Annotated in this window: 228 protein-coding genes, 1 tRNA gene and 2 pseudogenes (2 of these 231 running past the window's edge); 132 read left to right on the plus strand and 99 right to left on the minus strand. The window is 62.8% G+C overall.

All coding sequences use genetic code 11. From position 1 onward, the window contains the following. Window positions 1-785, plus strand: partial view of a hypothetical protein gene (locus AC07UC_RS12540; protein WP_494905965.1) — the 3' portion only. Its footprint begins 166 nt before the window's first position; only the last 785 of its 951 coding nucleotides appear in the window; the start codon falls outside the window, past its left edge; it ends in the stop codon at window positions 783-785. Between the two features lie 13 nt (window positions 786-798). Here the strand turns inward: AC07UC_RS12540 and AC07UC_RS12545 are convergent, their stop codons facing one another. Then, the gene (locus AC07UC_RS12545) at window positions 799-1293 is read right to left on the minus strand and encodes a YegJ family protein (protein WP_494905967.1); all 495 of its coding nucleotides are present in this window, start codon (window positions 1291-1293) and stop codon (window positions 799-801) included. Between the two features lie 429 nt (window positions 1294-1722). Here AC07UC_RS12545 and AC07UC_RS12550 point away from each other — a divergent pair, with 429 nt between their 5' ends. The 3 genes from AC07UC_RS12550 to AC07UC_RS12560 all read left to right on the plus strand — a co-directional run bounded on the left by AC07UC_RS12550 (window position 1723) and on the right by AC07UC_RS12560 (window position 4707). Beyond that, complete coding sequence (locus AC07UC_RS12550; RefSeq protein WP_027047290.1) at window positions 1723-1965, plus strand: DUF1344 domain-containing protein; 243 nt, start codon at window positions 1723-1725, stop codon at window positions 1963-1965. Window positions 1966-2389: 424 nt separating this feature from the next. Next, window positions 2390-4036 carry an FAD-binding oxidoreductase gene (locus AC07UC_RS12555; RefSeq protein WP_494905969.1) on the plus strand — a complete coding sequence of 549 codons (1647 nt, stop codon included), beginning with the start codon at window positions 2390-2392 and terminating at the stop codon, window positions 4034-4036. 47 nt (window positions 4037-4083) lie between these two features. Continuing rightward, window positions 4084-4707 carry a hypothetical protein gene (locus AC07UC_RS12560; protein WP_140774713.1) on the plus strand — a complete coding sequence of 208 codons (624 nt, stop codon included), beginning with the start codon at window positions 4084-4086 and terminating at the stop codon, window positions 4705-4707. Window positions 4708-4711: 4 nt separating this feature from the next. Here the strand turns inward: AC07UC_RS12560 and AC07UC_RS12565 are convergent, their stop codons facing one another. The 4 genes from AC07UC_RS12565 to AC07UC_RS12580 form a co-directional block, all read right to left on the minus strand. Continuing rightward, window positions 4712-5233, minus strand: a complete 522-nt coding sequence (locus AC07UC_RS12565; protein WP_140774712.1) for a hypothetical protein — start codon at window positions 5231-5233, stop codon at window positions 4712-4714. A gap of 135 nt (window positions 5234-5368) precedes the next feature. Further along, a complete protein-coding gene (locus AC07UC_RS12570; protein ID WP_494905972.1) occupies window positions 5369-6367 on the minus strand; it encodes an alpha/beta fold hydrolase in 999 nt (332 codons plus the stop codon). Window positions 6368-6485: 118 nt separating this feature from the next. Beyond that, entirely contained in the window at window positions 6486-7616 is a 1131-nt protein-coding gene (locus AC07UC_RS12575) for a hypothetical protein (protein WP_494905974.1), read from the minus strand. Between the two features lie 6 nt (window positions 7617-7622). After that, a complete protein-coding gene (locus AC07UC_RS12580) occupies window positions 7623-8057 on the minus strand; it encodes a DUF4383 domain-containing protein (RefSeq protein WP_056578846.1) in 435 nt (144 codons plus the stop codon). Window positions 8058-8800: 743 nt separating this feature from the next. Between AC07UC_RS12580 and AC07UC_RS12585 the strand changes: the two genes are divergently transcribed. Next, complete coding sequence (locus tag AC07UC_RS12585; protein WP_494905976.1) at window positions 8801-9739, plus strand: diacylglycerol/lipid kinase family protein; 939 nt, start codon at window positions 8801-8803, stop codon at window positions 9737-9739. A 93-nt stretch (window positions 9740-9832) separates the two neighbouring features. Here AC07UC_RS12585 and AC07UC_RS12590 read toward each other — a convergent pair whose 3' ends face one another. From AC07UC_RS12590 to AC07UC_RS12600, 3 genes are read right to left on the minus strand one after another with little or no spacing between them, the layout of a single operon-like run. Continuing rightward, the gene (locus AC07UC_RS12590; protein ID WP_494905978.1) at window positions 9833-10750 is read right to left on the minus strand and encodes an NAD(P)-dependent oxidoreductase; all 918 of its coding nucleotides are present in this window, start codon (window positions 10748-10750) and stop codon (window positions 9833-9835) included. Beyond that, window positions 10747-11961: a mandelate racemase/muconate lactonizing enzyme family protein gene (locus AC07UC_RS12595; protein ID WP_494905980.1), complete on the minus strand. Its 1215-nt coding sequence runs from the start codon at window positions 11959-11961 to the stop codon at window positions 10747-10749. The genes AC07UC_RS12590 and AC07UC_RS12595 overlap by 4 nt, the downstream gene beginning before the upstream one ends. After that, window positions 11958-13574, minus strand: a complete 1617-nt coding sequence (locus AC07UC_RS12600; protein WP_494905982.1) for a GMC family oxidoreductase — start codon at window positions 13572-13574, stop codon at window positions 11958-11960. Before AC07UC_RS12600 ends, AC07UC_RS12595 begins: the two co-directional genes overlap by 4 nt. A 215-nt stretch (window positions 13575-13789) precedes the next feature. On the opposite strand from AC07UC_RS12600, the gene AC07UC_RS12605 reads away from it, so the two are divergent. The 3 genes from AC07UC_RS12605 (at window position 13790) to AC07UC_RS12615 (ending at window position 15596) form a co-directional block, all read left to right on the plus strand. After that, on the plus strand, window positions 13790-14731 hold the full coding sequence (locus AC07UC_RS12605) for a phosphoribosylaminoimidazolesuccinocarboxamide synthase (RefSeq protein ID WP_494905984.1): 942 nt from the start codon (window positions 13790-13792) through the stop codon (window positions 14729-14731). A gap of 128 nt (window positions 14732-14859) precedes the next feature. Further along, complete coding sequence (locus tag AC07UC_RS12610) at window positions 14860-15255, plus strand: acyl-CoA thioesterase (protein WP_140774704.1); 396 nt, start codon at window positions 14860-14862, stop codon at window positions 15253-15255. A 137-nt stretch (window positions 15256-15392) separates the two neighbouring features. After that, complete coding sequence (locus tag AC07UC_RS12615; RefSeq protein ID WP_140774703.1) at window positions 15393-15596, plus strand: hypothetical protein; 204 nt, start codon at window positions 15393-15395, stop codon at window positions 15594-15596. Between the two features lie 169 nt (window positions 15597-15765). Here AC07UC_RS12615 and AC07UC_RS12620 read toward each other — a convergent pair whose 3' ends face one another. Further along, window positions 15766-16134, minus strand: coding sequence for a winged helix-turn-helix transcriptional regulator (locus tag AC07UC_RS12620; protein WP_172349001.1), 369 nt, complete (start codon window positions 16132-16134; stop codon window positions 15766-15768). A gap of 91 nt (window positions 16135-16225) precedes the next feature. Here AC07UC_RS12620 and AC07UC_RS12625 point away from each other — a divergent pair, with 91 nt between their 5' ends. Next, a complete protein-coding gene (locus tag AC07UC_RS12625) occupies window positions 16226-16831 on the plus strand; it encodes an NADPH-dependent FMN reductase (RefSeq protein WP_056578821.1) in 606 nt (201 codons plus the stop codon). A 75-nt stretch (window positions 16832-16906) separates the two neighbouring features. Here the strand turns inward: AC07UC_RS12625 and AC07UC_RS12630 are convergent, their stop codons facing one another. Together AC07UC_RS12630 and AC07UC_RS12635 are read right to left on the minus strand one after the other, a co-directional pair. Next, window positions 16907-17716 carry an MBL fold metallo-hydrolase gene (locus AC07UC_RS12630; protein ID WP_494905987.1) on the minus strand — a complete coding sequence of 270 codons (810 nt, stop codon included), beginning with the start codon at window positions 17714-17716 and terminating at the stop codon, window positions 16907-16909. A 69-nt stretch (window positions 17717-17785) separates the two neighbouring features. Continuing rightward, the gene (locus AC07UC_RS12635; protein ID WP_494905989.1) at window positions 17786-18193 is read right to left on the minus strand and encodes a winged helix-turn-helix transcriptional regulator; all 408 of its coding nucleotides are present in this window, start codon (window positions 18191-18193) and stop codon (window positions 17786-17788) included. A 97-nt stretch (window positions 18194-18290) separates the two neighbouring features. On the opposite strand from AC07UC_RS12635, the gene AC07UC_RS12640 reads away from it, so the two are divergent. Continuing rightward, on the plus strand, window positions 18291-19271 hold the full coding sequence (locus AC07UC_RS12640) for a quinone oxidoreductase family protein (protein WP_494905991.1): 981 nt from the start codon (window positions 18291-18293) through the stop codon (window positions 19269-19271). A gap of 79 nt (window positions 19272-19350) precedes the next feature. Here AC07UC_RS12640 and AC07UC_RS12645 read toward each other — a convergent pair whose 3' ends face one another. Further along, window positions 19351-20229: an SDR family oxidoreductase gene (locus AC07UC_RS12645; RefSeq protein ID WP_494905993.1), complete on the minus strand. Its 879-nt coding sequence runs from the start codon at window positions 20227-20229 to the stop codon at window positions 19351-19353. Window positions 20230-20466: 237 nt separating this feature from the next. Here AC07UC_RS12645 and AC07UC_RS12650 point away from each other — a divergent pair, with 237 nt between their 5' ends. The 4 genes from AC07UC_RS12650 (at window position 20467) to AC07UC_RS12665 (ending at window position 24402) form a co-directional block, all read left to right on the plus strand. After that, on the plus strand, window positions 20467-21042 hold the full coding sequence (locus AC07UC_RS12650) for a TetR/AcrR family transcriptional regulator (RefSeq protein WP_494905995.1): 576 nt from the start codon (window positions 20467-20469) through the stop codon (window positions 21040-21042). 135 nt (window positions 21043-21177) lie between these two features. Continuing rightward, window positions 21178-21732 carry a winged helix-turn-helix transcriptional regulator gene (locus tag AC07UC_RS12655; protein ID WP_140774696.1) on the plus strand — a complete coding sequence of 185 codons (555 nt, stop codon included), beginning with the start codon at window positions 21178-21180 and terminating at the stop codon, window positions 21730-21732. After that, window positions 21729-22832, plus strand: coding sequence for an HlyD family secretion protein (locus AC07UC_RS12660; RefSeq protein ID WP_494905997.1), 1104 nt, complete (start codon window positions 21729-21731; stop codon window positions 22830-22832). The genes AC07UC_RS12655 and AC07UC_RS12660 overlap by 4 nt, the downstream gene beginning before the upstream one ends. Window positions 22833-22839: 7 nt before the next feature. Beyond that, window positions 22840-24402 (plus strand): DHA2 family efflux MFS transporter permease subunit, encoded by a 1563-nt coding sequence (locus AC07UC_RS12665; RefSeq protein ID WP_140774694.1) that lies wholly within the window; start codon window positions 22840-22842, stop codon window positions 24400-24402. A gap of 42 nt (window positions 24403-24444) precedes the next feature. Here AC07UC_RS12665 and AC07UC_RS12670 read toward each other — a convergent pair whose 3' ends face one another. Together AC07UC_RS12670 and AC07UC_RS12675 are read right to left on the minus strand one after the other, a co-directional pair. Beyond that, complete coding sequence (locus tag AC07UC_RS12670) at window positions 24445-25701, minus strand: RNA polymerase sigma factor (RefSeq protein ID WP_494905999.1); 1257 nt, start codon at window positions 25699-25701, stop codon at window positions 24445-24447. Then, window positions 25698-26102 (minus strand): YciI family protein, encoded by a 405-nt coding sequence (locus AC07UC_RS12675; RefSeq protein WP_140774692.1) that lies wholly within the window; start codon window positions 26100-26102, stop codon window positions 25698-25700. The genes AC07UC_RS12670 and AC07UC_RS12675 overlap by 4 nt, the downstream gene beginning before the upstream one ends. A gap of 197 nt (window positions 26103-26299) precedes the next feature. Here AC07UC_RS12675 and AC07UC_RS12680 point away from each other — a divergent pair, with 197 nt between their 5' ends. After that, window positions 26300-27214, plus strand: a complete 915-nt coding sequence (locus tag AC07UC_RS12680) for a DMT family transporter (protein WP_181180045.1) — start codon at window positions 26300-26302, stop codon at window positions 27212-27214. A 26-nt stretch (window positions 27215-27240) separates the two neighbouring features. Here the strand turns inward: AC07UC_RS12680 and AC07UC_RS12685 are convergent, their stop codons facing one another. Continuing rightward, window positions 27241-28551 carry a hemolysin family protein gene (locus AC07UC_RS12685; RefSeq protein ID WP_095792834.1) on the minus strand — a complete coding sequence of 437 codons (1311 nt, stop codon included), beginning with the start codon at window positions 28549-28551 and terminating at the stop codon, window positions 27241-27243. A 103-nt stretch (window positions 28552-28654) separates the two neighbouring features. On the opposite strand from AC07UC_RS12685, the gene AC07UC_RS12690 reads away from it, so the two are divergent. Further along, window positions 28655-28867, plus strand: coding sequence for a hypothetical protein (locus tag AC07UC_RS12690; RefSeq protein WP_494906002.1), 213 nt, complete (start codon window positions 28655-28657; stop codon window positions 28865-28867). A gap of 12 nt (window positions 28868-28879) precedes the next feature. Here the strand turns inward: AC07UC_RS12690 and AC07UC_RS12695 are convergent, their stop codons facing one another. Next, window positions 28880-29587: an LssY C-terminal domain-containing protein gene (locus AC07UC_RS12695; protein WP_494906004.1), complete on the minus strand. Its 708-nt coding sequence runs from the start codon at window positions 29585-29587 to the stop codon at window positions 28880-28882. 132 nt (window positions 29588-29719) lie between these two features. Here AC07UC_RS12695 and AC07UC_RS12700 point away from each other — a divergent pair, with 132 nt between their 5' ends. Then, entirely contained in the window at window positions 29720-30409 is a 690-nt protein-coding gene (locus tag AC07UC_RS12700) for a gamma-glutamylcyclotransferase (protein WP_494906005.1), read from the plus strand. 7 nt (window positions 30410-30416) lie between these two features. Here the strand turns inward: AC07UC_RS12700 and AC07UC_RS12705 are convergent, their stop codons facing one another. The 3 genes from AC07UC_RS12705 to AC07UC_RS12715 form a co-directional block, all read right to left on the minus strand. After that, complete coding sequence (locus AC07UC_RS12705; protein ID WP_202326181.1) at window positions 30417-31220, minus strand: extensin-like domain-containing protein; 804 nt, start codon at window positions 31218-31220, stop codon at window positions 30417-30419. Between the two features lie 110 nt (window positions 31221-31330). Continuing rightward, window positions 31331-32374, minus strand: a complete 1044-nt coding sequence (locus AC07UC_RS12710; RefSeq protein WP_494908925.1) for an extensin-like domain-containing protein — start codon at window positions 32372-32374, stop codon at window positions 31331-31333. 198 nt (window positions 32375-32572) lie between these two features. After that, the gene (locus tag AC07UC_RS12715; RefSeq protein WP_494906006.1) at window positions 32573-32998 is read right to left on the minus strand and encodes a DUF3775 domain-containing protein; all 426 of its coding nucleotides are present in this window, start codon (window positions 32996-32998) and stop codon (window positions 32573-32575) included. A gap of 143 nt (window positions 32999-33141) precedes the next feature. Here AC07UC_RS12715 and AC07UC_RS12720 point away from each other — a divergent pair, with 143 nt between their 5' ends. Beyond that, window positions 33142-33681, plus strand: a complete 540-nt coding sequence (locus AC07UC_RS12720; RefSeq protein ID WP_140774689.1) for a tetratricopeptide repeat protein — start codon at window positions 33142-33144, stop codon at window positions 33679-33681. 275 nt (window positions 33682-33956) lie between these two features. Continuing rightward, window positions 33957-34430 carry a transcription elongation factor GreA gene (gene greA, locus AC07UC_RS12725; protein WP_008877613.1) on the plus strand — a complete coding sequence of 158 codons (474 nt, stop codon included), beginning with the start codon at window positions 33957-33959 and terminating at the stop codon, window positions 34428-34430. A gap of 264 nt (window positions 34431-34694) precedes the next feature. On the opposite strand, the gene waaC is transcribed toward greA, so the two are convergent. Genes waaC through rfaD form a run of 3 tightly spaced genes read right to left on the minus strand, consistent with a single transcriptional unit; the run spans window position 34695 to window position 37599 of the window. Further along, window positions 34695-35672 carry a lipopolysaccharide heptosyltransferase I gene (gene waaC, locus AC07UC_RS12730; RefSeq protein WP_494906007.1) on the minus strand — a complete coding sequence of 326 codons (978 nt, stop codon included), beginning with the start codon at window positions 35670-35672 and terminating at the stop codon, window positions 34695-34697. Then, window positions 35669-36676: a lipopolysaccharide heptosyltransferase II gene (waaF, locus tag AC07UC_RS12735; protein WP_494906009.1), complete on the minus strand. Its 1008-nt coding sequence runs from the start codon at window positions 36674-36676 to the stop codon at window positions 35669-35671. Before waaF ends, waaC begins: the two co-directional genes overlap by 4 nt. Continuing rightward, entirely contained in the window at window positions 36649-37599 is a 951-nt protein-coding gene (gene rfaD / locus AC07UC_RS12740; RefSeq protein WP_494906010.1) for an ADP-glyceromanno-heptose 6-epimerase, read from the minus strand. The genes waaF and rfaD overlap by 28 nt, the downstream gene beginning before the upstream one ends. A 119-nt stretch (window positions 37600-37718) precedes the next feature. Here rfaD and AC07UC_RS12745 point away from each other — a divergent pair, with 119 nt between their 5' ends. The 5 genes from AC07UC_RS12745 to gmhB all read left to right on the plus strand — a co-directional run bounded on the left by AC07UC_RS12745 (window position 37719) and on the right by gmhB (window position 41859). Next, window positions 37719-37955 carry a type II toxin-antitoxin system Phd/YefM family antitoxin gene (locus AC07UC_RS12745; RefSeq protein WP_494906011.1) on the plus strand — a complete coding sequence of 79 codons (237 nt, stop codon included), beginning with the start codon at window positions 37719-37721 and terminating at the stop codon, window positions 37953-37955. A gap of 448 nt (window positions 37956-38403) precedes the next feature. Beyond that, window positions 38404-39036 (plus strand): LysE family translocator, encoded by a 633-nt coding sequence (locus tag AC07UC_RS12750; protein ID WP_494906012.1) that lies wholly within the window; start codon window positions 38404-38406, stop codon window positions 39034-39036. Between the two features lie 109 nt (window positions 39037-39145). Then, complete coding sequence (gene rfaE1, locus AC07UC_RS12755) at window positions 39146-40639, plus strand: D-glycero-beta-D-manno-heptose-7-phosphate kinase (protein WP_494906014.1); 1494 nt, start codon at window positions 39146-39148, stop codon at window positions 40637-40639. Window positions 40640-40646: 7 nt separating this feature from the next. Beyond that, window positions 40647-41219, plus strand: a complete 573-nt coding sequence (locus AC07UC_RS12760; protein ID WP_494906016.1) for a D-sedoheptulose-7-phosphate isomerase — start codon at window positions 40647-40649, stop codon at window positions 41217-41219. Then, the gene (gene gmhB, locus AC07UC_RS12765; RefSeq protein WP_494906018.1) at window positions 41212-41859 is read left to right on the plus strand and encodes a D-glycero-beta-D-manno-heptose 1,7-bisphosphate 7-phosphatase; all 648 of its coding nucleotides are present in this window, start codon (window positions 41212-41214) and stop codon (window positions 41857-41859) included. Before AC07UC_RS12760 ends, gmhB begins: the two co-directional genes overlap by 8 nt. A 15-nt stretch (window positions 41860-41874) precedes the next feature. On the opposite strand, the gene AC07UC_RS12770 is transcribed toward gmhB, so the two are convergent. Continuing rightward, window positions 41875-42669: a glycosyltransferase family 2 protein gene (locus tag AC07UC_RS12770; protein ID WP_140774682.1), complete on the minus strand. Its 795-nt coding sequence runs from the start codon at window positions 42667-42669 to the stop codon at window positions 41875-41877. Between the two features lie 247 nt (window positions 42670-42916). Next, window positions 42917-43396: an Lrp/AsnC family transcriptional regulator gene (locus AC07UC_RS12775; RefSeq protein WP_019860544.1), complete on the minus strand. Its 480-nt coding sequence runs from the start codon at window positions 43394-43396 to the stop codon at window positions 42917-42919. A 254-nt stretch (window positions 43397-43650) separates the two neighbouring features. Here AC07UC_RS12775 and trxB point away from each other — a divergent pair, with 254 nt between their 5' ends. Both trxB and AC07UC_RS12785 read left to right on the plus strand, forming a co-directional pair. Further along, window positions 43651-44625: a thioredoxin-disulfide reductase gene (trxB, locus tag AC07UC_RS12780; protein ID WP_056578751.1), complete on the plus strand. Its 975-nt coding sequence runs from the start codon at window positions 43651-43653 to the stop codon at window positions 44623-44625. Window positions 44626-44715: 90 nt separating this feature from the next. Then, window positions 44716-45612, plus strand: coding sequence for a LysR family transcriptional regulator (locus AC07UC_RS12785; protein ID WP_027044146.1), 897 nt, complete (start codon window positions 44716-44718; stop codon window positions 45610-45612). A 57-nt stretch (window positions 45613-45669) separates the two neighbouring features. Here AC07UC_RS12785 and AC07UC_RS12790 read toward each other — a convergent pair whose 3' ends face one another. The 3 genes from AC07UC_RS12790 to AC07UC_RS12800 all read right to left on the minus strand — a co-directional run bounded on the left by AC07UC_RS12790 (window position 45670) and on the right by AC07UC_RS12800 (window position 50788). Next, on the minus strand, window positions 45670-46167 hold the full coding sequence (locus tag AC07UC_RS12790; protein WP_494906021.1) for a methyltransferase family protein: 498 nt from the start codon (window positions 46165-46167) through the stop codon (window positions 45670-45672). 835 nt (window positions 46168-47002) lie between these two features. Continuing rightward, on the minus strand, window positions 47003-49054 hold the full coding sequence (locus tag AC07UC_RS12795) for an elongation factor G (protein ID WP_140774679.1): 2052 nt from the start codon (window positions 49052-49054) through the stop codon (window positions 47003-47005). Between the two features lie 201 nt (window positions 49055-49255). Next, a complete protein-coding gene (locus AC07UC_RS12800; protein ID WP_494906023.1) occupies window positions 49256-50788 on the minus strand; it encodes a putative bifunctional diguanylate cyclase/phosphodiesterase in 1533 nt (510 codons plus the stop codon). A gap of 234 nt (window positions 50789-51022) precedes the next feature. Here AC07UC_RS12800 and AC07UC_RS12805 point away from each other — a divergent pair, with 234 nt between their 5' ends. Beyond that, on the plus strand, window positions 51023-51418 hold the full coding sequence (locus AC07UC_RS12805) for a (R)-mandelonitrile lyase (protein WP_140774678.1): 396 nt from the start codon (window positions 51023-51025) through the stop codon (window positions 51416-51418). A 70-nt stretch (window positions 51419-51488) separates the two neighbouring features. On the opposite strand, the gene AC07UC_RS12810 is transcribed toward AC07UC_RS12805, so the two are convergent. Further along, entirely contained in the window at window positions 51489-52691 is a 1203-nt protein-coding gene (locus AC07UC_RS12810; RefSeq protein ID WP_494906025.1) for a pyridoxal phosphate-dependent aminotransferase, read from the minus strand. A 217-nt stretch (window positions 52692-52908) separates the two neighbouring features. Between AC07UC_RS12810 and AC07UC_RS12815 the strand changes: the two genes are divergently transcribed. The 3 genes from AC07UC_RS12815 to AC07UC_RS12825 all read left to right on the plus strand — a co-directional run bounded on the left by AC07UC_RS12815 (window position 52909) and on the right by AC07UC_RS12825 (window position 55427). After that, window positions 52909-53805 carry an EAL domain-containing protein gene (locus AC07UC_RS12815; protein WP_494906026.1) on the plus strand — a complete coding sequence of 299 codons (897 nt, stop codon included), beginning with the start codon at window positions 52909-52911 and terminating at the stop codon, window positions 53803-53805. Further along, the gene (locus tag AC07UC_RS12820; protein WP_494906027.1) at window positions 53802-54653 is read left to right on the plus strand and encodes an EAL domain-containing protein; all 852 of its coding nucleotides are present in this window, start codon (window positions 53802-53804) and stop codon (window positions 54651-54653) included. The genes AC07UC_RS12815 and AC07UC_RS12820 overlap by 4 nt, the downstream gene beginning before the upstream one ends. Window positions 54654-54818: 165 nt before the next feature. After that, window positions 54819-55427 (plus strand): glutathione S-transferase family protein, encoded by a 609-nt coding sequence (locus tag AC07UC_RS12825; RefSeq protein WP_494906029.1) that lies wholly within the window; start codon window positions 54819-54821, stop codon window positions 55425-55427. Between the two features lie 153 nt (window positions 55428-55580). Here the strand turns inward: AC07UC_RS12825 and AC07UC_RS12830 are convergent, their stop codons facing one another. Then, on the minus strand, window positions 55581-55868 hold the full coding sequence (locus AC07UC_RS12830; protein ID WP_494906031.1) for a hypothetical protein: 288 nt from the start codon (window positions 55866-55868) through the stop codon (window positions 55581-55583). A 163-nt stretch (window positions 55869-56031) separates the two neighbouring features. After that, window positions 56032-56244 (minus strand): cold-shock protein, encoded by a 213-nt coding sequence (locus AC07UC_RS12835; protein ID WP_010910991.1) that lies wholly within the window; start codon window positions 56242-56244, stop codon window positions 56032-56034. Window positions 56245-56518: 274 nt separating this feature from the next. Here AC07UC_RS12835 and AC07UC_RS12840 point away from each other — a divergent pair, with 274 nt between their 5' ends. Then, window positions 56519-56845 carry a hypothetical protein gene (locus tag AC07UC_RS12840; protein WP_494906033.1) on the plus strand — a complete coding sequence of 109 codons (327 nt, stop codon included), beginning with the start codon at window positions 56519-56521 and terminating at the stop codon, window positions 56843-56845. Window positions 56846-56933: 88 nt separating this feature from the next. On the opposite strand, the gene AC07UC_RS12845 is transcribed toward AC07UC_RS12840, so the two are convergent. Beyond that, on the minus strand, window positions 56934-57503 hold the full coding sequence (locus AC07UC_RS12845) for a methylated-DNA--[protein]-cysteine S-methyltransferase (RefSeq protein ID WP_494906035.1): 570 nt from the start codon (window positions 57501-57503) through the stop codon (window positions 56934-56936). Window positions 57504-57684: 181 nt separating this feature from the next. On the opposite strand from AC07UC_RS12845, the gene AC07UC_RS12850 reads away from it, so the two are divergent. Together AC07UC_RS12850 and AC07UC_RS12855 are read left to right on the plus strand one after the other, a co-directional pair. Next, window positions 57685-58662 carry a transglycosylase SLT domain-containing protein gene (locus AC07UC_RS12850; RefSeq protein ID WP_494906038.1) on the plus strand — a complete coding sequence of 326 codons (978 nt, stop codon included), beginning with the start codon at window positions 57685-57687 and terminating at the stop codon, window positions 58660-58662. 5 nt (window positions 58663-58667) lie between these two features. After that, entirely contained in the window at window positions 58668-59156 is a 489-nt protein-coding gene (locus tag AC07UC_RS12855; RefSeq protein WP_494906039.1) for a GNAT family N-acetyltransferase, read from the plus strand. Between the two features lie 299 nt (window positions 59157-59455). On the opposite strand, the gene AC07UC_RS12860 is transcribed toward AC07UC_RS12855, so the two are convergent. Continuing rightward, window positions 59456-59794, minus strand: coding sequence for a hypothetical protein (locus AC07UC_RS12860; RefSeq protein WP_202326196.1), 339 nt, complete (start codon window positions 59792-59794; stop codon window positions 59456-59458). Window positions 59795-59954: 160 nt separating this feature from the next. On the opposite strand from AC07UC_RS12860, the gene AC07UC_RS12865 reads away from it, so the two are divergent. The 9 genes from AC07UC_RS12865 to AC07UC_RS12905 all read left to right on the plus strand — a co-directional run bounded on the left by AC07UC_RS12865 (window position 59955) and on the right by AC07UC_RS12905 (window position 65757). Next, the gene (locus AC07UC_RS12865; RefSeq protein ID WP_348643228.1) at window positions 59955-60377 is read left to right on the plus strand and encodes a lysozyme inhibitor LprI family protein; all 423 of its coding nucleotides are present in this window, start codon (window positions 59955-59957) and stop codon (window positions 60375-60377) included. Window positions 60378-60508: 131 nt separating this feature from the next. Continuing rightward, window positions 60509-61252, plus strand: a complete 744-nt coding sequence (locus AC07UC_RS12870) for a DUF899 family protein (RefSeq protein WP_494906040.1) — start codon at window positions 60509-60511, stop codon at window positions 61250-61252. A gap of 75 nt (window positions 61253-61327) precedes the next feature. After that, window positions 61328-61729 (plus strand): endonuclease domain-containing protein, encoded by a 402-nt coding sequence (locus AC07UC_RS12875; protein WP_494906042.1) that lies wholly within the window; start codon window positions 61328-61330, stop codon window positions 61727-61729. Window positions 61730-62067: 338 nt separating this feature from the next. After that, complete coding sequence (locus AC07UC_RS12880; RefSeq protein ID WP_494906044.1) at window positions 62068-63033, plus strand: YihY/virulence factor BrkB family protein; 966 nt, start codon at window positions 62068-62070, stop codon at window positions 63031-63033. A 165-nt stretch (window positions 63034-63198) separates the two neighbouring features. Next, window positions 63199-63621: a pyridoxamine 5'-phosphate oxidase family protein gene (locus tag AC07UC_RS12885; RefSeq protein ID WP_140774666.1), complete on the plus strand. Its 423-nt coding sequence runs from the start codon at window positions 63199-63201 to the stop codon at window positions 63619-63621. A gap of 338 nt (window positions 63622-63959) precedes the next feature. Further along, complete coding sequence (locus AC07UC_RS12890) at window positions 63960-64424, plus strand: cupin domain-containing protein (RefSeq protein WP_494906046.1); 465 nt, start codon at window positions 63960-63962, stop codon at window positions 64422-64424. A gap of 218 nt (window positions 64425-64642) precedes the next feature. Next, window positions 64643-65035, plus strand: a complete 393-nt coding sequence (locus tag AC07UC_RS12895; protein WP_494906048.1) for a RidA family protein — start codon at window positions 64643-64645, stop codon at window positions 65033-65035. Window positions 65036-65107: 72 nt separating this feature from the next. Beyond that, entirely contained in the window at window positions 65108-65500 is a 393-nt protein-coding gene (locus AC07UC_RS12900; protein ID WP_494906050.1) for a RidA family protein, read from the plus strand. A 74-nt stretch (window positions 65501-65574) separates the two neighbouring features. Then, window positions 65575-65757, plus strand: a complete 183-nt coding sequence (locus AC07UC_RS12905) for a hypothetical protein (RefSeq protein WP_246683307.1) — start codon at window positions 65575-65577, stop codon at window positions 65755-65757. Here AC07UC_RS12905 and carB read toward each other — a convergent pair. From carB to AC07UC_RS12925, 4 genes are all read right to left on the minus strand, one after another. Beyond that, window positions 65729-69232 carry a carbamoyl-phosphate synthase large subunit gene (gene carB, locus AC07UC_RS12910; protein WP_494906052.1) on the minus strand — a complete coding sequence of 1168 codons (3504 nt, stop codon included), beginning with the start codon at window positions 69230-69232 and terminating at the stop codon, window positions 65729-65731. The two genes, AC07UC_RS12905 and carB, sit on opposite strands and share 29 nt — an antisense overlap. Before the next feature lie 248 nt (window positions 69233-69480). Next, a complete protein-coding gene (locus AC07UC_RS12915; RefSeq protein ID WP_494906054.1) occupies window positions 69481-70524 on the minus strand; it encodes an SH3 domain-containing protein in 1044 nt (347 codons plus the stop codon). A gap of 215 nt (window positions 70525-70739) precedes the next feature. Beyond that, window positions 70740-71495, minus strand: a complete 756-nt coding sequence (locus tag AC07UC_RS12920) for a metallophosphoesterase family protein (protein ID WP_494906056.1) — start codon at window positions 71493-71495, stop codon at window positions 70740-70742. 481 nt (window positions 71496-71976) lie between these two features. Next, the gene (locus tag AC07UC_RS12925; protein ID WP_494906058.1) at window positions 71977-72333 is read right to left on the minus strand and encodes an ArsR/SmtB family transcription factor; all 357 of its coding nucleotides are present in this window, start codon (window positions 72331-72333) and stop codon (window positions 71977-71979) included. Between the two features lie 195 nt (window positions 72334-72528). Between AC07UC_RS12925 and AC07UC_RS12930 the strand changes: the two genes are divergently transcribed. Continuing rightward, on the plus strand, window positions 72529-73707 hold the full coding sequence (locus AC07UC_RS12930; RefSeq protein ID WP_494906060.1) for an MFS transporter: 1179 nt from the start codon (window positions 72529-72531) through the stop codon (window positions 73705-73707). Window positions 73708-73733: 26 nt separating this feature from the next. On the opposite strand, the gene AC07UC_RS12935 is transcribed toward AC07UC_RS12930, so the two are convergent. Further along, window positions 73734-74189 carry a MarR family winged helix-turn-helix transcriptional regulator gene (locus tag AC07UC_RS12935; protein ID WP_140774656.1) on the minus strand — a complete coding sequence of 152 codons (456 nt, stop codon included), beginning with the start codon at window positions 74187-74189 and terminating at the stop codon, window positions 73734-73736. Window positions 74190-74405: 216 nt separating this feature from the next. Between AC07UC_RS12935 and AC07UC_RS12940 the strand changes: the two genes are divergently transcribed. Beyond that, window positions 74406-75200 (plus strand): SDR family NAD(P)-dependent oxidoreductase, encoded by a 795-nt coding sequence (locus AC07UC_RS12940; protein ID WP_140774655.1) that lies wholly within the window; start codon window positions 74406-74408, stop codon window positions 75198-75200. A gap of 310 nt (window positions 75201-75510) precedes the next feature. Here the strand turns inward: AC07UC_RS12940 and AC07UC_RS12945 are convergent, their stop codons facing one another. Further along, on the minus strand, window positions 75511-76110 hold the full coding sequence (locus tag AC07UC_RS12945) for a LysE family translocator (RefSeq protein ID WP_494906063.1): 600 nt from the start codon (window positions 76108-76110) through the stop codon (window positions 75511-75513). 94 nt (window positions 76111-76204) lie between these two features. Here AC07UC_RS12945 and AC07UC_RS12950 point away from each other — a divergent pair, with 94 nt between their 5' ends. Next, window positions 76205-77074 (plus strand): LysR substrate-binding domain-containing protein, encoded by an 870-nt coding sequence (locus tag AC07UC_RS12950; RefSeq protein WP_494906065.1) that lies wholly within the window; start codon window positions 76205-76207, stop codon window positions 77072-77074. Between the two features lie 35 nt (window positions 77075-77109). On the opposite strand, the gene AC07UC_RS12955 is transcribed toward AC07UC_RS12950, so the two are convergent. Further along, window positions 77110-78246, minus strand: coding sequence for an FAD-dependent monooxygenase (locus tag AC07UC_RS12955; protein ID WP_494906067.1), 1137 nt, complete (start codon window positions 78244-78246; stop codon window positions 77110-77112). 87 nt (window positions 78247-78333) lie between these two features. Here AC07UC_RS12955 and AC07UC_RS12960 point away from each other — a divergent pair, with 87 nt between their 5' ends. Continuing rightward, window positions 78334-78981 (plus strand): TetR/AcrR family transcriptional regulator, encoded by a 648-nt coding sequence (locus AC07UC_RS12960; RefSeq protein ID WP_202326213.1) that lies wholly within the window; start codon window positions 78334-78336, stop codon window positions 78979-78981. A 39-nt stretch (window positions 78982-79020) separates the two neighbouring features. Here AC07UC_RS12960 and AC07UC_RS12965 read toward each other — a convergent pair whose 3' ends face one another. The 3 genes from AC07UC_RS12965 to AC07UC_RS12975 form a co-directional block, all read right to left on the minus strand. After that, window positions 79021-79671 carry a dihydrofolate reductase family protein gene (locus AC07UC_RS12965; RefSeq protein WP_494906069.1) on the minus strand — a complete coding sequence of 217 codons (651 nt, stop codon included), beginning with the start codon at window positions 79669-79671 and terminating at the stop codon, window positions 79021-79023. Between the two features lie 117 nt (window positions 79672-79788). Beyond that, entirely contained in the window at window positions 79789-80631 is an 843-nt protein-coding gene (locus tag AC07UC_RS12970) for a protein-L-isoaspartate O-methyltransferase family protein (protein WP_494906071.1), read from the minus strand. Between the two features lie 51 nt (window positions 80632-80682). Then, window positions 80683-82047 (minus strand): Nramp family divalent metal transporter, encoded by a 1365-nt coding sequence (locus AC07UC_RS12975; RefSeq protein ID WP_494906073.1) that lies wholly within the window; start codon window positions 82045-82047, stop codon window positions 80683-80685. A 234-nt stretch (window positions 82048-82281) separates the two neighbouring features. Between AC07UC_RS12975 and mntR the strand changes: the two genes are divergently transcribed. Together mntR and AC07UC_RS12985 are read left to right on the plus strand one after the other, a co-directional pair. Then, window positions 82282-82734: a manganese-binding transcriptional regulator MntR gene (gene mntR / locus AC07UC_RS12980; RefSeq protein WP_056578997.1), complete on the plus strand. Its 453-nt coding sequence runs from the start codon at window positions 82282-82284 to the stop codon at window positions 82732-82734. A gap of 94 nt (window positions 82735-82828) precedes the next feature. Beyond that, entirely contained in the window at window positions 82829-83017 is a 189-nt protein-coding gene (locus AC07UC_RS12985; protein WP_494906075.1) for a hypothetical protein, read from the plus strand. A 30-nt stretch (window positions 83018-83047) separates the two neighbouring features. On the opposite strand, the gene AC07UC_RS12990 is transcribed toward AC07UC_RS12985, so the two are convergent. Beyond that, window positions 83048-85117 (minus strand): hypothetical protein, encoded by a 2070-nt coding sequence (locus tag AC07UC_RS12990; RefSeq protein ID WP_494906077.1) that lies wholly within the window; start codon window positions 85115-85117, stop codon window positions 83048-83050. A 185-nt stretch (window positions 85118-85302) separates the two neighbouring features. Between AC07UC_RS12990 and ypfJ the strand changes: the two genes are divergently transcribed. From ypfJ to AC07UC_RS13005, 3 genes are all read left to right on the plus strand, one after another. Continuing rightward, the gene (gene ypfJ, locus AC07UC_RS12995; RefSeq protein WP_140774645.1) at window positions 85303-86223 is read left to right on the plus strand and encodes a KPN_02809 family neutral zinc metallopeptidase; all 921 of its coding nucleotides are present in this window, start codon (window positions 85303-85305) and stop codon (window positions 86221-86223) included. Between the two features lie 155 nt (window positions 86224-86378). Beyond that, window positions 86379-87644 (plus strand): TCR/Tet family MFS transporter, encoded by a 1266-nt coding sequence (locus tag AC07UC_RS13000; protein ID WP_494906079.1) that lies wholly within the window; start codon window positions 86379-86381, stop codon window positions 87642-87644. Then, window positions 87641-88561, plus strand: a complete 921-nt coding sequence (locus AC07UC_RS13005; protein ID WP_494906081.1) for an aldo/keto reductase — start codon at window positions 87641-87643, stop codon at window positions 88559-88561. The genes AC07UC_RS13000 and AC07UC_RS13005 overlap by 4 nt, the downstream gene beginning before the upstream one ends. A 171-nt stretch (window positions 88562-88732) precedes the next feature. Here the strand turns inward: AC07UC_RS13005 and carA are convergent, their stop codons facing one another. Continuing rightward, window positions 88733-89950, minus strand: coding sequence for a glutamine-hydrolyzing carbamoyl-phosphate synthase small subunit (gene carA, locus AC07UC_RS13010; RefSeq protein WP_494906083.1), 1218 nt, complete (start codon window positions 89948-89950; stop codon window positions 88733-88735). A gap of 276 nt (window positions 89951-90226) precedes the next feature. On the opposite strand from carA, the gene AC07UC_RS13015 reads away from it, so the two are divergent. Beyond that, window positions 90227-90676 carry a GatB/YqeY domain-containing protein gene (locus tag AC07UC_RS13015; protein ID WP_140774641.1) on the plus strand — a complete coding sequence of 150 codons (450 nt, stop codon included), beginning with the start codon at window positions 90227-90229 and terminating at the stop codon, window positions 90674-90676. 297 nt (window positions 90677-90973) lie between these two features. On the opposite strand, the gene AC07UC_RS13020 is transcribed toward AC07UC_RS13015, so the two are convergent. Beyond that, complete coding sequence (locus AC07UC_RS13020) at window positions 90974-91708, minus strand: SDR family oxidoreductase (protein WP_494906086.1); 735 nt, start codon at window positions 91706-91708, stop codon at window positions 90974-90976. On the opposite strand from AC07UC_RS13020, the gene AC07UC_RS13025 reads away from it, so the two are divergent. Then, window positions 91686-92690, plus strand: a complete 1005-nt coding sequence (locus tag AC07UC_RS13025) for an AraC family transcriptional regulator (RefSeq protein WP_494906088.1) — start codon at window positions 91686-91688, stop codon at window positions 92688-92690. The two genes, AC07UC_RS13020 and AC07UC_RS13025, sit on opposite strands and share 23 nt — an antisense overlap. Window positions 92691-93022: 332 nt before the next feature. Here AC07UC_RS13025 and AC07UC_RS13030 read toward each other — a convergent pair whose 3' ends face one another. Next, the gene (locus tag AC07UC_RS13030) at window positions 93023-94027 is read right to left on the minus strand and encodes a hypothetical protein (RefSeq protein ID WP_494906089.1); all 1005 of its coding nucleotides are present in this window, start codon (window positions 94025-94027) and stop codon (window positions 93023-93025) included. 239 nt (window positions 94028-94266) lie between these two features. On the opposite strand from AC07UC_RS13030, the gene AC07UC_RS13035 reads away from it, so the two are divergent. The 4 genes from AC07UC_RS13035 (at window position 94267) to AC07UC_RS13050 (ending at window position 97609) form a co-directional block, all read left to right on the plus strand. Beyond that, complete coding sequence (locus tag AC07UC_RS13035) at window positions 94267-95175, plus strand: AraC family transcriptional regulator (protein ID WP_494906090.1); 909 nt, start codon at window positions 94267-94269, stop codon at window positions 95173-95175. A 155-nt stretch (window positions 95176-95330) separates the two neighbouring features. Beyond that, window positions 95331-96074 carry an SDR family oxidoreductase gene (locus AC07UC_RS13040; RefSeq protein ID WP_494906091.1) on the plus strand — a complete coding sequence of 248 codons (744 nt, stop codon included), beginning with the start codon at window positions 95331-95333 and terminating at the stop codon, window positions 96072-96074. 217 nt (window positions 96075-96291) lie between these two features. Continuing rightward, complete coding sequence (locus AC07UC_RS13045; protein ID WP_494906093.1) at window positions 96292-97002, plus strand: DNA helicase; 711 nt, start codon at window positions 96292-96294, stop codon at window positions 97000-97002. Between the two features lie 49 nt (window positions 97003-97051). Further along, entirely contained in the window at window positions 97052-97609 is a 558-nt protein-coding gene (locus AC07UC_RS13050; RefSeq protein WP_494906094.1) for a GNAT family N-acetyltransferase, read from the plus strand. Window positions 97610-97748: 139 nt separating this feature from the next. Here AC07UC_RS13050 and AC07UC_RS13055 read toward each other — a convergent pair whose 3' ends face one another. Together AC07UC_RS13055 and AC07UC_RS13060 are read right to left on the minus strand one after the other, a co-directional pair. Then, window positions 97749-98777: a DmpA family aminopeptidase gene (locus AC07UC_RS13055; protein ID WP_494906095.1), complete on the minus strand. Its 1029-nt coding sequence runs from the start codon at window positions 98775-98777 to the stop codon at window positions 97749-97751. A 3-nt stretch (window positions 98778-98780) separates the two neighbouring features. Further along, window positions 98781-99197: a MerR family transcriptional regulator gene (locus AC07UC_RS13060; protein ID WP_202326228.1), complete on the minus strand. Its 417-nt coding sequence runs from the start codon at window positions 99195-99197 to the stop codon at window positions 98781-98783. A 104-nt stretch (window positions 99198-99301) separates the two neighbouring features. Between AC07UC_RS13060 and AC07UC_RS13065 the strand changes: the two genes are divergently transcribed. Further along, window positions 99302-101566, plus strand: coding sequence for a heavy metal translocating P-type ATPase (locus tag AC07UC_RS13065; protein ID WP_494906097.1), 2265 nt, complete (start codon window positions 99302-99304; stop codon window positions 101564-101566). Between the two features lie 14 nt (window positions 101567-101580). Here AC07UC_RS13065 and AC07UC_RS13070 read toward each other — a convergent pair whose 3' ends face one another. The 3 genes from AC07UC_RS13070 to AC07UC_RS13080 form a co-directional block, all read right to left on the minus strand. Beyond that, a complete protein-coding gene (locus AC07UC_RS13070) occupies window positions 101581-102765 on the minus strand; it encodes an MFS transporter (RefSeq protein ID WP_494906099.1) in 1185 nt (394 codons plus the stop codon). 98 nt (window positions 102766-102863) lie between these two features. Then, window positions 102864-103073 carry a DUF2061 domain-containing protein gene (locus AC07UC_RS13075; RefSeq protein ID WP_140774630.1) on the minus strand — a complete coding sequence of 70 codons (210 nt, stop codon included), beginning with the start codon at window positions 103071-103073 and terminating at the stop codon, window positions 102864-102866. Between the two features lie 102 nt (window positions 103074-103175). Next, window positions 103176-104840 (minus strand): Na/Pi cotransporter family protein, encoded by a 1665-nt coding sequence (locus AC07UC_RS13080; protein ID WP_202326231.1) that lies wholly within the window; start codon window positions 104838-104840, stop codon window positions 103176-103178. Between the two features lie 387 nt (window positions 104841-105227). Here AC07UC_RS13080 and AC07UC_RS13085 point away from each other — a divergent pair, with 387 nt between their 5' ends. The 5 genes from AC07UC_RS13085 to rpoD all read left to right on the plus strand — a co-directional run bounded on the left by AC07UC_RS13085 (window position 105228) and on the right by rpoD (window position 110864). Next, on the plus strand, window positions 105228-105596 hold the full coding sequence (locus AC07UC_RS13085) for an RcnB family protein (protein ID WP_140774628.1): 369 nt from the start codon (window positions 105228-105230) through the stop codon (window positions 105594-105596). A gap of 129 nt (window positions 105597-105725) precedes the next feature. Then, window positions 105726-105974 (plus strand): type II toxin-antitoxin system RelE family toxin, encoded by a 249-nt coding sequence (locus tag AC07UC_RS13090; RefSeq protein ID WP_027026768.1) that lies wholly within the window; start codon window positions 105726-105728, stop codon window positions 105972-105974. Window positions 105975-105986: 12 nt separating this feature from the next. Then, window positions 105987-106352: a helix-turn-helix transcriptional regulator gene (locus tag AC07UC_RS13095; RefSeq protein WP_494906103.1), complete on the plus strand. Its 366-nt coding sequence runs from the start codon at window positions 105987-105989 to the stop codon at window positions 106350-106352. Window positions 106353-106466: 114 nt separating this feature from the next. Further along, window positions 106467-108401 carry a DNA primase gene (dnaG, locus tag AC07UC_RS13100; protein ID WP_140774626.1) on the plus strand — a complete coding sequence of 645 codons (1935 nt, stop codon included), beginning with the start codon at window positions 106467-106469 and terminating at the stop codon, window positions 108399-108401. 438 nt (window positions 108402-108839) lie between these two features. After that, a complete protein-coding gene (gene rpoD, locus AC07UC_RS13105) occupies window positions 108840-110864 on the plus strand; it encodes an RNA polymerase sigma factor RpoD (protein ID WP_056578576.1) in 2025 nt (674 codons plus the stop codon). Window positions 110865-110962: 98 nt separating this feature from the next. Here the strand turns inward: rpoD and AC07UC_RS13110 are convergent, their stop codons facing one another. Next, window positions 110963-111514, minus strand: coding sequence for a TauD/TfdA family dioxygenase (locus AC07UC_RS13110; protein ID WP_494906106.1), 552 nt, complete (start codon window positions 111512-111514; stop codon window positions 110963-110965). After that, window positions 111478-111981: a hypothetical protein gene (locus tag AC07UC_RS13115; protein ID WP_494906107.1), complete on the minus strand. Its 504-nt coding sequence runs from the start codon at window positions 111979-111981 to the stop codon at window positions 111478-111480. The genes AC07UC_RS13110 and AC07UC_RS13115 overlap by 37 nt, the downstream gene beginning before the upstream one ends. A 287-nt stretch (window positions 111982-112268) precedes the next feature. On the opposite strand from AC07UC_RS13115, the gene AC07UC_RS13120 reads away from it, so the two are divergent. The 4 genes from AC07UC_RS13120 to AC07UC_RS13135 all read left to right on the plus strand — a co-directional run bounded on the left by AC07UC_RS13120 (window position 112269) and on the right by AC07UC_RS13135 (window position 114466). Next, window positions 112269-112562 carry a GYD domain-containing protein gene (locus AC07UC_RS13120; RefSeq protein ID WP_056578573.1) on the plus strand — a complete coding sequence of 98 codons (294 nt, stop codon included), beginning with the start codon at window positions 112269-112271 and terminating at the stop codon, window positions 112560-112562. 128 nt (window positions 112563-112690) lie between these two features. Further along, window positions 112691-112960 (plus strand): putative hemolysin, encoded by a 270-nt coding sequence (locus AC07UC_RS13125; RefSeq protein ID WP_494906108.1) that lies wholly within the window; start codon window positions 112691-112693, stop codon window positions 112958-112960. A gap of 35 nt (window positions 112961-112995) precedes the next feature. Beyond that, entirely contained in the window at window positions 112996-114060 is a 1065-nt protein-coding gene (locus tag AC07UC_RS13130; protein WP_494906110.1) for a DMT family transporter, read from the plus strand. A gap of 13 nt (window positions 114061-114073) precedes the next feature. Continuing rightward, entirely contained in the window at window positions 114074-114466 is a 393-nt protein-coding gene (locus AC07UC_RS13135; protein ID WP_494906112.1) for a thiol-disulfide oxidoreductase DCC family protein, read from the plus strand. A 62-nt stretch (window positions 114467-114528) separates the two neighbouring features. Here AC07UC_RS13135 and AC07UC_RS13140 read toward each other — a convergent pair whose 3' ends face one another. Beyond that, window positions 114529-114786 carry a DUF2798 domain-containing protein gene (locus AC07UC_RS13140; RefSeq protein WP_494906113.1) on the minus strand — a complete coding sequence of 86 codons (258 nt, stop codon included), beginning with the start codon at window positions 114784-114786 and terminating at the stop codon, window positions 114529-114531. A gap of 273 nt (window positions 114787-115059) precedes the next feature. On the opposite strand from AC07UC_RS13140, the gene AC07UC_RS13145 reads away from it, so the two are divergent. Then, window positions 115060-115749: a PadR family transcriptional regulator gene (locus AC07UC_RS13145; RefSeq protein ID WP_056578565.1), complete on the plus strand. Its 690-nt coding sequence runs from the start codon at window positions 115060-115062 to the stop codon at window positions 115747-115749. Between the two features lie 69 nt (window positions 115750-115818). Here AC07UC_RS13145 and AC07UC_RS13150 read toward each other — a convergent pair whose 3' ends face one another. Together AC07UC_RS13150 and AC07UC_RS13155 are read right to left on the minus strand one after the other, a co-directional pair. Then, window positions 115819-116079: a YiaA/YiaB family inner membrane protein gene (locus tag AC07UC_RS13150; RefSeq protein WP_494906115.1), complete on the minus strand. Its 261-nt coding sequence runs from the start codon at window positions 116077-116079 to the stop codon at window positions 115819-115821. Window positions 116080-116135: 56 nt separating this feature from the next. Beyond that, entirely contained in the window at window positions 116136-116813 is a 678-nt protein-coding gene (locus AC07UC_RS13155; protein ID WP_494906117.1) for a PspA/IM30 family protein, read from the minus strand. Between the two features lie 179 nt (window positions 116814-116992). Here AC07UC_RS13155 and AC07UC_RS13160 point away from each other — a divergent pair, with 179 nt between their 5' ends. Further along, entirely contained in the window at window positions 116993-117634 is a 642-nt protein-coding gene (locus tag AC07UC_RS13160) for a TetR/AcrR family transcriptional regulator (protein WP_202326238.1), read from the plus strand. A gap of 47 nt (window positions 117635-117681) precedes the next feature. Next, window positions 117682-117978, plus strand: a complete 297-nt coding sequence (locus tag AC07UC_RS13165; RefSeq protein ID WP_202326239.1) for an HlyU family transcriptional regulator — start codon at window positions 117682-117684, stop codon at window positions 117976-117978. Between the two features lie 209 nt (window positions 117979-118187). On the opposite strand, the gene AC07UC_RS13170 is transcribed toward AC07UC_RS13165, so the two are convergent. Both AC07UC_RS13170 and AC07UC_RS13175 read right to left on the minus strand, forming a co-directional pair. Then, window positions 118188-119780 (minus strand): ATP-binding cassette domain-containing protein, encoded by a 1593-nt coding sequence (locus tag AC07UC_RS13170; protein ID WP_494906120.1) that lies wholly within the window; start codon window positions 119778-119780, stop codon window positions 118188-118190. Beyond that, window positions 119777-121387: an ATP-binding cassette domain-containing protein gene (locus tag AC07UC_RS13175; protein ID WP_494906122.1), complete on the minus strand. Its 1611-nt coding sequence runs from the start codon at window positions 121385-121387 to the stop codon at window positions 119777-119779. The genes AC07UC_RS13170 and AC07UC_RS13175 overlap by 4 nt, the downstream gene beginning before the upstream one ends. Before the next feature lie 100 nt (window positions 121388-121487). On the opposite strand from AC07UC_RS13175, the gene AC07UC_RS13180 reads away from it, so the two are divergent. The 4 genes from AC07UC_RS13180 to AC07UC_RS13195 are packed head-to-tail and all read left to right on the plus strand — an operon-like array spanning window position 121488 to window position 124848. Further along, window positions 121488-123059: a cytochrome ubiquinol oxidase subunit I gene (locus AC07UC_RS13180; protein ID WP_494906124.1), complete on the plus strand. Its 1572-nt coding sequence runs from the start codon at window positions 121488-121490 to the stop codon at window positions 123057-123059. 15 nt (window positions 123060-123074) lie between these two features. Further along, window positions 123075-124229: a cytochrome d ubiquinol oxidase subunit II gene (cydB, locus tag AC07UC_RS13185; protein WP_140774614.1), complete on the plus strand. Its 1155-nt coding sequence runs from the start codon at window positions 123075-123077 to the stop codon at window positions 124227-124229. Between the two features lie 19 nt (window positions 124230-124248). Continuing rightward, entirely contained in the window at window positions 124249-124380 is a 132-nt protein-coding gene (gene cydX / locus AC07UC_RS13190; protein ID WP_494906126.1) for a cytochrome bd-I oxidase subunit CydX, read from the plus strand. Window positions 124381-124404: 24 nt separating this feature from the next. Next, window positions 124405-124848 (plus strand): hemerythrin domain-containing protein, encoded by a 444-nt coding sequence (locus AC07UC_RS13195; RefSeq protein WP_244735361.1) that lies wholly within the window; start codon window positions 124405-124407, stop codon window positions 124846-124848. Between the two features lie 30 nt (window positions 124849-124878). On the opposite strand, the gene AC07UC_RS13200 is transcribed toward AC07UC_RS13195, so the two are convergent. Next, window positions 124879-125604 carry a Crp/Fnr family transcriptional regulator gene (locus tag AC07UC_RS13200; RefSeq protein ID WP_494908926.1) on the minus strand — a complete coding sequence of 242 codons (726 nt, stop codon included), beginning with the start codon at window positions 125602-125604 and terminating at the stop codon, window positions 124879-124881. Window positions 125605-125804: 200 nt separating this feature from the next. Between AC07UC_RS13200 and AC07UC_RS13205 the strand changes: the two genes are divergently transcribed. The 4 genes from AC07UC_RS13205 to AC07UC_RS13220 all read left to right on the plus strand — a co-directional run bounded on the left by AC07UC_RS13205 (window position 125805) and on the right by AC07UC_RS13220 (window position 130834). Beyond that, entirely contained in the window at window positions 125805-128243 is a 2439-nt protein-coding gene (locus tag AC07UC_RS13205) for a GcvT family protein (RefSeq protein WP_494906128.1), read from the plus strand. Window positions 128244-128263: 20 nt separating this feature from the next. Continuing rightward, window positions 128264-129373, plus strand: coding sequence for a mandelate racemase/muconate lactonizing enzyme family protein (locus tag AC07UC_RS13210; protein ID WP_494906130.1), 1110 nt, complete (start codon window positions 128264-128266; stop codon window positions 129371-129373). A gap of 116 nt (window positions 129374-129489) precedes the next feature. Next, window positions 129490-130077, plus strand: coding sequence for a DUF308 domain-containing protein (locus AC07UC_RS13215; protein ID WP_494906132.1), 588 nt, complete (start codon window positions 129490-129492; stop codon window positions 130075-130077). A 175-nt stretch (window positions 130078-130252) separates the two neighbouring features. Further along, window positions 130253-130834 carry a TetR/AcrR family transcriptional regulator gene (locus AC07UC_RS13220; RefSeq protein ID WP_494906134.1) on the plus strand — a complete coding sequence of 194 codons (582 nt, stop codon included), beginning with the start codon at window positions 130253-130255 and terminating at the stop codon, window positions 130832-130834. Window positions 130835-130906: 72 nt separating this feature from the next. On the opposite strand, the gene AC07UC_RS13225 is transcribed toward AC07UC_RS13220, so the two are convergent. From AC07UC_RS13225 to AC07UC_RS13245, 5 genes are all read right to left on the minus strand, one after another. Further along, the gene (locus AC07UC_RS13225; RefSeq protein WP_494906136.1) at window positions 130907-131701 is read right to left on the minus strand and encodes an ATP-binding cassette domain-containing protein; all 795 of its coding nucleotides are present in this window, start codon (window positions 131699-131701) and stop codon (window positions 130907-130909) included. Beyond that, a complete protein-coding gene (locus tag AC07UC_RS13230; protein WP_056578534.1) occupies window positions 131701-132798 on the minus strand; it encodes an ABC transporter permease in 1098 nt (365 codons plus the stop codon). The genes AC07UC_RS13225 and AC07UC_RS13230 overlap by 1 nt, the downstream gene beginning before the upstream one ends. A 155-nt stretch (window positions 132799-132953) precedes the next feature. Continuing rightward, entirely contained in the window at window positions 132954-133910 is a 957-nt protein-coding gene (locus tag AC07UC_RS13235; RefSeq protein WP_202326249.1) for a rhizopine catabolism ABC transporter substrate-binding protein, read from the minus strand. A 113-nt stretch (window positions 133911-134023) separates the two neighbouring features. Continuing rightward, complete coding sequence (gene iolE, locus AC07UC_RS13240; protein WP_494906139.1) at window positions 134024-134923, minus strand: myo-inosose-2 dehydratase; 900 nt, start codon at window positions 134921-134923, stop codon at window positions 134024-134026. Further along, a complete protein-coding gene (locus AC07UC_RS13245; protein ID WP_244735363.1) occupies window positions 134920-136029 on the minus strand; it encodes a Gfo/Idh/MocA family protein in 1110 nt (369 codons plus the stop codon). The genes iolE and AC07UC_RS13245 overlap by 4 nt, the downstream gene beginning before the upstream one ends. A gap of 107 nt (window positions 136030-136136) precedes the next feature. Between AC07UC_RS13245 and mocR the strand changes: the two genes are divergently transcribed. After that, window positions 136137-137606 carry a rhizopine catabolism transcriptional regulator MocR gene (mocR, locus tag AC07UC_RS13250; RefSeq protein ID WP_494906141.1) on the plus strand — a complete coding sequence of 490 codons (1470 nt, stop codon included), beginning with the start codon at window positions 136137-136139 and terminating at the stop codon, window positions 137604-137606. 51 nt (window positions 137607-137657) lie between these two features. Here mocR and AC07UC_RS13255 read toward each other — a convergent pair whose 3' ends face one another. Beyond that, entirely contained in the window at window positions 137658-139364 is a 1707-nt protein-coding gene (locus AC07UC_RS13255) for an AfsR/SARP family transcriptional regulator (RefSeq protein WP_494906143.1), read from the minus strand. Between the two features lie 140 nt (window positions 139365-139504). On the opposite strand from AC07UC_RS13255, the gene AC07UC_RS13260 reads away from it, so the two are divergent. Both AC07UC_RS13260 and AC07UC_RS13265 read left to right on the plus strand, forming a co-directional pair. Then, the gene (locus AC07UC_RS13260; RefSeq protein ID WP_494906145.1) at window positions 139505-140158 is read left to right on the plus strand and encodes a peroxiredoxin; all 654 of its coding nucleotides are present in this window, start codon (window positions 139505-139507) and stop codon (window positions 140156-140158) included. Next, entirely contained in the window at window positions 140155-141327 is a 1173-nt protein-coding gene (locus AC07UC_RS13265; protein ID WP_494908927.1) for an NAD(P)/FAD-dependent oxidoreductase, read from the plus strand. The genes AC07UC_RS13260 and AC07UC_RS13265 overlap by 4 nt, the downstream gene beginning before the upstream one ends. 72 nt (window positions 141328-141399) lie before the next feature. Here the strand turns inward: AC07UC_RS13265 and AC07UC_RS13270 are convergent, their stop codons facing one another. Next, a complete protein-coding gene (locus AC07UC_RS13270) occupies window positions 141400-142602 on the minus strand; it encodes an MFS transporter (protein ID WP_494906147.1) in 1203 nt (400 codons plus the stop codon). A gap of 148 nt (window positions 142603-142750) precedes the next feature. Next, window positions 142751-143209, minus strand: a complete 459-nt coding sequence (locus AC07UC_RS13275) for an Lrp/AsnC family transcriptional regulator (protein WP_056578518.1) — start codon at window positions 143207-143209, stop codon at window positions 142751-142753. Between the two features lie 169 nt (window positions 143210-143378). Between AC07UC_RS13275 and AC07UC_RS13280 the strand changes: the two genes are divergently transcribed. Both AC07UC_RS13280 and AC07UC_RS13285 read left to right on the plus strand, forming a co-directional pair. Beyond that, a complete protein-coding gene (locus AC07UC_RS13280; protein WP_494906149.1) occupies window positions 143379-144113 on the plus strand; it encodes an AzlC family ABC transporter permease in 735 nt (244 codons plus the stop codon). Continuing rightward, window positions 144110-144409, plus strand: coding sequence for an AzlD family protein (locus AC07UC_RS13285; protein WP_494906151.1), 300 nt, complete (start codon window positions 144110-144112; stop codon window positions 144407-144409). The genes AC07UC_RS13280 and AC07UC_RS13285 overlap by 4 nt, the downstream gene beginning before the upstream one ends. Before the next feature lie 30 nt (window positions 144410-144439). Here AC07UC_RS13285 and AC07UC_RS13290 read toward each other — a convergent pair whose 3' ends face one another. From AC07UC_RS13290 to AC07UC_RS13310, 5 genes are read right to left on the minus strand one after another with little or no spacing between them, the layout of a single operon-like run. Then, entirely contained in the window at window positions 144440-145498 is a 1059-nt protein-coding gene (locus AC07UC_RS13290) for an ABC transporter ATP-binding protein (RefSeq protein ID WP_494906153.1), read from the minus strand. Window positions 145499-145508: 10 nt separating this feature from the next. Next, the gene (gene kce / locus AC07UC_RS13295; protein WP_494906155.1) at window positions 145509-146441 is read right to left on the minus strand and encodes a 3,5-dioxohexanoate:acetyl-CoA acetone transferase; all 933 of its coding nucleotides are present in this window, start codon (window positions 146439-146441) and stop codon (window positions 145509-145511) included. Between the two features lie 30 nt (window positions 146442-146471). Continuing rightward, entirely contained in the window at window positions 146472-147320 is an 849-nt protein-coding gene (locus AC07UC_RS13300; protein WP_202326260.1) for a carbohydrate ABC transporter permease, read from the minus strand. Beyond that, entirely contained in the window at window positions 147317-148252 is a 936-nt protein-coding gene (locus AC07UC_RS13305) for a carbohydrate ABC transporter permease (protein WP_140774595.1), read from the minus strand. Before AC07UC_RS13305 ends, AC07UC_RS13300 begins: the two co-directional genes overlap by 4 nt. Window position 148253: 1 nt before the next feature. Continuing rightward, window positions 148254-149504 (minus strand): sugar ABC transporter substrate-binding protein, encoded by a 1251-nt coding sequence (locus AC07UC_RS13310; protein ID WP_494906158.1) that lies wholly within the window; start codon window positions 149502-149504, stop codon window positions 148254-148256. Window positions 149505-149654: 150 nt separating this feature from the next. On the opposite strand from AC07UC_RS13310, the gene AC07UC_RS13315 reads away from it, so the two are divergent. The 3 genes from AC07UC_RS13315 (at window position 149655) to AC07UC_RS13325 (ending at window position 152963) form a co-directional block, all read left to right on the plus strand. After that, window positions 149655-150578: a BadF/BadG/BcrA/BcrD ATPase family protein gene (locus tag AC07UC_RS13315; protein WP_494906160.1), complete on the plus strand. Its 924-nt coding sequence runs from the start codon at window positions 149655-149657 to the stop codon at window positions 150576-150578. Further along, window positions 150579-151601 (plus strand): SIS domain-containing protein, encoded by a 1023-nt coding sequence (locus AC07UC_RS13320; RefSeq protein ID WP_494906162.1) that lies wholly within the window; start codon window positions 150579-150581, stop codon window positions 151599-151601. A 141-nt stretch (window positions 151602-151742) separates the two neighbouring features. Beyond that, window positions 151743-152963 carry an ROK family transcriptional regulator gene (locus AC07UC_RS13325; RefSeq protein WP_494906164.1) on the plus strand — a complete coding sequence of 407 codons (1221 nt, stop codon included), beginning with the start codon at window positions 151743-151745 and terminating at the stop codon, window positions 152961-152963. Between the two features lie 52 nt (window positions 152964-153015). On the opposite strand, the pseudogene AC07UC_RS13330 reads toward AC07UC_RS13325, so the two are convergent. From AC07UC_RS13330 to AC07UC_RS13345, 4 genes and pseudogenes are all read right to left on the minus strand, one after another. Further along, window positions 153016-153285 (minus strand): annotated as a pseudogene (locus AC07UC_RS13330) (NAD(P)H-dependent oxidoreductase); the annotation flags it as partial. Window positions 153286-153355: 70 nt separating this feature from the next. Further along, window positions 153356-154390, minus strand: coding sequence for a hypothetical protein (locus AC07UC_RS13335; protein WP_494906166.1), 1035 nt, complete (start codon window positions 154388-154390; stop codon window positions 153356-153358). Then, a complete protein-coding gene (locus AC07UC_RS13340; protein ID WP_494906168.1) occupies window positions 154380-156086 on the minus strand; it encodes an Hsp70 family protein in 1707 nt (568 codons plus the stop codon). Before AC07UC_RS13340 ends, AC07UC_RS13335 begins: the two co-directional genes overlap by 11 nt. Window positions 156087-156360: 274 nt before the next feature. After that, on the minus strand, window positions 156361-157002 hold the full coding sequence (locus AC07UC_RS13345) for an FMN-dependent NADH-azoreductase (RefSeq protein WP_494906169.1): 642 nt from the start codon (window positions 157000-157002) through the stop codon (window positions 156361-156363). A gap of 108 nt (window positions 157003-157110) precedes the next feature. On the opposite strand from AC07UC_RS13345, the gene AC07UC_RS13350 reads away from it, so the two are divergent. Then, window positions 157111-158067, plus strand: a complete 957-nt coding sequence (locus tag AC07UC_RS13350) for a LysR family transcriptional regulator (protein WP_494906171.1) — start codon at window positions 157111-157113, stop codon at window positions 158065-158067. Here AC07UC_RS13350 and AC07UC_RS13355 read toward each other — a convergent pair. After that, a complete protein-coding gene (locus AC07UC_RS13355; RefSeq protein ID WP_494906173.1) occupies window positions 158000-158626 on the minus strand; it encodes a TetR/AcrR family transcriptional regulator in 627 nt (208 codons plus the stop codon). The two genes, AC07UC_RS13350 and AC07UC_RS13355, sit on opposite strands and share 68 nt — an antisense overlap. A gap of 66 nt (window positions 158627-158692) precedes the next feature. Between AC07UC_RS13355 and AC07UC_RS13360 the strand changes: the two genes are divergently transcribed. Next, window positions 158693-159118, plus strand: a complete 426-nt coding sequence (locus tag AC07UC_RS13360; RefSeq protein ID WP_494906175.1) for a VOC family protein — start codon at window positions 158693-158695, stop codon at window positions 159116-159118. A gap of 260 nt (window positions 159119-159378) precedes the next feature. Here the strand turns inward: AC07UC_RS13360 and AC07UC_RS13365 are convergent, their stop codons facing one another. After that, entirely contained in the window at window positions 159379-160329 is a 951-nt protein-coding gene (locus AC07UC_RS13365; protein WP_494906176.1) for a S1C family serine protease, read from the minus strand. Window positions 160330-160555: 226 nt separating this feature from the next. On the opposite strand from AC07UC_RS13365, the gene AC07UC_RS13370 reads away from it, so the two are divergent. The 4 genes from AC07UC_RS13370 (at window position 160556) to AC07UC_RS13385 (ending at window position 164806) form a co-directional block, all read left to right on the plus strand. Continuing rightward, the gene (locus AC07UC_RS13370; protein WP_140774586.1) at window positions 160556-161428 is read left to right on the plus strand and encodes a S1C family serine protease; all 873 of its coding nucleotides are present in this window, start codon (window positions 160556-160558) and stop codon (window positions 161426-161428) included. Window positions 161429-161436: 8 nt separating this feature from the next. After that, window positions 161437-162069, plus strand: coding sequence for a helix-turn-helix transcriptional regulator (locus tag AC07UC_RS13375; protein WP_494906177.1), 633 nt, complete (start codon window positions 161437-161439; stop codon window positions 162067-162069). Window positions 162070-162556: 487 nt separating this feature from the next. Then, window positions 162557-163423 carry an SDR family oxidoreductase gene (locus tag AC07UC_RS13380; RefSeq protein WP_494906178.1) on the plus strand — a complete coding sequence of 289 codons (867 nt, stop codon included), beginning with the start codon at window positions 162557-162559 and terminating at the stop codon, window positions 163421-163423. A 441-nt stretch (window positions 163424-163864) separates the two neighbouring features. Further along, entirely contained in the window at window positions 163865-164806 is a 942-nt protein-coding gene (locus tag AC07UC_RS13385; RefSeq protein ID WP_494903677.1) for an IS110 family transposase, read from the plus strand. Between the two features lie 40 nt (window positions 164807-164846). Here AC07UC_RS13385 and AC07UC_RS13390 read toward each other — a convergent pair whose 3' ends face one another. Then, window positions 164847-165368, minus strand: a complete 522-nt coding sequence (locus tag AC07UC_RS13390) for a TIGR00645 family protein (RefSeq protein ID WP_140774583.1) — start codon at window positions 165366-165368, stop codon at window positions 164847-164849. Between the two features lie 320 nt (window positions 165369-165688). Beyond that, window positions 165689-167935, minus strand: a complete 2247-nt coding sequence (locus AC07UC_RS13395; RefSeq protein ID WP_494906180.1) for an OmpA family protein — start codon at window positions 167933-167935, stop codon at window positions 165689-165691. Between the two features lie 198 nt (window positions 167936-168133). Between AC07UC_RS13395 and AC07UC_RS13400 the strand changes: the two genes are divergently transcribed. Beyond that, window positions 168134-168580, plus strand: a complete 447-nt coding sequence (locus tag AC07UC_RS13400; RefSeq protein ID WP_494906182.1) for a YcgN family cysteine cluster protein — start codon at window positions 168134-168136, stop codon at window positions 168578-168580. A 191-nt stretch (window positions 168581-168771) separates the two neighbouring features. Further along, complete coding sequence (locus AC07UC_RS13405; protein WP_081295150.1) at window positions 168772-169128, plus strand: hypothetical protein; 357 nt, start codon at window positions 168772-168774, stop codon at window positions 169126-169128. A 156-nt stretch (window positions 169129-169284) separates the two neighbouring features. On the opposite strand, the gene AC07UC_RS13410 is transcribed toward AC07UC_RS13405, so the two are convergent. Next, window positions 169285-169995 (minus strand): SIMPL domain-containing protein, encoded by a 711-nt coding sequence (locus tag AC07UC_RS13410; RefSeq protein WP_494906183.1) that lies wholly within the window; start codon window positions 169993-169995, stop codon window positions 169285-169287. Between the two features lie 134 nt (window positions 169996-170129). Here AC07UC_RS13410 and AC07UC_RS13415 point away from each other — a divergent pair. Then, window positions 170130-170205, plus strand: a tRNA-Ile gene (locus AC07UC_RS13415). A 127-nt stretch (window positions 170206-170332) separates the two neighbouring features. On the opposite strand, the gene AC07UC_RS13420 is transcribed toward AC07UC_RS13415, so the two are convergent. Next, the gene (locus AC07UC_RS13420; protein ID WP_494906185.1) at window positions 170333-170554 is read right to left on the minus strand and encodes a hypothetical protein; all 222 of its coding nucleotides are present in this window, start codon (window positions 170552-170554) and stop codon (window positions 170333-170335) included. Window positions 170555-170706: 152 nt separating this feature from the next. Next, window positions 170707-170949, minus strand: coding sequence for a hypothetical protein (locus tag AC07UC_RS13425; protein WP_244735390.1), 243 nt, complete (start codon window positions 170947-170949; stop codon window positions 170707-170709). A gap of 123 nt (window positions 170950-171072) precedes the next feature. On the opposite strand from AC07UC_RS13425, the gene AC07UC_RS13430 reads away from it, so the two are divergent. From AC07UC_RS13430 to AC07UC_RS13480, 11 genes and pseudogenes are all read left to right on the plus strand, one after another. Further along, window positions 171073-172095, plus strand: coding sequence for a LacI family DNA-binding transcriptional regulator (locus tag AC07UC_RS13430; protein WP_494906187.1), 1023 nt, complete (start codon window positions 171073-171075; stop codon window positions 172093-172095). Between the two features lie 180 nt (window positions 172096-172275). Continuing rightward, window positions 172276-173289 carry an SIS domain-containing protein gene (locus AC07UC_RS13435; protein WP_494906189.1) on the plus strand — a complete coding sequence of 338 codons (1014 nt, stop codon included), beginning with the start codon at window positions 172276-172278 and terminating at the stop codon, window positions 173287-173289. A gap of 70 nt (window positions 173290-173359) precedes the next feature. Beyond that, on the plus strand, window positions 173360-174685 hold the full coding sequence (locus AC07UC_RS13440; RefSeq protein ID WP_494906191.1) for an ABC transporter substrate-binding protein: 1326 nt from the start codon (window positions 173360-173362) through the stop codon (window positions 174683-174685). Window positions 174686-174698: 13 nt separating this feature from the next. Then, the gene (locus AC07UC_RS13445; protein ID WP_494906193.1) at window positions 174699-175664 is read left to right on the plus strand and encodes a carbohydrate ABC transporter permease; all 966 of its coding nucleotides are present in this window, start codon (window positions 174699-174701) and stop codon (window positions 175662-175664) included. Continuing rightward, window positions 175661-176521, plus strand: a complete 861-nt coding sequence (locus AC07UC_RS13450) for a carbohydrate ABC transporter permease (protein ID WP_494906195.1) — start codon at window positions 175661-175663, stop codon at window positions 176519-176521. The genes AC07UC_RS13445 and AC07UC_RS13450 overlap by 4 nt, the downstream gene beginning before the upstream one ends. A gap of 10 nt (window positions 176522-176531) precedes the next feature. Continuing rightward, window positions 176532-177377, plus strand: a complete 846-nt coding sequence (locus AC07UC_RS13455; protein ID WP_494906197.1) for a sugar phosphate isomerase/epimerase family protein — start codon at window positions 176532-176534, stop codon at window positions 177375-177377. Continuing rightward, complete coding sequence (locus tag AC07UC_RS13460) at window positions 177374-178243, plus strand: PfkB family carbohydrate kinase (RefSeq protein WP_494906199.1); 870 nt, start codon at window positions 177374-177376, stop codon at window positions 178241-178243. Before AC07UC_RS13455 ends, AC07UC_RS13460 begins: the two co-directional genes overlap by 4 nt. Beyond that, window positions 178240-179643: an NAD(P)/FAD-dependent oxidoreductase gene (locus AC07UC_RS13465; RefSeq protein ID WP_494906201.1), complete on the plus strand. Its 1404-nt coding sequence runs from the start codon at window positions 178240-178242 to the stop codon at window positions 179641-179643. Before AC07UC_RS13460 ends, AC07UC_RS13465 begins: the two co-directional genes overlap by 4 nt. A 39-nt stretch (window positions 179644-179682) precedes the next feature. After that, entirely contained in the window at window positions 179683-180816 is a 1134-nt protein-coding gene (locus AC07UC_RS13470) for an ABC transporter ATP-binding protein (protein WP_494908928.1), read from the plus strand. A 35-nt stretch (window positions 180817-180851) separates the two neighbouring features. Continuing rightward, window positions 180852-181109 carry a hypothetical protein gene (locus tag AC07UC_RS13475; protein WP_494906203.1) on the plus strand — a complete coding sequence of 86 codons (258 nt, stop codon included), beginning with the start codon at window positions 180852-180854 and terminating at the stop codon, window positions 181107-181109. A 19-nt stretch (window positions 181110-181128) separates the two neighbouring features. After that, a pseudogene (locus AC07UC_RS13480) lies at window positions 181129-181310 on the plus strand (IS110 family transposase); the annotation flags it as partial. Between the two features lie 41 nt (window positions 181311-181351). Here the strand turns inward: AC07UC_RS13480 and lhpI are convergent. From lhpI to AC07UC_RS13515, 7 genes are all read right to left on the minus strand, one after another. Continuing rightward, the gene (gene lhpI, locus AC07UC_RS13485) at window positions 181352-182299 is read right to left on the minus strand and encodes a bifunctional Delta(1)-pyrroline-2-carboxylate/Delta(1)-piperideine-2-carboxylate reductase (RefSeq protein WP_494906205.1); all 948 of its coding nucleotides are present in this window, start codon (window positions 182297-182299) and stop codon (window positions 181352-181354) included. 2 nt (window positions 182300-182301) lie between these two features. Then, window positions 182302-183024 (minus strand): amino acid ABC transporter ATP-binding protein, encoded by a 723-nt coding sequence (locus AC07UC_RS13490; RefSeq protein ID WP_494906207.1) that lies wholly within the window; start codon window positions 183022-183024, stop codon window positions 182302-182304. After that, complete coding sequence (locus tag AC07UC_RS13495) at window positions 183021-183674, minus strand: amino acid ABC transporter permease (RefSeq protein WP_494906209.1); 654 nt, start codon at window positions 183672-183674, stop codon at window positions 183021-183023. The genes AC07UC_RS13490 and AC07UC_RS13495 overlap by 4 nt, the downstream gene beginning before the upstream one ends. Before the next feature lie 10 nt (window positions 183675-183684). Then, complete coding sequence (locus AC07UC_RS13500; RefSeq protein WP_494906211.1) at window positions 183685-184347, minus strand: amino acid ABC transporter permease; 663 nt, start codon at window positions 184345-184347, stop codon at window positions 183685-183687. Between the two features lie 86 nt (window positions 184348-184433). Next, window positions 184434-185255 carry a transporter substrate-binding domain-containing protein gene (locus AC07UC_RS13505; RefSeq protein WP_494906212.1) on the minus strand — a complete coding sequence of 274 codons (822 nt, stop codon included), beginning with the start codon at window positions 185253-185255 and terminating at the stop codon, window positions 184434-184436. Window positions 185256-185335: 80 nt separating this feature from the next. Beyond that, window positions 185336-186343, minus strand: coding sequence for a trans-3-hydroxy-L-proline dehydratase (gene lhpH, locus AC07UC_RS13510; protein ID WP_494906213.1), 1008 nt, complete (start codon window positions 186341-186343; stop codon window positions 185336-185338). A 197-nt stretch (window positions 186344-186540) separates the two neighbouring features. Then, complete coding sequence (locus AC07UC_RS13515) at window positions 186541-187206, minus strand: GntR family transcriptional regulator (protein WP_494908929.1); 666 nt, start codon at window positions 187204-187206, stop codon at window positions 186541-186543. A 263-nt stretch (window positions 187207-187469) separates the two neighbouring features. Between AC07UC_RS13515 and AC07UC_RS13520 the strand changes: the two genes are divergently transcribed. From AC07UC_RS13520 to AC07UC_RS13530, 3 genes are all read left to right on the plus strand, one after another. Continuing rightward, a complete protein-coding gene (locus tag AC07UC_RS13520) occupies window positions 187470-189626 on the plus strand; it encodes a N,N-dimethylformamidase beta subunit family domain-containing protein (protein ID WP_494906215.1) in 2157 nt (718 codons plus the stop codon). Next, window positions 189623-190642, plus strand: a complete 1020-nt coding sequence (locus tag AC07UC_RS13525) for an Ldh family oxidoreductase (RefSeq protein WP_494906216.1) — start codon at window positions 189623-189625, stop codon at window positions 190640-190642. Before AC07UC_RS13520 ends, AC07UC_RS13525 begins: the two co-directional genes overlap by 4 nt. 65 nt (window positions 190643-190707) lie before the next feature. Further along, window positions 190708-191142 carry a GNAT family N-acetyltransferase gene (locus AC07UC_RS13530; RefSeq protein WP_494906217.1) on the plus strand — a complete coding sequence of 145 codons (435 nt, stop codon included), beginning with the start codon at window positions 190708-190710 and terminating at the stop codon, window positions 191140-191142. A gap of 233 nt (window positions 191143-191375) precedes the next feature. Here the strand turns inward: AC07UC_RS13530 and AC07UC_RS13535 are convergent, their stop codons facing one another. Genes AC07UC_RS13535 through AC07UC_RS13545 form a run of 3 tightly spaced genes read right to left on the minus strand, consistent with a single transcriptional unit; the run spans window position 191376 to window position 195301 of the window. Continuing rightward, window positions 191376-192995, minus strand: coding sequence for a Na/Pi cotransporter family protein (locus AC07UC_RS13535; protein WP_494906218.1), 1620 nt, complete (start codon window positions 192993-192995; stop codon window positions 191376-191378). Window positions 192996-193049: 54 nt separating this feature from the next. After that, window positions 193050-194078: an L-threonine 3-dehydrogenase gene (tdh, locus tag AC07UC_RS13540; protein WP_494906219.1), complete on the minus strand. Its 1029-nt coding sequence runs from the start codon at window positions 194076-194078 to the stop codon at window positions 193050-193052. Window positions 194079-194098: 20 nt separating this feature from the next. Further along, window positions 194099-195301: a glycine C-acetyltransferase gene (locus AC07UC_RS13545; protein WP_494906221.1), complete on the minus strand. Its 1203-nt coding sequence runs from the start codon at window positions 195299-195301 to the stop codon at window positions 194099-194101. 106 nt (window positions 195302-195407) lie between these two features. On the opposite strand from AC07UC_RS13545, the gene AC07UC_RS13550 reads away from it, so the two are divergent. From AC07UC_RS13550 to AC07UC_RS13565, 4 genes are read left to right on the plus strand one after another with little or no spacing between them, the layout of a single operon-like run. Then, window positions 195408-196094: an FCD domain-containing protein gene (locus AC07UC_RS13550; protein ID WP_494906222.1), complete on the plus strand. Its 687-nt coding sequence runs from the start codon at window positions 195408-195410 to the stop codon at window positions 196092-196094. Between the two features lie 37 nt (window positions 196095-196131). Then, on the plus strand, window positions 196132-197394 hold the full coding sequence (gene phnA, locus AC07UC_RS13555) for a phosphonoacetate hydrolase (RefSeq protein ID WP_494908930.1): 1263 nt from the start codon (window positions 196132-196134) through the stop codon (window positions 197392-197394). Between the two features lie 9 nt (window positions 197395-197403). After that, window positions 197404-198861 carry a phosphonoacetaldehyde dehydrogenase gene (phnY, locus tag AC07UC_RS13560; protein ID WP_494906223.1) on the plus strand — a complete coding sequence of 486 codons (1458 nt, stop codon included), beginning with the start codon at window positions 197404-197406 and terminating at the stop codon, window positions 198859-198861. A gap of 9 nt (window positions 198862-198870) precedes the next feature. Continuing rightward, window positions 198871-199917 carry a threonine aldolase family protein gene (locus AC07UC_RS13565; protein ID WP_494906224.1) on the plus strand — a complete coding sequence of 349 codons (1047 nt, stop codon included), beginning with the start codon at window positions 198871-198873 and terminating at the stop codon, window positions 199915-199917. A gap of 23 nt (window positions 199918-199940) precedes the next feature. Here the strand turns inward: AC07UC_RS13565 and phnF are convergent, their stop codons facing one another. Next, window positions 199941-200660: a phosphonate metabolism transcriptional regulator PhnF gene (gene phnF / locus AC07UC_RS13570; protein WP_494906226.1), complete on the minus strand. Its 720-nt coding sequence runs from the start codon at window positions 200658-200660 to the stop codon at window positions 199941-199943. Between the two features lie 212 nt (window positions 200661-200872). Here phnF and AC07UC_RS13575 point away from each other — a divergent pair, with 212 nt between their 5' ends. From AC07UC_RS13575 to AC07UC_RS13625, 11 genes are all read left to right on the plus strand, one after another. Further along, window positions 200873-202039 carry an ABC transporter ATP-binding protein gene (locus tag AC07UC_RS13575; protein WP_494906227.1) on the plus strand — a complete coding sequence of 389 codons (1167 nt, stop codon included), beginning with the start codon at window positions 200873-200875 and terminating at the stop codon, window positions 202037-202039. Continuing rightward, a complete protein-coding gene (locus AC07UC_RS13580) occupies window positions 202039-202965 on the plus strand; it encodes a carbohydrate ABC transporter permease (RefSeq protein WP_494906229.1) in 927 nt (308 codons plus the stop codon). The genes AC07UC_RS13575 and AC07UC_RS13580 overlap by 1 nt, the downstream gene beginning before the upstream one ends. 20 nt (window positions 202966-202985) lie before the next feature. Next, entirely contained in the window at window positions 202986-203798 is an 813-nt protein-coding gene (locus AC07UC_RS13585) for a carbohydrate ABC transporter permease (RefSeq protein ID WP_494906231.1), read from the plus strand. Window positions 203799-203939: 141 nt separating this feature from the next. Beyond that, window positions 203940-205181, plus strand: coding sequence for an extracellular solute-binding protein (locus AC07UC_RS13590; RefSeq protein ID WP_494906233.1), 1242 nt, complete (start codon window positions 203940-203942; stop codon window positions 205179-205181). 70 nt (window positions 205182-205251) lie between these two features. After that, window positions 205252-206526: an extracellular solute-binding protein gene (locus AC07UC_RS13595; protein ID WP_494906235.1), complete on the plus strand. Its 1275-nt coding sequence runs from the start codon at window positions 205252-205254 to the stop codon at window positions 206524-206526. Between the two features lie 98 nt (window positions 206527-206624). Next, window positions 206625-207452 carry a metallophosphoesterase family protein gene (locus AC07UC_RS13600; RefSeq protein WP_494906237.1) on the plus strand — a complete coding sequence of 276 codons (828 nt, stop codon included), beginning with the start codon at window positions 206625-206627 and terminating at the stop codon, window positions 207450-207452. 1 nt (window position 207453) lies between these two features. Then, complete coding sequence (locus AC07UC_RS13605) at window positions 207454-208482, plus strand: succinylglutamate desuccinylase/aspartoacylase family protein (RefSeq protein WP_494906239.1); 1029 nt, start codon at window positions 207454-207456, stop codon at window positions 208480-208482. After that, window positions 208482-209393, plus strand: a complete 912-nt coding sequence (locus AC07UC_RS13610) for an alpha/beta hydrolase (RefSeq protein WP_494906241.1) — start codon at window positions 208482-208484, stop codon at window positions 209391-209393. The genes AC07UC_RS13605 and AC07UC_RS13610 overlap by 1 nt, the downstream gene beginning before the upstream one ends. A 235-nt stretch (window positions 209394-209628) precedes the next feature. After that, window positions 209629-210912 (plus strand): D-amino acid dehydrogenase, encoded by a 1284-nt coding sequence (locus tag AC07UC_RS13615; RefSeq protein ID WP_494906243.1) that lies wholly within the window; start codon window positions 209629-209631, stop codon window positions 210910-210912. Then, the gene (locus AC07UC_RS13620; protein WP_494906245.1) at window positions 210903-211670 is read left to right on the plus strand and encodes an antitoxin Xre/MbcA/ParS-like domain-containing protein; all 768 of its coding nucleotides are present in this window, start codon (window positions 210903-210905) and stop codon (window positions 211668-211670) included. Before AC07UC_RS13615 ends, AC07UC_RS13620 begins: the two co-directional genes overlap by 10 nt. A 576-nt stretch (window positions 211671-212246) precedes the next feature. Next, entirely contained in the window at window positions 212247-213311 is a 1065-nt protein-coding gene (locus AC07UC_RS13625; protein WP_494906247.1) for a porin, read from the plus strand. 440 nt (window positions 213312-213751) lie between these two features. On the opposite strand, the gene AC07UC_RS13630 is transcribed toward AC07UC_RS13625, so the two are convergent. The 4 genes from AC07UC_RS13630 to AC07UC_RS13645 form a co-directional block, all read right to left on the minus strand. Continuing rightward, the gene (locus tag AC07UC_RS13630) at window positions 213752-214315 is read right to left on the minus strand and encodes a histidine phosphatase family protein (protein WP_494906249.1); all 564 of its coding nucleotides are present in this window, start codon (window positions 214313-214315) and stop codon (window positions 213752-213754) included. Window positions 214316-214379: 64 nt separating this feature from the next. Further along, complete coding sequence (locus tag AC07UC_RS13635) at window positions 214380-215408, minus strand: acetamidase/formamidase family protein (RefSeq protein ID WP_494906251.1); 1029 nt, start codon at window positions 215406-215408, stop codon at window positions 214380-214382. A 102-nt stretch (window positions 215409-215510) separates the two neighbouring features. Then, window positions 215511-216125, minus strand: coding sequence for an ANTAR domain-containing response regulator (locus AC07UC_RS13640; protein WP_494906253.1), 615 nt, complete (start codon window positions 216123-216125; stop codon window positions 215511-215513). Next, on the minus strand, window positions 216122-217312 hold the full coding sequence (locus AC07UC_RS13645) for a transporter substrate-binding domain-containing protein (RefSeq protein ID WP_494906255.1): 1191 nt from the start codon (window positions 217310-217312) through the stop codon (window positions 216122-216124). The genes AC07UC_RS13640 and AC07UC_RS13645 overlap by 4 nt, the downstream gene beginning before the upstream one ends. Window positions 217313-217771: 459 nt before the next feature. Between AC07UC_RS13645 and AC07UC_RS13650 the strand changes: the two genes are divergently transcribed. The 8 genes from AC07UC_RS13650 (at window position 217772) to AC07UC_RS13685 (ending at window position 221908) form a co-directional block, all read left to right on the plus strand. After that, the gene (locus tag AC07UC_RS13650; RefSeq protein ID WP_494906257.1) at window positions 217772-218302 is read left to right on the plus strand and encodes a DUF1097 domain-containing protein; all 531 of its coding nucleotides are present in this window, start codon (window positions 217772-217774) and stop codon (window positions 218300-218302) included. 58 nt (window positions 218303-218360) lie between these two features. Continuing rightward, the gene (gene nthA / locus AC07UC_RS13655; protein WP_494906259.1) at window positions 218361-218987 is read left to right on the plus strand and encodes a nitrile hydratase subunit alpha; all 627 of its coding nucleotides are present in this window, start codon (window positions 218361-218363) and stop codon (window positions 218985-218987) included. Between the two features lie 22 nt (window positions 218988-219009). Further along, the gene (locus tag AC07UC_RS13660) at window positions 219010-219324 is read left to right on the plus strand and encodes an SH3-like domain-containing protein (protein WP_269904301.1); all 315 of its coding nucleotides are present in this window, start codon (window positions 219010-219012) and stop codon (window positions 219322-219324) included. After that, window positions 219321-219674 carry an SH3-like domain-containing protein gene (locus tag AC07UC_RS13665; RefSeq protein WP_494906262.1) on the plus strand — a complete coding sequence of 118 codons (354 nt, stop codon included), beginning with the start codon at window positions 219321-219323 and terminating at the stop codon, window positions 219672-219674. The genes AC07UC_RS13660 and AC07UC_RS13665 overlap by 4 nt, the downstream gene beginning before the upstream one ends. A 48-nt stretch (window positions 219675-219722) precedes the next feature. Further along, complete coding sequence (locus tag AC07UC_RS13670; RefSeq protein ID WP_494906264.1) at window positions 219723-220166, plus strand: nitrile hydratase accessory protein; 444 nt, start codon at window positions 219723-219725, stop codon at window positions 220164-220166. Window positions 220167-220263: 97 nt separating this feature from the next. After that, the gene (locus AC07UC_RS13675; RefSeq protein ID WP_494906266.1) at window positions 220264-220473 is read left to right on the plus strand and encodes a CbtB domain-containing protein; all 210 of its coding nucleotides are present in this window, start codon (window positions 220264-220266) and stop codon (window positions 220471-220473) included. A gap of 11 nt (window positions 220474-220484) precedes the next feature. Further along, window positions 220485-221231, plus strand: coding sequence for a CbtA family protein (locus AC07UC_RS13680; RefSeq protein WP_494906268.1), 747 nt, complete (start codon window positions 220485-220487; stop codon window positions 221229-221231). A gap of 65 nt (window positions 221232-221296) precedes the next feature. Further along, the gene (locus AC07UC_RS13685) at window positions 221297-221908 is read left to right on the plus strand and encodes a hypothetical protein (protein WP_494906270.1); all 612 of its coding nucleotides are present in this window, start codon (window positions 221297-221299) and stop codon (window positions 221906-221908) included. Between the two features lie 640 nt (window positions 221909-222548). On the opposite strand, the gene AC07UC_RS13690 is transcribed toward AC07UC_RS13685, so the two are convergent. Beyond that, window positions 222549-222961, minus strand: the final stretch of a protein-coding gene (locus AC07UC_RS13690) for an ABC transporter ATP-binding protein (RefSeq protein WP_494906271.1). It continues 1177 nt past the right edge of the window; only the last 413 of its 1590 coding nucleotides appear in the window; its start codon lies off the right edge, out of view; the stop codon is at window positions 222549-222551.

Raw genomic sequence — 222961 nt, forward strand, 5'->3', positions numbered from 1 at the left:
CCAACGAGCAATGGTTCTCGACGCCGCATGTGTTCCTCTATGTCATCGGCTTCGCCGCTTCGATCCTGCTCTACTTCCAGGCCATCAAGCCGGCGACGCGGCTGCAGCAATCGTTCCGCGACACGCTGCTGCCGATCATCTTCGGCTTCATCCGCGAGGTGCGTTACCAGCATGGCGGCAGGCCGAACTCGTTCGACCGGCTGCCGCGCGAGGCGGTCGGGGCTTTCAACCGGCAAGCCTTCGACGATGTCGTTTCCGGCCGCTACGAAGAGTTTCCGTTCGAGCTTTACGAAGCGGAACTGCGGGAAGGGACCGGCAAGGGCTCATCGACCGCCTTCAAGGGCGTCATCGTCGCCTTCGAGGCTGTCGAGCCGTTCCCGGGAATCCTGGTGGCGACGCGGCGCACAAACGCTGTCGTCGGCTTCTTCCGCGGCCTGTTCGGGTCCAAGCTGCAGGAGCTGTCATCGGGGGCCCCCTTGCTCGACGCGGCTTATGAATTCCGCACCGACAATGTCGAGGCGGCACGGCCGCTGGTGACCGGCCGGCTGGCGCAGGCGCTGAAATGGCTGGGCGAGACCTGGCCGGACGATCCGGCCCGCGTCGCGCTCAATGGCAGCGACGGTTTCCTGCTGTTGCCGCAGGCGAAGAACTTCTTCGAGCTGCCCGAGATTTCGGTGCCGCTCGACTACACCAGGCATGTGGCGCCGATGATCTCGGACATGGGCGCCATGCTGGCGACGGCAGCACTAGTGCGCAAGATCGGGGTGAAAGACGAAGCCAGCTAGTCGGCCGTCACGATCAGCAGTCAAATCCGTATTTGCCGCGCATGTAGTCTGCTTCTTCCTTGGGCATTCTCTTGAACATGACACAGACGGTGAAGCTGCCGACCTGCCGTCCGTCCCGGGTGTAGCCCCAATCGGAAACATCGTCTCTGGTGAATTCGATATTCTGGCCGAGGACGACATTGCGAACTTCTTCCGGCTGGTTCGCCAATATGCCGGCAAAGCCGGTCTCGGTGCGGCGGAACGGGATGACCCAGAAGTGCTCGGTGACGTTGCCGTCACGCACCTTGACCTTCAATTTGAACCGCTCGGTGCCGGAGGGAGGCGCTTCGGCCAGGGCGAGGAATTCATCCAGGCCGGCGAGTGCATGCGCGGTCGCCGCCGTCATTTCAGGATCGCCCGGGGCGAAGGTAACCGTCTTGTCATCGCCCGGATCAGCGCCTTGTGCGCCTGCCAATCCCGGCGCAAGCGCCAGCATCAGGGATATGATGGTTCGAACTGCCAGTTTCATGGTGGCCCCCTCGTCGCAGCGTTGGAATGATCCTGCATTTATTTCGAGTTTGCAACCATAGCGAGAGTTTTCCCCTTTTTTGCAGTCCTGGTTGAGCTGATCCGTGAAACAAAACTTGTATCAATGGAAGATCGGCAGGCTGTTGCGTGATGCAATCCGGGGTGGATTGTGGCGGCTGCGTGATGGCCGCGAGGGGGCCGCCGCAATCTGCTAAGCGATTCTTTTCGTGGACGAACGGCGGGCGTCGAGGCCAACGATACGGCTGGAAATCGCGTCGGCCGCATGCAATGTGTCGGAATTAAGCCTATGATTTCCTTTGCTAAAATTCACCGAATGTGATTTGCGGGCGGCAGGCTTTCCGTTTCAGTTTCGGGTCGTCCGGCCCAGTCAAGGCGACCCGGAAAATTGAAACAGCACGGAGTGCTATCGATGAAGAAGACCCTCGCAACCACCGCCGCTCTGCTCGCCTTCCTCGGCACGGCCTATGCCGCGTCCGTCCAGGGCACCATCCAGGCGGTCGATCCGACGACCAAGTCGATCACGCTCGACGACGGCAAGATCTACCAGCTGTCGCCGGAAGCGAAGATCGGCAAATTGAAGGTCGGCGCCAAGGTGGCGGTAACCGTCGATGACAAGACCGGCATGGTGACGTCGATCAAGAAGGCTTCGTAGAGGCTTCTCCCTTCTCCCCGTTCACGGTAGGGCAATCGCATATGAAACTTCTCGAAGGTTTGCCCGGCACGTACCCCCACCCCTAACCCCTCCCCACAAGGGGGAGAGGGACTCTGTAAGCGCTGATTTCAGGAAGTTACCGAGGCTTGATCAGGAAGATGTCAGGGCGCGCGGCAGCGTTCCCTCCCCCTTGTGGGGAGGGTTAGGGTGGGGGTCCCTCTTCGAAAGAATCCATATCTGATAGCCCTGCCGTAAACAGGGAGAGGTGCCAGCAGGCGGATGAGGGCAGCGCAACGTGCGAGACTAGCCCTGTGATATCGCAACATCAGCCGCCCTGTTGCCGAAGTGGCGCCATGGCTCTGCCTGGCGCCCCTATGGTTTTCGCCAAAGAGCCGCGCTATCCCTTGGGCAATGGGGGATCCGCATGGCTGACGAACATAAAGGGTTTCGCCTGTCGCGCCGGCTGGTGCTCGGCGCGGCGGTGGTCGGCGGCGCGGTGCTGTGGGGTGGCACCACCATGGCGCGGCTGGCGCGCGGGCCTTCCGGGCCGAAGAATGCCGGACGCATCGCCGATATCGACGGCATTGCCCTGCCGCTGAAGCCGATCGCCAGTCCGCCAGCCTATGACCCCTCGCTGCCCTGGTCGGCCAGGGGCGGCGATATCAATGATGCCAGCGGCCTGTCGCGGACGCCGGTCTATGGCGTGGTCGAGGTCAGCGAGGAAGATCATATCGCCAAGGCGTTGGCCTTCGCACGCGCCAACGGGCTGAAAGTATCGCTGGCCGCCATCCGTCATTCGATGGGCGGGCATGCCTTCGACGACAACGCCCTGGTGCTAGACCTCAGGAAATTCAACAAGGTCACCGTCGACGCCGCGGCCAGGACCATGACCTTGCAGCCGGGCGCGCGCTGGCATGACATCCAGAACCTGCTGCATCCGCGCTTCGCGGTGAAGGCGATGCAATCGACCGACATCTTTTCGGTCGGTGGCTCGCTGTCGGTCAACGCGCATGGCATGGACCATCAGGCGGGCTCAGTGGCCGGCTCGATCCGCTCCATGCGGGTGATGCTGGCCGATGGGTCGGTGTCCACGTGCTCGCCGAGCGAGAACACGGACCTGTTCCGCCATGTCGTCGGCGGTTACGGCCTGTTCGGCGTGGTGCTGGAGGCGACGCTCGATATCGTCGACAACGCCGTCTACCGCACCTCGCGCGAAATGATCAAATCCGACGATTTCCCGAAATTCTTCGCCGAGGTGCTGGAGCCGAACAAGGATATCGGCCTGTTCTACGGTCACCTGTCGACGGCACCGGGCAATTTCCTCGAGGACATGATCGTCTATCGCTACGACAAGGTGGCCGACCAGCCGCCGGCCGGCCAGCCTGAAATCGGCGAACCGGAGGGCGTCGGACTGAAGCGGGTGATCATCAATCTGGCGAAATGGGGCAGCGTGTTCCAGGAGTTGAAGTGGTTCACCGAAAAGACGCTGGAGCCGAAGTTCGAAAGCTGCACGGTGGCGCGCACCTCCGCCATGGCGCAAGGCGAGGCCTGCTTCGTCACCCGCAACAATCCGATGCACGATTCGGTGCCGTATCTGTTCAACGATCTGGCTGACGAAACCGACATCCTGCACGAATATTTTATTCCACGCGCTGCCTATGTCGGGTTCATCAGCGAAGCGCGTGAGATCCTGCGCAACCAGCAACTGCCGGTGCTCAATGCCTCGGTGCGCATCGTCCACAAGGAGGATGTGGCGCTGACCTACGCGCCGGAGCCCGCCTATTCGCTGGTGCTCTACATCAACCAGCCCACCGATGCCGACGGCAATGCCAGGATGCGGGCGCTGACACGGGCGCTGGTCGATGTGACGATCAAGCATGGCGGGCGCTTCTTCCTGCCCTACCAGCTGCATTACACGGCCAGGGAGTTGCTGGCCTCCTATCCCGAACTGCCGGCCTTCCTGGCGGCGAAGCGGCAACATGACCCTACGGAACTGTTTTCCTCGACCTTCTACCGTGCCATCAAGGCGCTGAGCGGGGTGGCGCAGGAAGCAGTTCCAGGAAAAGTGTGAAGCGCTTCCCTGGGGAACTGCTCAGGAATAGAGCAGGAGAACAATCAATGCGTATGGTATCAGCGGCAGCCCTCACTCTTATCGCGCTGTGCGCTGGACCGGCAGGGGCCGAGGACCTCAAGGCGTTCAGGCTGACCATCGACGGCGTGGCGGTCGATATCGATCCCGGTGAGAGCACGACCATTACGCTGCCAGGCGGCAAGCAGAGCAAGGTGACGCTCGAGCGCAACGACTTTGCCACCTTTTCCGGCGACAGTTTCTCCTTCGTCCATCCAAGCGGCATTTCGGTGACCAAGACCGATCTGGGCGAAAACATCACGCAATATCTGATGGCCTCGGCGCTGGGCACGATCGTCGTGGTGCAGGAATACGGCAAGATGAACCCGGTGTCGCTCAACCAGCTGATGCTGCAGGAGATGACGAGGGAATCGGTGCAGGCCGGTGCGGAGCTGACGCAGCAGCCGACGACGCGCAAGCTTGCCGACGGCAAGGAACTGACCGGCATCCGCGCCGAGGTGAAGACGCGCACCGATACCGCTCATTTCGAGATCGTCGGCTACGGCCTCGCCGATCAGGGGCTCTTGTTCATCACGCGCGTCGCCGGCGAGGATGCGGCCACCGAACAGCCGCTGATCGACAAGTTCTGGGAGAGCCTGAAGCTGAAGATGTAGGGGGCTACAGTCCCGTCGGCACCAGGCCGGCCAGCCAGTTCACCGAGCGTTTGGCCGCGTCGGCGGTCGCGGAAGCCGCGCGGCCGAGATCGGTCTTGACCACGGCATAGCCGTTCTTGGTGCGATAGAGCACGCCGGTTCCGCCATCGACCACCTGTTCATAGGCGACAGGCCGGGCAGCGTCCGCTTCGACCGCCGTCGTCGGCGAGCCGACCGGGACGCTCGGCCGATGGCTCAGTTCCGGCGGCAGCGGGCTTTCTGTCCTGACGACCCTGCTGGCCGGCTTCAGTTCCGGCTGGGATGCAATCGCGGCCAGATGCGAGGACGACGACGAACCCTTGGCGCGGCAGATGCCGGAGACCAGCGGATAGTCGAAGTTGCGCTCGTGCAAGATCTGGCTCTTCATCGCGGCTTCGCATTCGGCGATGGTCGACCATTTGGCGGGCGTCTCGCCGATATATTCGCACAGTTTGGCGTCGCAGTCGCAGCCGACAATGGTCATGGCGACAAGGGCGGTCTTGATCACGGTCTTGTCCCTTCGAGATGCCGCCCGGGCGCCCATTCAGGTGCATGCCGGGCTTTCAGGCGGCTTGCACCCTCCATCGCGCGCGAACAAGGCGGGATTTGGCCGCGATTGTGGAATGAGCATGGCGGCGCGTGTCTATTGGGCTGCCGGCAAGCTCCGTTTGAGAAAATTGGCGATCAGCCGCACCACGTCTTGCGGGCGCTCGACCTGCGGGATGTGGTTGACGCCATCGAGAACGGCCAGCTCGGCATGTGGAAACAGCGAGGCGATCTCCTGGCCCTGTGCGAGGGGCGTGGTCGTGTCATCTCGCCCCCAGATGACGAGAACCGGCGGCATGAAGGCGCGATAATTCGCCCGATTGGCGGCAAGCGATTTCCGCTCGTCATTGTAGAGGCCGCTGAGCAGCCAGTGGCCAACGGCATTGGTGGTGCCCTCGACGTTCAACGGGCGCGTGTAGATCGCAATGCGCTCCGCCGTGACGAGATCGTCATTCTCGATGAACTGGCGCAAACCGAATGCGGTCATGAACGGATTGGTAAAGGTCGAGGCGGTCAGGAGCTGGCGCGGCCAGTCCCTGTCGAGCAGGGAGGCGAACGGCAAGGCCGGCGCCTCGGTCTGGCCGAGGCCAAGCGCCACGTCGAGCAGGATCAGCGCGTCGATGCGATCCGGGGCCGAGAAAGCGGCCTCGATCACACCGCCGCCGCCATAGGAGTGAACACCGACGCTGAAATGGCGAAGGCCGAGCGCGTCGGCGAAGCCGAGGACGCGCTTTGCGTGGGCGGCGCGCGAATAGTCCTGGTTGGCCGGTCTTTCCGAATAGCCGAAGGGCGGCATATCGACCGCGATCACGCGAAAGCCCTGTTCGCCCAGCGGAGCGGCGATATCGCGGTAGGTTTCGGCCCAGGAGACCGTGCCGTGGAACAGAAGCAGCGGTGGCCCTTCCTGCGGGCCCCAGACCTGATAGTGCATCTTCAGCCCGCCGACGGTCGCGAACAAGGCTCCCGGCGGAGCGGCCTCCTGTGGTGACCGCGTTTCGCGCAAGGCCGCGGCGCCGCGAAAGCCGACGGGCGCGACAACGATCAGCACGACCAGCGTGAGGGCGAGCCAGCCGACAATCCGGATCAGTCGACGCATGGCTAAAGCACGTCGCGTTGAAACGGATTCATGCGACGCGCTTTAGATCTTTGTTTTTATGCATGTCGTTCTCCCAAAACCGAGGTCACTTTTGGGCGACATGCATTGGGCTATCGCCTCAGTAGTCGTAGACGTGTTCGAGCCTGGCGCCGGCCTTGATCAGTGACGGCAGCACCAGATGCAGCTTGCGCACGGCAACGACCATGCCGGTGCGGCGCGTCGCGGTGTCGGCCGGCAGCGGATAGCTGAACAGGATGCGCATGCCTTCCGGAACGGCGATCGCGTCGGTCGAGAGCATTGTGACCATGATCTCGTCATTGCCGCCGATCTCGACGAAGGAGACACCCTTGTCGATCAGGCGCGGGATCATGTCGGTGAAGACCTGATAGCGCTTGGTGACGAAGACGGTGCCGTCGGCTCCCATGTCGCGTTCCAGCAAGGTGTCGGGCTCGTTGCGGGTGGCCTCGCCGACCGGTCCCTTGGCCCAGACATGGATGTCGAGGAAGGCCGGGTCAGAGGTCGCGCCGAGCGCCTGCTTTATCAGGTCGGCATAGCCCTGCTTGATGGTGTCGGCGAGACCGAAGGCGAGCTTGCGCTCGCTGGTGCGTACGGAGCTGTCTCCTGGCGCAGGCTGCACGGCAAACAGGCCGGCGCGTTTCTCCCCATAAGGGAATTGGTACCACGGCACCTGGTCGAGAAAGCCTGCGTATTCGGCCGCCACCTTGGCCTGGTAGATGTCGGCGGCGGTGCGCTTGGCCGATGTCGCCTCGGTGATGCGGCCGACCGTGTTCTCATAGGCCCATTGCAATATATGCTCGATCGAGTGGCTGGTGCCGATGATGACCAGCATCTGGTGGTTGGCGTAGTTGAACTTGTAGGGAGAACTGGCGCGGATCACCGTGGCGTAGTCCTGCCAGAAGCGGCCGACATAGGACCAGTAGGGAAAGCCGCTCGGCTGGTCCTTGGCGATGAAGCCGGCATATTCGCGCGCGGCGTAGACGATCGCCCATTCCGGATAGGTGAGGAAAGTCGATTCCTCCGGCCGCTGGTAGCCGGGGATCTCAGCGCGGACCTTGTCGGCCAGCGCCTTGGGTGGCGCGCCATCGGCGATGCCGGGCAGCGGCGTCTTGTCGAGCGACGGGGTCGTCAGGAAGCCGTAGGCGAGCCCCGCGACCGGGATCAGGATGACGATGACGATCAGCCAGAGGATCGTCTTGATGAGGCGCTTCAGCCAGCGGAACACGAACATGGCCGGTCAGGCCGTGGCGAAGTGGTCGTGTATGCGCTTCGACAGCCAGAAGCCGACATAGACGGCGAAGCCGCCAATGACGATATGCGGCAGGTTGGCGAAGAAGCGGGCGGGGAATTCGATGTCGTTGAGGGAGCGGAAGCCGTTGATGAAGATGCCGGCATCGAGGCAGCCGGAACCGGTGATCAGTCCGAGCACGCCGTCGAACAGATAGACCGAGCCGAACAGCTTGAAATAGAACACCGCCTGGCGATGCGAGATGAAGGCAGCGGCCAGCGCCCAGACGCCGGAGAAGGCGTGCAGCAGGTCGTCGTACCATTGCAATGAGAACAGGCCGAACAGATTGCCGTTGGCATCGTTGAACGCCGGTATGTAGCCGATGGCAACGACGGCGAAGAACAGGAAGGCATAGCCAACGGCAAGCTTCTGGATGAGCGTCATGAAGTCTCCCCCTTCTACGAGCTCGTTTTCAAACGGACTCTGACGACATCGAACGTTAGCCGATTTTGCCGCCGGTTGCAGCCCCAGCCGAAAACACCGTAAAAATTGTGGGAATAGACCTCAAAGACAGTCGGCGCCGGGATTTCTCCCAGCGCCTCCCTGTCAGATCAGGACACGGTCGCGGCAGCAACTTCCGTAAAGTCGTCGCGCCATGCCGGCCTTGATTTTGACGGTCCTGCCAGCCACCACCCGAAGGCAGCGTCCGTTCCAGACCACGCCGGTCTTGGCCCTTGCAGGCCTTGCCCTGCGTGCCATCGAAGGTTCTTGCCGTCCTTCATGGCAGCATCGGTCCGCCGTCGGCGTTGGCACGCTTTCCGCGGCCCCGTAGGTCTCGGCTACCGTCCCTCAAAACAGGCAAGCCTGCTCTCGCTTCGGGCCGTACGGGCCTCAGGAAATCCGCCTTTCACTTCCGCCTTTCGGCTTGGCGATCGGTAGCCGCCTGAGATGGGTTTAACGTACGCCGGGTAAGGGTCTCGGGGAATGGCCAAGGGCCTGTGGATAGCGGGATTATCGGGGACCGTTTGCCACAAGCCCGGAATTCCGGCGCTGGCTGTCTTAGACAGCCTGCCCGCTTTTCAACGCTCGCAACGACAGCGCCCCTTGCTCCGCCGGCGGGGGCGGGTTTCAATGCCGGCAAAGGATCGGGTGCCGCCTGCAAGGCGCCGTCCGGGGGAGGATATGCATTGAAGGTCGGGGTGGTTCTCAATCCGATTGCCGGTGGCGGCTGGCTGAAGCGGCATTGGCCTGACGTTGCCGCCTCGCTGAAAAAGCATTTTGGCGATTTCGAGCTGCGCGAGACGCAGGCCGAGGGCGACGCCGAACGCCTGGCGATCGACCTCGCGGCAAGTGGCTTTGACCTGGTGATCGCTGCCGGCGGCGACGGCACGGCAAGCGAGGTGGCCGATGGATTGCTGCAGGCATTCCAGGAGAGCGGCAGGACGACCGAACTCGGCCTTCTGCCATGCGGCACCGGTATCGATTTCGCGCGCGGGCTCGGTCTGCCGAAGGCGGTGGACGCGACCCTGAAGCGGATCGCGGAGGCGAAGGCCAGGGCTATAGATGCCGGCCGCATCTGCTACATCGACGATCATGGGGCGCTGGCGAGCCGCCACTTCATCAACATCGCCAGCCTTGGCCTGTCAGGCGCTACCGACCGCGCCGTCAATGCCGACAAGCGCAAGGGCAAGATGTCGGCCAAGACGCTGTTCCTGTGGCGCACCGTGGTCGAGTTCATCCGCTACCGCTTCCAGGATGTCCGGATCACGGTCGACGACGGCACACCTGTCGAAGCACGCATGGCGCTGGTGGCGGTGGCCAACGGCAGGTTCTTCGGCGGCGGCATGATGATCGCGCCCGATGCCGAACTGACCGACGGAGAGTTCGACATCGTCATCCTGCGCGCGGCGGGCAAGCTGAAGCTGATCTGGGATATCAGGCTGCTCTATGGCGGCCGGCATCGCAACCATCCGGCAATCACGATCCTGCGCGGCAAGAAAGTGGTTGTCGAACCGCTGGGTGATGGGGCAGAGAACGACGCGTTGGTCGACATAGACGGCGAGTCGCCCGGGCGCATACCGGCAACCTTCGAGATCCTGCCTGGTGCGCTGACGCTCAGATATTGAATCAAGGCGTTGCCAGATTGATTCAAGTGTTTTCGAACCTGAATCCGGCTATCGATTCAAACTATTGAAATCGCTTTGTTTTCTGGCTTCTGGTCAGATTTCCAATTTGGCCGGGAAACCCGGCGCGCGCAGGTCGGTACCAACGGCATCCTCAAGCAGTTTGACGATCTGTGTCGACCAGGCGCCGCCGCCATAAGCCGCCTTGCCTTGCTCAAAAATCGCGTTGACGCGCGTGGCGAGGTCGAGCGGCACGCCGGATTGTTCGGCCATGCCCAGCGCGAAGCCAAGGTCCTTCAGCGCCAGGTCCATGGTGAAGCCGATGTCGTAGGAGCCGTTGAGGACGAGCTGGCTTTCGGTCTCATGGACGAAGCTGTTGCCGGAGGAGGCAACGATGGCGTGATAGGATTGGGCAAGGTCGAGCCCGCCCTGCTTGGCCAGCATCAGCGCTTCGCCGGCGGCGACGAGATGGATGAAGGCCAGCATGTTGGTGATGACCTTGATCACCGCCGCCGAGCCGATCGGCCCCATCAGGAAGGAGCGCGCGCACATCGCCTCGATCGCCGCGCGATGGCGTTCGTAGAGCGCGGCATCGCCGCCGACCAGGGCGGTGATTTTTCCAACCGCCGCCAGATGCACGCCGCCGGTGACCGGGCACTCCAGCGTCTCCACGCCCCTGGCCGAGGCGAGGGCGGCAAGCCGCACGATCTCGTCGCGGCCATTGGTCGACATCTCGATCCAGGTCCCGCCCGCCGGCAGGCCTTCGAGCAACCCGCCTGGGCCGGCCAGCACTGCTTCGCTGACCTTTGGCGAGGGCAGGCAAGAGATGGCGTTGCCGGCGCGGGCGGCCGCTTCCGCGGGACTGCTCGCGGCGGTGGCGCCGAGCGCAACGAGGCGCTCGACCGCCGCCGGGTCGCGGTCGAAGACCGTGACCGCAAAGCCGTTGCGGATCAGGCTGGCGGCAAGGTTGCCGCCGAGATGGCCGAGGCCGATGAAGGCGTAGCTTTCGCTCACGGCATCAACGGCGTCTGCATCATCTGCAGATGCAGGTCCTTGCCGGTGTACGGATGCGCCTCGCACACCGCTTCGTTGAGCTCGACGCCCAGCCCCGGTTCCTTCGACGGGATGACATTGCCGTCCTGCCACTCGATCTTCTTCTTGAGCAGCGTGGCGTGGAAACCGTCCCACTGCTTCAGCGATTCCAGGATGAGGAAGTTGGGCAGCGTCACCGCCAGCTGAATGTTGGCGGCACCGACGATTGGCCCGCAATAGCAGTGCGGCGCGATCTGGATGTGATAGGCCTCGGCCATGGCGGCGATCTTCTTGGTTTCGAGAATGCCGCCGGAGCGGCCAAGATCCGGCTGCAGGATGGTCGCGGCGCGGTTCTCGATGACGCGGGCGAATTCGAACTTGGTCGTCAGCCGCTCGCCGGTGGCGATCGGGATCGAGGTCGCGCGGGCAACTTGGGCCATAACCTCCGGCATGTCGGGCGGCACCGGCTCCTCGAACCACAGGGGATCATAGGGCTCGATGGCGCGGGCCATGCGCAGCGCGCCGGAAGCGGTGAATTGACCATGCGTGCCGAAGAGGATGTCGGCTCGGTTTCCCACCGCCTCGCGGATCGCCTTGACCATGCGGGTGGAGACATCGATGTCGAGCAGGCGCGGCTGGTGGCCGTCGAAGGCGGTGTAGGGACCGGCCGGGTCGAGCTTGACGGCATTGAACCCCTGCTCGACATATTCGAGCGCGCAGGCGGCCGCCATTTCGGGGTCGTTGTAGACGTTCCTGCCGTCCGGCGCGTCCTCGGAATGGACACTGCCGGTGTGCGGGTAGAGATAGGTGTAGGAGCGCAGCGTCTCATGCACCTGGCCGCCGAGCAGCTTGTAGACCGGCTTGCCGGCTTCCTTGCCGACGATGTCCCAGCAGGCCATTTCGAGTGCCGAGAAACAACCCATGCCGGTCACGTCGGGACGCTGGGTGAAGCCGGAGGAATAGGCGCGGCGGAAGAAGTTCTCGATGTCGTGCGGATCGTGGCCGATCAGATAGCGTTCGGCCATGTCCTCGACCAGCTTGGCGGTGACATGGGCGGAGAAGGTGGCGTTGTAGGCCTCGCCATAGCCGACCACGCCGCCGTCGGTGGTCAGCTTGACGAAGATGAAATACTTGCCGCCGATGCCGGGCGGCGGGTTGCCGACAACCCAGGTCTTGACGTCGGTGATCTTCATTTTTGGTCCTCCAGAACCAGTTCTGCGCCTTTCCATCCGGTCATGACCGAGGCGGCGTTGGTGTTGCCGGTTATGTTGTCGGGAAAGATCGAGGCGTCGATGACGCGCAGGCCTTCGAGCCCATGCACCTTGAGGCGCGGATCGACGACGGAGCGCGAGGGATCAGGCCCCATGCGGCAGGTCGAAACCGGGTGATAGACGGTGCCGGAGCGTTTCCTGAAATCCGTGATCAGGTCGGCGTCGGACTGGATCGACGGGCCGGGCAGGACCTCTTCCCGAATGATTTCCGCCATGGCCGGCATCGAGGCGATCTTGCGCACGAACTTCACCGCCGCCAGCATCTCCTCGACGTCGGCGTTGGTGGAATAGGCGTTGGCGACGATCCTTGGATATTCCAGCGGATTGCTGGAGCGGATCATGATCTCGCCCCGGCTCGACGGACGGCAGTTGGACAGGCCGATTGAGAAGCCCGGCCAGGGATCAGGCGTCAGGATCGGCCGCTCGCCGCTCTTCGGGATGACGGTCGAGAACGCCTGGAAATAAAGCTGCATGTTGGGGCGCGTAAATGCCGGGTCGGTGCGGAAGAAGCCGCCGCCATGGTTCATCGACAGCGACAGCGGACCGGAGCGGGTCAGGATGTACTGCATGCCGACCAGCAGCTTGCCCCACCACGGGCGCAGGATCTGGTTCAGTGTCGGCACATTGCCCTTGAAGGTGTAGTTGATGCCGACATGGTCCTGCAGATTGGCGCCGACATTCTCGTTGGCATGGACGACCGGGATGCCCAGCCCCTTGAGCAAAGCCGCCGGACCGATGCCGGAAAGCTGCATGAGCTGCGGCGAGTTGATCGAGCCGGCTGACAGGATGACTTCGCGGCCGGCGCGAGCCGTCTTCGTCTGACCGTTCTGCAGATATTCGACGCCGACGGCGCGCTTGCCCTCGAACAGGATGCGGGTCGCCAGTGCGTTGGTCTCGACGCGGACGTTTGCGCGCTTCATGGCCGGGCGCAGGAAGGCGCGGGCGGCGGACATGCGGCGGCCGTTCCTGGTCGAGATCTGGTAGGTGCCGACACCTTCCTGGGCAGCACCATTGAAATCAGGGTTGAGCGGCAGGCCGGCCTGCTGGCCGGCGGCGAGATAGCGCTTGGTCAGCGGGTGGACGGCGTTGGCCGTGTTGCTGATGTGCAGGGGGCCACCGGTGCCGCGCCACCTATCGGCGCCCGCCTCATTGTCCTCGAGCGCCTTGAAGGCGGGCAGCAAATCGTCATAACCCCAGCCGGGATTGCCGGCGGCGCGCCAGTCGTCGAAATCCTCGCGCGCGCCGCGGATCCAGACCATGGCGTTGATCGAGCTCGACCCGCCGAGCAGCTTGCCGCGCGGCCAATGGTCGACATTGCCGCCAAGGCCGGGATCAGCCTCGGTCTTGTAGTTCCAGTTGACGGCGGGATCGAAGAAGGTCTTGCCGTAGCCAAGCGGCATCTGCACGTAGAAACGGCGGTCCGTGCCGCCGGCTTCCAGCACCAGCACCGAGAAACGGCCCGAGGCCGAGAGTTTGTCGGCGAGCACCGAGCCAGCCGAGCCGGAGCCGACGATGATGAAGTCAAAAGTCTGCATGATGGAAATGGGTGGCTCCGGAAATCTGGCCGCAGCCTAGACGCGACGGGTTCGCCGCGTCGCCGCGCCTTCCGGCATGCGTTGTGAAAAATGCGACTGGGATGCCGGGTCGAGTTGCGGGGAATCCCGACAATCGCGCTTGATATGCATGGGGTCGACAGCTTATGCGAGGGCATTCGTTTGTTCTGGCCACTCTGCGGAAGGCAGGAAATCATATGCGGACCCTGTCGGATGCCTTCATTCCCGAGCTGCCGGGCCACTACAAGGGCAAGGTCCGCGAAAACTACGACCTCGCGGACGGGCGGCGCATCATCATCGCCACCGACCGTCTCAGCGCGTTCGACATCATCCTGACCTCGATCCCGTTCAAGGGCGAGATCCTCACCCAGACGGCACGCTACTGGTTCGAGGAAACCGCCGATATCTGCCCGAACCATGTGCTCGAATACCCCGACCCAAACGTCGTCGTCGGCACCAGGCTCGACATCCTGCCGGTCGAGATCGTCGTGCGCGGCTATCTGGCGGGCACCACCAGCACCTCGATCCTGACCCGCTACAAGCGCGGCGAGCGCGACATGTATGGAATGCGGCTGCCGGACGGCCTGCGCGACAATGAGAAGCTTGCCGAGCCGGTGATCACGCCAACCAGCAAGGCCGCGGATGGCGGCCATGACGAGCCGCTGTCGCGGGCCGAAATCATCGGGCAGGGCCTGCTCACCCAGGCGCAATGGGACGCTGTCTCGGATTACGCCTTGCGGCTGTTCGCCCGCGGCCAGGCACGCGCGGCCGAGCGCGGACTGATCCTGGCCGACACGAAATACGAATTCGGCACCGACAAGAACGGCACCATAATTCTTGCCGACGAAATCCATACGCCCGACAGCAGCCGGTACTGGATCGCGGCGAGCTATGGACAGGCCCTGGCAAGCGGCACCCGGCCGGACAGCTTCGACAAGGATTTCATCCGCTCCTGGGTGGCGGCGCGCTGCGATCCCTACAAGGACCCGATCCCCAGGATTCCCGACGAGATCGTCGAACAGGCTTCTCACATCTATGCGCAGGCCTATGAGGCGATCACGGGCAAGGCGTTTATTCCCGACGTTTCCGGCGCCACGGTTCTCGACCGCATCAGGACGAACCTCGCGCGCTATTTCTAGCGGGCAGGCGGGCTGCAAATACGGTGTGCGTCGACCGGCCGCCGATGGCGCGTTGACGCGTTCGCGCCGTGACGCTACGGGATCGAGGGCAATCGATCTCGAGCCATCGACCTCAGGGGATTTCTCGCATGGTGCACTACGCGGACGGACGGCCGATCGGAGACCTGACGCTGCGCACGCTCGCCATGCCTTCGGACGCCAATGCGGCCGGCGACATTTTCGGCGGCTGGGTGATGGCGCAGATGGACCTTGCCTGCGGCATCCGCGCCGCCGAGCGGGCCAGGGGCCGCGTGGTGACGGCGGCGGTCAAGGAGATGTCCTTCGCCAAGCCGATGAAGATCGGCGACACGCTGTGCATCTACACCCATGTCGAACGCGTCGGCCGTACCTCGATGACGCTGAAGGTCGAGGCCTGGGCGCAGCGCTATCTTTCCGACCTGATGGAAAAGGTGACGCACGCCGATTTCATCATGGTGGCGCTGGACGGCGAGGGCAAGCCGAAGGCCGTGCCGGCCGAGAGTTGACGAAAAGCCCCCCGTTCTCCCAGTCCCCGTTCTCCCAGTCCAAGGGGCAATTGTAACATCATCCGCGCGGACGATGCGCTCCGCGACATCCAATGGTTGCCTTCACGTCTGATTGTGCCGGCGTTGGAGGGGCGACAATGCGTCAACACATACTGAACAGCTGGCTGGTGGCAGCCCTTGTCGCCGTGATCTGCCTGCTTGGCGTAACCGCCTATGCGGCAGTCAAAGAGGACCTTCCGCGCACCTCCTGCCTGCGTGCCAGCAAGGGCGTCAGGCAGCCAGCCGCGACATGCGCGATCTGCAGCCCGGCGCCTTGCGAGAGCTTGGCGCCAGGAAGCTGAATGGTCATCTTGGATTTACGATTGTCTTCATCGAAGCAGCGCCGAGCATTGGTCGGCCACAAGCGCCATTGGACAAGGTTGCGAGGCCTCGTCTAGAGAGCCACGAATTCCCGGCCATCAGACAACTTCACGCAACGCGAAGCACCCGACACCTTGCCGTGCAAGGGTTTCAGCCGTGCATGCCGTCGAATTTCTCGCGTGCCGCCCGCACACGCTGCGTGTTCCTGCGCGCCCATTCGCCAAGCGCGCTGACCGGGATCAGCAGTTCGTGGCCGAGTTCCGTCAGTTCGTAGTCGACGCGCGGAGGGATGGTCGGAAACACGGTGCGGGTGACGAAGCCGTCGCGTTCCAGCCCGCGCAAGGTCGTGGTCAGCATCTTTTGCGAGATGCCGCCGACAGCGGCGCGCAGCTCATTGAAACGCAACGGTCCGTCGCCGAGTTTGCCGACCACAAGAACGGTCCATTTGTCGCCGACACGCTGCAGGATTTCGGAAATGGCGCGGCAGTCTTCGGTGCGGTGCGGGTGCCTCAGTAACAAAAAGGTGCCTCCTTGCGTCGCGAGTTGACAGTATCTCATATAGCTCCGGTATCTAAACGATACCAGCATTTTACTGGAATGGAGAGCCCCCATGTCAAAGCCGAAAATCGCCATCATCGTCGGTTCGACGCGCGCCGCGCGCTTCGCCGATGTGCCCACACAATGGATCGCAAAGATCGCCAAGTCACATGCCGACATCGACGTCGAGATCGTCGACTTGCGTGACTTCCCGCTGCCCTTCTTCGACGAAGTGGCCTCTTCCGCCTGGGTGCCGTCGACCAACGAGGTGGCGCAGCGCTGGCAGAAGAAGGTCGCCGAATATGACGGCTTCATCTTCACCGCCGCCGAATACAATCACGGCCCGACGGCCGTGCTGAAGAACGCCATCGACTACGCCGCCAACGAATGGAACAAGAAGCCGGCCGGCTTCGTCGGTTACGGCAGCGTTGGTGGCGCCCGCGCCGTCGAGCAGCTCCGTCTCCATGCCGTCGAGTTGCAGATGGCGCCGGTCAAGTCGGCTGTCCATATCGCCTGGGGCGACTTCCTCGCCGTGCGCCAGGGCGAGAAGAAGCTCGAAGACCTCGAGCACCTGAACCAGGCCGCCACGGCGCTGGTCAATGACGTCGCCTGGTGGGCCAAGGCTCTGAAGAAGGCGCGCGACGCCGACGTGGTAGACGAAGAAATCAAGGCGGCTTGACCGCCGGTCGAATTATCCTCCCAAGGGATACGGGGCGGCGCTTGCGCCGCCCTTTTCAATTATAGCGTATAGCGGCTATAGCGGTTCAAATCGAAAGCTGCCGCCAGACCGCACGACACGGCCAATGCCGGGTGAGTCCAGATGCGCGCCGGCAACGAAGCATTGATCGTCGGCCGCAAGCGCCAGCAGCCGCAACCGGCTCTCGCGCGCCTGGTCCTGATCCTCATCGAATTCCCACGTCACCTCAGGCCGGTCGAACTGAAGCGATGGGACATGGACGGTGTCGCCCCAGATCAAAATGTGTTCGCCGCCGCTCGAAACGCGAAAGCAGCTGTGACCGACCTCGTGGCCATGAGCGCCGATAATGTCGACATGGGCTCCGAGATGGTTTCCGGCTTCGAAAGATTGCGCCATCTCGTGAAATCGCTCGAGCCGCGCTTCGGTGCGGAAGAGGCCGAGTTCCTCCCTGGGAACGAGCAGGCGAGCCAGGCGCGGGAAAGCGTCCCGGCCGTCGGCAAGCACAAGCCCATGGATGTGGTCGAGATGCGTATGGGTGAAGCAGACGGTGCGGACTTTTTCGACATCGATGCCGGCTTCGTCCAGCGCCTGGGGAAGCCGGCCCATGGTCGGGTGCCAGGCATTCGCGGCGCCGGTATCGATGAGTATTATCTCATTCCCATCGTCAATCGCGAAGGCGTTGACGGAGAGCCTGAGCTGACCGCCAAACAATGGGACCTGTTCCGGCAAGTCATCGCCAAATGGCTTGTCGCCGCGTTGCCGGAGCCGACCGACCGGCATGTCGACATAGCCGTCACGCAAGGCGGTGATGCGCAGGTCGCCAAGAGTATAGGTGGAATGAAGTTCGCCCGAAGTTATGCGGTGCATTTGCCGATCCTTTCGGGAGACAGTCTGCGATGGGCAACCGGCGTCGGCAACCCGTCCTGTCAATTCGATTCAGGCCGTGTGTGCGTGCTGCGCCTGCCTTGGCCGGATGATGCAGTCGGCGAGGCGATGCTTCTCGTTTAGCTCGTCGGCGTGGTGCTGGCCCCACTGACAGAGCGCAAGCAGGATCGGCTCGAGGCTGAGGCCGAGGCTGGTCGCCGAATATTCGACGCGGGCGGGCACTTCGGCGAAGATCTCGCGGCTGACCAGCCCGTGCTCCTCCATTTCGCGCAGCTGCTGGATCAGCACTTTCTGGGTGATATCAGGCATCATCGCCTTCAGCGCCGACAGCCGCCTTGGACTATCGAAGAGATGGTAGAGGATGACCGCCTTCCAGCGCCCGGCGATCACCTTCAGCGCCCGTTCGGCCGGCAGCATCGGCAGTCGCTTGATCGGCATCTTCCTGGCTGGACCGGCCATGGTCACCTCCTGGTCAGCAGCGGACAAATGAGTGTGTAGTCGTCACCTCGCAGATAGTGGCAAACCACCAGCGATGCCAGTGCGATTGGAGTTTGCCATGAAAGCCGTTCAATTCAGCCGCTTCGGCGGTCCCGAGGTGCTGGAGGTCGTCGAGTTGCCGGAACCGGCGCCTCAGGCCGGCGAGGTGCTGGTCCGGGTGAAGGCGGCGGGCATAAACTTCTTCGAGGTGCTGATGCGCGCGGACCGCTACGCCGTAACGCCGCAACTGCCGATGTTTCCCGGCGTGGAAGTGGCGGGGATGGTCGAGGCCGTTGGCCAAGAGGTGGATGCGGGGCTGCTCGGACACCGCGTGGCGGTGCCGCTGTTCGTCTCGCGGCGTCCACATGGCGGCTATGCCGAGCAGGTGACGGTGCCGGCCGATCTCGTTGTGCCGCTGCCGGATGCCGTCCCGTTCGAACAGGCGACAGCCCTCATGGTGCAAGGGCTGACGACCCTGCTTCTGCTGCGCCAAAGCCCGCCGGGGGCCAAGTCGGTGCTGGTGCCGGCCGCGTCGGGCGGCGTCGGATCGCTGCTTGTCCAGCTTGCCAGAAAAAAGGGGGCAAGCAAGGTGATCGCGGCCGCCAGCGACAAGGCCAAGTTGGATTTTGCCTTGTCGCTCGGTGCCGATAGCGTGGTCGACTACAGCCAGCCGGATTGGCCGGCCCGTGTCCGCGGGCTTACGGGCGGCGACGGCGTCGACATCATCTACGACACAGTCGGTGGCGCGCTGACGGCGGCATCGTTGCAGGCGTTGGCCGCGGGCGGCGACCTGGTGTTCGCGGCGCTCGGCCGCTACGGGCTCGCGGCGTCCGATCTGGAAGCCATGATCGGCCGCAACCAGTCGCTCAGGGGGTTCGCGCTGCTGCCGCTATTGTCCGCGGATGTGCTGCGAGCCAGCCTGTCCGAGCTGTTCCAACTGGCGGCGAGCGGGCGGCTGCGGATCGCGATCGGCGGCCGCTTCCCACTCGACCAGGCCGGCGCGGCGCACCGACTGCTGGAGGAGCGCCGCGCGACAGGGAAGGTGGTGCTGGTGCCTTAGCCTAATCCGCGGCTACACCATCCACCGCCTGTGGTCACATGCGGTGCGGGCCGGCATGATGCCAGCCCGCATTATACACTCAAGCCGCCGCAGGAACCTTCCGGGGTCTGTCGAGAAAGCCGAGGCCAAGACCCTCAAGCAGCTTGGCCTGGATCGGCGCCGTTTGGGCGTTGATGTCGTCGGCGCCGAAGGATTGGCCGACGACCACGCGCGGCGGGCGCGCACCGCCAGGCAGCTCCACGATGCGGACAATAGCCTCGGCCACGTCGTGCGGATCGGGGGCGTTCTCGCTCTGGAAGAGTTCCATCAATGTGCCCACCATCTTGGCCGGTATGCCGCCGATCTCGCCATAGCCAGCATCGCGGGCAGGGTCGCCGGGCTGCTGGGCGCTGGCGAAGATGCTCGTCGGATAGTTGCTCGGCTGGACGAGGACGACGTCGATGCCCAGTTGCGACAGCTCGTAGCGATAACCTTCCGTCAACGCCTCGAGCGCGAATTTCGACGCGCCGTAGAGACCGAAAAACGGGAAGGTCAGCCGACCGAGGATCGAGCCGAGATTGATCACCAGGCCTTCACCCTGGTGGCGGAATGCCGGGAGCACCGCCCGCATTGTCCGCTGGATACCGAGCACGTTCACATCGAAGAGCGCGCGCAGCTGCTCGGTGGTGAAGGATTCGGAGATGCCGGCGGAGCCGATGCCGGCATTGTTGACGAGGACGTCGAGACGCCTCGCCTCAGCCAGCACCGAGGCCACGCCGCGCTCGACGGAGGCGTCGTCGGTCACGTCGATCTCCACGGTTTGGATTCCCTTGGCGCGCAGCGCTTCCGCATGCGAGCGGTTGCGGCCGGCAATGTCGCGCATGGAGGCGAAGACGCGGTGGCCGGCGCGGGCAAGCGTCTCCGCCGTGTCGCGGCCGAAGCCGGTGCTGGCGCCGGTGATGAGGATGGTCTGGGACATGATGACTGCCTTTCAAGGGCTGGGGAAGGGGACGACAGTCGAGCCTCTTAGAGAATAGTCGACATCTAAATTAGATGTTGTATGAAATCTAAAATGTCAAGCGACGTCGTGATCTTCACGAGGCGGGCACGAAAAAGCCGCGCTGGCACTGGCGAAGGGACGTTCCCGGGATTAGATTTCACTTGGCATCTATAGCGGCGACCGCTGTGGCCGCGGCGCGGTGAAAGGGTGAACGGCATGAGAAAATCCAGAGAAGAGGCGGCGGAAACCCGCAAGCGCATCGTGGCAGCCGCATCCGCCGAGTTTCGCCGCAACGGTATTGACGGAACCGGCCTGGCCGACCTGATGGGCGCTGCCGGACTGACGCATGGCGGTTTCTACAAGCACTTCGGATCGAAGGAGCAGGTGGTCGAGGAATCACTGGCGCTGGCCATCGAGACGATGGTGGCGGGGATCAGGGACACCATCGCGGCCGCGCCCGGAAAGGACGGACTGGATGAGGCGATTACGGACTATCTGTCGCCCGAGTATCGCGACAATCTGGCGGGCGGTTGTCCGTTTGTCGCGCTGGGCAGCGATGTGGCGCGTGGGGGCGACGCCGTTCGCGAGGTCGTGACGTCGGGCTTTCTCGATCTGGTGGACACGATTGCCGGTCGGCTTCAGGGCCTGTCGCCTGCCGACGCCAGGAATGAGGCCCTGGTAATGCTGTCGACGATGATCGGTGCCGTGACCATTGCACGGTTCGTCAACGACCCCGGCCTTTCGGACACCGTCCTGCGTCAAGCCCGCCAGCATCTGACCACGTCATCCTGACGGCACGTCACGGGCATCTTTCCTGCCGATCCGAAGTCGCCACACCGTGCCCGGTCCAGTGATCACGCCTGAGTGACTTGCATAATGCAACTAACTTGGCTAATAGTCACTTTCATATTGAAAGAGACTCCGGCCATGGTTGCAAAAACAAGCTTCGAAACACGCCCGTGCCCCATAGCGCGCAGCCTCGACGAGGTTGGCGAGTGGTGGAGCATCCTGTTGCTCAGGGACGCATTCCAGGGGCTGACGCGCTTCGATCAGTTTCAAAAGAGCCTGGAGATCGCGCCCAACATTCTGACGCGCCGCCTGAACAGCCTGGTCGAGCGTGGGCTGTTCGAAAAACGCGCCTACTGCGAGCGGCCGCTTCGCCATGAATATGTGCTGACCGCCAAGGCGCGCGATTTCCGCCCGGTGCTGCTCTCCCTGCTCGCCTGGGGCAACAAGCATCTCGCGCCCGAGGGCCCGAGCCTGGTGGTGGTGGACAAGGCCGACGGGCGCTGGGCCGAGCCCGTGCTGGTCGACCGCGAGAGCGGCAGGCAACTCGACAGCGAGGGCTTCACCATGGCGACGGCGCCCAAGGCCACCGATCGCATGCGGCGGCGCTATCGCTTCAGCAGCGAGGGCTCCGGCCTGCCGCTGATCGACAACACTTTGGTTGATCAAAGCCGCGAAGAGGCGCGGGGCAAATGAACAAGGTTCTCTCCGCTGCCGAGTTGCAGCCAGCGCAGCCGTCGGTCGTCCAGATTCCCGCGCCTGCAAAGAACCGGCGCAAGCCGTTCGTCATGCTGGGCGCCGCGATCGCGATCGGCGTCGCCGGCTGGTATGGTTTTCAGTGGTGGCAGGCCGGCCGTTTCCTGATGTCGACCGACGATGCCTATGTCGGCGGCAATGTCACGCCGCTGGCGCCACGAGTCGCCGGGCACATCGATCAGATCCTCGTCGAGGACAACCAGCATGTCGCCGCCGGCCAGCTCATCATCCGCATCGACGACCGGCCTTTCAAGGCGGCGGTGGAGCGTGCGCAGGCATCCGTCCAGCAGCAGCAGTCGGCGCTCGACAATCTCCGCGCCCAGGTCTCGCTGCAGAATTCGCTGATCGAACAAGCGCAGGCTGATCTCGAAGCCAAGAGTGCCGCCGCAACGTTCACCACACAGGACGCTCAACGCTATGCGGTGCTGGCCAGCACCAAGACCGGCTCGCAGCAGGACGCGCAGAGAAGTCTCGCCGCCGACGGCCAGGCCAAGGCTTCCGTCGCCGCCTCGCGCGCCGGGCTTGCAGCCGCCAAACAACAGCTCAACGTGCTCAACACGCAGATTACGGAGGCGACCGCCGCCGTGGCGGCCGCCAAGGCCGATCTCGATACGGCTGAGCTCGATCTCGGCTTCACGCAGATCCGCTCGCCCATCGACGGCCTCGTCGGCAACCGGCTGGCGCAGGTCGGCACCTATGTCTCGCCGGGCAGCTATCTCCTGACGATCGTCCCGGAGACGGGCCTGTGGGTCGACGCCAATTTCAAGGAAGACCAGCTGCGCAGCATGGCGGACGGCCAGACGGCGACGGTCTATACCGACATTGCCCCCGACGCGCCGCTCAAGGGCCATGTCAGCAGCCTGGGACCGGCGACCGGGGCGATCTTCAGCGTCATCCCGGCGCAGAACGCGACCGGCAATTTCACCAAGATCGTCCAGCGCGTTCCCGTCCGGATCACCATCGACCCGGATCAGGCGCACAAGGTCGCGCTGCGGCCGGGCCTGTCCACCGTCGTGACGGTCGATACCGGCTCGCACTGAGGACGCCATGCCCGAGCGCGCCGAACCACAATCCTTCATCGCCAGCATCCTGCCGTTCATGGTGATGTGCGTGGGGATGTTCATCGCGCTGCTCGACATCCAGATCGTCGCCTCATCGCTGCAGGATATCGGCGGCGGCCTGTCGGCGGCGCAGGACCAGATCGGCTGGGTGCAGACCTCCTATCTGGTGGCGGAAATCATCGTCATTCCGCTGTCGGGCTGGCTCACCCGGGTGTTTTCGACACGCTGGCTGTTCACCTTCTCGGCGGCCGGCTTTACGCTCGCCAGCATGCTGTGCGGCTTCGCCTGGAGCATCGAAAGCATGATCGTGTTCCGCGCGCTGCAAGGGCTGCTCGGCGCGTCGATGATCCCGACGGTCTTCACCTCGTCGTTCCACTATTTCCAGGGGCCAAGGCGGGTCTACGCGGCCGCGGTGGTCGGCAGTATCGCTTCGATCGCGCCGACGCTCGGGCCCGTCATCGGCGGCTGGATCACCGACACGCTGAGCTGGCACTGGCTGTTCTATGTCAACGTCATTCCAGGCACCATCATCACCGTGCTCGTCGCGTTGCTGGTCAAGATCGACAAGGCCGATCCGTCGCTGCTGAAGGGCGCCGACTATATCGGCATGGTGCTGATGGCCGTCAGTCTCGGCACGGCGGAGTACGTTCTGGAGGAGGGTACGCGCTGGAACTGGTTCGACGATGCGACGATCCGCAACGGCGCCATCGTTGCCAGCGTTACCATGGTTCTGTTCATCATCCGCAGCCTGACCTACTCGCAGCCGGTGGTCGACTTCCGCGCCTTCGGCAACCGCAATTTCGCCATTGGCTGCTTCCTGTCCTTCGTCACCGGCATCGGCATCTTCGCCACGATCTACCTGACGCCGCTGTTCCTCGGCTATGTCCGCGGCTACGACGCATTCCAGACCGGGGTGGCGGTGTTCTCCACCGGCGTCGCCTCGATGATCGGCGTTCCGGTCTACATCTTTCTGGCCAAGCGCTTCGACACGCGCTGGCTGATGATGTTCGGGCTTGCCTCCTTCGGCGCGTCGATGTGGAGTTTCAGCGCCATCACCAGCCAGTGGGGCGCGGCCGAGCTTCTCATCCCGCAACTGTTCCGCGGCTTCCCACAGGTCTTCGCGGTGGCGCCGAGCGTCAATCTCGGCCTCGGCAGCCTGCCGCCCGAACGGCTGAAATATGCCAGCGGCCTGTTCAACACGATGCGCAATCTCGGCGGTGCTGTCGGCATCGCCATTTGCGGCGCGATCCTGAACGACCGCACCAACTTCCATTTCCTGACGATCGCCTCGCATCTGACGCCACAGAACGAGGCCGCGATGCGGCTCGTCGACAATGTCGCGCTGCGCTATGGCCAATTGCCCGGCGCCGTCGCAGATGGTCACACGGCTTCGCTGAAGCAACTCTGGGCGCTGGCCTACCGCGAGGCATCGACCATGGCTTACGCGGATGCGTTCCTGGTGATCATGGTCGCCTTCGTCATCGCGACCGCGCTTGTTCCGTTCCTGCGCAATGTCGCGCCGAAGGCGCCGCCGCCGGACGCCCATTGAGGCCAAACTCACCACACCACCAGCAGAGTGCGGGCATGTGGGCTAGTCGCCCGCGCGGGCAAGCAGCAGCGCGCGCTCCCTGTCATTGCCGGTCAATTCCGCGGCCTGTCGGAACGCGGCGCGGGCTTCCGCCTGATATCCCAGTTTCTCCAGGAGATCGCCGCGCACCGTTGGCAAGAGATGCGAGTCCTTCAGCCTCGGCTCGTCCTTCAGCGCCTCGACGATAGCCAGCCCCTGCGCGGGTCCGAACGCCATGCCGACGGCCACCGCGCGGTTGATCTCGACGATGGGCGAGGGGGCCACCAAGGCAAGGGCCTGATAATAGGCTGATATCGCGATCCAGTCGGTGTCGGCGGCGGTTGCCGCGCGGGCATGGCAGGCGGCGATCATCGCCTGCAAGAGATAGGGCCCCGGTGTCGGCGCCAGGGCCAGCGCCCGGTTCAGGCCGTCGAGGCCGCGCCGGATCAGCGACCAGTTCCATCGGGTGCGGTCCTGGTCAAGCAGCAGGATCGGTTCGCCCGCTTTGCCGGTGCGGGCGGGGAAGCGCGAGGCGTTGAGGTCCATCAGTGACACTAGCCCCTGCACCTCGGGCTCATCAGGCATCAGCGCCGCCAGCGAACGGCCGAGGCGCTGCGCTTCGGCGCAGAGATCGGCGCGCAGCCAGTCCGGCCCCGTGGTCGCCACATAGCCTTCGTTGAAGGTGAGATAGACCACCTCAAGCACCGCGGCGAGGCGTTCGCGCCGCTCCTGCCCGCGCGGCGTCTCGAACGGGATGGCGGCATCGCGAAGGGTCCGCTTGGCGCGCACGATGCGCTGGGCGACGGTGGCTTCGGGCACCAGGAAGGCGCGGGCGATCTGAGGCGTCGACAGCCCGCCCAGCAGCCGCAGAGCAAGTGCCGCGCGCTGCTCGGCGGGCAATACGGGATGGCAAGCGGTGAAGATCAACCGCAAAAGATCATCGTCAATATCCTCGTCGAGCGCGGCCTCGATATCGGGCATCTCGCGCTCCAGACCGGCGAGGTCGATGGCAAGTTCGCGGTGCTTGCCATCGATCATGGTGGTGCGGCGCAGCCGGTCGAGCGCCCGATTCCCCGCGACCCGGGTCAGCCAGGCGGCCGGATTGCGCGGAATGCCGTCCCGGGGCCAGCGCTCCAGCGCCAGCAGGAAGGCATCCCCCGCGATCTCCTCGGCCAGTCCGATATCCCTGAGATAGCGGGCGAGCCTGGCGGTGAGCTTCGGCTGCTCGATCCGCCAAACCGCTTCGATGGTGGCCGCTTCGATGGTGGCTATAGCCGTCAACTCTTCAGCTCGCCAAAACCTTCAGCTACCTTCTGGACGTCCTCGGGGAAATCGCTCATCTCAAAGACGCGTCGAACCTCGATCAGGTCATTCGCGCCGGCGGGGCAGCGGCGGGCCCATTCTATGGCCTCTTCACGCGAGCGCACGTCGATCACCCAATAGCCGCCCAGCACTTCCTTGACCTCCGCGAAGGGCCCATCGGTGACAACAGGCTTTCCGCCCTTGAAGCTGACCCGCGCTCCCTCGGACGGCGGATGCAGCCCGTCGAGCGCCAGCAGCACGCCAGCCTTCTTGAGCTCCTCATTGTATCGCATCATCCCGTCCACCGCCTCGGCGCCGGGCCTGACATCGGGCGCCGCCTCTGCGTAGCCGCCGGGGATCATCAGCATCATGAACCGCATGGTCTTCTCCTTGGTTGGGTTGGTTCGATCATACGACGAACGGGGGATGGCGAAATCGACAGGAGTGGCAAAAAAGTTCAAATCCCCGGTCACGCCAAAGGCCGAGGGTGTTGGACCGCCATATGGGCGAGGCTGCCATCTGGCCCTGCCAGTTTGCCCTGATATGTCAGGCTGCGATCCCTCACTCGAGCAAATCCGTGAAGTCATCCAGCCTGGCCGGCGCAATCTCCCCAACGATCCCGGTGCTTGTCTGCGTGTTTGGCATCTTCCTGCTGTCCGGCATGGACGCGGCGATGAAGGTGCTGGTCATCGCGGTCGGCGTGTACAACACAGTGCTGTGGCGCAGCATGCTGGCGACCTTGGTCGCCGGCGCGGGCTGGTTGGCGGGGCCGCGCTCGCTTCCAACACCCTCGGTGCTGAGGCTGCATGTGCTGCGTGCGGTGGTCGTCAGCTTTGTCCTGCTGTGCTTCTTCTGGGGGCTCGCGAGGCTGCCGCTGGCGGAGGCGATCGGGCTCAGTTTCGTGGCGCCGCTGTTCGCGCTCCTGCTGGCCGTGCTGCTGCTCGGCGAAAGGATACAACGCAAGGCGATCTGGGCCTCTCTTGCCGGCATTGCGGGTGTCGTGATCATCGTGGCCGGCCAGTTCGGGCAGAAAACCTATGCCGGGGATGCCCTGCTCGGCACCGCGGCGGTGCTCGCGTCGACGGTGTTCTATGCCTACAATCTGATCCTCGCCCGGCAACAGGCGCTGTTGGCCAAGCCGGTCGAGATCATGCTGTTCCAGAACCTTGGCGTTGCGGTCACCCTGGGACTTGCAGCACCCTGGCTCGCCATTGCGCTGCCTGGCGATCTCTGGCTTCCGCTCGCCGGGGTGACGGCACTGTCGCTCGCCGGCCAGTTCCTGATGAGCTGGGCCTATGCGCGTGCCGAAGCGCAATATTTGATCCCGACCGAATATTCGGCCTTCATCTGGGCGATCGCGCTCGGCTGGTTCTTCTTCGACGAGGCGGTGACCTGGACCACGCTGGCCGGAGCCGGCCTCATCGTGGCAAGCTGCCTGATCGCCGCGCGCTCGAACCCCAGGCTGGCCGAGCCGATCGAAGCCGCGGTTTGATCAAGCCGAATGCATATTCTTGGCGGTCACCGCACCGCTTCGCGGTGGGTGCCGGGCAGGCGGGTGGCGATCAGCTTGTCGATGCGGCGGCCGTCGAGGTCGACCACCTCGAAGCGCCAGCCTTGGGCGTCGACGCATTCGCCGGTCGCCGGCAGATGGTGCATGTGCGACAGCACATAGCCGGCGACGGTCTCGTAGTCGCGGTTTTCGGGCAGGTCGAAGCCCAGAATCTCGGCCATCTCGTCGGCCTGCATGTAGCCGGCGAGCAGCCATGAGCCGTCCTCGCGCTTGACGGCGTTTTCCTCGTCGCCGGCATCGAGGTCGGCGCGGAACACGCCGGTGATGGCTTCGAGAATATCGGCGGGCGTGACGATGCCTTCGAAATGGCCGTACTCGTCATGCACCAGCGCCATCGGCACATCGGATTCCTTGAGTTTATGCAGCACGTCCAGCGCGTCGGCCTGGTCGTAGACGATGGGGGCGGCGCGCACATGCTTGCGCGGGTCGAGCGTGCGGCCGGCAAGGATCGCGGCCAGCACGTCGCGCGTCTGGACGACGCCGACCATCACGTCGACGCCGCCATCGCCCGCCGGCAGGCGCGAATGCTGGGTTTCCATCAGCAGCTTGCGGATCGTCGTGTCGTCGGACTGCAGATTGATCCAGTCGACCTCGGTGCGCGGCGTCATGACCGCGCGCACCGCACGGTCGCCAAGCCGCATGACGCCGGCGATCATGCGCCGCTCGTCGGATTCGATGGTGCCGTGATGCTCGGCCTCGGCGACCAGCATCTTGATCTCCTCGTCGGTGACCTTCTCCTCGCTTTCGCCGCGCTGGCCAAGCAGCCACAATATGGCGCGGCCGGAAATGTCGAGCAGGAAGACCAGCGGTGCCGAGATGGTGGCAAGGATGGTCATGGCCGGCGCCGCGCGGGCGGCGACGCGCTCGGGGTCGCGCAGCGCGATCTGCTTGGGCACCAGTTCGCCGACGATCAGCGAGAAATAGGTGATGATGGCAACGACGATGCCGACGCCGAGCGGATCGGCGACGCTTTCGCGCATGCCCGCCGAGGCCAGGAACACGGACAGCCTGTCGCCCAGCGTGGCGCCGGAGAAGGCGCCGGAAAGCACGCCGACCAGCGTGATGCCGATCTGCACCGAGGACAGGAACTTGCCGGGATTAGAGCCAAGATCCAGCGCCCGGCCGGCGCCGTTGACGCCACGGTCGATCATCGCCTTGAGCCGTGCCGGGCGCGATGAAACGATGGCGAGTTCTGACATTGCCAGAAGGCCGTTCACACAGATGAGGACGACCACGATAGCGATTTCAACGTATAGCATGAGGGCTCAATAGCATTGCGGCGGGGCGCTCGAAAATAGCGGGTCATCATTTTTAGAATATGACGCGTGTCTTTCAGACATTATCCCACGACGGCGCCGAAAAATGTTCGACGAGAGCGTCGACGACAACCCGTACTTTTGGCGCAAGCGCACGCGTCACTGGCCAGACGGCGTGCACGACGACGTTTTGAAGCGGACAGTCCGGCAGGACCATTTCGAGATCGCCCTGCCTGAGGCGGTCTTCGGCTTTGACAAGGTTTCGCGGGCCTTTCAGCATCCGGAAAAGGGGTCGTTCGACAAGATCAGCACGGCCTGACCTTGCCGTCTCTCACCGTGGCTGTTTCAGCACGCCAATGATTGCCTTGCCATCGGTGAAATAGGGGTCGCCGCCGCCATTGCGGCCGGTCCTGGTGGCGCCGATGCCCGCCATATCGCTGGTCGATGCCAGCAGACCGGCCGCGTTCAGGTCGCTGATCAGGAAGTCGCGCTCGGCATCGATGTCGGGACCGATGTGATGGGTGATCGCACCCGTGTCGTGGCTGAGGCCGACGCCGCGATCGAAGCTGGCGGCTCCCAACCAGAGTGGACGGCCGTCATCGCCGACCGTTTCCGTCTGCCAGAAACGGACATGGTGGCGTCGGTCCGCACTGTCGCCGACCGGCTTTTCGAAAGCGAGATCCTGGGCGCGGCCTTCGAACAGGAGGCGGCTCATCGGCGCATCGGGATAGGGACGCGAAAACAGGACACTTTCGCCGATATCGATGGCGGTTCTCAAGGTGACGGCATCGGCGGTGTCCCAACCGGCGACGGCGAAGGCATGGACCACCTCTCTCTCGGTGCCGACCAGGCCGACATTGATCGGGTCGCCGGGAATGCCTTGCGGCGTGTGCGTCACCATCTCGAAGCGCTGGTCGCGAAAGCCGCGCTCCCGGAATGTCCAGAATTCCGGCGCCGCGAAATAGGCAAGCGCGAGCCAGGCGGCCAGCAAGGCAGCTACCCAGATTGCTATACGGCGCTTTATGCTTCGTTGGCCCATTTGCTGCGGCTCGATCCGTGCGTAGCTGTCCTCTGACAGGCCTTGAAAATCAATGGCCAACCGCATGCGGTTGGTCTATCGTCGGCCATCTTTTGCATTGGGTGGGCAGGAATGAGGCTGGGGCGCAGGTCAATGGCGTTGACCGCCGATCTTGTCGCGCGGGTCGAGCGTGTCGAACCCGACCCCGGTCCCGAACCTGGAACCAGCGAGCACACCGATGCGGAGTTCGATGCCTTGGTCGAACAGCTGCTTTCGCAGTACCGGCCCGAAACTCTCTGGGTCTTCGCCTATGGCTCGTTGATCTGGAATCCCGAGTTCGTCCATGTCGAGCAGCGTCCCGCCACGGCGTCGGGATGGCATCGTTCATTCTGCCTCAAACTGACACGTTGGCGTGGGACGCGCGAATTGCCTGCCTTGATGCTGGCGCTGGACCGTGGCGGCAGTTGCAATGGCATCGTCTACCGGCTGCCCGACGAAGATCATTTCGGGCAACTCGGCCTCCTGATGCGCCGGGAGATCGATGCCAACCCACCAACCAACGTGCCTTGCTGGATCAAGGTCAGGACAAACGAAGGGTCGCTGCGTGCCCTGGCATTCGTCGCTGCTCCAGACGGCAGGGCCTATGCAGGACGACTGCCGTTGGAGCAGGTAGCGGATACGCTCTCGCGGGCAGCCGGGCACTGGGGCTCATCGGCGCAGTATCTTTTCCGAACCGTCAGCAAGCTTGAGGAAAGCGGCATCCGGGACAGGAATCTCTGGCGCATCCAGAATCTGGTGGCTCAGCAGATCACTGCTTCAAGCTCAGGCGCCGATCCCGAGTGATATCTTCTTACCGGCAGGCGCGATAGCCGTTCTTGCGGTTCTTGATGTCGAAGTGGAAATGGTTGCGGTGATCGTAATTGTAGCCAGGGCCGAGCACGGTGGTGAAATACTGGCAGCCGTCGGCGCGCACATTGTTGAGGAAGCCGCGGGTGCGGAAGGCGAAGAGGCCGGGCTTGCGCACGTCGATGTCGTCGCCATTGTTGAGCTCGATGCTCATGACGTCAAGCGCGTTGCCCTTGCCGTGCTCGGACAGCACGCCTTCGCCGGCGATGTTGCGGCAGGAATAGCTGGAGCCCTGGTGGATGGTCTTGACGCCGGAAAAATAGCGCCAGCGGGCGGAAGGAACGAGTTCGTTCTTCGTCCAGGCGGCGAAGGTGGCGGCCATGTCGCAGGTCAGCGTTGCGGCCGGCTTCATCTGGATGCTGCCGATGGAAGTGACCTTGACCGGATAGTCGATGCCGCACTGGCCTTCGTGGATCGGCGCCAGGTCGGTATAGGCGACGTCGAGGCGTTTCAGTTGCTGGCGGCAATCGGTTTCGCTGGCCGGTATCTGCTCGACCGGCGACATCGGCTCGTCCATGCGCGGATAGGCGGCCTGCGTCATGTAGGGGTTGGAGGGGACAAGCCGTTGCATGCCCGTATATTGCGGCACCGCCGACGTTTGCGCGCCGACATCGACGGCCGGCTGCAATGACAGCACGCTGCCGGTGTTGCAGGCCGAGACCGCGGCCAGCGCCAGACTGGCGGCCACCATGATTACGGATTTTGATCGGCGCGCAACCCTGGCGGCGGCGCGGAATGTTCCGGCCATCGGCGGAATCCCTGTTCCCAGATATCCGGTATTTTAACGATCAAGGGTAAAGGAAAACTCAGCGCCCGCGTTCATTCCTGAGGCTGAATTGCGGCGCGCTGCCTGTGCGCCTATTGGCAGAACGTGCCGCCGTGCCTGCGTGGCTCGAGATCGAGATGGAAATGCAAGGCGTGATCGGCGTCGGCACCCGGCCCGAGCACCGTCTTGAACGGCCCGCAGGCGGCCTTGCGCACGGCGTTGAGAAATTTGGCGTCCTTCTCCGGCGGTGACGGGCCGATCTCGATTTTCCTGCCGTCCGACAAGGTGAAGCCGGCGATGTCGAGCGCGTTGCCGAAGGCATGCTCCGACAGTTTCCTGGTGCCGTGGCGCGGCCGGCAGACGAAGGCCGAGGCCTGGCTGATCGATTTCACCTCCGTGCCGAACTCGGCCTTGGCTGCCGGCTGAACAACATCGGCGGTGAAGCGGGCGGCTGCCTCGGCCATCGAGCAATTCAGCTCGGTGCCGGGACCGATGGCGACCGACTTGTTGAGCGTCTTGATGACGATCGGATAGGGGATCGAGCAGCCGATCTCGGGATCGCTTTCAGCCTTGTGCTCCTCGAATTCGACGCCAAGCGCCTTCAGCCGCTCGCGGCAGGCGACTTCCTCGGCAGGCATGTTTTCACCGGGCCGGTCGGCCGAGCGCGGGTCGGGAAGCATCTTCCTGTCGCCGGCATCCGCCGGTTTTTCTGGCGGCTGCGGTGCCACATCAGGCGGCTCGGCCTGAGGTTCCGCGGTGTTGTCGGGCCTTTGTGTCGGGATCGGCACCTCCGGTGGCGGCTCCGGCTCGCTTTCGGTTTCGGCTGATGGCTCTCGGGCTGAAGGTTCGGGGGTTGACGGCTCGGGACGTGCCTCCCTTGCCTGACGAGACTTTTCTTCATTAAGCTGGCTGGATGCGTCCGGGGCCTTTTCCGTCTTTTGCTCTTCCCCCGTTGCGGCGCCGGTCTTTTGAGCGTCCGCGGGACGCGGCTCGGGCACCGGGACATCGGCGGGCGAAGTCCGCTCGTCCGGCGTTTCCTGTTGCGTCTTTTGCGGCTGCCTGCCCCTTGATCTCACGCGCTGCTTGCCCTTCGGCCTAAGCGGCTGGTCCAGGTGCTGCGTCAATGGCTGCGCCATCCTGGGTGATTGCGGCTGGCTATACCTGTGACGATGCCTGGCGTCGGCCGGCGTCACCAGCAGGACCGCCGCCGCCAGAGGCAGCGCCAGGATGCAAAATCGGGAAAAGCTCAGCGTTGCCATCGCTCCGAAACGGCGCCGGCATGCCGAAGTTGCCTGGATGGGCGCTTGCGGCGATCACAATCGGTTACTTCGGCGTTACGCGCCGATCGCTTCGAGGCCTTCCTCCAGCCAGTCGGCGAGCAGCGGCATGCCAAGCAGGTATTTTGCCGTGCGCTTGTTGGCGCGTTCGCGCGCCGCGGCAAGCGCATCCGCCCATTCGGCGGCATCGTAGTCGCCGCGGCCGACCCACGCGAGAGCGACGAGTTCAGCTGCTTCGTCGACGTTAAGGTCGTTGATCAGTTCGCGCAGCTCTTCCTCGGTCAGGTTTTCCGAACTTTCCTCGGCAAGGCCGTCATGATGATGATTGTCGCGCGTGTCCCCATCGAACTCGATCTCGTGTTCGGCGCCGTCGACATAATCCTCGTTGACGGCGGCACTCAGCGCCTTGGCCTTGAGGATGAACAGGCGCACGGTATCGGGGCCGATCGAGAGTTCCCAGTCCTTTTCAAGCCGCCGCTGCACGGGCCATCTCCGTCAGTCGTTTGCCGGATGATAGCGGATTTGCGGCATCCGTCACCTGATGTTCTCCACTCGAATTTTTTTCCGGGATGAAACGCGGGGCGCTTGGCGTTAGTGTTGCATTCTCACCCCTCAAGGAGGCTTCGATGCATAAAAGAATGCTGATCCAGGCCGCGACTGCCCTTGTCGCGCTGCAGTTCTTCGCTGTCCCGGTGTTCGCGGCGGGCAGTAGCAGTGGTGGCAGCGACCAGACCGTCACCCAGTGCAAGAAGGGAGAGGTGTGGGACAAGAAGAAGAAAAAGTGTGTCGCCCCCCAGGAAGGCATGCTGGACGACGATAGCATCTATGATGCAGGCCATGCGCTGGCTATGGCCGGGCGCTATGACGAGGCGATCTCGGTGCTTACCCTTGCCGCCAACAAGCAGGATCCGCGCATTCTCAACTATCTCGGCTATTCACACCGCCATTCCGGACGTGTCACCGTTGGCCTCGGCTACTACGAGGAAGCGTTGCGCATCGACCCGAACTACACGCTGGTGCGTGAATATCTCGGCGAGGCGCACCTGCAGATCGGTGACCTGGCCGGTGCCCAGCAGCAGCTGATGGAAATCGAGAAGCGGACCGGCAAGGATTCGCGCGAATACGGCATGCTGTCCGAGCAGATCGAGCATTTCATGCGGAGCTGATCAGGCTCCCAGGGCTTGTCGAAGCGGCCGCGAGCGATCGCGGTCGCTTTTTTGTTGCCTCCAGCCTCATTGGCTGCCTCCTCTCTCGGTGAAAGCGGGGATGATTTTTGCAAAACCGATTTTTGGGCGTGAAAAACCCGCTGACATTGCTATATTGGGGGAAATTGTGGTGAAACGGTTCCGTTAGCCCGAGGCTGCCGGACCGTTTTCTTTTTGTACCCATCGACAAGGCTTTCCCCGAAACGCGGGGGTGGCGGCAGGAAAGGTCAGGCATCATGAACAAGGTCCCGATGACAGGCGAGGGGTTCGCGTCATTGAAGGAAGAACTGCGTTGGCGCCAGCAGGAAGAGCGGCCGCGCATCATCGAGGCGATCTCGGAAGCGCGCTCGCATGGCGACTTGTCCGAAAATGCCGAATATCATGCCGCGAAAGAGGCGCAGAGCCTGAATGAGGGCCGAGTCAACGAGCTCGAGGACCTGATCGCGCGCGCCGAAGTCATCGACGTCACCAAGCTCAGCGGCGACAAGGTCAAGTTCGGCGCCACGGTGGTGCTGGTCGACGAGGACACCGAGGAAAAGAAGACCTACCAGATCGTCGGCGACCAGGAAGCCGACGTGAAGTCCGGCCGTATCTCGATCTCCTCGCCGATCGCGCGTGCGCTGATCGGCAAGGAAGTCGGCGACGCCATCGAGGTCAATGCGCCCGGCGGTGCCAGGGGCTATGAGATCGTCCAGGTGCAGTTCATTTAAGGGATTTGGGCAGGGCTTGGCCCTGAGTTGCATTATGCCAATCCAAGGTTGGTGCTGCCCCTCATTGCCCTGCCGGGCATTTCTCCCCGTATAGTGACGGGGAGAAAGACGCCTTCATCGGCGGTTTCGCTAATTTTTCAATATTGCAAGAAGGTGCGCCGGGCGCTGCGCACAGCTGCCTTCTCCCCGTCACTATACGGGGAGAAGGTGCCGGCAGGCGGATGAGGGGCGGCGCTGGCCTTCCGATTGAATTGATTGAGCAAATCAACTTCTACTGGCTACCTGTCCAAGCTCCAGCAATCTCTCAGCCTCCGCCACCACCTCAGCCGGCGCCAAACGCCCACCAGGAGCGGCAAGCAGTGTCGATGCATAGGGTCCGCGCGGACCCGTCAAACCCGGCTCCGTCGCCAGGAATACCGCGACGGTTGGCAGGCCGAAGGCGCTGGCGAGATGGGTCAATCCCGTATCCGCGCCGATCACCAGCGTCGAGCGGCCGAGGATGGCGGCGATGTCAGCCAGCGGTGACCTTGGCACTACTACCGTGGACGGCACGGCCTTGCCGATCGCTTCCGCCACGGCCTTTTCACGTTCGTTCGACCAGGTGGTAACCGGAATCATGCCGCGCTCGACCAGCAGGCGGGCCGTTCCGATCCAATCTTCGACGGGCCATTTCTTGTCCTCGCGGCTGGTGCCGTGCAGCAGGAAGGCGGTTTTTCCGATGGCGTTGGCCAGAGTGCCGGGTGGCGGCACGATGCCGGAGTTGAGCGTCGACAGATCGGGCTGATAGCCGAGCGCCAGCCCGAACAGCCGCCTCGTCCGCTCGATGGCGTGCAGCTCGCGCGGCACGGTGTAGGTGACGTCATAAAACAGTGTCGCCGAGGGTTCGCGCGCGCTCGACCGGTCGAAGCCGGCGATCGGCGCGCCGGCCTGCCGCGCCACCAGGGCCGATTTCAGCAGGCCCTGCGCGTCGATGACCAGATCATAGCAGCATTCGCGCAACGTGCGGCGCAACGCGGCTGCCTCGCTCCAGGTACCGCCATTGAAGAGCGCCTTGCGCCAGCGCCGGATCGCCACCGTGTGAATCCCAGCGATCGCCGGGTGCAGGCCGACAATGCCGGCGAACGCCTCTTCGACGCACCAGTCGAAGGATACGTCCGGCCGGTTCAGGCTGGCATCCTCGACGGCAGGAAAGGTGTGGATGACATCGCCCATCGACGATGTCTTGACGATCAGGACCTTCATGCCGCTGCCGGAAGTTCAAGCAACCGGTCCGCCGCCGCGGCAACCTGGCCGACTTCCAATGTCTTCAGGCAGTTGAGATGACCGAGGGGACAGATCTTCTGGTGGCAGGGCGAACAGGAGAGGTGAAGCCAGACCAGTTCGCGGCGTTCCGCCAGCGGTGGCGTATTGTCAGGCGAGGTCGAGCCATAGACGGCGACGATCGGCGTGCCGACGCCCGCGGCGACATGCATCAGCCCGCTGTCGTTGGAGACGGCGAGCCTTGCCGCCGCGATCAGGTCGATGGCGTCCTCCAGTCGCGTCTGGCCGGCGAGGTCGACGGCACCGGGGGCAAGGGCTGCGATCTCCGCCGTCACGGCGCGGTCGTTCTTCGAGCCGAACAGCGCGACCTTCAATCCCTTGCCCATGAACTCGCGGGCCAGGCCGGCATAGCTTTCACTCGGCCAACGCTTGGCCGGGCCGAATTCGGCGCCAGGCATCAGAGCCACAAATCCCTGTGGGGTCAGTCCGAAACGGTGGAGCAAAGTGGCCTGGTTGCCTGCATCCACGGTCAGATGAGGCGCGCGAAAACTGCCGCCCTTGGCGAGGCTGAAATAGGCCTGCGCGGTGCGCCGTTTCACAGCGTCCGGCAGCGGCACGATGTCGGTCAGAAGGCCGTAGCGCATTTCGCGCAGATGGCCGAAACGGCGCGGGATGCGGGCAAAGAACGGGATCAGCGCCGATTTCCAGCTGCCCGGCAGGATATAGGCCATGTCATAGCGGCCGCGCAGCAGGCGGCCGAAGCGGCGGCGATGGGTGAATTCGAGCGCGCCGGGCTTCAGCGGAAAGTCGATCTGCTGGCGGATCTCGGGCATGCGCTTGACCAGCGGTGCGGCCCAGGCCGGCGCCAGCACGTCGATCGCGGCGTTGGGATGCAGCTCCTTCAGCGCCGAGAACAGGCACTGCGCCATCACCATGTCGCCAACCCAGCGTGGGCCGATCACGAGGATCGTTGGGCTTTCAGCCATTCGACATAGTCTCTGACACCGGTTTCCACTGTCCGGAATTGGCCATTATAACCGGCCGCGCGCAAACGGGACATATCAGCTTGCGTAAAGCTCTGGTAGCTGCCCTTGAGGTGGTCGGGGAAGGGGATGAACTCGATCTCGCCCTTGCCAAGCGTGTCGATGACCGTCTCGGCGATGGCACGGAAAGGCTGGGCGCGGCCGGTTCCGCAATTGAAAATGCCGCTCGAACCGCGGTTCCAAAGCCACAGATTAACGTCCGCGACATCGCCGACATGGATGAAGTCGCGGCTTTGCTCGCCGGGTCCGAAGCCTTCATAGGCGCCAAACAGTTTCGGGTTCTGGCCTTGCTCGACCTGGTTGAACAGATGGAAGGCAACCGAGGCCATGGGGCCCTTGTGCGCCTCGCGCGGTCCGTAGACGTTGAAGTAGCGCAAGCCGGCCACAGGCGAATGATCGGTGTCGAAGACGGTGCGCCTGACATAGTCGTCGAACAGTTTCTTGGAATAGGCATAGACGTTGAGCGGCCGCTCAAGCTCAGCTTCCTCGCGAAACTCGGACCCGCCACCGTAGACGGACGCGGAAGAGGCGTAGAGGAACGGCACGCGCAGCGCGAGACACTGATGCAGCAGCCGCTTCGAGTAGGCGTAGTTCACCTCCATCATGAACTTGCCGTTCCACTCCGTGGTGGTCGAACAGGCGCCCTGATGGAAGACGGCCTCGATGCGGCCGAGCCCGCCGGCCTCCAGACGTGGCAGGAAGTCATCCTTGTCGAGGTAGTCGGCTATGCTGAGATCGGCGAGATTGGCGATCTTGTGGCCGTCGGTGAGATCGTCGACGACGAGGATGTCGTCATGGCCCTCGGCGTTGAGCGCGGCGACGATGTTAGAGCCGATCATGCCGGCGCCGCCCGTGACGATGATCATGAAGGCCTCTGGTTGCTTGCGATTCCGGTCCTTATAAGGGAGGCCAGCCGGGCTGTCGACAAAGCAGGTGGTTGTCTGTTTTGTCCATTTTGTCTATTATGGGCAAAACGGAGTGTCCAATGAAACACTATCCATCGACCGATCTGAAACAGAATCTCGGCGACGTGCTTGCGGCTGCCAGCCAGCAGCCCGTCTCCATCACTCGCCACAACAAGCCGAGATACGTACTGATGAGCATCGAGGCTTACGAAGCTCGATTCGCCAACGACAGCCGGCGCGCTTATGCGGCGGAGGATGCACCATCCGAACATGTCGAGATACTCGAAGAGTACGCCGCGGAATTGGACCGTGATTAAGCCTGTTGCCGCGGACGTGTGGCGATATCCATATCTATGGCATCGCCAACATGGAGACGGCGAGACCGAAGGCCGCAAGACGAGGCCTGTCGCCTTCGTCGCCGTTCTCCCGGGGAAAGCCGGAGGCACGAACCTTTTCATCCTTGCAATCACCTCCGCGCAGCCGGGCCGTGACCGCTTAGCCGTTGGCGTTCCGGAAATTGAACGCCACCGTGCCGGCCTTGACCCTATTCCCCTTTGGGTCATAGTCGACGAGTACAGTCACGATATCCTGGAATCGTCGGCCTATTTCGAACCGGGTGCGCGCATCGGCGCCTTCAGTCCGTCATTCCACAAAAAAGTCATGTCGGCTTTCATAGCGGCTGTTCGCACAAGCCAATCCAAAGCCATCCCACGGGCTGACTGAACGGCCTGCGACCGGGACAGGCCAGGATCATAAGGGAAAAAAATGCCGTCGACCGAATTGCTCATCGCATTTTTCGCCACGACGGCGATCTTCGCCTATATCCCAGGTCCGGCCATGCTTTATGCCGCGGCGCAGACGATGGCGCGTGGGCGCTGGTCAGGCCTGACGGCCGCACTCGGCATTCATCTTGGCGGCTACGTGCATGTCTTTGCCGCCGCCGCCGGCCTGTCTGTGCTGTTCCACGCCGTGCCGCCGCTTTACATGGCGGTCAAGCTGGTCGGCGCGCTCTATCTGATCTGGCTCGGTGTCTCGCTGTTCCGCAAGCGCGTCGAGGGCGACGTGGCACTGCCCGCGATCGAGCGCAAATCGGCGCGACGCGCTTTTTTCGAAAGCATCACCGTCGAGGTGCTCAATCCGAAAACCGCGATCTTCTTCATGGCTTTCCTGCCGCAGTTCATCGACGCCTCGGCGGCCTTCCCGGTCTGGCTGCAATTCGTCGTGATGGGCACTATCGTCAACCTGATGTTCTCGTCGGCCGATGTTGTCTGCGTGTTCCTGGCCGGCCTCGTGATCGGCCGGCTGCGGCGGTCGAGCCGGGCGCAGCGCCTTATGCAGCGGGCCGGTGGCGCGGTGCTGGTCGGGCTCGGCGTCCACGTTGCCCTGCAGAAGAGCTGACGGGCATCGCCGTTGCGCCGGGTCGAATTGCGGTATATCGGCAGGCATGAACGGCCGCCAGCCGACCCCTATATTCCAGAGACGGTTTTCCCAGCGCGTTGCCAGTGACATGATCAAGCACAATCCGCCTTCACCCGAACCCCTGCACCGTGCCATTGCGCGCTTTGGCGACGTCGCCGTGCTGGTGGTCGGCGACATCATCCTCGACCGCTTCGTCAACGGCGTCATCGAGCGCATTTCTCCGGAAGCGCCGATCCCGGTGCTGCACGGGCGCGGCGAGACCTCGGCGATGGGCGGCGCCGGCAATGTTGTGGCCAACATCATCTCGCTCGGCGCGCATGCCGTTCCGGTCTCGGTGATCGGTACCGACACGGCCGGCGACAGCCTGGTGCGGATGCTCGGCGAGCTTGGCGCCGACACGGCAGGCCTGGCGCAGCAGGGTGGTCGCATGACCTCGTCGAAGAGCCGTTTCAGCGCACTGAACCAGCAGGTGCTGCGCTTCGACGAAGAAGAGATCAAGCCGCTCGGCGAAACGGAGCGGGCCGGGTTGATCCGGCATTTTCGCGCCGCACTCACGGCGGCCGACATCGTCATCCTGTCCGATTACGGCAAGGGCATCCTGCTTGATGGCGTCGCCGCCGAACTGATCGCCATCTGCCGCGAGGCGGGCAAGCCGGTGCTGGTCGACCCGAAGGGCAGGGACTATGCGCGCTATGCGGGCGCGACCGCCATCACCCCCAACCGCAAGGAGCTTGGCGAGGCCGTCGGCCATGCGGTGTTCGCCGATGACGAGATTGTCGCGGCGGCCCGTGAGCTGATCTCGGCGCACGGCTTCGACTTTGTCGTCGCCACACGCAGTGAAAAAGGCATGAGCGTCGTCGGTCCGGATGAGGCCCGCCACATCGCCACCCAGGCGCGCGAAGTGTTCGACGTCTCGGGCGCGGGCGATACGGTGATTGCAACGTTCGCGCTGGCGCTCGCGTCGGGTGCCGATCCCGTCGCGGCGGCCTCGATCGCCAATGCCGCCGGCGGGGTTGTCGTGGGAAAACGCGGCACCGCGCGGCTGACGGTCGAGGAACTCACCGGCGCGCTGTTCCGCTCGCATGGACCGACCGCCCACAAGGACGCCATCCTCGATGCCGCGTCGGCCGCGCGCATGGTGGCGGCCTGGAAGGAAGAGGGCCTGAGCGTCGGCTTCACCAATGGCTGTTTCGACATCCTGCATGCCGGCCATGTCAGCCTCTTGCACGCGGCGCGCAGCCAGTGCGACCGGCTGGTGCTTGGCTTGAACAGCGATGCCTCGGTGCGGCGGCTGAAGGGGCCGGGCCGCCCGGTCAATGACCAGCATGACCGCGCCTGCGTGCTCGCGGCCCTGGCCTCGGTCGACGCGGTCGTGGTGTTCGAGGAGGATACGCCGCTGGCGCTGATCGAGGCGCTTCTGCCCGACATACTGGTCAAGGGCGCGGACTATACGATCGAGACGGTGGTGGGCGCCGATGTGGTGCAAAAGGCCGGCGGACGCGTCGTGCTGGTCGATCTCGTCGCCGGCAAGAGCACCACCGGCACCATCGGAAAACTGCGCGCGGGCGGCAGCACCAACTGAGGGTTTCATGTCTGAACTGAATGACTATCTGGTCCGCTCGGCGGCCGCGATCACGGCGATGGTCGAGCGTGACCTGACCAGCGAGATGGAGCGCGCGGCGAGCGCCGTGGTGACGGCGCTTTCGTCGGGCAAGGCCTTCCTGATCGCCGGCAATGGCGGTTCGGCCAGCGATGCCATCCACATAGCCGGCGAACTCGTCGGCCGTTTCCTCAAGGAGCGCAAGGCCTACAATGTCATAGCGCTGCCGGCCAACGCGGCGGTGCTGACCGCCTGGGGCAATGATTACGGCTTCGACACGGTGTTTTCGCGCCAGGTCGAGGCGCATGGCTCGGCCGGTGGCGTGCTTCTGGCGATCTCGACCAGCGGCAATTCGCCGAGCATTCTCGCCGCCGCCGAACAGGCGCGGATGATGGACATGACGGTGATCGGCCTGACCGGCGACACCGGCGGCAAGCTCAAGCCGCTATGCGATATCCTGCTCAACGTGCCGTCGACCTCGACGCCGATCATCCAGCAGGGGCATCTGTGCCTTTACCACCATCTGTGCGAGGTGGTCGAAACGCGCCTGCACAATGGCTGACAGGGTATCGCACCCGCTGGTCGAGCCGGGGGTATGGGTCGAGCGGATCGGCGACCGGGTTTTTCCGCAGCACGTGCCGGCGCTGTTCCTCGACCGCGATGGCACCATCAACATCGATACCGACTATCCCAGCGATCCGGTCGAGATCGAGCTCAGGCCGCCGATGCTGCCGGCGATCGCAGCCGCGAACGAGGCCGGGATTCCGGTTGTCGTGGTCACCAACCAGTCCGGCATAGCGCGCGGCTATTTCGGCTGGAACGTCTTCGCCGCCGTGAACGGCCGCGTCCTCGATCTGCTGCACGATCAGGGCGTGTTCGTCGACATGGTGCTTGCCTGCGCCTACCACGAGGCGGGTGTCGGGCCACTGGGCGTATCGGATCATCCGATGCGCAAGCCCAATGCGGGCATGCTGATCGAGGCGGGTAAACGCCTTGACCTCGATCTCCAGCGCTCGCTGATCGTCGGCGACAAGCTGGCCGACATGCAGGCGGGAAAGCGTGCTGGCCTGGCACAGGGCTGGCTGGTAGACGGCGAGGCGGCGGTTCAACCCGGCTTCGCCATCAGGCCCCTGCGGGACAGCAGCGACCTCGGTGGCCTGCTCGCAGCCATTGAAATGCTCGGCCGGTACAACAGGTCCTGAGCCAGGACAGGCAGCTCATACAGGATCGTTGCGTTCAGAGGCTTCGTAGAGCTTGGCTTCGGTGGCGAAGGAATAGATCATCACCGACATCGAGTAGACGAAACCGTGCCGGCCGCACAGGAAGTAGCGCTTGGCCAGGTAGAATTTCAGGAAATTGCCGAACGGCGACAGCACCAGCCGCACTAGGCCGGGCTTCTTGCCCTTCTCGACCAGCGTGACGGCCTTGAGGCCGGAATAGGCGTTGGCCCGGGCAAGATCCTCTTCGACCGATATTTCGCGGCGATGCAACAGGACACCCTCTTCGATCGTGCCGGTCTCGCCCGGCACGTGGAAAGCTTCGTGCACCCGCGCGGTGAGATCCATGGTGGCGCCTTCCCGGCGGAAAAGCCGCATCAGCCTGTTGTGCAGAACCCAGCGGTGCGCATAGCCGTAGCCCTTCAGCCAATCGCGGCGGCGGATGTACCAACCGCTGATCTTGTTGTCGGCCGCCTGCGTGATGGCCACGATCGACTGCCGTAGCTGGTCATCGACGCGCTCGTCCGGGTCGATCGAAAGACACCAGGGCTGCGTGGCATGGTCGAGCGAGAATTGCCGCTGACGGGGAAAGCCTGGCCAGTCATTGTGCAGCAGCTTTATCGGGTAGCCCTTGGCGATATAGCCTTTCACGCATTCGACGGTGCCGTCGGTCGAGCCGGAATCGACAACGATGATCTCGGCGCAGAAATCGATGCTTTCCAGGCACGGGCCGATCATATCGGCCTCGTCCACGCAGATGATGAGCGCCGAGACCGGGCTTGCAAATCGAGTCATGGTCCCCTTCCCATGGCGGGCCGTCCCCGGAGCAGACGCTGCTTTTGCCATCTGTTCTTACGCAATCCCGGGCGGAAAACCGTTACACATTTTTCCAGCAATTGCTTGAGAAACCAATCAGGCGGTCAGTTCAGCGGCGAAGTCCGGCAGAGCCGTCCAGCCTTGTACATCAGCCTCTGTCGAATACCAACGCGGCACCGGTGTGGCGGAGACCAGGAATTCGCGGGCGCGCGGGCGGTCGTCCGGTTCAGGGGCGCTCGAAGGAGACCAGGCCTTCATCCTTGACCCGGCGGATGGTGAGCGCGGTGCGCACCGTGTCGACATTCGGCGTCGAGGTCAGTTCCTCGATGACAAAGGTCTGGAAGGCACCGAGGTCGCTTGCCACGCAGTGCAGCAGGAAATCGGATTCGCCCGAGACCATCCAGGCATCGCGCACGATCGGCCAGCCGCGCGTGCGCTCGGCGAAGGTGCGCAGTTCGGCATCGGCCTGATGATGCAGGCCGACTAGGCAGAAGGCGACGACATCGAGGCCGAGCGCCGGGGCGTTGAGCAGCGCGCGGTAGCCGCGGATGATGCCGGCTTCCTCCAGCCGCTTGACCCGGCGCAGGCAGGGTGGGGCGGAAATGCCAACGCGGTTCGACAACTCGACATTGGTCATGCGTCCGTCGGCCTGCAATTCGCGCAGGATCTTCCAGTCGATGGCGTCGAGGTCGGCTTTCAGGGGCATGGTTGTCTCTGCTCGGCGCAAGAATCTTTCGCGATTTTGTAATTAAACGACTTTTGTGTTGGCGCCAGCCCTCATCAACGCGATTTTTGAACCGTAACGAAAGCGGCGATCATGCGAATAACCGCTTGGGCCGAAGCTTTCCGGGGACGACGGCCCGTTCGTCTTGCTGGCGTGGTTGGCAACCCTTACATTAAGCGCGAATTCCACGTCTTTCTCCAAGGCACCCCCGATTGTCCGCCCCGCTGAGGCTTTAAATGACCACCAAGCACGCGCCTGTTCTCATCATCGGTTCCGGCCCTGCCGGCTATACCGCGGCGGTCTACGCCGCGCGCGCCATGCTGAAGCCGATGCTCGTCGCCGGCCTGCAGCAGGGCGGCCAGCTGATGATCACCACCGATGTCGAGAACTATCCCGGTTTCGCCGACCCGATCCAGGGCCCGTGGCTGATGGAACAGATGCTGAAGCAGGCCGAGCATGTCGGCACCGACATCATCAACGACATCATCACCGAGGTTGACCTCAACGTGCGGCCGTTCCGCGCCAAGGGCGATTCCGGCACGACTTATACCGCCGACGCGCTGATCATCGCCACCGGCGCGCAGGCCAAGTGGCTGGGAATTCCGACCGAGCAGGATTTCATGGGCTTCGGCGTCTCGGCCTGTGCCACCTGCGACGGCTTCTTCTATCGCGGCAAGGATGTCGCTGTGGTTGGTGGCGGCAATTCGGCGGTGGAGGAAGCGCTCTATCTGTCGAATCTCGCCAAGAGCGTGACGGTCATCCACCGGCGCAGCGACTTCCGCGCCGAGCGCATCCTGCGCGAGCGGCTGTTGCAGAAGGAGAATGTCCGCGTCATCTGGGACACGATCGTCGACGAGATCACCGGTCGCCCCGGCAAGGCGCCGCTGCCGCCTTCAGTCGAGGGGCTGAAGCTCAAGCATGCGGTGACCGGCGCCGAAAGCCACCTCAAGGTGGATGGCGTGTTCGTGGCGATCGGCCACGCACCGGCCGTCGAACTGTTCGTCGGCAAGCTGAAGCAGAAGCCGAACGGCTACCTCTGGACGGCACCGGATTCGACCCGCACCGACGTGCCCGGCGTGTTCGCCGCCGGCGACGTGACCGACGATGTCTATCGCCAGGCGGTGACGGCGGCGGGGCTTGGCTGCATGGCCGCGCTCGAGGCGGAAAAGTATCTGGCCGGCATCGAGGTGCATCGCGAAGCAGCGGAATAGATGCCGCTGTAGGTTGTTAAAAAAACGGCTTAAAGACGCCGTGTAAAAGCCTGATTTTTCATTCAGACGCCAAACAGAACGAGGGGAATCATGGCGTTGGACTGGGACAAGCTACGCGTGTTTCACGCTGCGGCGGAAGCGGGGTCGTTTACGCACGCGGCCGAGACATTGCACCTGTCGCAATCGGCGATATCGCGGCAGGTCAGTGCGCTCGAGCATGATGTCGGCGTGCCGCTGTTCAATCGGCATGCGCGCGGCCTGGTGCTGACCGAGCAGGGCGAGATGCTGTTCCGCACGGCGCATGACGTGCTGATGAAGCTCGAGACCATCAAGTCGCGCCTGACCGAGACAAAGGATCGGCCTTCCGGCGTGCTCCGCGTGACGACGACCGTCGGCCTCGGCGCGGGCTGGCTGACCGAGCGGGTGCAGGAATTCATCGAGCTCTATCCCGAAATCAGCCTGCAGCTGATCCTCGCCAACGAGGAACTCGACCTCACCATGCGCCAGGCCGACTGCGCCATCCGGCTGCGCCAGCCGCAGCAGCCGGACCTGATCCAGCGCCGCCTGTTCACCGTGCATTTCCACCTGTACGCGGCGCCGTCCTATGTCGCCAAGCATGGCAAGCCGGCCTCGGTCGCCGAGCTCAGAAACCATCGCATCGTCACCTTCGGCCTGCCGGTGCCGTCGCATCTGTCGGAGTTGAACTGGCTGGAGACGGTCGGCGATTTCGAGGGCGGCCAGCGTGTGCCGTCGCTGCAGATCAACGACATATTGTCGATCAAGCGCGCCGTGCAGGGCGGCGCCGGCATCGCCATGTTGCCGGACTATGTGATCAGCAAGGACTCCGGCCTGGTGCAGTTGCTGCCGGAAACCGAGGTGCCGTCCTTCGACACCTATTTCGCCTATCCCGACGCGATGAAGAACCAGGCCAAGCTGCACGTGTTCCGCGACTTCATCATTGCCAAGGCCAGAAGCTGGTCCTTTTGAGGGCATTCGGCCTGACCTGAACCTCGACATGCCCTGGGTGGCGCTGCTCGCTGCCCGTCAGCCCCGCCAGGGTGTCAGGCGCGGCAGCCAGCCAGGGACGTTGCGGCGGTAGGTTTCATAGTCGGCGCCGTAGCGGCTTGCGAGCGTCGGCTCCTCGTAGAAGCTGACGAAGGAGCCCATGACAATGGCGCCGATGGCGGCATAGGCGACAAGCGTCCAGTTCGAGAACAGCAGTGCCTGGCCAAGGATGATCGACAGCACGGCGACATACATTGGGTTGCGGACATGGCGATAGACGCCGCCGATCACCAGCTTCTCGGTCGGCGCGATGGGGGCCGGCGTGCCCAACCCCTCCAGCGCGAAGCGGGCGAAGGCATGCAGCAGCACGGCGGCCGCGGCGACGATGAGGAGGCCGCCGGCAAGGACAAAGCCCGGTATGGTGGACCACGGCAAGCCCCAACGGTCGCTGAGCAGCCAGGGGACAAGTCCGGCAACCACACCGGGCGCCGCGATCAGGAAAACGCCGCTGCCGGCAATGGCTGAAAAAGGACGCATTGGCTGCTTCCCGCCTGGTTGCCTCAGAATTGAACGGCCGCTGCCTGATTCCAGGTCATCAGGAGTTTTCGGCATTTTGGAGCAAAATCGGCCTGGATTGACGTTTTTCACAACGACAAATGGTCCCCGGCGCGCTCCGTTCTGCGAATTCTGCTGGTCCTATTGGCTTTCGGAATGGGTTAGACCACAGCCTGCGTCTTTTTGCATGCGTGTGTTGCAAAATAGATGCTTGTTTCTTGGGCATGATGAGCAGATATATAGATCATCTCCTGGGCGCGTTCTCCTCCCATTAGCGCCCTCGAGTGTTCCCCTCTGGAGGTTAGCCTTAACAGGCACTTCCAATCAAACTCAGCCGGATCTTCGTTGATCCGGCTTTTTTGTTGCCCGGACCTTGCCGGGGCGACCGAGGAATTCACCAGAATTGCCACGTAACAGTGTCATGTAACCTCTGGTAACATGACAACGAAGCCTTCCGATGCTATGTAGAGGCTAGGACGCGGTGTGGTTCGGACGAGGGATGGGGGCATCACTCGGACGGCCCGGGCTCAGGCGGCTACCGCGTCCGAACCTCTTTCCGCCGAAATCCGGCGACGGCATATGCGGCGGACCTGCCGTTTCTCCTCCCAAGAAAACGGTCCGCAAACAAAACGGCGTCCGGCCCCCCGGGCGTCGTTTTTGGTTTTATGCATGTCACTGTCCCGAGGCTGCGGCTCACATCCGGGCGGCATGCGCCGGTCCCTCTGGTCATGAGCTTCCCCAACGTTGACGCCACCCCTCACTGTCCCGTCAGCCACCTCTCCCCGTACACGGCGAGAGGTGGCGGATAGCGGCGAAATCAGGCGGCCTTGCCGTTGGTGTTCATCGCTTCGTCGGCGAGACGGCCGGTGAGTTCGGCCATGTGGTCGAAGGCGGCGCGATAGCTGGCGACGCCCGCCGTTGCCGAGCGCAGCTCAATGATCAGGTCGCCGATCTCGGCTTGCGGCATGGTCGCCTCGACGACATCCCATCCGGGCCAGCCGGGCCGGGCGTCATAGCCGAGGATCTGGCCGCGCCGCTGCGGGATGAGCGCGATGATCTTCGAGGTCGCGTCCGACGGCGTGACGATCTCGACTTTCATCACCGGCTCCAGAAGCACCGGCGAGCAGGCGGCCATGCCTTCCTTCATGGCGAGCTTCGCAGCCATCTGGAAGGCCATGTCGGAGGAATCGACCGCATGATAGGAGCCGTCCGACAGGTTGACGGCGACGTCGACCACGGGGAAGCCGAGCGGGCCGGTCTTCAAGTAATCGCGTATGCCTGTTTCGACCGACTGGATGTAGGTCTTGGGCACGACGCCGCCGGTGATGGTGTCGGTAAACTGGAAGCCGGAGCCGCGCGGCAGCGGCTTGATCTCGATCACCACGTCGCCGAACTGGCCATGGCCGCCCGACTGCTTCTTGTGGCGGCCACGCTGCTGCGCCGATTTGCGGATCGTCTCGCGATAGGGCACGGCCGGGGCATGGCCTTCGACCGGGATCTGGTTCTTGCCCTCCAGCCGCTCGCGCACGACCCGCAGATGCATCTCGCCATGGCCAGACAGCACCGTCTCGGCCGAGTCCTGGTTGTGGCGCAGGCTGAGCGAGGGATCTTCCTCCGCCAGCCGCTGGATGGCGGCCGACATCTTGACCTCGTCCTTGCGCTCCTTCGGCCGCAGCGCGAAAGCGAATACCGGCTGCGGTGGCTCGAATGCGAACAGCTGTTTGGTGCCGCCCTTGGCCGAGGTCAGCGTCTGGCCGGTCTTGACCTCGTCAAGCTTGCCCAGCGCCACGGTGTCGCCAGCCTTCGCGGCGGTGAGCTTGAACTGGTCCTTGCCGAGCATCTTGTAGATGCCGGAAACCTTCGCCGTCTCACCGCCGGGCAGCCAGAGTTCAGAACTGTCGGCGACCTGGCCGGACAGGATGCGCGACACCGACAGCTTGCCGCCATGCGGTGTGTGGATCGTCTTCATCACCTGGACCAGGGTGGCGCCACCGTCGGGGGCGCCAAGCCGCTTGCGGGTGGCCTCGATGTCGGGTGCGTCGTGGCGGATCGTCTTCAAGAGGCGCAGCACGCCATTGCCCTTCTCGGCGGTGCCGATCAGCACCGGCGTCACCACGCCATCGCGCAGGTCGGCGGCAAGGTCGTCGAAGATGGCGTCCTTCGGCGGCTCGATCTCCTCGAGCAGCTGTTCCATCAGCTGGTCGTCATGGTCGGCCAGGGTCTCCAGCATGGAGAAGCGTGCTTCCAGTTCGCGCGCCTTGTCGTCGCCCGGTATCTGGGCCACCTCGCTTTCGGCGTACTCGCGGTAGATGTAGGCACGCTCCAGCGCCAGATCGATCGAACCGATGACGACGCCGTCCTTGCGAAGTGGAATCTGGCGCAGCAGAAGCGGCACCGAGCTTGCCGGCTGCAGCATCTTCAGCGTGTCGCGCACGCCCGCTATCGCCTTGTCGACCTTGTTGAGGAACAGGATGCGCGGCACGCCGAGATCGTCGAGCTTGCGCATGATGAGCTGCAGGGCGGGAATCTTCTTTTCGTCGGCCTCGGCCACGACCACCGCGAGGTCGCAGGCGGCCAGCACCGGCTCGGCCTCGAAGGAGAATTCGATCGAGCCGGGACAATCGACGAAGGTGATCTGCTCGCCCATGAATTCGGTGGTGGCGACGGTCGCCTCGACGCTCATGGCGTGGGCGCGTGCTTCCGGCGAATGATCTGAGACAGTACTGCCCGAGGAGACCGGGTTCTGGCGGGGAATGGCGCCCGTACGGGCCAATATGGCTTCGAGAAGTGTCGTCTTACCGCTTGCAAAGGGACCGACTATGGCAATGCATTTCGGTCCCGTGCGTCGTCCTCCGGCGCGAGTACCCATGGCTGACCTCCACTCAGGCGTTTCCCTAGGGACCGACTGGCATGCATGGTTCAGGCGTGGTCAATCGGTCCTGAGCGGCGGCCGGCCTGTTCGACCGTCGCGGGCGGGGTTCTTTTCTTGTCGCCACCTGCCCTGTCGCATCGTCCCACTTGTTTGCCGGCAGGGCAAGGAAAATAGAAATCGGGTGCCCGCACAGTGCCCTCAGGCGCTCAGCGCCATGGGTCCGGCATCATCGATGGCGCGCAAGGGGCCCATCTTGTCGCGCGGCGCCGGCCTGCCGAAGAAATAGCCCTGGAAACGGTTGCAGCCGGCGGCCTTGGCCAGCGTGAACTCTTCTTGTGTCTCGACACCCTCCGCCACGATGGTGACGTCCTGGATGCGCGCGATCTGCGCCAGCGCCGAAACGAAGATCTGCGCCACCTGGTCATGGGCAAGGCTGCGGATGTAGGAGCGATCGATCTTGATGCTGTCGATGGGCAAGGTCTTCAGATAATTGAAGCCGCAATGGCCGGTGCCGAAATCGTCGAGCGCGATGTGGAAGCCGAGGCCGCGCAACGCTTCGAGGCGTCGCAGGATCTCTGGCGTTGCGGCGGTTGCCACCGTCTCGGTGATCTCGATGATGAATTGAGCCGCCGAACGGCCGGTTTCCTTAAGCACGCGGTCGCACATGGTGACGATCTCGTCGCGCTTCAGCTGCTCGCCAGAGACATTGATCGAGATGCGGCGCCCGGGGAAATGGCCGATATCGGCGCAAGCCCGCTTGAACACCCATTCGCCGAGCATGTCGATCAGGGTCGAGCGTTCGGCGATGGGGATGAACTCGGCCGGGGAGATCAGGCCGCGAACCGGATGGCGCCAGCGGATCAGGCCCTCGAACGCATAAATGGACCCGTCCGGGTTGACGATAGGCTGGTAGTGCAGCTCGAGCTCGCCGAGATAGACCGCGGCGCGCAATTCCCGCTCGACCAGGCGGCGGTAGCGCTTGTCGGACAGCATCTCCTCGTCGAACACGGTGACGCGGCCACGGCCCGCCGCCTTGCTCTCATAGAGCGCCAGGTCGGCAACCAGCATCAGTTCCGTCGTGTTCGAGGCATGGGCCGGCGCCAGTGCCACGCCAATTGAGATGGAGAGCGGAATGGTCTTGCCTTCGTGTGATTTGCCGGCCCGCATGGCATCCAGCAATTGCCTGATATCCTTGTTGATGGCGGCGAGATCGCCGTGCGGGATGATGACGCCGAATTCGTCGCCGCCGAGCCGGCCGACCATGCCGCCGGCAAAGATGCGCTCGGTGGTCTTGACGAGATGCGCCAGGGTGCGGTCGCCGAACTGATGACCGAAGGTGTCGTTGAGCTGCTTGAAATGGTCGAGGTCGATCAAAAGCAAGGCCGCATCGCGCCGGTCGCGCATGGTGCCCAGGCTGTTGCCGAGCGCTTCCAGGAAATAGCGGCGGGTCATCGCCCCGGTCATCGCGTCCCTGGTCAGGAAATGATGCTTTTCCGCCTCGGCGGCGGCGGCGGATTTCAGGCTGTGAACGACGCTGCTGCGCATGTACATCAGCGCCAGCAAGGCGAGCCCCGTGGCCAGGATCGAGACCGCGTAGGCGCTGTTGGAGGGCAGGTTTTCCGACATCTCGGCGGTGCCAAGCAACGCGGCGCCGATGCTGATCAAAAGCAGAGCCTGGATGGCGCGGTAGATCCGGCCGCTATGGTCCTTGATCGTCGCCAGTATGCTCATCTCATCGCCCCCTGCAATGCAGGCTCACGGCTAGTGCGCAGCCGTTAAGAAGACATTGAATTCGCCCTTGTTTCGCCTTGTTGCGCCATGCGGGAAAGGTTCATGGTTAAGGAGAGAAAACCGCGTCTTCGTGATGGCGGGCCGAACGGCCGGTTGCGCCTTGGGTGATATCGGCCGAGAATGCGGTTTGCCCCGATGAGCGGGTCGCTTCACCACCAATTTCAGGATCAGACGATGAAGATCATTGCTTGCGGCAGCGTGCCGACCATCATAGCGCCGGACAAATACTTCACCGGCCGGGTTCTGCAGACGCCGATCATCGAGACGGAGGCTCCGGCGCGGCTGAGGGCGACGCTGGTGAGCTTCGAGCCGGGCGCGCGCACCCACTGGCACACGCATCCGTTCGGCCAGACGCTCTACGTCACCTCTGGCGCCGGCCTTGCCCAGGCATGGGGTGGCCCGATGCAGGAGATCAGGGCCGGCGACACCATCTGGTTCGCGCCTGGTGAGAAGCACTGGCATGGTGCAGCGCCGAAATCGGCGATGACGCATATCGCCATGCAGGAAGCGCTCGACGGCGTCGCTGTCGACTGGCTGGAAGCGGTTTCGGGCGAGCAGTACGGCAACTGAGCGCCGAGGCTGAGCCTACGCAAAACCCGGCGATGACGCCGGGTTTTCTGTTGTCTTCAGATGGGGTTGATCAGGTCAGCGATGCCGTGAAACGCTGGATGCGCGTGCAGGCTTCCTCCAGCAGCGCGTCCGAGGTGGCGTAGGAGATGCGGAAGTTGGGGCCGAGGCCGAAGGCCGAGCCGAAGACCACCGCCACACCTTCCGCCTCGAGCAATTCCGAGCAGAAGGCTTCGTCGGTGTCGATCACCTTGCCGGCCCTGGTCTTCTTGCCGATCAGCTGGGCGCAGGACGGATAGACATAGAAGGCGCCTTCCGGCGACGGGCACGTGATGCCGCGCGCCTGGTTGAGCATCGACACGACCAGATCGCGCCGGCCCTGGAAGATCGCCTTGTTCCTGGCGATGAAGTCCTGCGGGCCGTTGAGCGCCTCGACCGAAGCCCATTGCGCGATGGTGCATGCGCCCGATGTCTGCTGGCCCTGGATCATGTCCATCGCCTTGATCAACTGGACCGGACCAGCCGCATAGCCGATGCGCCAGCCGGTCATGGCATAGGCTTTCGACACGCCGTTCATGGTCAGCGTACGCTCGTAGAGCTTCGGTTCGACCTCGGCGATGGTCTTGAAGACGAAGTCGCCATAGGTCAGGTGCTCGTACATGTCGTCGGTCAGCGTCCAGACATGCGGATGCTTGAGCAACACATCGGCCAGCGCGCGCAGTTCGGCCTCGGTGTAGGCCGCGCCCGACGGGTTGGACGGCGAGTTCATCAGCAGCCATTTGGTCTTCGGCGTGATCGCCTTCTCCAGCACCTCGGCCGTCAATTTGAAACCGTTGTCGATCGAGGTGTCGGCGAACACCGACGTGCCGCCGCAGATCGCCACCATTTCAGGGTAGCTGACCCAGTAGGGGCGGGGGATGACGACCTCGTCGCCGGCGTTCAGCGTCGCCATGAAAGCGTTGAACAGGATCTGCTTGCCGCCGGTGCCGACAATGGTCTGCTCGGGCTTGTAATCGAGATTGTTCTCGCGCTTGAATTTCTTCGCGATCGCCTCGCGCAGCGGCACGATGCCCGACACGGGCGGGTACTTGGTCTCGCCGCGCCGGATCGCCTCGATCGCCGCGTTCTTGATGTTGTCTGGCGTGTCGAAATCCGGTTCGCCGGCGCCAAGGCCGATAATGTCACGGCCGGCATTTTTCAGCTCGCGCGCTTTCTGCGTCACCGCGATGGTGGCGGAAGGCTTTACGCGGGAAAGGGTGTCGGCAAGAAAGGCCATGACCTTTTATCTCTCCTGAGAAGATCGGCGCGGCCAGGAGCGGCCGCGGCGCTTCTCATGTCGCATCATTCCCGCCAGTGCAAGCCTTCTCGGCTGGGCCAGGTGCGACGGCGCGGTCAATGGAGGCGTGATCTGCAACACTTAATTCATTAACGGGCGGTAGAGGCTTGCATGGCAGGATCGCAATCCATTCCGCCAATCCGCGGAGCGAGGAACCGTGTCGCGCAGCATCGGGCTTGCCCACATCATCCGTCATGATGACGGCACCTCGTCAGGTGTCTGGGGCCTCTACACGCTGCAAAGTGCCTTCCAGCCGATCTTCGCCTTCAAGGAGGGCAAGCTGTCGGTTGCCGCCTTCGAAGGACTGATCCGGCCGTTCCGTGACGGCGAGGCGCAATCGCCGATGACCTTCTTTTCGACCTGTCCGGCCGCCGACCGCTTGCATGTCGAGGCGCTGACCAGGACGCTGCATCTCCTCAACGCCGGCGCCTGCCTGCCGCGGGAGGCATCGATCTTCGTCAATTTCGACCCGTCGGTGTTCACCGAGCGGGCGGTCGCCGACAATGCCTTGCGTGAAATGCGGCTGGTGCTGCACGAGGCCGGCATCGATCCGGGCCGCGTCGTGTGCGAGGTGACCGAGCAGAGATCGGCATCGCAGGAGACGCTGCACGGTTTCGTCGCGGCGCTGCGCGGCAACGGTTTTCGCATCGCCGTCGACGACTATGGCGCCGACGATTCCGACATCAACCGTATCAAGGAGTTGAGGCCCGACATCGTCAAGTTCGATGCCCTCTGGATCACGCAGCTGATGGAATCCGGCGCCGGTTTCGCCCTGCTGACCTCCATGGTGAAGAGCTTCGAAGAGCAAGGCATCCGCACGGTGTTCGAGGGTATCGAAGAGGGGTGGCAACTGGAACTCGCCGAGAAGTCCGGCGCCTCGATGGTGCAAGGCTTCGTACTGGCGCGGCCCGAGCTGGCGCCGACGAGTTTCCGTGTTTTCACAAAAAGCAGTCCGGGCTCTGTTGCCGCTGCAAGTGATGCGCCCACTGCCCACACCGTCGCCCCGCGTACGGCGCGATCGACGAAAGCCTTCGGGCGCCGGGTAACGCCATGAGGATCGAGCGACGGCGCAATGTCGGCGACGCGATCTTCGTCGACGAGGTCGGCATCGAATACGGCGTCCATGGCGACTTCCGCCTGCGCAGCGCCTACCAGCCGATTTTCGCGCCGCTCGGCGGCACGCTGCACGCGGTGGCGGTCGAAGGGCTGATCGAGCCGCACCGTGACGGCCGGGCAGGGTCGCCGCGGGCGTTCTTCGAAAGCATTGCGGCATCGGACAGGCTGTTTGTCGAAACCATGTGCCGGGTTCTGCATCTCAGGAATTTCCAAAACATCGGCGTCGACGGGCTCGACCTGTTCTTCAACTACAATCCGATGGTCAACGACCACCCCGGGCGGGCGCTGGCCGAGATCCGGCTGATGAGCCGGCATCTCGGCGAACTCGGCCTCGCCCCCGGCATGCTGGTCTGCGAAATCACCGAACAGGCGGCGGACAACGCGCTTCTGGCCCGGCTGGTGCGCGAAATGCGGCGCGACGGCATCCGCATCGCCATCGACGATTTCGGCACCGGCCACTCGACCGAGGAGCGGGTGAGCCTGCTCCAGCCCGATATCGTGAAGATCGATGGCGGCTGGTTTGGTGAGTTCTGTCGCCACGCCGCCGCAGAACGCTTCTTCAGGCCGCTTGTGTCCAGCCTGCACGATCGCGGCGCCAGGGTGCTGGTCGAAGGCATCGAGCAGCCCGCCCATCTGCGCGTCGCGCTCGACGGCGGTGTCGACCTGCTGCAGGGTTTCCTTCTGGCCCGGCCGGCGCTGGCCGGCACCATCTTCGACGAAAAGCCGATCGCCATCGATGCGCTGCTGGGCAAGGAGAACAACAATGTCGTGCCGCTGTTCGGCTAGGCGACCTCGACGATTGGCGAAAGCGGTGCCACAGCGTCCTTCTGCCGTTTACGGGGAGAAGGACGCTCTCATCAGCGCCGCTGATGGTCGCGCCAAAACAAATCATTGGTTGAAGGCACGGCGGCTGCGATAATCCCCTGCTCAAGGCAGCTCCGGGGATCGTCCATGATACTCTACAGCATGATCGACAGCGGCAATTGCTACAAGCCGCGCCTGCTGATGGCCAAGCTTGGCCTCGCCTTCACCACGATCGAGGTGAGTTCGCATACCGGCGACACGCGAAAGGCCGACTTCGTGGCCAAGAACCCCAACGCGATGGTGCCGCTGCTCGAACTCGACGATGGCCGCCGGCTGGCCGAATCCAACGCCATCCTGCTCTATCTGGCCGAAGGCACGCGCTTCCTGCCGGCGGACAGATACGAGCGCGGGCTCGCCTATCAATGGCTGTTCTTCGAGCAATACAGCCACGAGCCCTACATCGCCGTGCGCAAGGCGCTGCTGACCTTTCCCGAGCGGGCCAGGGACGCCACGCCCGAGCGGCTGGCCGTGACGCTGGAGCGCGGCAACAAGGCGCTGGGCGTGATGAACAAGTATCTGGAGCACAACGCCTTCTTCGCCGGCAACGCCTTCAGCGTCGCCGACATCGCGCTCTATGCCTACACGCATACGGCCGAGCAGGGCGGCTTCCAGCTCGACGCCTATCCGGCGGTCGTGACCTGGCTTGGCCGCGTCGAGGCGGATCCGGAGCATGTGCCGATCGAGTGGGTGGGTTGAGACCTTCTCAATAATTCTACTCTGGCGGCCACCTAGCGCGGTTTTCTGTGCTTCCGGTGCTCACGTACTTAAATGTACGCTCCGCTCCGGTTCTCGAAAACCACGCTATCTGACTCGCCAGAGCGAATTCTTGAAAAGGTCTCGGCGCCGCGGCTAAAGACGTCGAAAGTTTCCGGCTCGAACCTCGGCCAACGCCTTTTCGGCAAACCCGTCCAGTCGACCTGCCTTTGCGTCGGCCTCGATCTGCATATCCCATACATCTGCCTGGAACGCCGCGAACCATTTGGCAAAGGCCTTCAGCTCTTTGGGGCTTAGGGCTGCGATGGATCTTTCGATCTGTTCGAGCTTGGTCATGAATTGAAAATAACATGATCGGCGTTGCGAAGCGAAATGGCTCAACCCCAGACAAACAAAAAAGGCGGGATAAATCCCGCCTTCCATGCTTGGTAGCCTGATCGGGAGCGTCCGATCCGGGCTGGCAGCTATCTGCTGTTCCAGCGTATCGGGTCTTTCCGCTCCGGGCGCGCTTCTCGCGCGACCGTCAGTACATCCGTGACTTGCCGCGCGCCCCGAGCTATCGCCCGGCGCGCGCCATTCGCAAAAATCAGGCTGCCTTGCTCAGAGATCCAGCGGACGACTTGCCAGTGCGGCGGTCCTGCTCGATCTCGAAGTTGATCTTCTGGCCTTCGACCAGGGTCGACAGTCCAGCGCGCTCGACAGCGGAGATGTGGACGAAAACGTCCGCGCCGCCCGCGTCAGGCTGGATGAAGCCGAAGCCCTTGGTGGCGTTGAACCACTTGACCGTTCCAGTTGCCATAAAAATAGTCCTTGCATTTGCTTTGGTTTGACCAGACCGAAGTCCAGCCGGTGTGCATCGAGATTTTGGAGATAGACGTCAGCAAACGCGAAGATCGCGAGGCCCGGATCGATCGGCCGAAATATCAATGGGGCTGATATAGGCTGCTTTCGCACCAAAAACAAGACTGTGTGAGAAAGCCGTGATTGCGGGACTGCCCAACGGCCGCCCCAATCTGGTGAAACCGTTGCCACAGATCGCGCTGTCCTTGGGGCGCGGATCAGTGGAGAGGACCATGAAAACCATTCTGCTTGCCGCCTGCCTGACGCTGGTGGCCGCCGAGGCGCAGGCAATCTCGCGCTACGACCCGACGCATATGAGCTGCGGCAAGGTGCAGTCGACGATTGCGCGCCAGGGCGCGGTCATCCTGCGCTACCAGTCGACGCGCGTGCCGGGGCTGCCGCTTTACGACCGCTATGTGCAGAGCCAGCAGTTCTGCACCATGGGCGAGGTGAGGACGCGGGCCTATGTGCCGAGCGCCGACACCAAGTCCTGCCCGGTCTACAACTGCAAGCGTCCGGACAATGACCATTTCCGCCGCCGCTTCCCGCGCCGTCACTAAGCTGTACTGACGTTCAGGTGACGCCGGTCTGCGAGCGCTCTCGGCTCGGCCGGACCTGAATCTCAACACGCCTCAAGACCAAGGCCCTCTAGAACCCGAAGGACACCTGCGCCGGAGGCGGCGGGCCGACGCGCACGCCTTCCATGGCCAGCATCTTCTCCTTGGTGACCGAACCGCCGGGCGCGGAAAAGCCGCCGATCTTGCCGCCGGCCGCAAGGATGCGGTGGCAAGGAATGACCAGCGGTACCGGATTGGCGCCAAGGGCGGCACCCGTTTCGCGCGGCAGGCCGGCATGGCCGGCGCGCTTGGCCAGTTCGCCATAGGTGGTGGTCTCGCCATAGCTGAGTTTGCGTGCCGCGTCGTAGATGGCGAGGCGGAACTCGTCGACGCCGTCGAGATCGACCGGGACGCCGGAGAAATCGACGTCCTCGCCGGCGGCGTAAGCCTTGATCGAGGCGATCAGGTCGACCACCCATGACGGCTGGGCGATGGAGGCGGAAACGCCGGCATGGCGCATCAGCCGACGCTCCACCGCTTCGCGGCTGCGTTCAGGCAGGCAGAGCCGGATCAGGCCCTTTTCGCTCCAGGCAATGCCCATGAAACCGATCACTGTTTCTAACACTGCGTGGCCGGCTGTGATCGAAGATGTCGTTTCCATGATGCGCTCCTTTCCGCAAAGCGGCGAAATCCGGGATTCCATCCGGTACATATCAGGAACAATATGGCATCGCCGCCCCCGCCCCGCCACCCGAAAACCACCCGATGGCCCCGATTGCCCCCCAGGAATCGCTGGTGTAAGGGAAATCTTAACGACCCGACAAACCGGACCAGAGCGCGGCTTGCCAGCAAAACATACCCTTATCGCGATCGGCGTGATCATGGCGGCGGCCAGCATGAGCGGCTGCACCTCGACCTCGCAGATGAAAGCCGCGCCCGCCCTGACCGAGACCGCGACTGTCGCCGGTACCGATGCCGGCTTCACCATACCGCTGCCGGACACTGTTTCGGTGCTGCCGCAATCCTCCGGCATCGCCCCCGTCCAGACCGCCGAACTCGCACCTGGCGCCGTCATTTCGGAAGGTGAGGCAGCAGTCGCGCCAGCCAGCCATCCGGCCGCCGCGACCGCGGCCTTTGCCGGCGCGACGCCGACGGCTCCGGCCGTGCCCGCCATCATGATCGCCAGCCCCAGTGCCTGGCAGGCGCCGCCGCCCTCCAAGGCAGGCCAGCCGGTGAAGGCAGCTCAGCCCGTGATCAAGTCCGCCGAGACCTATACGACAGCCGGCCTCGTCGTGCCGGCGGTCGCTGGCGGCCAGAAAGCCATGCCCGGCGTGCAGCAGGTGGCCTATGTGGTGCCGCAGAACCCGGCTTCCCTCGTGCAGTTCCCGTCGGCGCCGCTCAGCCCTGCCGCACCGGAAGAGCACACGGGCATGCGCGGCGACGTCGACCGACTGATCGTCAAATACGCCGCGCTCTATGAGGTGCCGGTGGATCTGGTGCGCCATGTCGTCAACCGTGAAAGCACCTACAACCCCAAGGCCTACAACAATGGCCATTGGGGACTGATGCAGATAAAGCACGCGACGGCGCGCGGCATGGGCTATGACGGGCCGGCCAAGGGCCTGTTCGACGCCGAGACCAATCTCAAATACGCGGTCAAATATCTGCGTGGCGCCTGGCTGGTGTCCGACGGCAACGCCAAGAAGGCCGACTGGCTCTACCAGACCGGCTATTATTTCGACGCCAAGCGCAAGGGCCTGCTCAAGGCGACCGGCCTCGGTGTCGACCGCAAGCGGCGGCGTCTGCAGCCAGACGCCTGAGCGCGATGCCTGAACCGCGCCCGCCGGCCTTCAACGACATCCGGCTGCGCAAGATCCTCGACGAGACGCTCGTTGCACCGCATTGGCCGGACGGTTTTGTGATGCGCAGCTTCGAGCCCGGTGACGCGCCGCCCTTGCATGCGCTGCTGAGCGAGGTGTTCGACGACGGCGCCGACGGCCCGTTCGACGAATGGTGGCCGCGCATCTCAGGCGACCCCGAGTTCGACCCGGAATTGTGCTTCCTCGTCATCGACGCCAAGGGCCGGCTGGCGGCGGCAGCACTGTGCTGGACGTCGGCCTTCGTCAAGGACCTCGCCGTTCATCCCGAGGCGCGCGGCAAGGGCATCGGCGAAGCGCTGATGTGGCATGCCTTTGCCAGCTTTCGCGACCGGGGCGCTGACCGTGTCGACCTGAAGACCAATACGGTCGAGAATCCCGCCGCGGTACGGCTCTACGAGCGGCTGGGGATGACGCCGGTCGCCTGGGAAGGCTAGACTAGGGAAAGCGCACCGCGTTTTTCCCGGGAACAACCGTTCACGCTCTTCCTGATCGCTTCGCGTCAATTGGTGCCGGCCAATTTTCCCGCCGCCGAGCGGAAACCCCAGCGCTCTGTGAACTGCTTCACAGAGGCGGTTGCCTGCCCATGCTAACGAAGCGTCATAACGCCTTCAGCTGATCCGGGACCGCAGATCAGCTGGGCACAGGAGGAGGCCGCACCGGCATGTGCCTGCCCCTCCACGGCAGGTCCCGGTGCGGGGTTCCGGGGCCTGCCGTACTGTGCGCGGCCTTCTTTCTAGATATCCGGCGCATTGCCGATCTTCTTCTTGAGCTCGAGCGCCCAGGCGCGGCCCTCATCGCCGCCCCACAGCAGCCACGCGATATGGCCGGCTGACGGGTTGTCCTCATTGCCGTAGTTTTTACCGCGTTTGTCGACCTCGTGGCGCGCGAAATAGCTGACCATGCGGCGGATGGTGGACGGCGCGAGCTTCTCGCGGTTCTTCAGCTCGGTTGCCCGTGCGACGCCGATCTCGGTGCCGCCACGGCCGAACCGCTCGCGCAGCCTGAGCCCCCTGGCGGCATTGTCGGCCACCACTTGCGGGCAGCGCAGGTCGATCTCGTCGGCGTCGTGCATTCTTCTCCCCAGTCCCGCAAGCCCTAGCCGATGGAAGCAATGCGGGAAAGGCGGTGGGGTTCCAACAGGCGAAAGAAACTATCCACCAAGGTGGCACGTCGCATCTTGCCCGAGGTGGCTTGACGGTTAAGCTCCGGTCTCGACTGAAACCGGAGGAAACATGATGCGGCTTCTGCTCTCCACCCTTGCCACCCTGGTCCTTGCGGCCCCGCTCCTTGCCGGCGCCGCGCGGGCCGCCGATTGCGCCAATGCGCAGGACCAGGCGACGATGGATCAATGCGCCGGCAAGGATTTCGATGCGGCCGACAAGAAACTCAACGAGGCCTACAAGCAGATCCAGACGCGGTTCAAGGACGATGCGGCATCGAAGAAATTGCTGGTCGATGCGCAACGTGCCTGGGTCGCCTTCCGCGACTCCGAATGCAAGTTCCAGGGCGGCCCGATCGACATGGCGGGCAGCGTCTATCCGATGGTCGTCACCAATTGCCGGACATCGCTCACCAACAACAGGCTCAAGGATTTCCAGGGTTATCTCAACTGCCCTGAAGGCGAATTGAACTGTCCGGTGCCGACAGCGCAGTAGGGTCTTCGGGAAGGCGTGCTGCCCCGTCGCCGCAAGCCGCGCAAGAATGTCGGAACCGATCGCGGCCAGACGTCCTTGGGTTGCAGAGCAACCGCGCCGGGACGCCGGCGCGCGGACCCAAGGAGCCGATCATGATCACCTTTCCCAACGAATCCGCCAGATACCGCACCGCACGCGAAAAGCTCCTGAAGAAGGAAATCGAGTTGCGCCGTGCCATGGAAGCCGTGGCCGAGGCGCGCCGTGCGCTGCCGCCGGGCGGGCTGATCCGCCAGGACTATGTCTTCGATGCGCTCGATGCCGGCGGCAGTCCGGCGAAGGTGAAACTGTCGGAGCTGTTCGCGCCCGACAGGGATTCGCTTATCCTGTACAACATGATGTTTCCGCGCCATCCGCTGGAAACTCGCGATGTGGCGATATCAGGCCGCACGGCCAGGCTCGCCCGGCCGGACCAGCCATGCCCGTCCTGCACGGCGCTGCTCGACCAGTTCGACGGCGCGGTCGGGCATCTCGAAGCGGCGGGCTTCAATTTTGCCGTGGTCGCGAGAACCGCGCTGGAAAACCTCGTCACGCTCGGCCGCGATCGCGGCTGGCGCAACATGCGGCTGGTGTCGTCGGCCGCCAACAGCTTCAAGCGTGACTACAATGCCGAGGATGCCGACGGCGCGCAGATCCCGCTGCTGTCGGTGTTCCACCGGGACGGTGATGGCATCCGCCATTTCTGGTCGTCGGAGCTCGGCTTCGCGCCGACGGAGCCCGGCCAGGACCCGCGCGCCATCGGCACCTGCGAGATCCTGTGGAACCTGATGGATTTCACGCCGGAGGGCAGGCCGGATTGGAATGAGCAGCTGCAGTACGGGGTGGGGTGTTGCCATTGAGGGTGGTGCGGCCTCCCTTCTCCCCTTGTGGGAGAAGGTGGCCTCGCGAAGCGAGGTCGGATGAGGGGTGTTCCAGTGAACGCCAACCTCACTTATTGTCTCGCAATGCCACACCAACCTGTCCTGCCAGAAAAGAGACGTTTTGCCCGAACCTTGCGGCACGAGCCGACCGAGGCCGAGGACAAGCTTTGGCATGAGTTGCGCGGTCGAAAACTGGATCGGATCAAGTTCCGCCGCCAAGTGCCGATTGGACGTTTCATTGCTGACTTTCTATGCGCGGAGGCAATGCTGATCGTTGAGATAGACGGTAGCCAGCACGCAGACTCTGTCCACGATCGTGAGCGGGGCGCCGAACTGAAGTTGCGAGGGTTCCGCGTGTTACGCTTCTGGAATGATGATGTGTTGCGAGAGATGGATTCAGTCTGTGACACCATCATCGCCTATGTTCGGGACACAAGTTTGCAGCCATGGCGCTGATGGAGGTGCCTTCTCTCGCTGAGAAGAAAACGAGGCGGCAGTCGTTCTGCTTCGTCTTCCGGTATTGAAGGGGTTTTGAACAGGCGCATCGCCAAGCTGGAACACCCCTCATCCGACCGAGCTTCGCTCGGCCACCTTCTCCCACAAGGGGAGAAGGGGGTTCTTCCTGCTTGCCTTGCGCATGGTTTCCGCACCATTGATCGTGCGCCTCACGTCGCTGGTGAAGCGCTCGCTCAGGTCGGCTGGAACATCGGAAGATGCGCCGCATTGATAGTAGACGGTGTGCGACCCTTCACGGATTCGAATTGCGACTCACAACTAGAAACATATGGGACCTGGTGCGCGAAAGCGTGGTTGGCTTTGTCAACGACAATGCCCTTAGTCATGGCGCGGCGATGGCCTTTTATGCCGCCACGTCGCTGGCCCCAGTTCTGATAATTGTCGTTGCGATAGCTGGCATCGCATTCGGTCATGACGCAGCGCAGTTGGCTTTGTCTGCCCAGATATCGGGGCTGATGGGTTCAGAAAGCGCGGCGCTGCTTCAGACAGCGCTCGAAGGGGCATCCAGCAAATCATCGGGGACCCTGGCGGCCATCGTTGGTGTGGCCACCTTGCTCGTCACCGCCTCCGCGGTCTTTGGCGAGATGCAGCAGGCCCTGAATGCAATATGGAAAGTTGAAACGAAAGGGAGTTCGCTGTCGCGTCTCCTGCGTGCGCGTGCGGCAAGTCTCGGCCTGGTCGCCGCACTCGGCTTCATGTTGCTGGTATCCCTGGTTGCGAGCGCCGCGATCTCGGCTCTGGGCAACATGATCAGCGCTCAATTGCCATTCGGCGAGTTTGTTCTGAGCGCGGCCAACACCTTGATTTCCTTTTCCCTGATCTCCGTGATGTTTGCCGCTATCTACAAAGTCTTGCCGGATCGTGACTTGGAGTGGCGGGATGTCGGGATCGGTGCTGTCGTGACCGCCGCACTGTTCACGTTGGGGAAGTCGCTTATCGGTTGGTATATCGGCACAAGTGCGATCGCATCGTCATATGGTGCGGCCGGAGGGCTGCTCGTCATACTGCTCTGGGTCTACTATTCATCGGAAATCTTTCTGTTCGGCGCAGAGTTGACCCGCGCCTATTCCGTTCGACATGGCAGCAGGTCCGACCTGAACGGGCTGGTTCAAAATGCGCCCACTCCAGGACAAACTGTTTCAATTCGCCAGGAGGCCAGCTCTTCGGGCGCCGTTGCGTTGTTGGCGGTGGCATGCGTGAGTGCAGTGATGACAGCCTTTCTGCTGGGGCCTCGTCGCCCATAGCGTCGAGATGGACAGGCCATGCGTGTGACGGTGCGCAGCTTCCGCATGCCCGCATTGCCGCGCCAATGATTGTTGGCGGATGAATGTTTGGCGCCCGGAAAATTCCTGAGAACCAAAGGGGAGATCGCACGTTGCCCTAGCCAACCCCTTTGACAGGAGCACACCATGCCCAACCGCAGCCTTGCCGAAATTGCCGAGAAGATGCGCGACATCGATGTCGCCATGCTGTCCACCCATTCCGAGGACGGCGCCATTGCCGGCCGGCCGATGAGCAACAACCAGGACGTCGAGTATGACGGCTCGTCCTACTACTTCACCTGGGAAAAGTCGGAGGTGGTGGCCGAGATCGAGCGCGACGCCAATGTTTCCTTGGCCTTCAAGGGCGACGATGGTTTCTGGGTCGCCGTCGCGGGCAAGGCCCAGATCATCCGCGACAAGGCAGCGTTCGAGGAACATTGGAACGAAGACATCGACGAATGGTTCGAGCAGGGCACCGACACGCCGGGACTGGCGATGATCAAGATCGAGGCCACGCGCGCGCATTACTGGGACGGCGAGGATGAGGGCGAGGTGACGCTGCAGTCGTGAGCCTGTTTTCCTTTCTGGTGGCGGTGGATTAGAGAACGAGGTCGGCGCTCTACGGTGCCCCCTCTGTCCTGCCGGACATCTCCCCCACGAGGGGGGAGATTGGCCGTTATCACGGGCTTCGCCAATTTTCATCATCGCGAAGAAAAGAGCCGGCGCCAAAGCTGCCGATCTCCCCACCTGTGGGGGGAGATGTCCGGCAGGACAGAGGGGGGCGCCGTAGAGCGCGACGTGAACCTTCACCGCTCCATCAGCCCCTGGCAAACCCGCTGCCGCAAAGTGGCTCTGTGCCCACGCCCGCAGTGCATTACACTGCCGCCACCAATCCGAGGGAGCATCCCATGCCCAAGATCGACCTCTCGGCCGTGCCCGTCCGCAAGGGCTCCGGCTATCCCGCGCCCTTCGACGCCCCTTGCGCCACCCGCACGCGCCGGCGCCTGGGGGACGCCGGCGGCCTCACCGATTTCGGCGTCAACCTGATGACGCTTCCGCCCGGCGGCTGGTCGAGCCAGCGCCATTGGCACAGCCATGAGGACGAGCTTGTCTATGTGCTGGAGGGCGAGTTGACGCTGGTCGAGGATGGCGGCGAGACGCTGCTCAAGGCGGGCGATAGTGCTGCCTTCGCCAAGAACAGCGGCAACGGCCATCACATGATCAACCGGTCGTCGGTGACAGCGCTCTATCTGGAGGTCGGCTCGCGCAATCCGGACGATGTCATCACCTGCTCCGACATCGACATGATGAGCCCGAGTTCGGATGGCCGGTTTTTGCATAAGGACGGCACGCCGTATCCGGGGCAGGGGTGAGCGCTGGCCTTCCTTCTCCCCCTGTGGGAGAAGGTGTCGCCGAAGGCGACGGATGAGGGGTGTTCCAGGGAGCGCCAACGCCTCACTCCGCTGGAACACCCCTCATCCGTCTCGGCGCTGCGCGCCGATCCACCTTCTCCCACAAGGGGAGAAGGAAGAGGCGCTGGCGTTCGGCCGCTAGCGCGATAAGCTCCCTGCCAACCCCAGGGAGCATCGCCATGAAAAAAGAAATCATCGAAGTGCCGGTGCTGTCGGCGGCCGTGCGGGCGCTCGGCGTGCCGCTGTCGCTCGTCACCAAGGGCGCGGGCCTGGTCTTCGTGTCCGGCACGCCGCCGCTCGATATCTCGACCGGCAGGCTGGTCAAGGGCGACATCGAAACGCAGACCGAAGCCTCGCTCAAGGCGCTGAAGCATTGCCTGGAAGCGGCAGGCACCTCGCTGGAGAATGTCGTGATGGTGCGCATCTACGCCGTCAATTCCGGCTTCTACAACGCCATCAACCGGGTTTATGCCCGGCACTTTCCCGAAAACCCGCCGTCGCGGACTTTCGTGCCGGTGGCGTCATGGCCCATGGAGTTCGACATCGAGATCGAGTGCGTGGCGGTGGCGTGAGCCCTGGACCATGCCTCGGCGCTGGTGTTCGGCCGGTAGCGCTATAAGCTCGCCGCAAACGGGGAGATTGCCATGAAGAAGGAAGTCATCGAAGTGCCGGTCATGTCGGACAAGGTGCGGGCGCTCGGCCTGCCTTGTTCGACAGCGGTGAGGGCCAACGGCTTCGTGTTCATCTCGGCAACGCCGCCGGTCGACATGGTGACCGGCGAGATGGTGCGCGGCGACATCGAGACCCAGACCGAGGCGTCGCTGAAAGCGCTGAAACATTGCCTGGAAGCGGCGGGCACCTCGCTGGACAATGTGGTGATGGTGCGTATCTACGCCGTCAATTCCGGCTTCTACAACGCGATCAACCGGGTTTATGCCAAGTATTTTTCGACCAACCCGCCGGCGCGGAGTTTTGTGCCGGTGGCGTCATGGCCAATGGAGTTCGATATCGAGATCGAGTGTGTGGCAGTGGCGTGAGTTCTGGACCATGCCTCGGCGCTGGCGTTCGGCCGGTAGCGCTATAAGCTCCCCGCAAACGGGGCGAGATTGCCATGAAGAAGGAAGTCATCGAAGTGCCGGTCATGTCGGCCAAGGTGCGGGCGCTCGGCCTGCCTTGCTCGACAGCGGTGAAGGCCAATGGCTTCGTGTTCATCTCGGCAACGCCGCCGGTCGACATGATGACAACCAAGCTCGACTTGAACAGCGTCAAGCAAAATACTCCTGCAGCGGCCTGACCTCCAGGCTCCCCGCCTTCAGCGCCGCAATCGCCTCCGCAACTGCAGCCGCACCGGACAGCGTCGTATAATACGGCACTTTCTGCATCAGCGTCGCGCGACGCAGCGACTTCGAGTCCGACACCGCCTTCTGGCCGTCCGTGGTGTTGAAGACGATCTGGACCTGGCGGTTGCGGATGGCGTCCTCGATGTGGGGGCGGCCTTCCAGCACCTTGTTGATCTTCTGGGCGTCGACGCCGTTTTCGGCGAGGAAGCGGGCGGTGCCTGAGGTGGCCAGCACCTTGAAGCCGAGGCCGGCGAGGCGCTTCACCGCCGGCAAGATGCCCTTCTTGTCCTCGTCGCGCACCGAGACGAACAGTGTGCCGGAGCGCGGCAGGTCGACGCCGGCGCCGAGCTGGCTCTTGGCGAAGGCAAGCGCGAAGTCGCGGTCGAGGCCCATGACTTCGCCGGTCGAGCGCATTTCCGGGCCGAGCAATATGTCGACGCCGGGGAAGCGGGCGAAGGGGAAGACGGCTTCCTTGACCGCAATGTGACCGGGGTTCCTCGGATCGGGCATCGCGCCGTAATGGGCGAAGGCGTCTTCCAGCGTCTCGCCGGCCATGATGCGGGCGGCGATTTTCGCGATGGGACGGCCGATGGTCTTGGCGACGAAGGGCACGGTGCGCGAGGCGCGCGGGTTGACCTCCAGCACATAGACCGTGCCGTCCTTGATCGCGTACTGCACGTTCATCAGGCCGCCGACATTGAGCGCGCGGGCCAGCGCCGCCGTCTGGCGCTCCAGCTCGTCGACCAGCTCCGAAGGCAGCGAGTGAACCGGGAGCGAGCAGGCGCTATCGCCCGAATGGATGCCTGCCTCCTCGATATGTTCGAGAATGCCGGACACGAAGGTCGCCTTGCCGTCGCAGAGGCAGTCGACATCGACCTCGATGGCGCCACTGAGATAGGTGTCGAACAGCAGCGGGTTCTTGCCCAAGAGCGTGTTGATCTGGCCGGTCTTGTCGTTGGGGTATTTCTGCTTGATGTCCTCCGGCACCAGGCCGGGCACGGTGTCGAGCAGGTAGGTCTGCAGCATGCCCTCGTCATGGATGATCTGCATGGCGCGACCGCCGAGCACATAGGACGGGCGCACCACCAGCGGGAAGCCGAGCTCGCCCGCGACGAGGCGGGCCTGCTCGACCGAATAGGCGATGCCGTTCTTCGGCTGGCTGAGGTTGAGCTTGTGCAACAGCTTCTGGAAGCGGTCGCGGTCTTCCGCCAGATCGATCATGTCGGGCGAGGTGCCGAGGATCGGGATGCCGGCCTTCTCCAAAGCGTCGGCGAGCTTCAGCGGCGTCTGGCCGCCGAACTGCACGATGACGCCGACCAGTTCGCCCGACGCCTGCTCGGCGCGCAGGATCTCCAGCACGTCCTCCGCCGTCAACGGGTCGAAATAGAGCCGGTCCGACGTGTCGTAGTCGGTCGAGACCGTCTCCGGATTGCAGTTGATCATGATCGCTTCATAGCCGGCGTCGCGCAGCGCAAAGGCGGCGTGGCAGCAGCAATAGTCGAACTCGATGCCCTGGCCGATGCGGTTCGGGCCGCCGCCGAGGATGACGACCTTCTTGCGCGACGAGACCTGCGCCTCGTTGGCGAGCGCGCCGGCGAAGGGCACTTCATAGGTCGAGTACATGTAGGCGGTGGGCGAGGCGAACTCGGCGGCGCAGGTGTCGATGCGTTTATAAACTGGATGAACGTCGAGCTTTTCGCGAATCTTCTGAATCACTTCGGCGTCGGTCTTCGTCAGCGAGGCGAGGCGGGCGTCGGAGAAGCCCATGGCCTTGAGCATGCGCAGATTGACCGCATCCTGTGGAATGCCGTGCTCGCGGATGCGGGCTTCCATGGCCAGGATGCCGGCGATCTGTTCGAGGAACCACGGGTCGATCTTGCACATGGCGTGCACGTCTTCCAGCGAGGTGCCCATGCGGATCGCCTGCGCCACCATGCGCAGCCGGTCGGGCGTCGGCGTGCCAAGGGCGGCGCGGATAGCGTTGCGGTCGTCGGCATGGTTGGCGACTGTCGCCCCATGGCCGAGACCGGGGATCTCGATCTCGTCGAGGCCGGTGAGGCCGGTTTCGAGACCACGCAGCGCCTTCTGCAGCGATTCCTGGAAGGTGCGGCCGATGGCCATGACTTCGCCCACCGACTTCATGGCGGTGGTTAGCACCGGCTCGGCACCGGGGAATTTCTCGAAGGCAAAGCGCGGGATCTTGGTGACGACGTAATCGATCGACGGCTCGAAGGAGGCGGGCGTGGCGCCGCCGGTGATGTCATTCTCCAGCTCGTCCAGCGTGTAGCCGACGGCGAGCTTGGCAGCGATCTTGGCGATGGGGAAGCCGGTCGCCTTCGAAGCCAGGGCGGAGCTGCGCGAGACGCGCGGGTTCATCTCGATGACGACCAGGCGGCCGTCGGCCGGGTTGACGGCGAACTGCACGTTAGAGCCGCCGGTCTCGACGCCGATCTCGCGCAGCACCGCGATCGAGGCGTTGCGCATCATCTGGTATTCCTTGTCGGTGAGCGTCAGGGCAGGGGCGACGGTGATCGAGTCGCCCGTATGCACGCCCATCGGGTCGATGTTCTCGATCGAGCAGACGATGATGCAATTGTCCGCCTTGTCGCGGACGACCTCCATCTCATACTCCTTCCAGCCGAGCACGCTTTCCTCGATCAGCACTTCGGTGGTCGGAGAGGCATCGAGGCCGGACTGGACGATCTCGTAGAATTCGGCCCTGTTGTAGGCGATGCCGCCGCCGGTGCCGCCCATGGTGAAGGAGGGACGGATGATGGCGGGCAGGCCGACATGGTCGAGCGCCTGGGCGGCGATCGCCATGCCATGGCTGATGTAGCGCTGCTTGCGGTCGCCCTCGCCGAGGTTCCAGCGGGTTTCCAGCGCGTCGAGCGCGGCGTCGAGATCGGCCGGGGCCTCGGCCTTGACCGCGGCGCGCTCGGCCTCATGCGTCTTGCGGTCGGCATTCTTGACGTCGGTGGCGTTGGCCAGCATTGACTTCGGCGTTTCCAGGCCGATCTTGCTCATCGCCTCGCGGAACAGCGCGCGGTCCTCGGCCTTGTCGATGGCCGTGGCGTCGGCGCCGATCATCTCGACATTGTAGCGCTCGAGCACGCCCATGCGGCGCAGCGACAGCGCGGTGTTGAGCGCGGTCTGGCCGCCCATGGTCGGCAGCAGCGCGTCGGGCCGCTCCTTGGCGATGATCTTGGCGACCACCTCGGGCGTGATCGGCTCGATATAGGTGGCGTCGGCCAGTTCCGGGTCGGTCATGATGGTGGCCGGGTTGGAATTGACCAGGATGACGCGGAAGCCCTCTTCCTTCAGCGCCTTGCAGGCCTGGGTGCCGGAATAATCGAACTCGCAGGCCTGGCCGATGACGATGGGGCCGGCCCCGATGATCAGGATCGACTTGATGTCGGTGCGTCTTGGCATGTCATAGGTCCGTTCGGCGGGCGGCTTGCACAAAAAACCGGGACGGGAAGACCCGGCCGGTTGTGCTCGCGATTCTGGTATCAGGCTAGGTGGGCCTTATAGGGAAGAGTTTTGGGAGATGTAACCCCGAAAATGAGGCAGTAGGGCAGTAGGGCAGTAGGGCAGTAGGGCAGTAGGGCAGTAGGTAGGGGCTCGAGTGCCCTTTAAACATATTGCCTTACTGCCCTACTGCCTTACTCCCCTGGCACTTAGTGCCCGAACGCCACCGTGTCCGTGATCTCAAAGCGTTCGGAGACGCCGATGCGGATCATGCTGAGGCTGCCCTCGCGGGTGAAGCGGAAATCGCTCTTGGCGTTCGAGCCGGCCGGCAGGCCGGCATAGAAGGAGATGACGCGGCTGCCACCGTCGGGCCAGGTCACCGTGACGTCGGCCTTGTCGGCGCCCTTGTGCACGACGGTTGCCGCGCAGGGCGTCATCGGCTGGCCGACATAGCGGGCGCAGGGAATCGCGAGGGTGCCGCCAGAGGCAAGGGCGGCGGGTTGTGGCGGCAGTTCGGCAACGGTCTGCGTGTCGACGGCGGGCGCGGCATCGGCGGATTCCGGCCGCGGCGTGGGAACGGGAACGGATCCCGCCGCCGAGCCGCTGTCCGCGGCCGTGCCGGCATCGCCGTCGGGGGCCGGGATTTCCCCGGTCGACGGCGTTTCACTCGCCGCGAGGGCCAGGCCGTAGGCATCCTGCATGGCGATGGTGGCGGCGGATTTCACCGGAGCTTCAGGGGCAACGGGTTGGGCCACGCCGCCCAGCCTTGCCGTCAGGTCGGGCGGCGTCGTGGCGCTGCTCGATGCCTGGGCGGCAGGAGGTGTCGCCGCGGCTGGGTCGCCGGCAGCGGGCACGGCCGCATCGGCAGCGGCGGTCGCGGCGGTTGGCGCATCCGCTGCCTGGTCTGGGGTTGGCACGGTTGCCGGATTGACGGGAACGAGGTAGCGCGCGGGCGCCCAGCCGGTGGCTTTGGGATTGTCCGACTCGACCTTGCACCATGGGTGCCCGCCAATGTCGTTGCAGCCAAGGTTCCTGACGCTTGCACCGGCAGCCAGACGGGTTTCGGTCTTGCCGATCGCCGATGGCTTGGCGCGGATATTGAGCAGGTCGTCGGGGGCGAGGCCGGTGACGATGGAGATGAACGGCGCCTCTTCGGCCTGGGCAGGCGCGACAGCCGGCCACGCCGCCATCAGCAACGGAGCCGCAATCAGCGCATGCAAACTTTTTCGGAGCGTAACTGTGCGCCTCTTCATTTGGCCGTGCGCCGATACTCAAATCACCATGCCGTGGCGGTTCCGCCGCGTGCCCGGCCGGTTTTATAAGGGACGAAGCGCCGCCATGTAAGTCCGAAAATTCAAGCGAGCCATGGTGATAGTCGGGCGGGAGGAGCCCTGCCGTTGCTTCCAAAGCCCCGGCGGCGGTGCGGATTCGTGGGTCAGGATCATGGATTTTGGCCGTGCGGGGAGGCTTACGGCATGAAGCCGGTCCGGAGCGCATGGGCCCATTCCGGACGTCCCGCCTGTTCGGCCTGTCGCGCCGCCGCCCCGTGGTCGTAGTCGACGGCAATGGCCTCGAAACGGTCCGGCCGGCCTTCGCCGCCCAATGTGACGATGCCGTAGCGCGCATGCGGCGAGCCCTGTTCGGAAACATGCGCTGGCGGGGTGGAATCATCATAGGCGGGGCAGCCGATGCTGCCCGGATTGAAGATGACGGGACCGCTGGGGACGCGGATCAGCTCCGGGCGGTGGCTGTGGCCGCAGAGCGCGATGCGGCAGGCCGGGTCGAGTGTCTTCAGCCGCCGCCGGATCGCAGCCAGCGGCGCGCGCACCAGCTGGCCATCAACGACCGCGTCGAGCAGATATTTTTCATCGTGGCCGGGGCGGGCGTGGAAGGCGACGATGCCGGGCGCGATCTCCAGCGTCAGCGGCTGGGCGAAGAGGACCTGGCGCTGCGCCTCGGTCAGCCGCTCCTTTGCGTAGACGTCGGACGCCCACATGGTCTCGTCCGCGGGATCGGCGGCGACGCGGCGGTCGTGGTTGCCGCGCACCGTCGGCAGGTTCAGCGCCTCAAGCCGGGCAAACGTCTCGCGCGGCCAGAGCGGGCCGGAAACGCTGTCGCCGAGATTGACGGTGAGGTCGGCACCGCCGCGTTGCGCCAGGTCCTCCAGCACGGCGTCGAGCGCCAGGACATTGCCGTGGATATCGGCGAGGACGGCAATGCGCATTTTAGGGGCTCCGTGGGTTGGCGAATGACTGGTCGGAAGGGGCAAACTTATCAGGACTTGGGTTCCTCGCCCCATGAAATGGCTACGCTGCACAAATCTTCCGTGATTGGCGTGACTGATCAGCCCTAGGCTTGATTGCCACGTGGTTCCCCCAATCCGTCGCTGCTTCGCAGCGCCACCTTTCCCCCTCCGGAGGGAAAGGAAGGGAGCCTAGCTGGATGAGCGTCGACAGCAAAAAGCCTGGCGCGCCCTTCCTCTACCCCGTCGGGGGGCCGAAGGACGGGCGAGACCCGTGGCTCGCCCCGGCTAGGTGTCTCGGCGAAGCCGAGACGGAGTGGGGGTCGACCAGTGCAGCATAAGACAATGCATGCGCCAAGCTGCCATGCACGCTAACGCCAAAGACCAGCCGTTTGGAAATGTGTGCATGCCGAGCCACCTCTCCACCACTCCCGTCGGGGCGAGGAACTCAGGTCCTGCGAAGTCAGGCCGGGATCTCGATATCGTGGCCGCCGACCGCCGGCAGTGCGGGGTCATCCACGGCCGCGGCGATGACGCTGTCGAGCAGGCCGGGGAAGCGGGCGTCGAGGTCGGCGCGGCGCAGCGTGATCATGCGGTTGGTGCCAACCACTTCGGCGCGGGTGACGCCGGCCTCGCGCAGCTTGGCGAGGTGGTAGCTGAGATTGGTCTTGGAGCCGAGGTCGAGGAACTGGCTGCAGTTCAGCGCCACGCCTTCCTTGCTGGCGAGATAGCGCACGATGGCAAGCCGCGTCGGGTCTCCGAGCACGCCAAGCACGATGGGCAGGCTGATCTGGTCCGTATTGGGGTGTGGCAAGCTCATGGCTGGAACCTAAGCACAGTTCGGGCCGATTTCAACGCGTCTATCCCGCCGTGGCCGTGCACACTGTTTCTCCGTTCTGGGACCCGTGCTGACACAGGGCTGTCAGGATGGTTCAGCTATTTTCCCCTGGCTTCATTGACATCATGGCCTGTTATGTCCAATTGTTCAACAACTTTTGAACTAAGGACATCTGCCATGGACAAGCGGCTCTTCTGGCTCGCGCTCGGATCGTTCACGATCTCGACCGAAGGCTTCGTCATCTCCAGCCTTCTGCCCGACATCGCCAGGGATGCCGGCATTTCCATCCCGCTCGCCGGCTCGCTGATCACCGCCTTCGCGCTCGCCTATGCGGTCGGCACGCCGATCCTGGCGACGCTGACGGGCGAATGGGACCGGCGCCGCGTCATCTTGTGGACGCTGGTGTTCTTCGTCATCGGCAACGTTGTTGCCGCCTTGAGCTCATCCTTCGAAGTGTTATTGGCGGCGCGCATCATCATGGCGTTGTCGTCCGGCCTGTTCGCCGCGACCGCGCAGGGCACGGCGGTGGCGCTGGTCGATGACCATCACCGGGCTCGTGCCATCGCCGTCGTCGTCGGCGGCACCACCGTGGCCGTCGCTGTCGGTGCGCCGCTTGGCGCGCTGGTGGCGGCCTTCGCCGGCTGGCGCGGCACTTTCTATGCCATTGCCGGGCTTGGCGCGCTCGCCGGCGCGATCCTGTGGTACCGGCTGCCGCGCGGCATCGTCGGCACTAGGCTGCCGCTCAGGCGCCGGCTTGCCGCGGCGATGCGGCCTGGTGTGATGCCGATCCTGGTGACGACATTGCTGGCGCTGACCGGCGCCTTCACCGTCTTTGCCTATGTCGCGCCGCTTGCCATCGAAGGCGCCGGACTGAGCCAGATCGCGCTGCCCGGCATGCTGCTCGCCTTCGGCGTCGGCGCGGTCATCGGCAACATCGCCGGCGGCCAAGCGGCCGACCGTTTCGGCGCCACGCGCACCGTCGGCTGGTCGTTGACGCTGAGCGCGGCCATGCTGGTGATGCTGTCGGTCGTGCCGACCTTCCTGCCGCAGCATATTGCCGGCCCGGCGCTGATGGCGATGATGGTGCCGTGGGGCATCGTCGGCTGGGCTTTCCCGCCGGCGCAGGCCAGCCGCATCATAAAGCTGGCGCCCGATGCGGCCCCGATCGTGCTGTCGCTCAACGGTTCGGCGCTCTATCTCGGCGTGGCGCTAGGCGCGGTGGTTGGTGGCGGCGTGCTGCGCTACGGCGCGCCGGCCGACCTCGGCCTGGTGGCCGCTGCCTTCCCGCTGATCGGGCTCGGCATCGTGCTGGCCGGCCGCTGGGCGGCACGGCCGGTCGCGATGCCGGCTGAGTAGGACCTGTCTTGAACCCGCCGGCCAGCTCAGCTGGCTGGCGGAAGATCAAAATCCAGCGCGGAAATATCATCCAGCGCCGCGCGCAACTTCGCTGCCTTCTCCTTGCCGACCATGTCTTCGAAACGCTGCTGGGCGACCTGCCACAGCTTCATCGCCTCATCGAGCTTGACCAACCCTCGGGGCGTCAGCCGCACCCGCTTGATGCGGCGGTCGGACGGATCGGCGAAGGTCTCGACATAGCCGTCGCGGATCAGCGGCTTCAGCGTGTGGCCCAGCGCCGACAGGTCCATGATCAGGGCAGACGCAATGGCGCCCATCGCCGGCTCGTTGGAGATGTGGATCTGATAGAGCAGGCCCTGCTGCGTGGCTTTCAGGCCCGAGGGCGCCAGCACATCATCGTAGTACTGGCCAATCTTGCGCGTCGCGCGACGCAGCATGGCGTTGTTGCAGAGCGACAGTCCGGGCAGGGCCTCTTTCGACATGACGATTCCCTCGGCGGCGCGGACGTGATGTCCGGCTGCTGCCTGACAAATAATCCCGGATGCGCTCATTGACAAGATAGTGGCATATGCCTACTTCATAAATAGTGGCATATACCACTAAATCAATCAGGCGGCTTGCCGGCAAGGTGAGGGCTGACGTCCACGGTGCCGGCGGCCAGGTCGAAGCGAACAGTTCGAGATAGAAGGAACAGGACAATGAGTGGACAGGCAAACAAGGGCACGGCGGTCGTCACCGGCGCCTCATCGGGCATCGGCGCGGTCTATGCGGACCGGCTGGCCGGGCAGGGGTATGATCTCGTTCTGGTGGCGCGCCGCGCCGACCGGCTCGAGGAACTGGCCGAGAAGCTGCGCTACGCCTACGATCGCAAGGTCAGCTTCATCACAGCCGATCTGTCCGATGACGACGACGTGCGCCGTGTGGAACGGCTGATATCGGCCGACGACAGCGTGACGCTGCTCGTCAACAATGCCGGCCTTGGCGGCCAGCAGGTGGTGGCGACGGCCGACGCCGACGCGGCCGAACGCATGATCAAGGTCAATGTCATCGCCTTGACCCGTTTGACCCGGGCCGTGCTGCCGGGTCTTCTGGCGCGCAACCGCGGCGCCATCGTCAACATCGCCTCGGTGCTTGCCTATGAGACCTCGTTCGGCGGCATCTACAGCGGCACCAAGGCCTATGTCGTCAACTTCACCGAGGCCCTGCACCGCGAGGTCGCGGGCACCAATGTGAAGGTGCAGGTGGTGCTGCCGGGCGCGACCCGGACCGATTTCTGGGAACTCGCCGGCAGCGATATCGACCAGCTCCCGAAGGAAATCATCATGTCCGCCGACGATATGGTCGATGCGGCGCTCGTCGGCCTGGCCAAGGGCGAAGCCGTCACCGTGCCCGCCCTTGCCGATGCCGGCAAGCTGGACACTTTCCTTGGTGCCCGGCAGGCCTTCTACGGCAGCCTGCACGCCGACAAGCCGGCGGCGCGCTACGGGGTTTGAAGACCACCTCTGTCCCCCGCTCTGTCGCTACGCTATGCACACATTTTCTGTGACTGGCGTGACTGATCGGCGCGAGGCTTGATTGCCACGTGGTTCCCCCAATCCGTCGCTGCTTCGCAGCGCCACCTTTCCCCCCTCCGGAGGGAAAGGAAGGGAGCGTTGACGGCAAAAAGCTTGGCGCCTTTCCTCTACCCCGTCGATCGGGGGAGAGGTGGCTCGGCGAAGCCGAGACGGAGTGGGGGTCGACCAGCACAGCATAAGCGCTTTGTCGGGGGCAAGCCCCCTAGGTTCTGCAAGGCCGCCATCGCCTCTAAGCCGACCGCCACATCGGAATGATCGACGCGGCCAGCACCAGCGCCAGCACGATGTTGAGCGCGCGCCATTGCCATTCGGTCTTGAGCAACCGGGCCAGCACCATGCCGGCCAAGCACCAGACGGACAGCGAGATGGCGGCGGTGAGGCCGAAGGTCGAGCCGAGCAGCAAGGCCAGCTGTCCCGGGCCGTCGGCCAGGGCGGCGAACGAGGCCGCCGCGCCCAGCCCCATCGCCCAGCCCTTGGGGTTCATCCACTGGATACCGGCACCGCCGAGGAAGCTGTTCGGCCTGGCCATGGTCACGTCGAGATTGGGCGGCCCGGCGCGGCCGATCTTGAGCGCCAGCCAAAGGAGATAGAGCGAGCCGGCGATCTTCATCGCCAGTTGCAGCGAAGGCACCGCAAGCAGCAGGCCGGCGAGCCCAGCGGCGGCCGCGCCTGTCACGGTGGCGAGGCCGGCGGCACTGCCGATCATCAGCGGAACGGACCGGCGAAAGCCAAACTGTGCGCCCGAAGCGGTGGACAAGGTCGTGGCGATGCCTGGCGTGGCCGTGGCCACGAAGGCAAACAGGATGAGCGGCAGGATAGGCTGGAGCATGGGGCGTCCTTCTTGGAAGCTCCATGGTAGGCTTGGGCCGACATCAGTAAATGCAATGTTTGTGATATCGGGCATTAGCATTTATAATGCGGATATGATCCGCAATCTCGATACGGCGCTGATGCGCACCTTCGTCACCGTCGCCGACAAGGCCAGCATGACGGCGGCCGCCAATGCGCTGCACCTGACGCAAGGCGCCGTCAGCCAGCAGGTGAAGCGGCTGGAGGAGACGCTCGGCTGCGGCCTGTTCGAACGCGACCGGCGCGGCCTGCGCCTGACGCGGTCGGGCGAGCGGCTGTTCGACAAGGCCAAGCGCCTGCTCAGCCTCAACGACGAGATCTGGGCGGAGATGGCGGGCTCGGCGGTGGCGGGGCAGGTGCGGCTCGGCGTGCCCTATGATCTGGTCGGAACCTTGCTCGCGCCGGTGCTGAAGGTCTATGCGGAGACCTATCCGCAGGTCGAGATCTCGCTGGTCTGCGCCTCGTCGCCGGAACTGGCGTCAGCGCTCGCGGCCGGAACCATCGACCTCGCGGTGATCGAGGAACGGGTCGGCCCGACATCAGGCGAATGCCTGGCCGTGGACCGGCTGGTCTGGGTCGGCGCCAGAGGCGGCACTGCGCGCGCCAAGCGGCCGCTGCCGGTGTCGATCGTCGCCGACACCTGCGCCTTCCGGCCGGTGGTGCTGGCGGCGCTCAACGAGCATGGGCTGGAATGGCGTACCGTGTTCGAGAACGGCAATATCGACGCAACGACCGCAACCGTGCGCTCCGACCTTGCCGTCACCGCATGGCTGGCTTCGACCGTGCCGGCCGATCTCGATATCCTGCCGTTCGAAACCGGCCTGCCGCCGCTGCCGAATTTTTCGATCAATCTGCATTTGCCAAGGCACGGCGTCGGGCCGGCGGCGCAGGAATTCGCGCGGCATATTCGCGATGGGCTGGCGCGACTGCCTGTCGCGGCCTGAAGGTTGTCGAGAAGGGCTGCCGCCGCCAGGATCCATTACCAGGGTTTAGGCTGCGTGTTTCTTTGGCGAATGGCTTCTTCGGTTTGTGGAACAAGCACGTCCAGATTGCGTGCCGCGTCCGCTTGCACCTTCTCGATATAGGGGCGAAAGGTCTGGTTGTAGTGCTGGAATGCCAGTTCGAAGTTCCCGCCATGCTTCTCAAACGCGCCGGCCAAGGCGGCTGCGCCGATTATGGCCAGCGATCCACCCATGCCCGCGGCTGGCGAGGCGCAGTACGCGGCATCGCCTACCAGCGCCACCCGGCCCTTTGTCCATGACGGCATTTTTATCTGGCATACCTTGTCAAAGTAGAACGTCCTGGAATGCTCCACTTCCTCCAACAGCTCCGGTATTCTCCAATCCTGTCCGGCGAACTGTTGGGCGATAATTTCCCTCTGTCGCTTCTCGTCGCGATAGTTGTACGGAATCTCGCTGGCGGATAAAAAGCAAAGAACTATGTCCGTCTTGTTGTTGTAGGCGTTAAGCATCACTGCCTTGCCCGGGACGTTATACATCTGAGTGGTATTTTCCTTGATCAACAGCTTGTTGACGATCGTTATGGAGAAATATTGACCAAGGAAATGCGTGTATCCGGATTCGTCTCCGAATTGGATTTTTCGAACAAGAGAATGATTGCCGTCGCAGCCGAATATCAAGGAAAATGAGCGTCGAGTGCCGTCCCTGAAGGAGACTCGGACATCGTCCGCTGTTTCTTCCAGCCCTTCGATGCTGTTGTTGAAAACGAATTCAACGTCGTCTTTCACGGCATCGAACATGATATCCAGCAAGGTATCGCGCTCGATTTCCCAGTCCTCGTCGGATCCTTCGTTGCCGGGCTCACGATGGAACCATCCTTCGGTCGCATCGTCGGAATTTTTGAATTCTGTGCCTTCCATCACCAGGCAGTTTGCCTGGATCTGTTCGAACAGGCCCATGCGCTTCACGATGTCTATGACATCACCACCGATATTGACCGGTGTCCCGCCTTTCTTGAGGCCTTTTGAGACCTCAACAACCGTCACGGCGTAGCCGAGCTTGTTCATCCAATATGCGGTTGCCAGTCCTGCGAAACTGGCACCTGAAACGAGTACGGCTCTGTCTGGCGCGGTTACCGTCGCGGCTTGCGTTTTCATATATTCCATCCGATCATGTACGTAAGATCAATATATATCGAATCTTATGTTGTACTGAGTACATAAATGGAGCCTTGAAGCTTGTCAATGCCGATTGACCGCCGGACCCGGAAGCGCCTTGTGACGCGGCAAGCCATCTCCGATGCTGCCACGCTCCTGTTCATTGAACGCGGCTTCGACAATGTGACGGTGGACGAGATCGCGGAGGCCGCCGACGTCGGGCGGATGACGGTGTTCAATCATTTTCCGCGCAAGGAAGACATGTTCTTCGATCGCGACGAAGAAGGCCGCGAGAAGCTTCTCGATGCCTTGCGCCAGCGTGATACCAATGTCGCTCCAATCGAGGCGATACGCCGGTTCGCTCATCGGGCCGCTACGGAAGACCCCATCTACATAGTCTTCTTTCCAGGAAGCCAGAGCTTCGTGGAGACGATCGAGAAAAGCCCGACCCTTATTGCGCGGGCAAGGGCAATACGCGACGAACTCGCACAGACCGTCACGGTGGCACTCGCCGAAAGCGTGGGGAGAGAACCGACTGATCCCGATGCTCATTTGGCGGCCAATCTGGTCCTGGCAAGTTGGACCGTGGCTTTCATCCAGGCGCATCGGGTCTATCAAGAGAGCCAGGATGCCGAGAAGGCGAAATCCATCTTTCTCTCGGTTATAGACAAGGGAACCAGGGGTATCGAAGCCGCCATGGCAGGCACGCCCTACGCCCAGGCAAGCCTGTCCTGAAGTGCATCGCGGCACACTTCAGGTTTGTTTTATGCTCCTCTATTTCCAGTTCCTGCACCGTTCGAGTTCGGCGTCGGACGGCTCCCCGGTGACAAAGGAGCCGACCTCGATTTCGCCTGATCGCTCGTAGGTCGCGATGATGACGCCGGTGCTGGAGGTCCGCGACCTGGCAAGCCTGAAGGCGGCCGGCATGGCGTCATCGCCGAACAGCCGCTTGCCCTTGCCCAGCAGCAGCGGGAAGATCATCAGCCGGATCTCGTCGATCAGCCCGTTTGCGAGCAGGGTCTGGATCAGATTGCCCGATCCCTGGATGAGCAGGTCAGGTCCATCCTCCTGCTTGAGGCGGCGCAGTGTCGCGACGATGTCGGGCCCAAGCGATTGCGTGTTCTGCCAGGTGAGGGTGTCAGGCCGATGCGTCGCTACATATTTGGTCGCCGGATTGAAGGCATCCGCGATCGGATCTTTCTGATACGGCCAGTACGCGGCGAAGATGTCATAGGTCCTGCGGCCGAGCAGCAGGGCGAAGGGTTTGGAGAAGAGTTCCTCCATTGCCGCGCCGCCCACCTCGTCGAAGTAATGGAAGGTCCAGCCGCCGAACTTGAAGCCGCCGACCGGATCCTCCTCCGGCCCGCCCGGCGCCTGCATGACGCCGTCCAGGCTGACGAAGGTGGCGGCGATGATCTTCCTCATGGTACTCTCCCTTGTTCCATCCACGCCGTCGCGGCCGGACCATGGCCCAAGGACGGGCCGCCCTCGGCCATCCCGACAGGGTTCGCGAAATTTCCGAAAAGCCTGCCCATCGATCCGTCAGGTGCCGGGTTTGGCGCGGAGATTCTTCGATGAGAACCAGACGTCGCCGAAGATGGCCGTGGCGGTGCGGTCCGGCGCCTTGTCGCTCGTCAGCCATATCGAGCGGCTGCGCGCGGCTTGCTCCCGGGTCGGGATCTTCGCCGCAAGATCCGCAACCGAGGCGCCGAAGCATGGGATGAACCAGGAGCGCATGAAGGGATCGCAGGCGAAGCCCTTCTGGGTGCGGGTCACCATCACCGCCAGCGGGACGCGCTCGGCCGGGCGCCAGGGGAAGATCATGCGGCCGCCGGGGCGCAATGCCTTCAGCCATCCGGCCGGAGGGGCGACGACGCCGGCGTTGACATAGATGATGTCGGATGGCGGCAAGGGCGTGGTCACGGCGTCGCCATGGACGACAGTCGCGTTGCCGTAAGCTTTGAGATTTCTGCGCGCCAGATCGGCCAACTTCTCGTCGAGTTCGAAAGCGGTGACGGTGCCGCCGGGCGACACCAGCCTGGCGAGCAGGGCTGTGTAGTAGCCGGTGCCGGCACCGATATGGGTGACGGTCTCACCGAGTTTCGGTGCCAGTTTTCCAATCCACATGGCGTGCAGGAACGGCTCGCCATTGTTGATGCCCTTGTCGGCATCGAGCGCCACCAGCACGTTCTGGTAAATATGGGAGGGGTCGGCGCTGGGCGTCGTGACCCTGCCGTTGCCGGCGACGATCGTCCATGGTCCGGGGCCAAGGAAGGCCTCGCGCGGCACGCTGGCGAAAACCTCTTCCAGGCGTGGATCCGATGAGGCGGCATTGGCCGCCATCAGTCGCGCGTAGAATCTCCTGATGTCTTCTATCGTGCTCATGGCGGCAAGATAGCGCGATTTGGCGGTTTGTCTCGCGGTCCGATGGAGCCTTTAGCCGACCCCGAACATAGTGTCGTAGAGCAGCTTGAAATTGAGCACGAGGATGACCGCGGCGACCACCCAGGCGAGGGCCGCCACGGCGCGCGGGATGGCGAGGCTGCCCATCTTCTTGCGGTCGGAGACGAACTGCACCAGCGGAATGACCGCGAAGGGCAACTGCATGGACAGGATGACCTGGCTGAACACCAGCAACTGGCCAGTGCCCTTTTCGCCGTAGAGCGCGGTGACGACCACCACCGGGATGATGGCGAGGCCGCGCGTCAGAAGCCGCCGAGCCCAGTTGGGGATGCGCAGGCGCAGGAACCCTTCCATGATGATCTGGCCGGCAAGCGTCGCCGTCACCGTCGAGTTGAGGCCGGAGGCAAGCAGCGCCACGGCGAACAGGATCGAGGCGATGCCCAGGCCCAGCAGCGGCGACAGCAACTCGAAGGCCTGGCCGATCTCGGCGACATCCTGGTGGCCGGTATCGTGGAAGGCGACAGCCGACACGATCAGGATGGCGGCGTTGACGAACAGCGCCAGCATCAGGGCGATGGTGGAGTCCATCGTCGCCCATTTGACGGCGTCGCGCTTGCCTTTTTCCGTGCGCTCATAGGCGCGGGTCTGCACGATCGAGGAGTGCAAATAGAGATTGTGCGGCATGACGGTGGCGCCGATGATGCCGATCGCAATGTAGAGCATCGCCGGATTGGTGACGATCTCCGGTGACGGCACGAACATCGAATGCAGGATCGTGCCGGCCGGTGGGGCGGCGACGAAGATCTGGATGGCAAAGCAGCTGAAGATGATGACCAAAAGCGCGATGACGAAGGCTTCGAGATAGCGGAACCCCTTGTTCATCAGGAGCAGCACCAGGAAGGCGTCGAGCGCGGTGAGTATGGCGCCGCCGATCAGCGGAATGCCGAACAGCAGCTGCAATGCGATCGCCGTGCCGATGACTTCGGCGAGGTCACAGGCGATGATGGCGAGTTCGCAGGCGATCCACAGCACGAAATTGACAGGGCGCGGATAATAGGCGCGGCAGGCCTGGGCGAGATCGCGCCCGGTGGCGATGCCGAGGCGAGCGGCCAGCGCCTGCAGCAGGATCGCCATCAAGTTGGACAGCATGATGACGAACAAAAGCGTGTAGCCGAACTGGGCGCCGCCGGCGAGGTCGGTCGCCCAGTTGCCGGGGTCCATATAGCCGACCGAAACCATGTAGCCGGGGCCCATGAAGGCGAACAGACGGCGGAACCAGACGCCGGAACTCGGCACCGCGACGGAGGAATTGACCTCGCGCAGGCTGGGCTGGTCATCCTCGTCCCGTCCGGCGAACCGCCATTCGGACCGGGTGGCTGTAACGTCTGTTTCTGACATGGAAAGGCTTTCCGCGACTTCCAGGGGATGTCCGCAACCTATGCCATGGCTCAACATTATGCAATAGGCTATATTTCATTGTCGGTGCTTTTTAGCGGACGCTTCGAACCGCGTGTGCAGGCGCCAATCGGAAACGCCGGTTGCGCCCGTGGCGGAATGCAAATAAACGGCCTGAAGAATCAGAGCCCGTGCTATAAAAGCGCCGACGGCCAAACTCCCGAGGAGGAGCGCGCATTGGCGCTGAAGAACAGACCGGTTCCGCGCGAGCCATTGCCCGACGCCGATGTCCATTCGGAAGGGTTCAGGCAGACGCGCGAAGCGCGCCGCAGCGCGCTGGTCGAGGACTATGTCGAGCTGATCGCCGACCTGATCGAGGACGGCAACGAGGCGCGCCAGGTCGACATCGCCGCGCGGCTCGGCGTCGCCCAGCCGACAGTGGCCAAGATGCTGACGCGACTGTGCGCCGACGGGCTCGTTTCGAGAAAACCCTATCGCGGCGTGTTCTTGACCGATGCCGGCCGCAAGGTGGCGGAAGAAAGCCGCATCCGCCACCAGACGGTGGAAGCCTTCTTGCGTTCGCTGGGCGTCAGCGCCGAAACGGCGCGCATCGATGCCGAGGGCATCGAGCACCATGTCAGTGCCGAGACGCTGGAAGCATTTCGCAAGGCCATGACCGCGCCGCGCTAGGCCGCTCAGCCGTTCTCGGACGGCGGCCGGAACCACCGCACCTTACGCACGTTGCTCCTGACAGTGCGCGATTCTCGCGCCAAGGGAGGAAGCGATGGGCGTCGAACAGGCACCGACCGCCAAGGGCAAGCAGGCGGCCAAGGGATTGAAGAAGGCGGCAGCGAAGGACGAGCGCAAGACCGAGGCCGAGACCGGTCATCCCCTGAAGAAGGGCGCCGCGCGCTTCGAGGAACGTTCGAAAAGCTCCGACGGCAAGAGCGCCGGCGCCAAGCAGAAGGGCTGAGGCCGGGCCGGCGTCAAGGCGCCCGCATGTTCACTCCCGCACATCCTGCACCCAGCTTCTGGGATGGCCGTCGACGCGGAACTGGAAGATGAAGTAGGGCGGGATGCAGGTGCCCTCGCCAGGCTTGGCCTCCGGCAAATCGTCATAGCCGGCGGTGCAGATATAGTCCTCGCGGCAGGGGTGTGCCTTGTCGCAGGCGCGCAGGCCGGCGGTCTTGGTGAATTCCCTGGTGCAGAATTTGTGGTCCTTGCCGGATGCGACGCAGTCGTTGAAGCCGGTCTTGGCCAGCCGGCCGCATGTCGCTTCATCGGGAAGCCTGTCGCAGGTCGCCTTGCGCAGCATGCCGCCGGGAAAGCCGCCGGTCTTCTGTTCGGGGTTGTCGTAGCGCTGCCGCGCGGCGCCATAGCCGGCGAGTTTCACCACCGGCTTCTTGTCACGCGCCGGGTCGATGGCGCATGCCTTGGCGGTGGCCGGCGACAGGCGGCAATACTGGTCGTTGCCCCATGTCGACATTTTTATCTCGCCGAACTCGACGGGATCGCCGACCGCGGTGCCCTTCTCGCTGACGCAGGTGCCGAAACCCGGATGGATGGCGCTTTCATGGACGCCGGCGCAACGCAGGCCGGCACCGCAGGTCCAGTCCTTGAAGCTTGCGTCGTCACCGCGATAACAGATCGAGCCCCAGCCATTGTAGAGGTCGGTGCCCTTCAGCGCTTCGGCATATTTCTGGTCCGGACGGGCGGCGAAGCCTCGGGTGAAATCCGGTTGGCCGCCGGCGGCGAATTGCTCGACGATGGCGCGGCGGCGCGGCAGGTCGGCGAAGAACACCGCCGAGCCCGGCACGAAGACGGCATTGCGGCGCGGTTCACTGGCGGGGTCGGCGCCGGTGTAATGGAAGCCGGCAATGCCATGCGTCTGGTGGCAGCCGGTGCAGCTCATTTCGTTGAGCCGTAAATTGAAGCCGGCCACCGACTTGATGCTGGCGAGCGTGTTGCCCCGGGCGACATAGTCCCGCAGCGCCTTGTCGATCTCGGCGTCGTCGACCAGCCCATAGGCGATGTTGTTTTGCGAGCGGCTCAAGCCTCCGGGCGCGACGGACACGGCGCTCTTGCTCAGGAACTTCTCGTCGATCACGAGCCGGCCATGGTCGAGGTCGTAGATGTTGCGGTCGGTGAGCAGCCATTTGGCGAAGGACTTGACGTCGGCCAGTACCGTCGCCCGGTCGATCTGGTTCTCCATCTTCGCTTCATGGAAGCTCGAGGTCGCCGGGTCCCATTTGAAGATCTTCAGGAGATATTCGGCATGGCCGCCGAAATCGCGCCGCGTCGAGGCCGACAGCCGCAGCACCTGCATGTTGAGTTCGAGCCGCATGATCTGCGAGGAATTCAGCATCGCGCCGGACAGCGGCCCTTCGTCGGAACGCAGCCAGGCGGCCAACTGCTCGGGCGGCAGGTCCTTCTGGCCGGCTGCCAGCCAGCGCTGTGCGACGTCGGAGCAGGATACGTCGGCGGCACTTGGCAAATCCTTCGAGGCACGGGCCTGCGCTCGCGTCGGCTTGGCATTGAACACCAGGCTCATGGTCAGCGGCAGGCGCGATGAGATGCGCTGTGCGACCTTTCCCTTGGCCGGCTTCTCGGCGACCGAATAGTGGAAGCGGTAGATCAGCCTGATCTCGCCGCATTCGGTGTGGCCGAGATAGCCGCGATCCATGCGGTTGACGACGCCTGTCAGGTCGAGCGTCGAGCCGTCGTCGTCGATATATCTGGGGTTGAACTTCTGGCTGGTGTCGCTCGATCTGGCCATGGCCGCGACATAGGGGTCGGGACTAGTCTTCGGTTCGTCCGATATCTCCTGCTTGACCGTGTCGCGCACCGTGGCCAGCGCCGGTACTGAAAACAGGCCGTGATTGTCGACGTCGCGGGTGAGACCGAGCGCGGGTCCGAGCAGCCGGCTGATCGACAGGCCGCCACGCTCAAGTGCCTGCAAGGTGGCGGGGTCGGTGACGGCAACGCTGGAATCCAGCGTCACCGCGCCGGCGCCTGGCAGGCCAAGGCAGAACAGTGCTGCCAGCAGCGACAGGAATTGACCGACCCTCTTCAAGTCTCGCACGCCCCCGGTTTGCGGGCGATGCTACAGGCCTTGCGGGCTCTCGGCCAGAGCACCATGCCAGGCGCCCCGGCGGTCTCGAAAAATGCTGTGACTTGGCGCAACCATTGGGCTAATTGTTTGTTGGGTTGAGCCGGCCTGCCGGAGCAACGGGAAAGTTTGCAGCGCGAGGAGTTGCCATGCTCTGGAGAGGCCGTCGTCAGAGTGACAATATCGAGGACGACCGCAGCGACAGCGGCGGTGGTGGGATCGGCGGCGGCGGCCAGTTCCGTCTCCCCATCGGCGGCCGTACCGGTGGCGGCGGCAGTATCCTCTTCGTCATCCTGGTGGTGATCGCCGGATGGTATTTCGGCTTCGATCCCTCGGCGATCCTGGGCGGTGGCGATGGTGGCCTGTTGCCGGGTGGTGGCGGCCAGATCACTGACAACAGCGGTGGCCAGGACAGCGGCACGGCACCCGCCAATGACGAGATGAAGCAGTTCGTCGCAACCGTGCTGGCCGAGACCGAGGACACCTGGACCGGCATCTTCAAGTCGCAAGGGCTGACCTATGAGGACCCCAAGCTGGTGCTGTTTTCCGGCCAGGTGCGTTCGGCGTGCGGCTTTGCCTCGGCGGCCGCGGGGCCGTTCTATTGTCCCGGTGACCACAAGGTCTATCTCGACATGACCTTCTTCCAGCAGCTCGACCAGCAGTTCGGCGCTTCCGGCGAGTTCGCCCGGGCCTATGTGGTCGCCCATGAGGTCGGCCACCACGTGCAGAACCTGACCGGCATCATGTCCAAGTTCAACCAGATGCGGCAAGGCATGAGCGAAGCCGACGCCAACCAGCTGTCGGTGCGCATCGAACTGCAGGCCGATTGCTTCGCCGGCGTGTGGGCTCACTACACCGCGCAGAAGGGCATATTGGAGCAGGGCGACATCGAAAGCGCGCTGAACGCCGCCAAGCAGATCGGCGACGACACGCTGCAGAAGAAGATGCAGGGCTATGTCGTGCCGGAAAGCTTCAACCACGGGACCTCGCAGCAGCGCCAGACCTGGCTGGCGCGCGGCTACAAGAGCGGCAAGCTTTCGGACTGCAACACGCTGAGCGGCCCGATCTGAGCACTCGCATCATGGCAATACACTGACGGCGAAGACGCCGTCAGGGAGTGTCAGGATCGGCGATTCCCGCCTGTTCTCGCATTGTTCCTTTTGGCGGGCTCGCCTATAAGGTGCGTCCGCCTGCGCCCCAGGGCGGCCGGAGGAGCTTGACCATCATGATCGATCCCAAAACCGCCAGGCGGGGCCTCGCGCTGGTTTTCACCACGCTGCTGCTCGACATTATCGGGTTCGGCATCATCATGCCGGTGCTGCCCGCCTATTTGCAGGAATTGACCGGGGTCGGCATCAGCGAGGCGGCCATCGAGGGCGGCTGGCTGTTCTTCGTCTACGCCGCCATGCAGTTCTTCTTCGCACCCATCATGGGCGGCCTGAGCGACCGCTTCGGGCGGCGGCCGATCCTGCTTGCCTCGGTGCTGACCTTTTCCATCGACAATCTGATCTGCGCTATCGCCTGGTCCTATCCGATGCTGTTCATCGGGCGTGTGCTGGCCGGCATTTCGGGCGCCAGCTATTCGACGACATCGGCCTTCATCGCCGACATCTCGAACGACGAGAACCGGGCAAAGAATTTCGGTCTGCTTGGCATCGCCTTCGGCGTCGGCTTCGTCATCGGACCGGTGCTGGGCGGATTGCTCGGCACGTTCGGACCGCGCGTGCCGTTCTATTTCGCCGCCGGGCTCGCTTTCGTGAACTTCCTGATCGCGATGGTCTTTCTGCCGGAAACGCTCGATGAAAAGCATCGCCGCCGCTTCGAGTGGAAACGCGCCAACCCGGTCGGCACGCTTCTGCAGATGCGCCAATATCAAGGCATCGGCTGGATCGGGCTCGTCTTCTTCCTGATGACGCTCGGCCACATGATGTACCCGGCGGTGTGGTCGTTCGTATCCAGCTATCGCTATGGCTGGAGCCAGCAGCAGATCGGCTTCTCGCTCGGCGCCTTTGGCCTGTGTGGCGCGATCGTCATGGCAACGGTGCTGCCGCGCGTGGTCACGAAGCTCGGTGAATGGAAGACGGCGGCAATCGGGCTGACCTTCACGGCGGCCAGCGCCTTCGGCTATGCCTTCGCCACGCAGGGCTGGATGGTCTACGCGGTGATCGTCGTGGGTTGCCTGGAGGCCTTGGCCGATCCGCCATTGAGGAGCCTCGCCGCCGCCAAGGTGCCGCCTTCCGCACAAGGCGAACTGCAGGGCGCGATGACCTCGATCTTCTCGATCACCTCCATCATCACGCCGCTGCTCTACACGGCGATCTTTTCCTGGTTCACGGGGCCCGGCGCGCCCGTGACCTTCGGTGGCGCACCCTATCTGGTCGGTGCGTGCTTCCTGGTGCTGGCGCTCATCGTCTTCGTCACCAGGGTGGCGAGACCGGCGGCGATCACAAATGCCACGACCGACGTCGCGGAAGATGGAGCGCGGATATGAGCCATCACAGCCGCATAGTGCTGACCAAGGACGGGGTGTCGCTGTCGCGGCTGGTCTTCGGTGCCTGGCGCCTGCTCGACGGCGACGCCCGCCCTGATGCCGATCAGGTCGGGAGGCTGATCGGTGCCGCTGTCGATCTCGGCCTGACCAGTTTCGACCACGCCGACATCTACGGGAATTACGAGGTGGAGGCGGCGTTCGGCGCCGGGCTGTCGCGCTGGAAAGGCAAGCGCGAGGAGATCGAGCTGATCTCGAAATGCGACATCATGCTGGCCTCGGCCAACCAGCCGCGAAACCGGCTGAAGCACTATGACACCAGCGCCGCCCACATAACCGCCTCGGTCGACCGCTCGCTCGGCAATCTCGGCACCGACTATCTCGACCTGTTGCTGCTGCACCGGCCCGATCCGCTGATGGATGCCGACGAGACGGCGGCGGCACTGGCCGCGTTGGTCAAGGCCGGCAAGGTGAGGGCGGTCGGCGTTTCCAATTTCACGCCGTCGCAGTTCGATCTCCTGGCCTCGCGGCTGCCGTTTGCGCTCGCCACAAACCAGATCGAGATGTCGGTGCTGAAGACGTCCGCATTGGCCGATGGCAGTCTCGACCACGCGCAGCGCCTGGGCTACGCGCCGATGATCTGGTCGCCGCTCGGCGGCGGCTCGCTGTTCACCGGCAAGGAAGTCCGGGAAGCTCGGGTGCGGGCAGCACTCGCGGCGGTTGCCGCCGAAGTCGGCGCCGGTGATCTCGCCACTGTTGCCATCGCCTGGCTGCTGCGCCATCCGGCCCGGCTGGTGCCGGTGCTCGGTTCGATGAAGCCGGAACGGTTGGCCGCCATGGTCAAGGCGCTCGATATCGTGCTCGACCGCCAGCAATGGTTCGCCATATTGGAGGCGAGTGAAGGCCGGCCGGTGGCGTGAGGGTGGGGCATTTGCCGAGGTTGTGAGGCGTTCGGGCCGCCCCTCATTGCCCTGCCGGGCGTTCGTCACTCGAAAAGCCAAGCAATTGGCTTTTCGTCCGCTTCGCGCACCGCTCCTCAACTCCCCGTGTAGTGACGGGGAGAAAGACGCTGTATCGCCGCTCGGATCGAGTTAAGCCCGCTCGGCCAGCAATTCCTCGCCGCGCTTTTGCCGGATCAGGTTGACGAAGCGGCGGAACAGATAGTGCGAATCCTGCGGGCCCGGCGAGGCCTCGGGGTGATGCTGGACCGAGAACACCGGACGGCCGGTGAGCGCGATGCCGCAGTTCGAGCCGTCGAACAGGGAGACATGGGTTTCCTCGACGCCCTCGGGCAACGAGTCGGCATCGACGGCGAAGCCGTGATTCATCGACACGATCTCGACCTTGCCGGTGGTGTGGTCCTTGACCGGATGGTTGGCGCCATGATGGCCCTGGTGCATCTTGGCGGTCCGGCCGCCGAGTGCTAGCGCCAGCATCTGGTGGCCGAGGCAGATGCCGAACACCGGGATGTCGGTCTTCAACAGATCCTGGATGACCGGCACGGCATAGTCGCCGGTGGCTTCCGGATCGCCGGGGCCGTTGGAGAGGAAGATGCCGTCGGGCTGCATTGCGAGGATTTCCTCGGCACCAGTCTTGGCCGGAACCACGGTCACCTTGGCGCCAAGGCCGGCGAGCAGCCGCAAAATGTTACGCTTGACGCCGTAGTCGATGGCCACGATGTGCAGCGACGGATCAGTCTGTTCGCCAAAGCCTTCGTTCCACACCCAAGGCGTCTCGCGCCAGACCGAGGACTGGCCCGAGGTGACCTCCTTGGCGAGGTCGAGCCCGATCAGGCCCGACCATGCGGCGGCGCGCTGCTTCAGGTCGTCGAGGTCAAAGACGCCGTCCGGCGCATGCGCGATGACGGCGTTGGGCATGCCCTTTTCGCGGATCAGCGCGGTCAGCGCGCGGGTGTCGATGCCCGACAGTGCGACGATGCCGCGCCTCTTCAGCCACTGGTCGAGATCGCCGGCGGCGCGGTAGTTGGACGGGTTGGTGACATCGGCCTTGAACACGGCGCCGACGGCGCCGGCGCGGGCGGCCGGGTTGAGATCCTCGATGTCCTCGCCATTGGTGCCGATGTTGCCGATATGCGGGAAGGTGAAGGTGACGATCTGGCCGGCATAGGAGGGGTCGGTGAGGATTTCCTGATAGCCGGTGAGTGCGGTGTTGAAGCAGACTTCGGCGACGGCGGAGCCGGTTGCACCGAGCCCGCGGCCCTCGATGACGGTCCCGTCGGCCAGCACCAGAAGGGCGGTCGGCTTTTCGGTGGCCCAAGGTGGGGTCAGCGCGGGCGTCGTCTCGGCCATGGCGGTACTCCTATGAGGCTGCGCGCTGCAAAGGCCCGGCGGGCCATCCGCGCAGCAAACGGCGCGGAGCGGCGATTTCGCGGCCTCCACGCATTCAAGCTTCAGTTCATGCAAGGCCCAGTACATAGGGGAAGGGGGCAGGGCGGTCAATGATCATGCGAAATGCCGCCCTGATTTATTTCATCAAGCAATATCAGAGGCTTGAACCACAATATCTGGGTTTGCCTTGGCCAGGCCCCGGCGCTATTGTCCGCGCCGACCGAAGGAGAAAGCATCATGCGCGGAAAAATCGCCGAATCCCTGAAGAGCGCGATGAAGGCGCAGGACAAGCACCGTCTGCCGACATTGCGGCTGATCCAGGCCGCCATCCATGACCGCGACATCGCCAATCGCGGTGCCGGCAAGGATCCCGCCAGCGACGAGGAGATCCTGCAGATCCTGGCCAAGATGGTGAAGCAGCGCGAGGAATCGGCCAAGGCGTTCGAAGACGGCAAGCGGCCGGAGCTGGCGGCGCAGGAGCGCGGCGAGATGGAGATCATCCGCGGCTTCCTGCCGACCCAGCTCGATGATGCCGCGATCACGGCCGCGGCGCGCCAGGCGATTGCCGAGACCGGTGCCGCCAGCCAGAAGGACATGGGCAAGGTGATCGCCGCGCTGAAGCAGAAATACGCCGGCCAGATGGATTTCGGCAAGGCGAGCGGCATCGTCAAAGGGCTTCTGCAGTGAGCCCAGGCGTCCTGGCCGTAGGCGCCACCAATGTTCAGGAGCCACCTGGTCCGCGATGTCGGTTACCTTCTCGACCTGGATCCATCTGTGCGCGAGTGGTCGTGTCTCTCGCAGGTTCTCCGCTGCGTCGGCTGCACGGTGCTCATCGCAGTGATCCCCAGCAGCGGAGTTGCCGTCAACGTTGCGCCTGTCATATCACGTCGGTTCATTTTCAACGCCTTGATCGGTCGTGAAACTTTGACCCGCTTGCCGAGGGAGGCAGGAAGCGGCTGTCGATCCATCACATGAAACCAATCATCAATCCTGAGCCGTCGGCCGTATGACGATGCTGCCGACGTCCACATCGGCCGGTTGCTCGATCGCGTAGGCGACACCGCGAGCGATAGCATCGGGCGAGATGGCGAGGTGGCCGATGCGCCTGCCCATGGCTTCCTTGACGGCAGGATCAGTCATTGAATCTGCAAAGTTCGTCGAGATCATGCCTGGTGATATTTCGGTAACCCTGAGGTGTGGTCCACTCTCCTGCCTCAGGGCTTCGGTGATGGTGCGCACGGCATTCTTCGTCGCCGCATAGACGCCCATGGTCGGGAGGATTTTGATCCCGGCCGTCGAGACAATATTGATGATGTGCCCTGACCGCCGACGTTGAAACACTGGCAGCGCAGCAGCGATGCCATAGAGCGTGCCGCGCAGATTGACGTCGATCATGGCGTCCCAGTCTTCCACGCGCAGAGCATCGAAGCGCGATATGGGCCCAATCCCTGCATTGTTCACGATGACGTCGAGCTTGCCGTACTGCTCGATCGCCAAACCGACGAGGGCCTCGAGATCGCCGCGCTGGCGGACGTCGGTCGTCTTGTATACGGCCTTGCCCCCCGCGGCCGTGATCTCGTCGACTACGGCGGCCAGTTCATCCTTGCGGCGGGCGCCGAGCACGACGAACGCCCCACGTCGCGCGAGAAGTTTTGCTGTCGCACGCCCAATCCCGCTGCTTGCGCCTGTGATGGCGATGACCTTGTCCACTATGCTCATTGCAATTCTCCTTCACGACAGAGATAAGGCATCGGGCAAGATTTTATATAGCGGAATGTCCATGATTTTATCGCAATCGTCTAACACGACGACTGATCCTCTATCCGACGTGCTGCTCGCCCTCGGCGCGACAGTGACTCGCCGCACCCGGCTGGAAGCCACGGGACAGTGGGCCCTCGAATTTCCGGCTCTTGATCGACTGAAGTTCGTGGCGCTGTTGAGAGGAACCATCTGGTTGACCGTGCCGGGGCAAGACGCTCAACCGATGAGCGCAGGTGACGTCTGCCTGATCGGACGCACGACCTACGCGGTGGCCAGCGACCCGACACTGCCGCCTCTCGACGGTCGAGCCCTCTATGACGGCCGCGACGCCGTGCGTCTTGGTGGCGACGAGACAATCGTCCTTGGTGGAAGCGTCACGTTCTCGCCGGGAAACGCGGACTTCCTGCTCGACATGCTGCCGGGCTTCCTGCTGGTTCCTCGGTCCTCGACGGCATCTGGTGCGGTGACGACAATCCTCACGCTTTTGAATGGCGAAATGGAACGGGCCGCCATGGGAAGTCAGATCGTGAGCGCCCGCCTGGCCGATGTGCTTCTGGTGGAGGCGATCCGCGCCTACGCGGAAGGAGCACAGGGCATCCAGACCGGATGGCTTGGCGCACTCTCGAATCCAGGGCTCGGCCGCGTGCTCCGCGCCGTTCATGGAGATGTTGCCCGGCCATGGACGGTGGCGCAACTCGCCAGTGTGGCCGGCATGTCGCGAGCAGCCTTCTCGGCAGCGTTCACCCGCCAAGTGGGACAGCCGCCGCTCGGCTATGTGCGGGCGTGGCGCCTTGCTCTCGCTCATGCGGCGTTGGCCCGTGGCGATGCTGACATAGCAGGCATCGGCAGTAAGCTCGGCTACATGTCGCAGAGTGCTTTCACCCACGCCTTTCGCCGCGCCTTTGGCACAACCCCGAAAACTGTCGCGCGAGCACGATGATCGGCGACGGCCAACGAACCGGTCATCGGTCTCGACCGGAAAGGTTTGGCTGGCCTGTTCGCCGCCGTTCGCGATGCCGACCCTCGGAGTACGGTAGCGCTGATCAACCGGCCGGCGCTGGTGATCGCCGGCCAGCACGACACGGTGACGGCGGCCAGCCATGGCGAATTGATCGCCGCAGCCGTGCCGGCGCGAAGCTGCTTGTCCTGCCTGCGGTTACCTGTCGAACGTGGAGTATCGGGCAGAGTTCATAGAGGCCGTACTCGATTTCTTGCGCTGGCCGAGAGTCTGGTCTCGTGGGGTCTGCTGTCTCGCGACCTGGAGCAGCGACCTCACGGCGCCTTGCACATCGGCAGCGGCTGCACGGGTGGGGCGGGGTGATCCTTCTTGTACTGGGCGATCACCGGCTCGAGGGTTTTTCGCGGCCAGAATTTCGGCGCGCCGATTTCCTTGAGGCATGATGTGTTCCAATAGGGCGCCTCGCCGGATGGCGAATGGCCTTTGGCCGCCTGCGCGACGGCGGCGATGTCGCGCGATTCCGGATAGATGTAGAGTGTCGTCGGATTGTCCTTCACCATCGCGATGATCTGCCGCGCGTCCGCCGGCGACCAGCTGGTGCAGCCATTGCTGCGGCCACCGGCATACTCGACCAGCTTGCCGAACGGCACCAGGCCATCATGGTCGGCATAGGAGCTGTTCGGGCTTTTGCGCATGCACGTGGCGCGCAGCACTTGCGCGGCATGGCCGCCGATCACCCGTTGTCTCGCATTGGCGGCTTCGCCCTCGCCGTCGAACTGGATGAAGGTGCGCAGGAAGGCGGCATCCTGTTTCGCGCCGGTGCTGTAAAAGCCCTTGAAGGAGGTCTTCGCCTCGCGGGTGACATAGGCGCCGCCGGCGGTCAGCTCCGAATCCATGGCGTTGCCGAAGTTCTTGGAGCAGCGCCTGCCATTTGAAAAATCGGCCGTGCCTTTCAGGTTTTTTCCGCTGCCGTGACCTGACGCGATGGCGCGAAACGATTGGCTGGCCTCGCAGACGACATAGTACCGGCGACCCAGCACGCCATTGCCGAGATCGCCGGGACGTGTCGCGTCCATGGCGAAGTAACAGGGATTCCTGACCGCGCCTTGCGCCACCTTTTTCAGGTAGAGCGCACGCGCCCGCTCCAGCACCACGGCCGAGATCTGGCCGTCGCTGTCGCCGACATGGGCCTGCAGCCAGGCCGGAACAGCTGATGGCTGCAAAGCGGCGAAGGATCGGGCCGTCGCCATCAAGGCGATGACGATGACAAGAAGGCTGAGGGTGACGACCACACCCAATGGGACAGATCTCAACCGCACCGGATCAATTCTCCTGCCGAAGCCATGCGAATCCTTGCGGCGTCATGTCCGCGACCAATCATAAAATGTCCCGCGCCCATCGGCGAGACACATCTTGTTTAGCTTGCCTGCAGCGATCGTTTTGCCATCGGCCAGCGGGATGGCGCACTGCTGGGACGCCTGCGCCACCAAGCCAAGCTGGACAGGCTGGGAGGACGATCTATAACTACCGAGCGCAAAATAATTATGGATCGTCTGAAATGGATCCCCTCAGTGACATCATTGCCCTTTTGCAGCCCAGCACGGCGATTTCCAAGCCCATCAAGGGGCGTGGCCGATGGGGCGTGCGTTACGCCGCTTATGATGCGCCTGGCTTTACAATAATCGTGGAGGGCGCGTGCTGGATCGCCTTTGCGGGCCAGGATCCGGTCAAGTTCGAGAAGGGAGACTTCCTCCTGCTGCCTTCCACGCCAGCTTTCTCGCTCAGCAGCCATCCAGGCACCGACTGTGAGCTTCGGACGCCGATGGACGTTGCCATCCAGCATGGCGAGCAAGATGGAGACCCGGATTTTGTCGCGCTCGGCGGGACGTTTCGAATCGAGCCGGTCAATGCCGCGCTTCTGCTCGCGCTCCTTCCGAGCGTCATCCACGTGCCGGGATCGCAGGGGCGTTCCTCCAGGCTTGGCAGGGTCATCGGCCTCATCATGGAGGAATGCGAGAACGAAGATCCGGGCAAGGAAATGGTCTTGCAGCGACTGCTCGAGGTTCTGCTCGTCGAAGCGCTGCGATGGCGTGGCATCGGTTCCGGCGCGGCCGGCCTGCTCGGTGGGATGCGGGATCCGGCGATGGCGCGCGTGCTCCGCGCCATGCACGAGGATGTCCGGGCGGGTTGGACGGTAGCGGAACTCGCCAGGATCGCGGGGCTCTCTCGGTCGGCCTTCGCGGCTCGCTTCGTGGACGTGCTCGGTTGCGGCCCGATCGAGTACCTGGCCCGCTGGCGCATGGCGCTGGCGAAGGATGCTCTCATTCGCGGCTCGAAAACCCTGGACAAAATAGCCGGTGAGATCGGCTACGAGTCCGCCAGCGCCTTCAGCACTGCTTTCAGGAAACGGCTTGGTTGTTCACCGGGAAAGTTCGCCCGCGACGGTGGCGCTCGCTTGACCGCATAAGCTGTGCCTCGCGCGGCTGGCCTCTTCAAGGTTCACTTACTCCCGCCCAGTATGAGTTATTTTTGGACGGTTGGAAATAAAAATAGGACTATTGATTATAGATCGTCTGCGTTGGCAAGCCTACAAAAGGCGCATTGAAACCAACGGAGCTTAGCATGCAAACGATCCTGATCACCGGCTGTTCATCTGGCTATGGCCTTGAGACAGCCCGCCATTTTCTCGTAAACGGGTGGAACGTCATCGCCACCATGCGGACACCGCGGGAGGACATACTGCCGCGCTCGGAGCGCCTGAGGATCCTGCCGCTGGACGTCACCAGCGAGGCCAGCATCTCGGCGACGGTCGAAGCCGCCGGTCCGATCGATGTTCTTGTCAACAATGCGGGCGTCGGCGTGGTCGGCGCCTTTGAAGCGACGACCATGTCGCACATCCGCAAGGTCTTCGAGACCAATACGCTTGGCGTGATGGCCATGGCGCAGGCCGTGATTCCGCAGATGCGCGAGCGCCGGTCCGGCGCGATCGTCAACGTGACCTCAAGCGTCACCCTCGCTGCAATGCCCCTGGCGGCCGCCTACACCGCCAGCAAGCAGGCCATCGAGGGCTTCACCGGATCGCTCGCGCACGAACTTGCCTATTTCGGTATCCGCGCAAAGCTGGTCGAGCCGGGATACGCGCCGACAACACGGTTTACGCAAAATACTTCGGTGCGCATCGAAGACATGATCCCGGAGGCCTATGCCGATTTCGCGGCCCCTATCTTCGCGGCCTTCGCCCAGCCCGCGCTGACCACCAAGGAAAGCGACGTTGCCGAGGCCATCTGGGCCGCTGTCCACGACACTTCGGGCAAACTCCGTTTTCCGGCAGGCCAGGATGCGGCCGCCCTGGCAAACGCTGGCTGAAGTCTCCCGGTGCCCGTGCGGGGTGCAACGATTTTCGCCCCGCCAATTCTACGTCGGTTCGGATTGGGCTATCATCTGATTCTGGCGTGGCCCACGCCTCCTCCCTCCACCGGGAAAGCATTCGTTCATGCGGGGCACTCTCATCACCGAACCGACTGTTCGAGCACCAGGCATAAGGAGGGGTTGCGGAAACTGCTCGCACCAGGAGGTTTTTGAGATGATTCTATCCGCGCCCGTCTACCATCTGAAGCGTCAAGCCAGGCTGTTGTCGCGCGAGGCAAAAATCCCGCTCCACCAGGCGCTTGACCGGATTGCCGCGCGAGAGGGATTTGCCAGTTGGAGCCTGCTTGCGGCGAAGCTGTCCGAGACGGCGCCCGCCAGCAGGTTGTTCGCGCAACTGACACCTGGTGATCTGGTTCTGGTCGGCGCGCGACCGGGCCATGGCAAGACGCTGATGAGCCTCGAACTGGCAGTCGAAGCGATGAAGTCGGGCCATCGCAGCGTGTTTTTCACGCTGGAATATACGCAACGCGATGTGCTGGAGCGGTTCCGCGCCATCGGCGTCGACCCGGCCCGTTTCGACCGGCTGTTCGAGTTCGACACTTCCGATGCCATCAGCGCCGGTTATATCGTGAGCGTGTTGGGGTCGGCGCCGCGCGGCACGCTGGCGGTCATCGATTATCTGCAGCTGCTCGATCAGAAACGAGAGAATCCCGGCCTGATGGACCAGGTCCGCACGCTGAAGGCTTTCGCGCGCGATAGCGGCGTGATCCTGGTCTTCATCTCGCAGATCGACCGGTCCTACGATCCCGCGAAGAAGCCGGTCCCGGATATCAGGGATGTTCGCCTGCCCAACCCGCTTGATCTGTCCCTGTTCGACAAGGCCTGCTTCCTGAACGAGGGCGAGATCCGCTTCCGGGCGGCTTGAGCGCTTCAGCGGCCAAGGCTATCCCTGCGTGACTGGGAGAGCATGGATCATGGTCGAGATCGTCAAACCGGCGCTTGAACATCTGCCGTCCTACAAGGCGGCGCTCGAGCGCGGCTGGTCGCCGGACAATGTCCGGCTCATGGAGGCAACGCGCGAGCAACTTGCCGCCATAGAGGATGATCCGGTGGCCTTTCTGGCCAGCCTCGATGATCCCGAAGCCAGGGGCGGCCCGATCACCTTGCCCGATGGCACGCAAGTGTCGCGCCTGCCGGGATTCCGCCGCTGGATCTGGGATGGCGAGGCGTCAGGCTCGATCGGCTTTCGCTGGCAGAAGGGGACGGCGATGCTGCCGTCGCATGTGCTTGGCCATATCGGCTATGCGGTGGTGCCCTGGAAGCAGCGGCGCGGCTACGCCACCGAAGCCTTGCGGCTGATGCTCGACGAGGCAAGGGCGGTCGGCCTTCCCTATGTCGAGATCACCGCCAAGCCGGGCAATCCGGCGTCACACAAGGTGATCCTGGCCAATGGCGGCAAGCTCGTCGAGCGCTTCTTCGAGGACGCCGCCTATGGCGGGGTGGAGAGCCTGCGGTTCCGGATCGATTTGTAGGCCGCCCCGTCGCCAGAGCGGTTCAGCGTTTCACGGAATCGCAGAACCGCTCTAACTATTTGTTTTGACGCAATTCCCAAGGGCAAGCGCTACGCGCTTGTCCCGGGAAAAACCGTTACACACTTTTCCTGGAATTGCTTTAGGCCTGAGCGCGCAGCCAGTCGGCCAGCGATGCGCGGTGCTTGCCGGCCCTGCCGGTGAAGGCCTCGGCCGACAGCATGGAGTTCAGTACGGACTCCTGGGTGGCTTCCGCCGCCGCCCGAAAAAGGAGGTCGATGCGCGCTTCGTTGAGCGCCAGCAGTGGTACAAGATCGCTGCCTTCATCGTGGTCGACCAGATTGCCGGTGCTGAAGGCAATGGCGATGTCGCCGCTGCCATGGCCCCAGAAGGAGCCAAGCGTGGCGATGCCGGCTCCGGCGCGGCGTGCCACTCTTTCGAGCTGGCGGTGTTCGAGCGGCACATCGGTTGCCAGCACGACCATGATCGAGCCGCGTTCGGCCTCGGCCAGCCGTCTGGGATCGGGCCGGCGCCCATCGGGAAGAATGAGGTCGCCCGGCCTGCCGAAATTCGAGAGCACGAGAACGCCAAGGTGATGTTCGTCGCCAAGCGCGATTCTCCTGGACGCCGAGCCGATGCCGCCCTTGAAGCCGAAGCAGCTCATTCCCGTTCCGGCGCCGACATTGCCCTGTTCGACCGCGCCTTCGTGAGCATCCGCCAGTGCGGCGAGGGCGTGTTCTTCGGTTACCGCCAGGGCCTGGATGTCGTTCAGCGGACCGTCATTGCATTCGCCGACCACCGGATTGACGGTTCCGGTGGTGCGTCCGATATCCGGATTCTGGCGGATGGCGTCGCGGATCAGCGCCGTGGCGCAGGTGCCGACCGAGAGCGTGTTGGTCAAGAGAACAGGCGTTTCGATGGTGCCGAGTTCCTGCACCTGCGTCAGGCCGACTGTCTTGCCGAAACCGTTGATGACATGGCTTGCCGCCGTCACCTTCTTGCGGAACAGATTTCCGCCATGCGGCAAGATCGCGGTCACGCCGGTGTTGATGTCGCCGCCGCGCAGCGTGCGGTGGCCGACGCGCACACCGGGCACGTCGGTGATCGCATTCAGCGCGCCCGGCGGCAAGGTGCCACAGGTCAAGCCGAAATCCCTGACAGTTCCGGTCATGCGTCAGATGTGCTCATCGGCGCAGAGCGCGTGGTCGGACAGCGCGCGGATGACGTAGCAGTCGCCGACCGTGTTGCCGTCGCAGCAAGAAGCGATACGCTCCAGCTCGGTTTCCAGCCGCTTCAGCTGGGCGATCTTTTCGCGCACGGAAACCAGCTGCTCCTGCGCGATCTTGTCGGCATGGCCGCAAGGCTGCTCGGGATGGCTGCTGAGCTCGATCAGCGAGCGGATGTCCTCGACGGCGAAGCCCAGGTCGCGGGCGTGGCGGATGAAGGCCAGCCGTTCCAGTTCCTGCCTGGAGTAGCGACGCTGGTTGCCTTCCGAGCGCTCGGGCGCCGCGACCAGGCCCATCTGCTCGTAATAGCGGATGGTCGGCACCTTGACCCCGGTGCGGCGGGAGAGATCACCGATCGAAAACATGTTTTTGCCTCTTGAAGCTCTAGTGACTAGAGCAATTACATTGGCTGACATCAAGGTTCAAGGCCCGACGCGCCAGGCCGATGAAAGAACAGACAGGTGATGTGATGACGGCTCCTCTAAAGCAGACACGGTTCAGGATCGGCGGCATGGATTGCGCCTCCTGCGCGGCCAAGATCGATACGGCGGTGCGCCGCCTCGACGGTGTGGCCGATGTCTCGGTTTCGGTGACCGGCGCCTCGATGACCGTCAGCCATGGCGGTCCGCTCAACGATGACAAGGTGCTGCAGCAGGTGGCGCGGCTGGGCTACGGCATCGTCAAGGCGGAGGCCCGGACCGGTGGGCCGGCGGCCAGGGTGCATGATCATGCCGCTCATGACCACGAAGGCCATGACCATGAAAGCCATGACCACGAAAGCCATGATCACGAAGGTCACGACCATGGCGGCGGCCAACAAATCACCAAGGAGGCCGCAGGGTCATCCCATCTCCACAGCCATGCAGAGCCTGGGCAGGCGTGGTGGCGCAGCCGTCGCGCGGCGCTGACGCTGGCCTGCGCGGCAGCGCTTCTGGCCGCCTATGGCATCGGTCATCTGTATCCCACGACCGAGCGCTGGGTCTTCCTGGCTGCCTTGCTGGTCGGTCTCGTTCCGATCGCGCGGCGTGCGCTGATGGCGGCACTGGCCGGCACGCCGTTCTCGATCGAGATGCTGATGACCATCGCCGCTGTTGGGGCCGTGATGATCGGTGCCACGGAAGAAGCGGCAGCTGTCGTGGTGCTGTTCCTGATCGGGGAGCTTCTCGAGGGTGTCGCCGCCGGCCGTGCGCGGGCCAGCATCCAGGGGCTGGCCGATCTGGTGCCGAAGACGGCGCTGGTCGAGCGGGAAGGCGGCACGGTTGAAGTTCCCGCCGAACAGCTTGCTGTCGGCGACGTCATCACGGTGCGGCCGGGCGACCGCATTCCGGCCGACGGCGAGATAACAGAGGGTTCGAGCGACATTGACGAGGCGCCGGTGACCGGCGAGAGCACGCCGAAGCGCAAGAGCGTTGGAGAGCCCGTCTTCGCCGGTACGATCAACAGCGATGGCGTGCTGAAGGTGCGGGTCACGGCGGCCGCTTCCGACAACACCATCGCCCGCGTCGTGCGGCTGGTGGAGGAGGCGCAGGAGGCCAAGGCGCCGACCGAGCGCTTCATCGATCGCTTCTCGCGCTATTACACGCCAGGAGTGCTGGCGGTCGGCGCGCTGGTGGCGCTGCTGCCGCCGCTCGTCGCCGGCGGCGACTGGAACGAATGGATCTACAAGGGACTGGCGATCCTTTTGATCGGCTGTCCCTGCGCGCTGGTCATCTCGACGCCGGCCGCGATCGCCGCGGGGCTGGCAACCGGCGCCCGGCGGGGCCTGCTGATGAAGGGCGGCGCGGTGCTGGAAGGGTTTCGCCGGATCACGGCGGTGGCCTTCGACAAGACCGGCACGCTGACCGCGGGCAAGCCTGTCGTGACCGACATCGTCGCCTATGGCCGCGACGAACGCAGCGTGCTGGCGCTGGCGGCGGCACTCGAGCAGGGCTCCAGCCATCCGCTGGCGGTGGCGATCCTGGACAGGGCAACGGCGGACAAGGCACCGGTGCCGCCGGCGCTGGCAGCAAAGGCGATCTCCGGCAAGGGGGTCGAGGGCAGCGTCGGCGGCGTCGCCGTCTTCCTCGGTTCGGGCCCGGCGGCGGGTGACCGCGCCGACATGACGCAAGCGCAGCGCCTTGCCATCGACAGCCTCAACGGCCAGGGCAAGACCGTGTCGGTGCTGGTGGCCGATGGCGTGGTGGCCGGGCTGATCGCCATGCGTGACGAGCCGCGGCCGGACGCGGCGGCGGGCATCGCGGCGCTGAAGGCCGAGGGCATCCGCGCGGTGATGCTGACCGGCGACAATCGTCGTACCGCTGAAGCCATCGCCGTCTCGCTCGGCATCGAGGCGCGGGCGGAATTGCTGCCGCAAGACAAGCAGCGCATCGTCGGCGAATTGCAGCGCGAAGGGCTGACAGTGGCCAAGGTCGGTGACGGCATCAATGACGCACCGGCGCTCGCCGCCGCCGACATCGGCATCGCCATGGGCGGCGGCACCGATGTGGCGCTGGAAACGGCGGATGCGGCGATCCTGCATGGCCGCGTCACGGACGTTGTCCGGATGGTGCGGCTGTCGCGTGCGGTGATGGCAAATATCGGCCAGAATATCACCGTGGCGCTGGGGCTGAAGGCAGTCTTCCTGGTCACGACCATCTTGGGCATCACCGGCCTCTGGCCGGCGATCCTGGCCGACACCGGCGCCACGGTGCTGGTCACCGCCAACGCCATGCGCCTCTTGCGCTGGCGCGGGTGAGGGTTTGTGGTGGGCTACTCGGCCGGGGCCGTGAGCGGCGGTGTGGCGTTGCTGCGCCCTTCCCAGACCTGGGAGACGACGGCCACGACCACTGCGACCAGCATCGCCAAAGCTCCGACCACCGGCAGGCTGCGGTAGCCGTAGCCGGCATTGAGCATGGCGGCGCCCAGCGACGCGGCAAGCGCGATGCCGACATTGAACCCGGACGGGATCAGCGAGGAGGCGAGGTTGGCGGCATCCGCCGTCCACGCCAGGATGCGGGTCTGGATCGGCGTGCCGATGGCGAAGTTGAGGCCGCCCCAGATGACGATCGCGATGACCATCGGCACGGGGTAGGGGCTGACGACGTAGATCACCGCCAACGTCACCGCCTGTAGGCCAAGCATCGTGATCAGCGACGGCATCAGCTTCCAGTCGGACAGCTTGCCGCCGAGGAAGACGCCGAGCGTGGCGCCGACGCCGTTGAGCAGCAACACCCACGGCACCAGGTTCTCGTCGAGTCCGGTGACCTCCAGCAAAGTCGGGGTGATATAGGTGAACAGGCAGAACTGGCCGAGCATCAGCATGAGCATCAGGATCAACGAGGTCCAGACCTGCTGGCGTGCGAGCACGCGGACCTCACGGGCAAGGCCGGCGGGCTTGGCCGATGAGCCGGTGGTGCGCGGCAACAGTGCGGCCATGGCAAGAGTTGCCGCCACGCCCAACCCGCACATCACCCAGAAGGTGGCGCGCCAGCCCCAGATGTTGCCGATCGCAGTGCCGGCCGGGACGCCGATGACGTTGGAGACGGTGAGGCCGGACAGGATGACCGCCACCGCCATGCCGCGTTTGTCTTCGGGAACGAGGCCGACAGCGACCACCATGGCGACGCCGAAATAGGCGCCGTGCGCAACCGCGACGGCAATGCGCAGAAGCAGCATGGAAGTGAAGTCTGGCGCCAGCGCGCAGGCCGCCTGGCCGATGGTGAAGGCGACGGCGAGGCCGAGCAGCAAGGTCTTGCGTGGCAAGGGCTTGGTCGCGAGCGTCAGCAGCGGGCCGCCAATGGCGATGCCGCAAGCATAGCCGGAAACGAGATAGCCAGCGGATGGGACCGAGACGCCAAGCCCTTGCGCCACTTGCGGCAGCACGCCGGCAATGACGAATTCGGTGGTGCCGAAAGCGAAAGCGGCGATGAACAGGGCGATAAGCGGAAGCGACATGGGGGAAGCCTTGGCTGGAACGGCCTCAAACCACGGATGGACCGCGGGAGCAATCCAGAAATTTTCGTCGCGACTTTAGGTTTTCTTGACCGGCAGCTTCAGGCTGTGGTCTTGCGGCCATAGGGGATCTTCAGCCACGCCCGCTCGTGGAAATAGTAGAGCAGGGACTTGGTGAAGACCTCGGTTATGCCGATGGCCGCGGCGAGCTTGACGCTTCCGGTCACGACCAGGGAAATGATCAGCGTATCGATGGTGCCGGTCATGCGCCAGGACAGCGCCTTGGCAAAACTGCGCGAATGGGTGTCCATCGATTCCTCCGAAAGCCTGGGCAGCCGATCCTTATCCTGACTGGCGGAAGCGGAGCAAAGGTATTTTGCCGTCAAGTGAGTACGGCAGCCGGTGGGGTGACTTCAGCTCGCCTTCAACCTTGACCCCGTCAGGAGGCCGCGCTCTTCGAGCACCGGGTAGGCCATCGACGCCAGCAGCGAGTTGATCTGCTTCAGGTCGCGAATGGTGTCGAGATGGATCGAACTGGTCTCGACGCTCTTGGCGGTGCCTTCGCGCAGCCGCAGGAAATGGCTGGCGCTGGTTTCCTTCTCGCGGTCGCGCAACTGGTCCTTTTCCAGCACCAGCTGGCGGGCGGTTTCGGGGTCGCGCGAGACCAGCACGTTGAAGGCAAGCCTTGCATTGGCCAGCACCGAGCTGTGGAAGGCGCACAATTCGCTCCAGCCTTCGTCGGTGAATTCCAGCCCGCGATCGAACTTCTTCTTCACATGCACCAGCATGTTGCGCACGATGATGTCGCCGACCTGCTCGAGCTTGACGCAGGCGCCGATCAACTCCTGGCAACGCAGCGCCTCGTCCTCGGTCAGCGGGTTCTTGGTGACCTTGGCGAGGTAGAGTTTTATGGCGGCATGCTTGCGGTCGACGCGGTCGTCGAGGGCGGCCAGCGCCTTGATCTTGTCGGCGTCGGCGCTCTCATAGAGCTCGATGATGCGTTTCAGCATGATCTCGACCGTCTCGCAGACCCGCACCACCTCGCGCGTGGCGTTGGCCAGCGCCTGGCTCGGCACGTCGAGCGCGCTCTCGTTGAGCGCGGACAACTCGACGACGTCGAGCGAGGCCGTCGGCTCCGGCTTGGTGCCAAGCGCCACGATCTTCTCGGAAGCGCGGTAGACGAAACCGGCCAGCGGCAGGCCCGCCAACAGGATGATGACGTTGAACAGGATGTGGGCGTTGACGATCTGATCCGCGGCCGTCGCGCCGAGGAAGCCGACATGCGGCCGGAAGATCATGAACAGGATCAGCATGACCAGGGAGCCAAGCCCGCGCATCAGGAGATTGCCGATCGGCACGACGCGTACGGCGGGTCCGGCCGAGCGGGTCAGCATCGGCGCGATGATGGAAGAGCCGAGATTGACGCCGAGGATGAGCACGACGCCGAGTTCCGGGCTGATCAGGCCACGGCCGGCCAGCGTCGCCATCAGCAGAACCGCCGCGATGCTCGACTGGAACAGCCATGTGATCAGCGCCGCCAGCAGGTAGGCGGTGATGGAATCACTGGAGAAGTAATTGATGATGACCGGCATGAGCTGGCTGTTGCGCAGCGGCTCAGACGCCTGGCCGATCATTTCCAGCGACAGGATCAAAAGGCCGATGCCGACCAGGATGCGGCCGGTCTGGCGCCAGTCGCGCCGTTCGGTGGCCATGAACATCACCGTGCCGGTGATCAGGCAGAGCGGCACCAAGAGCGTGAGGTCGAAGGTCAGCAGCTTGACCACCAGCGCCGAGCCGATCTCGGCGCCACGCACGGCCAGTTGGCCGGCGGCACCCGAAACGATGCCGGAACCGGCGAACGAGCCCACCAGAAGCGTCACGGCGGTCGAGCTTTGCAGCGCGATCGCAAGGCCGGTGCCGGCCAGCACCGCCATGATTGGATTGCGCATGGTGGCGCGCAGACGATGGCGCAGCACATCACCATAAGCGCGTTCGACGCCAGTCTTGACCATGCGGGTGGCAAACAGCATTAGCGCGACCGCGCCGGCCAGATGCAGAAGGACGACGGAACCGCTCATTGCGGCGCCTGCATGCGGGCGGGGCGCGCGGTGCGGACGGCGCGGCGATCGGAAAGGAAAGCAAGGGTACGAATCATGGTCATGGCAGTCGTCATCTATAGCCGGAATATTTTAGCCGGATAATAAAATCTTGTCGATTTCAAGGGGCCGCCGCAGGGCGACAGGCCGTGTCGGGAAATGGACGGGTGCGCAAATGGTTGCATCGCCGGGTCGCGGCGGGGCGGGGCGGCGGCCGGTTGGCCATGCTTGTGGCCGCTGTCTTTGCGATCATGTTCAAATATTCGAAATAAGCGGAGGATTTCATTACACAATTGTAATGCTGCCGTTCAGTTTCAGTTCATCCCTTGGTCGCTATTCCTCGGGCATCGACAACCAAGGAGACTTCTCATGAAACGCATAGTCCTTTCCGCTCTCGCTGTCGCGATGCTGGCCGCCACCTCCATGACCGGTCAGGCCGCGCCGATGAATGCGCCGGTCGCGCCGCAGTCGAATTACACCAAGGTCGACTGGCAGAAGCCGGGCCACCACAACGACGTGAGGAAGCGCGTCTACAAGAAGAAGGTCGTCGTGAAGCGCAACAACTGGCGCAACGGCCAGAAATATTCCGGCTGGAGGCAGCACCAGCCGATCCGCGACTATGGCCGCTACGGCCTGCATCGTCCCGGCCGCGGCCAGGAATGGATCCGCGTCGGCAACGACTACGTGCTGGTCGGCATCCTCTCCGGCGTCATCTTCGGCGCGCTTGCCGCGCAGTAAGGTTCGATCGCTGGATTGAGCTGGGAAGGGCGGTCCGCAAAGGCCGCCTTTCTTTTTTCCGTTTGCATCCAGCCTTTTGCACGATGAAGTCGGCTTGCCTCAAATATCGCAATATGCGATATTCTGGGAGTGAAGCGGGTTATCCTTCTCCCTCTGGCTGCCAAGGCACTGCGAAAGCATCGGGCGGACGCGGAGAGAATCCTGTCGAAGATAGAGGCATACGCCGATGACCCGAGCAGCCTTGCCAATATGGTCAAGGCCTTGCAAGGGTCGACTGCCCTGCGTTTGAGGGTCGGCGACTATCGGGTGGTGTTCGAGGAGACGGATCAGGAGATCATCGTCACCAAGATCGGACCGCGCGGATCGGTCTATGATTGAAGGAATGCAGAGATGAACAACATTGCCTATGTCACGACCCCGGGCGGCGAGGAACTGGCTATCCTGCCGCGCAGCGAACTGGACGCTTTGCGTGAATCACTGGAGCATGCGCAGGCGCTTGGTGGGTTTCGTGCGGGTCAGCTTCCTGGCCTTGCGCCGGATGAGGCACGCGATCTTGTGGTCGCAACCTCTCCACTCGCCTTCTGGCGCAGATATCGCAAGCAGACCCAGGCCGTGCTTGCCGCCTCCGTTGGCGTGACCCAGAACTATCTCTCGGAAATCGAGAATGGAAAGCGCGGCGGGGACGTCGCGCTTTGGCTGCGGCTGGCTCGTGCTCTCGAACTGCCGGTCGAGAGTCTGGTCGACGAAGGCGATTGATCGACGGAATCTCTGCTCCGCCGCCTTTTGCCCTGTGGAAACCGGGTATGGCCCGTATTGGGGGTCGTCGGATTTCGCTGGTATGCTTATATGGTGGGGAAACGAGTTCCCTCAATGCGCTTTCCGCCCGCCTTTCTCGACGAGATCCGCGACCGCGTGCCGATTTCATCTGTTGTCGGCCAGCGCGTCGCGTGGGATCGCAAGAAGACCAATACGTCGCGCGGCGACTATTGGGCCTGTTGTCCGTTCCATGGCGAGAAGAGCCCGTCCTTCCACTGCGAGGACAAGAAGGGCCGCTACCATTGCTTCGGGTGCTCGGTCTCGGGCGACCATTTCAAATTCCTCACCGAACTCGACGGAATGAGCTTTCCCGAAGCGGTCGAGAAGATCGCCGACATGGCAGGCGTCCCGATGCCAGTCCGCGACGTCCAGGAGGAACGGCGCGAGAAGGAACGCGCCAGCCTGACCGACGTCATGGAAATGGCGACCGCCTTCTTCCAGGAACGGCTGCAGGGACCCGAGGGCGCCAAGGCCCGCGCGTATCTGCGCGACCGCGGGCTGACGCCGGCGACGCAGCATTCGTTCCGGCTCGGCTTCGCGCCCGACAGCCGCAATGCCTTGAAAGAGCATCTCGCGGCAAAGGGCGTGCCGAAAGCCGATATCGAGGCCTGCGGGCTGGTGCGCCATGGCGACGACATTCCGGTCTCCTATGACTGGTTCCGCGATCGCATCATGTTTCCGATCCCGGATTCGCGCGGCAAGATCATCGCCTTTGGCGGCCGGGCGCTGGCCCCCGATGCGCTGGCCAAATACATGAATTCTCCCGACACGGAGCTCTTCCACAAGGGCAATGTGCTCTACAATTTCGCCCGTGCCCGCAAGGCTCTGGCCAAGGGCGGCACGGTGATTGCCGTCGAAGGCTACATGGACGTGATCGCGCTAGCGCAGGCCGGTTTCGAGAATGTCGTGGCGCCGCTCGGCACCGCGCTCACCGAGAACCAGCTCGAGCTGTTGTGGCGCATGGCGCCGGAGCCGATGCTGTGCTTCGACGGCGACAAGGCCGGGCTGAAGGCGGCGTGGCGTGCCGCGGATCTGGCATTGCCCTCGGTGCAGGCCGGGCGCTCGGCGCGCTTCGCACTGCTGCCGGAAGGCAAGGATCCCGACGACCTCGTCAAGGCCGAGGGGCCGGACGCTTTCCGCGCGGTGCTTGCCGATGCGCGGCCGCTGGTCGACCTGTTGTGGATGCGCGAGACAGCTGGCGGCGTCTTCGACACGCCGGAACGGCGGGCGGAACTGGGAAAGACGCTGCGGGAGTTGACCAGCCGCATCCGCGACGAAAGCACGCGCTATCACTACCAGCAGGAAATGCGTGAGCGGGAAAAGAGCTTTTTCGGCTCACAGCGCGATGTCCGGCAAGGGCGCCAGGAGTGGAAACCGGGGCAGGGCAAGGCAGCCGCACCCGGCGGACAATTCGCCAAGCCTGGCGGCGGCCGCATGGCGATCACCGAAAGCCTCGGCCAGTCGGCGCTGGTCAAGCGCGGCAGCGAGGGCATGTCGGTGCGCGAGGCGACGATCATCGTGGCGCTGGTCAACCATCCGGCGCTGATCGACGAGAATTTCGCGCATGTCGAGTTTCTCGACCTCGCCAATTCCGAGCTGCAGCGGCTGCATGCCGCCATCCTCGACGCGATGGCGCATGACATGGCCAATGACCGCCATGCCGTGGTGACGACGATCGAGCGTGCCGGCTGCGCGGAGATCTGGGAGCGCGCCGTCGGCCTGATCCGGCGGGCGCGGCAATGGCCGGCGCTGGAGACGGCTGCACTCGACGATGCCCGCGATGCTCTGAACCAGGCCCTGCACTTGCAGCGCAGCGCGCGCACCTTACATAAGGAACTGAAACAGGCGGAAGCGGCTCTCGAAGCGGATCCTTCGGACGAAAACTTCCGCCATCTGATCGAAATTCAGGCGCAATTTCAGGATGTACAGGCGACGGAAGCGCTGATCGAAGGATTTGGCGTTTCGTCGGGCAGGGCCGGGCGAGCCTAAGTGCAGCTGAGTACAGGAATGAGAGCGTGGCCGGGCTTCCCCAAGGGGCAGGGCGCGCTAAGTCGGGTAATTGATTCGCTTTTTTCATGCGAATCATGCCAGAGGCGCTTGACCTTCCGACAGAATGGCGGAATCAGGACGATTCGAAACGTTAACCCGCACCCGCGCCGACGGGAAATGAGCGATGTGAGGTACTGGTCACTGGACAGGCAGGCCGCCTGCCACAGATATCAGGGTTAATCTGGACTTAATGCATGTCGCCCAAGAGTGGTCACCCAAGAATGGAACCGGTTTTGGGGTGACGGCATGCACCAAACAAAAGAGATGATGCGGTTAGTGGCCCGGTGAGGCGCGTTTCAAAAAACGAGCGTATCCGATTTGACTGGTCCGACAGCTTACGCGGCCCCAAAGTTTGGCCGCTAGGAGAAGATAAAAATTATGGCGACTAAGGAAAAGGAAGAGGTCGAGACCGAACGCGAAGGCGCCACCGATGGCCCTCTGCTCGACCTTTCCGATGATGCTGTCAAGAAGATGATCAAGGCCGCCAAGAAGCGCGGCTATGTCACGATGGACGAGCTGAATTCGGTGCTGCCTTCCGAGGAAGTGACCTCCGAGCAGATCGAGGACACGATGGCAATGCTGTCCGACATGGGCATCAATGTCGTCGAGGATGACGAGCAGGGCGAAGAGGCCGAGGCCGGCGACACCGCGGCGGACGCCGAGGAAGACGCCAACGAACTGGCCGAACAGACCGGTACGGCGGTCGCCGCCACCACCACCAAGAAAGAGCCGACCGACCGCACCGACGATCCCGTGCGCATGTATCTGCGCGAGATGGGCTCGGTCGAGCTGCTGTCGCGCGAAGGCGAAATCGCCATCGCCAAGCGAATCGAGGCCGGCCGCGAGACGATGATCGCGGGCCTGTGCGAGAGCCCGCTGACCTTCCAGGCCATCATCATCTGGCGCGACGAACTCAACGAATCCAAGATCCTGCTGCGCGAGATCATCGATCTCGAAGCCACCTATGCCGGCCCCGAAGCCAAGCAGGCGCCGGTGGTCGAGCGCATCGAGGAAGCGCCCAAGGCCGAGGAAAAGCCGCGTCGCGGGCGCGACGATGAGGACGACATCACCAATGTCGGCGCCGATACGCGCGGCATCGGGGACGACGACGAGGAAGACGAGGACGAGGCCAGCCTGTCGCTGGCGGCGATGGAAGCCGAACTGCGTCCGCAGGTGATGGAGACGCTCGACGTCATCGCCGACACCTACAAGAAGCTGCGCAAGCTGCAGGACCAGCAGGTCGAGAACCGTCTGGCCGCAGCCGGCACGCTGTCGCCCAGCCAGGACCGCCGGCTGAAGGAGCTGAAGGACCAGCTGATCAAGGCGGTGAAGTCGCTGTCGCTCAACACCGCGCGCATCGAGGCGCTGGTCGAGCAGCTCTACGACATCAACAAGCGCCTGGTGCAGAACGAGGGCAAGCTGTTGCGGCTGGCCGAAAGCTACGGCGTGCGGCGCGAGGAGTTCCTGAAGGAATATCAAGGCTCGGAGCTCGACCCGAACTGGACGCGCTCGATCGCCAACCTGACCTCGCGTGGCTGGAAGGAATTCACCAAGAACGAGAAGGATGCGATCAAGGACCTGCGCGCCGAGATCCAGCACCTGGCCACCGAAACGGCGATCTCGATCCTGGAATTCCGCAAGATCGTTAACCAGGTGCAGAAGGGCGAGCGCGAAGCCGCGATCGCCAAGAAGGAAATGGTCGAGGCCAATCTGCGCCTCGTCATCTCCATCGCCAAGAAATACACCAATCGCGGCCTGCAGTTCCTCGACCTGATCCAGGAAGGCAATATCGGCCTGATGAAGGCGGTCGATAAGTTCGAATACCGCCGCGGTTACAAGTTCTCGACCTACGCGACATGGTGGATCCGGCAGGCGATCACGCGTTCGATCGCCGACCAGGCCCGCACCATCCGCATCCCGGTGCATATGATCGAGACGATCAACAAGATCGTGCGGACCTCGCGCCAGATGCTGCACGAGATCGGCCGCGAGCCGACGCCGGAAGAACTGGCCGAAAAGCTCGCCATGCCGCTCGAAAAAGTGCGCAAGGTCTTGAAGATCGCCAAGGAGCCGATCTCGCTCGAAACGCCGGTCGGCGACGAGGAGGATTCGCATCTGGGCGATTTCATCGAGGACAAGATGGCGATCCTGCCGATCGACGCGGCGATCCAGGCCAATCTGCGCGAGACCACCACGCGCGTTCTGGCCTCGCTGACGCCGCGCGAGGAGCGTGTCCTGCGCATGCGCTTCGGCATCGGCATGAACACCGACCACACGCTGGAAGAAGTCGGCCAGCAGTTCTCGGTCACCCGCGAGCGTATCCGCCAGATCGAAGCCAAGGCGCTGCGCAAGCTCAAGCACCCGAGCCGGAGCCGCAAGCTGCGCAGCTTCCTCGATAGCTGAGTTTTATCCGCCGCGAAGAATTGAGGGCGCCGATTGGCGCCCTTTTTCGTTTTCAGGCATCAACGGAAAGCCGTTTTCAGACTTTTGTGGGAATTGCTCTACAACGGCACGTTCAGCCGCGTCCCCTTGACGATGATGCCGCCCCGGTCGCCGATCTCGATCGAGCCGTAACGCTGCCTGAAACATTCGGGCAGCGGGCGGTCGCCGGGAACCGATAGCCACAGGCGCAGCATGTGGCGCCGCTTCTCCGGGGCCGGCCAATCGCGAAACCCCATGCGGTCGTGAAGCAGCGAATGATTGTAGACGAACTGCATGTCGCCGGGCCGGAGTCGCATCGACAGGTTCAGCTTCGGATCGTTGGCAAGGCTGTCGAAGAGATCCAGCGCTTCGACATGGGCGGCGCTCAGCCGCATGGCATCCGGGAAGCGCTGCGCGCTGTCGATGTACTGGCGCTGGTAGATGCCGGTCAGCAGTCCCGCATGCCAGTTGAGGACCGGGATTTCGAAGTAGGGTTTTTCGCCTTCCGGGATCTCGCCGCGCCGGTCGGTGGCGATCGGATCGAACAGCAGTCGGACCAGATCGGGTCGGCTTTTGCGCATCTCATTGTAGATCGTCACCGTGCTGACCAGCAGGGATTCGCCGCCCTGCATGGCATCGCGCAGGCAGAGCAGGCCGACGACATCTGGTAGATGCGTGTCGTGGTGTCCCTGGCGTCGGCGCCGATGTCGCGGACATGGCCGAGAATATGGCCCTGGGCATTCTGGGACCGTGCGCTTCCCAGATGCGCGCCAACGCCGCAGAAGATGGTTGCCGCCATTTCAGCGGAATATCTCTCGACCGGGAGGCCGCGCAGCACCTCGAACCCGATGCCGGCGATCAGTTTTCCGCGTAGGGCGGCAAGATGGCCGGCAAGCCGAGGCAAGGGGAAATCGGCCGTGGCCAGGCCGCCTATATCGTGCGAGCCGGCGAGAAAGCTGGTTGCCGCCAACTCCAGTTCGGCGACGTCGCGAGCGTCCAGTTCGACCAGCCAACGGTCGGGATGCTTCGCCATGTCCTCGCCGGTCCATGCGGAGGGAATTTCGATCGATGCGGGCGGCAGGTCTGTTGTCTCGCGCATGAAGCCCTCGGGCGGCTGATCGGTCTTGTACATCGGTCTTGGACATCAGCCTGGGATTTCCACCATGGCCACGAAGGAGATTGCAGCAATCAGGCGGGTTTTTAAACCGGCTTTCCCTGGTCGCCGCCGAGTGTCACTTCCAGCCCGCAAATGATGGCGTGGATGCGTCCTTGCAGGACGTTCGCCGCAGGAGGATAATTTCACGTCGGATGCATTTTCTGGGCGACAACCCGGATGCCCGCCCCGGCGAAGCCGCCGTGCTCCGTGGCCCCGGAGGGAGGTGAGCCATGACAAGCTACATCGTGCTGATGAACTGGACGGAGCAGGGCGCCAGAAACGTGCGCGATTCACCCAAACGGCTCGACGCCGCCAGGAAGCAGTTGGGAGATATGGGCGGCTCGTTCAAGTCGTTCTATCTGACCATGGGCGAATACGACATGGTGGCCGTGGTCGAAGCCCCCGACGACGCGGTGCTGGCGCGTTTCTCGCTGATGCTGGCGGCGAGCGGTAATATCCGGACGCGAACGCTCAAGGCCTTCCCCGAATTCGCCTATCGCGAGATCATCACTTCGCTCGGATAGTGTTTGCGGACAACCGGATCAGGTGCCGCCTTGATGGCATCTGATCCGGCGCGCGTTCCGACATATTTGACAGTTGCCTCGGGACAGGATGCCTCGCCGTGGTAGATATGCGGCCAGGAGGGATCGCGATGAACAATTTTTCGATACTGGCCGGTGCTCTTGCCTTGATATCGCTGATGCCGATCGACGTCGGCGCCGCCGCGACAAAACCTGTCGGCATGGCCAATCCCGCCTCGGTCCATTGCGGCGAGATTGGCGGCCGCCTGACGATCAGGAAAGACAAGGCCGGCAACGAATATGGCTTCTGCCGCTTGCCTAATGGGCGCCTGTGCGAGGAATGGGCGCTGTTTCGCGACAATAAATGCATCGGCCCAAAGGCCGCGATGCGCCGCAAATAACAGCCACGTCGCCGCCTGGATACAAGGATAGGACCATGTCAGAGCCGCACTCGCATTCCCATCTGTGGCCCGGCGTGCCGCTTGCCCTGTTTTCGGCTGCATTGTTTGGCGCCACGCCGCCCCTTTCCAAGCTGCTGCTCAACAGCGTCAGCCCCTTCATGCTGGCTGGCCTGCTCTATCTCGGCGCCGGCATCGGCCTTGCTCTCTATCGCCTGCTTCGCGGCAAACAGGCCGCGGCCGGCGAAGCGCAGCTGGCCGCCAGGGATTTCCCCTGGCTGGCGCTGGCGATCGGCATGGGCGGCATCCTCGCGCCGGTGCTGTTGATGTTCGGCCTCAGCCTCAACACGGCATCCAGTTCAGCGCTGCTGCTCAACCTGGAAGGGCTGGCGACGATGGCGATCGCCTGGCTCGTCTATCGCGAGAATGTCGACCGGCGGCTGCTTGTTGGCGCCTTCGCCATCCTGGCGGGGGCGGTACTGTTGTCATGGCAGGGCGAGGGTGTCGCCTTCAATCTCGGTGCGCTGCTCGTCGCCGGGGCCTGCCTGGCATGGGGACTGGACAACAATTTCACCCGCAAGATCTCGGCGACCGACCCGGTGGTGATCGCCATGCTGAAAGGGCTGGTGGCGGGCGCGGCCAATGTCGGGTTGGCGCTTGCTGCCGGAGCGTCGTTTCCCGCGGTATCCATTGTCGTTGCCACGGCCGCCGTCGGCTTCCTTGGCATCGGCGTCAGCCTTGTGATGTTCATCCTGGCGTTGCGCCATCTTGGTACCGCGCGGACAGGCGCCTATTACTCGCTGGCTCCGTTCATCGGTGCGCTGCTGGCCATCGTCATGCTGGGCGATGCCGTCACCTTCAAGCTGGCGTTGGCCGGCCTTCTGATGGGCATCGGCCTGTGGCTGCATCTGTCGGAGCGCCACGACCATGAGCATGACCACGAGGCGCTGGACCATGAGCACAGCCATGTGCATGACGAACACCACCAGCACGATCATGACGGGCCGGTGAGCGAGCCGCATTCGCACTGGCACCGGCATGCGCCGATGCGCCACCGCCATCCGCATTATCCGGACCTGCACCACAGGCACGGCCACGGCTGAGCATGCCAAGATCATGCTCAAGCAAACCCCAAGGCCTGACCTGACCGTTTGGTACAACACGCGGTGCCCCGTCTGCGATGCCGGCATTACCAGGCAGAAGCGGCGGCTGATCGAGGCGGTCAGGGCCGGGCGGATCGAATTTCGCGACATCAATCTGGAGCCGGCGGCCCTGGCCGGACAAGGCGCCTCGCTGGAGGACATCCGCCGGCGGCTGCACGCCACCGATGCGGATGGCCGCTTGCTGGTCGGCGCCGATGTCGCCATCGCCGTGTGGCAGATAACAACGGGCGAGGGCTGGCTGGCCACGCTTTTCGGCAACCGGTTGACCTTGCCGCTGACGCGCCTTGCCTATGACCGGTTCGCTGATCTGCTCTACGCCTGGAACCGCCGCAAGGGCCGCTGGTAGCACGCGGTGATGCGCACGGGGCCGGAGGGTGTCTCCGGACCCCGAACCTTTGTCCGCCGGCCTTATCGGCCAGCCGGTTCGCATAGCGCGCCGACGATGCGGCGCACTATGGGAAGCACCAGCAGCAACGTCGGAAACGCCACCAGCCAGGACAGGCCCCAGGCGGTCATCCAGATGGATGGCAGGCTGGGGTGGAGACCGAGGCTCTTCAGCGTCGAGATGAACGAGACGATGAAGGTCATCAACAGCGACAGCACCAAGGGGCTGAGGATCGCGGCATAGCGCGCAGGCAGCTTCCTGCGCTGATGTCTTGCAGTCATTTTGGGAGTTTCCCTGAAGTGTCCGGTCGTTCGCATGTGGCATCCATTCGCCGGTCTCGGCGTCACTGCCCGGAAGGACCGGGGTTGGATGCGTTGCTTGACGTCAGACGCTTACGGAGCGGTCATCGACCCTCGAAGCGCCTTCTATCCGCGCGTTCCGGCGAAAGCAAGCCTCTGGCATGGCGTCCAGATACATCGTAAGATATATCTTGACTCGACGGGGGCGCGCGCCTAATTAAGATATATCGTAAGATAGAACTCAAGGAGCAATCAATGCACAAGGATAATCATTTCGGACGCGGCCATTTCGGCGAACGCATGTTCATGCACATGGCCGGCAAGTTCGGTGGCAGAGGGGGTGGCGGCTTTGGCCCGTTCGGGCACGGCGGTCGCGGTGGCGGCCGCGGCGGGCCGGGGGACATGTTCCGCGCCGGGCGGATGCTGGCCGACGGCGACCTCAAGCTGATCACGTTGTCGCTGCTGGCCGAGGCGCCGCGCCACGGCTACGACATCATCAAGGCGCTGGAGGAGCGCACCAGCGGCATCTACAGCCCGAGCCCTGGCGTGGTCTACCCGACGCTGACCTTCCTGGAAGAGGCCGGCTATGCCGTCTCGTCGAGCGAAGGCAACAAGAAGGTGTTCTCCATCACCGAGGCCGGGCAGGCGCATCTCGCCGATAACCGCGAGATGATCGATGGCGTCCTCGACCACCTCGAACGCTTCGGCCGCAAGATGGCCAAGGCGCGCGACTGGTTCGGCTGGAACGACGATGGCGAGGACCGTCGCGGTGGCCGTGGCGGCCGTGGCGAGCGTTCGGAAACGCGTGACGAATTCCGCGCCATCCGCCACCGTCTGCGCGCTGCGCTCGGCGACATCGTCGATGCCCCGGCTGAAAAGCAGGCCGAGGCGATCGCCATCCTCGAAGCCGCGGCGGAAGCGCTGGAAGCGCTGACGCACCGCTGATCTCGTCGCGTAGAATGCACAAAAAAGCCCGGGGCGACCCGGGCTTTTCTGCGCCAGGGCAGGCCGGCATCATTCCTTGCCGACATACTCGCTGATCAGCTTTTCGTTGCGGGCCTTCTCGATCTTGGCGGTCATCTCGGCCGACAGGCGCTCGTCGGTGCGGTACTTGACCAGGTTCACCAAACTGCCGGTCAAGAGCAGGATGCCCATGGCCCAGTAGCCCTTGGTCGACTGGTCTACCGGCGCCAGCCACAGCGACAGGCCGAGCATGAAATAGGCGGCACCGACCGCAGCGGTGTTGAACATGATGTAGGTCTGATTGGCGTTCATGGGTGTTCTCCGTTGGTTTGATGGATTTGATGGAAGTCAGGTCTGCAAGGCGGTTTTCAGTTGATGGTCTTCAGGCGCTCGAGCACGTCCTTGGCGCGTACCTTCACCGCCGCGCCGTGCCCGGCGTCGGCAAGGCGGTCGCGGATTGCTTCGTGACGCAGCTCGCCGTCGATCTCGTCGAGAATGCCGGCCTCCTCGAATGGGTCGCCGGCTCCCTTGATGCGGGCCAAAAGCTCCTCGGCGTCGTTGAGACTCGCCGAATGGCCGATCGACCTGACGAGGCGTGACTGCGCCTTGCGCTCGGCATCGATGGCCCGGGCCGAGATCATGCCCTGGTTGAGGTCGATGATGCGGCGATGCGCCCGCTCCACCGAAACGCGCATCCGCAACGTCTTTTCGCCAAGGCCCTGCACGGTGGCGCGGCGGACCTCGCGTTCATTCTCCAACTCGGCGACAGCCGCGGCACCACTTTCGGCAAGTCCGCCATTGCCGGCGGCCAATGCGCTGATCGTGCGGGTTTCCAGATCGGCATGGCGGCGGTCGAGCTGGTCGAGACCGGCCTGCTCGGCACGGTGGCGCACGATCAGCGTGGCAAGCGTCTGCTTGGCGGCGGCAAGGCCCGCCTCGGCGTCGCGGATGCGCTGCGCCAGAAGGTCGATGGCGAAGCGATCCTTCAGGCCGTCCTCGGCCCGCGCGCTGGCGCCGTCGAGCAATGTTCTGATCAGGCTAAGCATGGTTCTTCTCCCTTCGAATTGTTGCGTGAACAATGTTCACGAAGCCAACATAACAGGAAATGAACGTTGTTCAAGAGGTTTTTGAACGCTGTTCACGAAACCATACATATGGTAAACAGAGGCAAATCGCGGTTCGAACCAGCGTGCCGCGCAAGGCATTCGCATCCACAAGGACTGATATGGCACTGGACAAGGAAGAGACGGGCGAGCGGGTGCTGGCGATTGCCGAAGTGCTACTCAACGAGGGCGGCATGGACAATCTGAAGGCGAGGACCATCGCCGAGCAGGCGGGCATCTCGGTCGGCTCGGTCTACAATCTGTTTTCCGATCTCGACGGGGTGCACCGCGCCGTCAACATGCGGCTGCTCGACCGGCTGGGTGCGGCAGGGGCGGCGGCGATGGTCGATCTCAGCCAGCGCGGCATCACCGATGTGCGCCAGCGCCTGCTGGCGCTGGCCGGCGCCTATGTGCGCTTCGTCGAGGCGCATCCGGGCAGCTGGCCCGCATTGCTTGCCTTCAACAGGCGGCGCCCGACACTGGCCGAACCGGATGCCTACGAGGCGCGGCTCGACCAGTTGTTCGAGATCATTGCCGGCGTGCTCGCCGGCGGCGATTTCGACCTCGACGCCGACACGCGCCGGATCGCCGCGCGCACCTTGTGGTCAAGCGTGCATGGCATCGTCACCAGCGGCTATGCGGCGAGATCCGTTCGCCGGCAGGCTGACGAGATCGACCAGCAGATCGAGCTCCTGGTCGCCGTCTTCATCAGGGGGCTGGAACGTGGCGGCACATTCGCGCATGCTGGGACAACAGCGTCGTGAATCGCGAACAGACCGTGGTTTGCAGGACGAACAAGGAGATTTGAGCAATGTCTTTTCTGAAGCGTCTTTTCGGTGGTGGCGGCGGCGGTGAGACGGCCGAGCCCAAAAGTGCGGCGCCAGCCAAGCAGGTCGAGCACAAGGGTTTCCTGATCAGCGCCACGCCCTACAAGACCGACGGCCAGTACCAGACCTGCGGTGTCGTTTCCAAGGAGGTCGACGGCGTAATGAAAGAGCACAAATTCATTCGCGCCGACCGTTTCGCCGGGCTCGACGACGCCGTCGACATTTCGATCAAGAAGGGCATCCAACTGGTGGATGAACAGGGCGATCGGATCTTCGGTTAGGCGGACTGGTCGAGGCGACCGCCCGCATTGCACCAGAGGCCGCCAATGCTGGCGCGGCCAAGCTTAGCCAGAGGCTTGCTCGCGGAGCAAACTCTGTAACGCCTTGCCCGTTCAAACCGCACCCGAATGCCGGGCATTGCCGGAGGCCAGACAGCCGTCGAAACGCGAGGCAATCGACCAGGCCATGAGAGGCCCATCCTTGCCGGGGGTCAAGATTTCAGCTCGATTGTGCCTATGTCGCGAAGCGGGAACGCGCGATGGGTGGAAATGGCGACGATCCGGTCGCTCAGGTGGCCGAGCAGCCGCTCCAGGATGCGCTCGCCCTGCTCGTCGTCGAGATGTTCCGTCGGCTCGTCGAGCAGCACCAGCGGCATGGCGGACAGCCAGGCGCGCGCGAGGTTGATGCGCTGCACCTCGCCGAGCGAAAACCGGTCCTGCCTGATCCAGGCATCCAGCCCGCCGGCTTCACGGATTCGGCTGTCCATCTCGACGGCTTCCAGCGCACGCCACAGGGCCGCGTCCGGCGCGTCGCCGACGAAGAGGTTGGCGCGCACGGTGTCCTCGAGGATGACCGCATCATGCAACACCAGTGCCGAGAGCGCCCGCCGCTCGCCTGCCGACAGGATGCGGTCGCCGGCGGCAAATCCATCCTCTGCGATCCAGCCGGCAACCTGCTTGAGCAGGCTGGTCTTGCCCGAGCCGCTGGCGCCAACGAGCACCGTCGGCCGACCTCTTTCGAGCGTGAGTGCGACCGGCGCCCCAATGGGCCGGCCGTCCGGCGCGCGGCGCTGCAGGGCGCCGTGGCGCAGTTGGCGCGGTTCGTCCGGCATGTGCGCTTGCCTGTCCGCCGAAGCGACCTCGGTCCACTTGCCGATCTCGGCCCGGGCGGCATTGCGGCGAAGCACGGCCACCAGCATGCGCGACGCGCCGTTCAGCGCTTCGCCCAGCGCCAGCCACGAGAACGCGAGCAGCATCGGCAGGAGAAGCTCCGTGCCCTGCCGTCCGGCATACCAGGCGGCGGCCATCACGCTGATGCCGGCAAGCGGTCCGAGGGCGGCGCCGAGCGTGTCAAGCCCGGCCTGCAGGCGGCGAAGCGCAAGCATCTCGCCGTCCGCGCGGGAAAGCGCGGCAAGCGCTTCGCCACACTCATGGCGCCAGGCACCCTCGGCCTTGAGCGGAACGGCTGACGCCATGGCGGTGCCAAGCCTGCCTGCGCCCCCGCGACGCATCGACCTGGCGCGCTCCCAAGCCATGGCGCCAGCCTTGGCCACCCGGTTCCCCGCGAACAGGATGGCGAGCAGCAGAAGCATGATCGGTAGAAGGGAGAGCGGTGCGAGCATCGCCGAACCCGCGATGAGGACGGCGAGGCCGCAGGCCAGCGTCAGCGCCGGCAGTCCGGCACGCAGCCGGGCGTAGTCGAGGTCCTCGACATCGTCGAGATAGTCGGCCAGCCTTGCGTCATCGCCGAGCTGCCACCCGGCCCGGCGTACGGCAGGCGCCGCCGCCATCGCGGCGAACAGTTCGACGCGATGCGCGACCTGGTCCGCAAGTGCTGCCTTGTGGCCGGCCAGCCGCTCGCCATAGCGGGCGGCCGTGCGGCCCACCGCGAACAGCCTGACCAGTGCGGCCGGTATGTGGAAGTTGAAGGTGAAGGCGGTGGCGGAAAGGCCGGCGATCGCCACCGATCCCAACAGCCAGGCGGAAACACCGCCGAGCAATACGCCGCAGCAGAGTGCCGAGAACGCAAAGCCCGTCGCCAGCCGCCACGACTTCCGGCTCGAGGAGTGAAGGAGAGTGTTCATGCCGCCACCTCGATGGCATCGTTGGGAGTGAGATCGACCGTCATGTCCGCGGCGGCGGCGAGATCGCGGTCATGGGTGGCCACGACGACCAGCCGCGACCGCGAGATCGCAAGCAGCATGCGTCGCACCGCTTCGGCCGTCTGGCGGTCGAGCTTTGCCGTGGGTTCATCGGCAAGCACGGTCCGGCCGGAAAGCTGCGCGCGGGCGACCGCGATGCGCAGCCGTTGCCCACCGGAAAGGTTGGCTCCGCCCCGGTCCAGCCTGGCTTCGAGGCCGCCCGGCAACAGCGCGTCGTCGAGCAGGCCGATCGCGCCGGCGGCTGCCTCGAGATTGTCCCCGGCAGGCGCGGCGATACTCCATGAAAGGGCTTCGGCAAGCGTTCCTTCGGGCACGCAGCTGTCGGTGGAAACCCAGGCGATTTCCCGGCCGGCGAGTGCATCGGCGTCGAGCGATCCGCCTGGCTCGAGCCCGGCCAGTCGGCGCAGCAATGTCGACTTGCCCGATCCGCTCGGGCCGACAACGGCGACGAGGCCCTGTTCCGGCAACGCCAGGGACAGGCGGTCGAGAATCGGCAAGGTCCTTGCCGCGACCGGCTCGGCACCGAGCAGCCGGTCAAGTGCGGCCGCCGCGGCGAGGCCTTCCGCCTTGGCGTGATATTGTTCCGAAAAGCGCCGGAAGGGTGCGAAATATTCCGGCGCGATCATCAGGATGAACAGGCTCTGCCAGAGCGCGAGGTTGGAGAAGCCGGGGATCATCGCGAGCTTCAGGTGACCAAGGCCGAGGAAGACGGCGAGGATGGCGATCGACAGCGATGCGAAGAAGTCGATGATGCCGGCATTGATGAAAGCAATGCGCAGCACGCCCATCGTCTTGTCCGCATAGGCTTCGAGGCGGCGGGCCAACTTGGCGTCCTCGCTGGCCATCGCGTGGTTGGCGAGGATCGTGGGCAGCGTGCGGATGCGGTCGGCGAACTGGCCCGCCAACCGGCCGAAGGCGCGTTCCTGGGCGTCGGCGCGCCGGCGGATGGCATTGCCCACCAGCGCGAGGAACAGGATCATCACCGGCGTCAGGCAGATGACCAGCAGCGCCGCCTGCCAGGAGACGAGGAAGAGTGCGATGGCCGCAAGCAGCGGTCCGGCACCCATCATCGTGCTGGCCGCGCGATGACCGACGACAAGGCCGGCCACCGCCTCGGGATGTCGCTGCATCGAGACGATGACGCCGCCGACCGACAGCGATTGCAGTTGCCGCGCCGGCATGTCGTTCAGGCGCTCGCCCGCATGCCCGCGCAACCCCGCCGAGACGGCGGTTTCGGCCGACGCCTGCGCCCTGTCGGACGCGAGCCCGGCGAGGCAGGAAGAAGCGAGAAGCACGACCACAGCCGCGACCAGCCATGGGTCGACGGGATCGCCCATCACCAGCCGTCCGGTAGCGATCGCCGCCGACGCGGCGAAGCCGAGGCGCAACCCGGTGCGCGCGACTTGCAGGATGAGCAGCCGACGCAAGCCGCGCTTTGCCAGCCGTTCGCCGATCGACAGTGCCTGGAAAAGGGCGGGGCCGGAGGGGGCGACCTTCGGATCCGGAGCGGGAGCGGCTGACGTTTTCATGCCCCGGTTCTCGCACGCGCAATGATGAAACGAATTGATCCAGATCAAGCCGCGGATCTTTGCGGCGCGTTATGAGCGGGTATCCAGAAAGGATGCTCCCATGCCCGACTTTCTCCTCGTCGACCTGTCCCGGCTGCAGTTCGCGCTGACGGCCCTGTACCATTTCCTGTTCGTGCCGCTGACGCTGGGCCTCTCCATCCTGATCGCCATGATGGAGACCGTCTATGTCATGACCCGCCGCACCATCTGGCGCGACATGACCAAGTTCTGGGGCGTGCTGTTCGGCATCAATTTCGCCCTCGGCGTCGCCACCGGCATCACCATGGAATTCCAGTTCGGCATGAACTGGGCCTACTACTCGCACTATGTCGGCGACGTATTCGGCGCGCCGCTCGCCATCGAGGGCCTGATGGCCTTCTTCCTGGAGGCCACCTTTGTCGGGCTGTTCTTCTTCGGCTGGGACAGGCTGTCGGCGCGCGCGCATATGATCGTGACGTGGTTGATGGCGCTTGGCACCAATTTCTCCGCGCTCTGGATCCTGATCGCAAACGGCTGGATGCAGAACCCGGTCGGCTCGGCCTTCAACCCGGACACGATGCGCATGGAGGTCACCGACTTCATGGCGGTGATCTTCAATCCGGTTGCGCAGGCGAAGTTCGTGCACACCGTTTCGGCCGGCTATGTCTGCGCCGCCACCTTCGTGCTCGGCGTTTCGGCCTGGTACATGCTGCGCGGACGCCATGTCGAACTCGCCAAGCGCTCTTTCGTCATCGCCTCGGCCTTCGGCCTGGCCTCGTCACTCTCGGTGATCGTGCTCGGCGACGAAAGCGGCTATGCGCTGACCGACAACCAGAAAATGAAGCTCGCGGCCATCGAGGCCATGTGGGAGACGGAGCCCGCGCCGGCGTCGTTCACGGCATTCGGCATTCCCAGTCAAAGCGACCGCCAGACGCATTTCGCCATCCGCATCCCGTGGGTGATGGGCATCATCGGCACGCGCTCGATCGACAGGCAGATCGCCGGCATCGATGAACTTGTCGCCCATGCCGAAATGCGCATCCGCAACGGCATCGCCGCCTATGACGCGCTGGAGAAGATCAAAGCGGATCGCACCGATACCGCCGCCCGCGCCGCCTTCGATGCCAGCTCCAAGGATCTCGGCTATGCGCTGCTCCTCAAGCGGTACCTGCCGGATCCGAGGCAGGCGAGCGAGCAGCAGATCAAGGATGCCGCCTGGTCGACCGTGCCCTACGTGCCGCTGCTCTTCTTCGGCTTCCGGCTGATGGTGGCCTGCGGTTTCGTGCTCGCCGCGCTGTTCGCGGTGTCGCTGTGGCACACGACACGGGAGACCGAAGCGCCGCGCTGGCTGTTTCGTGCCGCGCTCATCGCCATGCCGCTGCCCTGGATCGCCATCGAGGTCGGCTGGTTCGTGGCGGAGTTCGGACGCCAGCCCTGGATCATCGATGGCGTGCTGCCGACCTTCCTCGCCACCTCCGAGCTTGGCGTCACCGACCTGGCGCTCACCATCTCAGGCTTCACGCTCGTCTATGGCGTGCTCGCCCTCATCGAGGTCAAGCTGATGCTGGCCGCCATCCGCAAGGGGCCCGAGATCGCCAGCGTCATCGACGACCTGCGCCCGAACGCCGACCCCGCACTGCAACCCGCAGAGTGAAAAAGGATCACGACGATGATCGACTTTCTCTTCGACTATGAAACGCTGCGCGTGATCTGGTGGATCCTGCTCGGCATCCTCCTGATCGGCTTCGCCGCGACCGACGGTTTCGACATGGGCGTGGGCGCGTTGCTGCCCTTCGTCGCCAGGACCGATGCCGAACGGCGTGTGGCGATCAACACGATCGGCCCGGTCTGGGAAGGCAACCAGGTGTGGTTCATCCTCGGCGGCGGCGCCATCTTCGCGGCGTGGCCGGCGCTCTACGCGCTGAGCTTCTCCGGTTTCTACCTTGCCATGTTTCTGGTGCTTCTGGCGCTGATCCTGCGACCCGTTGCCTTCAAGTATCGCTCGAAGCGGCCCGATCCCGCCTGGCGCAGGCGCTGGGACTGGGCGCTCTTCGTGGGCGGCGCGGTGCCGGCGCTCATCTTCGGCGTTGCCCTTGGCAATACGCTGCAAGGCGTGCCGTTCCATTTCACGCCGGATCTGCGTCCCATCTATGAAGGCAGCCTGTTCGGCCTGCTCAACCCGCTCGCGCTCTATTGCGGCCTCGTCTCGGTCGCCATGCTGATAACCCACGGCGCGGCTTGGCTCGCGTTCAAGGCGGAAGGCATTGTCGAGGACCGTGCGCGTGCGATCGGCGCCAGGTCCGCTGTCATCACTTCGCTGCTCTTCGCCGGCGGTGGCGTGCTGGTCTGGCTCGGCCTGCTCGGCGGCTACCGCGTGACCTCGCCGATCGTGTGGGACGGGCCGTCCAATCCGCTGCTCAAGACGGTGTCGGCGGACAGCGGTGCCTGGCTGGCGAATTTCCATGCTCATCCGCTGCTCTGGGTCGTGCCGGCGCTCGGTGTCGTCGCACCGCTGCTGGCGGCCATCGGCTTCCGGACCCGCCGTGAAGGCTGGACCTTCCTTGCCTCGCAGTTCGGCGTCGCGATGATCATCGCGACGGTGGGGCTTGCCATGTTCCCCATCCTTCTGCCGTCGAGCAGCAATCCCAGCCATTCGCTGACCGTGTTCGATGCCTCTTCGAGCCGCGCCACGCTGCGCAACATGCTGATCGCCACGGTGATCTTCCTGCCGCTGATCCTTGCCTACACAGGGTGGGTCTACAGCGTGCTGTGGGGCAAGGTCGGCGAGAAGAGCGTCGAGAAGGCCGGCTCTTCGGCCTACTGATTCAACCGGAGTTTTCACCATGTGGTATTTTGCCTGGATCCTCGGCCTCGGACTGGCCGCTTCCGTCGGCATCCTCAATGCGCTCTGGTATGAGCTGCGCACCGTCCGCGAGGAGCCCGCCAAGGAAACCGTTGCCCTGCCCACGCCTTGAGCCCGCCGTGGTGGAGGAGGCATCATGAGCGAGTCTTATCTCGGGCCGCTGCGCGGGCCGGCTGACATGAAGCGGGCGCATGTGCGGATGCTTGCGCTCTGTCACATGCTTGAAGGTATCGCCGACGACCTGCCGTCGCGCGTTGACCGCTTCCAGTGCCTTGCCGTGGCGGCCGATCTGTTGCCGGTGCTGCGAGAGTGCCATCGCTTCGAGGAAGAGACTGTCTTCCCCGCCTTCGCGCGGCTCCAGGGCGGGGAAGACATCGTCGCGCGGCTCAAGATGGAGCATCTGGAGGACGACTGCGCGGCGGCTGATCTTAGTGAGGTCCTGCTTGCGCATGGCCACGGGAGGCCTATCGAGAACCCGGAGGCGCTCGGCTACATGCTGCGCGCGCTGTTCGAATCCATGCGGCGCCATATCGCCTTCGAGCGCGACCATGTGCTGCCGGGGATTCTCGGGCAGCGCTGAGCGCTTCATCGCATCGCGTCTGGTTGGCGATCAGTCCCCGGAACGCGCTGCCAGGCGCGCGAGGTCGCCGACGACAATGTGACGGTTGTTGTCGATGCGAATGACGTTGTCGCCCCGCAGCCTGGTCAATTGCCGGCTCACCGTTTCGATGGTCAGGCCGAGGAAATCCGCGATCTCGGCGCGCGACAGCGGCAGGTCGAAAGCGGCGGCGCGGTGTTCCGGGCCAGCGGCCGGATCGATGTTGCGCGCGATCATCAACAGGAAGCTCGCGATCTTCTCGGCGGCGGTCTTGCGGCCGAGCGCCACCATCCAGTCGCGCGCCTGGTCGAGTTCGCGCAATTTCTGTTCGAGCAGCCGATGCTCGAGGTCGGGTTGTTCTTTCAACATCCGCTCCAGCGTCTGGCGCGGAAAAGAGCACAGCTCGACATTGGTCGCGGCTTCCGCGGTCAATGTGCTCTCGGCCTGGAACGGCCTGCCCAGAAAATCGGGAGCGAACTGCAGGCCGACGATCTGCTGGCGGCCGTCGGACAGCGTCTTGGTGAGTTTCACGACACCGGAAAGAACGTTGGAGAACCGGTCGACGCTTCCGGCGTCGCTCATCAATTCCTTGCCGGTCTCCGCCTTGTGCCGTTTCGTCGACCTGGACAGGACGACAAGCTGATCGGGGGTGAGGGCGCCGCAAATGCCGCGATGCCGCGCTTCGCATGAAACGCAGAGAACAGGAATGCCCTTCGTATGAATATCTTCGCGCACGATGGTACATCTATAGTGTTACCAGCCGGCAGCGGCAACGCATGGGCAAGGACTTTAGCGACGGCGCATATGCACTATCGAAAGGACCCAGCTGCATAAATCCAGCTTATCATGATCCCCAGTTTTTGAAGACGTTACAGGGGCTTTCGCCGCCTGTAGCCTCGACGATGGTTCTTTGAAAATGCCAGGGATTTGGTGGATCGATGCAGACACATGCGCGGGTGGTGATTGTTGGCGGCGGGTGCGTCGGCGCGGGCATCCTTTACGGCCTGGCAAAGCGCGGCTGGACCGACGTCGCGCTGCTCGAACGCACGCAACTGACGGCCGGCTCGACCTGGCATGCGGCGGGCCTCGTCCCATCCTACGCCCGCAACATCAATATCGGCCGGATGATCAACAAGACCATCGAGATCTATGAACGGCTGGAGGCCGAGACCGGGCAGCCTGTCGGATGGCACAAATGCGGCCAGCTGCGCATCGCCAATTCCAGGGACCGGCTCGACGAATACAAGAGCTATATGAGCGTCGCCGACGTTCAGGGCATGCGGGCGCATCTGCTGTCGCCGGCGGAGGCGAGGGCGCTGTGCCCGCTTCTCGACAACAAGCATATGCTCGGCGCGCTCTATCATCCCGATGACGGCCATATCGCGCCGGCCGACGTGACCCATGCCATGGCCAAGGGCGCGCGGGATCTGGGCGCCAAGATCTACCTGAACACGGAGGTCACCGGCTTTCAGCGGACCGCGGGCGGCGAATGGCGGGTCCAGACGAACAAAGGCGACATCACCTGCCAGCATGTGGTCTGCGCGACCGGCAATTACGCGCGCCAGACCGGCGCGCTGCTCGGCCTCGAGATCCCCGCCATCCCGATCCTGCACCAGTACTGGATCACCGAGTCGGTGCCGGAGGTCGTGGAGCGCAAAAAGCAGGGACGGGCGGAAATGCCGATCCTGCGCGACGAAGGTTTTGAGGGCTATCTGCGCGAGGAGGGCGACGGCTTCATGTTCGGGCCCTATGAGCGGACCGAACACCTCAAGCTGTTTGCCGAGGATGGCGTTCCCGCCTGGTTCGGCGCCGACCTCGTCGAAGAGGATTTCGAGGCGGTGTCATGGAACTGGGAGCAGGCAACGCAACTTGTGCCGTCACTGGGACGCGCTGGCATCAAGGCCAATGTCCGCGGCCCCTTCCAGATGACGGCGGACGAGCTTCCGCTGATGGGACCGGCCTGGGGCTTGCCCAATGTGTGGCTGGCCGAGGGCGTGCCGGGCGGCATACTGTGGGGCGGCACGATCGGCTACTATCTGTCGGAGCGGATCGTCGAGGGCGGCAACAGCCTCGACACCTCGGATCTGGATCCTCGCCGCTTCGGCGACTACGCCAACAAGGCCTGGACGCGCGAGAAAGTCCGCGAGGCCTGGGGCACGCATGCGGAGCAGAAATATCCCGGACAGGACATGCCTGCCGCCCGGCCGCAGAAGACAGCGCCATCCTATGCGCGGCTGAGCGAGTTGGGCGCGGTCTGGGGCGTGCTCAACGGCTGGGAGATGCCCAACTGGTTCGCACCCAAGGGCGTCGAGGCCAAGGACCAGTATAGCTGGCGCTGGACCGCCAAGGGCGTTTTCGTCGGCGAGGAAGTGCAGGCCGTGCGCAATGCCGTCGGCCTGGTCGAGATGACGCCGATGACCAAGTTCGAGGTCTCGGGACCAAACGCGGCCGCCTGGCTCGACGGGATCCTTGCCAACCGCCTGCCAGCAGTCGGCAAGGCTGTCCTGGCGCATCACCTCACCCCTGCGGGCGGGGTGCAGGCGGAATACATGGTGGCGCGCCTCACCGATGACGGCTTCTATCTCATCTCGACGCCGCGCGCGGAGCGCTGGAATTTCGACGATCTCTCAAAGCTGCTTCCCGCCGACGGCGGTGTCAGCCTGAAGAACGTCACCAATGAGCGCGGTTGTTTCACTGTCGTTGGGCCGAAGGCGCGAGATGTGCTGCAGGCGCTGACCGAGATCGACCTGTCGAACGCCGCCTTTCCCTGGTTCGGCGTGAAGACCGGCAGCGTGGCGCTTGCCAGCGACGTGCGGATGCTGCGCGTCAACTACGAAGGCGAGCTCGGATGGGAGCTCTATCATCCCATGGCCTACCAGCGGCAATTGCTCGACGCTATCCTGGGAGAGGGCGAGAAACACGGCATGCGGCTCGTCGGGCTGCATGCGCTGGAATCGCTGCGGCTGGAGAAATCCTACCGCGCCATGTACCGCGACATGAATCCCGAGCTCAACGCGCTGGAGAGCGGGCTCGAGCGATTCATCCGCGTCGACAAGGGCGATTTCGTCGGCCGTGAGGCGGTGCTGAAATACAAGGATCGTAACGACCAGCGCCGATCGGTGACGCTCAAAATAGAGACCGACGGCGCCAGCACGCTTGCCAACGAGGGCCTCTACATCGACGGCGATCTCGTCGGGCGCATCACATCGGGCGGCTATGGCTATACGCTCGGGCATGATGTTGCGCTGGCGCTGTTGCCCGAGCGCCTCGGCAAGCCCGGCACCAAGCTCGACGTGGCGATCCTGGGCGAATGGAAGGTCGCCGAGGTGATCGCGGACTCGCCCTACGACCCCAGCTCGGCCAGGGCGCGCAGTTGATCGGCAAGGGCTGAGCGAAGATGCGCATCGACCGGATCAACGTCTACACGGCGCAGTTGCCCGTCAAGGGCGGCGCCTACCGGATGGCCAGCGACGACGTAAAGTCGCTGGACAGTACCCTGGTCGAGATCGTGACGGATGACGGCCTGACCGGCTGGGGCGAGACCTGTCCGATCGGGCCGGTCTACCAGCCGCATCACGCGCTCGGCGCCCGCGCCGCGATCGCCGAAATTGCCCCAGGCCTGATCGGTGCGGAGATTGCCTCGATCAGGCTTCTGGCGAAGCGGATGGATGAGCGCCTGAACGGACACGGCTACGCCAAGGCCGCGTTCGACATGGCCTTTCTCGACCTCCTCGGCCAGAAGCTCGGCGTGCCGGTGTCGACGCTTCTGGGCGGCGCGCTGACGGATCGCGTGCCGGCCTACTATTCGCTGATCGTCGGCCCGCCCGATGAAACGGCCAGGATCGCGGCCGACAAGGTGAGGGCAGGCTATCCGCGTCTGCAGGTCAAGATTTCCGGGCGTAATCTCGAAGAGGACGTGGCCACTGTCCACAAGGTCTGGGAGGCGGTCGGCTACAAGGCGCGCATCGCGGTGGACGGCAACAGAGGCCTGACGGCGGCCGCGGCAATCCATCTCGACAGGCTCTGCCAGGCGATCCCGTTCGTCCTCGAACAGCCCTGCAACACGATGGACGAGGTCGCGACGCTGAAGGGCCGCGTGACACATCCGGTCTATCTCGACGAAAGCACCGAGGACCAGAACGTGGTGCTGCGGGCGATCTCGCTGGGCATTGCGGATGGTTTCGGCTTCAAGGTCACGCGTCTTGGCGGCCTCACCAAGATGACGACGGTGCGCGACCTTTGCGCCATCCGCTCGCTGCCGCACAGCTGCGACGATGCCTGGGGAGGCGACATCATCGCGGCGGCCTGCGTTCATCTCGCGGCGACCGTCGAGCCGCGCCGCATGGAAGGCGCATGGATCGCCCAGGAGTATATCGACGGGCATTTCGACCCCGGCAATCCGGTCGTCATTCGCGAAGGGCATATCGCCGTGCCGCAGCGGCCGGGCCTGGGCGTGAAGCCCGAGCCCGGCATGTTCGGCCTGCCGATCGCCACATACGGAGCCTGACCAGGGGGCGGTTGCCGCTGCCGACATGGTTCGCATTCAGCCGATCTTGCTTGTTGACTCCGGTCCGTCTACCTTCTAGTAGGTAGACATCATCAACCAGCATTGGACAAACAAGCATGCCTTCTCAAAAAGCCGACACCCTCGCTCAAGCTTCGAACACATGGCTCAAAAGCTATTATTTTGTGCGGTTCACCGTCTCCGCGGCATGGGTCGCACTGGCCTTCACCGTCGCCAGGACCATGCCGCCGCTGGCCGCGATCATGCTGGTAGCGTATCCCGCCTGGGACGCCCTGGCGAACTTCCTCGATGCCCAGCGCACGGGCGGGCTGAGCCGCAACAAGTCCCAGTTGCTGAACTTTGTCATCAGCGCGCTTACCACCCTGGCGGTCGCTGTCGCGCTCACCAGGAGCATGAACACAGTGCTCGCGGTCTATGGCGTCTGGGCCGTGCTGTCCGGCGTGTTTCAACTGATTACCGCGGTGCGGCGCTGGAAGACCAATGGCGCGCAGTGGGCGATGATCCTGAGCGGCGCTCAATCAGCGTTGGCGGGCCTCTTTTTCGTCAAGATGGCCGGAGGCATTGAAGATATCGGCATCACGAATGTCGCACCCTATGCCGCGTTTGGCGCATTCTACTTCCTGGTGTCGGCGGTATGGCTGACGGTCAGCGACATCCTTCGCAAGTCTCCGCGAACCGCCAGCTAAGGTGCGCCCTTGAAGGAGCCCACCCTGCTTTTTCCCACTGACCGGTCATGCGCCGTCTTCATGAGGGACGGCGCATTTCCTGTCGAAAGGATTGGCGCGCCCTTGGCCCGCCAAATCGGACAAATCTTGCAAGGATCGGCAAAATTTCCTACCTCGACCTATTGGAAGGTAGACAATGAACATCGCACTCAGTGACACCGCGGGCAAGTTGGTTGGCGGAGCCGCCCAACTCATCATGCGTGTCGGCTATAACGGCTTCAGCTATGCCGATCTTTCGGAGCGCTTTGGCATCCGCAAGGCCAGCATTCACCATCACTTTCCGTCGAAGGTCGATCTGGTGGTGGCCGTTGTCGAACAAGCGCGCGCCGGTATCCGGGCTCAGCTTGCGGCGCTGGACGAAGGCTCGCCGGTGGCGATGGATCAGCTGCGGTTTTACACCGGGTATTGGGAACGCTGTATCAAGGACCAGTCCGCTCCCTTTTGCCTGGCTGCCGTGCTGGCCGCCGAATTGCCGGGCCTACCCGAAGAGGTGGCGCTTTCCGTTCGTGGCCATTTCACCGATCTCGGCAAATGGCTGGAGCGGCTGTTCGAACTCGGTGTGGAGCAGGGGGCGGTGCGTCTCGAGGCGTCCCCCGACATCGAGGCACAAGCATTCATGGCGACCGTATACGGAGCCATGCTTGCGGCCCGGGCGTTTGATGACCCGGAACGCTTCGACGTGATTGTGGAAACGCTTTTTCGTCGCATCCGCGCGTGACGCCTGGCGCCAAGGGCTTCGAGCCGCTGGGCAGTCATGCGCCATTTCGTTGCCTGCAAGGCGCGCCGCGCCTCAAGCCGTACCGTTCTTGGCCGACTTTGCCAGCTCCTGTTCCAGGTCCACCAGTTCCTTGCCGCCGGCCATCAGGTTGAGCAGCTGGTCGCGGTTGATTTCGCTCTTGGCGTAGGTGCCGGTGCTCCGGCCACGCTTCAAGAGCGTGAAGCGGTCGCCCACGACATAGGCGTGATGGACGTTGTGGGAAATGAAGATGACGCCGATGCCGCGCGCCTTGGACTGCACGATGAGCTTCAGGACCACGGATGCCTGATGGACCCCCAGCGCCGATGTCGGCTCGTCGAGGATCAGAACCTTGGCGCCGAAATAGACGGCACGCGCAATGGCCAGGCATTGCCGTTCGCCGCCTGACAGCGTGCCGACGGGCTGTTCGGGATCGCGCAGCTGGATCCCCATGGCCGACATCTCGTCATAGGCGGTGCGGTTGGCGAAGTCGGCGTCGAACTGGCTGATCGGCCCGAACTTGCGCATCGGTTCGCGCCCGAGGAAGAAGTTGCGCGCCACGCTCATCAGCGGCACCAGCGCCAGGTCCTGGTAGACCGTTGCGATGCCGCTGTCGCGCGTATCGGCGGGCGAGGCGAACCGTGTCGGCTTGCCCTGCACGCGGATCTCGCCTTCGTCCGGCGTGTAGACGCCCGACAGCGTCTTGATCAGCGTCGACTTGCCGGCGCCATTGTCGCCGAGCAGGCAATGCACCTCGCCGGGGCAGACATCGAAGGACACGTCCTTGAGTGCCACGACCGAGCCGAAATATTTGCTGACTGATTTCAGTTCGACATAGGGCTCGGCCATCACCGGCTCCTCATGGCGCGGTTGCGCACATAGCTGTTGAACAGCACCGCGATGACCATCATGGCGCCCATGAACAGCTTGAACCAGTCCGTATCGATGCCGGTGTAGAAGATGCCCATCTGTACCACGCCGAAGATCAGGGCGCCGAACATGGCGCCGATGGCCGATCCATAGCCGCCAGTGAGGAGCGTGCCGCCGATGACGACGGCGATGATGGCCTCGAATTCCTTCTGCGTGCCGCGCAGCGTGTCGGCCGAGCCCGTGACCAGCACCTGGATCGCCGCGAACAGGGCCGCCGCGAGTGCCGTCATGACGAACAGCGTGATCTTGGTGCGCGCCACCGGCACGCCGAGATTGCGCGCGGCATTGGCTTCCCCGCCGGCGGCGAAGATCCAGTTGCCGAAGCGGCTGCGCGTCAAGAGCCAGGTGCAGGCCAGTGTCAGCACGATCCACCACACGATCGACACCGGAATGCCTGATATCGAGGGCAGGCCGTCGGCCCGCTTGCCGATCAGGCCGATGTCGGAAAGCCAGGCGATCAGGCCGGAGAACACCTGTCCCGAGAACAGGCTGTTGAGCGGATCGTGCAACGCCAGTTCATGCACGCCCGACACCTGGGTTCGCCCTGAGATGCCGCGCGTGAGGCCAAGCGTGAGGCCGCGCAGCATGAACAGGCTGCCGAGTGTCACGATGAAGGAGGGGAGGCCGGTCCTGACGACGGCAAGCCCGTTGAGCGCGCCGATGCCGCCGCAGACGGCGAAGGTGAACAGCAGCGAAAGCCAGATCGGCCAGCCCCAGAACACCGAAGGGATAGCGATGAGGATGCCGGCAAAGCCGATCATCGAGCCGACCGACAGGTCGAACTCGCCGGCGATCATCAGCAGGGCCACGGGGGCGGCGAGAATGCCAAGCTGGGCCGAGACTTCGAGGAAGTTGACGATGCCCTTGGCACTGAAAAGTCCCGAGCTTCCCGCCGTGACGGCGAAGAACACGAAGACCAGCACGGTGCCGGCCGCCGCGCCAAGTTCCGGCCTGCTCAACAGGCGGCTCAGGCGTGACACGGACCGGACCCGCTCGTCGCGAATCTCTGAAACCATGGCTGCGTTACCCTTCACATAGAGCCGTTCATCGTTTCACGGAAACGCTGAACGGCTCTATCTCCCTGCCTTGACGCAATTCCGGACGGAAACGGCTCACACTTTCCTGGAATTGCTCTGATGAAGCGGCCGGAGCGAAGCCCCGGCCGCCAGTGTCAGCGCTTGCCGAGTTTCGACAGCTCGATAACCGAGGCGGCGGTGTCCTTGGTGACGAAGCCGGGGCCGGTCGGATAGTCGGCGATCGGCATGATCTTGTACTTCTTCCAGAGGTCGAACATCGCGACCGGGATATAGCCCATGGCATATTGCTGGGCGTCGATGCCCCATTCCATCTTGCCGGCGACGACCGCCTGCAGGATCGTGGGCGAGAGATCGAACGTGCCGGTCTTCACCTTGCCCGAGAGGCCCATTTCATCAAGGGCGGCCAGCGTCGGTTCGGCACCGCTGGCGCCGACGGCGAGGATGAACTGTGTGTCGGCATGAGCGGTCATGTAGGCGATCACGCGGTTCTTCATTTCGGTCGGGTCGATGACGCCGTTCATCACCGGAACGTCGACGCCCAGACCCTTGGCAAAGCCGGCGCAGCGATCGTCAAGGCTCGAATTGCCGACCTCGTGGTTGGCGCAGACCGCCTTGGTGAGGCCGAGCGCCTTGATGCGCTCGCCGGCCATGACGCCCGCCTGGAATTCATCCTGCCCCATGAACAGCAGGCCGCCAAGGTCATGGGTCAGCTTCGAGCCGCCGGAATCGATGACGATCACCGGGATGCCGGCGGCGACCGCGTTCTTGACCGGCGTCGAAAGGGCGGCCGCGTCGGGGATCGAGACAACCATGCCGTCTGGCTTCGAGGCCGTGATGGCGTCGATCATCTGCGCCATCTTGGCCATGTCGAAGGTTTCGGGCGCCAGGTATTCGGCCTTGACGCCCAGGGTCTTGGCGGCATCGTCCATGCCGTTCTTGACCACCGACCAGTAGGGGTCGCCGCTCTGGCCATGGGTGACGAACACCACGCGCGTCTCGTCGGCGGCCGCAAGGGTCGTGGCCGCCGCCATCATCGTGAAGCCGGCCATCAGGCCGAGCGCAGGCTTTATTAATTTCGCAAGCGAAAACATAGAACCTCCTGTTTGTTTTCCGCCGCCGCAATTACGGTCGACGGTTCCAGTTGCCCCTTTATTCCAGTTCCATTCCTCAGCACTGGTTCCCTGGGGGCCGCACGCGGCCCCAATCATTCGATGACGGTAAATCCGGCTCCCTTCGCCATGCGCGACAGGTTCTGGAAGCCCATTGTCGCATAAGTCAGCGGATTGGCCTTGCTGGGATCCTGCTCGGCCTCGACGACCAGCCAGCCGCTGTAATCATTGTCGGCCAGCACGCGCAAAATGGCGGGATAGTCGATGAAGCCGTCGCCGGGAACGGTGAAGATCCCTTCCATGACCGCACCCATGAAACTCATGTCCTCGGCGCGGGCGCGATCAAGCACGGGTTTGCGTGCGTCCTTGCAATGCACATGCACGATGCGTTTGACATGGGCCTTGACCAGGGCCAGCGGGTCGCCGCCCGAAAAGATGGAATGGCCGGTGTCGTAGAGCAGGCCGACCGCTTGCCCGGTGTGGCGCATCAACAGGCCGACCTCGGCATCGGTCTCGACGATGGTTCCCATGTGGTGGTGAAAGGCCATGCGCACGCCGAAATCCGACATTCTTTCAGCAAGTACAGTCAGCTTGCGGCCATAGGCCGGCCATTCGTCCGGGCTGAGCGCAGGGCGCTGCGAGATCGGCCCCCAGATGGCGTTGTGGCGCCCGCGCGAGGTGTCGGCATAGACGACATGGGTGGCGCCCATGTCCTTCAAAAGCTGGAGATGCGGCGTGATGGCATCCATCTCCGCGCCGACATCCTTCTCGTCGCAGCGGCCATCATACCAGCCGGAAATCACCGCAAGGCCAAGGCGCTGCATGATCGGCTTCAGATCGGCCGACTGGCGCGGAAACTTCCCGCCAAGCTCGGTGCCGGAATAGCCGGCTTGCCTGGTTTCGGCGAGACACACTTCCAGCGGCGTGTCGCCGCCGAGTTCCGGCACGTCGTCATTGGTCCAGGTGATCGGATTGATGCCGATGCGAACCTTCACGGGCGAACTCCTGATTGCTTCGACTGGGCAAGGTGATGGCGGGCGAGGCCGGCCAGCAGCGTCATGTCGCGGCGGGCATGCTCGGCGGTGTTGCGCACGGGCGTGCCTTCGACGATCGCCGACCAGAAGCCTTTCAACTCCTCGACGAACGCCTCCTGGTAGCCGCTGCGGATGTCCGCGCTGGAAAGCGTATGCCCGCTGCCGGTGCGAACCGTCAGCCGCGTCGGCTGGTGGTTGAGATAGGGCGAGGGGAATTCCAATTCGAGCGAGGCGTCGTCGAAGTAGAGCGTGATGCGCTCGCGATAATCGGGCAGCCTCGGAACGGCGACATGCGCCATGGTCCACAGCGCCTGGCCGTCGAGCAGCCGGACAGTGCCCTGGCCGCCTTCGCCTCTGGCGAAAAGCGAGGCGCCGACAATTTCGCCGTCGGCGACGCCGAGCGCATCGAGCAGCCCATGGACGGCGTTCACGTCATGGACGATCGAGGAACAATAGGCGCCGACAAAGCCGCGAAAGGCGTCGGGATCACTGATGCCGGGCACCGCGCGGTCCACCTGCTCACGCTGCCTGGCTTCGGTCGAGGCAACCAACCCCTCCGCGACGTCGTCACCCCGGCAAGTGGAGGTGTGCCGGATGAAGGGCCAGGCGTCGGGATCGTTGACCTCGACCGAAATGTAGCGAAGCGTCCGCGCCGTGCCCGGCAGCATTTTCAGCGCCGCCTCGTAGCTCGGGTCGAAACGCTTCATGTAGCCGACCTGGAGCACCTTTCCGGCGCGATCCCTGGCGGCGATCAATTCGTCGATGTCCGCGGCGCTGTAGCAAAGCGGCTTTTCGCAGAAGACATGCAGCCCCCGGGCGAAGGCGGCGAGACTCTGTTCGCGGTGCAGCGCGTCCGGCGAGGCGATGACCACGGCATCGAGCGGCATCGCGAGAAGCGCGTCGAGATCAGGGAATGTCTCGAGGCCGAATTCCTCGCCGACGAAGGCACGGACCTTGCGCGACGGATCGTAGACGCCAACGATCTTGAACTGCCGGTGCAGCTTGAGCAGGTTCGGTATGTGCTCGACCTGGGCGACACCGCCCGCCCCGATCACTCCCACTTTCATGCACTGCATCGGCCAGCCCCATCTGAATCCGAACGCTTTTTTTCTTGAGCCTAGGACGCCTTTGGTTCTATTGTTAGAGCCAGATTCCATTGATTTTTGGGAACCAGATGAAGACTAGTTTTCCCATCGACGGCATTGCCCTGGATCGCGACAGTCCCGCCAATCTGCACCGGCAGCTCTATGTCCAGTTGCGCGGCCTGATCGAACGGCGCGTGCTGCCGAGCGGCCATGCGCTGCCCTCGACACGGGTCATGGCGCGGGACCTGAATGTGGGACGCAACACGGTGATTGCCGCTTGCGACCAGCTCGCGCTGGAGGGCTACCTGGCCATACGGCCACGCAGGCCCTCGGTGGTCATGGACCTGCCGACCCGTTCAGTGGCAGCGGAACATGTGTCCGTCGAGGACGCCAATCCGTTGTCGCTGCGAGGGCAGACGATGCTCGCCCAACCCTATCATCATGGCCGGCCGGGCATGCTCGCCTTTCATCCCGGCATGCCGGATCCGGATAATTTTCCGTTCAACACCTGGTCGAAACTGCTCAGCCGCCGTGCCAAATTCGCGCATATCGATCTTTTCGGCACCTATCACGTCAAAGGCTATCCGCCGCTTTGCGAGGCGATAGCGCGCTACCTTACCGCCTCGCGGGGCGTGAAGTGCACCGCCGAGCAGATCGTGGTGACCAATGGCGCCCAGTCGGCCTTCGATCTGCTGGCCCGGTTGCTGATCGATGAGGGCGACACGGTATGGATGGAGGAGCCGGGCTATTATGGCGCCGGTTCGGCCTTTGTCTCGGCCGGGGCGAAACTGGCGCCGCTGCGCGTCAGCAATGCAGGCTGGAATCTCGATCCGCCGCCTGTCATTCCGCGCATGATTTTCGTGACGCCCTCATGCCATCACCCGCTCGGCATGACCATGCCGATGGAACAGCGGCTCAATCTGCTGCACATGGCCGAGACCTGGCGCTCATGGATCATCGAGGACGACTATGACGGCGAATACCGGTTTCAGGGACAGCCTATTCCGGCCCTGCAAGGCATCGGCGCGTCAAACCGCGTGGTGTATGTCGGGACCTTCGCCAAGATCCTCTTCCCGGCCATGCGCCTCGGCTTCATGGTGGCGCCCAAGGCGATCGATCACACGATCGTCTCGGCGCTGAGCGTCAGCGGCCAGTTCGCCCCCTTGCTCACCCAGGCCGCGCTCGCGGATTTCATGAATGAGGGGCATTTCACCCGCCATCTCAGGCGCATGCGGCGTCTCTACGCGGAGAGGCGGCAGTTCTTCCTTGAAAGCGCGCAACGGCATCTCGGGGAATGGCTGGATTTCCACACCACCGAATCCGGCATCCAGGTCGTCGGGATTTTCCGCGGCAGATGCAGCGACAGGGCGGTTGCCGAGGCGGCCCTCCAGCAAGGCATCAACGTCTCGGCGCTGTCGATCCAGTACCGCCATGGCACGGAGCAGAACGGTCTTGTCATGGGCTTCGCGGCGGCCGATGCGCCGACCACCGAAAAGACGATGCAGAAGTTTCGCGCGGTGCTGCAAAGTTATTTTTCGCGAATGAACAATCCGGGTTAAGCGAGTGGGATTATTCGATTTTTCAAGATGGAATCGTGCTGTTGGGCGATGCTAGCCCGGATTTGCCATCCGTGCCCGACAGCGCACCTCGTCGATCGGCCTGCCGAGAGCCGCAAAGCGCGTGGCTGCCTCCTCGAACGCCGCCACGGCCCTGGTTTCGTTACGCTCGGCCCGGCGCTGCACGCCGCGCGCTTCCCACACGGCAGCCACCCAAGGGCCGCCGTTCCACATGCCGGCGACCCGCTCAGCCTCGTCGAGCTGGCGGTTGACCTGTTCGATCTCGCCAGCCTCGGCCAGGGCCATCGCGGCCGCGGTGCGAAACGTCATCGAGCAAGGCTGGCAATTGCAGCCCGATGACAGCATGCGGTCACCTTCGCGAATGGTCTCGGCGATCCTCTGGGAGGTGGTGGCGGCGCGCACCTCAAGCCCTTTCAGGCTGATCAGCAGGTGCGGCGCCAGCCAGGAAGACTGGGCAAGGGTGGTGGCGCGGTGGATCAACCGTCCCGCCTGCCATTTCTGGCGGCGGGCAAGCGCGAGTTCCGTCAGGCGCTGGAGCGCCAGTACGCGGCCGGCCACGGCTCCCACCTGCGCGTAGAGTCTTTCGGCCTCGGTCAACATGCGTTCGGCCTCGGCCAACTGGCCCGAGAAGAGCGCTGCTTCGCCCAGCACGAGCGAGGCGAGGCCGCGCCCGGCGACCGAGCCGGCGCCCTCGGCCACCGACAGGAGCTCTCGGGCGGAGGCGGCGATGTCGTGGTGGCCCTTGGCACTGCAGAGGCAGAATTCGGCCAGGCACAGATGCCCGTCAAAAACGTTGGAGACGAAGGCTGGCTTGGAGCGGACCCATTCGATGAACTCCGCCCTGAACAGTTCGCGCCACTGGCCCTGCATGTGGGCCACCAGGCCGATCAGGGCGCTGGCCTCGCCAACCTCGCGGGCCAACCCCGCGCCCATTGCCAGTTCGCGGGTTTCCCGGCCAACCTGGCCGGCCTTGGCGAAGTCGCCGCTTTGCAGGTGCAGCAGGCCCCAGGCCAGCGAGGCGCGGATGCGGTCGCTCAGGCCGACAGGGTCGATAGAGGGCACGGCCAGCGCCTTTTCGTAGAGCTTCACAGTCTGCGCGCCCGGGCCGACGCCGAGGTCGATCCGCAGGCACTCGCTCAGCTGATTGAACAGCCTGATCGCTTCGGCCCGGTTGCCGGCGTCGAGCGCCGCCTGCATCAAGGCGCATTGCGCCTGCTCGTCGGCCGGGTCCAGTCCGATCAGGCGCTGCCAGAGCTTGCCGGCCCGCAGCACCTCGGCATAGCGCTGCCGCAGGGCCTGGCGGGGCGTTTCGAACCAGTCGACATAGGGATCGTCCGGCAGCAGGTCTCCCAAATAGAGATCGGCGGCAGCTTCGCAGGCGGCGGGATCTTCGCCGCGCAAGGCAAGCCTGGCGGCGGCCTCGAATGCATCGACGTCGATTTCGAGATCGCCAGCGGGGGCCAGCGCGATGACATCGGCCGTCTGCTCGATGAGGTCATTGGCGCCAAGCGCGCGGCGGGCAAAATGGATGGCCTTGCGCAGGTTGGCACCCGCGGCCTCGGGATCGAGATCCGGCCAGAACGCCTCCATCACCTGTTCGCGGTGAATGCGGTGGGAACGGGTGACGGCCAGCAGCTTCACCAGTGCCGCGCCACGGTCCCGCCGCCACGCCGTGGCCGGGATGAGCTGATCGCCCAGACTGACGCTGAAGCCGCCAAGCAATTGAATTCGGACACGCAATCGAAAGCCCCTTCCAGGATGCGAGGCCCGCACGCCCGAAATCGGCCGTCACAAGCACCTGTGGGGCGGGGAACGCTGGCGGAACATAGGTTGCCTAAGCTGCACCCGTAGTCAATTCCGACCACTCACAGGAGGATCAAATGTCTCTTCGTATCGCCGACACCGCGCCCGATTTCACCGCCGAGACCACACAGGGCCCGATCAACTTCCACGAATGGCTGGGTACATCCTGGGGAATCCTGTTTTCCCATCCCAAGGACTTTACCCCGGTCTGCACGACCGAACTCGGTTACATGGCCAAGCTGAAGCCCGAGTTCGACAAGCGCGGCGTCAAGATCATCGGGCTCTCCGTCGATCCGGTCGAACGTCATGCCGGATGGGCTGATGACATTGCCGAGACCCAGGGACACGCGCCGAATTTCCCGATGATAGGCGACCCGATGCTGGCCGTTGCCAAGCTCTACGATATGCTGCCCGCCACGGCCGGCGACAGCGCGGCCGACAACCAGACGGTGCGCCATGTCTACGTCATCGGGCCCGACAAGAAGGTCAAGCTGATGATCGCCTATCCGATGACCACCGGGCGAAACTTCGACGAGATCCTGCGTGTGGTCGACTCCATGCAACTGACCGCCAAGCATCGCGTCGCCACGCCGGTGAACTGGCGGCAGGGCGACGACGTGATCATCGCGGGTTCGGTTTCGAACGATGAAGCCAAGGTGCTCTATCCCGAGGGCTGGAAGCAGCCCAAGCCTTACATTCGTATCGTGCCGCAGCCTCGCGGCAACGCCTGAGCCTTGCTCGAGGCCCAGGCAACAGGAGGTTACCCATGAAGACCCGTATTCTTATCCTTGGCGCCGGTTTCGGCGGGCTCGAGCTCAGCACGTCCTTGTCCGAAGCTTTGGGTGACAGCATTGCTGTCACCCTGATCGACAAGTCGGATTCCTTCGTGTTCGGCTTTGCCAAGCTTGATCTGATGTTCGGCCGCGCAACCGAAGCGGCCGTGCGGCTGCCTTACGCCGACTATGCCAAGGCCGGCGTCACGATGAAGCGCGAGACCGTCACCGCCATCGACCCCGAACGGCGGCGCGTGACGACGGACAAAGCTGTGCACGAGGCGGACATACTGGTGATCGCTCTCGGCGCCGACTATGACGTCTCGGCCACACCCGGCATCACGCTCGGCCGCAACGAATTCTACTCGGTTCCGGGCGCCGCCCACATGGCCAAGGTGCTGCCCGGTTTCACCCACGGCCATGCCGTGATCGGTGTCTGCGGCGCGCCTTACAAATGCCCGCCCGCGCCCAGCGAATGCGCCTTGATGCTGCATGACTACCTGACCGAGAGGGGCGTCCGGGGCGACTGCCAGATCACCTATGTGAACTCGATGTCGAGCCCGGTGCCGCCTTCTCCCGAAACGTCGAAGGCGCTTCTGGCCGCCTTCGCCGAGCGCGGCATCACCTTCATCCCCAGCACCCGCGTGGTTTCCGTGGACGAGGGCCGCAAGGTTGTGACGCTCGACAATGGCGGCGAACTGCCCTGCGATCTGTTCCTGGGCGTGCCCCGGAACCGCGCGCCCGATGTCGTCGTCGAGGCCGGCATCACCGAGGGCGGCTGGGTCACCATCGATCCGCGCACACTCGAAACCCGCTTTCCCGGCGTCTACGCTTTGGGGGATCTGGCCAATACGGGCGCGCCGAAGGCGGGCGTCTTTGCCGAGGGCGCCGCACGCACCGTTGCGGCGAACCTGATCGCCAGGCTCCGCCATGAGGAACCGACGGCGAGGAACCCGGGCGCGGGATCCTGCTACATCGAGTTCGGTGCCAACCGGATCGCCAGGGTGGATGTGGATTTCTTCTCCGGTCCAAAACCCACTGGTGCTTTCTACGAACCATCGGAGGCCTTGCGGGTCGACAAGGTGAATTTCGGCTCCAGCCGCAAGGCCCGCTGGTTCGGGCATTGATCTTCGACCAAGGCGGGGACCTTCGACCAAGGCGGGCGCCGATGACTTGTCACCTCCGCCCGTCCCGTTGCTTCAGGCCATCTGCAATTCCCGTCGTGGCAGCGGCGGGAAGGCGATTGCTATGCCCGCCGCTCCGAGCCCGATCAGGGCCGAGCCGATGAACAGCCAGCGATAGCTGGCGTAGGCGTCGAATATCATGCCGCCGGCGAGCGGTCCCAAGGCCATGCCGAGGCTGGACAGCATGGTGGCGGCGCCGAACACGGTGCCGAGGATGCGCTGGCCGAAATATTCGCGCGCCAGCACGGCATAGAGCGGCATGACGCCGCCATAGGTGGCGCCGAAGATGACGGCCAGCATATAGAACTGGTCGAGCTGGCTGATCGAGAGATAGGCGGCGATAACGATCGCCTGGATCGCGAGGCCGGCGACCAGCACCGGCTTGACGCCGAGCCGGTCGGCCAGCACGCCGTAGAGAAGCCTGCCACCCAGGCCGGCGAGACCCTCGACGCTGTAGATCGTAACCGCCGCCATGGGCGCGACGCCGCACAGCATGGCGTAGCTCACCATATGGAAGATCGGGCCGGAATGGGCCGCGCAGCAAGCGAAAAAGGTCAGCCCGAGCACGATGAACTGCGGCGAGCGCAACGCCTGGCCGACGCTCATGCCCGCACCCTCGGCGGCGGGCGCGGAAGCCGCATCGGCAGCAGCGGGCTTGGGCGGCTGACGCACCAACAACACCGCAGGCAGCAGCAGCACCCAGGCCATGATGCCGATGTCGAACATGGCGGCGCGCCATTCATAGGCCGAGATGAGCCAGCGGGCGAAGGGCGAGATCGTCATCGGGGCAACCCCCATGCCGGCCGAGACCAGCGAAACCGCGAGGCCGCGGTGGGTATCGAACCAACCCGTGGTCAGCGCGATCATCGGCGCGAAGAAGGCACTGGCCGCAAGTCCGACGAGGACACCGTAGGTGATCTGGAAGGTCAGGAGCGAGCCGGCGCGGCTGGCCAGCACCAGCGCCAGCCCGAGCAGCACGGCACCGATCGTCACGACGAGGCGGGCGCCGAAGCGGTCCGAAAGGGCACCCCAGGCGAAGCCGCCAAGGCCCATGACCAGGAAGTTGAGCGTCATGGCGCTCGAAATGCCGGCGCGCGACCACTGCGTGTCGAGCGCCATCGGTTCAAGAAAAATCGCCAGCGAAAACATCGTGCCGATGGCGACACAGGACATCAGCGCGCCTGCCGCGACGATGACCCAACGATAGGAAAGGTTCATGCAAATCTCCCATGCCAGAGCGCAGCGTCGAGCGCTGCTTGCGTCCGAAGGACGCTTCCGTCGGGGCCGATCCTACAATCTGGTTGCATTTTTTATCCAGTTTGGAATCGCGCTGTTTCCAGGCGCCCCTGCGCCTTGCGGGCACCCGTCAGATCGGCAGTTCCAGCGTGTATTTGATCGTCTGGCTGGGGACGTCGGTCTTGACGTTCTGGACGCCCTTGATGCGGCTCAGATGCTCCGACTGGAAGCGGCGGTAGTCGTCGATGCTGGCCGCCACGATGCGCACCATGGCATCGCAGTCACCCAGCATCAGATAGCATTCCATGACCTGGGGCAGTTTGGCCACTTCGGTGGCGAAATGCTCGATCGTGTCCTCGTCCTGCGCCTTCAGCCAGATGCGGGTGAAGAAGGTGAGGCCCTTGCCGATGCTGGCCGGGTTGAGCACGGCGACATAGCGGTCGATTACGCCGGCTTCCTCCAGCAGCTTGACGCGCCGCAGGCAAGGCGAGGGCGACAGGCCGACCTCGTTGGCCAGATCGTTGTTGGCCATGCGGCCGTCGCGCTGTAGCGCGCGCAGGATGCGTTTGTCGATGTCGTCCAGCTTCATGGCTCACAATTCCATTTTATTGGCCATACGTGACATCAGATGCCAAAATTGAACGACACACAACAATCTTCGCAACCAAATTGCGGAGAAGTGTAGGTATATTTGCCGCCGGTATCACGAGAGTTCAAACGCAGGGAAGCGGCGGCCGCGAGGCCGCCGACGGCAAGCCATGAGCATTTCACAGGCAGTCGAAGCGGCGGGCGATGGTTCGGGGTCAGAGTTCCGCCGCGGCGTGGCGTCCTGCGCGCCGGTGCTGTTCGGCACCATTCCCTATGCATTGGTGCTTGGTGCCCAGGCGACCCAGAAAGGATTGAGCCCGGTCGAATTGTCCATGATGACGGGGCTGAATTTCGCCGGCGGCTCGGAATTCGCGGCGATCCAGCTGTGGACGTCGCCGCCGCATATCCTGCTCATCGTCGCCATCACCTTCCTGGTCAATAGCCGGCATTTGCTAATGGGCGCGGCTCTGGCACCGTTCCTGCGCGACCTGCCGCGAGGCAAGGTGTTTCCGGCGCTGTTCTTCCTGTGCGACGAAAGCTGGGCGCTGGGTCTGGCCGACGCCAAACGACGTGCGGCGGCGGGCATCACGCCAGCCTTCAGCCCCCGCTACTACATGGGCGCGGCCCTGGCGATGTATCTGACCTGGGTTTCCTTCACCACGCTGGGCGCCTTGCTCGGCCCGATGCTCGGCCATGTCGAGACCTATGGTTTCGACATGGCGTTTCCGGCCGTCTTCCTGGTGCTGATGCGCGGCATGTGGAAAAGTGTTTCGGCGGCGCGGCCGTGGCTGGTCAGCCTGGTCGTCGCAGCCCTTGTCTATCTCTTCGTTCCCGGCGCCTGGTATGTCGCGGCGGGCGCGGTGTCGGGGCTGCTTGCTGCCTGGCTGATGGCAGGTGACGCATGATCGACATGGCAACCCTGCTCGCCATCGTGCTGATGGCCGGCGTCACATATCTCACGCGGATCGGCGGCTATGTCGTGCTGCGCAACCGGGTGCTCAGCGCGCGCGCCACGGCGGTGATGGAGGCGGCTCCCGGCTGCGTGCTGATCTCGGTCATCGCGCCGGCCTTCGTGTCGCGGAACCCGGCCGATCTTCTGGCGCTGGCGATCACCTTCGTCGCCGCGACGCGCCTTTCCATGCTGCCGACCGTGTTGATCGGGGTCGCCGCGGCGGGGCTGCTGAGGCATTTCATAGGCTAGCCCCTCCAAAAACCGGCGTGGCGCCTGCGTCTACTGGATCGTGGACGTGATGCGCCGACCCTTGGTGTTGAACAGATGCAATTGGGTCAGGTCCGGCGCCAGGAAAACCTGCTGGCCAGGCATTACGGGACTCCGCTCGCGCAACAGCGCGCTCAGCGTGTTGTTGCCGGCCCTGGCCATGACCAGCGTTTCAGATCCGGTCGGCTCGACCACTTCGACCACGGCCGGCACGCCGCTGTCGGCGAGCTTGAGATGTTCGGGGCGGATGCCCCAGGCTGAAGCGCTTTCGCCCTGCTCCAGCGCCGGCAAGGGAAACACGGTGCCGTCGCTGGCCGTGAAGCCGTCCGCGGTCGTGCGGCCCTGCAGGATGTTCATCGACGGCGAGCCGATGAACTGGGCAACGAACAGATTGGCCGGCCGGTCATACAGATCGAGCGGGGCGCCGACCTGTTCGACGATGCCGCCATTCATGACGACGATCTTGTCGGCCATGGTCATGGCCTCGACCTGGTCGTGGGTGACATAGACGATGGTGGTTCCCAGGCGCTGGTGCAGCGCCTTGATTTCGGTGCGCATCTGCACGCGCAGCTTGGCGTCGAGGTTGGAGAGCGGCTCGTCGAACAGGAAGACCTTTGGATCGCGCACGATGGCGCGGCCCATGGCGACACGCTGGCGCTGGCCGCCGGAGAGCTGGCGCGGGTAGCGGTCCAGCAGGTCCTGTAGCCCGAGGATCGTCGCGGCGCGCGTGATCTTGGCGTCGGTCTCGCTCTTGTCGGTCTTCTTCAGGGTGAGCGCGAAAGCCATGTTCTCGCGCACCGTCATATGTGGATAGAGCGCGTAGTTCTGGAACACCATGGCGATGTCGCGCGACTTCGGCGCGACATCGTTGATGATTTTGCCGTCGAGCGCGATTTCGCCGGCGCTGATGTCCTCCAGCCCGGCGATCATCCTGAGCAAGGTCGACTTGCCGCAGCCGGACGGGCCGACAAGAATGACGAATTCGCCCGACGCGATATCGACCGACACGCCGTGGATAACCCGCGCCTTGCCATAGGCCTTCTCGACATCGGATATGGTGACCGCACTCATTTATCGTTCCTCAGAAAGAGACCTTGTCGCCGCCCTTGAGCTGCAAGATCTGCCGCGCCTCGTCAGGGGTGGCGACCGAGGCGCCGAGCCCCTCGATGATCTGGCGCACCTTCTTCACCTGCTCGGCGTTGGATTTCGCCAGTTGGCCCTTGCCGATCCACAGCGAGTCCTCCAGGCCGACGCGCACATTGCCGCCGAGCGCAATCGCCTGGGTGGCGATCGGCAACTGGCTACGTCCAGCACCCAGCACCGACCATCGGTAGTCCTGTCCGAACAGGCGGTCGGCGGTGCGCTTCATATGCGCGACATCCTCCGGATGGGTGCCGATGCCGCCCAGTATGCCGAACACGCTCTGGACGAAGAACGGCGCCTTGACCAGGCCGCGCTCGACGAAATGGGCCAACGTGTAGAGATGGCCGATGTCGTAACATTCGATCTCGAAACGCGTGCCGTTCTCAGCGCAGGTGCGCAGGATGTGTTCGATGTCGCCAAAGGTGTTGCGGAAGATGCGGTCGCGCGAGCCTTCGAGATAGGGCCGTTCCCAATCGTGCTCGAAGGTCTTGAAGCGTTCGAGCATGGGATAGAGGCCGAAATTCATCGAGCCCATGTTGAGGGAGGCAACTTCCGGCGCAAAGGTCGCCGCCGGCTTGACCCGCTCCTCGACGCTCATCGTCGCGGCGCCGCCGGTGGTGATGTTGACCACGCAGTTGGAGCGCTGCTTGATCACTTTCAGGAAGGGCGCGAAGGCCTCGGTCGACTGGTCGGGCCGGCCATCGGCGGGATTGCGCGCATGCAGATGGACGATGGCCGCACCGGCCTCGGCCGCCCCGATCGCGGCGTCGGCGATCTCTTGCGCGCTCACCGGCAGATGCGGCGACATGGACGGCGTGTGGATCGAGCCGGTGACCGCGCAGGTGATGATGATCTTGTTCTGGTTCGCCACTTGAAAGGATCCTCGTTTGTTTGACCGCGCCTATTTCACCGCGCCCTGGGTGATGCCCGAGATGAACTGCTTCGACAGCACGATATAGAGCAGGGTGATCGGCAGTGCGGCAAGCGTCAGCCCGGTGAACAGCACGCCCCAGTCAGTGGTGAACTCGCCGACGAAGACGGTGAGGCCCTGCGGCAGCGTCTTGAGATTGTCCGAGGTGATCAGCACCAGCGGAAAGAAGAAGTCGTTCCAGATCGGAACCGCGTTCTGGATCGCGACGATGACCAGTGCCGGGCGCGCCAGCGGCAGCATGATGGAACGCATGATGCGGAATTCGCTGGCGCCGTCCATGCGCGCGGACTCTTCCAGTTCGCGCGGCAAGGTCCTGAGGAAGCCGGTCATGATGAACACCGCCGAGGGAATGCCCATGGCGACATAGACCAGCACCAGGCCGGCATAGCTGTCGACGAGGCCAAGCGAATCCAGCTGGATGAACAGTGGAATGATCGCCAGCTTCAGCGGCACGGTCATGCCGCTCAGGAAGAACATCAGCACCAGCGCGCTCAGCCGGAACTGGTAGCGGGCGATCGCATAGGCGGCCATGGTGCTGAACAGCAGGATCAGCGCCACCGCGGCCGCCGTGATGCCGACGGAATTGGCGAGGTAGCGCACGAAATTGGTTTCGCTCCACACCCGCTCGGCATTGGCCAGCGAGAAGTGCGCCGGCAAAGCGAAGGGCGAGCTGAAGATCTCGGCATTGGTCTTGAAGGACGACATCACCATGATGAACAGCGGATAGATCATGATGACGGCGTTGATCGCCAGCATCAGCTGGATGGCGCCGTTCTTCAACAGCTCGCCGGGTTCCCTGGTGCCGACCGCTGTGCTCACAGTTCGATCTCACGACGGCGCAGGTAGCGAAGCGCGATTGCGGTGACGCCGGCAACGATGATGAACATCATCACCGCCAGCGCGCTGCCCTGGCCGAAATCCTGGATGCCTGTCGTCGTCGAGCCGAAGGCGGTGCGGTAGAAATAGAGGCCGAGCACGTCCGTCGCGCCGCCGGGCGAACCGGTGAGGCCGGCCATGACATAGGGGATCTCGAACCAGTTGAAGCTGCCGATGAAGGTCAGGATGGTGACGATGGTGACGCTCGGCGCGATCAGCGGCCAGATGATGCGGGTCATCAGCACATAGTCGCCGGCGCCGTCGAGGCGGGCGGCCTCGATCACTTCCTTGCTGATGCGCTGCATGCCGGCGAGCAGCACCAGTGTCGGGAAGCCGAGCCAGTGCCAGATGTTAGCGAACAGGACGCTGCCCAGCGCCGTCGATTCATTGCCGAGCCAGGGGACGGCGCCGATGCCGACAAGCGCCAGCGTCTGGTTCACCAGACCGAACAGCGGATGCAGGAACAGCTTCCACAGGAAGCCGACGATGACCGCCGACAGCACGACCGGAAGAAAGACGATGACCTGGTGGATGCGGTGACCGGGCAGCGCCTTCAGCAGCGAATAGGCGAGCAGGAAGGCGGTGCCGTTCTCGAACACCATCAGCGCCACGAAAACGATGATGTTGTGTTTCAGCGCATTGTAGGTCCAGCCGCTATAAGGCTGTTCAAACAGCACCTTGCGGAAGTTTTCAAAGCCGATGAATCCGGTCGGCTGCAAGCCGTTGAACTCATAGAAGGCAAGGCGGAAAGCCGAGAGCAGAGGCCACAGCACGAACAGCACCATGACCACCAGGGCCGGTGTCAGCAGGGACGCGATCCAGAGTGACCGGCGCCACGGAAAGGCTTTTGTGGTGTGGCGCCGGCCGATGTTCATGTCACTTGCCCTGGAAAGGCTTGTACCATTTGGCGAGGCCGTCGGTCAGGTCGGCGGCCAGCTGGTCCGGGGTGATCGAACCCGACATCATCTTGGTGATGTCGCCCTGCAGCAGTTCCGATCCCGTCGGCTTCTCGAAACGGAAGTAGACGACATTGATATGCGGCATGGCGGTTTCGTTCAACTTGGCGACGTGGGCGAGCAGCTCGTCCTTGATGACGACGCCCTTGATGGGCGAGATGTTGCCGAGAAGGGCGGAGAACTTGTCGCCGAACTCCTTGGTGCCCATCCAGTTGACCAGCTTGAGTGCTGCCTCCTTGTTGGCCGACTTGGCGTTGACCGCATAACCGCCATCGAAGAACTTGGTCACCTGCGGTGTATCGCCGGCCTTGGCCATGGGCGGGGCGACGAAGTCCATGTTGATGGCCGGGTTCTGGCTCCTGTAGGTGGCGATGTCGAAGCTGCCGCCGGCCAGCATCGCCGCCTTGCCGCTGATGAACAGCTGGCCCGCGGTGTCGTAGTCGATGCCTTCGAAACCGGGAGGCATGTAGTCGCGCAGTTCGAGCAGCTTGCCGAGCGCCGCGACATAGCGCGGATCCTTGAAGGTGGTCTTGCCCGACGTCAGGTCGCTGACGAAATCCTGGCCGAGGAACGGGTTGGTGAAGATGGCCACGAACATCTCGTTGAACCAGCTGGTGCCCGTGCCATTGGCGAGGGGATAAATACCCTTGTCCTTCAGCGCCTTGCTGACGGTAATGAACTCATCCCATGTGGTCGGCGGTGTCAGCCCGGCCTTGGCAAAGACGTCCTTGTTGATGAACAGGCCGAGCGTCTGCGAAGCGAAGGGCAGCGAATAGACCTTCTTGTCGGCGCGGTAGGTGCCGGCCACCAGCGCATCGGCGGGCTGGTTGGCGAGCGAGGGCACCGTGGTCAGATCCTGCGGCTCGAAATAGCCGGCCTTCACGAACTGCTCGAGCCAGCCATAGGCGTGGGTGTGGATGACGTCGCCGCCCTTGCCGGCGGCCAGCGCCGTCGAGACGATGGTCGGATAGTTCTCATCCGGGAACGACTCGAACTTCACATGGATGTCCGGGTTCTCCTTGGTGAAATCGGCGAAAAGTTCGTTGTAGGCGGCCTTGTCTTCCTGGCGCCAGGTCCAGAACGAGATGTCGGTTGCATGCGCCACACCGGCTGCCAATCCCCATGCGAAAGACGCGGCCGCGAGGGCCAGCCCAATCCTTCTCCTGCTCATGTTGCAATCTCCCAATCGCGCTTGATGCGCTTTTTACGACGATTATCAAATCATAGTTCTTGCCGTCTGGAAAGATAGTTTGTAAAGTTTCCTAACTAATGTGAATTGGACGCGGCAGCCCGCTTCGTCCGGCGTGCGCGGTGGATATCGGTGACCCAGAAAATCATTGCAGGCGTGGATATCGGCGGCACCAAGACGCGCATCATGGCGTATCTGGGCGAGCGCATGATCGCCGACGAGGTGCTGGTGACGGAGAGCTGGCGCATTCGCCAGATGGAGACCGATGCGACGACATTGGCCGGCATCGTCACCAATCTGTGTGGCGGCGTCGCGCCCGCCGCGTTGGCGGTCGGCGCCCATGGCTGCGACACGGGGGAACAATGCCTGCGCTTCCAGGCGCTGCTGGCGGACAGGACCGGCGGTTCGGTGCAGGTGGTCAATGACGCCGAACTGATGGTGCCGGCCGCCGGCCATGTCGATGGCATCGGTGTCGTCTCCGGCACCGGCTCCATCGCGGTGGCGCGGACGGCCGACGGCAAGATGCTGGCGGCCGGCGGCTGGGGCTGGATCCTCGGCGACGAGGGCAGCGCGCCGGCGCTGGTGCGCGAGGCCGCGAAGGCGATCCGGCACAGCCTCGATCGGGGTCAGCAGGGCGATCCGCTGATTGGCGCGCTGATGCGCGAACTCAACACCGACGACCAGACCAAGCTCGGTATCCTGCTCAACGAAATCCGCGGTGCCGCGGTCTGGGGCCGTTATGCCAACGCCGTGTTCGATGCGGCGATCGCCGGCTCGATGCTGGCAACCCGCGTCATCCAGGAAGGTGGGGCAGGGCTTGCCGCGTTGGTCGAACTGTTGATCGAACGCGGGGCCAATCCCGCCCTTGTCGTGGCCGGTGGCGGTGTCATTTCAGAGCAGCCGATGCTGATGACGGCATTCGTCGAGGCCATGGCAAAAGTGTCGCCGTCGACCCAGGTGCTGCTGTTGCGCGAGCCGCCGGTGCTTGGCGCGGTCGCCTTGGCCAGGCGACTGCTCGTCGGGCAAGGGTTGTCCTCACAAATTGGAGCCATTTGAATGCAGAAGCGTATCGGTTATCGCCAGGCGGTGGCGCGCCAGACGGAAAGTCTCGAGATCGGCCGGGGTTCGGTGGCCGCGGCGCTCGAGGGGCTCGATCTCAGCGCTTTTGCCGGCAAGACGATCGGGCTTGCGGGCATCGGCGCCAGCTATCAGGCGGCGCTGGCCGGCGCGCTGTACCTGCGCGCTTCCGGCATCAGGGCTTTCGCCTATACGCCGACCGATCTCTATGGCCGCACGGATGAAGCCGCCGACGCCTTCATCGCGCTCTCGGCTTCGGGGCAGAGCCGCGAAATCTACGATGTCATGCGCGAGGCATCAGCGGCGCCGCGCCTGGCGGTCTGCCGGGGCAGCGACAATCCGCTGGTTGATCTGACCGGCGCGGTGCTGGCCGCGGATTCGGGTGCCGACAATGGGGCCAGTTCGACGGGCTACACAGGGACCTTGCTGGCGCTCGGCATGCTGATCGACAGGCTTGCCGGCAACGGTTTCGACTGGACGCGGTTGCCCGGTGCGGTCGCCACCGTCCTCTCAGGCGCGCAGCGGGCGGCCGGGCAAGCGGCGCGGCTGCTGCAGGGCAGCACGTCAATCGATATTGTCGGCGCCGGTGTCGGCTTCGCCAATGCCGGCGAGGCGGCGATGCTGATCCGCGAAGCCGTTCGGGTGCCCGCCTCGGGATGGGATACGCTGAACTATCTGCATGGGCCGATGGAATCGCAGGATGCGGCCACCGGCGTGATCGCCCTCGGCGACGGCCGCGAGGTCAAGATCGCGCAGGACATGGCCGGCTTCGGCTGTCCTTGCGTGCTGGTGACGAGGCGCACGGATGTCGCCGATGCCGAAAGGCTGGTGGTGATCTCCATCCCGGCGCTCGGCAACGCCATGGCGGACGCCATATTGGAAATCATCGCCATCCAACTCGTCGTCGGCGACATGCAGGACGCGGCCGGGCTCACCGACATCACCTTCCGCTATCGCCAGACCGACACCAAACTGAAGCCGTGGTCGCCGACGGAAGTCTGACGTCTCTGCTCGGATGGCGTGGAAATTGCCAAACCGGCTGGCAATAGGGCATTGAGGGAGGGATGCGGCTTTCGAGTCGGGGCGGCAATCTCGCTTTCACCGACTGGAGGCAGGATTTCGGGCAAAGGTCGAACGGCTGAGATGGCGGCTGTGGAAATCCCCAATCTGACCGACAGCGCCCGCGCCGTGCTGCGCCTGCTCGCTTCGCACGGGCCGGTGACACGGCCGAAGCTCGGCGCCATGCTCGACCTGTCGAAGCCGACCATGTCGGCGGCGGTCTCGGAACTGAGCGCGCTCGGCCTCGTCGCCTCGCGTGGACTGGAGCGCGGCGCCATCGGCCGCACGGCGACGATCTACGGCATCGGCCCGGGTGCGGGCTATGCGATCGGCATCGATGTCGGCGCCGCGCAGGTGCGCGCCGTCGCCTATTCGATGGACGCACAGAAGCTGGCGTCCGCGGAAGAACCGATCCCGGAAACGATAGCCGGCGATGCCGACGAGGTCGGTGCCGTCGTGCTGTCGGCGGCGCGTGCCACAATGGCTGGGGTGGCCAGGAGTTTTCGCGCGCTGCGCGCCATTGCGGTGGCCGTGCCGCGCATCGTGTCCAACGATCGTTTTGACCGCCCTGGTGGGCCGTCGGCCGTGCTTGGCCTGCTGCGCCGCAGCATCGAGGTGCCGATCATCCTGGAAAACAACGTCAACTGCGCGGCCATTGGCGAAATGCATTTTGGCGCCGCGCAAGGCCACCAGACCTTCGCCTTCCTGCAGGTTGGCGTGCGGGTCGGCCTCGGCTTCATCACCGAGGGGCGCCTGTTTCGCGGCGCCGGCGGTGCGGCCGGCGAAATCGGCCGCATGCCGTTTCCGTGGTCGACCAGCGAGACGCCCTATCGTGAGGGGCTGGAACACTATCTCGGCTCGCGGGCGCTGATCGAGCGCTGCCGTGTCGACTGGCCAGCACAGGAAGGAGCACCGCCGGACTCGGCCAAGGATCTGTTCGCGCGTGCCCTGGAGGGCTCGCCGCCGGCGGTGGCGGCCGTGGCGCGCCATGCCGCCGATATCGGCAGGCTGGCGGCGGGCTGCATCGGCATGCTCGACCCCGGGCTGATCGTGCTTGGCGGCGGCGTCGGCAGAAACCCGCTGATGACAGACAATGTCGCGCATGTCGCGGCGGAACTTGCCTGGCCGACGCGGATCGCCGTCAGCTCGCTGGAAGACGGCGGCACGGCGCTCGGCGCGATGAAGCTGGCTGTCGATTACAGCCTTGGGCTGATGCTGCGCGAAGGCCGCCATCCGGCTGTTGTACTGCCGCCGCTGTCCGAAGTGACGCAAGAGGCGACGGTCGCTCAGGCAAAGGACGTCTGAAAAAAGAAAGGCAGGCGCGGGCGCCTGCCTTCGAATTTAGATGCTCGGTGCTTTAGGCAGCCGCGGCAATCTGCTGGCCAGCCACCACGGCGTCGACCTTGGCGGTCGCCTTGGCGAGCGCTGATGTCACCGCGTCAGGGCCCATGCCGACACCTTCGATGCGGATGACGTCGACATCGGTCATGCCGAGGAAGCCGAGCACGCCGCGCAGATAGGTAATGGCGTGATCGAACTGCACGGCCGCGCCCTCGGAATAGATGCCGCCCGAAGCCAGCACGATATAGACCTCCTTGCCTGTGACGAGGCCCTTGGAGCCGCTCTCGAGGGCCTGCGGTGCCAACATGGCACCGATTGTTTATCTTCCCCCGATTTCCGTTCGATAATTTTTTGGCTTATGGCTTCGGTATCCCAGTCATCTTTTTGAAACATCCGTCAAACGACAGATTACGACAGAGATCGCCAAGAACGCCTGCGGGTACTTGTTGTGTGGCATCGGGTCGCGGGAATGTTTTCGCGGGCTCATTTGAGCCCGAAAGAGCGGCGGCAAGTTTGATGAGCACAAAGATGATCATAACCCATAGCCACCCGGTAACAGGTGATCGACCCGCCGAACCGGTGGTTTGGCTCGATGGTGCGATCGTTTCGGGCTCAGGGTCCTGTCGCGGCGTGGACGCAATACGATATTGGGGTGCCGTCTCAGGATCGATTAGCGCGTGCAACCAGTCAAGCTGTTGACGCTCCCAATGGTTCGATCCGCGATTGCGTGTCCAGCGAAATCGTTCGTCAAGCAAGTCAAGCAGGCGCGGCGTCATCCAGGGCTCGGCCAACGGACGCTGCCGCTCGCCAAAGCCTGATTGCTCGCAAACATAGGCCCGCATGCGGGTTTCAAACTCTTGAATGTCATCGATCGTCTGTAGGAACTCGCCATCCAGAATTGCCAGCCAACTGTCTATTCTCTGCCATTTCGATGGTTCGGCGATAAGTGTTTCGACAGCTTTCATGGCGCGCAGGGCGGGCGCTTCGATGGCAATTGAAGCCGTGCGGGCAAGAGCCGTTTCTTTCGACGCATTTGGTTCGATGTTTTCGATAAGGAGCGTCTCGATATCATCTTCCATGGTCCGCAAAGCGTGTGCTTCGAGGATAGTGGGAACCGCACTCTCGTCGGATAGTGGCACGTTCTTCAACGCGGTCGCGTCGGTGTCTTCGGCAATTTGTGTCTCGTTAGGCGAAGTAATTTCCCTGAAATACTCCCGTCTTTTGACTTGATCGCGCGCCTGCTCGAATGCCTGACGCAATGCAATGAAGCCGTCGCGATCTTCATTGACGTTGATCAGTTTGAGTTTTGTAGCGTATGCGCGCTTGATTTCGCCTTCGGTGACGTCTTCCCGGTCGGATATTCCGAGCATGGAAAACGCATTAATAGACATCGTAATTCTCTAACGCTTCGAGCTCTTCCGTAATCTGGGATCGCGCGGCGGCGATTTCCTTGGGATATTGCCGGGCAAGGATCGCCTCGAATTCCCCAAGCCATGTCGACAACACCTTGCGTTGCGGACCCAAGGCATTTTCAAAAGCTTTCGTGATGCGCGCGACAAGCGCTGCGTTAACCGCTTCTTCGCGTGGATGGATCTTGATCCGTTCAAGTTCCGCCAGGCGTTGCAGAATGTCTTTTTGCGAAAGAGCGCCCGGATTGCCTTCTATGACAAGTCGATGAGCCTTGCCATCGGTGACGACCGTTGCGATGACTTCGAGCACTCCGGACGTATCGTAGGTAAATCGAACATCGACCGCTTCATTTGCATTGCGGTTGACGGGAATAGGAACGCTCAATGTGCCTATCTTAACATTGTCGCGTACCAGCGGCGCCTCACCCTGAAAGACATTGAGTTTCACTTCTTTCTGGCCGGGAGCTACAGCATGGAAACGCTCAACCCGGCTCGCTGGAATAACCGTGTTGCGCTCGATGATTGGAGCAAAATACCCGGGCAGCGTCGGGTCGTTCGGTCCAACTCGATGGCTTGTCTCGATACCCAAGGTGAAGGGTGCAACATCGGTCATGACGATGTCGTCGAGTGCCTGATGCCGGGAAGCAAGCCCGGCCTGTACCGCCGCGCCCAGGGCCACGACATGATCGGGGTCGTGATCATGTTCTGGAAAACGCTTGAAAAGCTTGGTTATTGCAGACTTGATGATTGGCATTCTCGTTGCGCCGCCAACGAGTATGATACGATCGATCTGGTCGTTGCCCAGGTTTGCGTCGCGCATCGCGCGCTGTAAAGGGGCCTTCATCCGGTTGACTAACTGCGTCGTTGCCTCCTCAAAGCGATCGGCAGAGAGAGAAAGATGCTTCTGTTCGCCGTCCAGGACATATCGGATATCTGCGTCTTGGCTGATTGAAAGCTTGTGCTTTGCTTCGTCAGCCAGCGCACGCAGCCGTGACAGATCTCCCTTTCCCAAATCATCACGGCCAAGATCCTTGGCCAGCAACGCTACAAGGATATCCGTGAAGTCTTCTCCGCCCAGAAATGCGTCCCCGGCCGACGCCCGCACCTCCATGACGCCAGAAAACATCTCCAGAATTGAAACGTCGAATGTGCCGCCGCCAAGATCCACGACAAGAAAGGTGCTTTCATCGCCCTTGCGATGCAGCCCATAAGCCAAGGCCGCCGCGGTCGGCTCATTGATCAGCCGGCTTACCTTAAGGCCCGCGAGTTGTGCGGCAGCGATCGTTGCCTTGCGTTGCACGTCGTTGAAGTAGGCCGGCACGGAAATAACCGCATCGTCAATAGGGCGCTGGAGATGCGCCTCGGCGTCTGCTTTCAAGGAGCGCAGAATGAACGCGGACAACTCTTCCGGGCGAAATGTCTTGCGTCCGAGACGAACCATATGGTCCGTGCCCATATAACGCTTGAATCGTGCCGTGCTTAAATCGGGATTGGACACGAGCCTGTCCTTGGCGGCCTGGCCGACCAGCAAGTCACCACTGTCGCTAAGCCCTACGGCAGAAGGCGTCAGAAAACCGCCGACAGCATTGGGGATCAATATGGGGCCTTCGTCGGTAAAATGAGCTACCAACGAGTTGGTCGTGCCAAGGTCAATGCCGAGAACTGGGAATTCGGACAAACAAGTCTCCGTCAGAGGTTTTGAGGTAGCTTGTCATTTTTAACGCATGTGACTTGCGCATGCTATACTTGGCAAAAAACTTAAAACTGGACTTATCTGAATAATCAGACACATGTGAAGAGGATTCGACGACAGCGCGCACAAGGTTACGTGGCGATATCGCGGCGCGTCCCAATATACGCGCTGCTCCGTTCCAGTCGACGTTCGTGGAACAACAAAAAAGGCAGGCGCCGGAGCGCCTGCCTTTTCAAGTCAGGTCTAGAATGGCTGACGCTTACGCAGCCGCTGCGACCTGCCCTTTTGCGGTCGTCGCCACCACCGCGTCGACCTTGGCGGTCGCCTTGGCGAGCGCTGATGTCACCGCGTCAGGGCCCATGCCGACGCCTTCGATGCGGATGACGTCGACATCGGTCATGCCCAGGAAGCCGAGCACGCCGCGCAGATAGGGAACCGCGTGATCGAACTGGACGGCAGCGCCTTCCGAATAGATGCCGCCCGAAGCCAGCACGATATAGACCTTCTTGCCGGTGACGAGACCCTTGGGGCCGTTCTCGCCATAGGCAAAGCTCCTGCCGGAACGGGCGATGTGATCGACCCAGGACTTCAGCGTCGAGGAGATGTTGAAGTTGATGAAGCCGGTGGCCAAGATCACCGTGTCGGCGGCGAACAGCTCGTCGAGCACGACGTCGGAGACGCCGACGACTTCAGCCTGGCGCGGTGTGCGGGCTTCGGCGGGCGTGTAGATGCCGGTTGAATAGTCGGCATCGATATGCGGCAGCGGGTTGGCGACGAGGTCGCGCACGACAAGCGTGTTCGACGGATCGGCCGCGAGGAGTTTCTCGGCGAATTCGGTGGCGATGCGGGTTGAATGCGAGGCAGCGCCACGCGGGCTCGAGGTTACAAGAAGAATGGACATAGCGGGTCTCTCCAGTGGAATGAATTGTCCCGCCACATATGGGGCTATTAACCCATCAGATAAACTGGTATATTTTCTATACGATCCATCCACAAAATAGATACATTGATGCAGCCAAATCCGACCCTCGATCAGCTTCAGATCCTTGTCGCCGTCGCCGATACCGGAAGCTTCTCGGCCGCCGGCCGCAAGCTCAACCGGGCCCAATCGGTCATCAGCTATGGCATCGCCAATCTCGAGGCGCAGCTTGGGCTGAAGCTTTTCGAACGCGAGGGCACCCGCGAGCCGCAGCTGACCGAGATAGGCCGGGCGATGCTGGAGGATGCAAGGCGCATGATCGGCGTCCTGCAGCGCATGCGCTCTCGGGTCGATGGCCACCATCATGGGCTTGAGGCGGAAGTCGCGCTGTCGGTCGATGTGCAGTTGCCCGCACCGGTGCTGGTGCGCGTGCTGAAGGCATTCGAGGCGCAGTTTCCGACCGTGATGCTGCGCCTGCATATCGGCACGCTCGGCGTGATTCCAGATCACGTCGTCAGCGGACAAGCCGATCTTGGCATTGGTGGCCTTCTCGGCGAGGTCGACGTGCATCTCATTCGCATTGGCTTCATGACACTGGTTCCGGCCGCTGCACCCAGCCACCCGTTGGCACAATTGCCGAAGCCCGTGGCGATCGAGGATGTGCGCGAGCATATCCAGCTTGTCGTCACCGACCAGTCCGAGCGCACCAAGGGGCGCGACTATGGCGTCTTTGCCTACCGGACATGGCGGCTGACGGACGTGCGCACCAAACACATGCTGATGCGCGAGGGGCTGGGCTGGGGCGGGCTGCCGCGTTGGCTGATCGCCGACGACCTGGCTGCCGGCCGCCTCGTTGAACTTGATCTCGAACCCTACAAGGAAGTGAATTCGCCGCTGTTTGCCATGCACCGCACCGATCGCAGCCCGAAGCCGGCCGCCGCCTGGCTGATCGAACGGTTCAAACGCGGGCTCGGCTGCTTCAACGAGTTCGAGCCGGGCGAGGTGCCTGGCGAGGAGCTGGAGACAATCCGTCAATCAGCGCCATGAGCACGGCGCGATAATCCTCGGCTGAAGCGCCGGCCTCGATGGCGAGCGCGGCGCGGTCGAAGGCGGAGGCAAGCATCGCGGTCAGTGCATCCACAGGCAATCTCGCCACCATGTTGGCCCGCATCGCCGCGACCAGGCCTTCGCGCAGCGAGCGGTTGCCGTGGCGGTTGTCGACCGCATCCATGGCGACGCGGCCGAGCACGGCCGGGCCGTCGAGCAGCAACAGCCGCGTGCGGCCGGGCAGGCGCATGGCGGCGAGATAGGCGTCGGATCCGGCGATGAGCGCATCGCGGGCTTCGAGCGAGGGTGGCGAGGCGCGGTCGATCTCGTCCGCCACCGCCTGCGCCTCCTGCTCGACCACGGCGGCAAACAGCGCCTGCTTGTCGGCGAAGTGGTGGTAGAGCGCGCCGCGCGTCACGCCGGCCGCGACGACGATCTCCGGCGTGCCGGTCTCGGCATAGGATTTCTCGGTGAACAGCTTCCGCGCCGCCGCGATCAAATCGGCGCGTGTTGCCTCGGTGCGGTCGCGGTTGGAACGGCGTCCGGAATCCTGTTGCATACATACAGCCTGTATGTTAATTCGACTTACATACAGACTGTATGTTATGCCCAGGGAGAAGGAAAGATGAAGACCACCAGCTATTACCCGGTGCTGATGACCGGCGACGTTGCCGGCACGGCGGCCTTCTACGTCAAGCATTTCGGCTTCCAGCCGCTGTTTGAAAGCGACTGGTACGTGCATCTGCAATCCGCCGAGAACAAGCGGGTCAATCTGGGCATCGTCCAGGGCGACCACGAAACCATCCCGGAAGAGGGGCGAGGGCGCATCTCGGGCCTGCTGATCAATTTCGAGGTTCGCGATCCTGATGCGGTCTACCAGCGGGTTCTGGCCGCCGGCCTGCCGGTTCTGCGAACACTGCGCGACGAACCCTTCGGCCAGCGCCATTTCATCACCAGGGATCCCAACGGCGTGCTGATCGACGTCATCAAACCGATCCCGCCCAGCGAGGAATTTCTGGCGCAGTACGCCGAGGGCGCCGCGGGGGTGTGAGCGACTGTTCCGGGAGGGCTGTGGCCAGATTTATTTATCGCTGAAGTCCGCGCTGCCCCTCATTGCCCTGCCGGGCATTTCTCCCCGTATAGTGACGGGGAGAAAGACGCCCTCATCGGCGATTTCGCCAGCCATCAACCTTGCAAGAAGAGCGCCGAGGTTGCGCCCAGCCACCTTCTCCCCGTCAATATACGGGGAGAAGGTGGCGGCAGGCGGATGAGGGGCGGCGCTGACGCGCGTTTTCCAGCAGCGATAGGCGATCAGCCCGCCCGTGCCACCGGCGTCACCGCCACCTGGCTGACGCCGGTGCGGCGCACCACCGTGCACAGCGTCTCGCGGCCGATGCGCTCGGCGTCGAGCATGCGCACGAGGTCGTCGACGCCGGTGACCGGGCGCCCGTCTATTGCCGCGATGATGTCGCCCTCCTTGAGGCCGGCCTTGTCCGCCGGGCCATTCTTCTCGACGCTGCGCAGCCGCACTGCCGTGCTGGTCGACACCTGCGACAGCAGGGCGGCGCGGCGCGGCAGATTGGTGGTGTCGGCCGAGATGCCGATGAAGGCGCGTCGCACGCGGCCGAAGCGGATGATCTCCGAGATGACGAAATTGGCCGTGTTGGAGGCGACCGCGAAGGCGATGCCTTGCGCGCCGTGGATCATGGCGGTGTTGACGCCGATGACTTCGCCCGCCGACGACACCAGCGGCCCGCCGGAATTGCCGGGATTGAGTGCCGCATCGGTCTGGATGACGTCGTCGATCAGCCGGCCGGTCGAGGCGCGCATCGAGCGGCCAAGTGCGGAGACGACGCCTGACGTGACCGTCCATTCGAAGCCGAGCGGATTGCCGATGGCAATGGCGATCTGGCCGCGCCTGAGCCGCTTGGAATCGCCCAGCGGCGCGACATCGGCAAAGCTGCCGTCGGCCCGCACCAGGGCGATATCGGTGTCGGGATCGCGGCCGAGCACGCGGCCCTCGCTGGAAGCGCCGTCGGGCATCGACACGCGCACTGTTTTTGCGTCACCCACGACATGGAAGTTGGTGACGACCAGCCCGTCCGGCGCAATCACGAAGCCGGAACCATGGCCGCCCTGGCCACCAATGCGTTCGATGCGGCAGACGGCCGGGCCGATGCGGTCGACAGCGTCGGCGACCGTCATGGAATAGGCGTCGAGCAGCGTGTCATCGGATTGGAATTTGGCGGCGGCGAGGGCCATGGGCGGGCTCCGTGTTTTCAGGCGTAACGACGCCTTTTGTCTTGTGCATATCGTTGTCCCAAAACCGCTGAGCACTTTTGGGCAACACGCACTATATGTGCGGAGCGGCCGGAACCGCCGCGACCTGACCAGATGGCCAGTCAAACCGCCAACTAGCCGTCAGGCGAGTACCTCCAGGGGCGCCGTCGGGCGATATCTGGGACATGACGAACCCCAGGAGACCATCATGAGTGACTTCAATCTGAATGCGTTTTCGCAAGCCGTTGCCGACCTTGCGGCACAAGCGGCGCCGGCGACCGCGAGCTTCACGACCCATCATCACCGCACGGCAAGCGCCTTCCACTGGAGCGACGGCTATTTCGTCACCGCCGAGGAGGCGGTCGAGGCCGGCGAGGAGATCGAGCTGACGCTGGCTTCGGGCGAGACGGTGAAGGCCGAGCTCACCGGCCGCGATCCTTCGACGGGCGTTGCCCTGCTGAAGCCGGCCACTGCCGTGAATGCCGCGCCGCTGGCCAAGGCCGACGCGGTACGGCCCGGCAATGTCGCCATTGCCATCGGCAACAGCCAGGGCTCGGCGCTGGCCGTGTCGGGCTCGGTCGGCGAAGTCGGCCCGGCCTGGCGCTCGATGCGCGGCGGCACGATCGACCGGCGCATCAATCTGGCCGTCGGCGCCGGCGGCCGTTTCGAGGGCGGTCCGGTGCTCGACGCCAAGGGCGGGCTGATCGGCATGCTTCTGTTCGGGCCGCGCGGCCGGGCGCTGGTCATGCCCTATGAGACGATCGAACGCGCGGTCGCGACCCTGCGCGAGAAGGGGCACGTCGCCCGCGGTTACCTCGGCGCGGGCCTGCATCCGGTGCGCGACCGTGACGCGAAGGGCGCGATGGTGATGAGCCTCGACGACAATGGCCCGGCCAAGGCCGCTGGCCTTTCCCTCGGCGACATCATCGTGGCTTGGAATGGCGAGGCGGTGCATGGCCCGCGCGACCTGATCCGCAGGCTCGGCCCTGACAGCGCCGGGGTTTCCGTGACGCTTGGCGTGGTGCGCGGCGGTGAACAGCGCGATGTGACATTGACCATCGGCGAAAAGCCGCTGAGCTGAGAGGATTGATGGAAGCGCTCTCCAGCGACCGGATCATGAGTGACGGTGCTGCTTCGCGGCGGCTTGTGGTGCTGATCGCGCTTGGCGATGCCGCGCGCGCCGAGCGCCTGGCCGCCACGCTTGCCGCCAGCGATGACCTGCTGCCGGTGGTGGCCGGCGGCGGCAGGGCCGACGTCGCCATCATCGACGACAGGAGCGGAGATGCCGTGCCGGCCTCGGTTCCACGGGTGTTGCTGGGGCGTGCTGGCGGCGAGCGGCCCGCCGGCGAGGTGTTCGCCATAATGCCCGCTGGCGCCGATGATCTGCTGATCGCCGCGGCGGCGCGGCTGGCGGCGGCCGGCTATCGCGTCACCGGCGATGGCGGCCACGGACGCGATGAGGATTTCCATACGGGCGAGGGTGCGCCGTTCGAGGATGAACCGGCCGACGACCATGCCGTTCGCCCGGCACTTTCGCCGCGCGAGGCGGAAGTGCTGGCGCTGCTCGCCGAAGGCGCGCCCAACAAGGTGATCGCGCGGCGGCTCAGTATCTCCGTGCACACGGCGAAGTTCCACGTCGCCGCGATCCTGATCAAGCTGGGGGCTGCAAATCGTACCGACGCCATTGCGATTGCGATGCGGCAGGGGCTGGTGCTGGTTTAGAAAAGCTTGGGTTCCTCGCCCCCGCAAACATGCTACGGGATGCACACATTCCAAGCAGCTGGTCTTGGCGATAGCGTGCATGGCAGCTTGCGCATGCATTTTCTTATGCGGCGCTGGTCGACCCCCACTCCGTCTCGGCTTCGCCGAGCCACCTCTCCCCCGATCGACGGGGTAGAGGAAAGGCGCCAGGCTTTTTGCCGTCAACGCTTATCTTGCTAGGCTCCCTTCCTTTCCCTCCGGAGGGGGGAAAGGTGGCGCTGCGAAGCAGCGACGGATTGGGGGAACCACATGGCAATCAAGCCTCGCACCGATCAAGTCATGCAAGTCACAGAAAATGTGTGCATGGCGTAGCACATATGTGGGGGCGAGGAACCCAAGTTCTGTGAGACCCTCCGCAACGTCACCATGGCATAGTACCTCAGCCTCTTGTATCCCGCAGCGCCACAGGCAAGGATCGCGCAAAGAGCCAAAGCCACCGGAGGGAAAAATGTCGCTCAAGGGAAAGACGCTGTTCATCTCCGGCGGATCGCGCGGCATCGGACTGGCGATCGCGCTGCGCGCGGCGCGCGACGGCGCCAATGTGACGATCGCGGCCAAGACCGCCGAGCCGCATCCGAAGCTGCCCGGCACGATCTATACCGCCGCCGAAGAGATCGAGCAGGCCGGCGGCAAGGCGCTGCCCGTGCTGTGTGACATCCGCGAGGAGGCGCAGGTCGCCGAGGCGGTTGCAAGGACCGTCGAAAGATTCGGCGGCATCGACATCTGCGTCAACAACGCCAGCGCCATCCAGCTCACCGGCACGCTGGAGACCGACATGAAGCGCTATGATCTGATGCACCAGATCAACACGCGGGGCACCTTCCTGGTCTCCAAAATGTGCATTCCGCACCTGAAGTTAGCCAGCAATCCTCACATCCTGAATCTGGCGCCGCCGCTCGACATGAAGGCCAAGTGGTTCAAGAACCATGTCGCCTACACCATGGCCAAGTTCGGCATGTCGATGTGCACGCTGGGCATGAGCGCCGAATTCGCCAAGGACGGTATCGCGGTCAATTCGCTGTGGCCGATCTCGACCATCGATACGGCGGCGGTGCGCAATCTGCTGGGTGGCGCCACGGTGGCGGCAATGAGCCGGTCGCCCGACATCATGGCCGACGCCGCGCATGCCATCTTCATGCGGCCGTCGCGCGAGGCATCAGGCAATTTCTACATCGACGAGGAAGTGCTGCGCGCCGAGGGCGTCAGCGACTTTTCGGTCTATGCGCCCGATGCGACCGGACCGCTGGCTGGCGACTTTTTCGTGCCGGACGAGGTGTTTGCGCGGACGGACAGCAAGATCAAGAATATCTACTAGCCCTTCGACGCAGAGCACTTCATTTCGAGATTGGCTCCAACAGCCGTAGCTTCGTCATCCTAGAGCGAAGCAAGGAGCGCAGCGACGCGGCGCAGACCCCGGGATCCATGCCGGGACTCCAAAGCGTCACTACGGTCCAGAATTCTGCACCGCTGCACTACACGTCTAAGGTCACGGAATGGATCCCAGGGTCTCCGCGACGCCGCTGCGCGGCTGCTCCGCCCTAGGATTGTTTGAGAAGGATCGGGTAGTCTGGCGGCCGGGACTGCGGCCCATCACAACCGGCAGTCCCGGCGGCAGGCGACCGTCCCTGGGATCGGGCAACACCCGACGTCATCATGGTCCCTGCCGTCTTTGTCCGCCATCGCTTGGAGAGTTGATTGGCCGCTGGCTCGCGCCACGCCCGCAAACAATCCGAAGCCTGACAAGGATACCACCAGCATGGCCTTCTTGCATCAACAACCGAAACTGTGCCTCGGCCTCGATATCGCCAAGGACACCATCACCGCCGCCGATGGCACCACCACCCATGTCATCGACAACCAGCGACGCACGATCCGCGCCTTCCTCAAGAGCCACAAGCAGGCAGACCTTGTGGTCTGTGAACCGACCGGTGGCCATGAAGGCCTGCTGCTCGAAGAGTGCCTGCGTGCCGGCATCGCCTGCCATCGCGCCGACACGCTCAAGGTCAAGAGCTTCATCCGCTCCTACGGCACCCACGGGAAGAGCGATGCCATCGATGCCGCGATGTTGAGGGCCTACGGCCGCGAACGCTGGGAAAAGCTGACCCTTTGGCAGGCTCCGGACCCCGACGAGACCCGCTTGCGCGCCTTGGTGCGCCGCCGCCAGGAGCTCATCGCCATCAAGATCGCCGAGAAGAACCGCGCCAAGGCACCTAGTGCTCGAGACCTCGCCGCCTCCTTCGAGGCCGTGATCAAAGTCGTCGAGCGTCAGATCCAGGCGATCGATGCAGCCATGCGCGAGCTGATCGCCAACAGCAGCGCCCTCAAGCATCGAGCCGCCATCTGCACGGCCATGGACAGTCTCGGCCCAATCGTGGCCGCCAAGCTGCTGGCCATCTTGCCCGAACTCGGCACCATGACACGTCGAAAGGCTGCCGCGCTTGCAGGGCTCGCGCCTCATCCAAACGACAGCGGACAAAAGCAAGGCTACCGCAAAATCCGTGGCGGACGACCGGAGATCAGGAGCATGCTCTACATGCCCGCATTGCACGCCGCTGCCGGAAGGGGCGAGTTCGCAACCTTCTACAAACACCTCATCGCCAACGGCAAAAAGCCAATGGTGGCCATCGCTGCAGTCATGCGAAAGATCGTCGTCACCCTAAACGCCAGGCTCAGAGACGCCACCATTCCTCAGAGTTGATGACGAAGTTGGGGAGGCTTTGGCCAGTCCGCGTCGAGTATCAGCCTATCTCGTCCTTCTTGCCTTTGCTCAGGCCCATCAGCCGGTCGATATAGGCCAGCATCAGCGCCGACACGACGAAGGTGAGGTGGATGATGGTCAGCCACATCAACTGGTCGGTCGAATAGGAGGACGAGTTGAGGAACACCTGCAAGAGGTGGATGGAGGAGATGGCGACGATGGTCGAGGCGACCTTGACCTTGAGCGATCCGACATCGATCGTGCCCAGCCAATGCACGCCGCTGCCATCCGGGTCGTCGAAGCGGCTGACGAAGTTCTCGTAGCCGGAGATGATGACCATCACCACCAGCGAGGCGACGAGGGCCGCATCGATCAGGCCGAGCATCTTCAGGATTGTGTCGGTGTCGCCGAGCAGGAACACCATGGTGATGAACTCGTAGAGCTTCTTGGCGAACGACAGCGCATAGACGGCCAATGCCAGGCCAAGACCGATATAGAAGGCGACCAGAAGCCAGCGCGAGGCGAGTATGATCGATTCGATGGCGAGTTCGAGACGCTTCATAGAGTGGTTCCAGTTGTTCTCGGGTCGGTGATCAGGCCGTATTTCGACCACGCGAACGCTTTTTGCAAGATAGCAAAAAACCCCGCCGGAGAGGGCCGGCGGGGCTCAATGCGTCCCGCTGGAGTCGGGACGGGGCAGGGAACGCCCAGTCCTGAATCTGGGGTGAGCGGGCCCGCGATTCAATGAGCCGGCTTTAATGCCGGGACAAATCTTCTTGAGCCGAAGCTCCGGATCCGAACCTTTCCCATCCCCGGCCGAGCCGGGGATGGGCGCTTCCAGCGTTGAGTCCGCAAATCAGGTCATGATTTTGAAATCATGATCTAATTGTTGCTGGCAACGGGTGCTACCAGCGAGGTGATACGGCGGATGGCGACACGCCGGTTCTCACGGTTGGGCGCCGAGGTGTTTACCTTCAGATACTCCTCGCCATAGCCCTGCGTCGTCAGGTTCTCCGGCGGGATGCCGAAGGCATTGGTCAGCGCTTCGGCAACCGCTTCGGCACGGCGGTCCGACAGAGCAAGGTTTGCCTCCGGCGTGCCGACGGCGTCGGTGTGGCCCTCGATCAGGAAGGTCTCGGCCGGGTTCTTCTTCAACAGCTTCTCCATGGCGTTGGCGACGCCCTCAAGCTTCTGCACCTCGGTGTCGGAGATCGAGGACGAGCCGAATTCGAAGTTCAGCGTGTCGAGGTCGACGCGGCGCGCAATGTCGCGCACACGGGCCGAGCGCTTGACCTCGTCGATCGAATAGAGGCGCTGGACCCTCTCCACCGGCGGCTGTTCGAGGAAGGTGTAGTAGTCGTCCGGGCTTTCCACGTCCTCGGAATCGAGGATGTAGTCACGGCGCGGGATGGTCAGCCGCATCGGCGGCAGGTCATCGCCGGGATCGCGCCAGTCGCCCTCATCCTGATAGTCCTGCTCGTCGACATAGCTCAGAACATATTCGCGCCCGTCAGGCGTGATGCGTGAACGCTGGATGACATCGCCATAGCGGTTGCGGATGGTGACGATCCGGATGCCGTTGTCGCGCTCGACCGTCTCGCGCGTACGGTTCTGCGGCAGGTCCTCGTAGTAGACGTCCCTGGCACCGCGATTCATACGCGGACCGTCATTGCTCTGGACGATCGTCTGGCCGCCGAGCTGGATGATGACGCGGTTGCCGATCTCCTTGAGCACGTCAACGCCCTGGGGGCGGCGGCGGTCGCGGATGTTCTCATCGGGCGCACGGTCGCGGCGTTTGCCCTTCTCTTCCGTCACCGGGACAAACTTTTCGGGCTTGATCTCCTGCTGGGCTGCCTTGTCGTCGGTTGGAGGCGGCCCCTGGTCGACGGGAGCGACCACAGGCTTCTGCCCCTGATCACCGCCTTGCTGGGCGTTCTGGCCACCATTCTGCTGCTCGCCATTCTGCTGGCCGTTCTTGTCGCCATGCTTGCGGCCGCCGCCCTTGCGTTCGGCGTCCTTCTGGCTGTCGAGGAGGGGGGCAGCGTTCTTGTCGGCGGGAGCTTCGCCTTGTACGGGATTTTCGCCCTGGACAGGCGCGGCCTTGCCGCCATTTGCCGGCTGTTCGCCATTGACCGGCTGTTCGCCAGTGGCTGGCTGTGCGCCCGTGGCCGGCTGTTCGCCATTCGCGGGCTGTTCGCCCGTCGGCTTCTTGCCGTGCTTCTTTGTCTTGTCCTGGGGCTGCTCGCCCTGTGTCGCCGGCTGTTCGCCGGCCGGAGCCGTTTCAGCCTTGGGCGTCGTCGCTTCGCCGGCCGGAGCTTCCTTCGGCGTCGGAACGGCTTCCGGCGTCACTGCCGGGACGGCGGGCGCCTCTTTCTGCTGGTCCGCCTTGTGTTTCCTGCCGGGCTTTGTCGGCTGGTTGTCGTTGGCGGGCTCTGCCTGCCCCGCGGGAGCCTGTTCGGCCGGCGCCTGCTCGGTCTGCTGCTGCTGGTCGCGCTTCTTCTTGCGCGGCTGCTGCTCCTGGGCGGCTGGTGCGGCCTGTTCGGCCGGCGCCTGCTCGGTCTGTTGCTGCTGGTCGCGCTTCTTCTTGCGCGGCTGCTGCTCCTCGGCGGCTGGTGCGGCCTGTTCGGCCGGCGCCTGCTCGGTCTGCTGCTGCTGGTCGCGCTTCTTCTTGCGCGGCTGCTGTTCCTCGGCGGCCGGTGCGGCCTGTTCGGCCGGCGCCTGCTCGGTCTGTTGCTGCTGGTCGCGCTTCTTCCTGCGCGGCTGCTGTTCCTCGGCGGCCGGTGCGGTCTGTTCGGCGGGAGCCTGTTCGGCCTGTTGCTGCTGGTCGCGCCTCTTCTTGCGCGGCTGCTGTTCCTCAGCGGCTGGAGCGGCCTGCTCGGCTGCCGGCGCTGCCTTCTCGGCGGGGGCCTGCTCGGTCTGCTGCTGATCGCGCTTCTTCTTGCGCCGCTGCTCCTGGTCGCTCTGTTGTCCCTCGTCGGCGGGTGCGTCCTGGGCCAGGATCAGCGGCGTTCCACCGCGCTGCATGGGGTCGAACGCGGCACTTCCCTGAAGCGGGAACGCGCCCAACGGCGCGGATGCCATCAGCAGGCCAAGTGCTGTGCCTGCCAGAATCCGTGGTTGGCGTTTCATCGAAAACTCTCCTTGTGGGGTCCCATCCTTGCCGAAACCGATCTTGGACCGATTGGTTCCAGTTTGGTGGGGATAGATGCCGTACAGGGCGATTGGCCGGCCTTTTGAAGGCAACTTCGTGTCATTAGACCAGCCTAAGGTCCGATTCCAGCCCTTACCGCGCTTGACCTCGGCGGCGGCCGGGGCCACATCCGCGAGATGGAAACGCCATTCTGGAAAACAAAGACGCTGGAAGCGATGAGCCCGACCGAGTGGGAATCACTGTGCGATGGTTGCGGCAAATGCTGCCTGTCGAAGCTCGAGGACGAGGATACGGGCGAGATCTACTGGACAAGTGTCGGCTGCCGGCTGTTCGATGCGCAGAGTTGCCGCTGCGCCGACTATGCTAACCGGCTGGCGCGCGTTCCCGATTGCGTCGGCCTGACGCCGCAGAATGTGCGCACCATCAGCTGGCTGCCCAGCACCTGCGCCTATCGGCTGGTGGCCGAGGGCCGTGATCTCTATTGGTGGCACCGGCTGGTGTCGGGCAGTGCCGAGACCGTGCACGAGGCCGGTATCTCGATGCGCGGCCGGGTCAAGGCGAGCGAGACCGAACTGGCCGAGCCCGAAGATTACTTTGACTATATACTCGACGACGAGCCTTGAGGCTGGTGTCCGCCAGGAATCGGGGCATCGGGGCCATATTGTTGTTGTTCGAAGACCGGCGGAGGTTTTTCTTGCCGCCACATGAACCGCAGATGAACGGCGAGTTCGTAAATAGTTCAGACAGGCCAGTGCATTGTCCCGCCATCGGTTTCACGAGGACGGGCGCAAGCCCGCAACAAGGAGAGAGAAGCATGTACACCAAGATCAAGACGGCAGCCCTTTCGGCGCTGGTCGGCCTCGGCACGCTGGCCGCCATTCCCGCCCATGCCGACAGCCTCTATCTCGGCTTCGGCAACAACCAGGATCCGCGCTTCGGCGTCTATGCCGGTGATGACGGCTATCGCCACCGCCGTGACGAGCGCCGCGACGACTGGCGCCGTGGCTGCTCGCCCGACCGCGCCCTCGACAAGGCCGAGCGCATGGGGCTGCGCCGTGCCCGCATCGTCGACGCCAACCGCCGCGTGGTGAAGGTGATGGGCCGCCAGTATGGCGATCGCGTCGTCATCGTCTTCGCCAATGAGCGCGGCTGCCCGATCATCAACCGCTGAAGCCTCTTGATGGCGGAGCCCCCGTCCGATCGGACGGGCGCGGCTCGAAAAACCCCGCGGGAGCGATCCCGCGGGGTTTTTCCTTGCATCGTATCGACTGCAGGTCATCCGTCCCCGGCACCGCCGGCGACGGATGATCGTTGCTTCAGCCGGCTGTCATTTCAGCTCGAAGGTGACGGTCACCTGGACATTGTAGGCGTTTTCGCCGGCCTGGGTCGGCACCGCCGACCGGGCCGCGTCGAATGCCTTGGCGTTGATCGCCATCGGCGCCGGAGCGACGTTCTGATCGGAGATTTCCAGCACCCGGCCGATGCTGACGCCGGCGGCCTCGGCCAGCGTCTTGGCCTTGGCGATGGCGTTGGCAACCGCCTTCTTGCGGGCTTCGGTGATGGTGGCATCAGGATTGTCGTTGGTGAAGGAGATGCCGCCGCCCTGGTTGACGCCGAGAGACACAGCCTTGTCGAGGATCTCGCCCGTCTTGTCGATGTCGCGCACGCGAACCGCCAGCGTGTTGGTGACCTGGTAGGCGACGAGTTCGGCCTCCTGGCTGCCGTCGGGCTTGTTGGTGAAGTTGTAGCGCGGATTGATCTGGATGCCGGCGGTCTGCAGGTCGCGATCCTTGATGCCGGCCGCCTTCATCGCCGCGATCACCGCGGCCATGGCGTCGTTGTTGGCATCGAGCGCCGCGCGCGCCGTCTTGGCCTCGCGCATGACGCTGAGCGACAGCAACGCCAGGTCGGGAGGTGTGGTCGCTTCGCCTTCGCCCGATACGATGATGCGGGCGGGCGTCGGCGAATCGGCGGCTCCAGCCATCGCCGGAAAAGCGATTGCAGCGGCGAGCGCGAGGGGCAAAAGATGTCTGGTCATGAAAATCTCCGTGGTATGCGATCAGGTCGCAAGCGTCGCGTAGAGCGCGATTATGGGTTGATTTGGGCGATCAGCGAAAGCCCGTCGCGAAAGCCTTGTGCCGCGATGCGAAAAACATTAATCCAGCCGGCGTGGGGCCTGTAGCTCAATGGTTAGAGCCGGCGGCTCATAACCGCTTGGTTGGGGGTTCGAGTCCCTCCGGGCCCACCATAACCATTGATTTTATTGGCAAAAATGTGGCTTTGCCCACGGCTTGCCCCACACCTTGCCCACGGGCGGGGCGAACTGCCTGAAAATGATCAAAGGCGCCTCTCTTAGCCATTCCGCGATTCCTTTATCACCTTACGATCCGCAAACTCGTCCGCCGCTTCATCTGACCGCGCTTTTCCTCACGCAGGTTGACGGCTCGCGCGATATCGACGGCGATCCGCTTCTTGTTAGCGTCGCGCACTTTGTCGTCGGTCACCGTCATCGAGGAATGACCCACGGCGTCCATGATGGACGCGCGCTTGGATGTTGCATTCTGCCAGATAGGTTCCGAAGGTGCGGCGTAGCCCATGCAGCGTATATCCTTCGGCGATATCCGCTTGCCGCGTCCAGTGTTGCATCATGCCTGTCAGGCTCATTTCCGAGAACGGCTTCCCATACGCGGTCTTGAGGACAGTGCCCCCCTTCGACCGGTCAAGCGGTTCCAAGGTTGTCGCCAACTTGTCAACGACCGGTATGAACATCTCCCTTCCGCCATGGCGATTTCGGTTCTTCCAATTCGAGCGAGCCGTCGAACAATTCGATCTCCTCCGTGACGAGATCATCCCACTCAAGGTTGGCGATGTCGCCGCGGCGATTGCCGAGCCAGAAGCCAAGGGCATAGCAGGTCCGAGCGGGCGTACCGATTGTATGCCGTTCCTCGTACTTCTCTTTGCTCCGGTGCCTCGCGATGAAAGAGAACCTCATGTCACTTGCCTCGCGAAGTAGGCTGCGGCCTTTTCCATCGCGACAGGGGCCTTTGCTAGCCGGAGACCCGAAGCTACAACAGCGACCGCAGGAAGGGTCCTGCCCGAAGAATCGAAGGGTCGTATGGCGCGGAGCAAACCGGCAACTTTGAAGGATGTGGCGGCACTTGCGCATGTATCGCGCGCAACCGCGGCCCGCGCCCTGAACAGCTATGGCTATGTTGGCGACGAGACTGCCAAGAAGGTGCAGGCGGCGGCGGGAAAGCTCGGCTATCGAGGCAATCGCCTGGCGCAGGCATTGCGCAATGGGCAGCTGCCGATTGTCGGCTGCATTCTCGGCGACATCCAGAACCCGTTCTTCGCGCGCATAGCCCATGACATCGAAGTGCTTGCCCGCGAATGGGGGCATAATCTCGTCATCGGCAGCAGCGAGGAGGAACTGGATCAAGAGATCTCGCTCTTGGCGAGTCTCCAGTCGCTTTCTATCCGAGGCTTCATCGTTGCACCGACATCAGCCGAGAACAATGCGCATCTGCAAGGCCTGATCGCGGAAAACGTGCCACTGATCCTGATCGACCGTGTCGCCGAGGGCGTCGACTGCGATAGTGTCGTGGTCGACAATGAGGGAGGAGCGCGCAAAGCGGTCGAATATCTGATCGCCATGGGCCACCGCCGTATTGGGCTGCTGCAGGACGATATGCGCATCTTCACCTCCCGCGCGCGCATGACCGGCTACCAGACGGCGCTTGCGGCCGGCGGCATCGGGTCCGACGAACGGATGATCGCGGTCTCGCAATCGACGGTCGAGCATGCTGTCGACGCAACGATACGTTTATTCAGCCAGAAGACACCGCCGACGGCGCTTTTCACGGTCGACAGCCTCATGACGCAGGGCGCGCTTCTTGCCTTTCGTTCGATGGGGATTTCCATTCCCCATGACGTTTCGCTGATCGGATTCGACGATTTCAACCTGGCGACATTCACCGATCCGCAGATCACCGTCGTCTCGCAGCCGGTCTCGGAAATAGGACGCGCGGCGGCCCGGCTCCTGTTCGATCGGCTTGCCGGGAAAACCGATCCACCGCGAAAAGTCCGGTTCGAAACCAAGCTGATCATTCGTGGTTCGGTCAGTCGGCGCGGCGGCTGAACCTCGAAAACGTGTGTCCTATTTTTTTGAAAGCCTACTTGCCAATACGGAATTCTCGTGCGCTAAATGTGTGTGAGATCGATCTCACACACATTCTCAAGGTCATAGTCTCAAGATCATTGAGTGAGGACGCCCGCGTGGTTCGGGGGCAAGTGCGGAACGCAAAACGGGAAGTTTCAAATGCTCAATTTCGATAGGGATCGCTTTGTGAAGATCCAAAGCGGCGCGGTTGCAATCGCCAAGGACGTGCGTGTCCTGATGCGCGACCTGCTGGACGGCGGTCTGGAACGCATCTTCTTCATGGGAACCGGCGGCGTGCAGTTTCTGACCCTGCCGGCCATTGAGCTTGCGCGCAACACGACGCTTTTCCCGGTTTCCGCGGCCTATCCCGCCCAGGTGGTGCTGGAGCCGCCGGCGGGCCTCGACGGTAAGGCGCTGGTCGTTCTGCCCTCACTCTCCGGCACCACCAAGGAAAGCGTGCAGCTTCTCGCCTTCCTGAAGGAGCGCGGCGTCAAGACGTTGTCGCTCACCGGCCACAAGGATACCCCGCTCGGCCGCGACGCCGACTACAACTTCACCAACTTTGCCGAGGACGACACCTCTTCGGAATCCTTCTACCTCCAGACCCTTCTCATCGTGCTGGCCCTCTTGGCCGAGCGCGGCGAATTTGCCGATTTCGACGCGACCGTGGCCGAGCTGGCGCTGCTGCCGAAGCTGCTGGTTTCGGTGAAGGAAGGCTACGAGGCCGAAGCCGCCGCCCTCGCAAGGGAGATCAAGGACGAAACCTACCATATCTTCACCGGCGCCGGCTCCGTCTGGCCGGAAGCGCACTATTACGGCATGTGCATCCTCGAGGAGATGCAGTGGATCCGCACCCGCCCGGTGCAGGCATCCGACTTCTTCCACGGCACGCTCGAACTGGTGGAGCCGGGCGTCAGCCTGTTCATCTTCAAGGGCGAGGACGCGTTCCGTCCGCTGACCGACCGGGTGGAGAACTTCGCCAAGCGCTACACCAACAAGGTGCGCGTCCTCGATGCGGCTTCCGCCACCCTGCCGGGTATCTCGGCCAAAACGCGCGGCCTCATCTCGCCGATCGTCCTCGCAACCATGCTGGAGCGCCTCAGCGCGCATCTGGAGGTGCTGCGCGACCACCCGCTGACCACGCGTCGCTACTACAAGCGCGTCGAATATTGAGCTTTGCGGTCCGGCGCCACCGCCGGAACGCATGCCTGACGAGACAAAATCAACAGAGAGGAACTGCGAAATGAAAGCCAATATTTTCTTGAGCACGCCCAGCCTCGCGGCCATCGTTGCCGCCGCCTTCGTCATCGGCGGCGTCAGTGCCGCATCCGCTGCCGGCCCGGTCGTCGCTGATCCCAATGCGAAGGTCGATTATTCGGGCACGCTCAGCGTACTGACGAAATTCGGCCTGCAGCAGCTTTCTCCTTTCTTCGTCGACACCGCCAAGAAATATGAAGCGCTTCATCCCGGCGTGAAGGTCGAACTCATCCAGGAGAGCGACGACAGCGTAAAGGGCAAGACCAAGGCGCTCGTCGCGTCCAATTCGCTGCCGGACGTCTACTTCACGTGGACAGGCAGCTGGGGCGAGAACTTCGTGCGCGGCAACCGCGCCGTCGATCTGACCCCCGTCATCGGGCCGAACACGGAATGGGGCAAGACGCTCGCGACCGCTGCCGTCTCCGCCTTCCAGTACAATGGCAAGCTCTACGGCATTCCGCTTTATCTGGACGCCAAGTTCATGGGCTACAACAAGAGCCTGTTCCAAAAGGCCGGCATTGCCGAGCCCAAGACCTTCGACGACATGCTGAGTGCCTGCGCGGCCCTCAAGAAGGCCGGCGTCACGCCGATCTCCTTCGGCAATAAGGAAGGTTGGCCGGGCGTCCATTATGCGGGGCAACTCCTTGCCTATAATGTGCCCCAGGCGACCCTCGAGAAGGACTTCGTTCCGGCCACCGCCGAATATACCGATCCGGGCTATGTCGAGAGCCTGAAGCAGTACAAACAGCTGATCGACGAGTGCTCGGACGGATCGGGCACGAACGGTTCCTCGTATGCCTCGGCCTTGCAGCAGTTCAGCAACGGCAAGTCCGCGATGTACTATCAGGAGATCATCGAGTTTGATCAGTCGACGGCCGACGGCGCGCTCAAGCGCGAGGATTTCGGTTTCTTCAAGCTGCCGGTCCCGAAGGACGCCAAGGGCGACGTAAAAGCCATCGAAGGCGCGCCGGAGGGCTACATGATCAACGCGGCCTCGAAGAACGTCCCTCTCGCGATCGATTTCATGCGCTTCGTCACCTCGGCCGAAAACGGTAAGGTCCTGTCGGCAACGCCTTACGGCCAGCCGAGCGCAACGGTCGGCGGCTATTCGGCGGAGACCATGAACCCGACCGTTGTCGACGGCCTGAAGGTGATCGCGGATTCCTCCTATCTCATGCCCTGGCTCGATACCGCGAACCCGCCGCGCGTGGCGGCTGCCTGGCTGTCCGGCCTGCAGGCGCTGATCGGCGGCTCGATGACCCCGGAACAGGTCATGGAACGGGTGAAGGAAGCGGCAGCTCCGTCGAAGTAGGATTTGGCCAGCGATGACCGCCATGCAGCCTGGGCACAAGGGTGAAGCCGTCAAAATCGGCATTGCCGGGCCGAGCCGGTCCAAGAGGGACTGGCTCGGCCCTCTGGCCGCCGTTTGGTCGTTCCGCTGGATCCTCGCCGCCTTCGTGCTGATCCTCTGGTTCGTCTACTATCCCATCATCGACAACTTTGTCGTCAGCACGAAGAACCAGGACATCTTCACCGGCGAAACCGCTTTCGTCGGACTGGAAAACTATCGCCGCCTGCAAGCCGATCCGGTGGTCTGGATCTCGATCGTCAACAACACGCTCTATGCCGTCATCTCGGTCGTCTTCCAGGTCTTCGGCGCCTTCGTGCTGGCGGCGTTGATCGAAGGGCTCGCCGAGGAGAGATGGCGTCGCTTCTGGCGCGCCGTCTATTTCGTGCCGTCGGCCATCTCGATCACCGTGACCGGCCTTCTCTTCTACTTCATCTATCAGCCCGACATAGGCCTTCTGGATTCGGCGCTGACGCAGGTCGGCCTTGCAGGATGGTCGCGTGCCTGGCTCGGCGAGGAAGGGACGGCCATCTATGCCATCATAGCCATGAGCCAATGGCAGGGCTTCGGCTATTCGACGCTGCTGTTCGCCATCGCCATCCAGAAGATCCCGCGCGACCTCTACGACGCGGCGACCATCGACGGGGCGGGAACCTGGCGACGCCTGTGGAGCATCACCTTTCCCCTGACCCGGGAGATGACGGGCCTGATGGTGATCATCACCATCACCGGCGCGTTCCAGGTCTTCAACGAGGTCATGGTGATGACCGGTGGCGGGCCCAACAACAGCAGCCAGGTGCTCGGCACATGGCTCTATCAGCAGGGTTTCATCGAGAACGACTTCGGCTACGGCGCGGCGATCGCATCGGTCATCTTCGTCATCACGCTCATGACCGGCTTTGCACAGCTCTGGTACACGAAAAGGCGGAGGGTCGAGCTGTGAGCCACTCCTATCAGCCGCGCCAGATGGAGCGCACGGACTTCGTCGCCGTGCTGGCGAAGGTCTGCCTCGTCACCTTCCTTACCAGCCTCGGCATCGTCGTGCTCTATCCGCTGTTCTGGATGGCCCTGAACGGCTTCAAGACCAACGCGGAGATCTTCGGCAATCCGTTCGCGCTGCCAAGCGGCTTCAACATCACGAACTACATCGCCGCCTGGAATCAGGGCATTCGCAACTATATCGCGACAAGCGTCATCGTCACGATCGGATCGGCCTTCTGCACCGTGCTGGTCAGTGCCTGGACCGCCTACGGCCTGACCCGCTCGAAGCTCCCGGGCAAGCCGTTCTTCGTCGGCATCGTGCTTGGCGGCCTGATGCTGAGCCCGACGGTCGCCGTCATCCCGCTGGTGCGCATGATGCAGGACCTCGGCCTCTACAATACCTACTGGGCGCTGATCATCCTCTACACCGCTTTCCGCATCCCCTTCACGACCTTCCTGATCCGCGCCTACATGCTTGGCCTGCCGCGCGACCTCGACGAGGCCGCCATCATGGATGGCGCCAGCGAAGGCCAGATCTTCTGGAAGGTGACGCTGCCGCTGTGCAAGCCGATCCTGGTGTCCTGCGTCATCCTGCACGTGCTCTTCGCCTGGAACGAGTATCTCTTCGCGATGATCTTCACCAGCGGCGCGGACCTTCAGACGCTGCCGGTCGGTCTGACCTCCATCATGGCGAAACACGGCACGAACTACGCCGTCGTCTTCGCCGCCATGACGCTCTCGGCGCTCCCCATCGTCATGGTCTTTTTCGCCGCTCAGCGTTTCTTCATCCGCGGGCTTGCCGAGGGCATGGGAAAATAGGCCAAGGTCCATGTTGAAACGCAGACAGCTTATCGGTGCGAATTTCGCCTTTCAGCACCACCCCTTCCGCTGGGCAGCCGAAAAGCTCAGCGTCATGGGATTCGACCGGATGGAATTCTGGGGCATCGCCCCGCATCTCGACCTTTTCCACGACAACCGCGCACGGCTCGCCGAGGTAAAGTCGATCCTCGACGACAACGGCCTGAGCGTTCGCTGCTTCACGCCGGAGCAGGTTCTCTATCCGATCAACATCGCTTCCGGCGACAGCGCCTATCGGGAGGCCAGCGTCGAGCGCTTCATGCGCGCGGCCGATATCAGCGCGGAACTCGGCGCGACATATCTTTTCCTGACGCCGGGCCGAGGCTTCGAATGCGAAAGCAGGCAAACCGCCTGGGCGCATTCGGTCGCGTCGATCAACCGGATCGCGGCGCATGCGAGGTCGCTCGGCGTTTCCTGCCTTCTGGAGCCGCTGCAGCGCCTCGAAAGCAACATCGTCACCAATGCGGATCAGCTTCACGCTCTCTGGCGCGCGCTCGATGGCGACGATGTCGACGTGGTTCTCGATCTCGTTGCCATGGCGACAGCGGGCGACAGCGTCGGCGATTATTTTGAGCGGTTCGGAAAGCGCGTCGCGCATGTCCATGTCGTCGACGGGACGCCGGCGGGGCATCTTGTCTGGGGCGACGGCAACCTGCCGCTCGCCCATCATCTCGGGCAGCTTGGCGCGCAGGGCTTTGCCGGCACGCTGACCTTCGAGCCCTTCGGCAACGGGTCCTATGCGCTCGATCCCGTTTCCGCCTGGCGGCGATGCCTGGACGCGATCGCACCTCATCTCGATCGGGCTGACGAAGAATGACGAAGGCCAATCCCAAGCTGATCGCCGTCGGCGACAATTGTCTCGACGCCTACCTGACCAAGGGTTTCGTCACGGTGGGCGGCAACGCGCTCAATGTCGCCGTGCAATGGCGGCGGCATGGGTTGAACGCCCGCTACTTCGGGGCGCTGGGGCAGGATGCGGAAGCCGACATCATGCTCGCGGCCATCGAGGAGGCTGGGCTCGACGGGAACGATGTCGAAATCCGACCCGGCGCTTCCGCCGTAACGCTGCTCACGGACGATGCCGGCGAACGGCGCTTCGTTCTAGAATCGCTAGGCGTGGGAGAGGACTACGTTCCGAGTGCCGAACGCTACGAGGCGCTGCGGCAGGCCGATTGGGTGCATCTCGGGACGAACGCCAGCGAAAAGCTCGTCCGCAGGCTCGTCGCGGATAGCATGCCCTTCAGCATCGATGTGTCCACCCGGCATTTCGGCCTTTCGCTGGAAGGTGTGCCGCTGGTCTTCGCCTCCGGCCCGGACGATCCGGCCGAGTCCGTGGAACCGCTGATCGCGCGGTTCAGGGCCGCGGGCGCGCGCCGGATCGTGATCACCTGCGGCAAGCGCGGCTCCTTCTACGATGATGGTGGCAGCGTCACCGAGGCGCGTTCGGTGCCGGTCGCCGTCGTCGACACCTGCGGCGCGGGGGACAGCTTCATCGCGACCTTCATCACGTCGCGCTTCTTCGAGGAGCGTTCGGGCAGGGACGCTCTTGGGCTCGCCGCCGAAAGGGCATCGGAAACCTGCACCCATCTAGGCGGCTTCCCGCAGCCCATCCGGGCGATCCCGCAATGGCTGCTCGCCAAGTATGACGATGTCATCCGCGGCACGCAGAGGACTGGAGCATGAACACCATCACGATGCGGCCACCGGTCGCGGCGGCGAAGGCCGATCGCTCCTACTGGCTGCGCAGCATAGAGGCCGACGCCGCCACCCCGCCCTTGCAGGGCGCGGCGGACTGCGACGTGGCGATCGTCGGCGGCGGCTATGCCGGCCTGTGGACCGCCCTGCGTATCAAGGAGCAGGCGCCTGAAACGCGCGTCACCGTGCTCGAAGCCGATTTCTGCGGCTCCGGCGCGTCGGGCCGCAATGGCGGGCAGGTTCATAGCTGGTTCGCCGAGATCGATATGCTGCGCGCGCTTGTCGGCGAGGACGATGCCCTGATGCTGTGCCGGTCGACCGCCGACGCCATCGAGGAGCTGAACGGCCTCCAAACCTCCGGCACCATGGAGATGGGCCTCAGGCTCGACGGCTGGCTATGGACGGCAAGTTCGACCGCGCAGGAAGGAGCCTGGGCCGCGGCCCGCGACCTCTGCCTCGCGCTTGGCGAACAGCGCTTCCATCCGCTTCAGCGTGCCGACATCCTGCGCCGCACCGGCTCGGATGCCTCCTATGTCGGCATCGTCGAAGAGAGGGCGGGGACCGTGCAGCCCGCGAAACTCGCCATCGGCCTACGCCGACTTGCCCTTGAAAGGGGTGTGGTTATCCACGAGCGAAGCCCGGTCGTCGACATCTCGCTCGGTCCGCGGCCACGACTGCGCTCGGCCGGCGGCGTGCTTTCCGCCGGCAAGGTCGTGCTCGCGGCCAATGCCTGGCTTTCGGCCATTCCGGAGCTGCATCCCTATCTCTACGTGGTGAGCAGCCAGGTCATCGCTACCGCGCCCGTGCCGGACATTCTCGAGCGGATCGGCTGGACCGACGGCGCCTCGATCTGCGACGCCCAGCACCATGTGCTCTATTACCAGCGCACGCCGGAAGGTGCCGTCATCTTCGGGCGCGGCACGGGCGGCATCGCCTATGACGACCGCATCGATGACCGGTTCAACCGTGGCAGCGACGGAGGAGCGGAAAACATCCGGGAGCTGCACCGGGTCTATCCGCAATTCAAGGACGTGCCGGTGCTCTGCGACTGGAGCGGCCCGATCGACTGCACGGCAGAGCACCTGCCAGTCTTCGGGCATTTGAAGGACCACGCGAATATCTTCTACGCGATGGGTTTCAACGGCACGGGCATCGCGCAGACGCCCGTCGCCGGCCGCATCATGGCAAGCCTCGTCCTCGGGCGTGACGACGCGTGGAGCCGGTGCGGGCTGGTCGGCATCGGCAAGCGCACCCGGCTTCCGCCCGAGCCCCTGCGCTATCTCGGCGCGCGGGTCGTGCGTCACGCCATCCGGCGAAAGAACGATCTCGAAATCCTCAACAGGCGGCCGGATGCAGTGACGCGATTCCTGGCCGGGCTCGCTCCCTGATGGCGCATGCGTCTGAAATCAACCAATGGAATGGGAATGATGGCCGATTTGTCGCTGAGAAACATTCGCAAGGTTTATGGTGACCTGGAAGTCCTGCACGGCATCGACCTTGAGATAAAGTCGGGTGAATTCATCGTCTTCGTCGGTCCGTCGGGCTGTGGGAAGTCCACGTTGCTGCGCTCGATCGCCGGCCTCGAGAAGATCACCTCCGGCGACCTCGTCATCGACGGCGAGCGGATCAATGCCGTCGCGCCCTCGAAGCGTGGCATCTCGATGGTGTTCCAGTCTTATGCGCTCTACCCGCATATGACGGTCTACGAGAACATGGCTTTCGGGCTGCGCATCGCCGGGATGTCGAAGGCCGAGATCGATGAGCGGGTGCGCAAGGCGGCCGAAATCCTCCAGCTCGACAAATACCTGCAACGCCAGCCTAGGGCGCTCTCCGGCGGACAGCGGCAGCGCGTGGCGATCGGCCGCGCCATCGTGCGCAATCCGCGTGTCTTCCTGTTCGACGAGCCGCTCTCCAACCTCGATGCCTCACTGCGCGTCGCCACCCGCATCGAGATTGCCAAGCTGAAGCGGAGCATGCCCGACGTGACAATGATCTACGTCACCCACGACCAAGTCGAGGCGATGACGCTGGCGGACCGGATCGTCGTGTTCAAGGACGGTGGCATCGAGCAGCTGGGCACGCCGACCGAACTATACCGGAAGCCGGCGAACCTCTTCGTCGCCCAGTTCATCGGCTCGCCGGCGATGAACATCCTGAAGGGAACGGTCGTCGACCGCACCGGGACGTCGGCGCGTTGCCGGCTCGATTGCGGCGTCACCCTCGAACTGGCGGCGGAACCCGGCAGGCTTTCGAAAGGTGAGGCCGTCAGCATCGGCATCCGCCCGGAAAACCTGCGGATCGCCGAGGGAAAAGGGGCCGAGCCGGCATTTACCGGAACCGTCGATCTCGTCGAGCATCTCGGCGAGGTGCAGATCCTCTATGTGGATCTGCCCGGCGTCAGCGAGAAGTTCCTGGTCAAGGTGGATGGGGAGAGTTCCATTGCGCGCTCGCAGAGCGTCGATTTCACCGCGCGGCGACGGGATATCCATGTTTTCGACGCCGCAGGAAACGCCATTCCGGTTGTGAGCCGGCGCGACAGTTCAACCGACGCTTCGTCATAACAGCCGATCGCGCCCATGACCGCAAGACTCTCCACATGCAGACGGTGATCGATAAATTCAGCCGTGAGCGCCTGGCGGTCCATATCCAACGCCAGATCAAAAACGGCGATGTCCTGGCTATGCCAGCCCTTCTGTTTGTTCGCCACGGCTCGCTGCGAATATCCACTCCAAAGACATGTTCAAGTGTTCGACACCGCGATGACGCGTGGCAATTGCAATGCCGTCAATTCACCAGTTACGTTTTGCATGGCGGTGCATTTGAAGAAGCTGCAGCGCTGCACAAGGTATATTGAACTCGTGCTGACGGTGCGCTTGGAAACCAAGTATGTGCGCGCCGCAATGTCGGCGCAACTGCGGTGGGGATCGCCCCTCTGATGCGCACGGACTGGTTCCGCCAGGCCTACATCAAGTCGGAAAGTTGCTACCGCACGAAGCTTCTCTTGGTGCACTGGCGCAACCTGAAAGCCAAACTCCTCGACCTGGAGAACGCCATCACAGTGCAGGCTGTCGTCAGGCTTGAAAACTATGCACTGTGTCAAAGCGAACCAAACACCAATTTAGCTGCAACGAGATCAGCCAGGCCTGAGCCCACCGCTTTGAAAAGAGTGATCTGTTGTGGATTGTTCCGCCCGCTGATCGTTCCCCTCGTAAGCTCTGCAAGGGTGCCGCGGATATGATTTGGCGAGATCAGCGCGCTCGCGATCGGCTCGCTCAAGTCTCCAGCCTCGTGCAACGCCTCTGGGGTGTCCACATAGACGGCTGCACGCAGCATGGCCTCGGAGTCAGCCTCGCGCATCTTCGGCGTGAATCCTCCGATCAGGTCGACATGGGTCCCGGGTGAGAGCCATGCGCCTTGGATCAATGGCGACGTTGCAAGTGTCGCCGCACTGACTATGTCGGCATTTCTGACGCCCGCTTCGAGGTCGCTCTCGATCGACGCCGAAAATCCTTTGTCGGTGAGATCAGCAACCATACGGGCGGCGCTCTCCTGATTGATATCCCAGACGGACACCTCGGCAATCGGACGGACGACGCGATAGGCCTCGGGGATGAGACTTGCCACGCGGCCTGAGCCCAGGACGAGCAGGTTTCGGGAGTTCTCCCGGGAAAGGTAGCGCGCTGCAAGCGCTGAGGTCGCCACCGTCCGCCGCGCAGTGATGACGCCGCCATCCAGCATAGCCAATTGCTGTCCCGTGTCGCCATCGTAAAGCACATACGTTGACGTTAGACCGGGCAAGCCTTTGGCCGTGTTGCCGGGGAATACGGTCACGAGCTTGACCCCAATATATCTGACTTCATCGGAGCCGCTGCTCCAAGCAGGCATCAGAAGCAAAGTTGCGTCGGGCTGGCCTTCCTTTTCGATCGTGTGGTGGTGGCGAACGGGGACGACGCAGCCTTGGGCAAATCCGCGATCAAGCGCCTCTACCAATCGACCGTAGTCCAGGTGACGCGACGTTGTATTGGCATCGGCGATTTTGAGCATGGTCACAGGACCGAGCGCAGGAAATCGGCGGTCTCGGATTTTTGCGGGCTGTCGAAGATCTGCACTGGCGTGCCGATTTCGTGGATTTGCCCCTGGCAGAAGAAGGCGACACGATCCGACACTTCGCGTGCGAAACGCATTTCGTGTGTCACCACGATCATCGTCATTCCCTCTTTCGAGAGCATGCGAAGCGTGTCCAAAACCTCGCCTACGAGCTGGGGATCAAGCGCTGACGTCACCTCGTCGAACAGCATATAGTCGGGCGACATGGCGAGCGCGCGGGCAATCGCCATTCTCTGCTGCTGGCCGCCGGAAAGACGCGACGGAAACGCCTTGAGCTTTTCGCCGAGACCGACATGGCCGAGCTGCTGGACGGCGATGGCCTCCGCTTCCTGCTTCGACTTGCCCAAGACCTTTCTGGGGGCGAGCATGACGTTTTCAAGCACGGTGAGATGTGGAAAGGCGTTCCACTGCTGGAACACAATGCCGATCCTGCGGCGGAGTTTGTTCAGATCCGTACTCTTGCCATGGACATCGATGCCGTCGACGCTGATGCGGCCTTTCTGAATGCCCTCAAGACCGTTGATGCACATCAGCATGGTCGATTTGCCGGAGCCCGATCCGCCGATCATCGACAACACTTCGCCCTTGTTCACATTCAGGCTGACGCCCCTGAGAACGTGCAGAGCGCCGAAGTTCTTGTGAACGTCTTCTATCTCGATCATTGTATCCGCCACCTCTTCTCGAGCTGTGCTCCGAGCCTCGCGATCGGGAAGCTCATCAGGAAATAGATCACGCCGGCGATGGACAGGATCAGGAGCGGTTCCTGCACTCTGGTCGTGACGATCTGCGAACTTCGCAGGAGTTCAACGATGCCGATCCAGAGCACCAGGGCAGTGTCCTTCATCACCCCGAGTGCCAGACCGATCCAGCTCGGGAACACGATCCTGGTTGCCATGGGCAAGGTGATGGACACGACTTCCTGAAACCAGGTCAGCCCAAGCGATCGGGCGGCCCGCCGCGTGGTGGTGGGGACTGCAGTCACGCCGCTTCTGACGATTTCCGTGCAGAACGCCGCCGCGTAGATGCCCAGGCAAAGGCAGGCCACCAGATAGGTCGGCCAGTGAAGACGGAACATGCTGTTGAACGAATTGAACAGAACCAGCTGGATGAGCAGCGGAACCGAGCGGAAGATGTCGAGGACCCCACCGATCGGCCAGCTGACCCACCAGGGCGAACCGGCCCTGGCGAGGCCGAACAGAACGCCAAGCACAGTGCCGATAGCGACGGAGGCCAAGGTGATGGCGATGGTGGTAACAGCGCCATTCAGCATGAAGAGAATGTCGCTCCAGGACAGTGAGGCGCCAAAAAACATGTGCAGCTCCTCAGTACCGGAACAGGCGCGACGCAATCAGGCGTGCGCACAGCGTGAAAATTTTTGAGATGAGGTAGTAGAGGCAAGCTGCAACGAAGAAATATTCGAAGGTCCGATATGTCACGACGTTCAATTGCTGCGTGACGCCGGTCAGGTCACTCGTCAGGCCGACGATCGTCCCCAGCGATGTCATAAGGATCGACCAGACCATCTGGTTGGTCATGGCGTGGAAGACAGCGCGCAGCATTTGCGGCAATACGATGTGCCACATGGTGCGGATTTGCCCCAAGCCCAAGGAGCGCGCCGCGCGTGTCTGGGTCTCCGGCACAGCGGAGAAGCCGCCGCGAAAGGTTTCAGCGAGGTAGCCGGCATTGTTGAAGGTGATGCCCAGCAGCAGCGCGGAGTAGGAGTCGACTCGAAGGCCAAACGATCCGAGCCCGAAATAGATCAGGTAGATTTGAAACAGGGCAGGGGTGTTTCGCGCGGTCTCGATCCATATGTCGGCAAGAGCCGTGAGCGTCTTTCCGCCCGATCTTTTTGCGAGCGCCAAGAGAATGGCGAAAACGGTGCCAATGGCCATCGCCAAGGCCGCGATTTCTAGGGTCACCAACGCGCCCCACAACGTCTCTGGCAGCGAGCGGAGCACGGGACGCCACTGGAAGGTGTATGCCATGCTAGGCCCCTTCTTGCGGATACGGGTTGGTGTCGGCGAGCGTCGCGGACGCAATCACAGACTGCGTCCGCGACGGTGCGGGCTTGTTATCGATAGACGCCAGCAACGGTCAGATCGGGGGCCGGGCCGCCTTCCGTCCCTACCCATTTCTTGTAGAGTTCGGCGTAGCGACCAGAACGGACCTGCCGGTTCAGGAACAGGTTCACGTAATTGAGCAATCCCTGCTCGTGGCGCTGCACCAGGATCGCGCAATAATCGGCATCGACAGGAGCGTCGCCGACGATCTTCAGCCCGGGATATTTGCCTGACTGAATGATGGCGGTGGCGATGGTCGAGGTGGTGTAGGTCGCGTCGATCTGCTTCTGGCTCAATGCCAGGAAGGTGTCCGATTGCGACTGGAAGGTCAGCATCTTGCCGTTCGGGTCACTGAACCCTTTGACGCTCTCTGCAAGGGCAAGCGTCTCATAGGCGCCCGCCGGCCCGCCGACGGTGTGTCCCTTGATGTCAGTCGGGTTCTTGATGCCGGAATCCTCCCGCACCAGAACGATGGTCTTGAAGACGAAATAGGGGATGGAAAAACCGATCGTCTTTGCTCGTTCGAGCGTGTCGGATGCAACGGCGATGCCGACATCGGCCCGCCCTGAAAGAATGGCCGGAATTCGATCGGGATCAGGCGTGTCGACGATCTCGGCTTCCACGCCAAGCGCCTTGGCCAGGTCGTTGCAGTAATCGACGTCGAAGCCGATCGGCTTGTTGTCCTTGTCACGTGCGCCGTTCGGCGGGAAGTCGAGCTCGATCGCGCAACGCAGCTTGCCAGCCGAGATGATGTCGTCGAGCTGATCGGCATGTGCAGCGGTCGCGAGCCCTGAGGCCAGGGCGGCGGCGAAAACGAAGGGAGCAATGCGCATTTCAGTTCCTCTCTTTTGTTTGAGTTGCAGCCTTATGGAGTTGATTGGCTGATATCGTATCTAGAATATCGTATACGATTCTATTGTACAAGGAAGCCATAAGTGAGCGGATCGGCCTCATCGATGACCCAGTTCGCGAAGCCGCAGATGGCGGCTCGCCCGCTCACTTCGGGAATGACAGCATCGAACTGCCCGACCTTCGTCTCGCCGAGAACGCGTCCCTTGAAGATCGTCCCGATGATCGATTCGTTCACCAGGGTCTCTCCGGAGGACAGTTCTCCACGCAGGTAGAGTTGCGCGAGCCGGCCGGCCGTCCCCGATCCGGTCGGAGATCGATCGATTGCCCGATCGGCGTAGACGCAGCAATTGGCCTGCGTTGATCCCTGGTGACGCGGTGCGCCGTAGACCATCACCCCATACACATCGTTGAACTCAGGAATTTCGGGATGAACAAAAGGCATCCTGGCGTTGATGGCAGCCTTGATCTCGTAACCAAGCTGCATGACTCGCTGCAGATCCTTTTCACGGATGGCAACGTCATGTCGGCGCCCGTCGACGTAGAAATAGGTTGCGCCGCCATAGGCAATATCGCCGGTGACCTGTCCGAACGTCGGCGTCTCAACAGTGACGTTCTGCTTGAAGACGAATGAGGGCACATTCACGAACCGAACGGAGCCGACCCTTTCGCCATCCCATTCGACAAAAGCTTCGATGAAACCGCAGGGCGCATCGATGCCGACGCGGGTCTCCGGGGACACCCGCTCGATCCAGCCCAACTCCACGGCAGCGGTTGCGAGTGCGATAACGCCATGGCCGCAATGCGGGCTGTAATCCGTGTTGTTGAGGAAGATGATGCCGAAATCGGCACGTTCACTCACAGGCGGGGTCAAATAGCCGCCGTAGAGGTCCTTGTGGCCGCGCGGTTCCAGCATCACAGCGCGTCTGTAATGATCCGCATTTTGCTTCAGCCAGGCAGCACGCTCCACAATGGTCTTGCCGGGGATTTTCGGCAGCCCTTGCGTGACAAGCCGGAACGTCTCACCGCAGGTGTGCAGCTCGACCGTGTTCAAAGACCTTTCGTACTTCATGTTACTCCCCAAAGCGGTGTCTCTCGCCAGTCCATCGCGGAGTGGCAGGCAGGGTTCCTCCACATCCACCTGGACGCGCTGATCCAAAGTGAATGCTACAGAGCCGTATCTGATGCTCATATGGAATATCGTATACGATAAACGAAGGGCGTCAAGAGGAGAAAGTCGCGAAAGTGTCGCCATCGGTCGCGAAGCGTCTATTTGCGAATGTTCGCCAGCAGGGATGCGCATGCCTTGGTGATGTGGTCGTGCAGCAATCGTGCTGCGCGATCAGCATCGCCATCGCGACATGCAGCGAGAATTTCGCGATGTTCCCTGTCGTCGACGCCGGTCCCGCCCGACAGCGTGAGCTGGATGCGCAGATAGCGCTCGATCCGGTCGTTGACGGACCGGATGAGGTTCATGAGGAAGGGCCGGTCGGCATCCTCATACAGGCAGGAGTGAAATTGCCAGTTGAGCTCAGCCCATCGAGCCACATTGGTCTCACGCGCGAACGCATCGCAATATTGCTCTGCCCGCTGGAACGTCTTTGCCGTCATGTGTGGCACAGACAATTTCAGCGCGTTCGACTCCAGCATCGCTCGTACCTCGAAGATCTGCGCGATTTCGGGCTCGGAGACACTTTTGACGACGGCGCCGCGGTTTCGCTGGAACTCCACCAGGCCTTCGGCTTCAAGACGCTTCAGAGCCTCGCGAACGGGTATCTTGCTGACGTCGAAAAGCTTTGCGACATCGTCCTGCCGGATCGGCTCGCCTTCGTCGAACTCGCCTGTGACAATGGCTTCGCGTATGTGCTTGGCGATGAGGTCGGAGGCCGTCGGCGCTGAGCCGAGAGAGGGCAGACCCGCAGGATTTAAGGGCAATGGAACCTCCAGGTTCACAACTTGCTGCACGTGAGTGGAATCACGGGATGACCAACTTCGTCTGACACACTATCCAGTCCGTATACAATATTCCCGGAAGAATTGGCTTGGGATTGCGCATTTGGCAACCGCTAGGGCAGGGCCTGTTGACAAGCGAATAGCGTATACGATATTCGATTTAAAGATAGCGCGGGCCCCGTGTCTTTGCAAGCTCAGGCCCGCGTTGGTCGAATGGCGGCTTGTTGCTCTAACCCTGGTACGACATGCTCAACCTCCAGCATCCTCTGCCGGCAGTCATCGGCTACGTTGCGCCGCTGAGCGCAAAAGCGGGCGAAGTTCTCGAGTTCAAGATCTCGTCCGGTGGCAATCGGGATGTGGCGGCAAGTGTTGTCAGACTCGACTGCTGCGATCCCAATCCGGCCGGCCCGGGAGCGAAAAGCGAAAGCGTCGAATTTGGATTGAAGCAGCGGTATCCGGCAATCGAGCAGAGGGCTCGTTTGGGCTCCTGTGCCATCGGACCCATCCCGCAACGCTTGGAAACTTCGGGCCTGGTCGTTCGACTGATTGTCAAGCCAAGGCTCTCAGGCGCTGTTACTCAGACAATTTTCTCGCTGCAGAATTCCGATGGCTCAAAGGGCCTGGCCCTGGTTCTGGTCGACGGAGCTCTCTTTGTGAAGACCTTGCGGCAGCCCCAGACGACTGTCGACCTGAAGCTCGCTCTGCGCTTGAACGAATGGACCGACCTCGAAGTTGCATTCGACAACAACGGTGTTTCGGTCCACAGGTCGACTACCCACAATGGCGAAAATTCAGAAGTCGCAGCGGTGGCAACCGACGTCGTGAATGTGCTTCGCAGTGTCAATCATATCTGCTTTGCCGCGGTCTGGATTGGACATGCCGAAGATTGCTTCAACGGATCGATCGAAGCACCGCGGGTGAGCGACGCGAATGGAAACGTCCTCGCCAGTTGGACCTTTGCCAACACCGGTCACGAGTGGATCGAGGACGATATCGACCGATCGCGGCGTCTGACGCTGGTCAACATGCCGATGCGCGCGGTGCGGTCGTCGAGCTGGACCGGTCGCAACATGGATTGGAAGGTTGCGCCGCAGGACTATGCGGCAATCACCTTCCATTCCGACGATCTGAGCGATTGCGGGTGGGAAACGACGATAGCGGTCGAGGTGCCGGCGGGCATGCCCTCGGGCGTCTACGGTTTGTCGGTCGACAACGGGATCGGCGCCGACACCATTCCGTTTTATGTCTTGTGCGATCCGCAATCGCCCAGGCAGAGAATTTTGTTCTTGGCGCCAACGTTCACCTACATGGCCTACGCCAACCACGCCCGGGGTAATTTCTCCGGCGCGCTGCAGGCGCGGGTGGAAGAGTGGAACGCCTATCCCCACAATCCCGATAATATCGGCGCCTTTGGTCACTCAACTTACAATCGCCATCCGGACGGATCGGGCATAACCCTGTCATCGCGGTTGCGGCCGATCATGACAATGCGACCGCGATATCTCACTTATTTCGACGAAAACGGATCGGGGATGCGCCATTTTTCCGCGGATTCCCATCTGACCGATTGGCTGAGGGCCAAAGGCTTCTCGTTCGATGTCTTGACCGACGAAGATTTGGACCGCGATGGCGCGACCGCACTGTCCGGATACGATGTGGTCCTCACGGGGACGCATCCGGAATACCACACACGTCGGACGCTTGAAGCCCTCATCTCCTACAGGGAAGGCGGCGGCAAGCTGATGTATCTGGGCGGCAACGGCTTCTACTGGAAGATCGGTCGCAATCCGGCTGAACCCCACATGATCGAGATCCGCCGGGCCGAAGGCGGCATGCGGGTCTGGGCCAGCGAGGCCGGCGAATACTACAACCAGCTCGACGGCGAATATGGCGGGCTGTGGCGGCGCAACGGCATTGCGCCCCAAAAGGTGGCCGGCGTCGGCTTCACCGCCGAAGGCGCCTTTGAAGGCACCTACTATGTCCGCACCAAGGAGTCGTTTGAAGCCGATCTTGCATTCCTGTTCGACGGTATCCCGAGCGATCAAAACATAGGGGACTTCGGCCTCTCCGGCGGCGGCGCTGCGGGATTTGAAATCGACCAAGCTGCCGCGAGTCTCGGAACCCCAGATTTTGTGCGCGTGGTAGCCGCGTCCGAAGGCCATGGTTCAACGTTCGAAACGACCTTTGAAGAACTGCTGCTGCCCGGGGTTTTCGATGGCGGTCCACGACCTTATGGCGGCATCCGCTCGAACATTGTCTTTGGGTTGGCGGACAATGGCGGAGGCCTGTTCTCCGTCGGTTCGATCACCTTTTGCGGCAGCCTTTCGCACAATGGCTACGACAACAGTGTTTCGCGCCTTCTCGAAAACTGCCTGCGGAAATTTCTCGAGGTGCCGCAATGACGACGGCACAGGCTGACTTCCACATCAGTTTCGATGAGCTCCGATTGCTCCTTCGGGACATTTTTCTCAACAACGGAACATCGGGCATCGTTGCCGATAGTCTCGCCGCGAATTGCGCCGGCTGTGAGCGAGACGGCGCGATCAGCCACGGCATATTTCGAATTCCTGGGTATATGGCATCGCTCGCAACCGGATGGGTCGACGGAAAGGCCACGCCAGACGTCAATCCGGTCAGCTCTTCCTTCATTCGCGTCGATGCTCGCAACGGCTTCGCTCAACCAGCGCTGGCAGCCGGCGCGCAGGCGATCAAGGCTGCGGTGGACAGCACAGGCATCGCTGTCGTCGCCATTCGAAATTCCCACCATTTCAGCGCTCTCTGGCCCGATGTAGAGCCGTTCGCCCGTGAAGGCCTCCTGGCTCTCGCCTTCGTCAACGGTTTGGCCAATGTCGTGCCGCATGGTGGCCACAAGCCGGTGTATGGAACAAATCCCATTGCCTTCGCAACGCCTGTCGCGGGCGGCGAACCGCTCGTCTTCGATCAGGCGACAAGCGTGATGGCCAATGGCGAGGTCAGACTGCACGCTCTTGCCAGCACCCCGCTTCCGCCTGGGACGGGGGTCGACAGTGCGGGAAGACCCTCCACCGATCCGCATGCGATCCTGGCCGGTGGAGCGCTCAATACTTTCGGCGGCTACAAGGGCTCGTCCATCGCGCTGATGGTTGAGCTCCTGGCCGGCGCCTTGACCGGCGGTGAATTGTCCTTCGAAAACGACTTTGGCGATCATGTTGGCGCGCAGACGCCGAAGGCCGGACAATTGATTTTGGTCATCGACCCAGCGCGTGGCGGCAACGCTGGATATGCCGAGCGGGTCTCTCATCTTTGCTCACGATTGATCGATGCCGGCCAGGACAGATTGCCGGGTCAACGACGCTACGCCAACCGCCTCAAGGCAGAGCGCTTCGGCATTCCAATCCCGGAAGGCGATCTTGTTCAACTGAAAAGCTTGGCTGCCTGACGAAACGTTTTTTCGCGAACGAAACGCGAAATCGGAATTCACCAACAGTGCTCACTGGGAACGTCATGACCCTCACTCAAGACAAAAGCCGGCTCGTCCTGAAGCGGTCGCTTACATCCTCGCAGATCGACCAACTGGTTGCCCTGTTCCAGACCGAATGGTGGACAAAGGGCCGAACCCGGGCAGACACCGAAAGAGCCTTGCAAATGGGTGGGCCGATGTTCGCGTTCGTGGATCCCGAGGGTGACGATCTCGTCGCATTCGCCCGCACCACCACCGACGGCGTCTACAAGGCGATGATCTTCGACATCATCGTCAAGGCGACATGGCGTGGCACGGGATTGGGCGCCCTGTTGATGGAGACCGTGCTGAACGATCCGGCACTCGTCGACGTCAAGCACCGGGAACTCTATTGCCTGGAGGACATGGTGCCTTTCTATGAAAAATGGGGATTCACGGACAAGCTGCCGGGCCTCTATTTTATGAGGAAATCCGCCTGACGGCTCAAGGTCCGGCGGCCCCTGCCTAAGGTATTCCGGTGCAGCAGATACTGCTGACCTGAGCACATGCCCTTTGATCATTCCCAGACGAGCGAGTGTCGTTGATGCGTACCTCGAAAGTGCTTCACGTCGTAAGTTGCCATTGCCGCCGGCGAGGTCGGTGATGTGACCGTTGGTGGCGTTGCATCGCCGCCCGGTAGACTGTCTGGGAGCAGGCCCGGTTCAGCCAATCGCTAAACCAGACGGGATTCCCGCAATACGCCGGCCTGCTTGAGGATCGGATAGGCGATTGCGGCGATATGGGCGTTGATGCGTTTGAGGTCACGCAGGATGTCGAGGTGGAGCGAACTGGTTTGAACGCTCTCGACCTGGCCATCCCGCAAACGGCTCATGTGATTGGCGGCGGAACGCTCTTCGAAATGCCGGATTTCCAGCTTAGCTTCGACCAGGCGGCGAGCCAGCTTCTCATCGCCGGAGACAAGGATACTCTGGGCCATACGCAGGTTCTCGATCGTGGCGACGTAGAACGCCTCGATCTCTGCGGCGCCCTCGACAGAGAAGGTGAGCTGGCTCTTGATCTTCCTCTCGACCATTTGGCGAAGATTCCGGTCTACAATGTCGCCAACGTGCTCGAGGTTGATGGCGTAAGAGATGATCTCGGCCGACCGTTGTTCGTCTTTCTCGGCAAGGGCTGTGCGGTTGAGCTTGGCGAGATAGAGCTTTACGGCGCTGTTCAGACGATCGACCTCGTCGTCCATGGCTGCAATGCCGGCACAGCGCCTGGTGTCATTCCTTCTCAGGGCTTCGAGATTGGTTTCGAGCATGGAAGCCACGCAATCACCGATGCGCAGCGTCTCGCGGGCGGCGGCTGCGAGCGCCATCGTTGGCTTGTCTAGAATGCCGGCATCGAGGTGGCGGGGACCGTCATCGGGCAAAACAGCCTCAGGCAAGATGCGGCGCATGAGCAAGGAGAACGGGCCGAGCAACGGCAACATCACCGCAGCGAGGACCAGATTGAAGATGATATGGGCGTCGACGACAAGCAGGGCGGGACTGTTGGTGATGGTCAGTAAGGCGAGAGCGGCCTGTCCGGCAAAGGGCAGCGCAATCCCGCAACCAATGAGACGGACAAGGAGATTGCCGACTGTGACGCGTCGGGCGAATGGGCCGTGACCGAGGGTGGCGATCACCGGCGGCACGGCCCCACCGAGATTGGCGCCAAGGACGAGAGCAATGCCGAGTCCGGGTCCGACGGTTCCGCTGGCGGCCAGCGACATGGCAAGGAGCACTACCGCGAGGCTGGACGAGGAGGCTATCGCAAGTACGGCCGCAACGATGACGGCAAGCACCGGCACGGCGTCCAGGGAAGCCATCAGTGCCAGCAGCACCTGCGAATGTCGCATCGGCTCGGTCGCCTGGCCAAGCAAGCGCAATGACAGCAGCATCAGGCCGAGGCCGAGCACAGCGCGGGCGATGCCCTTGAGCGGCTTGGCTTCGTTGAAAGTGAACATGACGAAGCCAACCGCGACCAGCAGTGGCGCCAGCCAATGAATGTCGAAGGCAAGGATGCGTGTGACAAAGCTTGTGCCGACATTGGCGCCGAGCATGATTGCCTGAGCCATCGCCGAACTCATAAAGCCGCCGCCGGCGAACGCGGCCGTCATCAGAGCGGTTGCCGTGCTGCTCTGCAGCGCCATGGTTGCTGCGAGGCCCACGCCGAACGCCAGCATCCGATTGCGAGTACCCGCAGCAATCCAGCGGCGCAGTCGGGCGCCAAACGCCCGGCTCACGCCGGTCTTTACCATCCGAAGGCCCCAAAGCAGCAGTGCTACTGCACCAACAAGATCAAGCATGGCATTTCAACTCACGTCGGTTTTCGGCTTGGAACCTGCGTCGGCCAATTCATCTCAGGGGTTCCAATCGAGAATGACTTTTCCAGAATTGCCGCTCCGCATGGCTTCGAATCCCAGCTGATAGTCTCGAACCGGCAGCCGGTGCGTGATGACCTTGCGGACGTCGAGGCCGCTTTGCAGCATGGACAGCATCTTGTGCCAGGTCTCGAACATCTCGCGACCGTAGACACCCTTTACCGTCAGCATCTTGAAGACGACCTTGGTCCAGTCGACGGGCGCGGGCCGTGCGGGGATGCCGAGCATGGCAATCCTGCCGCCCATGACGAGGTGATCGACCATTTGATCGAAGGCGGCAGGTGCGCCGCTCATTTCAAGCCCAATGTCGAAGCCCTCCCTCATCCCAAGCCGCGCCTTGACCGATCCGAGATCTTCCTCGGCAACGTTGACCGGCAGCACGTCTGCAACCTCAGCGGCCAGCGCCAGTCGGGCCGGATTGATGTCGGTGATCACCACATGCCTGGCGCCGACATGACGGGCGACCGCAGCGCTCATGATGCCGATCGGTCCCGCACCGGTGATCAACACATCCTCACCGATCAAATCGAATGAGAGTGCGGTGTGGACCGCGTTGCCAAGCGGATCGAGGATGGCGCCGAGCTCATCATCGATATCGTCGGGAAGCGGCACGACATTGAAGCCGGGCAGCCTGAGATACTCGGCGAACGCGCCTGGTATGTTCACTCCAATACCTCTCGTTTCCGGATCGAGATGAAAGCGACCGCCGCGGGCGGCGCGGCTATTCATGCCGATGACGTGTCCTTCCCCGGATACACGTTGGCCGACCCTGAGGTTGCGAACGCTTGAGCCAATCTCGATGATCACGCCGGCATATTCATGCCCCACCACCATCGGCACAGGAACGGTACGCCGTGCCCATTCGTCCCATGCATAGATATGGATGTCGGTGCCACAGATCCCGGTCTTGTTGATTTTGATCAGCACGTCATCCGGTCCGATCGCTGGTATGGGCTGCTCATCCAGCCAGAGTCCTGGCTCGGCCATGGCTTTCACAAGTGCTCGCATCAATACGCCCCTTTCAATCATCAGATTATTCCGATCGCCAAGCCGGCGTCCTTGAAGGCATCAATGGCGAAATCGACATCCGCCTCTGTCAGCGCTGCCGACATCTGTGTCCTGATGCGAGCCTTGCCGCGCGGCACGACAGGATAGAAGAAGCCGGCAACATAGACGCCGCGTTCGTCCAGTGCCGCGCCCATCTTCTGAGCAAGCTGTGCCTCGTGAAGCATCACGGGAATGATTGGCGTCTCGCCGGGGAGTAGTTCGAAGCCTGCCTTTTCGAGACCGGCACGGAAACGTCTTGCGTGAGCTGCCAGCTTTGCCCGCCGGCCATCCGCCTTTTCCGCTATCTCGATCGCCTTGATGGACCCAGCGGTGATCGCCGGGGCAAGGCTGTTGGAGAAGAGATAGGGCCGCGCGCGTTGCCGCAGCAGATCGACAATGGGTTGCGCGGCGGCAACGAAGCCGCCCATTGCGCCGCCTAAACTTTTTCCCAAGGTTCCCGTTACGATATCGACGCGCTGCCCAACGCCGGTCAGCGTCGGCGTTCCACGACCTTCGTGGCCAAGATGGCCCGTCGCATGGCAATCATCGACCATCACGAGAGCCCCATAGCGATCTGCCACCTCGCAGATGGCGGGGAGATTCGCGACATAGCCATCCATTGAGAAGACGCCGTCAGTGACGATCAACTTGAAACGCGCGCCGCCAGCATCAGCCTCCTTGAGGCGGTCAACGAGTTCGTCGATGTCGCCGTTGGTGTAGCGATAGCGCTTTGCCCTGCAGAGCCGGATGCCATCGATGATCGATGCGTGATTGAGCGCATCAGAAATGATCGCGTCCTCTGCGCCGAGCAACGGCTCGAACACTCCGCCGTTCGCGTCGAAGCAGGCTGCGAAAAGGATCGCATCGTCCTTGCACAGGTATCGTGCGATCGATTGTTCAAGCTCCCGATGCAATGTTTGCGTGCCGCAGATAAAGCGCACCGAAGCCATGCCAAAGCCAAACCTTTCGAGCGCGGCATGAGCAGCTGAGATGATCTCCGGGTGGTTCGCGAGACCGAGGTAGTTGTTCGCGCAGAGATTGACGGCATCCCTGCGGCCACTGTCGGACAGGACATTAATCCGCCCCCCTTGTGGCCCGACGAGTGGCCGTTCGTGCTTGCGCAGGCCCTCGGTATCCATCTCGGCAAGCTTGGTCCCCACGAATGAGAGAAACTGCTCATGCACGTCGACTGTCTCCTCGCCACGCCTGTTTCCATGTCACATGTTGTCTTTTCCATATTCCATGTTGTATGTTGTTGACAATCTGGAAAATTGATGCTGAATAAAGATCATGGAAACTGAAAACGCCCTCCCAAACCCGATTGCGCTGATGCGCGCCCACTCGCTTGCGTCCCTCGCGCAAACCGAAATGGAAAGACTGATCCTTTCCGGTGAATTGCGGCCTGGAGAGCGCCTGGGCGAAGCCGAAATGGCTGATCGACTCGGGGTGAGCCGTGGTCCTATCCGGGAGGCTTTTCGCGCCTTGGAAGAGCAGGGACTCGTTCGCGTCGAAAAAAACCGAGGGGTCTTTGTCCGTCACGTGACGATTGAGGAGGCCGACGATGCGTATGCCGTTCGCTCTGCGCTGGAAGGACTGGCTGGGCAAATCGTGGCCGCCCAAGTGACGGATGCCGAACGAAACATTCTACGCGCCATCATCGCGGACATGGAGCTGGCGAGCGCGGATATGGATGTCCGGAAGTATTCCGAATTGAATTTCCGCTTTCATCAGTGCGTCGTTGGTCTAACGGGCAATAAGAGGTTGAAGGAAATTTATTCGAGCCTCGTGATGACACTGACGATGTTCAGGCACACGACGCTTGCTCGAAGCGAAACGCTGTCCATTTCCTTGGGCGAGCACCGCAAAATCGTTGCCGCGATTGAAACTGGTGATCCCGAAGCCGCAAATCGAGCCATGGTCGATCATGTGGAGGCCAGCCGGCGTCGCATGCACGCGACCCAGCAAGTGGCTGGCTAAACGCTCCAACATGGGTATCAACGAGAAGACGTCCATCATGCTTGTAAATGTCGATACGAAGCCCGGCACGAAGATCGTCCAGGCTAATGGCAGAAAATATTCTTGGCCATCCATTCCAGTAGTCGCAATTTGTATCGACGGGTCCGAGCCGGACTATATCAGCAAGGCAATGGATCAAAATCTGGTGCCGAATATCGAGCGCCTTATGAAAACCGGCTCAAGCCTTTCCGCCACGAGCGTCATCCCGAGCTTCACCAACCCGAACAACATCTCGATCATTACCGGTCGCCCGCCCGCTGTGCATGGCATTGCCGGCAACTACTTTTACGATGCGGATTCGGGCAAAGAGATCATGATGAACGACGCACGCTTCATGCGGGCCGATACTATCATGAAGGCCTTTCACGAAGCGGGCGCCAAGGTGGCTGTTGTGACGGCCAAAGACAAGCTGTGTGCCTTGCTCGGACACGGGCTCGACTTTTCGACCGGTCGAGCGGTCGCCTTCTCCGCGGAAAAAGCGGACCAGGCGACCGTTGCCAGAAACGGCGCAGCCGACGTGCTGAGCTTCGTTGGTTTGCCGTTGCCGGAAGTCTACTCCGCGGATCTGTCTGAATTCGTTTTCGCGGCAGGCGTCAGACTGCTGCAGGCAATTCGCCCCGATCTTATGTATCTTTCGACCACCGACTACGTCCAACACAAAGCGGCACCCGGGTCGAAGGAGGCGAACTCCTTCTACGCTATGATAGACCGTTACGTCGGGCAACTCGATGCTCTGGGTTGTGTCCTGGCGCTTACGGCAGACCACGGCATGAACGACAAACACCTTCCCGACGGAGGACCTGACGTTGTTTACCTTCAGGATTGGTTCGATGACCGCCTGGGGAAAGGCAGGGCACGAGTTATCCTTCCCATAACCGATCCTTACGTAGGTCATCACGGCGCGCTCGGTTCGTTCGCCACGATTTACCTGCCAAAAGGCTGCGACGAGCGGCAAATTCTAAGCGATCTCGCCGAGGTCGGCGGCATTGAGCTTGCTGTGTCACGTGCAGAGGCTTGCGCTCGTTTCGAGTTGCCGGCAGACCGCATCGGCGACATCGTCGCCATTTCTTCCAGGCATAAGGTCATCGGAACTAGCCCCGACCGCCATGATCTCAGCGGTCTGTCGGGTCCGCTGCGGTCCCATGGCGGTCTCACGGAGCAAACTGTCCCGATGATTCTGAACAGGAAGACCGAGATGCAAGCGGGGCATTCGCTGCGCAACTTCGACATCTTCGACTTGGCACTGAACCGCGTCAACTGAGAAATGGCCATGGATGGTATGAACCAGCCGACTTCCCCGGCTTTCCGTCGAGAAACCATGCGCGTTGCCGGTCGCGCCGTCACCACCGACGAGACGATTGATGTCGTCAATCCCTACACCAACAAGGTCGTCGGCACCGTCCCGTCGGCACGTCCGGAACACGTCAGGGAGGCCTTCGAAAAGGCGCGATCCTTCAAGTCCAAGCTGACCCGCTACGAACGCCAGCAGATACTGTTCAGGACTGCCGAACTCCTGACGGCGCGGGCCAACGAGATCGCCGGCATCATAACGGCGGAGTCCGGCCTCAGTTGGAAGGATTCCACATATGAGGTCAGTAGGGCCTACGACGTCTACTCATTCGCCGCCCAGCTTGCCGTGCGCGACGATGGCGAGATTTTTTCCTGTGACATCAGCCCCAACGGAAAGGCGCGCAAGATCTATACCGCGCGGACCCCTCTGCTCGGCGTGATCTCAGCCATCACGCCGTTCAATCATCCGCTCAACATGGTATCTCATAAGATTGCGCCGGCAATTGCAACTAACAACCGGGTGGTGCTGAAGCCCACGGAGTTGACACCTCTCACCGCGCTGGCTCTGGCGGACATCCTCTATGAAGCCGGCCTGCCTCCCGAAATGCTGTCGGTCGTCACCGGAAATCCAGCCCGGATGGGAGATGCCATGATCACCGATCCGGACGCCGACCTAGTCACCTTCACCGGCTCGGTTCGCGTCGGCAAATATATTGCTCGGACCGCTGGATACAAGCGCGTCATCCTTGAACTTGGCGGCAATGATCCTCTGATTGTCATGGAGGACGCCGATCTCGATCGCGCGGCGGAACTGGCGGTTACCGGTGCGACCAGGAACTCCGGACAGCGATGCACCGCGGTCAAGCGGATTCTCGTGGTCAATACAGTGGCGGATCATTTCGCCGAGAAAGTGGTTGCAAAGGCGAAGACCCTGCGGTGCGGCGACCCAATGGCCCCGGAGACCGACGTCGGAACCGTTATCAATGAGCGGTCCGCGCAGTTGTTTGAGCGACGCGTCAGCGAGGCCGTTGAGTTGGGTGCGGTTGTTTTGCACGGCGCAGGCAGGCAGGGCGCACTCTTCCCCCCAACCGTGGTCGATCATGTTCCCTACGATTGCGAACTCGTGCACGAAGAGACCTTTGGACCTGTCATCCCGATCATCCGCTGTCCCAACGACATAGGCGAAGTGATCCGGATATCGAACTCTACCGCCTACGGGTTGTCTTCGGGGATATGCACGAATCGCCTCGACTACGCGGCGCGCTTTATTAGCGAACTCGAGGTCGGAACGGTGAATGTGGACGAGGTTCCGGGCTATCGGCTGGAGATTTCTCCCTTCGGCGGCATCAAGGATTCGGGCCTTGGTTACAAGGAGGGCGTCCAGGAAGCGATGGCCGCCTATACGAACAAGAAGACTTACTCCACTCCATGGCAATGAGGCCTGCCTATGATTGATCTACGCAGCGACATCCTAGGCGGCTGGTCTCCCGATGTGTTGAGCGCGATGGTCGACGCTGCTTCCGATCCCCGCGGTTTCGCCCATGGTGAGGATGTCAACCAACGAGCTCTCGAAGAAGATCTGGCACAGCTTTTTGGGTTTGAGGACGCGCTCTTCGTACCCACGGGCACGATGGCCAATCAGATCGCCGTTCGCATCTGGTGTTCTGCCGGGCAGGTCATCATTGCCGACAAGGAGGCCCATGTCGCGATCAACGAGTCCGCGTCGACGGCCGGCCTGAGCGGGGCGGTCGTTCGCGGCGTCGAGGGCGTGGATGGCCATCTTTCCGAGGAATTGGTTCGTGCGGCACTGGGCAGCACGCCAAGATCATCGATAGACCGACAGGTCGCGCTGGTGTGGCTTGAGAACACACACAATCATGCCGGCGGCACGGTTTCGCCGGCAGGTTGGGTTCAGCAAGTTGGGACGCTTTGTGAGAGCGCCGGCGTTCCGGTTCATATGGATGGCGCCAGAATTTGGAACGCTGCAGTCGCAACTCAAGCCGCACCGTCCTCGCTCGTCTTCGGCGCTTCCAGCCTTTCAGTGAACCTGAACAAGGCAGTCGGCGCCCCGACAGGAGCCGTGATACTCGGGAAAAAGGACTTCATTGAAGAAGCCGCTCGGGTGCGGAAGATGTTTGGCGGCTGGTGGCGGCCCGTGGGGATGTTCGCCGCCGGAGCGCGCGCCGCAGTCCGGAACTTTCGGCACAGACTCGAGGCCGATCATTTGCGTGCCGCGCGGCTGGCGGAGTTGCTCGCCGACCAGCTTCCCTCCACAATTGCGGTGAACCGTCCCCAGACGAACATCGTCATGATGGCCGGTCCCGCGGAAGCATGGGCGAACACTGTCCTAAAAGCGCTCCGGGCAAAAGACGTCAACGCCTCGCCCTATGGAAAAGGCAGGATACGTTTTGTCACACATGCTGCGATCGGCGATGCCGATATAACAAGTGCCGTTGCCTCGATCTGCGATACTGTACGGGAGTGCGGTTCTTGAGCGCGCTCCTTGAGGGTATCCGCTCAGATATCGAGCACGAGTTCGATGCGGTCGCTGCAATAGGCGGCGAACGCGTGAACGAGTGGAATACCTTCGGGGTCCACGAGCGTTATGATTGTTTCGACCAAAGGCACGCTTCGGCCGATCCGCAGATGATGAGCCTCATTGGAATCGGGAAGCCTTGCCCGAATGCGGACATTTTGCCGGCGGAAATCGTTGAAGCCGGCTTTCCCGAGAATGTTGCTGAAAATAACTTGGTCGGACGCTTCACTACCGAGTTCCTGGAAAATCCGTTGAATGCCCGGCATCCGCGAGACGGGAAAGAAGTGCTTTCCGAGATACACTGGCACCGTGTCGGCCTCACCGATCAAAGTCGCCAGGAGCAATTCGGACCCCGTTTCAATCTTCAGCGCCCTGCTGAGATCAGGCGGGGCCGGCAGGCGTGTAACAGAGAGGACTTTCCGCGAAGGGGCGTGATTGCTTTCGAGCAGGTTCTGTTCGAACCACGTCCTGGCGCCGAGGCGAAAGCCGATGGGTTGTTCGGTTACGAACGTACCTCTGCCCCTTTCAACCCGAACGATGCCCTCGGACTGAAGATGGGAAATTGCCTTCAGGACCGTATGCTGGTGGACACCAAAGCGTGCCGCAAGCGAGGTGCTCGCAGGCAGCCTCTCGCCGACAGCGAAGCCACCTTTGCCGATTTCCTCTGCGATCGTGCTGCTAACCTGTCGCCAGAGATCCAATCCGTCGCGGTTCAGAGTTTCCTCCCGAATCAGAATTGCGAGGCGCCTTCGTAGGCAAGAAACTTGCTAACCGGACTCTACCGTCATACGCAAGTCATATGTTATAGAGTAATAGAGTTATATAACAATCGACTCTTGACGCTCCTCAGCGGACGGCGTGACGATGACGGAAGCGGCCAGGACCGACTAAAAAGAAACAATGGGGAACCCAGATGGCTACAGTCACAGCGGAAGAAATCACAAAGTCGTTCGGAAATCTCTCCGTCCTGAACAGGATCTCGCTCGATATCAGGGACGGTGAGTTTCTCACATTGGTGGGGCCGTCGGGCTGCGGGAAATCGACCTTGCTCCGGATCATCGCTGGCCTCGAGCGCCAGACCTCCGGTTCGATCTCAATCGCCGGGAATGTGGTCGATTCCGTGCGGCCGAAGTTGCGCAATGTCGCGATGGTTTTTCAATCTTACGCTCTTTACCCGTACATGACCGTCGAGGAAAACATCGCGTTGCCGCTGGTGATGCGTCGCCTGACGCCAATGCAGCGCCTGCCAATCGTGGGCAGATGGATGCCTGGTTCTCGCGCGACCCGATCTGCCATCGCTGCTGACGTAAGATCGGTCGCCCAGACACTTGGCCTGGAGCCTATGCTGCGGCGCAAGCCCTCGCAGATGTCTGGTGGTCAGCGCCAACGCGTCGCGCTGGGACGAGCGATGGTGAGGCAGCCCGACGTGTTTCTCATGGACGAGCCGCTGTCCAATCTCGACGCCAAGCTTCGGGTACAGATGCGCGAGGAGATCACCAATCTCCATCGCAAGCTCGGCACAACTTTCATTTATGTGACGCACGACCAGGCGGAGGCCATGACGATGTCGGACCGCGTCGCGGTGATGAGGTCGGGCGACATCCTCCAACTCGCGCGCCCGCAGGAGGTCTACAATGATCCCGACAACCTGGAGGTCGCCAAGTTCATCGGCAGCCCGCAGATCAATGCCATTCCGGCGATTGTCGCGGGTAGGGCTGAGATAGAGGTGCTTGACACGAAGGTCGTCGGTTCCTGGCAGCTCCCTCTGCCTGACGGGGCGGCTGTGACCGTCGCGGTGAGGCCGGAGGCGCTGAAGATACTTCCGGAGAATGAGGACGGGCTGCTCGCCAGGGTGAGTTACGTCGAGAGCCTCGGATCCGACGCTTTCGTGCATGCGACACTGGTCGACCGCGTGACCACAGTCATCGCGCGCGCCGCGCCGGCGCAAGTCGCTAGGCTTTCGAACGGCTCGATGGTCCGCCTCGGCTTTCCGCGCGAGGACATGCTGATCTTCGATGCGGACGGCAATCGGGTACGACCACGATGGACGGCAAGCATCCTGAAACAGGTGACAGGCTGATGGCTACCATCGTCAATAATCAAGCCGCCGCAGTCAAGCGTTTCACCGTGGTGGAGACATTTGGATCGATGTCGGGCTACGCCCTCGTGGCTCCCGCCTTCGTGCTCCTGATCGTCCTGCTCATTGCACCATCGCTCGCAGTCTTTGTCCTCTCGGTAACGGACTGGCAGTTTGGCGCGCCGAGCTTCTCTTTCATTGGGCTGGCGAATTTCGTTGAACTCTTCAGTGACCCCGTCTTCCGTGCGTCGCTCGCGAACACGTTCATATATGTCCTGGTTGTCGTTCCGACCGTCCTGGCGCTTGGCCTCTTCGTGGCGCTGGTCATCGAGGCGGACAAGCGCTTCCAAGCCTTCTACCGCGCGATCCACTTCTTACCTGTCATGGCTACCCTGGCGGCAATGGCGATCGCATGGGAGGCGCTGCTACATCCCACGATCGGGCTCATCACCCGCCTGGTGGAGATGTTGGGGCTGGGGCGCTGGAACTTCCTGCACGATCCCAACCTTGTGCTCGTCACGCTCTGCGTGATCGGTGTCTGGCAGCACCTCGGCTATGCGATGGTTCTGTTCCTGGCCGGGCTGAAGGCAATCCCAGGCGATCTCTATCAGGCGGCCGAAATTGACGGCGTCGACCATCCGCTCGACCGCCTGCGCTTTGTGACGCTGCCGATGCTCGGTCCGGTTGCCATGTTTCTGCTGATCGTCATCACGCTGAAGGCGCTCGAGACCTTCGACACTGTCACAGTGCTCACGGAAGGTGGCCCTGGCAATGCCTCTGAACTCCTGCTCCACACACTCTACGTCGAGAGCTTCCAATATTTCCGCACGGGCTATGGCTCAGCGATGACCGTGGTTTTCCTCTTGATCGTCATAGCCATCATCTTCCTCCAGGCGAAGATCCTGGACAGACGGATTCACTACTCATGAGCACGCGCAATCTGTCCTTCGTGAACCTCGCCTCGCGGCACGCCGTCCTATTGGGAACGAGCGCATTCATCCTGCTTCCCTTCATATGGATGATAAGCCTGTCGCTGAAATCGCCGCAGGAGGCGTTCCAGCAGCAGATCAGCCTGCTGCCTTCGACACTCTATCTCGCCGAGAACTACGGTCGCGCGCTGAGCGACGTGCCGCTGCTGCGCTTCATGGCGAATGGAGCCTTCATATGCTTTGTCGTGCTCTTCATCCAGATCGCCATCGCTGCGCCCGCCGCCTACGCGCTCGCAAAGCTGGAGTTCCGCGGCCGCGACTTGATCTTCGGTCTCGTGCTGATCGGGCTGTTGATCCCTTACCAGGTCCTGGCGATTCCGCTGTTCATCATGTTCAACAAGATCGGCGTGCTGAACACGTACTCGGCGCTCATCCTGCCGGGTGTTATATCCCCTTTCGGGATCTTCCTGTTGCGACAGTTCTTCAAGGCAGTTCCCGACGACCTCATCCACGCCGCCCGACTTGACGGCATGAGCGAGCTGTCAATCGTGTGGCGGATCATGATCCCTTCATCGATGTCTGCCGTCATCGCATTCGGAATACTGTCGGTCGTGAGTCGCTGGAACGACCTGTTCTTACCGCTCATCTTCATCCAGGACCAGCAACTGCTGACCCCGCCGGCAGGCATAATGCTGTTTCGAAGCGAGGAAGCTGGGAACTCCTATGGACCGTTGATGGCCGCGGCCACGCTGATCGTGGCGCCGCTGTTGATTGCATTCCTGATCGCACAACGTCGCTTCATCGAAGGTCTGACCGTCAGCGGACTGAAATGAAGGAGCAGCGGCTGCGGCCGTAAGCGCATATCCGGTCGACTGAGGAGCGACGCTTCATCTCGACCAACAAGAAAAGTGGCCGGAGTTCGGAGGCACCCAAACCCCGGCCGTTCAGCATCTAACCTCGTGAAGGACAACCCCATGAAGCAGACACTGATTCTACTAGGAGCAAGTCTATTCTCATTTGCGCTTTGGGCTGGCAATGCAAATGCAGAGACCAAACTGACGGTCTCTGCGACGCCGGCCATTTTCAAGCCGATGTTCGAGACTTTCGTTCGAGATTTTGAGGCAAAGAACCCCGACATCAAGGTCACTCTGGATGTACCGGCCGGTGACCAGGGAGATATGATCCAAGATCTTCTGCGCAAGTCGCTGATCGGCGAACTGCCCGACGTCACGTTCCAGGGTTATAACTTCATCCAGACAGTCGCCGATCGTGATCTCGCCGTCCCGCTGGACAGTTTTCTCTCGAGCGACCGCGAGTGGAGCGAGACCGAGATCTCTGGCAACGTCGCCTCCAAAGTGCACGGCAAGGTCTATGGCCTCGGCGTCGCCTATTCTTTCCTGGTAGTCTACTACAACAAGCAGCTGGTTGGGGATGTGCTGGGCGGCAAGCCCTTCCCGACGACCTGGGACGGCCTGATCGCCCTCGGCGAGCAGTTACATCAGAAGAATCCGGAAGTTGTTGGCGGGTACATCCGCCCGGACTCCTGGGTCTTCCAGGCGCTCCTGAACGGCGAGGGGGGGAGATTGGCGGATCCCGCCACCAACGCGCCCGATTTCGGCGGTCCGGAAGGGCTTCATGCTTTCGAGCTTCTGGAGAGGTTCGGCAAGTTTGGTCAGGGCCTGACGCCAATGAGTCGCGATCAGGCTCGCCAGGCGTTCGTCGCTGGCAATGTCGGCTTCGTGACCGACGCAAGTAGCGTGCTATCGCGGCTTGAGGGCGAGGTCGCCGGAAAGTTCAATCTCGGAGTCGCGCGCTTTCCAATCTCCGAAAGGGGCAAGATTCCGGCGGCGGGTATCGCCGCACTGATGCTCGCCAAGGATGCCGAACGCCAGAAAGCGGCATGGCGCTTCATGAAGTTCCTGGTCGAAGCCGAGGGTCAGGTCGGGGTCGTTGCAAACACGTCCTATGTGCCGACAAACGTTGTGGCGATCGACCGCAGCGATGCGCTGAAGGCGGCGCTCGAGAAGCAGCCGAAAATGCAAGCCGCGATCGACACGGTTCCGTTCGCATCAGCTTGGTACGCGTTTCCAGGACCCAACTCTGCGCGGATCGACAAGGAGATCAACGACACGATGGATCGAGTCGTGACGTTGCGCGAAGAGCCGTCGACAGCGCTGCAGACCTTGCAAGCCAAGGTCGCGCAATACCTGAAATAGGCAGGTTCAGTCCCATTGTAGACCGCGCGTTTCCGCCGGCCACGCGATATTCGATCGTGCCTCGGCGTTCATGGCCATACTGAAAGGTGCAGGAATGTCCTATATGCGAAATGCACTTCTGGGGGGCTTCGCCGCCCTCTCACTGATGACCTCACCGGCCTCAGCGGAGAAGACGACGCTGCGTGTCGGCCAGGCGATCTCGATCTTCAAGCCGATGTTTGAGGAGGCGGTGAAGAAGTTTGAGGCAGCCAATCCGGATATAGACGTGGTGCTGGAGGTCGCGCCAGGTGAGCAGCCGGAAATGATACAGGAACTGCTCCGGCAGGCGGTCGTCGGCAATATTCCCGACATTACCTTTCAAGGATATAATTATATAAGGACGGTAGTCGACCGGAACCTCGCTGTGCCGCTCGATCCCATCATCGCTAAGGATGCCGACTGGCAGGCCGGCGCCTATTCAGCTTCCGTCGCCGACAGCGCCAAACTCAACGGCACCACCTACGGGCTCGGCGTCGGCTTCTCGTTTCCCATGCTGTACTACAATGCCGACATCGTCCGCGAGATCGAGGGCGATAAGCCGTTTCCGAGCGCGTGGAAAGACATCGTCCGGCTGGTGGTCGAGATACGGAAACGCCATCCCGAAGTCCTGGGCGGATTCATCCGGGCGAATGCGGCTACCTTTCAAGCTCTGGTCGAGTCGCATGGTGGCCGCCTGATGAGCGTGGGTGACACCGACCTCACATTTGACGGGCCGGCCGGGAAGGCCACTTTCGATCTCCTGCGAGCGTTCGGCGAAGCGGGGCAATCGACTAATGCGATGACCACGCCGCAGTCCCGTCAGGCTTTCGTCAGCGGGACGATCGGCGTGTTCACCGACTCCAGCAGCTTGCTCTCGAAACACACGCAGGAGATCGCAGGCAAGTTCAAGCTTGGCGTTTCTGCCTTGCCGGTACCGGATCCCGCAGGACGCGTACCGGCCGCAGGCATAGCGGCGATCATGTTGACGAAAAATCCGAAGCAGCAGCAGGCTGCCTGGCGCTTCATGAAGTTCTTGACCGGGCCGGCGGGTCAGCTCTTGGTCGCACAGAACACGTCCTATCTGCCCACCAATTCCGCGGCGATCAAAAAGGACGCGACGCTTAAGGCCTTTCTCGACGCACAACCAAATCTGAAACCTGCGCTCGACAGCATAGGCAGAGCATCTGCCTGGTACGCTTTCCCGGGGCAGAACTCAGCCAAGATTGACAAGACGATCGAGGACACGATGCAGGCGGTGTCGTCCCTGAAGCTGACGCCCGAACAGGCGCTGATCGACCTGCGGAAGGCGATCGAGAATCTTCTTTAGAAAGCTAATTACGGAGGCTCGGCGAGGAACCGCGCATCGAGCCTTCGTAACAGCCGCCGAATACCGTTGGGTAGAACCTCAAAATTGAGCAGGATCAAGTGTTTAAGGTCATTCACATTAGCGATACTCATCTTCGTGAGGGAAGTCCAATTTGCGAAGAAGGTTGGGCCGAAGCAGTATCGATCGTTCGAGAATTGAAGCCGGATTTCATTGTTCACACCGGCGACATCGTTCTGGAGGAGCCGGACCACCAGCCCGATCACGAGTTTGCGCGCCTTGAGCTGGACGCCCTCGGCATCGAATGGGCAGCGATCCCCGGCAACCACGATGTCGGCGACGGACCTCCGCGCGCGCTCTCGGTCCGTGAGGATCTCATCCGGCGCTTCAGCTCCAACTATCGCTCGACACATTGGGCGCGCGACATCGAGGACTGGAGGCTGATCGGTGTCAACTCCATGCTGTTCGGGAGCGGTCTTGAAAGTGAGGCGCAGGAATGGGCCTGGTTTGAGGAGGCTCTGTCCGGGGCGAAGTCGCATCTGGCCGTGTTCATACACAAGCCGCCATTCGTCCTGTCGCCAAACGAGCCGCAGGTCGGCTCGGCCACACTTCCGGAGCTGTCACGATCGCGGTTCTGGAACCTGATCAGGAAGCATGGGGTTCGCGTCATAGGATGCGGGCACCGGCATGAATATAGGGCATTGCATCGTGACGGCGTCACGATGGTTTGGGCGCCCACCACGAGCGGTCTGCTCGACGAGTTGACACCGCCGGTCGAGCAGCCGGTGCTGACACGAGGAATGGTGGAGATGACCTTCTCGGCGGGCACGTTCATGCATCGGCTGATTCCCTTGCGGCATCCCGCGGAACGCAGTCAGTGGATGCCCGACCAAACGATGAGAGAACAATTCGATAAGCAGGAGATGTGAGATGGTGCCTGCCGGATCCAGAATCATCAGCGAGGTGCCCTTCTCCGAACCCGGGCGCTTCGAAGGAAGTTTGAGACTTCCCTATTCGTCCAATCGCTCCGCTTATGGATGGCAGGCTATTCCGATCGTCGTCATGAGCAATGGCCAGGGGCCAACCGTGCTGCTGTCGGCAGGCATTCATGGCGACGAATATGAAGGCCAGCTGGCGATGACCAAGTTCATAGCCGAGGTGTCGGTCGACCGAATCAGAGGCACGGTGATCGTGCTTCCTGCCGTCAATGCGCCTGCGGTCAAGGCCGGCACGCGCCTATCGCCTCTCGACAACCAGAACCTCAACCGGTGCTTTCCCGGCGATCCCGAGGGGTCGCCCGCCGAGATGCTTGCGCACTATCTGGAAACCGTGCTGCTGCCACGCTGCGATTTTATCATTGATCTACATTCCGGCGGTCAATCGCTACTGCATACGCCGTGTACGCTCATGCGGCTTAGCGCCGACCTCGATCGCCGCACGCGGCTGGCGGCAGCTGTCCGTGCATTCGGGGCGCCTCTGTGTCTCGTCAAGGCCGGCCAGCCTGGCGAGGAGGGATTGATGGATCGCGGCATAGCAGGTGCTGCCGAGCGGTGCGGCAAGCCGCTGATCTCGTCGGAGCTCGGCGGCGGCGGGACTGTCTCACGTATAGGCCTCGATATCGCTGAACGCGGGATCCGGCGCACGCTTCGCCATCTAGGTGTGCTTGCCGGTTACGAGGACCATGGCCAGCGTGCCGAGCACATCCGCATGGTCGAACTCGCGGGCGACGATTACTTCGTCTTTGCATCCACCGAGGGTGTCTACGAACCTTTGAAGGGCTTGGGCGACACGGTTTTAAAGAACGAGCCTGCCGCCAGGATATGGTTCCCGGAAGCCCCTGGTCGTCCCCCGGTGGTCGAGCGATTCCGCCACGATGGGCTGGTGGTCTGCCAGCGTTCGTCCGGACGGACGGTCCAGGGCGACTGCCTCTATCACCTAGCGACGGACATCGACATCTGATGCACGGGCAGGCCACTGATCGAGAAAGCGCAACATCCATCGAGGATGAACGCCGGCTGCGCGCCGTCGAGGATAGATCACTGAATCGGGATGCGCCTGCCGTCTGGCGCGTCACGGAATGTTTCGTCTCACCGGGTAGCCGGCCCTGCCGTCTCTACGTCCCGAGTGAGGCGAGACAGTTTCTGCTTGTTATCTATCTCCACGGGGGCGGCTGGTCGTTCGGATCGCTCGACAGCCATGACCGGCTGCTGCGCCAGATGGTGCGGTCAACAGGCGCCGCAGTCTTGTCGGTAGACTACCGTCTGTCACCTGAGCATTCCTATCCCGCCGCGCGGGACGATACCGTCGAAGTCGTTCGCGCTGTAATAGGCGGCGCGCTGAAGGGCGATTTCGATGTCTCGTCAATCATGCTCGCCGGCGACTCGGCCGGTGCGCATGTCGCGCTGTCGGCGGCACTCGCGCTGAGGGACGCAAACCTCGCCGGATTGTTCCTCTTCTATGGTGTGTTCCGGCATGCTTTCGACAGTGCTAGTTACCGCAGGTTCGGGCGTGGCGGCTTTGGTCTCACCACGGAGCGGATGCGCGCATACTGGGACAATTTTGTCGGCCGATCGGATATGCGCGAGCGTGCCGAGGCGGATCTGCTCTCGGTCGATCTCACGGGGCTCCCCTTTGTATATCTCAAGGCGGCCGAGTTCGACCCCCTGCTAGATGACAGCCTCGGCTTGGCGGAGCGCCTCATGTCGGCAGGTGTTACCTGCCAGATCGAAGTTGTGCCGGGAGCAGAGCACGGCTTTCTTCGACATCTGTCCAGTGAAAAGGCGGCGGCCGCGCAGTTCAAGCCGGTGTCCGACTTTCTGGGACGGCACGATGCTGAACATGCCGCGGTTAACAAAGGGATGAAGACATGAGTCCCTCCACCCGGTTCAAAGTATTTGGCGGCGGCCGTCATGTGACTCGATTCTCGAGTCGCCCTTCCGATGCCGGTTCGGGTTTTGAAAAGCCTGTCTGCGGCCAGAAATGGTCGCCCCTGGGGTCCACGCTCTTCACCGATGGCAATGCCGGTTCGACGGCAGTGCTGGATCTCCAGAGTTTTGAGAACGATGCCATCGGCCTAGCCCGCCTACAGCGACGCGGAAGTGTCTCATGACGAAGATAGCGATTATCGGCGCCGGCATAACGGGCGTGACCACGGCCTACTCATTGATGGAGAGGGGATTCGACGTAAAAGTATTCGATCGGAATCGCTACCCGGCAATGGAAACGTCGTTCGCCAACGGCGGGCAGATCTCAGCCAGCAATTCGGAAGTATGGACCAGTTGGGGGACTGTCCTCCACGGGCTGGCGTGGATGTTGCGTAGAGACGCGCCGCTGCTCATGAACCCAAAACCTAACTGGCACAAATATTCATGGCTTGCGGAATTCATTGGGAACATCGGAAAGTATCGGCCGAACACGATTGAGACGGTGCGCCTTGCACTCAAGGCTAGGCAGCGCCTTTTCGAGGTAGCCGAGAAAGAAAATATCAGCTTCGACCTTGAGAAGCGCGGCATTCTTCATGTCTATCACGACAAAGCAGGATTTGAACGCGCGGCAGCAGTTAACGAACTTCTCGCTGCCGGAGGTCTCGCGCGCACACCGTTGGGACCGGATGAGATCGCGCAGATAGAACCTGCCCTCAACGCTTCGTTCTACGGCGGATTTTATACACCGTCAGATGCGACTGGGGACATCCACAAATTCACGCGCGGCCTGGCAGAGATTTGCCAGCGCCAAGGTGTGGCCTTTGTCTTCGATGCGAATGGCGAGGTTCAGCATCGAGGTGATCGTGTCGAGATTCGCTGGTCGGATGTGTTTCAAGCTGGTGGCCCTGATGCGCGCTGTGAAGACTTCGATGCCGTCGTCATATGCGCCGGGGTCGACAGTCGAAGATTGGCAAGTTCGGTTGGTGACCGGGTCAACATCTATCCCGTGAAGGGCTACTCGATAACGGTGGTCCTTGATGAAGAAAGTCAAGGGGCCGCGCCCTGGACCAGCATTCTTGATGACAGGGCGAAGATAGTCACGAGCCGGCTCGGCAAGGACCGCTTCCGGGTGGCGGGAACTGCCGAATTCAACGGCAAGAACAGGGATATTCGTGCCGATCGAGTTAGGCCGTTGATCGATTGGACCAGGACTCTTTTTCCCAAAATCAATACACGACAAGTCATCTCCTGGGCGGGCCTGCGGCCCATGATGCCAAGCATGTTGCCGCGTGTTGGGTGCGGGCGGCGGGCGGGCATTTTCTATAACACCGGCCATGGGCATCTCGGATGGACGCTATCGGCAGCTACAGCGGAGATTGTTGCTGAGCAAGTAATTGCTCATTTTGGCCATAGGCGTCTCGGCATCTCGTCATCGCTCGAGTCGGGGAAGTCACTATGGACCTGATGCACTCTCCAACCGGAAGTCGGGTGAGCAGACACTGGCGAAACGAGTCAGCTCGCCTCATTGCCGCCGAGGTGGAACTCGTCCTGCGGCGTCACAAAGAACCAGTCACGCGAGAGACGTTGTACGTCGCAGGGAAGTTAGTTGGCCACCTTGTTGTCGCAGTTACGGCACTTACCTCGGAACACCGACTGGCTGTAGGAGCGGCGGACGAATTGATTCCTGATGCCATCCACAATCTTGTTCTGTCGCTGGCGATGGAGATCAGTGAGCGACAGAAGCAAGACCTACTTCTTCCTGGCGAGAGCGCGGGTGGATTTGAACCGGAAAGCAAAACGGAAGGACGTCTGCTTCCGAGTAGGTTTCTGCTGACGCGGAGCTGGGCAGGCGAAGTGGTAGGCCAGACCTTCATCGAGGATGAACTCAACATCCCGCGATCGACACTCCACCTTTGGAGACGCCGCAACGAAGTCATCGCGCTACCGAAAGGCAGGCGAAATCACGTGTTTCCACTGGCGCAGTTTGTCGATGGTTGGCCTGTCGACGGCATCAGCCGGGTATTGACGGAGATACGGGATCCGCGCTCAGCTTGGCTGTGGCTCGTCGGGCCGTCCGATCTACTCGACGGTGAAATCCCGCTAGATCTCCTTAAACGCAACCAAACGGCGGAAGTTGCCGACGCCGCGGCTACCTATGCCAGCTTGATGTCAGACGTTGAGAGTTTTGCCGAAGGACAGCATTCGTCGCGTACGGGTGGATAGTATAAGAATGGTGTATCAGAATATTTATGGGTATCTTTGATACGTATACTGACCGCAAATATTTAATATATGCCAAGATATATACGATATGAGATGATCTTTAGCGGGTGCGTCTTATTCTGGCGATGAATTCATTCATCGCCTCCGCGGCCGGGCTAGGGTGGCCATGATCGAGCCGATTTCGCTGAACGGCTCCTTACGCGACGCGAATAAATTTCATTAGAGCAAAACGCAGATTTAAGAAAAATACAGCGCCATATGTGCGTTGGAATTAATATTCTTTCGAAAGATATGCAATAAATCTTGTATTGCACGAAATGCACTTAGAGCACGATTTGCACAAAATTGACGTGATCGTGTGATTAAAGCTACGGTGATCCAATTTATACATAATTGGCGTGTTTTAAGCTGCCGCAAACGTTTGAAATTACCTCATCAGAATCTAATGTGCCGTGATGAAAACGATTGCGTATGCATTCTTTTCAGAGTGGGGAGACAGGCGGGTCAAAGCGTCGGTCGCGATGTAGCGCCTGTCCCTCTTTTTCGCTGCAAACTTTTGACCAGAGGGGTCCGAAAATGAACGTCAAGAGCCTTCTTCTCGGTTCCGCAGCAGTCCTGATAGGGGCTGCGAGCGCTCGCGCTGCGGATGCGACCGCGACTGCTGATCCTGAACCTGCCGAATATGTAAAGATCTGCGATGTGTACGGTGCCGGCTATTTCTACATTCCAGGCACAGAGACATGCTTGCGCATCGGCGGGTACGTCTTCAATGACATAAGCGCCGGCAACCCTAAGACATTCGACGGCGCGCGCGCTACCGATCGGATGAACGGTGGCACAAATGAAACATGGGGGGATAACGTCAGGTTTACCCTCAAGACTTGGACTGGCCAAGAGACAGAGTTTGGCACGCTCAAGACCTACACTGAGACGCGTTTCAATTTCGGCAATACGGCGACTAGTGACCAAGCCTTCAACAAAGGTTTGACACTTAATTTTGCTTGGATGCAATTGGGCGGTCTGCGTGTTGGCAAAGACTATTCTGCATTCGTCACTTTTGTTGGATACGCCGGCAACGTGATTCAGGATACCATTATCCCTTATGGTACCAAGGATAGCAACGTAGTCAGCTATTACGTTGACGCTGGCGCGGGATTTTCGGGGGTCGTTTCGCTCGAAGAGGGCTCCGGTGTGAATACGATTGACAGTTATATCCCCCACATCGCTGTCGGCGCAAAATATACACAAAGCTGGGGCGCGATCACCGCTGTCGGTGGCTACGACAGCAACTATGAGGAGTGGGCCGGAAAAGTCCGTCTGGATGTCAAAGCCGGAAAGGCGCTCTCGCTTTTCTTGATGGCGGGCTATGGCACCGACAAGAACTCAGCGACCAGCTTTTACAAGAATTGGTCCGGAAACGCCGCTCTATGGGGCGGCGCCTCTTACCTGGTGAACGACAAAACGTCGATCAATACTCAGCTGTCATACACAGACAAAGAAGACTTCGCCGTGGCCGCGAACGCTGCATACAGCGTCGTTCCAGGCTTAACCCTGACTGGAGAATTAGATTACTACAAGAACTTCAGTTTGCAAAATTCTGACGCCGTTGGTGGCATTGTTCGCATTCAGAGAAGCTTCTAATACGGCGCTTGGATTACGCGCCGCCAGAGCGCGTCAGTTTTAAGAAACTGGCGCGCTTCTTAAGCTAGTACGATGTCGTCAGAGCAGTGGACTCTGGCGCGATGGATGCAAGGCCACCTGAGGCGGCCCAAGATGCGGGCAGATCGCCACTCGCCATATTACAGCAGACGGTCCCACGACGTCCGAAAAAGGTCGCTTTCCCTACGTCTGTGAGCGGTGCCCGTTTTAGCTGCAACCCTCAACATCATTCTTGTCCGAAAACAATGTTCGGAAATCAATCGTACGGCTAACGTCATGCGCAAATGGGATGGCGACGGATGATTTATGAGATTGTGAACGGTCCCGTGGACTTCTTCAGTCATCCCATAGGTCTCGATCGATGTCTGCTTTTGGCGTTTCTTTCCGCTAGCGGTCGGTCGGCTAACGGCCCCAATGAGGCGTCAACCACAAGTGCGAAGGACCCAGCGCGTACCGTCCGAATAGAGACCAATCAAGGAAATTGGCGGGGTATCGATTCGCCAGTATGAAGTTAGCGGTGCCGCCAGTATGTGGATCATGGCTGTCCGCACCACCGCCGGGTGAGTAACCGCTATCAATTGTCCGCCTGCCGACCGCATTGAATCCAGGAACCCCGCGGTTCGGGTGGCTACTTCCGTCAGCGGTTCACCGCCTCCGGGACTGTAGGCGGGATCGGCTCGCCAAGCGGCAAGCGAACCGGGTTGCGCGGCTTCAATCTCATCCGGCTTCTTACCCTCCCACATGCCGTAGTCCTGGTCTCGCAGGCTGTCGTGAACCGTTGCGCGGAGCCCCATGAAATGGGCTGTTTGCTGGGCGCGTAGCGACGGGGCCACCAACGCACGGCTCGTCTTCGAAAGCTGCTGACCAAGAGCGCGAGCGAGCTCAACCGAGCGCTTTTCCAGTGTCTCGTCAAACAGCGGGAACCTCGCCTTGCGCATTCCCTGCGAGATGCCGCTGCAAACCAGCGTCAGGCGTGTCGCTCTCATACCGCGTGTCCGCGTTTCGGTTCGATGACAGCTGTCTTCGCGGCCAAAGTCCGCAGCAACCAACCTAACGGGTAACGATCGTTTTCCTTACAGCCGCCGCGACGGAATACTTCGGGTCGACAAAGTTGCCCAGCCGCACGATGCCGCACTGGCTGAGCAGCATGTAGGCGTCCCACTTGTCGAAGCCGAACTCAGCGACCATCCAGCGGATCAGTTCGCGATAGGCGATGCGGGTGGCGTCTTCCAGCGGTCTGGCGCTGCCGATCGCCATGATGAGATCGGCGGTCTCGAGCCGGGGCCAATCGATTGTCCAGCCCTTGATCAAATCGATACGGATGGTGACGGTCGCCGAATATTCCACCGCCACGCCGCAAACCTCACCGTCGCCCTGGCACGCATGCGCATCACCGATGAACACGCGCGCGCCTGGCGAACGCACGGGCAGATATGTCACGCTGCCAGGCCCCATGTCCGGCAGATCCATGTTGCCACCGTGGTTGTCGGGCGTCAGCGAATTGATGGAATCGATTTCGGGTGAACAGCTCAGCGTCCCGATATGTGGTTTGTAGGGGAGCGTGACACGATCGCTCCAGTAAACATGCTCCTCGTCGAGGTTGATCTTGCGGACCACCTCTGGCAGCGGCTCGTTGAGCATGGCCGTGTAGGTCGTACCGGTCAGGGCACCGAACTCCTCGATCATGCAGCATGTGCCGCGCGGGTTCAGGCCGCGTGGCACCATCGACTCTATATAGACCGCGACGGTGTCGCCTTTTTCCGCCCCTTCGACCATGATCGGTCCGTTCTGAGGATTGAGAAACGGCATTCGCAAGAGTTGCGAAGGCTTGTCGGTTTCGTGCCGGATGGCGCCCTCGAAGGCGTCACGGGTTTCGACGACGATTCTGTCGCCGGGAGAAATCTTGAGGACCGGCTCGGAATAAGGTCCCATCGTATAGTGAAATTTCCCCTGCTTTTCTTCGGTCAGGTGGTGAGTGTTTCGTGCCGCGCCGCGCCCGACCCCGCGCGTTGCCATGATCGATCCCTCGACCCATGGATGCGTGAACGGCAAGGCTGGCTTCGCGGTCTGCGTATTCATCTTCTTCTCCTCCAAAGACAAAGCCGCGCGAGCGCCGCTTTCGCTGGCGTTCGCACGGCGCTGTGCGTATTCGACTTCGATATCGAGGCTTAACCCTGCCGCTTATTTGCGGGCGGTGGATCTGCCGACTTCGGGAATTGTCGACAGAAAGCTGTCTGTTTGTGCTTCGAGTTCTTGGCAGCATGCTTCGACGGAGATGCGCCGGCGCATACTCTCATCCCGAATTAGATGAAATGCCGCGTCGTCGTCGATGCCCAGCACACTCATGATGCGCAGGATCGTGTGAACCACCAGCGGGCGGCATCGCAGACGCTCGCGCAAATCGGCCACTTCTCGCTGAAGGTCGGCACGGTCATCGTGGTTGTGGAACGCCGTGACCAGTGCCTGAAACACACCTTTCGAACCTATCGGCGTAACGAGGTAGGCGCTTGGATTCTGGCTGATGGCCCAGGCAAGCCGGCCCGGCGTTTCCGAGCCGATGATGGCGATCAGCGGGATCGGCGCCTGCGACCACGGGAACATGCCGTCGAACCCGTTGTCGACGTCGAAGAACACGATATCGACAGGGCCAAAATCCTTGGCTCGCGGCGGCCATTGGCATATGGCTTCGATGTTGAACCTGCGGAGCTGGCTCAGCAGGGCGTCCACGTTGCCATCCGCCCTGTGGATGATCAGTGCCGTCTTGTTGCTGAAGTTGGGGATCGCCTGTTTGATCACGACACGATCCTCAGCTTGGGCCGTTGCCGCTCACCGTGCATCTGATCTTGGTCGCGAGCGGCATCCAGCATGAAAGCCGCTCCCTTCAGGGAAGCCAGGAACGGATCGGGCTTGATCGGTTTTTGCGCGGCCGCGATCACGGCAAACTCCGCCCCGGCGCTCGAGACGCCGATGCGCGGCGTCAGGTAGCAATGGTTGTTTTCCGTGTCGATGCGAATCCGCCCCTGCGGCGCGTCGAACACACAGTCGCCGAGCGCTGCGAGCATGTCGGATGCTGCCGTCGACGCTGCGGTCCGCAGGGCGAGCGCGAGCATGTGAACGGAATTGTACGAAGCTTCAGCGTCAGCCGAGGTCACTTTCTGACGGCCGAAGCGCGCACGGTAATTTTCGACGAAGGCATGATTTTGCGGTGTGTCCAGCGACTGGAAGTAGACACTGGAACTGATGTGACCGAGTGCTGCCGGATCGCCGATCATGCGAAGTTCCGGTTCCGACAGGGTGCAACTGGCTACGGCAATGGTAACGTCGCCTGGGGATTGCGTGCCCAGTCCCGCTTCGTGAAAAGCACGCAGGAAGGCATAGCTGGATTCGCCGATGAGCGTGTTGAAAACGAAGTCGGGTTGTAGCAGGCGAATCTCTTCCACGAGACCGGTGACTTCGGTCGATCCGACGGCGAGATAGCGTTCCGCAAGCACCTTGCCGCCGAGATTCTCGACGATCTCGCGCATGACGCGGTTGCTTTCCCACGGCCAGATATAGTCGGATCCGCAACAGTAGACCTTCGCGCCAAACCGCGACGCCATATACTGGGCCAGCGGTACGATGTGCTGGTTCGGCGACGCGCCGAGATAGACGACGTTGCCGCTGCTTTCGAAACCCTCATAGTGCGATGGATACCAGAGCAGCGCATCGTATTTCTCGACGACGGGCACCACCGCCTTGCGGCTGGACGAGGTGTAGCAGCCGACGATGTGCGCAACACCGCAATTGAGGATGAGGTCTCGGCAGATCGAAGCGTACTCAACCGTCTCGCCGCCGGGATTTCGCACCAGTGTCGACAGCTCGAAATCGAAGTCGGGCGATCTGTTGATCTCTTCCACGGCGAGCAGCGTTCCGTTGAGCATCGCCTCGCCGACCGTGGCATAGGGCCCAGTCGTGGAAAACAGCACGCCGATCGGGATCTTCAACTTTTCGCCCAAAGCAGTTCAACCAAAAAAATAAGCCCTGATGCCTGGGAAGGCGTCAGGGCTTCGTTGCCGCGAAGGACCAAACTGATCCTTCATTTTTCATTTCAAACCGGCTCGCCGGCAAATCCGATTGAATCGTCAGCCATATCGGCAAAAATGTCAAATTCTAATTCTGGGGTCTGCAGCAGTTTTGTCGATCCAATATAACTATCTGTTTTTATTATATAAAAATGACCATATTTGCAAATCGCGCAAATTTCGCGAATTTTTTATGAATAGCGGTTGACAAAAAAATCTTCCTCGGCAACGCTAATAAGAACAGAAAAACGAGCGTCCGAAAAGAGGCGCGGCGTGAACATATAAAGCTCGTGAAAATGCGAGTTTGTGGCGATGAGGCCCGCTCACCGGTGACGGTGGCGGGCCTTTTTAGTTTCCGAAAAGACAATGGGGAATCCGACAATGAAACCGATCACAGCCACAGCTTTGAGCGTTGGCATCCTTGGCGCGATCTGCACCTGGGCATTTCTCTCACTAGGCACAATTCTGGTTTGGGCTGCCTTTGTCGCCTGGGCGTGCTTCTTCCAATCCGGCGGCGACGAGAACGCGCTCAAGAATACGATCATCTCGAACATCTTTGGCTGTTTCATGGGTTGGCTCGGCGCCGTCATGATCCTCGGCCTGCCTTTCGGCGCGGTCGTCGGCCCGCAAGTCTGGCCGGCCATCGTGGTCTTCATCACGGTCGTGATCTACATCCTGGCATCGCGGGTTCCGGCCCTGGCTTCCGTGCCCGGCACGACGTTCGGCTATGCCTGCACATTCGCGTTCCTGCTGCAGACGCCTGACCGGCTCGCTTTGGCGAAACTGCTCTCGGCGTCTTTCGAGAACTCGCTGGTGGTGGTTCCGGTATCGATGATCGGCGGCGCCCTGTTTGGATTTGCGTCGGCCAAGCTCGCGGCAGCGTTGACGAAGCCGACCTTGGCCGTTGCCTGACGGCCGATGGGCGCTGCCGATCGGCCGCCGCTCCAACAGAATTCTTCAGACACCATAGATGAGGTCAGTTATGAAACACGATAACCATTCTCACGACAACGTACTCATCCCCGAGGTGGGACTGCGCGTGAAGGCGCTGGAATCTCTGCTCGCGGAAAAGAAGGCGATAGATCCCGCGGCCCTCGATCTGATCGTCGAAACCTTCGAGACGCAGATGGGGCCCAAGAACGGCGCGAAGGTCGTCGCCAAGGCCTGGACCGATCCGCAATACAGGAACTGGCTGCTCGAAGACGGCACCGCCGCCATCAAGAGCCTTGGTTATATCGGCGTGCAGGGCGAGAACATGGTTGTGCTCGAGAACAGCCCAAAGGTGCACAACGTCGTCGTCTGTACGCTCTGCTCCTGCTATCCCTGGCCGACGCTCGGCTTGCCTCCCATTTGGTTCAAGTCGGCGCCTTACCGGGCACGGGTGGTGATCGAACCGCGAAGCGTCCTCAAGGAGTTCGGACTTGATATCGCCGACGATGTCGAGGTGCGGGTCTGGGACAGCACGGCCGAGCTCCGCTACCTGGTGCTGCCGATGCGTCCCGCAGGCACTGAAAGCCTGACAGAACAGGAATTGGCCGCTCTCGTTACCCGCGATTCCATGATCGGAACCGGCGTAGCGCAATCACCTTCGCATTAGGCTCTGGCAAAAGGATCAGACCATGAATGGAATTCATGACGTTGGCGGCAAGCACGGCTTCGGTCCCGTGCTGGTTGAACAGAACGAACCCTATTTCCACGAGGAATGGGAAGGGCGGATGCTATCGATGATGATCGCCTGCTTCGCAGCCGGCATCTACAACGTGGACCAGTTCCGGCATCCGATCGAGAAGATGGATCCGCGCCATTACCTGATGTCGAGCTATTACGAGAAGTGGCTCTGCACCGTCGAACAGAACTGCATCGATGCCGGCATAGTTACCCGCGAGGAAGTCGATGCCCGCCACGCCCAGCTCATGAAAGGAAAAGCAGCATGAACATGCTCACCACCGATATGGTGCCAACTGTCCTGGCCACCGGTGATCCGGCACGCGTCGACGTCAATGTCGCACCGAAGTTCAAGGCCGGCGACCGGGTCACGGTCGTCAATCTGAACCAGGTCGCGCACAACCGCCTGCCAGCCTATATCAGGGGCAAGGCCGGAACCGTCACCTTCGACCACGGCGTGTTCGTCTTTCCCGACACCAGCGCCCACCGCCAGGGCCCCAAGCCACAACACGTCTACACGGTCGTCTTCACGGCCCGTGAGCTGTGGGGTGAGGCCGGTCATCCGCAGGACCGGATGTATGTCGACGCATGGGACGACTATCTGGAGCACGCGCGCTAGCGGCCACCGCGGCTCGTCCAAGCAAACGGCTTCGAGAGGGATTTTTCAATGAACCAGAATAGCAGTCTCGATCAACTTCCCGGCCTTCCACGCAATGAAGGCGGACCGCTCTTTGCCGAACCCTGGCAACTCACGGCCTTCGGCATCGTGCTCGCGCTTCACCGCAACGGCCATTTCCAGTGGCGGGAATGGGTGAACTACATCAGCGCCGAAATCGAGCTCGGCAAGACCTACGGCCTCGACCCGGAAAACCACAATGGGATCTATTACCATCAATGGCTTGCCGCGCTCGAGAAACTGGTGACGGACAAGGAGCTGTCAAGCTTTGATGAGTTGATGGCGAGAAAGGAGCAGTGGAGGCACGCGGACGAACACCGCGGCTTTGGTGAACCGCTCAGCCTCGACGATCATCGCCATGCCCATGCGCATCATCACGAGCACACGCACGACGACGACCATAATTGCCGCGTGCCAGCTTCACGCCTGGCGTGACATATGCCGCTACGGCGAAGCCGCAACCGCTGACTATGAAGGCGAACGACGGTCTCGTTGCCAATCGATCCAATGAACACTTTTCAGGAGAACACCCATGTCCGAAATCGCTCTCAAGCCTGTTGTCCTTCCAGCGCCGATCCCGGTTCGCGAGCTTCTGCCGTGGGCGGTTTTTGGCGGGCTTTTGCTGATGCTGGCAATCTACTTCGTCGGAACTGAAGAAGGGGCGACGTCTTTGATCCGTGGCATGTATGTCCACGAATTCGTCCATGACGGTCGTCACCTGCTCGGCTTCCCGTGCCATTAAGGATCAATGACATGGTTGGCAGTCTCTTGCTTCGCGGCATGCTGGTTGGGGTGATAGCCGGCTTGCTGGCTTTTGGCATCGCCCGCGTATTCGGCGAACCGCAGATTGATCGCGCCATTGCCTTCGAGGAACGGCAGGCCCCTGCCGCCAGTGAGGCGCCGGAGGCTGAACTTGTGAGCCGCACAACCCAGGCCGGTGTCGGCCTGCTCACCGGCATCGTCATCTATGGAGTTTGCATCGGCGGGTTGTTGGCTTTGGTGTTCGCCTATGTCCAGGGGCGAGTCAGCCGATTTGGGCCGCGCGGTACGGCGGCGCTGATCGCGCTGGCTGGCTTCGTTGCGATCATCCTGGTGCCGCAGCTCAAGTATCCGGCCAACCCGCCCGCCGTGGGAAGCGACGAGACGATCCAGGCGCGTACCGGGCTGTTCTTCATCATGCTGGTCATGTCGGTCGCCACGGCAGTCGCCTCTATCGGCCTCGCCAAGCGCCTTGTGCCGCTGCATGGCGCGTGGAATGCGTGGGTAGCAGGCGGCATGGCCTATGTGGTGGTGATGGCGATCGCGCACTATGCGCTGCCGCCGATCAACGAAGTTCCGGAGCAGTTTTCCGCCGTCGTACTGTGGGATTTCCGCATTGCGTCCTTCGGGATCCAGGCGGTCCTCTGGGCAACGATTGGCCTCCTGTTCGGAGCGGTCGCCGAGCGCAGGCTGGCCGGTCATCGCGACAGCCGGACCGTGGCACGGGCCGCGGTTCACTAGGCCATTCCTTCATGTCGCGGAACACACACAAGTCAACCTGCGCCGCGGCATGGTGTTTGTGCCTTTTGCTTCTGTCGATCGCAGGACCGGCCGAGGCACATCGTCAGAAGGCGGCCCTGAACAATTCAGGTCTTCCGATCCCCGCATTGACTCACGGCCAAATGGCCGTGATAGCCGACTATCGCGGTGAAATTTTTGACCTGGCGGCGAGACAAATCTGGACCGATGATCAGTTTCGCAGGCTGCTAAATTTTGCCAATCTGCAATATGTCGCCTGTCTCTGGGGATTGATGCCGGGCAGCGTTGGCGACGAGACAAGTCCCTTCAACGAATGCAGCCACGCCTATCTCTCTGCCACACAGGCTGTCCTAGTTCACATGCGCGGGATGTCGGCCGACAAACCGGCCGCCGAGGCGCTCATATCCCGAATTGACGCCGACATGGTGCGGAACCAGGCATCGTTTGTCATGTGTCAGTTCAGCGGCGAGACCTTCAATACGGCCTCGCTCGTCATCCCGAACTGGGGGAACATCCTCTGGCATCTGCCCAGCCTGATTGCGGCAGGCATCATCTTTTTGATTGCGATGGCGAGTCTTCTTGCTGTCCTGTTTCCAATTCGCACCTTGCGGCAACGGGGTTGGGAAAGCCGAGCGGTACCCCATTCCTGGGACGCCTAAACACCGAAACCAGAATAGTAAGTGACGCGGCAGCCAGCCGAGCACTCGCTGCCGGCCAACGCGGGCCATTAGTCAAAACGGCGAGGGGTTGCAATTTGCCATTGGCAGTACGGTCCTGCAATCACATCCCAAAAGCCGCCAGGCCGAAAACGGCCCGTTCCAACCATCGCTAATGCTTGCCGGAAACTGCAGAATGGGCAGGGCTATTGACGTCGAAAACGCACAACGCCCTCTCAACGTTCGCCTTTTGTGGTTTCGCGATCCTCAACGTCTTTGGCAATCGGGACGAAGGTGACTCCGGCGCATTTGATTTAACGCAGAACCACGAGGTTGTTTGCGCGCCTTGCGTTGATTGAGGACGAGCCGCCCGGCACCCGCCCGCGCGGAACCGGTATGCGTCGTCCCATCAGGCCCCATCTCGGGTTCGCTGTGATAGTTCCAGTTTATGCGGCGGTCGACATGGACCTTGTGGACGCCGGCCGGCATCCGCATCATCAGCCCGCCGTCCGGCGGACCCTACAGTCCAGGTTGGTGCTCTGCCGGTTCGCCAGAACGCATCCGGCGGAACCCGCTCCAACGATGATATAGTCGTATCGGGCTTTTTCTCTCATCTCGGTCCTGCGGTGGCGGTCGACCTGTCTCAGCTCTCCTGAAGCTGACGGGCGGCGATGACGCCATCGAGCCAACCTTCAGCCATCTCGGGAACCGAAGCCAGCAGCAGCTGCGTGTACGGCTTGTGCGGCGGCGCCAGCACCTCGTCCTTTGGTCCCTGTTCCACCACGGTGCCCTGATGCATGACGACGACATCGTCGGCAATGGCTCTCACCGTGGCGAGATCATGGGTGATGAAGAGATAGGACACGCCCAATCTTTGCTGCAAGGAGACCAGCATCTTCAGGATTTCCGCCTGCACGATCTGGTCGAGAGCCGAGGTGACCTCGTCGCAGACGATCAGCTCGGGATCGGCAGCCAAGGCCCGCGCAATGGCTACGCGCTGGCGCTGGCCGCCCGACAACTGGCCGGGCAGCCGATCGATGTAGGAGGCGTCAAGCT

The sequence above is a fragment of the Mesorhizobium sp. GW821-FHT04C10 genome (assembly GCF_059420305.1).

Coding starts and splice junctions, on each gene's coding strand:
- AC07UC_RS12660 (WP_494905997.1), top strand. CDS start 21,729: ATGAACAAGGTTCTCTCCGCTGCCGAGTTGCAGCCAGCGCAGCCGTCG.
- AC07UC_RS13125 (WP_494906108.1), top strand. CDS start 112,691: ATGAACAATTTTTCGATACTGGCCGGTGCTCTTGCCTTGATATCGCTG.
- AC07UC_RS12975 (WP_494906073.1), bottom strand. CDS start 82,047: ATGTCAGAAACAGACGTTACAGCCACCCGGTCCGAATGGCGGTTCGCC.
- AC07UC_RS13235 (WP_202326249.1), bottom strand. CDS start 133,910: ATGTTTTCGCTTGCGAAATTAATAAAGCCTGCGCTCGGCCTGATGGCC.
- AC07UC_RS13205 (WP_494906128.1), top strand. CDS start 125,805: ATGCAGACACATGCGCGGGTGGTGATTGTTGGCGGCGGGTGCGTCGGC.
- AC07UC_RS13195 (WP_244735361.1), top strand. CDS start 124,405: ATGAGCGAGTCTTATCTCGGGCCGCTGCGCGGGCCGGCTGACATGAAG.
- AC07UC_RS12710 (WP_494908925.1), bottom strand. CDS start 32,374: ATGGCGCAGCCATTGACGCAGCACCTGGACCAGCCGCTTAGGCCGAAG.
- AC07UC_RS13310 (WP_494906158.1), bottom strand. CDS start 149,504: ATGAGCAGGAGAAGGATTGGGCTGGCCCTCGCGGCCGCGTCTTTCGCA.
- AC07UC_RS13165 (WP_202326239.1), top strand. CDS start 117,682: ATGTCTTTTCTGAAGCGTCTTTTCGGTGGTGGCGGCGGCGGTGAGACG.
- AC07UC_RS13500 (WP_494906211.1), bottom strand. CDS start 184,347: ATGGCATACACCTTCCAGTGGCGTCCCGTGCTCCGCTCGCTGCCAGAG.
- AC07UC_RS12810 (WP_494906025.1), bottom strand. CDS start 52,691: ATGGCCTTTCTTGCCGACACCCTTTCCCGCGTAAAGCCTTCCGCCACC.
- AC07UC_RS13465 (WP_494906201.1), top strand. CDS start 178,240: ATGAACACCATCACGATGCGGCCACCGGTCGCGGCGGCGAAGGCCGAT.
- ypfJ (WP_140774645.1), top strand. CDS start 85,303: ATGCTCTGGAGAGGCCGTCGTCAGAGTGACAATATCGAGGACGACCGC.
- AC07UC_RS12595 (WP_494905980.1), bottom strand. CDS start 11,961: ATGAAGATCACCGACGTCAAGACCTGGGTTGTCGGCAACCCGCCGCCC.
- AC07UC_RS13275 (WP_056578518.1), bottom strand. CDS start 143,209: ATGAAGCTGGACGACATCGACAAACGCATCCTGCGCGCGCTACAGCGC.
- AC07UC_RS12665 (WP_140774694.1), top strand. CDS start 22,840: ATGCCCGAGCGCGCCGAACCACAATCCTTCATCGCCAGCATCCTGCCG.
- AC07UC_RS13590 (WP_494906233.1), top strand. CDS start 203,940: ATGAAGCAGACACTGATTCTACTAGGAGCAAGTCTATTCTCATTTGCG.
- AC07UC_RS12960 (WP_202326213.1), top strand. CDS start 78,334: ATGCCGATTGACCGCCGGACCCGGAAGCGCCTTGTGACGCGGCAAGCC.
- AC07UC_RS13440 (WP_494906191.1), top strand. CDS start 173,360: ATGAAAGCCAATATTTTCTTGAGCACGCCCAGCCTCGCGGCCATCGTT.
- AC07UC_RS12965 (WP_494906069.1), bottom strand. CDS start 79,671: ATGAGGAAGATCATCGCCGCCACCTTCGTCAGCCTGGACGGCGTCATG.
- AC07UC_RS13260 (WP_494906145.1), top strand. CDS start 139,505: ATGTCTCTTCGTATCGCCGACACCGCGCCCGATTTCACCGCCGAGACC.
- AC07UC_RS13305 (WP_140774595.1), bottom strand. CDS start 148,252: ATGAACATCGGCCGGCGCCACACCACAAAAGCCTTTCCGTGGCGCCGG.
- AC07UC_RS12570 (WP_494905972.1), bottom strand. CDS start 6,367: ATGCGTCGACTGATCCGGATTGTCGGCTGGCTCGCCCTCACGCTGGTC.
- AC07UC_RS12945 (WP_494906063.1), bottom strand. CDS start 76,110: ATGCTCCAGCCTATCCTGCCGCTCATCCTGTTTGCCTTCGTGGCCACG.
- AC07UC_RS12580 (WP_056578846.1), bottom strand. CDS start 8,057: ATGACGCTCATCCAGAAGCTTGCCGTTGGCTATGCCTTCCTGTTCTTC.
- waaC (WP_494906007.1), bottom strand. CDS start 35,672: ATGAAGGTCCTGATCGTCAAGACATCGTCGATGGGCGATGTCATCCAC.
- AC07UC_RS12600 (WP_494905982.1), bottom strand. CDS start 13,574: ATGCAGACTTTTGACTTCATCATCGTCGGCTCCGGCTCGGCTGGCTCG.
- AC07UC_RS12895 (WP_494906048.1), top strand. CDS start 64,643: ATGAAAAAAGAAATCATCGAAGTGCCGGTGCTGTCGGCGGCCGTGCGG.
- AC07UC_RS13615 (WP_494906243.1), top strand. CDS start 209,629: ATGACGAAGATAGCGATTATCGGCGCCGGCATAACGGGCGTGACCACG.
- AC07UC_RS13475 (WP_494906203.1), top strand. CDS start 180,852: ATGCAGACGGTGATCGATAAATTCAGCCGTGAGCGCCTGGCGGTCCAT.
- AC07UC_RS12575 (WP_494905974.1), bottom strand. CDS start 7,616: ATGTTCGTGTTCCGCTGGCTGAAGCGCCTCATCAAGACGATCCTCTGG.
- AC07UC_RS13575 (WP_494906227.1), top strand. CDS start 200,873: ATGGCTACAGTCACAGCGGAAGAAATCACAAAGTCGTTCGGAAATCTC.
- mocR (WP_494906141.1), top strand. CDS start 136,137: ATGAAGACTAGTTTTCCCATCGACGGCATTGCCCTGGATCGCGACAGT.
- AC07UC_RS12825 (WP_494906029.1), top strand. CDS start 54,819: ATGATACTCTACAGCATGATCGACAGCGGCAATTGCTACAAGCCGCGC.
- AC07UC_RS13045 (WP_494906093.1), top strand. CDS start 96,292: ATGATTCTATCCGCGCCCGTCTACCATCTGAAGCGTCAAGCCAGGCTG.
- AC07UC_RS12970 (WP_494906071.1), bottom strand. CDS start 80,631: ATGAGCACGATAGAAGACATCAGGAGATTCTACGCGCGACTGATGGCG.
- AC07UC_RS13665 (WP_494906262.1), top strand. CDS start 219,321: ATGAACATGCTCACCACCGATATGGTGCCAACTGTCCTGGCCACCGGT.
- AC07UC_RS13495 (WP_494906209.1), bottom strand. CDS start 183,674: ATGTTTTTTGGCGCCTCACTGTCCTGGAGCGACATTCTCTTCATGCTG.
- AC07UC_RS12650 (WP_494905995.1), top strand. CDS start 20,467: ATGAGAAAATCCAGAGAAGAGGCGGCGGAAACCCGCAAGCGCATCGTG.
- AC07UC_RS13635 (WP_494906251.1), bottom strand. CDS start 215,408: ATGAATACGCAGACCGCGAAGCCAGCCTTGCCGTTCACGCATCCATGG.
- AC07UC_RS13395 (WP_494906180.1), bottom strand. CDS start 167,935: ATGAAACGCCAACCACGGATTCTGGCAGGCACAGCACTTGGCCTGCTG.
- AC07UC_RS12610 (WP_140774704.1), top strand. CDS start 14,860: ATGGTGCACTACGCGGACGGACGGCCGATCGGAGACCTGACGCTGCGC.
- waaF (WP_494906009.1), bottom strand. CDS start 36,676: ATGGCTGAAAGCCCAACGATCCTCGTGATCGGCCCACGCTGGGTTGGC.
- AC07UC_RS13400 (WP_494906182.1), top strand. CDS start 168,134: ATGGAAACGCCATTCTGGAAAACAAAGACGCTGGAAGCGATGAGCCCG.
- AC07UC_RS13565 (WP_494906224.1), top strand. CDS start 198,871: ATGATTGATCTACGCAGCGACATCCTAGGCGGCTGGTCTCCCGATGTG.
- rfaD (WP_494906010.1), bottom strand. CDS start 37,599: ATGATCATCGTCACGGGCGGCGCCGGCATGATCGGCTCTAACATCGTC.
- AC07UC_RS12955 (WP_494906067.1), bottom strand. CDS start 78,246: ATGAAAACGCAAGCCGCGACGGTAACCGCGCCAGACAGAGCCGTACTC.
- AC07UC_RS12920 (WP_494906056.1), bottom strand. CDS start 71,495: ATGCGCATTGCCGTCCTCGCCGATATCCACGGCAATGTCCTGGCGCTC.
- AC07UC_RS12775 (WP_019860544.1), bottom strand. CDS start 43,396: ATGCCCCTGAAAGCCGACCTCGACGCCATCGACTGGAAGATCCTGCGC.
- AC07UC_RS12885 (WP_140774666.1), top strand. CDS start 63,199: ATGCCCAACCGCAGCCTTGCCGAAATTGCCGAGAAGATGCGCGACATC.
- AC07UC_RS12550 (WP_027047290.1), top strand. CDS start 1,723: ATGAAGAAGACCCTCGCAACCACCGCCGCTCTGCTCGCCTTCCTCGGC.
- AC07UC_RS12870 (WP_494906040.1), top strand. CDS start 60,509: ATGATCACCTTTCCCAACGAATCCGCCAGATACCGCACCGCACGCGAA.
- AC07UC_RS13060 (WP_202326228.1), bottom strand. CDS start 99,197: ATGTTTTCGATCGGTGATCTCTCCCGCCGCACCGGGGTCAAGGTGCCG.
- AC07UC_RS13135 (WP_494906112.1), top strand. CDS start 114,074: ATGCTCAAGCAAACCCCAAGGCCTGACCTGACCGTTTGGTACAACACG.
- AC07UC_RS13145 (WP_056578565.1), top strand. CDS start 115,060: ATGCACAAGGATAATCATTTCGGACGCGGCCATTTCGGCGAACGCATG.
- cydB (WP_140774614.1), top strand. CDS start 123,075: ATGATCGACTTTCTCTTCGACTATGAAACGCTGCGCGTGATCTGGTGG.
- AC07UC_RS13065 (WP_494906097.1), top strand. CDS start 99,302: ATGACGGCTCCTCTAAAGCAGACACGGTTCAGGATCGGCGGCATGGAT.
- AC07UC_RS12820 (WP_494906027.1), top strand. CDS start 53,802: ATGAGGATCGAGCGACGGCGCAATGTCGGCGACGCGATCTTCGTCGAC.
- AC07UC_RS12840 (WP_494906033.1), top strand. CDS start 56,519: ATGAAAACCATTCTGCTTGCCGCCTGCCTGACGCTGGTGGCCGCCGAG.
- AC07UC_RS13650 (WP_494906257.1), top strand. CDS start 217,772: ATGAAACCGATCACAGCCACAGCTTTGAGCGTTGGCATCCTTGGCGCG.
- AC07UC_RS13490 (WP_494906207.1), bottom strand. CDS start 183,024: ATGATCGAGATAGAAGACGTTCACAAGAACTTCGGCGCTCTGCACGTT.
- AC07UC_RS12925 (WP_494906058.1), bottom strand. CDS start 72,333: ATGAGCTTGCCACACCCCAATACGGACCAGATCAGCCTGCCCATCGTG.
- AC07UC_RS12860 (WP_202326196.1), bottom strand. CDS start 59,794: ATGCACGACGCCGACGAGATCGACCTGCGCTGCCCGCAAGTGGTGGCC.
- AC07UC_RS13595 (WP_494906235.1), top strand. CDS start 205,252: ATGGCCATACTGAAAGGTGCAGGAATGTCCTATATGCGAAATGCACTT.
- AC07UC_RS13005 (WP_494906081.1), top strand. CDS start 87,641: ATGAGCCATCACAGCCGCATAGTGCTGACCAAGGACGGGGTGTCGCTG.
- AC07UC_RS13455 (WP_494906197.1), top strand. CDS start 176,532: ATGTTGAAACGCAGACAGCTTATCGGTGCGAATTTCGCCTTTCAGCAC.
- AC07UC_RS12900 (WP_494906050.1), top strand. CDS start 65,108: ATGAAGAAGGAAGTCATCGAAGTGCCGGTCATGTCGGACAAGGTGCGG.
- AC07UC_RS13285 (WP_494906151.1), top strand. CDS start 144,110: ATGATCGACATGGCAACCCTGCTCGCCATCGTGCTGATGGCCGGCGTC.
- AC07UC_RS13350 (WP_494906171.1), top strand. CDS start 157,111: ATGCAGCCAAATCCGACCCTCGATCAGCTTCAGATCCTTGTCGCCGTC.
- AC07UC_RS13580 (WP_494906229.1), top strand. CDS start 202,039: ATGGCTACCATCGTCAATAATCAAGCCGCCGCAGTCAAGCGTTTCACC.
- AC07UC_RS13140 (WP_494906113.1), bottom strand. CDS start 114,786: ATGACTGCAAGACATCAGCGCAGGAAGCTGCCTGCGCGCTATGCCGCG.
- AC07UC_RS13075 (WP_140774630.1), bottom strand. CDS start 103,073: ATGGACACCCATTCGCGCAGTTTTGCCAAGGCGCTGTCCTGGCGCATG.
- AC07UC_RS13210 (WP_494906130.1), top strand. CDS start 128,264: ATGCGCATCGACCGGATCAACGTCTACACGGCGCAGTTGCCCGTCAAG.
- AC07UC_RS12690 (WP_494906002.1), top strand. CDS start 28,655: ATGTTCGACGAGAGCGTCGACGACAACCCGTACTTTTGGCGCAAGCGC.
- AC07UC_RS12695 (WP_494906004.1), bottom strand. CDS start 29,587: ATGGGCCAACGAAGCATAAAGCGCCGTATAGCAATCTGGGTAGCTGCC.
- AC07UC_RS13385 (WP_494903677.1), top strand. CDS start 163,865: ATGGCCTTCTTGCATCAACAACCGAAACTGTGCCTCGGCCTCGATATC.
- dnaG (WP_140774626.1), top strand. CDS start 106,467: ATGCGCTTTCCGCCCGCCTTTCTCGACGAGATCCGCGACCGCGTGCCG.
- AC07UC_RS12700 (WP_494906005.1), top strand. CDS start 29,720: ATGGCGTTGACCGCCGATCTTGTCGCGCGGGTCGAGCGTGTCGAACCC.
- AC07UC_RS12640 (WP_494905991.1), top strand. CDS start 18,291: ATGAAAGCCGTTCAATTCAGCCGCTTCGGCGGTCCCGAGGTGCTGGAG.
- AC07UC_RS13245 (WP_244735363.1), bottom strand. CDS start 136,029: ATGAAAGTGGGAGTGATCGGGGCGGGCGGTGTCGCCCAGGTCGAGCAC.
- AC07UC_RS12625 (WP_056578821.1), top strand. CDS start 16,226: ATGTCAAAGCCGAAAATCGCCATCATCGTCGGTTCGACGCGCGCCGCG.
- AC07UC_RS13155 (WP_494906117.1), bottom strand. CDS start 116,813: ATGCTTAGCCTGATCAGAACATTGCTCGACGGCGCCAGCGCGCGGGCC.
- AC07UC_RS12655 (WP_140774696.1), top strand. CDS start 21,178: ATGGTTGCAAAAACAAGCTTCGAAACACGCCCGTGCCCCATAGCGCGC.
- gmhB (WP_494906018.1), top strand. CDS start 41,212: ATGGCTGACAGGGTATCGCACCCGCTGGTCGAGCCGGGGGTATGGGTC.
- AC07UC_RS13175 (WP_494906122.1), bottom strand. CDS start 121,387: ATGAAAACGTCAGCCGCTCCCGCTCCGGATCCGAAGGTCGCCCCCTCC.
- phnY (WP_494906223.1), top strand. CDS start 197,404: ATGGATGGTATGAACCAGCCGACTTCCCCGGCTTTCCGTCGAGAAACC.
- AC07UC_RS12915 (WP_494906054.1), bottom strand. CDS start 70,524: ATGAAGAGGCGCACAGTTACGCTCCGAAAAAGTTTGCATGCGCTGATT.
- AC07UC_RS13410 (WP_494906183.1), bottom strand. CDS start 169,995: ATGACCAGACATCTTTTGCCCCTCGCGCTCGCCGCTGCAATCGCTTTT.
- AC07UC_RS13070 (WP_494906099.1), bottom strand. CDS start 102,765: ATGTCGCTTCCGCTTATCGCCCTGTTCATCGCCGCTTTCGCTTTCGGC.
- AC07UC_RS12685 (WP_095792834.1), bottom strand. CDS start 28,551: ATGCTATACGTTGAAATCGCTATCGTGGTCGTCCTCATCTGTGTGAAC.
- AC07UC_RS13180 (WP_494906124.1), top strand. CDS start 121,488: ATGCCCGACTTTCTCCTCGTCGACCTGTCCCGGCTGCAGTTCGCGCTG.
- AC07UC_RS13530 (WP_494906217.1), top strand. CDS start 190,708: ATGACCCTCACTCAAGACAAAAGCCGGCTCGTCCTGAAGCGGTCGCTT.
- AC07UC_RS13220 (WP_494906134.1), top strand. CDS start 130,253: ATGAACATCGCACTCAGTGACACCGCGGGCAAGTTGGTTGGCGGAGCC.
- AC07UC_RS12760 (WP_494906016.1), top strand. CDS start 40,647: ATGTCTGAACTGAATGACTATCTGGTCCGCTCGGCGGCCGCGATCACG.
- AC07UC_RS13445 (WP_494906193.1), top strand. CDS start 174,699: ATGACCGCCATGCAGCCTGGGCACAAGGGTGAAGCCGTCAAAATCGGC.
- AC07UC_RS12785 (WP_027044146.1), top strand. CDS start 44,716: ATGGCGTTGGACTGGGACAAGCTACGCGTGTTTCACGCTGCGGCGGAA.
- trxB (WP_056578751.1), top strand. CDS start 43,651: ATGACCACCAAGCACGCGCCTGTTCTCATCATCGGTTCCGGCCCTGCC.
- AC07UC_RS12790 (WP_494906021.1), bottom strand. CDS start 46,167: ATGCGTCCTTTTTCAGCCATTGCCGGCAGCGGCGTTTTCCTGATCGCG.
- AC07UC_RS13420 (WP_494906185.1), bottom strand. CDS start 170,554: ATGGGCTACGCCGCACCTTCGGAACCTATCTGGCAGAATGCAACATCC.
- AC07UC_RS12770 (WP_140774682.1), bottom strand. CDS start 42,669: ATGACTCGATTTGCAAGCCCGGTCTCGGCGCTCATCATCTGCGTGGAC.
- AC07UC_RS13355 (WP_494906173.1), bottom strand. CDS start 158,626: ATGCAACAGGATTCCGGACGCCGTTCCAACCGCGACCGCACCGAGGCA.
- AC07UC_RS13085 (WP_140774628.1), top strand. CDS start 105,228: ATGAAACGCATAGTCCTTTCCGCTCTCGCTGTCGCGATGCTGGCCGCC.
- AC07UC_RS13320 (WP_494906162.1), top strand. CDS start 150,579: ATGCAGAAGCGTATCGGTTATCGCCAGGCGGTGGCGCGCCAGACGGAA.
- AC07UC_RS13675 (WP_494906266.1), top strand. CDS start 220,264: ATGTCCGAAATCGCTCTCAAGCCTGTTGTCCTTCCAGCGCCGATCCCG.
- AC07UC_RS13050 (WP_494906094.1), top strand. CDS start 97,052: ATGGTCGAGATCGTCAAACCGGCGCTTGAACATCTGCCGTCCTACAAG.
- AC07UC_RS13375 (WP_494906177.1), top strand. CDS start 161,437: ATGGAAGCGCTCTCCAGCGACCGGATCATGAGTGACGGTGCTGCTTCG.
- phnA (WP_494908930.1), top strand. CDS start 196,132: ATGCTTGTAAATGTCGATACGAAGCCCGGCACGAAGATCGTCCAGGCT.
- AC07UC_RS13390 (WP_140774583.1), bottom strand. CDS start 165,368: ATGAAGCGTCTCGAACTCGCCATCGAATCGATCATACTCGCCTCGCGC.
- AC07UC_RS12800 (WP_494906023.1), bottom strand. CDS start 50,788: ATGAGCATACTGGCGACGATCAAGGACCATAGCGGCCGGATCTACCGC.
- AC07UC_RS12560 (WP_140774713.1), top strand. CDS start 4,084: ATGCGTATGGTATCAGCGGCAGCCCTCACTCTTATCGCGCTGTGCGCT.
- AC07UC_RS13430 (WP_494906187.1), top strand. CDS start 171,073: ATGGCGCGGAGCAAACCGGCAACTTTGAAGGATGTGGCGGCACTTGCG.
- AC07UC_RS13535 (WP_494906218.1), bottom strand. CDS start 192,995: ATGCTTGATCTTGTTGGTGCAGTAGCACTGCTGCTTTGGGGCCTTCGG.
- nthA (WP_494906259.1), top strand. CDS start 218,361: ATGAGGTCAGTTATGAAACACGATAACCATTCTCACGACAACGTACTC.
- AC07UC_RS13115 (WP_494906107.1), bottom strand. CDS start 111,981: ATGCGCGAGACAACAGACCTGCCGCCCGCATCGATCGAAATTCCCTCC.
- AC07UC_RS12545 (WP_494905967.1), bottom strand. CDS start 1,293: ATGAAACTGGCAGTTCGAACCATCATATCCCTGATGCTGGCGCTTGCG.
- AC07UC_RS13290 (WP_494906153.1), bottom strand. CDS start 145,498: ATGAGTGCGGTCACCATATCCGATGTCGAGAAGGCCTATGGCAAGGCG.
- AC07UC_RS13000 (WP_494906079.1), top strand. CDS start 86,379: ATGATCGATCCCAAAACCGCCAGGCGGGGCCTCGCGCTGGTTTTCACC.
- AC07UC_RS13630 (WP_494906249.1), bottom strand. CDS start 214,315: ATGAGAGCGACACGCCTGACGCTGGTTTGCAGCGGCATCTCGCAGGGA.
- AC07UC_RS13405 (WP_081295150.1), top strand. CDS start 168,772: ATGTACACCAAGATCAAGACGGCAGCCCTTTCGGCGCTGGTCGGCCTC.
- AC07UC_RS13520 (WP_494906215.1), top strand. CDS start 187,470: ATGCTCAACCTCCAGCATCCTCTGCCGGCAGTCATCGGCTACGTTGCG.
- AC07UC_RS13605 (WP_494906239.1), top strand. CDS start 207,454: ATGGTGCCTGCCGGATCCAGAATCATCAGCGAGGTGCCCTTCTCCGAA.
- AC07UC_RS13040 (WP_494906091.1), top strand. CDS start 95,331: ATGCAAACGATCCTGATCACCGGCTGTTCATCTGGCTATGGCCTTGAG.
- AC07UC_RS12845 (WP_494906035.1), bottom strand. CDS start 57,503: ATGGAAACGACATCTTCGATCACAGCCGGCCACGCAGTGTTAGAAACA.
- AC07UC_RS13230 (WP_056578534.1), bottom strand. CDS start 132,798: ATGGTTTCAGAGATTCGCGACGAGCGGGTCCGGTCCGTGTCACGCCTG.
- AC07UC_RS12630 (WP_494905987.1), bottom strand. CDS start 17,716: ATGCACCGCATAACTTCGGGCGAACTTCATTCCACCTATACTCTTGGC.
- AC07UC_RS12835 (WP_010910991.1), bottom strand. CDS start 56,244: ATGGCAACTGGAACGGTCAAGTGGTTCAACGCCACCAAGGGCTTCGGC.
- AC07UC_RS13015 (WP_140774641.1), top strand. CDS start 90,227: ATGCGCGGAAAAATCGCCGAATCCCTGAAGAGCGCGATGAAGGCGCAG.
- AC07UC_RS12555 (WP_494905969.1), top strand. CDS start 2,390: ATGGCTGACGAACATAAAGGGTTTCGCCTGTCGCGCCGGCTGGTGCTC.
- rpoD (WP_056578576.1), top strand. CDS start 108,840: ATGGCGACTAAGGAAAAGGAAGAGGTCGAGACCGAACGCGAAGGCGCC.
- lhpI (WP_494906205.1), bottom strand. CDS start 182,299: ATGCTCAAAATCGCCGATGCCAATACAACGTCGCGTCACCTGGACTAC.
- AC07UC_RS12830 (WP_494906031.1), bottom strand. CDS start 55,868: ATGGAAGGCGGGATTTATCCCGCCTTTTTTGTTTGTCTGGGGTTGAGC.
- AC07UC_RS13435 (WP_494906189.1), top strand. CDS start 172,276: ATGCTCAATTTCGATAGGGATCGCTTTGTGAAGATCCAAAGCGGCGCG.
- AC07UC_RS13270 (WP_494906147.1), bottom strand. CDS start 142,602: ATGAACCTTTCCTATCGTTGGGTCATCGTCGCGGCAGGCGCGCTGATG.
- AC07UC_RS13130 (WP_494906110.1), top strand. CDS start 112,996: ATGTCAGAGCCGCACTCGCATTCCCATCTGTGGCCCGGCGTGCCGCTT.
- AC07UC_RS12985 (WP_494906075.1), top strand. CDS start 82,829: ATGGGCGTCGAACAGGCACCGACCGCCAAGGGCAAGCAGGCGGCCAAG.
- AC07UC_RS13625 (WP_494906247.1), top strand. CDS start 212,247: ATGAACGTCAAGAGCCTTCTTCTCGGTTCCGCAGCAGTCCTGATAGGG.
- AC07UC_RS13505 (WP_494906212.1), bottom strand. CDS start 185,255: ATGCGCATTGCTCCCTTCGTTTTCGCCGCCGCCCTGGCCTCAGGGCTC.
- AC07UC_RS13325 (WP_494906164.1), top strand. CDS start 151,743: ATGGCGGCTGTGGAAATCCCCAATCTGACCGACAGCGCCCGCGCCGTG.
- carB (WP_494906052.1), bottom strand. CDS start 69,232: ATGCCAAGACGCACCGACATCAAGTCGATCCTGATCATCGGGGCCGGC.
- AC07UC_RS12940 (WP_140774655.1), top strand. CDS start 74,406: ATGAGTGGACAGGCAAACAAGGGCACGGCGGTCGTCACCGGCGCCTCA.
- AC07UC_RS13055 (WP_494906095.1), bottom strand. CDS start 98,777: ATGACCGGAACTGTCAGGGATTTCGGCTTGACCTGTGGCACCTTGCCG.
- AC07UC_RS13020 (WP_494906086.1), bottom strand. CDS start 91,708: ATGAGCATAGTGGACAAGGTCATCGCCATCACAGGCGCAAGCAGCGGG.
- AC07UC_RS12605 (WP_494905984.1), top strand. CDS start 13,790: ATGCGGACCCTGTCGGATGCCTTCATTCCCGAGCTGCCGGGCCACTAC.
- AC07UC_RS12750 (WP_494906012.1), top strand. CDS start 38,404: ATGCCGTCGACCGAATTGCTCATCGCATTTTTCGCCACGACGGCGATC.
- AC07UC_RS13670 (WP_494906264.1), top strand. CDS start 219,723: ATGAACCAGAATAGCAGTCTCGATCAACTTCCCGGCCTTCCACGCAAT.
- AC07UC_RS13035 (WP_494906090.1), top strand. CDS start 94,267: ATGGATCCCCTCAGTGACATCATTGCCCTTTTGCAGCCCAGCACGGCG.
- AC07UC_RS12645 (WP_494905993.1), bottom strand. CDS start 20,229: ATGTCCCAGACCATCCTCATCACCGGCGCCAGCACCGGCTTCGGCCGC.
- AC07UC_RS13525 (WP_494906216.1), top strand. CDS start 189,623: ATGACGACGGCACAGGCTGACTTCCACATCAGTTTCGATGAGCTCCGA.
- AC07UC_RS13150 (WP_494906115.1), bottom strand. CDS start 116,079: ATGAACGCCAATCAGACCTACATCATGTTCAACACCGCTGCGGTCGGT.
- AC07UC_RS13025 (WP_494906088.1), top strand. CDS start 91,686: ATGACCTTGTCCACTATGCTCATTGCAATTCTCCTTCACGACAGAGAT.
- AC07UC_RS12930 (WP_494906060.1), top strand. CDS start 72,529: ATGGACAAGCGGCTCTTCTGGCTCGCGCTCGGATCGTTCACGATCTCG.
- AC07UC_RS13365 (WP_494906176.1), bottom strand. CDS start 160,329: ATGGCCCTCGCCGCCGCCAAATTCCAATCCGATGACACGCTGCTCGAC.
- AC07UC_RS12905 (WP_246683307.1), top strand. CDS start 65,575: ATGAAGAAGGAAGTCATCGAAGTGCCGGTCATGTCGGCCAAGGTGCGG.
- AC07UC_RS13225 (WP_494906136.1), bottom strand. CDS start 131,701: ATGGCCGAGCCCTATGTCGAACTGAAATCAGTCAGCAAATATTTCGGC.
- AC07UC_RS12935 (WP_140774656.1), bottom strand. CDS start 74,189: ATGTCGAAAGAGGCCCTGCCCGGACTGTCGCTCTGCAACAACGCCATG.
- AC07UC_RS13095 (WP_494906103.1), top strand. CDS start 105,987: ATGAACAACATTGCCTATGTCACGACCCCGGGCGGCGAGGAACTGGCT.
- AC07UC_RS13620 (WP_494906245.1), top strand. CDS start 210,903: ATGGACCTGATGCACTCTCCAACCGGAAGTCGGGTGAGCAGACACTGG.
- AC07UC_RS13680 (WP_494906268.1), top strand. CDS start 220,485: ATGGTTGGCAGTCTCTTGCTTCGCGGCATGCTGGTTGGGGTGATAGCC.
- lhpH (WP_494906213.1), bottom strand. CDS start 186,343: ATGAAGTACGAAAGGTCTTTGAACACGGTCGAGCTGCACACCTGCGGT.
- AC07UC_RS13470 (WP_494908928.1), top strand. CDS start 179,683: ATGGCCGATTTGTCGCTGAGAAACATTCGCAAGGTTTATGGTGACCTG.
- AC07UC_RS13460 (WP_494906199.1), top strand. CDS start 177,374: ATGACGAAGGCCAATCCCAAGCTGATCGCCGTCGGCGACAATTGTCTC.
- AC07UC_RS13550 (WP_494906222.1), top strand. CDS start 195,408: ATGGAAACTGAAAACGCCCTCCCAAACCCGATTGCGCTGATGCGCGCC.
- AC07UC_RS12615 (WP_140774703.1), top strand. CDS start 15,393: ATGCGTCAACACATACTGAACAGCTGGCTGGTGGCAGCCCTTGTCGCC.
- greA (WP_008877613.1), top strand. CDS start 33,957: ATGAACAAGGTCCCGATGACAGGCGAGGGGTTCGCGTCATTGAAGGAA.
- AC07UC_RS12865 (WP_348643228.1), top strand. CDS start 59,955: ATGATGCGGCTTCTGCTCTCCACCCTTGCCACCCTGGTCCTTGCGGCC.
- AC07UC_RS12805 (WP_140774678.1), top strand. CDS start 51,023: ATGAAGATCATTGCTTGCGGCAGCGTGCCGACCATCATAGCGCCGGAC.
- AC07UC_RS13215 (WP_494906132.1), top strand. CDS start 129,490: ATGCCTTCTCAAAAAGCCGACACCCTCGCTCAAGCTTCGAACACATGG.
- AC07UC_RS13660 (WP_269904301.1), top strand. CDS start 219,010: ATGAATGGAATTCATGACGTTGGCGGCAAGCACGGCTTCGGTCCCGTG.
- AC07UC_RS13110 (WP_494906106.1), bottom strand. CDS start 111,514: ATGCAGGGCGGCGAATCCCTGCTGGTCAGCACGGTGACGATCTACAAT.
- AC07UC_RS12950 (WP_494906065.1), top strand. CDS start 76,205: ATGATCCGCAATCTCGATACGGCGCTGATGCGCACCTTCGTCACCGTC.
- tdh (WP_494906219.1), bottom strand. CDS start 194,078: ATGCGAGCACTTGTGAAAGCCATGGCCGAGCCAGGACTCTGGCTGGAT.
- AC07UC_RS13080 (WP_202326231.1), bottom strand. CDS start 104,840: ATGAGCGGTTCCGTCGTCCTTCTGCATCTGGCCGGCGCGGTCGCGCTA.
- rfaE1 (WP_494906014.1), top strand. CDS start 39,146: ATGATCAAGCACAATCCGCCTTCACCCGAACCCCTGCACCGTGCCATT.
- AC07UC_RS12635 (WP_494905989.1), bottom strand. CDS start 18,193: ATGGCCGGTCCAGCCAGGAAGATGCCGATCAAGCGACTGCCGATGCTG.
- AC07UC_RS12720 (WP_140774689.1), top strand. CDS start 33,142: ATGCATAAAAGAATGCTGATCCAGGCCGCGACTGCCCTTGTCGCGCTG.
- AC07UC_RS13370 (WP_140774586.1), top strand. CDS start 160,556: ATGAGTGACTTCAATCTGAATGCGTTTTCGCAAGCCGTTGCCGACCTT.
- AC07UC_RS13160 (WP_202326238.1), top strand. CDS start 116,993: ATGGCACTGGACAAGGAAGAGACGGGCGAGCGGGTGCTGGCGATTGCC.
- AC07UC_RS13345 (WP_494906169.1), bottom strand. CDS start 157,002: ATGTCCATTCTTCTTGTAACCTCGAGCCCGCGTGGCGCTGCCTCGCAT.
- AC07UC_RS13380 (WP_494906178.1), top strand. CDS start 162,557: ATGTCGCTCAAGGGAAAGACGCTGTTCATCTCCGGCGGATCGCGCGGC.
- AC07UC_RS12745 (WP_494906011.1), top strand. CDS start 37,719: ATGAAACACTATCCATCGACCGATCTGAAACAGAATCTCGGCGACGTG.
- AC07UC_RS13170 (WP_494906120.1), bottom strand. CDS start 119,780: ATGAACACTCTCCTTCACTCCTCGAGCCGGAAGTCGTGGCGGCTGGCG.
- AC07UC_RS13425 (WP_244735390.1), bottom strand. CDS start 170,949: ATGAGGTTCTCTTTCATCGCGAGGCACCGGAGCAAAGAGAAGTACGAG.
- AC07UC_RS13360 (WP_494906175.1), top strand. CDS start 158,693: ATGAAGACCACCAGCTATTACCCGGTGCTGATGACCGGCGACGTTGCC.
- AC07UC_RS12705 (WP_202326181.1), bottom strand. CDS start 31,220: ATGGCCGGAACATTCCGCGCCGCCGCCAGGGTTGCGCGCCGATCAAAA.
- AC07UC_RS12890 (WP_494906046.1), top strand. CDS start 63,960: ATGCCCAAGATCGACCTCTCGGCCGTGCCCGTCCGCAAGGGCTCCGGC.
- AC07UC_RS12795 (WP_140774679.1), bottom strand. CDS start 49,054: ATGGGTACTCGCGCCGGAGGACGACGCACGGGACCGAAATGCATTGCC.
- AC07UC_RS12855 (WP_494906039.1), top strand. CDS start 58,668: ATGCCTGAACCGCGCCCGCCGGCCTTCAACGACATCCGGCTGCGCAAG.
- carA (WP_494906083.1), bottom strand. CDS start 89,950: ATGGCCGAGACGACGCCCGCGCTGACCCCACCTTGGGCCACCGAAAAG.
- AC07UC_RS12675 (WP_140774692.1), bottom strand. CDS start 26,102: ATGCGGTTCATGATGCTGATGATCCCCGGCGGCTACGCAGAGGCGGCG.
- AC07UC_RS13280 (WP_494906149.1), top strand. CDS start 143,379: ATGAGCATTTCACAGGCAGTCGAAGCGGCGGGCGATGGTTCGGGGTCA.
- AC07UC_RS13610 (WP_494906241.1), top strand. CDS start 208,482: ATGCACGGGCAGGCCACTGATCGAGAAAGCGCAACATCCATCGAGGAT.
- AC07UC_RS13335 (WP_494906166.1), bottom strand. CDS start 154,390: ATGTCTATTAATGCGTTTTCCATGCTCGGAATATCCGACCGGGAAGAC.
- cydX (WP_494906126.1), top strand. CDS start 124,249: ATGTGGTATTTTGCCTGGATCCTCGGCCTCGGACTGGCCGCTTCCGTC.
- AC07UC_RS13120 (WP_056578573.1), top strand. CDS start 112,269: ATGACAAGCTACATCGTGCTGATGAACTGGACGGAGCAGGGCGCCAGA.